The organism is Mesorhizobium sp. WSM4829 (genome assembly GCF_055811475.1).
Genome location: NZ_JBVVQJ010000001.1, coordinates 115344 through 300690, shown reverse-complemented (window position 1 = coordinate 300690; position 185347 = coordinate 115344). Strand labels below are relative to the sequence as shown.

The 185347-nt window shown below is 63.5% G+C and carries 178 protein-coding genes, 2 tRNA genes and 4 pseudogenes (1 of these 184 running past the window's edge); 84 read left to right on the top strand and 100 right to left on the bottom strand.

Features of this window, described 5'->3' with window-relative positions; genetic code table 11:
* Positions 1–147: 147 nt before the first annotated feature.
* The gene (pncB, locus tag AC0L17_RS01295) at positions 148–1452 is read right to left on the bottom strand and encodes a nicotinate phosphoribosyltransferase (protein WP_473514466.1); all 1305 of its coding nucleotides are present in this window, start codon (positions 1450–1452) and stop codon (positions 148–150) included.
* Between the two features lie 192 nt (positions 1453–1644).
* Positions 1645–2619, bottom strand: coding sequence for a transcriptional regulator GcvA (gcvA, locus tag AC0L17_RS01290; RefSeq protein WP_473514465.1), 975 nt, complete (start codon positions 2617–2619; stop codon positions 1645–1647).
* Between the two features lie 216 nt (positions 2620–2835).
* Between gcvA (AC0L17_RS01290) and speB the strand changes: the two genes are divergently transcribed.
* The 5 genes from speB to AC0L17_RS01265 all read left to right on the top strand — a co-directional run bounded on the left by speB (position 2836) and on the right by AC0L17_RS01265 (position 6583).
* Entirely contained in the window at positions 2836–3897 is a 1062-nt protein-coding gene (speB, locus tag AC0L17_RS01285) for an agmatinase (RefSeq protein WP_473514464.1), read from the top strand.
* Between the two features lie 77 nt (positions 3898–3974).
* Entirely contained in the window at positions 3975–4772 is a 798-nt protein-coding gene (locus AC0L17_RS01280; protein WP_473507943.1) for a transporter substrate-binding domain-containing protein, read from the top strand.
* A gap of 21 nt (positions 4773–4793) precedes the next feature.
* Positions 4794–5462 (top strand): amino acid ABC transporter permease, encoded by a 669-nt coding sequence (locus tag AC0L17_RS01275; RefSeq protein ID WP_473514463.1) that lies wholly within the window; start codon positions 4794–4796, stop codon positions 5460–5462.
* Complete coding sequence (locus AC0L17_RS01270; RefSeq protein ID WP_473514462.1) at positions 5459–6106, top strand: amino acid ABC transporter permease; 648 nt, start codon at positions 5459–5461, stop codon at positions 6104–6106. The genes AC0L17_RS01275 and AC0L17_RS01270 overlap by 4 nt, the downstream gene beginning before the upstream one ends.
* 111 nt (positions 6107–6217) lie before the next feature.
* Complete coding sequence (locus AC0L17_RS01265; protein ID WP_473514461.1) at positions 6218–6583, top strand: hypothetical protein; 366 nt, start codon at positions 6218–6220, stop codon at positions 6581–6583.
* 41 nt (positions 6584–6624) lie between these two features.
* Here the strand turns inward: AC0L17_RS01265 and AC0L17_RS01260 are convergent, their stop codons facing one another.
* Positions 6625–8028 (bottom strand): MATE family efflux transporter, encoded by a 1404-nt coding sequence (locus tag AC0L17_RS01260; RefSeq protein ID WP_473514460.1) that lies wholly within the window; start codon positions 8026–8028, stop codon positions 6625–6627.
* Positions 8029–8274: 246 nt separating this feature from the next.
* Here AC0L17_RS01260 and AC0L17_RS01255 point away from each other — a divergent pair, with 246 nt between their 5' ends.
* The gene (locus AC0L17_RS01255) at positions 8275–8853 is read left to right on the top strand and encodes a histidine phosphatase family protein (RefSeq protein ID WP_473514459.1); all 579 of its coding nucleotides are present in this window, start codon (positions 8275–8277) and stop codon (positions 8851–8853) included.
* A 25-nt stretch (positions 8854–8878) separates the two neighbouring features.
* Here the strand turns inward: AC0L17_RS01255 and AC0L17_RS01250 are convergent, their stop codons facing one another.
* From AC0L17_RS01250 to gcvA (AC0L17_RS01210), 9 genes are all read right to left on the bottom strand, one after another.
* The gene (locus AC0L17_RS01250) at positions 8879–10465 is read right to left on the bottom strand and encodes an FGGY-family carbohydrate kinase (RefSeq protein WP_473514458.1); all 1587 of its coding nucleotides are present in this window, start codon (positions 10463–10465) and stop codon (positions 8879–8881) included.
* On the bottom strand, positions 10462–11145 hold the full coding sequence (locus AC0L17_RS01245) for an HAD-IA family hydrolase (RefSeq protein WP_236368596.1): 684 nt from the start codon (positions 11143–11145) through the stop codon (positions 10462–10464). Before AC0L17_RS01245 ends, AC0L17_RS01250 begins: the two co-directional genes overlap by 4 nt.
* 40 nt (positions 11146–11185) lie before the next feature.
* Positions 11186–12664, bottom strand: a complete 1479-nt coding sequence (locus AC0L17_RS01240; protein WP_473514457.1) for a mannitol dehydrogenase family protein — start codon at positions 12662–12664, stop codon at positions 11186–11188.
* Positions 12665–12847: 183 nt separating this feature from the next.
* Complete coding sequence (locus AC0L17_RS01235) at positions 12848–13618, bottom strand: L-iditol 2-dehydrogenase (protein WP_287120208.1); 771 nt, start codon at positions 13616–13618, stop codon at positions 12848–12850.
* Positions 13615–14619: an ABC transporter ATP-binding protein gene (locus AC0L17_RS01230; protein WP_287059396.1), complete on the bottom strand. Its 1005-nt coding sequence runs from the start codon at positions 14617–14619 to the stop codon at positions 13615–13617. Before AC0L17_RS01230 ends, AC0L17_RS01235 begins: the two co-directional genes overlap by 4 nt.
* 50 nt (positions 14620–14669) lie before the next feature.
* Complete coding sequence (locus AC0L17_RS01225; protein WP_287139344.1) at positions 14670–15494, bottom strand: carbohydrate ABC transporter permease; 825 nt, start codon at positions 15492–15494, stop codon at positions 14670–14672.
* Between the two features lie 11 nt (positions 15495–15505).
* Positions 15506–16378: a carbohydrate ABC transporter permease gene (locus AC0L17_RS01220; protein ID WP_091596287.1), complete on the bottom strand. Its 873-nt coding sequence runs from the start codon at positions 16376–16378 to the stop codon at positions 15506–15508.
* A gap of 121 nt (positions 16379–16499) precedes the next feature.
* On the bottom strand, positions 16500–17810 hold the full coding sequence (locus AC0L17_RS01215; protein WP_473514456.1) for an ABC transporter substrate-binding protein: 1311 nt from the start codon (positions 17808–17810) through the stop codon (positions 16500–16502).
* Between the two features lie 189 nt (positions 17811–17999).
* Entirely contained in the window at positions 18000–18908 is a 909-nt protein-coding gene (gene gcvA, locus AC0L17_RS01210; protein ID WP_236393227.1) for a transcriptional regulator GcvA, read from the bottom strand.
* Between the two features lie 110 nt (positions 18909–19018).
* Between gcvA (AC0L17_RS01210) and AC0L17_RS01205 the strand changes: the two genes are divergently transcribed.
* Complete coding sequence (locus AC0L17_RS01205; protein WP_027152175.1) at positions 19019–19204, top strand: hypothetical protein; 186 nt, start codon at positions 19019–19021, stop codon at positions 19202–19204.
* 21 nt (positions 19205–19225) lie between these two features.
* Here the strand turns inward: AC0L17_RS01205 and AC0L17_RS01200 are convergent, their stop codons facing one another.
* Positions 19226–20182, bottom strand: coding sequence for a sugar-binding transcriptional regulator (locus AC0L17_RS01200; RefSeq protein ID WP_473514455.1), 957 nt, complete (start codon positions 20180–20182; stop codon positions 19226–19228).
* 239 nt (positions 20183–20421) lie between these two features.
* Here AC0L17_RS01200 and AC0L17_RS01195 point away from each other — a divergent pair, with 239 nt between their 5' ends.
* Positions 20422–21054, top strand: coding sequence for an HAD family hydrolase (locus tag AC0L17_RS01195; RefSeq protein WP_473514454.1), 633 nt, complete (start codon positions 20422–20424; stop codon positions 21052–21054).
* A 270-nt stretch (positions 21055–21324) separates the two neighbouring features.
* On the opposite strand, the gene AC0L17_RS01190 is transcribed toward AC0L17_RS01195, so the two are convergent.
* The 7 genes from AC0L17_RS01190 to ureC all read right to left on the bottom strand — a co-directional run bounded on the left by AC0L17_RS01190 (position 21325) and on the right by ureC (position 26951).
* Entirely contained in the window at positions 21325–22092 is a 768-nt protein-coding gene (locus tag AC0L17_RS01190; protein WP_473514453.1) for a class II aldolase and adducin N-terminal domain-containing protein, read from the bottom strand.
* Positions 22093–22177: 85 nt separating this feature from the next.
* The gene (ureG, locus tag AC0L17_RS01185; protein ID WP_473514452.1) at positions 22178–22819 is read right to left on the bottom strand and encodes an urease accessory protein UreG; all 642 of its coding nucleotides are present in this window, start codon (positions 22817–22819) and stop codon (positions 22178–22180) included.
* A complete protein-coding gene (locus AC0L17_RS01180; protein WP_473496613.1) occupies positions 22816–23256 on the bottom strand; it encodes a DUF3995 domain-containing protein in 441 nt (146 codons plus the stop codon). Before AC0L17_RS01180 ends, ureG begins: the two co-directional genes overlap by 4 nt.
* The gene (locus AC0L17_RS01175) at positions 23253–23924 is read right to left on the bottom strand and encodes an urease accessory protein UreF (protein WP_473514451.1); all 672 of its coding nucleotides are present in this window, start codon (positions 23922–23924) and stop codon (positions 23253–23255) included. The genes AC0L17_RS01180 and AC0L17_RS01175 overlap by 4 nt, the downstream gene beginning before the upstream one ends.
* Entirely contained in the window at positions 23917–24486 is a 570-nt protein-coding gene (ureE, locus tag AC0L17_RS01170) for an urease accessory protein UreE (protein WP_473514450.1), read from the bottom strand. The genes AC0L17_RS01175 and ureE overlap by 8 nt, the downstream gene beginning before the upstream one ends.
* A 157-nt stretch (positions 24487–24643) precedes the next feature.
* Positions 24644–25132 carry a DUF29 domain-containing protein gene (locus tag AC0L17_RS01165; protein WP_473514449.1) on the bottom strand — a complete coding sequence of 163 codons (489 nt, stop codon included), beginning with the start codon at positions 25130–25132 and terminating at the stop codon, positions 24644–24646.
* A 106-nt stretch (positions 25133–25238) separates the two neighbouring features.
* Positions 25239–26951 (bottom strand): urease subunit alpha, encoded by a 1713-nt coding sequence (gene ureC / locus AC0L17_RS01160; RefSeq protein ID WP_473514448.1) that lies wholly within the window; start codon positions 26949–26951, stop codon positions 25239–25241.
* Positions 26952–27130: 179 nt separating this feature from the next.
* Between ureC and AC0L17_RS01155 the strand changes: the two genes are divergently transcribed.
* Positions 27131–27514 carry a hypothetical protein gene (locus tag AC0L17_RS01155; RefSeq protein WP_023801509.1) on the top strand — a complete coding sequence of 128 codons (384 nt, stop codon included), beginning with the start codon at positions 27131–27133 and terminating at the stop codon, positions 27512–27514.
* Positions 27515–27640: 126 nt separating this feature from the next.
* Positions 27641–28135: a hypothetical protein gene (locus AC0L17_RS01150; RefSeq protein ID WP_287182143.1), complete on the top strand. Its 495-nt coding sequence runs from the start codon at positions 27641–27643 to the stop codon at positions 28133–28135.
* Between the two features lie 89 nt (positions 28136–28224).
* Here AC0L17_RS01150 and AC0L17_RS01145 read toward each other — a convergent pair whose 3' ends face one another.
* Genes AC0L17_RS01145 through AC0L17_RS01130 form a run of 4 tightly spaced genes read right to left on the bottom strand, consistent with a single transcriptional unit; the run spans position 28225 to position 30033 of the window.
* Complete coding sequence (locus tag AC0L17_RS01145; protein ID WP_473514601.1) at positions 28225–28530, bottom strand: urease subunit beta; 306 nt, start codon at positions 28528–28530, stop codon at positions 28225–28227.
* Positions 28531–28567: 37 nt separating this feature from the next.
* Positions 28568–28825, bottom strand: a complete 258-nt coding sequence (locus AC0L17_RS01140; protein ID WP_473514447.1) for a DUF1272 domain-containing protein — start codon at positions 28823–28825, stop codon at positions 28568–28570.
* 25 nt (positions 28826–28850) lie between these two features.
* Complete coding sequence (locus tag AC0L17_RS01135) at positions 28851–29153, bottom strand: urease subunit gamma (RefSeq protein ID WP_023801505.1); 303 nt, start codon at positions 29151–29153, stop codon at positions 28851–28853.
* A 43-nt stretch (positions 29154–29196) separates the two neighbouring features.
* A complete protein-coding gene (locus AC0L17_RS01130) occupies positions 29197–30033 on the bottom strand; it encodes an urease accessory protein UreD (RefSeq protein WP_473514446.1) in 837 nt (278 codons plus the stop codon).
* Positions 30034–30241: 208 nt separating this feature from the next.
* Between AC0L17_RS01130 and AC0L17_RS01125 the strand changes: the two genes are divergently transcribed.
* From AC0L17_RS01125 to AC0L17_RS01115, 3 genes are all read left to right on the top strand, one after another.
* Entirely contained in the window at positions 30242–30496 is a 255-nt protein-coding gene (locus tag AC0L17_RS01125; RefSeq protein WP_010912831.1) for an acyl carrier protein, read from the top strand.
* A 4-nt stretch (positions 30497–30500) separates the two neighbouring features.
* Positions 30501–31709 carry a beta-ketoacyl-[acyl-carrier-protein] synthase family protein gene (locus tag AC0L17_RS01120; protein ID WP_473514445.1) on the top strand — a complete coding sequence of 403 codons (1209 nt, stop codon included), beginning with the start codon at positions 30501–30503 and terminating at the stop codon, positions 31707–31709.
* An 89-nt stretch (positions 31710–31798) separates the two neighbouring features.
* Complete coding sequence (locus tag AC0L17_RS01115) at positions 31799–32503, top strand: glutathione S-transferase family protein (RefSeq protein WP_473514444.1); 705 nt, start codon at positions 31799–31801, stop codon at positions 32501–32503.
* Between the two features lie 29 nt (positions 32504–32532).
* Here the strand turns inward: AC0L17_RS01115 and AC0L17_RS01110 are convergent, their stop codons facing one another.
* From AC0L17_RS01110 to AC0L17_RS01100, 3 genes are all read right to left on the bottom strand, one after another.
* Positions 32533–32934: a hypothetical protein gene (locus AC0L17_RS01110; protein ID WP_473514443.1), complete on the bottom strand. Its 402-nt coding sequence runs from the start codon at positions 32932–32934 to the stop codon at positions 32533–32535.
* An 89-nt stretch (positions 32935–33023) separates the two neighbouring features.
* Positions 33024–33644 carry a nucleoside triphosphate hydrolase gene (locus AC0L17_RS01105; protein ID WP_473514442.1) on the bottom strand — a complete coding sequence of 207 codons (621 nt, stop codon included), beginning with the start codon at positions 33642–33644 and terminating at the stop codon, positions 33024–33026.
* Positions 33645–34080: 436 nt separating this feature from the next.
* Complete coding sequence (locus tag AC0L17_RS01100) at positions 34081–35187, bottom strand: hypothetical protein (protein ID WP_473514441.1); 1107 nt, start codon at positions 35185–35187, stop codon at positions 34081–34083.
* 527 nt (positions 35188–35714) lie between these two features.
* Between AC0L17_RS01100 and AC0L17_RS01095 the strand changes: the two genes are divergently transcribed.
* From AC0L17_RS01095 to AC0L17_RS01065, 7 genes and pseudogenes are all read left to right on the top strand, one after another.
* Complete coding sequence (locus AC0L17_RS01095) at positions 35715–36599, top strand: D-alanyl-D-alanine carboxypeptidase family protein (protein ID WP_473514440.1); 885 nt, start codon at positions 35715–35717, stop codon at positions 36597–36599.
* 353 nt (positions 36600–36952) lie between these two features.
* Positions 36953–37029: transfer RNA gene (locus tag AC0L17_RS01090), tRNA-Arg, on the top strand.
* Between the two features lie 151 nt (positions 37030–37180).
* Positions 37181–39942 (top strand): annotated as a pseudogene (locus tag AC0L17_RS01085) (class I SAM-dependent DNA methyltransferase).
* The gene (locus tag AC0L17_RS01080) at positions 39939–40151 is read left to right on the top strand and encodes a hypothetical protein (RefSeq protein WP_473514439.1); all 213 of its coding nucleotides are present in this window, start codon (positions 39939–39941) and stop codon (positions 40149–40151) included. The pseudogene AC0L17_RS01085 and the gene AC0L17_RS01080 overlap by 4 nt, the downstream one beginning before the upstream one ends.
* The gene (locus tag AC0L17_RS01075; RefSeq protein WP_473514438.1) at positions 40148–42208 is read left to right on the top strand and encodes a DEAD/DEAH box helicase; all 2061 of its coding nucleotides are present in this window, start codon (positions 40148–40150) and stop codon (positions 42206–42208) included. The genes AC0L17_RS01080 and AC0L17_RS01075 overlap by 4 nt, the downstream gene beginning before the upstream one ends.
* Positions 42201–43388, top strand: a complete 1188-nt coding sequence (locus AC0L17_RS01070; RefSeq protein ID WP_473514437.1) for a GIY-YIG nuclease family protein — start codon at positions 42201–42203, stop codon at positions 43386–43388. The genes AC0L17_RS01075 and AC0L17_RS01070 overlap by 8 nt, the downstream gene beginning before the upstream one ends.
* Positions 43389–43506: 118 nt before the next feature.
* On the top strand, positions 43507–43740 hold the full coding sequence (locus AC0L17_RS01065) for a hypothetical protein (RefSeq protein ID WP_091596235.1): 234 nt from the start codon (positions 43507–43509) through the stop codon (positions 43738–43740).
* A gap of 83 nt (positions 43741–43823) precedes the next feature.
* Here AC0L17_RS01065 and AC0L17_RS01060 read toward each other — a convergent pair whose 3' ends face one another.
* Entirely contained in the window at positions 43824–44144 is a 321-nt protein-coding gene (locus tag AC0L17_RS01060) for a hypothetical protein (protein WP_473514436.1), read from the bottom strand.
* A 176-nt stretch (positions 44145–44320) separates the two neighbouring features.
* Complete coding sequence (locus AC0L17_RS01055) at positions 44321–44824, bottom strand: MarR family winged helix-turn-helix transcriptional regulator (protein WP_473514435.1); 504 nt, start codon at positions 44822–44824, stop codon at positions 44321–44323.
* A gap of 130 nt (positions 44825–44954) precedes the next feature.
* Between AC0L17_RS01055 and AC0L17_RS01050 the strand changes: the two genes are divergently transcribed.
* Positions 44955–45443, top strand: coding sequence for a methyltransferase family protein (locus tag AC0L17_RS01050; RefSeq protein WP_473514434.1), 489 nt, complete (start codon positions 44955–44957; stop codon positions 45441–45443).
* Positions 45444–45473: 30 nt separating this feature from the next.
* Here the strand turns inward: AC0L17_RS01050 and AC0L17_RS01045 are convergent, their stop codons facing one another.
* The 10 genes from AC0L17_RS01045 to AC0L17_RS01000 all read right to left on the bottom strand — a co-directional run bounded on the left by AC0L17_RS01045 (position 45474) and on the right by AC0L17_RS01000 (position 58728).
* Positions 45474–47243 (bottom strand): ABC transporter ATP-binding protein, encoded by a 1770-nt coding sequence (locus tag AC0L17_RS01045; RefSeq protein ID WP_473514433.1) that lies wholly within the window; start codon positions 47241–47243, stop codon positions 45474–45476.
* A 208-nt stretch (positions 47244–47451) separates the two neighbouring features.
* The gene (locus AC0L17_RS01040; protein ID WP_473514432.1) at positions 47452–48396 is read right to left on the bottom strand and encodes an acetamidase/formamidase family protein; all 945 of its coding nucleotides are present in this window, start codon (positions 48394–48396) and stop codon (positions 47452–47454) included.
* Positions 48386–49981: an ABC transporter substrate-binding protein gene (locus AC0L17_RS01035; protein WP_473514600.1), complete on the bottom strand. Its 1596-nt coding sequence runs from the start codon at positions 49979–49981 to the stop codon at positions 48386–48388. The genes AC0L17_RS01040 and AC0L17_RS01035 overlap by 11 nt, the downstream gene beginning before the upstream one ends.
* Before the next feature lie 92 nt (positions 49982–50073).
* Positions 50074–50994, bottom strand: a complete 921-nt coding sequence (locus tag AC0L17_RS01030; protein ID WP_287065098.1) for an ABC transporter permease — start codon at positions 50992–50994, stop codon at positions 50074–50076.
* Positions 50991–51899 (bottom strand): ABC transporter permease, encoded by a 909-nt coding sequence (locus AC0L17_RS01025; RefSeq protein WP_473514431.1) that lies wholly within the window; start codon positions 51897–51899, stop codon positions 50991–50993. Before AC0L17_RS01025 ends, AC0L17_RS01030 begins: the two co-directional genes overlap by 4 nt.
* Positions 51877–52479 (bottom strand): ANTAR domain-containing response regulator, encoded by a 603-nt coding sequence (locus AC0L17_RS01020; RefSeq protein ID WP_473514430.1) that lies wholly within the window; start codon positions 52477–52479, stop codon positions 51877–51879. The genes AC0L17_RS01025 and AC0L17_RS01020 overlap by 23 nt, the downstream gene beginning before the upstream one ends.
* The gene (locus AC0L17_RS01015; protein ID WP_473514429.1) at positions 52476–53603 is read right to left on the bottom strand and encodes a transporter substrate-binding protein; all 1128 of its coding nucleotides are present in this window, start codon (positions 53601–53603) and stop codon (positions 52476–52478) included. The genes AC0L17_RS01020 and AC0L17_RS01015 overlap by 4 nt, the downstream gene beginning before the upstream one ends.
* Positions 53604–53831: 228 nt before the next feature.
* Positions 53832–54608 carry an ABC transporter substrate-binding protein gene (locus AC0L17_RS01010; RefSeq protein ID WP_473514428.1) on the bottom strand — a complete coding sequence of 259 codons (777 nt, stop codon included), beginning with the start codon at positions 54606–54608 and terminating at the stop codon, positions 53832–53834.
* 117 nt (positions 54609–54725) lie between these two features.
* Positions 54726–56471, bottom strand: a complete 1746-nt coding sequence (locus AC0L17_RS01005) for a hydantoinase B/oxoprolinase family protein (protein WP_473514427.1) — start codon at positions 56469–56471, stop codon at positions 54726–54728.
* Positions 56472–56643: 172 nt separating this feature from the next.
* A complete protein-coding gene (locus AC0L17_RS01000) occupies positions 56644–58728 on the bottom strand; it encodes a hydantoinase/oxoprolinase family protein (protein ID WP_473514426.1) in 2085 nt (694 codons plus the stop codon).
* 233 nt (positions 58729–58961) lie between these two features.
* On the opposite strand from AC0L17_RS01000, the gene AC0L17_RS00995 reads away from it, so the two are divergent.
* From AC0L17_RS00995 to AC0L17_RS00975, 5 genes are all read left to right on the top strand, one after another.
* A complete protein-coding gene (locus AC0L17_RS00995) occupies positions 58962–59789 on the top strand; it encodes a ferredoxin--NADP reductase (RefSeq protein ID WP_473514425.1) in 828 nt (275 codons plus the stop codon).
* 274 nt (positions 59790–60063) lie between these two features.
* Positions 60064–61113: a deoxyribose-phosphate aldolase gene (gene deoC, locus AC0L17_RS00990; RefSeq protein WP_473514424.1), complete on the top strand. Its 1050-nt coding sequence runs from the start codon at positions 60064–60066 to the stop codon at positions 61111–61113.
* 16 nt (positions 61114–61129) lie between these two features.
* Positions 61130–63502 (top strand): aldehyde dehydrogenase family protein, encoded by a 2373-nt coding sequence (locus tag AC0L17_RS00985; protein WP_473514423.1) that lies wholly within the window; start codon positions 61130–61132, stop codon positions 63500–63502.
* Positions 63503–63707: 205 nt separating this feature from the next.
* Positions 63708–64439, top strand: a complete 732-nt coding sequence (locus AC0L17_RS00980) for an SDR family oxidoreductase (RefSeq protein WP_473514422.1) — start codon at positions 63708–63710, stop codon at positions 64437–64439.
* Between the two features lie 31 nt (positions 64440–64470).
* Positions 64471–65316 carry a fumarylacetoacetate hydrolase family protein gene (locus AC0L17_RS00975; protein WP_473514421.1) on the top strand — a complete coding sequence of 282 codons (846 nt, stop codon included), beginning with the start codon at positions 64471–64473 and terminating at the stop codon, positions 65314–65316.
* 164 nt (positions 65317–65480) lie between these two features.
* Here the strand turns inward: AC0L17_RS00975 and AC0L17_RS00970 are convergent, their stop codons facing one another.
* From AC0L17_RS00970 to AC0L17_RS00945, 6 genes are all read right to left on the bottom strand, one after another.
* Positions 65481–66479, bottom strand: a complete 999-nt coding sequence (locus AC0L17_RS00970; protein WP_473514420.1) for an ABC transporter ATP-binding protein — start codon at positions 66477–66479, stop codon at positions 65481–65483.
* A gap of 226 nt (positions 66480–66705) precedes the next feature.
* Positions 66706–67767, bottom strand: a complete 1062-nt coding sequence (locus AC0L17_RS00965; protein ID WP_473514419.1) for a Gfo/Idh/MocA family protein — start codon at positions 67765–67767, stop codon at positions 66706–66708.
* Complete coding sequence (locus AC0L17_RS00960) at positions 67764–68603, bottom strand: carbohydrate ABC transporter permease (protein WP_023801468.1); 840 nt, start codon at positions 68601–68603, stop codon at positions 67764–67766. Before AC0L17_RS00960 ends, AC0L17_RS00965 begins: the two co-directional genes overlap by 4 nt.
* Positions 68604–68613: 10 nt before the next feature.
* A complete protein-coding gene (locus AC0L17_RS00955; protein ID WP_473514418.1) occupies positions 68614–69537 on the bottom strand; it encodes a carbohydrate ABC transporter permease in 924 nt (307 codons plus the stop codon).
* Between the two features lie 226 nt (positions 69538–69763).
* Complete coding sequence (locus tag AC0L17_RS00950; RefSeq protein WP_473514417.1) at positions 69764–71023, bottom strand: ABC transporter substrate-binding protein; 1260 nt, start codon at positions 71021–71023, stop codon at positions 69764–69766.
* 2 nt (positions 71024–71025) lie between these two features.
* The gene (locus AC0L17_RS00945) at positions 71026–71982 is read right to left on the bottom strand and encodes an N-acetylmuramic acid 6-phosphate etherase (protein ID WP_473514416.1); all 957 of its coding nucleotides are present in this window, start codon (positions 71980–71982) and stop codon (positions 71026–71028) included.
* A 199-nt stretch (positions 71983–72181) separates the two neighbouring features.
* On the opposite strand from AC0L17_RS00945, the gene AC0L17_RS00940 reads away from it, so the two are divergent.
* From AC0L17_RS00940 to nagA, 4 genes are read left to right on the top strand one after another with little or no spacing between them, the layout of a single operon-like run.
* Positions 72182–73063 (top strand): glucosamine kinase nucleotide-binding domain-containing protein, encoded by an 882-nt coding sequence (locus AC0L17_RS00940; RefSeq protein WP_473514415.1) that lies wholly within the window; start codon positions 72182–72184, stop codon positions 73061–73063.
* Positions 73060–73842 (top strand): GntR family transcriptional regulator, encoded by a 783-nt coding sequence (locus AC0L17_RS00935; protein WP_128244746.1) that lies wholly within the window; start codon positions 73060–73062, stop codon positions 73840–73842. Before AC0L17_RS00940 ends, AC0L17_RS00935 begins: the two co-directional genes overlap by 4 nt.
* Before the next feature lie 32 nt (positions 73843–73874).
* Positions 73875–74885, top strand: coding sequence for an SIS domain-containing protein (locus tag AC0L17_RS00930; RefSeq protein ID WP_473514599.1), 1011 nt, complete (start codon positions 73875–73877; stop codon positions 74883–74885).
* Positions 74882–76060, top strand: coding sequence for an N-acetylglucosamine-6-phosphate deacetylase (gene nagA / locus AC0L17_RS00925; protein WP_473514414.1), 1179 nt, complete (start codon positions 74882–74884; stop codon positions 76058–76060). Before AC0L17_RS00930 ends, nagA begins: the two co-directional genes overlap by 4 nt.
* Positions 76061–76098: 38 nt before the next feature.
* Here the strand turns inward: nagA and AC0L17_RS00920 are convergent, their stop codons facing one another.
* The 4 genes from AC0L17_RS00920 to AC0L17_RS00905 all read right to left on the bottom strand — a co-directional run bounded on the left by AC0L17_RS00920 (position 76099) and on the right by AC0L17_RS00905 (position 84253).
* Positions 76099–77478 carry a malonyl-CoA decarboxylase gene (locus tag AC0L17_RS00920; RefSeq protein WP_473514413.1) on the bottom strand — a complete coding sequence of 460 codons (1380 nt, stop codon included), beginning with the start codon at positions 77476–77478 and terminating at the stop codon, positions 76099–76101.
* Between the two features lie 216 nt (positions 77479–77694).
* Entirely contained in the window at positions 77695–78372 is a 678-nt protein-coding gene (gene rpe / locus AC0L17_RS00915; RefSeq protein ID WP_473514412.1) for a ribulose-phosphate 3-epimerase, read from the bottom strand.
* Positions 78373–78503: 131 nt separating this feature from the next.
* Positions 78504–80462, bottom strand: a complete 1959-nt coding sequence (locus AC0L17_RS00910) for an EB domain-containing protein (RefSeq protein ID WP_473514411.1) — start codon at positions 80460–80462, stop codon at positions 78504–78506.
* A 167-nt stretch (positions 80463–80629) separates the two neighbouring features.
* Positions 80630–84253 carry a hypothetical protein gene (locus AC0L17_RS00905; protein WP_473514410.1) on the bottom strand — a complete coding sequence of 1208 codons (3624 nt, stop codon included), beginning with the start codon at positions 84251–84253 and terminating at the stop codon, positions 80630–80632.
* 559 nt (positions 84254–84812) lie between these two features.
* Here AC0L17_RS00905 and dnaK point away from each other — a divergent pair.
* The 6 genes from dnaK to AC0L17_RS00875 all read left to right on the top strand — a co-directional run bounded on the left by dnaK (position 84813) and on the right by AC0L17_RS00875 (position 90797).
* Positions 84813–86729 (top strand): molecular chaperone DnaK, encoded by a 1917-nt coding sequence (gene dnaK, locus AC0L17_RS00900; protein WP_287072017.1) that lies wholly within the window; start codon positions 84813–84815, stop codon positions 86727–86729.
* Positions 86730–87040: 311 nt separating this feature from the next.
* Positions 87041–88171, top strand: a complete 1131-nt coding sequence (gene dnaJ / locus AC0L17_RS00895) for a molecular chaperone DnaJ (RefSeq protein ID WP_023801455.1) — start codon at positions 87041–87043, stop codon at positions 88169–88171.
* A gap of 141 nt (positions 88172–88312) precedes the next feature.
* Positions 88313–88918 (top strand): phospholipid N-methyltransferase PmtA, encoded by a 606-nt coding sequence (gene pmtA / locus AC0L17_RS00890; protein WP_287072014.1) that lies wholly within the window; start codon positions 88313–88315, stop codon positions 88916–88918.
* 273 nt (positions 88919–89191) lie between these two features.
* On the top strand, positions 89192–89788 hold the full coding sequence (locus AC0L17_RS00885; protein ID WP_287328641.1) for an NADPH-dependent FMN reductase: 597 nt from the start codon (positions 89192–89194) through the stop codon (positions 89786–89788).
* Between the two features lie 20 nt (positions 89789–89808).
* Complete coding sequence (gene pyrF / locus AC0L17_RS00880) at positions 89809–90492, top strand: orotidine-5'-phosphate decarboxylase (protein WP_473514409.1); 684 nt, start codon at positions 89809–89811, stop codon at positions 90490–90492.
* Positions 90493–90509: 17 nt separating this feature from the next.
* Positions 90510–90797: a DUF1330 domain-containing protein gene (locus AC0L17_RS00875; protein ID WP_473514408.1), complete on the top strand. Its 288-nt coding sequence runs from the start codon at positions 90510–90512 to the stop codon at positions 90795–90797.
* Between the two features lie 6 nt (positions 90798–90803).
* Here the strand turns inward: AC0L17_RS00875 and AC0L17_RS00870 are convergent, their stop codons facing one another.
* The 12 genes from AC0L17_RS00870 to AC0L17_RS00815 form a co-directional block, all read right to left on the bottom strand.
* A complete protein-coding gene (locus AC0L17_RS00870; RefSeq protein ID WP_473514407.1) occupies positions 90804–91154 on the bottom strand; it encodes a hypothetical protein in 351 nt (116 codons plus the stop codon).
* 25 nt (positions 91155–91179) lie between these two features.
* A complete protein-coding gene (locus tag AC0L17_RS00865) occupies positions 91180–92565 on the bottom strand; it encodes an NAD(P)/FAD-dependent oxidoreductase (RefSeq protein ID WP_473514406.1) in 1386 nt (461 codons plus the stop codon).
* A gap of 24 nt (positions 92566–92589) precedes the next feature.
* Complete coding sequence (locus AC0L17_RS00860) at positions 92590–93699, bottom strand: ABC transporter ATP-binding protein (RefSeq protein WP_473514405.1); 1110 nt, start codon at positions 93697–93699, stop codon at positions 92590–92592.
* Position 93700: 1 nt separating this feature from the next.
* Entirely contained in the window at positions 93701–94486 is a 786-nt protein-coding gene (locus tag AC0L17_RS00855) for an ABC transporter permease (RefSeq protein ID WP_027154694.1), read from the bottom strand.
* A complete protein-coding gene (locus tag AC0L17_RS00850) occupies positions 94486–95376 on the bottom strand; it encodes an ABC transporter permease (RefSeq protein ID WP_473514404.1) in 891 nt (296 codons plus the stop codon). The genes AC0L17_RS00855 and AC0L17_RS00850 overlap by 1 nt, the downstream gene beginning before the upstream one ends.
* Positions 95377–95386: 10 nt before the next feature.
* Positions 95387–96457 carry an extracellular solute-binding protein gene (locus AC0L17_RS00845; protein WP_473514403.1) on the bottom strand — a complete coding sequence of 357 codons (1071 nt, stop codon included), beginning with the start codon at positions 96455–96457 and terminating at the stop codon, positions 95387–95389.
* Between the two features lie 14 nt (positions 96458–96471).
* Positions 96472–97155 carry a helix-turn-helix domain-containing protein gene (locus tag AC0L17_RS00840; RefSeq protein WP_473514402.1) on the bottom strand — a complete coding sequence of 228 codons (684 nt, stop codon included), beginning with the start codon at positions 97153–97155 and terminating at the stop codon, positions 96472–96474.
* A 107-nt stretch (positions 97156–97262) separates the two neighbouring features.
* Entirely contained in the window at positions 97263–98333 is a 1071-nt protein-coding gene (locus AC0L17_RS00835; protein WP_473514401.1) for a D-alanine--D-alanine ligase family protein, read from the bottom strand.
* Positions 98334–98428: 95 nt separating this feature from the next.
* Entirely contained in the window at positions 98429–99310 is an 882-nt protein-coding gene (locus AC0L17_RS00830) for an SMP-30/gluconolactonase/LRE family protein (protein ID WP_473514400.1), read from the bottom strand.
* Positions 99307–99948 carry a 2-dehydro-3-deoxy-6-phosphogalactonate aldolase gene (locus AC0L17_RS00825; RefSeq protein ID WP_473514399.1) on the bottom strand — a complete coding sequence of 214 codons (642 nt, stop codon included), beginning with the start codon at positions 99946–99948 and terminating at the stop codon, positions 99307–99309. The genes AC0L17_RS00830 and AC0L17_RS00825 overlap by 4 nt, the downstream gene beginning before the upstream one ends.
* A complete protein-coding gene (locus tag AC0L17_RS00820; RefSeq protein ID WP_473514398.1) occupies positions 99945–100898 on the bottom strand; it encodes a 2-dehydro-3-deoxygalactonokinase in 954 nt (317 codons plus the stop codon). Before AC0L17_RS00820 ends, AC0L17_RS00825 begins: the two co-directional genes overlap by 4 nt.
* Positions 100895–101662 (bottom strand): SDR family NAD(P)-dependent oxidoreductase, encoded by a 768-nt coding sequence (locus AC0L17_RS00815; protein ID WP_287213896.1) that lies wholly within the window; start codon positions 101660–101662, stop codon positions 100895–100897. The genes AC0L17_RS00820 and AC0L17_RS00815 overlap by 4 nt, the downstream gene beginning before the upstream one ends.
* 440 nt (positions 101663–102102) lie before the next feature.
* Here AC0L17_RS00815 and gshB point away from each other — a divergent pair, with 440 nt between their 5' ends.
* Positions 102103–103044, top strand: a complete 942-nt coding sequence (gshB, locus tag AC0L17_RS00810; RefSeq protein ID WP_473514397.1) for a glutathione synthase — start codon at positions 102103–102105, stop codon at positions 103042–103044.
* A 182-nt stretch (positions 103045–103226) separates the two neighbouring features.
* Positions 103227–104759, top strand: a complete 1533-nt coding sequence (locus tag AC0L17_RS00805) for a YifB family Mg chelatase-like AAA ATPase (RefSeq protein WP_473514396.1) — start codon at positions 103227–103229, stop codon at positions 104757–104759.
* A gap of 61 nt (positions 104760–104820) precedes the next feature.
* On the opposite strand, the gene AC0L17_RS00800 is transcribed toward AC0L17_RS00805, so the two are convergent.
* The 4 genes from AC0L17_RS00800 to lepA form a co-directional block, all read right to left on the bottom strand.
* Positions 104821–105363: a hypothetical protein gene (locus tag AC0L17_RS00800; protein ID WP_128169342.1), complete on the bottom strand. Its 543-nt coding sequence runs from the start codon at positions 105361–105363 to the stop codon at positions 104821–104823.
* A gap of 144 nt (positions 105364–105507) precedes the next feature.
* On the bottom strand, positions 105508–107700 hold the full coding sequence (locus AC0L17_RS00795; protein WP_473514395.1) for a malate synthase G: 2193 nt from the start codon (positions 107698–107700) through the stop codon (positions 105508–105510).
* Positions 107701–107865: 165 nt separating this feature from the next.
* Positions 107866–109887 (bottom strand): hydantoinase/oxoprolinase N-terminal domain-containing protein, encoded by a 2022-nt coding sequence (locus tag AC0L17_RS00790; RefSeq protein ID WP_473514394.1) that lies wholly within the window; start codon positions 109885–109887, stop codon positions 107866–107868.
* 252 nt (positions 109888–110139) lie between these two features.
* Positions 110140–111945, bottom strand: a complete 1806-nt coding sequence (gene lepA, locus AC0L17_RS00785; protein WP_473514393.1) for a translation elongation factor 4 — start codon at positions 111943–111945, stop codon at positions 110140–110142.
* Positions 111946–112105: 160 nt separating this feature from the next.
* Between lepA and AC0L17_RS00780 the strand changes: the two genes are divergently transcribed.
* The 4 genes from AC0L17_RS00780 (at position 112106) to msrA (ending at position 115636) form a co-directional block, all read left to right on the top strand.
* On the top strand, positions 112106–113173 hold the full coding sequence (locus AC0L17_RS00780) for a TadE/TadG family type IV pilus assembly protein (RefSeq protein ID WP_473514392.1): 1068 nt from the start codon (positions 112106–112108) through the stop codon (positions 113171–113173).
* 421 nt (positions 113174–113594) lie between these two features.
* On the top strand, positions 113595–114329 hold the full coding sequence (locus tag AC0L17_RS00775) for a DUF1223 domain-containing protein (RefSeq protein WP_473493610.1): 735 nt from the start codon (positions 113595–113597) through the stop codon (positions 114327–114329).
* An 85-nt stretch (positions 114330–114414) separates the two neighbouring features.
* Positions 114415–114708, top strand: coding sequence for a hypothetical protein (locus AC0L17_RS00770; protein WP_473514391.1), 294 nt, complete (start codon positions 114415–114417; stop codon positions 114706–114708).
* 187 nt (positions 114709–114895) lie between these two features.
* Entirely contained in the window at positions 114896–115636 is a 741-nt protein-coding gene (gene msrA / locus AC0L17_RS00765; protein ID WP_473514390.1) for a peptide-methionine (S)-S-oxide reductase MsrA, read from the top strand.
* A gap of 170 nt (positions 115637–115806) precedes the next feature.
* Here the strand turns inward: msrA and AC0L17_RS00760 are convergent, their stop codons facing one another.
* The 7 genes from AC0L17_RS00760 to AC0L17_RS00730 form a co-directional block, all read right to left on the bottom strand.
* Positions 115807–116532 carry an amino acid ABC transporter ATP-binding protein gene (locus AC0L17_RS00760; protein WP_473514389.1) on the bottom strand — a complete coding sequence of 242 codons (726 nt, stop codon included), beginning with the start codon at positions 116530–116532 and terminating at the stop codon, positions 115807–115809.
* Complete coding sequence (locus AC0L17_RS00755) at positions 116510–117169, bottom strand: amino acid ABC transporter permease (protein ID WP_473514388.1); 660 nt, start codon at positions 117167–117169, stop codon at positions 116510–116512. Before AC0L17_RS00755 ends, AC0L17_RS00760 begins: the two co-directional genes overlap by 23 nt.
* 10 nt (positions 117170–117179) lie before the next feature.
* Positions 117180–117851 carry an amino acid ABC transporter permease gene (locus AC0L17_RS00750; RefSeq protein WP_473514387.1) on the bottom strand — a complete coding sequence of 224 codons (672 nt, stop codon included), beginning with the start codon at positions 117849–117851 and terminating at the stop codon, positions 117180–117182.
* Positions 117852–117891: 40 nt separating this feature from the next.
* Positions 117892–118662 (bottom strand): transporter substrate-binding domain-containing protein, encoded by a 771-nt coding sequence (locus tag AC0L17_RS00745; protein ID WP_128169341.1) that lies wholly within the window; start codon positions 118660–118662, stop codon positions 117892–117894.
* Between the two features lie 215 nt (positions 118663–118877).
* Entirely contained in the window at positions 118878–119882 is a 1005-nt protein-coding gene (locus AC0L17_RS00740; protein WP_473514386.1) for a cytochrome d ubiquinol oxidase subunit II, read from the bottom strand.
* 10 nt (positions 119883–119892) lie between these two features.
* Positions 119893–121251, bottom strand: coding sequence for a cytochrome ubiquinol oxidase subunit I (locus AC0L17_RS00735; RefSeq protein WP_027154716.1), 1359 nt, complete (start codon positions 121249–121251; stop codon positions 119893–119895).
* A gap of 70 nt (positions 121252–121321) precedes the next feature.
* The gene (locus AC0L17_RS00730) at positions 121322–121483 is read right to left on the bottom strand and encodes a hypothetical protein (protein WP_156941598.1); all 162 of its coding nucleotides are present in this window, start codon (positions 121481–121483) and stop codon (positions 121322–121324) included.
* Between AC0L17_RS00730 and AC0L17_RS00725 the strand changes: the two genes are divergently transcribed.
* The 4 genes from AC0L17_RS00725 to AC0L17_RS00710 all read left to right on the top strand — a co-directional run bounded on the left by AC0L17_RS00725 (position 121470) and on the right by AC0L17_RS00710 (position 124484).
* The gene (locus AC0L17_RS00725) at positions 121470–122396 is read left to right on the top strand and encodes an ABC transporter ATP-binding protein (protein ID WP_473514384.1); all 927 of its coding nucleotides are present in this window, start codon (positions 121470–121472) and stop codon (positions 122394–122396) included. The genes AC0L17_RS00730 and AC0L17_RS00725 overlap by 14 nt on opposite strands.
* Positions 122393–123154, top strand: a complete 762-nt coding sequence (locus AC0L17_RS00720) for an ABC transporter permease (protein ID WP_473514383.1) — start codon at positions 122393–122395, stop codon at positions 123152–123154. Before AC0L17_RS00725 ends, AC0L17_RS00720 begins: the two co-directional genes overlap by 4 nt.
* Positions 123155–123316: 162 nt before the next feature.
* Positions 123317–123820, top strand: coding sequence for a MarR family winged helix-turn-helix transcriptional regulator (locus AC0L17_RS00715; RefSeq protein WP_084646854.1), 504 nt, complete (start codon positions 123317–123319; stop codon positions 123818–123820).
* Positions 123804–124484: a GNAT family N-acetyltransferase gene (locus tag AC0L17_RS00710; protein ID WP_473514382.1), complete on the top strand. Its 681-nt coding sequence runs from the start codon at positions 123804–123806 to the stop codon at positions 124482–124484. Before AC0L17_RS00715 ends, AC0L17_RS00710 begins: the two co-directional genes overlap by 17 nt.
* Before the next feature lie 90 nt (positions 124485–124574).
* On the opposite strand, the gene AC0L17_RS00705 is transcribed toward AC0L17_RS00710, so the two are convergent.
* Positions 124575–126563: a PhoX family protein gene (locus AC0L17_RS00705; RefSeq protein WP_473514381.1), complete on the bottom strand. Its 1989-nt coding sequence runs from the start codon at positions 126561–126563 to the stop codon at positions 124575–124577.
* A 205-nt stretch (positions 126564–126768) separates the two neighbouring features.
* Between AC0L17_RS00705 and AC0L17_RS00700 the strand changes: the two genes are divergently transcribed.
* The 4 genes from AC0L17_RS00700 to AC0L17_RS00685 all read left to right on the top strand — a co-directional run bounded on the left by AC0L17_RS00700 (position 126769) and on the right by AC0L17_RS00685 (position 130236).
* On the top strand, positions 126769–127107 hold the full coding sequence (locus AC0L17_RS00700; RefSeq protein ID WP_027154722.1) for a hypothetical protein: 339 nt from the start codon (positions 126769–126771) through the stop codon (positions 127105–127107).
* 116 nt (positions 127108–127223) lie between these two features.
* Entirely contained in the window at positions 127224–127925 is a 702-nt protein-coding gene (locus AC0L17_RS00695) for a phosphatase PAP2 family protein (protein WP_473514380.1), read from the top strand.
* Between the two features lie 197 nt (positions 127926–128122).
* Positions 128123–128392, top strand: a complete 270-nt coding sequence (locus tag AC0L17_RS00690) for a helix-turn-helix domain-containing protein (RefSeq protein ID WP_473514379.1) — start codon at positions 128123–128125, stop codon at positions 128390–128392.
* A gap of 122 nt (positions 128393–128514) precedes the next feature.
* Positions 128515–130236, top strand: coding sequence for a SulP family inorganic anion transporter (locus tag AC0L17_RS00685; protein WP_473514378.1), 1722 nt, complete (start codon positions 128515–128517; stop codon positions 130234–130236).
* A gap of 45 nt (positions 130237–130281) precedes the next feature.
* On the opposite strand, the gene AC0L17_RS00680 is transcribed toward AC0L17_RS00685, so the two are convergent.
* Together AC0L17_RS00680 and AC0L17_RS00675 are read right to left on the bottom strand one after the other, a co-directional pair.
* Positions 130282–131229: a CHAD domain-containing protein gene (locus tag AC0L17_RS00680; protein ID WP_473514377.1), complete on the bottom strand. Its 948-nt coding sequence runs from the start codon at positions 131227–131229 to the stop codon at positions 130282–130284.
* Positions 131226–131699, bottom strand: a complete 474-nt coding sequence (locus AC0L17_RS00675) for a CYTH domain-containing protein (protein WP_473514376.1) — start codon at positions 131697–131699, stop codon at positions 131226–131228. The genes AC0L17_RS00680 and AC0L17_RS00675 overlap by 4 nt, the downstream gene beginning before the upstream one ends.
* A gap of 91 nt (positions 131700–131790) precedes the next feature.
* Here AC0L17_RS00675 and AC0L17_RS00670 point away from each other — a divergent pair, with 91 nt between their 5' ends.
* From AC0L17_RS00670 to AC0L17_RS00655, 4 genes are read left to right on the top strand one after another with little or no spacing between them, the layout of a single operon-like run.
* A complete protein-coding gene (locus tag AC0L17_RS00670; RefSeq protein ID WP_473514375.1) occupies positions 131791–132489 on the top strand; it encodes a CerR family C-terminal domain-containing protein in 699 nt (232 codons plus the stop codon).
* A complete protein-coding gene (locus tag AC0L17_RS00665; protein ID WP_023801406.1) occupies positions 132486–133439 on the top strand; it encodes an HlyD family secretion protein in 954 nt (317 codons plus the stop codon). Before AC0L17_RS00670 ends, AC0L17_RS00665 begins: the two co-directional genes overlap by 4 nt.
* Positions 133436–134356: an ABC transporter ATP-binding protein gene (locus tag AC0L17_RS00660; RefSeq protein WP_473514374.1), complete on the top strand. Its 921-nt coding sequence runs from the start codon at positions 133436–133438 to the stop codon at positions 134354–134356. Before AC0L17_RS00665 ends, AC0L17_RS00660 begins: the two co-directional genes overlap by 4 nt.
* 8 nt (positions 134357–134364) lie before the next feature.
* Positions 134365–135501, top strand: a complete 1137-nt coding sequence (locus tag AC0L17_RS00655) for an ABC transporter permease (RefSeq protein WP_473514598.1) — start codon at positions 134365–134367, stop codon at positions 135499–135501.
* A gap of 70 nt (positions 135502–135571) precedes the next feature.
* Here the strand turns inward: AC0L17_RS00655 and AC0L17_RS00650 are convergent, their stop codons facing one another.
* The 3 genes from AC0L17_RS00650 to AC0L17_RS00640 all read right to left on the bottom strand — a co-directional run bounded on the left by AC0L17_RS00650 (position 135572) and on the right by AC0L17_RS00640 (position 137692).
* Positions 135572–136225, bottom strand: coding sequence for a glutathione S-transferase family protein (locus tag AC0L17_RS00650; RefSeq protein ID WP_473514373.1), 654 nt, complete (start codon positions 136223–136225; stop codon positions 135572–135574).
* A gap of 38 nt (positions 136226–136263) precedes the next feature.
* Positions 136264–137241 (bottom strand): threonine/serine dehydratase, encoded by a 978-nt coding sequence (locus tag AC0L17_RS00645; protein WP_473514372.1) that lies wholly within the window; start codon positions 137239–137241, stop codon positions 136264–136266.
* A 127-nt stretch (positions 137242–137368) separates the two neighbouring features.
* Complete coding sequence (locus AC0L17_RS00640) at positions 137369–137692, bottom strand: hypothetical protein (RefSeq protein ID WP_023801401.1); 324 nt, start codon at positions 137690–137692, stop codon at positions 137369–137371.
* Between the two features lie 173 nt (positions 137693–137865).
* Here AC0L17_RS00640 and mbfA point away from each other — a divergent pair, with 173 nt between their 5' ends.
* Positions 137866–138849 carry an iron exporter MbfA gene (gene mbfA / locus AC0L17_RS00635; protein ID WP_473514371.1) on the top strand — a complete coding sequence of 328 codons (984 nt, stop codon included), beginning with the start codon at positions 137866–137868 and terminating at the stop codon, positions 138847–138849.
* A gap of 193 nt (positions 138850–139042) precedes the next feature.
* Here the strand turns inward: mbfA and AC0L17_RS00630 are convergent, their stop codons facing one another.
* The 3 genes from AC0L17_RS00630 to AC0L17_RS00620 form a co-directional block, all read right to left on the bottom strand.
* Entirely contained in the window at positions 139043–139387 is a 345-nt protein-coding gene (locus tag AC0L17_RS00630; RefSeq protein ID WP_236370892.1) for an antibiotic biosynthesis monooxygenase family protein, read from the bottom strand.
* Entirely contained in the window at positions 139384–139716 is a 333-nt protein-coding gene (locus AC0L17_RS00625; protein WP_023801398.1) for an NIPSNAP family protein, read from the bottom strand. The genes AC0L17_RS00630 and AC0L17_RS00625 overlap by 4 nt, the downstream gene beginning before the upstream one ends.
* A gap of 97 nt (positions 139717–139813) precedes the next feature.
* Positions 139814–140041, bottom strand: a complete 228-nt coding sequence (locus AC0L17_RS00620; RefSeq protein WP_023801397.1) for a DUF1127 domain-containing protein — start codon at positions 140039–140041, stop codon at positions 139814–139816.
* A 68-nt stretch (positions 140042–140109) separates the two neighbouring features.
* On the opposite strand from AC0L17_RS00620, the gene AC0L17_RS00615 reads away from it, so the two are divergent.
* A complete protein-coding gene (locus AC0L17_RS00615; RefSeq protein WP_287328602.1) occupies positions 140110–140784 on the top strand; it encodes an ArsR/SmtB family transcription factor in 675 nt (224 codons plus the stop codon).
* A 3-nt stretch (positions 140785–140787) separates the two neighbouring features.
* Here the strand turns inward: AC0L17_RS00615 and ligD are convergent.
* A pseudogene (gene ligD / locus AC0L17_RS00610) lies at positions 140788–141847 on the bottom strand (DNA ligase D); the annotation flags it as partial.
* A gap of 43 nt (positions 141848–141890) precedes the next feature.
* Positions 141891–142397: a YciE/YciF ferroxidase family protein gene (locus AC0L17_RS00605; protein WP_027154740.1), complete on the bottom strand. Its 507-nt coding sequence runs from the start codon at positions 142395–142397 to the stop codon at positions 141891–141893.
* A 420-nt stretch (positions 142398–142817) separates the two neighbouring features.
* Here AC0L17_RS00605 and AC0L17_RS00600 point away from each other — a divergent pair, with 420 nt between their 5' ends.
* A complete protein-coding gene (locus AC0L17_RS00600; RefSeq protein ID WP_023801394.1) occupies positions 142818–142964 on the top strand; it encodes a hypothetical protein in 147 nt (48 codons plus the stop codon).
* A 279-nt stretch (positions 142965–143243) separates the two neighbouring features.
* Here AC0L17_RS00600 and AC0L17_RS00595 read toward each other — a convergent pair whose 3' ends face one another.
* Positions 143244–143696, bottom strand: coding sequence for an Lrp/AsnC family transcriptional regulator (locus tag AC0L17_RS00595; RefSeq protein ID WP_287237775.1), 453 nt, complete (start codon positions 143694–143696; stop codon positions 143244–143246).
* A 119-nt stretch (positions 143697–143815) separates the two neighbouring features.
* On the opposite strand from AC0L17_RS00595, the gene AC0L17_RS00590 reads away from it, so the two are divergent.
* Positions 143816–144811 carry a nucleoside recognition domain-containing protein gene (locus tag AC0L17_RS00590; protein WP_473514370.1) on the top strand — a complete coding sequence of 332 codons (996 nt, stop codon included), beginning with the start codon at positions 143816–143818 and terminating at the stop codon, positions 144809–144811.
* A 115-nt stretch (positions 144812–144926) separates the two neighbouring features.
* Here the strand turns inward: AC0L17_RS00590 and AC0L17_RS00585 are convergent, their stop codons facing one another.
* The 3 genes from AC0L17_RS00585 to AC0L17_RS00575 all read right to left on the bottom strand — a co-directional run bounded on the left by AC0L17_RS00585 (position 144927) and on the right by AC0L17_RS00575 (position 148511).
* Complete coding sequence (locus AC0L17_RS00585) at positions 144927–145289, bottom strand: DUF1850 domain-containing protein (RefSeq protein WP_031255764.1); 363 nt, start codon at positions 145287–145289, stop codon at positions 144927–144929.
* Positions 145286–147388: a TRAP transporter permease gene (locus AC0L17_RS00580; RefSeq protein WP_473514369.1), complete on the bottom strand. Its 2103-nt coding sequence runs from the start codon at positions 147386–147388 to the stop codon at positions 145286–145288. The genes AC0L17_RS00585 and AC0L17_RS00580 overlap by 4 nt, the downstream gene beginning before the upstream one ends.
* A gap of 163 nt (positions 147389–147551) precedes the next feature.
* Complete coding sequence (locus AC0L17_RS00575) at positions 147552–148511, bottom strand: TAXI family TRAP transporter solute-binding subunit (RefSeq protein WP_473514368.1); 960 nt, start codon at positions 148509–148511, stop codon at positions 147552–147554.
* A gap of 242 nt (positions 148512–148753) precedes the next feature.
* On the opposite strand from AC0L17_RS00575, the gene AC0L17_RS00570 reads away from it, so the two are divergent.
* Both AC0L17_RS00570 and AC0L17_RS00565 read left to right on the top strand, forming a co-directional pair.
* Positions 148754–149107 (top strand): YciI family protein, encoded by a 354-nt coding sequence (locus tag AC0L17_RS00570; protein WP_027155901.1) that lies wholly within the window; start codon positions 148754–148756, stop codon positions 149105–149107.
* Positions 149107–150357, top strand: coding sequence for an RNA polymerase sigma factor (locus AC0L17_RS00565; protein ID WP_473514367.1), 1251 nt, complete (start codon positions 149107–149109; stop codon positions 150355–150357). Before AC0L17_RS00570 ends, AC0L17_RS00565 begins: the two co-directional genes overlap by 1 nt.
* A 264-nt stretch (positions 150358–150621) precedes the next feature.
* Here the strand turns inward: AC0L17_RS00565 and cysK are convergent, their stop codons facing one another.
* The 3 genes from cysK to hrcA all read right to left on the bottom strand — a co-directional run bounded on the left by cysK (position 150622) and on the right by hrcA (position 153304).
* Positions 150622–151602, bottom strand: a complete 981-nt coding sequence (cysK, locus tag AC0L17_RS00560) for a cysteine synthase A (protein WP_473514366.1) — start codon at positions 151600–151602, stop codon at positions 150622–150624.
* Between the two features lie 306 nt (positions 151603–151908).
* Positions 151909–152106, bottom strand: a complete 198-nt coding sequence (locus AC0L17_RS00555) for a hypothetical protein (protein ID WP_023803672.1) — start codon at positions 152104–152106, stop codon at positions 151909–151911.
* An 82-nt stretch (positions 152107–152188) separates the two neighbouring features.
* The gene (gene hrcA / locus AC0L17_RS00550) at positions 152189–153304 is read right to left on the bottom strand and encodes a heat-inducible transcriptional repressor HrcA (protein ID WP_027155899.1); all 1116 of its coding nucleotides are present in this window, start codon (positions 153302–153304) and stop codon (positions 152189–152191) included.
* A 135-nt stretch (positions 153305–153439) separates the two neighbouring features.
* On the opposite strand from hrcA, the gene rph reads away from it, so the two are divergent.
* The 5 genes from rph (at position 153440) to AC0L17_RS00525 (ending at position 158188) form a co-directional block, all read left to right on the top strand.
* A complete protein-coding gene (gene rph / locus AC0L17_RS00545; RefSeq protein ID WP_023803674.1) occupies positions 153440–154156 on the top strand; it encodes a ribonuclease PH in 717 nt (238 codons plus the stop codon).
* Positions 154157–154355: 199 nt separating this feature from the next.
* Entirely contained in the window at positions 154356–154766 is a 411-nt protein-coding gene (locus AC0L17_RS00540; RefSeq protein WP_473514365.1) for a VOC family protein, read from the top strand.
* A complete protein-coding gene (rdgB, locus tag AC0L17_RS00535) occupies positions 154766–155428 on the top strand; it encodes an RdgB/HAM1 family non-canonical purine NTP pyrophosphatase (protein ID WP_473514364.1) in 663 nt (220 codons plus the stop codon). The genes AC0L17_RS00540 and rdgB overlap by 1 nt, the downstream gene beginning before the upstream one ends.
* Entirely contained in the window at positions 155425–156588 is a 1164-nt protein-coding gene (hemW, locus tag AC0L17_RS00530; RefSeq protein WP_473514363.1) for a radical SAM family heme chaperone HemW, read from the top strand. The genes rdgB and hemW overlap by 4 nt, the downstream gene beginning before the upstream one ends.
* A gap of 193 nt (positions 156589–156781) precedes the next feature.
* The gene (locus AC0L17_RS00525) at positions 156782–158188 is read left to right on the top strand and encodes a caspase family protein (protein ID WP_473514362.1); all 1407 of its coding nucleotides are present in this window, start codon (positions 156782–156784) and stop codon (positions 158186–158188) included.
* A 115-nt stretch (positions 158189–158303) separates the two neighbouring features.
* Here AC0L17_RS00525 and AC0L17_RS00520 read toward each other — a convergent pair whose 3' ends face one another.
* The 4 genes from AC0L17_RS00520 to AC0L17_RS00505 all read right to left on the bottom strand — a co-directional run bounded on the left by AC0L17_RS00520 (position 158304) and on the right by AC0L17_RS00505 (position 161543).
* The gene (locus AC0L17_RS00520; RefSeq protein WP_473514361.1) at positions 158304–160073 is read right to left on the bottom strand and encodes a caspase family protein; all 1770 of its coding nucleotides are present in this window, start codon (positions 160071–160073) and stop codon (positions 158304–158306) included.
* Positions 160074–160099: 26 nt separating this feature from the next.
* Entirely contained in the window at positions 160100–161005 is a 906-nt protein-coding gene (locus AC0L17_RS00515; protein ID WP_473514360.1) for an FHA domain-containing protein, read from the bottom strand.
* Between the two features lie 144 nt (positions 161006–161149).
* A complete protein-coding gene (locus AC0L17_RS00510) occupies positions 161150–161338 on the bottom strand; it encodes a hypothetical protein (RefSeq protein WP_091592003.1) in 189 nt (62 codons plus the stop codon).
* Positions 161339–161345: 7 nt separating this feature from the next.
* Positions 161346–161543, bottom strand: a complete 198-nt coding sequence (locus AC0L17_RS00505) for a hypothetical protein (RefSeq protein WP_139172565.1) — start codon at positions 161541–161543, stop codon at positions 161346–161348.
* A gap of 166 nt (positions 161544–161709) precedes the next feature.
* Between AC0L17_RS00505 and rsmI the strand changes: the two genes are divergently transcribed.
* From rsmI to AC0L17_RS00485, 4 genes and pseudogenes are all read left to right on the top strand, one after another.
* On the top strand, positions 161710–162639 hold the full coding sequence (rsmI, locus tag AC0L17_RS00500) for a 16S rRNA (cytidine(1402)-2'-O)-methyltransferase (RefSeq protein WP_473514359.1): 930 nt from the start codon (positions 161710–161712) through the stop codon (positions 162637–162639).
* Entirely contained in the window at positions 162632–163009 is a 378-nt protein-coding gene (locus AC0L17_RS00495) for a YraN family protein (RefSeq protein ID WP_091592007.1), read from the top strand. The genes rsmI and AC0L17_RS00495 overlap by 8 nt, the downstream gene beginning before the upstream one ends.
* Positions 163010–163399: 390 nt before the next feature.
* Positions 163400–163525 (top strand): annotated as a pseudogene (locus AC0L17_RS00490) (winged helix-turn-helix domain-containing protein); the annotation flags it as partial.
* A gap of 237 nt (positions 163526–163762) precedes the next feature.
* Positions 163763–165316, top strand: a complete 1554-nt coding sequence (locus AC0L17_RS00485) for a tetratricopeptide repeat protein (protein ID WP_473514597.1) — start codon at positions 163763–163765, stop codon at positions 165314–165316.
* A gap of 16 nt (positions 165317–165332) precedes the next feature.
* Here AC0L17_RS00485 and AC0L17_RS00480 read toward each other — a convergent pair whose 3' ends face one another.
* Positions 165333–165659 (bottom strand): hypothetical protein, encoded by a 327-nt coding sequence (locus AC0L17_RS00480; RefSeq protein WP_473514358.1) that lies wholly within the window; start codon positions 165657–165659, stop codon positions 165333–165335.
* Between the two features lie 260 nt (positions 165660–165919).
* Positions 165920–166726: an undecaprenyl-diphosphate phosphatase gene (locus AC0L17_RS00475; protein WP_023803684.1), complete on the bottom strand. Its 807-nt coding sequence runs from the start codon at positions 166724–166726 to the stop codon at positions 165920–165922.
* Between the two features lie 180 nt (positions 166727–166906).
* On the opposite strand from AC0L17_RS00475, the gene AC0L17_RS00470 reads away from it, so the two are divergent.
* From AC0L17_RS00470 to AC0L17_RS00420, 11 genes are all read left to right on the top strand, one after another.
* Entirely contained in the window at positions 166907–167599 is a 693-nt protein-coding gene (locus AC0L17_RS00470) for a glutathione S-transferase family protein (RefSeq protein WP_128169289.1), read from the top strand.
* Positions 167580–168740 (top strand): tRNA epoxyqueuosine(34) reductase QueG, encoded by a 1161-nt coding sequence (queG, locus tag AC0L17_RS00465; RefSeq protein ID WP_473514357.1) that lies wholly within the window; start codon positions 167580–167582, stop codon positions 168738–168740. Before AC0L17_RS00470 ends, queG begins: the two co-directional genes overlap by 20 nt.
* Positions 168737–169639 carry an SDR family oxidoreductase gene (locus AC0L17_RS00460; protein ID WP_473514356.1) on the top strand — a complete coding sequence of 301 codons (903 nt, stop codon included), beginning with the start codon at positions 168737–168739 and terminating at the stop codon, positions 169637–169639. The genes queG and AC0L17_RS00460 overlap by 4 nt, the downstream gene beginning before the upstream one ends.
* The gene (locus AC0L17_RS00455) at positions 169636–169767 is read left to right on the top strand and encodes a hypothetical protein (RefSeq protein ID WP_473514613.1); all 132 of its coding nucleotides are present in this window, start codon (positions 169636–169638) and stop codon (positions 169765–169767) included. The genes AC0L17_RS00460 and AC0L17_RS00455 overlap by 4 nt, the downstream gene beginning before the upstream one ends.
* Before the next feature lie 10 nt (positions 169768–169777).
* Positions 169778–170887: a penicillin-insensitive murein endopeptidase gene (mepA, locus tag AC0L17_RS00450; RefSeq protein WP_473514596.1), complete on the top strand. Its 1110-nt coding sequence runs from the start codon at positions 169778–169780 to the stop codon at positions 170885–170887.
* A 474-nt stretch (positions 170888–171361) separates the two neighbouring features.
* Positions 171362–172378, top strand: a complete 1017-nt coding sequence (locus AC0L17_RS00445) for a glucokinase (protein ID WP_473514355.1) — start codon at positions 171362–171364, stop codon at positions 172376–172378.
* 114 nt (positions 172379–172492) lie between these two features.
* Positions 172493–174361, top strand: coding sequence for an ABC transporter ATP-binding protein (locus AC0L17_RS00440; RefSeq protein ID WP_473514354.1), 1869 nt, complete (start codon positions 172493–172495; stop codon positions 174359–174361).
* Positions 174358–175200 (top strand): 4-hydroxy-tetrahydrodipicolinate reductase, encoded by an 843-nt coding sequence (dapB, locus tag AC0L17_RS00435; protein ID WP_473514353.1) that lies wholly within the window; start codon positions 174358–174360, stop codon positions 175198–175200. The genes AC0L17_RS00440 and dapB overlap by 4 nt, the downstream gene beginning before the upstream one ends.
* Positions 175201–175233: 33 nt before the next feature.
* Positions 175234–175854, top strand: coding sequence for a 2,3-bisphosphoglycerate-dependent phosphoglycerate mutase (locus tag AC0L17_RS00430; RefSeq protein ID WP_023803692.1), 621 nt, complete (start codon positions 175234–175236; stop codon positions 175852–175854).
* Between the two features lie 68 nt (positions 175855–175922).
* A tRNA-Leu gene (locus tag AC0L17_RS00425) sits at positions 175923–176007 on the top strand.
* A 120-nt stretch (positions 176008–176127) separates the two neighbouring features.
* On the top strand, positions 176128–177816 hold the full coding sequence (locus AC0L17_RS00420) for a DUF6538 domain-containing protein (protein ID WP_473514352.1): 1689 nt from the start codon (positions 176128–176130) through the stop codon (positions 177814–177816).
* 700 nt (positions 177817–178516) lie between these two features.
* On the opposite strand, the gene ehuA is transcribed toward AC0L17_RS00420, so the two are convergent.
* Positions 178517–179329, bottom strand: a complete 813-nt coding sequence (gene ehuA, locus AC0L17_RS00415; protein WP_473514351.1) for an ectoine/hydroxyectoine ABC transporter ATP-binding protein EhuA — start codon at positions 179327–179329, stop codon at positions 178517–178519.
* Positions 179329–180039, bottom strand: a complete 711-nt coding sequence (gene ehuD / locus AC0L17_RS00410) for an ectoine/hydroxyectoine ABC transporter permease subunit EhuD (RefSeq protein WP_473514350.1) — start codon at positions 180037–180039, stop codon at positions 179329–179331. The genes ehuA and ehuD overlap by 1 nt, the downstream gene beginning before the upstream one ends.
* Between ehuD and AC0L17_RS00405 the strand changes: the two genes are divergently transcribed.
* The 3 genes and pseudogenes from AC0L17_RS00405 to AC0L17_RS00395 all read left to right on the top strand — a co-directional run.
* On the top strand, positions 180003–180146 hold the full coding sequence (locus AC0L17_RS00405) for a hypothetical protein (RefSeq protein WP_473514612.1): 144 nt from the start codon (positions 180003–180005) through the stop codon (positions 180144–180146). The two genes, ehuD and AC0L17_RS00405, sit on opposite strands and share 37 nt — an antisense overlap.
* The gene (locus AC0L17_RS00400; RefSeq protein ID WP_473514349.1) at positions 180118–180408 is read left to right on the top strand and encodes a trypsin-like serine peptidase; all 291 of its coding nucleotides are present in this window, start codon (positions 180118–180120) and stop codon (positions 180406–180408) included. Before AC0L17_RS00405 ends, AC0L17_RS00400 begins: the two co-directional genes overlap by 29 nt.
* A gap of 355 nt (positions 180409–180763) precedes the next feature.
* Positions 180764–181127 (top strand): annotated as a pseudogene (locus tag AC0L17_RS00395) (transposase); the annotation flags it as partial.
* A 1334-nt stretch (positions 181128–182461) separates the two neighbouring features.
* On the opposite strand, the gene AC0L17_RS00390 reads toward AC0L17_RS00395, so the two are convergent.
* Positions 182462–184711 (bottom strand): DNA/RNA non-specific endonuclease, encoded by a 2250-nt coding sequence (locus tag AC0L17_RS00390; protein WP_473514348.1) that lies wholly within the window; start codon positions 184709–184711, stop codon positions 182462–182464.
* Positions 184712–184940: 229 nt separating this feature from the next.
* Positions 184941–185072: a hypothetical protein gene (locus AC0L17_RS00385; RefSeq protein ID WP_473514347.1), complete on the bottom strand. Its 132-nt coding sequence runs from the start codon at positions 185070–185072 to the stop codon at positions 184941–184943.
* A 136-nt stretch (positions 185073–185208) separates the two neighbouring features.
* Between AC0L17_RS00385 and AC0L17_RS00380 the strand changes: the two genes are divergently transcribed.
* Positions 185209–185347: the beginning of a trypsin-like serine peptidase gene (locus AC0L17_RS00380; RefSeq protein ID WP_473514346.1), read on the top strand. Its footprint extends 1490 nt past the window's final position; the window shows 139 of its 1629 coding nt (coding positions 1–139); the start codon lies at positions 185209–185211; its stop codon lies beyond the right edge, outside the window.

Genomic DNA, 185347 nt, shown 5'->3' with positions numbered 1-185347 from the left:
CCCGCGCCCCCGCCGCCCCCCACCCCCCCCCCCCCCCCCCCCCCCCCGCGGGGGGTGCCCGCCCCCCCCCCCCCCCCCAGGGGGGTGGGCGGGAACTCACGCTATCCGAGATTTCCCTTTTGGCGAGGCGAAACCATCCGCAGCCCCTTACACCTTGACCAACTGCTCCACGCGGTCTTTCTCGCCAAATATGCGCAAATAGCGCTCGATCTCTTTTTCGTCGCCGGTGGCCTTGGCGGGATTGTCGGAGAGCTTGACCGCCGGGTGGCCATTGGCCTCGGTGACCTTGCAGACAAGCGAGATGGCGTCGAGCCGGTTGGTTTTGGTCGGCGCGCAGCCCTCGAAATCATTGGTCAGGTTGGTGCCCCAGCCGAAGGACATGCGCACCTTGCCGTGGAAATGGCGGTAGGTTTCCTCGATGGTCTCGACCTCGAGCCCGTCGGAGAAAATCAGCAGCTTCTGTCTGGGGTCCTTGCCCTTTCCGCGCCACCAGGAAAGGATCTTTTCGCCGCCTTCGATCGGCGGCGCGCTGTCGGGGCGAAAACCGGTCCAGTCGGCGATCCAGTCCGGCGCGTCACGCAGGAACGCCGCGGTGCCGAAGGTGTCCGGCAACACGATCAGCAGATTGCCGCCATAGTAGCGCTGCCAGTCCTGCAGCACCTTGTAGGGCGACTGCTTCATTTCCTTTTCCGAATTGGCGAGCGCGGCGAACACCATCGGCAGTTCATGCGCGTTGGTGCCGAGCGCCTCGAGGTCGTTGTCCATGGCCAAAAGCACGTTGGAGGTGCCGGTGAAAGCCTCGCCGATGCCTTCCTTCAGCGCTTCGACGCACCAGCGCTGCCACAGGAAGGAATGGCGGCGGCGGGTGCCGAAATCCGAAATGCGGATATCCGGCAGCGCTTTCAGCCGCTCGGTTTTGGCCCACATCTTGGCCTTGGCGCGAGCATAGAGCACGTCGAGCGCGAAGGGCCCGAACGCCCGCATGGCGGCGCGAGAGCGAAGTTCATTGATAATTGCCAGCGCCGGGATCTCCCAGAGTGTTGTGTACATCCACGGACCGCTGAAAGTGAGCTCGTACTGGCCATCGCGCTTGGAAAGCGCGTATTCCGGCAACTGGAAATTCTCGAGCCAGGCGAGGAATTCCGGTTCAAAAATCTGCTTGCGGCCATAGAAGGTGTTGCCGCCAAGCCAGATCATCTCTTTCTTGGAGAAGCGCAAGGTGCGGGCATGGTCGAGCTGATCGCGCAATTCTGCCTCGTCGATCTCCTCGGCAAGGCGAACCGAGGTGGTGCGGTTGATCAGCGAGAACGTGGTGTCGATCTTGGGATACATGCCCCAGATCATCTGCAGCATCAGCAGCTTGTAGAAATCGGTGTCGAGCAGGCTGCGGACAATCGGGTCGAGCTTCCAGGTGTGGTTGTAGACGCGCCGCGCTATATCGGTCTTGGTCATGTCTTGATGCCGCCTTCGCTGCTCGCCCTAGCTTTTCATTTAGCGCTTTTCCCGGGAAACCGCTGCGCACTATTCCCGGAATTGCTCCAAATGCCTCTTAGCATTGAATTTTTGAAAGCGCCTCCCGCTTTGCCGGCTGGCCCGACAAAAAGAAAACGCTGCGGGAAGCGCGCTGCGTCGGCTGCAGCAACTTCAGGGCGCGGTCTTGGCGCCGATCACCCTCAGCGCCGGACGCTTCCTGCGGATGCCGATGCGGCCCGCCACCGGCGCATCGGCGCGGCCGTCGGCCTGCTCCTTTTCGGCAAACAGCCAGTCGATGAACAGCTGCACGATCGGCGCCGACCTCATCTCGTTGCGGCAGACGACATAGAAATCGTCGACCGCCGGCACCGACAGGCCGAACGGCGCGACCAGCAGTCCCCTGGCAAGCAGTCCGCTTGCTGTCACCGTATCGCCCAGCGCCACGCCATGGCCGTGGACCGCCGCCTCGCTCGCCATGCGCGCGTCGCCGAGATGATGGCGGCGGCCGCGCTCCAGATCCAGCGCGTCGGCGGCGGCCAGCCAGGTGTGCCATTCGCGGCCGTCGTCCCCGTGCAGGAAGACGTGATCGGCGAGATCGCGCACGGTGCGGATCGGACGGTTGTTGATCAGCGTCGGGCTGACCACCGGGAACAGTTCGAGGCCCGACCATTTGCGCATCCAGCAATCGGTCCAGCTGCCATCGCCATAATGCACGCAGATATCGACATGTGGCGCGCGGACGTCCTTGGCATCATTCGACGGGATCAGCGTCAGCCTGATATCGGGATACTGCGAGGTGAAGCTGCCGAGCCGCGGGATCATCCACAGCAGCAGCAGTGCCGGCACGCAGGAGACCGAGAGGGCGCCGGTGCTCGCCGGCCTCGTCATGCGCTGCGTGGCGGCGGCAATGCCGTCGAAGGCGGTCGACACCGCCGGCAGCAATTCGGCGCCGTGCGGCGTCAACTTCACCCGCTGACCGGCGCGCTCGAACAGCTTGACGCCCAGCGACTGTTCGAGCGCCTTGATCTGATGGCTGACGGCGCCGTGGGTGACGTTGAGCTCAGCCGCCGCCTTGGTCAGCGAGGCATGGCGCGCCGTCGCCTCGAAGGCGCGCAATGGATTCAGGGGAGGCAGACGCTTGGCCATCGGAGCCTCAAAGGAACACGATCCCCGCGGTTTTGGATAAGACCGTGCTCGACATTAATGTGAGATTTTCTCACAGCAAACACCCTAACAATATCAATTGATTTTTCAATGCAGCTGCAAGACACTTTGGCTCGTACAGCATCAAGACGTGAAATCCGCAGGCAGCCGGCGCGACCGTCATTGATGGCCGCACTGCACCAGCCATGGAGGACCGACATGGGTTATAACAGCGGCAAGCTCGAAGCGTTGCGCCGCAAATATGGCGAAAGCCATGGCGGCGAGATGTTCGACCCAAAATTCCGCCGCGTCGCCGACAAGATTTTTTCCAAGAGCGGCACGCGGCTGGCGCCCTATTCCGGCATCCCGACCTTCCTCAGCGCGCCTTACCGGGAAATAGCCGCCGACAATCCTGATTTCGGCGATCTGCAGGTGGCGATGATCGGCGTGCCGATGGACCTTGGCGTGACCAACCGGCCGGGCGCCCGCTTCGGGCCAAGGGCACTGCGCGCCATCGAGCGCATCGGCCCCTATAACCATGTGCTGGAATGCGCGCCGACACATGAGCTGAAGGTGGCCGACATCGGCGACGTGCCGTTCCAAAGCCGCTACCGGCTGGAAACCAGCCATGACGACATCGAGCGCCGGACGAACCAGATCGTCGACGCCGGCGTCATTCCGCTTTCGGTCGGCGGCGATCATTCGATCAGCCATCCGATCCTGAAGGCTGTCGGCAAAAAAGCGCCGGTCGGCATGATCCATATCGACGCCCACTGCGACACCAGCGGCCTGTTCGACATGACCAAGTTCCACCATGGCGGCCCGTTCCGCAACGCGGTGCTCGACGGCGTGCTCGACCCGTCGCGCACCATCCAGATCGGCATCCGCGGATCGGCCGAATATCTGTGGGAGTTCACCTACGAATCCGGGATGACCGTCGTGCATGCCGAAGAGGTGACCGGCCTCGGCATGCCCGCCATCATCGCGAAGGCGCGCCAGATCGTTGGCGATGGCCCGACCTATGTGTCCTTCGACATCGACAGCATCGACCCGGCCTTTGCGCCGGGCACCGGCACGCCGGAAGTAGGCGGGCTGACGACGCGGGAAGTGCTTGAACTTCTGCGCGGCCTCAAAGGGCTCAACATCGTCGGCGGCGACGTCGTCGAGGTGGCGCCGCAATACGACGCGACCACCAACACCGCCCATGCCGGCGCGCAGGTGCTGTTCGAAATCCTCAGCCTGATGGTGTTCAGCCCGGCGATCTCAGGCAAGCGAGCTTAACGCACATCCAAGGCGGCCGCCGCGCTGGAGCCGGCGGCCGCATTCAAACAAAACAAGCTTCCAGCAGGGGAACGACAATGACATTTCACATGAAATCATCCATCGCCGCCGTGCTGCTGCTCGCCGGCCTCGGTCTTGCCACCCAGGCCGCCAATGCCGACGCGCTCGACGACATTACCAAGGCCGGCGCGATCAATGTCGGCATTTTCTCCGACTTTCCGCCCTTCTCCTCGGCCAGTGCCGATATGAGCATCAAGGGCTATGACGTCGACGTGGCGCAGTTCATCGCCGACCAGCTCAAGGTCAAGCTCAACTTGGTCAGCGTGACCGGGCAGAATCGCATCCCGTATCTTACCGACAAGCGCGTCGATATCCTGATGAGCGTCGGCTACTCCAAGGAGCGCGAGCAGGTGATCGATTTCGCCGCCGCCTACGCGCCCTATTATATCGCCGTCATCGGCCCGGCCGCGCTCAAGGTCGAAGGCAAGGACGATCTCGCCGACAAGTCGATCGCCGTCAACCGCGGCACGCTGGAAGATACGTCGCTGACCGAGGCAGCACCCGCCTCGGCCGACATCCGCCGTTTCGACAACTATAATTCCGTCATCCAGGCCTTCATCTCGGGTCAGACCCAACTGATGGTCGTCGGCAACGATGTCGGCGCCCAGGTGCTCGCCCGCCAGGAGGCACTGAAGCCGGAGCAGAAGTTCCAGCTTCTCACCTCGCCCTCGCATATCGGCCTCAACAAGAACGAGGACCGCCTGAAGCAGGCGGTCAACGACGCAGTCGCCAAGATGCTGGCCGACGGCAAGCTGGACGAAAGCTCGAAAGCCTGGCTCAAAACACCGCTCAATCCCGACAACCTCAAGGATTGATCTCCGAGGTAAGGACCTACCATGGGCTACAGCCTCGACTTCGGCTGGCTTGCCGATGCGACAGGTGCGATCGCGCGCGGGGCGGCCATGACGATCCTTTTGATCGCCGTGACCACGCTGGCGGGAACGTTCCTCAGCATCCTCGGCGCAGCAGGGCGGCGAAACGGCCCCTTGCTGCTCAAGCGGGCAATCGGCGTCTATGTCGAAATTATCAGGAACACGCCGTTCCTTGTGCAGCTGTTCTTCATCTTCTTCGGGTTGCCCAGCATCGGCGTGAGGCTCGATCCGCTGCTGGCCGCCATGCTGGCAATGACGCTCAACATGGCGGCCTACACGATCGAAATCGTCGGCGCCGGGCTCGACGCGGTGCCGCGCGGGCAGACGGAAGCGGCCCTTGCGCTTGGGCTCAGGCTGCGTCAGGTCTTCGTCAAGATCGTGCTGCCGCAAGCGCTCAAGGTGATCTTTCCGGCGCTGACCAGCCAGATCATCATCATGATGCTGGAGTCCGCCGTGGTGTCGCAGATCGCGGTGCGCGAACTGACCTACGAGGCCGACATGCTGCAGGCGCGGACCTTCCGTGCTTTCGAGACCTATTTCGTGGTGACGATGGTCTATCTCGTCCTGTCGATGGGGCTGCGCCGGCTGCTGGTCAGCGGCGGCCGCCGCGCTCTGGGAGCCAGCGTGTCATGATCGAATTCACCTTCTGGGATATCGTCCGCAACCTCCTGCTCGCCGCGCGCTGGACGGTGCTTCTGTCACTGGCGGCCTTCGTCGGCGGCGGCGTGGTCGGCATGCTCGTGCTGTTCTTCCGGATCGCCAAGAATAAATGGGCGCGGCGGCTGGCCTCGGGCTACATCGCGCTTTTCCAGGGCACGCCGCTGCTCATGCAGCTCTTCCTGATGTTCTTCGGCCTGCCGATGCTGGGCTTGCGCATCGAGCCGTGGACCGCTGCAGCGCTTGGCCTGACCTTCTTCGCCAGCGCCTATCTCGCCGAGATCTGGCGCGGCGGCGTCGATGCGCTGCCGCGCGGCCAGTGGGACGCCGGCGCCAGCCTCGGCCTTCACTATCTGCAGGAACTCAGGCTGATCATCCTGCCGCAGGCGTTTTCGATCACCCGCGCCCCGACCGTCGGTTTCCTGGTGCAGCTGATCAAGTCGACCGCGCTGACCTCGATCATCGGTTTCGAGGAACTGGTCAGGACATCCAACGCCATCAACAATGCGACCTTCGAGCCGTTCACCGTCTATGGGCTGGTCGCCTTGATCTTCTTCGCCATGTGCTTCCCGCTGACGCAATATGCGCGCTCGCTTGAACGACGAGCGACGACAAACTAGCAAACCGCCTCGGCGCTTGGCGTTCGAATGCCTTCTTAGCTTCTTCGGAGCTATCTCCTTGTTACAAGAAGAGTTCTGTGTACTCTCCACATGCGTTAGGAAGGCTTGGGGATGAGAATTGCAATGTTGGTCGCGTTGGCCGCGACAGTGGCCGGGTGCGCGACCTCTCCGGTCGACTATGGAGCGTCGCTTTCGAAGCAAGACCGGAAATGGGCGTCGCCGGAATGCCAGCAAGCCCGCATGGAGGCTTCGGACTACGACGCTCGCGAAAAAAAGCAGCCGGGCTGGGGAACCGGCGTCTTTCTTGGCCCGTACGGATTAGGGCTCGCTGCAGCCATCAAGGAGCACCAGCAGAAGCAACGAAAATTGTTCGCCCGCGCGGTGCACTTGCGGTGCTCAAGCCTTCCACTGCCAAAGGAGTTGCAAAGCGACTTAAGCCCACAGGCCGCAATCGCAAATCGGACGAGATATCCATAGACGTCACGACCCCGTCCTGCTTCGTGACGAAGCCGCTTTCATCAATGCCCAAAGGAGAGCGGCGGCGCGATCTTGTCGCGCCGCAGCCAGCGCGCCAGGAGCAGCGCCGCCACCACCGCCAGCCCCAACGACAGGCCGATCCAGATGCCGATGCCGTCGAGCCCGGAATGGAAGGCGAGCAGGACGCCGAGCGGCAGGCCGATGCCCCAATAGCCGATCGCGGCATAGATCATCGGCACCTGGGTGTCGTGCAGGCCGCGCAGCATGCCGGCGGCCACGGCCTGGGCGCCATCGAAAATCTGAAACAGCGCGGCAAAGGCCAGGAACGACACGGCAAGCCCGATCACAGTGGCATTGGCCGGGTCGCCGAGATCGATGAAGGCGCTGATCAGCAGTTGCGGCCACAGGATCATCACCAGCCCCATCAGCGCCATGAACGAGACGCCCATGACAAAAGCGGTCCAGCCGGCGCGGGAAACACCTTCCGGATTGCCGGCGCCATGGGCGAGCCCGACGCGCACTGTCGCCGCCTGGTTGAGGCCGAGCGGCACCATGAAGCTGATCGAAGCGATCTGGATGGCGATGGCATGCGCCGCGAGCGAGGCGGCGTCGATCAGCCCCATGAGCAGGGCCGCCGCGTTGAAGATCGTCACCTCGAAGGCAAGCAGGCCGGCGATCGGCAGGCCGAGCCGCAGCAGGCCCTTGAAGCGCGGCCAGTCGGCCCGCCAGAAGCGCCCGAACAGCTGGTAGCGGCGAAATTTTGGCTCAAGCGTCACCACCGCCGCCATGCCGGCGAACATCAGCATGCTGGACAGCGTGGTGGCGAGGCCGGAGCCGGCGATGCCCATCGAAGGGGCGCCGAGATTGCCGAACATGAACACCCAGTTGAAGAACACATTGCAGGCAACGGCAACGAAGACGATGACCAACGCCCAACCCGGCCGCTCCAGCGCCGAGATGAACGAGCGCAGGACGATATAGCCATAGAAGGGCAGCACCGCCCATTCGAGCCAGCGCAGGTAGATTCCGGCCTGGTGTGCCAGCGCCGGTTCCTGGCCCATGGCCAGCAACACGGCCTCGCCGTACCAGAGAAATATCCAGATCGGGATTGAGATGAGGATCGCCAGCCACAGGCCCTGCCGCACGGTGCGGCGCAGATCGCGCACCGAGTGGCGACGGCGGCCGAGTTCCGTAGCGATCATCGGCGAGGTCGCCAGCATCAGGCCGAGCCCGAAGATCAGCGGCATGAAATAGAGGTTGGCGCCGAGCGCGCCGCTGGCCAGCGTGTCCGGACCCAGCCGCCCCATCATCATGACATCGGTGGCGGTCATCGCCGTCTGGCCGAGATTGGTGAGCACCATCGGCCAGGCGAGCGCCAGCGTCGCCTTGATTTCCCGACGCCAAAGATTTTCCGGCGCGCGCACGCCGGCTTCGATCGCAGACATTTTTTCGCCTATCCGATTGCGGCGCGTCGGCAAAAAGGGCCGGAAGCCGCGTCTCAGAGCGGAAAATGGCCGTGATCGGCCCGGATTCCGCATTATCCGCACGGCTTGTCCACGAAATGGGCAGCTATGGCAAGGGGGCTGACTCGGGGGAAGAGTTGAGCCAGAGGGCGCAGAAGCCGCTATGATCGCGTCGTTGGCCGATTTGAAGAGCGGTCATCACATTGGATTCAATCGAAAGGCATGCGGATGAGCGCGTTTCCCGAAATCTACCTCGTTCGGCATGGCGAGACGGAATGGAGCGCGTCGGGAAAGCACACCGGCCTGACCGACATACCGTTGACGCCAGCCGGCGAGGCGGCCGCCGGGCGGGTCGCCGAGCGGTTGCAGGGGCTTTCGTTCCAGGCTGTCTGGTCGAGCCCTTCGCAGCGCGCCTTCAAGACTTGTACACTGGCCGGCTTCGGTTCGGCCGGCGTGAAGAAGGCCGACCTGGCGGAATGGGATTACGGCGCCTACGAGGGACTGACCACGAAGCAGATCCTCATCGAGCGCCCCGGCTGGCGTCTGTTTCGCGACGGCTGCCCTGACGGCGAGATGGCAGAGGATGTCGGCGCGAGGGCCGATCGGATCGTCAATGAATTGCGCGCCCTCAACGGCAATGTCCTGGTGTTTTCAAGCTCGCATTTCCTGCGGGTGCTGGCGGCGCGCTGGCTCGGCCTGCCGCCGCAAGATGGCGCCTTGTTCGTGCTGGACACCGCCAGCACAAGCGTGCTCGGTTATGAGCACGACCTTGGCGAGCCAATTATCCGGCGATGGAATCAGAGATAGCAGACGCATTGCAGGCCATTCGAGACTACCTGATCGCATCCAGCGCCTGCCGCTGCCGGTGCATCTCCAAAAACACCCGGTAGTCGCGGTCGAACCGGCCGGCGGCCGTCGAATTGGGCTCTCGCGTCTTGCCGCCTTGCTGCATGGCGACGCAGGCGGCGTTCAAATCGGGAAAAAGTCCGGCGGCGGTGGCGGCGATCATGCCGGTGCCGAGCAGCACCGCCTCATCGGCCAGCGGCTCGACCACCGTGCAGCCGGTGGCGTCGGCATAAAGCTCCATCAGCAGCGGGTTCTTGGTGTGACCGCCGGTGACATGCAGCGTGTCGATCAGATAGCCGTTCTCGTTCAGGGCTTCCAGCACATGGCGCACGCCCAGCGCAATGCTGACGGCGGTGCGCCAATACAGCTTGCACAGGCTGTCGAAGGAGGAATCCAGCGTCAGCCCGCTGATGACGCCGACGGCATGCGGGTCGGCGAGCGGCGAGCGGTTGCCGTGGAAATCCGGCAGCACATGCAGCCTTCCGGCCAGATTTTCTCCCTCTATGGCGCGCAACTCGACAACGCGCCGAGCAATCCTGGCGTGCATGGCGGCGTCCGGCTCGCCGCCGGCGCCGTGCCAGCGGATCATGTGATCGAGCAGCGCGCCGGTGGCCGACTGGCCGCCTTCCGACAGCCAAAGCCGGGGAAGCGCCGCGCCATAATACGGGCCCCAGACACCGGCAAAGGGCTGCGGGTCGGCCGACATCGCCATGACGCAGCTCGAAGTGCCGGCGATCAGCGCCAGATGCCGGCCGATGTTGGTTTCGTCGCCGGCGAAGCCGCCGAGCACACCGAGCGCGCCGGCATAGGCGTCGATGACGCCGGCGCCGACCCGGCATTGTTCGGTCAGGCCAAGCTCGGCTGCGGCTTGCGCGCTCAGCCGGCCGATATCGGCGCCGACCGGACTGGCCTTGTCAGGCAGATTGCCATGCTCGAAAAGATCGCCGAGCCCGACGGCTTTGAAGAAGTCGCGCCGCCAGCCGGTCTCTTCATGCGCCAGATAGGTCCATTTGGCGGTCAGCGTGCATTGCGAGCGGGCAAGCGAACCGGTTGCCTTCCAACTGAGAAAGTCGGCGAGGTCGAATAGATAGCCGGCTTCGTTCCATGTTGCGGGTAGGTTGCGCTTCAGCCACATCAGCTTCGGCGTCTCCATTTCCGGCGACATGACGCCGCCGATATAGTCGAGCACGGCATGGCCGCTTTCGGTGCATTCATCGGCCTCGGCAATGGCGCGGTGATCGAGCCAGACGATGGTGTCCCAGCGCCTTTCGCCTGTCACCGAGACACTGAGCTGGCCACCATCCTTGCCCCGCACCACCAGCGAGCAGGTGGCGTCGAAGGAGATGCCGACGATGTCCTGCGCTGCCACGCCGGCTTTTTCATTGGCCGCGCGCACCGCAATGCAGACCGCCGACCAGATATCCTGCGAATCGTGCTCGGCGTGATCGGCCTTCGGCCGGTTCATGACGATCGGATGCTCGGCGCGGCCGAGCAAGGTGCCTCCGGTGTCGAGAATGCCCGCACGGGCGCTCCCGGTGCCGACATCGACCGCGCAAACGAAACTGTTCGTCAAGATGTTCTTACTCTCGCTCCCAGGCCTGCAATCAGATCGGGCAGTTGCAGCATGTCAGCGAATATAAAGTCCGGTTCACTCGACGCAAGCCGCGCTTTCAGTGCCGGGTTGCCGGCATGCGAGCCGCCGGTGAAGGCGAGGACGCGCATTCCCGCCGCCCGTGCCGCCGCGACGCCGACGGGGCTGTCCTCGACGACGACGCAATTTTGCGGGATCGCTCCCATTTTGGCGGCTGCATGGAGAAAAAGGTCCGGCGCCGGCTTGCCCCGCGCCACCATGGCGGCGCTGAACAGATGCGGCTCGAGCAGCCCGAGCAGCCCGGTGACGTCAAGCGCATAGCGGATGCGATCCAGCGTGCCGGAGGAAGCAACGCAGCATGGCACGGTAAGCTTCGGAAGAACCTGGCCGATGCCGGGGATCGGCTTGAGCTCGTCGCGAAATTTGCGCATCAGCCCGACGCGCATCGCGCTCAGATGCAGGTCGGTGATATCAAGTCCGAAGTCGCGACCGAGGATTTCGCGAACGCTTTTCATGCTTTTGCCGAGGAAATGCTCATAGGCGGCATCCTCGCTGACACTGCCGCCGGCAAGCGTGATCATGCTAAGCAGCGCCGAAACGGACAGCCCCTCGCTGTCGACCAGCACGCCGTCGCAGTCGAAAATGACCAGGTCAGGCGTCATTGCAGGGCCCTCATCGGCGGGGACATGCATTGAGCCGATCTTAGAGGTTGCCGGCGAGGTAGCGCGTCAGCGTCGTACGTGCGCCATCGGCCCAGAGCGCCTCGAGCGCCTTGGCAAAGGCTTCAACGAACGGCGTCGAGCGGCCGACCTCGCCATAGATGTCCTCCATGGCCAGCCAGGCGGCAGGCGCAGCCTTTGCCGCCCTGGCGGTCGTCTGCAGCCGGTCCCAGCTTGGATCATTGGGCTCGATGACCGCGCCTGAATCCGTGGTGCCGAAGCAATAGCGGCACCAGAGCGCCGATTCCAGCGCCAGGCCGGCGACGCCCTTGCCGGCCTTCAGCCGGTCGGCGATGGTCGGGATGATGAATTTCGGCTGCCGGTTGGAGCCGTCGAGGCAAAGCCTGCGAATGGTGTCGCCGATCTTCGGGTTGGAGAAGCGGTGCTCGATGAGCTGATAATAATCCTCCAGCACGGTGTCCGGCACCGGCGGCACGGTCGGGATGATCTCGTCGTGCTCCAGCCTGTCGAGAAAGCCGCGCACCAGCGGCTCCTGCATGGCCTCATGGACGAAATGGATGTCCATCAGCCCGGCGGGATAGGCGATGGTCGCATGGCCGCCATTGAGGATGCGGATCTTCATCAGCTCGTAGGGCGCGACATCGCTGACGAACTGCACGCCGACCTTTTCCAGCGGCGGGCGGCCGTCGGTGAAATGGTCCTCCAGCACCCATTGCCTGAACGGCTCGCAAAACACCGGCCAGTTGTCGTCGAGCCCGAACTCGCTCGACAGAATGCCGCGCTCACGGTCGGTGGTGGCCGGCGTGATGCGGTCGACCATGCCGTTGGGAAAGGCGACTTTCTCGCGCACCCAGGTCGCCAAATCCTCGTCGATCAGACGGGCGAGACCGATGACGCCATCGGCGGTGACATGGCCGTTGTGGGGAATGTTGTCGCAGGACATGATCGTGAACGGCACGATGCCGTCGTCGCGGCGGCGCATCAGCCCGGCAAGAATGATGCCGAACACGGTCTTCGGCATTGCTCCCGGCTCAGCATCGGCGACGATGTCGGGATGGGCCGGGTTGAACACGCCCGACGCCGGATCGATGAAATAGCCGCCCTCGGTTATGGTCAGCGAAACAATCCTTATCGCCGGGTCGGCAAGCCGCTCTATGATCGCGGCCGCGTCGCCCGGCATCAGGAAGTCGATCATGACACCGGTGACGCGGGCGCTCATGTGGCCAGAATCCTGCTCGACCACGGTGCTCAGCCAGTCCTGTTCCTGCAACTTGCCGCGGCCGACCTTTTCGCCCTCAAAAATGCCGGCGCCGACAATTGCCCAGTCGTGGCCGACGCCCGCATTGAACAGGTCGTCGAGATAGACGGCCTGGTGCGAGCGATGGAAATTGCCGACGCCGAAATGCACGATGCCGGCTTTGAGCGCGGCGCGATCATATTTCGGGCCGACGACTTTTTCCGGCAGGCGGGACAGTGCCGCCGATGAGAGTTTTACGGTCATTTTAACAAACGCCTTCTCATTGCGGCGCCTGCGCCTGCCTGACCTTCTCCCCTTGTGGGAGAAGGTGGATCGGCGCGCAGCGCCGAGACGGTTGAGGGGTGCTGGACGAAGTGCTGCATCAGAACACCCCCCGTCCGCCCTCGTTTCACTCGGCACCTTCTCCCCCAAGGGGAGAAGGAAAGTTCAACTCATCCACTGGCCGCCATCGACATTGTAGGTCTGGGCGACGATGTATTCAGCGTCGTCGCTGGCCAGGAACACCGCCATGCCGGTGAGGTCTTGCGCCGTGCCCATGCGGCCATAGGGCACGGCCTCGCCGACCAGCCGCTTCTTTTCGCCCTTCGGCCGGTTTTCGTATTTGGCGAACAGGGCATCGACATGGTCCCAGTGCTCGCCGTCGACGACGCCGGGCGCGATGGCGTTGACGTTGATGCGGTGCTTGATCAGGTCGAGCCCGGCCGACTGGGTGAGCGAGATGACGGCTGCCTTGGTGGCGCAATAGACGGCGACCAGCGCCTCGCCGCGGCGGCCGGCCTGGCTCGCCATGTTAATGATCTTGCCGCCCCGGCCAGCCGCGATCATCGAGCGGGCGGCTGCCTGCAGCATGAACAGCGTGCCGGCGACATTGACGGAAAACAGCCTGTCGTAGCTCGCCTTGCTGATCTCGACGATCGGCGCCAGGTCGAACAAAGCGGCGTTATTGACCAGGATGTCCAGGCCGCCGGCCCTTGTCTCGACCGCTTTGACCGCCGCCTCGATCGAAGCGAGATCGGTGACGTCCAGTTTCACGGCGTAAGCGTTGCCGCCGATCTCCGAAGCGGCCTTTTCCGCAGCTTCGAGGTTGATGTCGCCGATGGCGACGGTGGCGCCCTCGCGAACATAGGCTTCGGCGAACGCCCGGCCGATGCCGCGCGCCGATCCGGTGATCAGCGCCGATTTACCCCTGAGCCTCATTGCATCATCGCCTTTCCGTCGGCGCCGAAGCGGTGCAGCTTGGTCTGGTCCGGCGTCAGATAGATCGTGTCGCCGTGATGGGCGGCCAGTTCGCCGTCGGCGCGCACCGTCAGCGGCCCGACACCGTCGGCCTGAACGTGCAGAAACGTGTCGGAGCCGAGATGCTCGGCGACGCCGACCGTGGCTTTCCACTCGCCTGAAGTCGTCGAGATGTTCATATGCTCGGGACGGATGCCGACGGTCTTGGCGCCATGTTTGGCCGCCGGCGCGCCTTCGATCAGGTTCATCCTGGGCGAACCGATGAAGCCGGCGACGAACAGGTTCTTCGGCGTCTTGTAGAGCTCCATCGGCGAGCCGACCTGTTCGATGTTGCCGGCGTTGAGCACGACGATCTTGTCGGCCATGGTCATCGCCTCGACCTGGTCGTGGGTGACGTAGATCATCGTCGTCTTGAGCTGGTGGTGCAGTTCGCTGATCTCCAGCCGCATGGTGCCGCGCAGTGCTGCGTCGAGGTTGGACAAGGGTTCGTCGAACAGGAAGGCCGATGGCTGGCGCACGATGGCGCGGCCGATGGCGACGCGCTGGCGCTGACCGCCGGAGAGCTGGCCGGGGCGGCGATCGAGATAGTTGGTGAGGTTCAGGATGCGCGCCGCGTCCTTGACCTTCCGATCGATGGTGGCCTGGTCCTCGCCCGCCATCTTCAGCGGGAAGGCAATGTTCTTGGCCACCGTCATGTGCGGGTAGAGCGCATAGGACTGGAACACCATGGCCAGCTTGCGCTTGGCCGGCGCCTCGCCGGTGACGTCGCGGCCGTCGATGTTGATGGTGCCGGCGGTGGTGTCCTCCAGCCCGGCGATCAGCCGCAGCAGCGTGGACTTGCCGCAGCCCGACGGGCCGACGAAGACGACGAACTCGCCGTTCTCGATGACCAGGTCGATGCCCGGAATGATGATCGTCGACCCGAACGACTTGGAGACGTGCTTGAGCGTGATGTTTCCCATGGTTTCCTCCCCGAGGGGTTATTGTCCGTCGTTCATCGCTTGCGGCGGTGTTACTTCACGGCGCCAAACGTCAGGCCGCGCACCAGCTGCTTCTGGCTGAACCAGCCCATGATCAGGATCGGCGCGATCGCCAGCGTCGAGGCCGCCGAAAGCTTGGCCCAGAACAGCCCTTGCGGGCTTGAGAAGGAACTGATGAAGGCAGTAAGCGGCGCGGCCTCGGTGGTGGTCAGCCGGATCGTCCAGAACGCCTCGTTCCACGCCAGGATGATGTTGAGCAGCATCGTCGAGGCGATGCCCGGCACCGCCATCGGCGTCAGCACATAGACGATCTCGTTCCAGAGCGATGCGCCGTCCATGCGCGCCGCCTCCAGGATCTCGCCGGGGATCTCGCGAAAATAGGTGTAGAGCATCCACACCACGATCGGCAGGTTGATCAGCATCAGCATGATCATCAGGCCGATGCGGCTGTCGAGCAATCCGGTATCGCGGAAGATCAGGTAGATCGGGAACAGCACGGCGACCGCCGGCATCATCTTGGTGGAAAGCATCCACATCAGGATGTCCTTGGTCCACTTGCCCGGCGAGAACGCCATCGACCAGGCCGCCGGTATGGCGACGAGCAAGGCCAGGATGGTCGAGCCGACCGACAGGAACACCGAGTTGAGGAAGAACTTGAAGTAGCCGCTCTGCGCCTCGACCGCGGTGTAGCTTTCCGTGGTTCCCGACGGAAACAGGTTGAAGCCCTGGATGGCCTCCTGCTCCGACTTGAACGAGGTGATGATCGTATAAAGGATCGGGAAGAAGATCAGCAGGGCGACGATCCAGGCGGCCGCGGTCGCGATCATCTTGTGCTGGGTGCTGACTGCACGTGCCATCGTTTCCTCCCTTATTTGTCCAGGTTCTTGCCGACCGCGCGCATGGCGAAGAAGGCGACGATGTTGGCTAAAATGACGGCAATGATACCGCCGGCGGATGCCTGGCCGATTTTGAACTCCAGCAACGCCTTCTGGTAGACGAGGAAGGGCAGGTTGGTGGAGGCGTAACCCGGGCCGCCATTGGTGGTGACGAGGATCTCGGCATAGACCGACAGAAGGAAGATCGTCTGGATCAGGATGACGACGGTTATGGCGCGCGACATATGCGGCAGCGTCAGATAGATGAAGCGGCTGACGAAACCGGCGCCGTCCATCTCGGCGGCTTCCTTCTGCTCGCCGTCGAGCGACTGCAGGGAGGTCAACAGGATCAGCGTCGCAAACGGCAGCCATTGCCAGGCGACGATGATGATGATCGCCAGCATCGGGTATTGGCCAAACCAGTCGATCGGCTGACCGCCGAAGAAGCGCGCAATGTCGGCAAAGACGCCGTATTGCGGATGCATGATCATGTTCTTCCAGACCAGCGCGGCGACCGGCGGCATGACGAAGAACGGCGAGATGACGAGGATGCGGACGATGCCCTGTCCCCACATCGGCTGATCGATCAGCAGCGCCAGCAGGATGCCGCCGATCACCGTGATCAAAAGCACACTGGCCACGAGGATAAGCGTGTTGAGGATCGACTGCAGGAATGCCGGATTGGAATAAAAAAGCGCGTAGTTCGAGAAGCCGACGAAGCCGTCGCGGATCGGGTTGAGCGGATTGTACTGCTGGAAGGAGAACCACAGGGTGAATGCCAGCGGCACGATCATCCAGACGAACAGCAGCACCACGGATGGCGCCATCATGAAGCGGGCAAGCGAACGGGTCTGCTGAGTAGCCATGACGGTCACCCTTCAAAGTTCAGCCAAATTTTTCAGTGTTGTGAAGGTGGCCGCCCGAACTGGGATTCGGGCGGCCCCCGCCGGTTAAGATGGGCAACCGGCTTTCGGCACCGGGAGGAGCCTACTGGATATAACCGCCCTCGGTCATCGTTGCGGTGGCGGCGTCCTGGGCCTGCTTCAGAGCGTCGTCGACGCTGGTCTGGCCGGCGAGTGCGGCCGAGAACAGCTGGCCGACGGTGGTGCCAAGGCCCTGGAACTCGGGGATGGCAACGAACTGGACACCGACATAAGGCACCGGCTTGACGGTCGGATGCGTCGGATCGGCGGCGTTGATCGAGTCCAGCGTCATCTTGGCGAACGGCGCCGCCTTCTGGTACTCGGGGTTGGCGTAGAGCGAGGTGCGCGTTCCCGGCGGAACATTGGCCCAGCCTTCCTTCGATGCGACGAGCTCGAGATAGGCCTTGCTGGTTGCCCAGGATACGAATTTTTGGGCGGCGTCAGCCTTTTGCGTGCCGGCGGGAATGGCCAGCGACCACGCCCACAGCCAGTTGCCGCGCTTGCCCAGGCCATTGTCGGGCGCCAGCGCATAACCGACCTTGTCGGCGACCGTTGAGTTCTTCGGGTCGGAGACGAAGGAGGCAGCGACGGTGGCGTCGATCCACATGCCGCACTTGCCCTGCTGGAACAGCGCCAGGTTTTCGTTGAAGCCGTTCGAAGACGCGCCCTCCGGGCCATTGGCCTTCATCAGGTCGACATAGAACTGCAGCGTGTTCTTCCACTCGGGCTGGTCGAACTGAGGCTTCCAGTTCTCATCGAACCAGCGTGCGCCGAAGGAGTTCGACATGGCGGTCAGGAAGGCCATGTTCTCGCCCCAGCCGGCCTTGCCGCGCAGGCAGACGCCGTTCACGCCATTGGCGCGATCGGTCATCTTCTCGGCGGCTTGCTTGACGAAGTCCCAGGTCGGCGCGTCGGGCATCGTCAGCCCGGCCTTCTCCATCAGGTCCTTGCGGTACATGACGAACGAGCTTTCGCCATAGAACGGTGCTGCATAAAGCGTGCCGTCGACCGACAGGCCACCGGCGATGGCCGGGATGATGTCCTTGACGTCATAGTCGTCGCCGAGCTTGTCGAGCGGCAGCAGCCAGCTCTGCTTGGCCCAGATCGGAACTTCGTAAGTGCCGATGGTCATCACGTCGTACTGGCCGCCCTTGGTGGCGATGTCGGTGGTGACGCGCTCGCGCAGCACGTTCTCCTCGAGCGTGACCCACTGGAGCTGGATATCGGGGTTCTTGGCGGTGAAATCGTCGGTCAGCGTCTGCATGCGGACCATATCGCCGTTGTTGACGGTGGCGATGGTGATGGATTCGGCATGCGCGGCGAACGCGAGGGTGCTGGCCGACAACAGACTCAGGGTGAGCGTGCGAAGTTTCATCAAAATTCCTCCCATGGACCAAGCTGAGCATTTGCTTTGGCTGTGAGCAATTACTCACCTCGCGTGATTTATGTCAAGCCGGATTCGTTGCTGCAGCGCAGCACGCAGCCTCGTACGGATCTTGCTCCGGAGGATTCTTGCGCGCGAAAAGGCCGGATGTCGGTGCCCGCTTGACCGGGTGGATATCGACTATTGGCCGGCAATCTCAGCCAGGATCCATTCGCGAAAAGCGCGGATCTTCGGCACGTTGCGCCGCGCCTGGGGATAGACCAGCCAATAGGCGTGGCCGTCGTCGCCGACCAGATCGAAAGGCTGGATCAGGCGGCCATCGGCAAGCTCGGCCTTGAAAAGAGCGGCCGTTACGATCGCCACGCCCTGCCCGGCGATCGCGGCGTTGGCCTCATAGGCCTGCGCCCCCATGCTGGAGCCGGGGCGCTTGGCCAGTTCCTCGACCGGCAGGCCGGCGGCGATAAACCAGTCCCGCCACCAGATGTCGCCGGGGTCGAGGATCGGCAGGCGCAACAGATCGGCCGGCTCCTTCACCCCGCCGATGGTCGCCGCGAGTTTCGGGCTCAGCATCGGCGTGAAGTCCGCATTGAAAAGCTTGTGCACCTCCACGCCCGGCCAGTTTCCGCCGCCGGAACGGATGGCGATGTCGATGTCCTCGCGGGCGAAATCGACGAGGCGGTTCGATGTATCGAGGCGCACCGCCAGCGACGGATGCGCGACCTGGAACGAACCGAGATGCTGCGCCAGCCAGTTCGAGGCAAAGGTCAGCAGCGTCGAGACACAAAGTACGCCGTCGGCGCCGCTGCGCGCCGCGGCATAGGCTCCACCCAACAGGGCGAACGCCTCGCTGACCGCAGGCGCCAGGCGTTGCCCCGCCTCGGTCAGCACGATCTGCCTTGGCCGGCGCAGGAACAAAGGCGCACCGACGCGCTCTTCCAGAAGCTTGATCTGATAGCTCGCCGCCGCCTGCGTCATGCCAAGCTCGCCGGCGGCCTTGGTGAAGGAAAGATGCCGCGCCACCGCCTCGAACACCCGGATCGCCTGAAGCGGAGGGAGCTGGGAGACCTGCCGTGACTTGAGTTCAGGCATAAGCCCTCCTTATGGGCCGTGATCGACGTTTGATTGGCAGCAAGGGCCGAGCCGGCCGATATTTGAGGTCGACGATCACTCTCGTCTAGAGATAACGAAGGCTGATGATCATGACCATTGTACAGGAAAAGCTATTTCTGACGCCAGGCCAAGGCTGGTTTTTGCGGCTGGCGCGTGGATTGGCGCGGCACGGAGCCAGGAAACGGGCCTATCTCGACATCAGGGAATTGCCGCCGCATCTGCAGCGCGACATGGGTTTTCTCGACGGCAACGATCCTTATGGCCGGCGCAAATAGTCCTGGTTGATTTATCGCAAATCAGCTGGCCGCCAGCAAGGCGGCGGCGGTCCGCTCGTCGGTGATGAGGCCGTTGACCAGCCGCCGATTGACAGCCGCAAGTATGCCCGGCAGCTTCCGCTCGCCCATGGCGAGCGCGATCACCAGCGATTTTTCACGCGGCGGCAACGATGCCGACGACACCCTGTCATTGGTGATGCCCTCGATCATGCGACCTTCGCGATCGAACACCCAGCCGACGATCTCGGCGACGCCGCCGGCCTTTTGCAGCGCTTTCAATTCACTCTCCGAAATGAAGCCGTCCTCGTAAAGCGGCGCCTTGGGGCCGAGATCGCCGATGCCGACGAAGGTGACGTCGGCTTCCGCGGCAAGCGCCAGCGTCGGCTGGATCATCGGCTGGCTGAGCAGCATCTCGCGCTCCTGCGGCGAGGAGGCGATGACCGGCAGCGGCATCGGGAAGGAGCGAGCCTTGACCCTGTCGGCCATGGTGAAGATGACGTTGTAGAAGGCGGCCGAACCGTCGGGCGAGATGTTGCCGGTCAGCGACACCACCTTGTGCTGCGGGCATTCCATCGGCGGCAGCTGCTCGATTGCCGCCTTCAGCGTGCGGCCGGTGCCGATCGCCATGACGATCGGCGTCGGCGAGCGCAGCCGTTTCTCAATCTCGGCGGCCGCCGCCACGGCGACGCCGATGGTGGAGGAGGAAGCGGGATCGCTTGGAACCACCTCGACCAGATCGAGCGCGAAGCGCGATTTCAGCCGGGCCGCGAGGTCGAGGCAATTGGCGATCGGGTGGTCGACACGCACCTTGATCAGCCCTTCCGAGACCGCCAGCGACACCAGCCGCTGCGCCGTCTGCCGTGAGATGCCGAGCGTCGAGGCGATCTGGTCCTGCGTGTTGCCGGCGACATAATAGAGCCAGCCGGCGCGCGCCGCGTCGTCCAGCCTGTTGCTGCCGCTGTCCTGGCGGGAATTCAACTTGCTACCTCCCTGCCCCCGAGCACCGAGCACTAGCAGCGAGCGGGAGCGCCTTGGTTCTACCGGGGAATGCGTTTGTAAGCAATTGCCTGTAGCCAGAGCAATTGCCTAGGTAAGCTCCCGAGGAGCCTGCAGCGTTTCGAGTGGATGATTATAGCCCGCAATGTTGGTGCAGCCAGGCGCGGCAGTTTATCTCGCGAGGCAAACCCTTTAAGGGATTTCGGACAAAGGAGCCTCGCATGACGCCGAAAGCGGTTTTCTGGGACATGGACGGCACGCTGGTCGACAGCGAGCCGTTGCACGAGGCGGCGCTGATAGCGGCGCTGCACAGCGTCGGCATCGCGGCGCCGGCCAACCTGCATGAGCGGGTGCTCGGCATCGCCGCATGGCCGGTCTACGAGATGCTGCGCGACGAGTTCGGCCTCGACCTGGCCTTCGACGACTGGATCGTGCGCAAATACGACCACTATCTGCCGATGGCCGAGACGCTGAAGCCGCGTCCTGGCGCCATCGAGATCTACAACGAGTTGCGCGCGCTTGGCGTGGCGCAAGCGGTGGTGTCCAATTCCGACCGGCTGGTCGTCGACGCCAATCTGCGCATGGTCGGTCTTTTCTATCCCGGCATGAAGACGATCAGCCGCAACGACGTGCGCGAAGGCAAGCCGCATGCGGAACCTTTTTTGCGCGCCGCATGGCTGGCCGGTGTCGATCCGGCCGATGCCGTGGCCGTCGAGGACAGCGTGACCGGCTCCACGGCTGGGCTGGCGGCGGGGATGAGGACGATCTTCTGGCCGGAAGCGCCCATGGCAGGGCCGCCCGGCGCGATCGTCATCAACAGCGCCGACGAATTGCGGGCTGAACTCGGGCTTTAAGATTGGGGAAACCGGCGATCAGAGCGCCCTTCTCCCCGTCACTATGGCAGGGCTATCGCAGGTGGAAAGCCGAGGCTTTCGCTCTACGATTTACCCCACCCCTAAACCCTCCCCGCAAGGGGGAGGGAGACTTCCGCTGGCGCTGACCTCGGCAACCTGCCTGCGTTCGGCGCCAAAGGGGAGAATAAATGCGCGCGGCAGCGTTCCCTCCCCCTTGTGGGGAGGGTTAGGGTGGGGGTCCACCTTCGAAAAAATCGGGGAGAAGGGCGCTCAGTTCCGGTAAACCGGCTCCTGCTCGTCGAGGATCGCCTTCAATTCGGACAGGTGCCGTTCGGCCTGACCGGGATAATCTTCCTGCTCCGCTGCTGCCTTCTCGGCGATTTCATTCGACAGGACCCGCAGCGGGCGGCCGGTCCACAGCGCCTTGATGTAGGTCTCGGCGGCGCGTTCGAAATAGAACATGCGGTTGAAGGTGTCGGCGACGGTATCGCCGATGACCAGCACGCCATGGTTGCCCATGACCATCACCTTGACCTTCGGATCGGTGAGCAGCTGCGAGCAGCGTTCGCCCTCTTCCTCGAAGGCGAGCCCACCATAATGGCCGTCGACGACGTGCCGGTTGAAGAAGATCGCCGCGTTCTGGTCGATCGGCGGCAGCGTCGAGTCGGCCAGCGAAGCGAGCACCGTGGCGTGGATCGAGTGCACATGCATGACGCAGCGCGCATGACGGACATTGCGATGGATGGCGCCATGCAGCCCCCATGCCGTCGGGTCGGGCGCATCCGGGCCGGAGAGCGTATCGGGATCGTTGGCGTCGATCAGCAGCAGGTCGCTCGCCTTGATGCGCGAGAAATGCACCTGGTTGGGATTCATCAGGAATTGCGAGCCGTCATCGTTGACAGCCAGCGAGAAATGATTGGCCACCGCTTCATGCATGTTGAGCCGCGCCGTCCAGCGGAAGGCGCAGGCCAGATCGACGCGTTCCTCGTAGAAGGGCAGGTTGGTCAGCATTTCCTTCTGCAGGCGGGCGATGCTCATCGAAAACCTCCGTGAAAGAAGCAAGGATGCCGCGCGCCGCCGATGCGCGCAACCGGTTTCGTTTGGTGCAGGCGAGGGCTTCGGCTTACGCCGCAGTGCTTCTGGCGGCGTCGATGCGCAGCCCGCCATGCTCGACGATAAAATCGATCACCTGCTGCAGGCCCTTGCCGCGCGACAGATCGGTAAATCCGAACGGCCGCTTGTCGCGCATGCGGGCGGCATCGCTCTCCATGACATCGAGATTGACGTTCACATAGGGGGCGAGATCGCTCTTGTTGATGACCAGGAAATCGGACCGGGTGATCGCCGGGCCGCCCTTGCGCGGGATTTCTTCGCCCTGGCAGACCGAGATGACGTAGAGCGTCAGATCGGCGAGGTCGGGGGAAAACGTGGCGGCGAGGTTGTCGCCGCCCGATTCGATGAAGACGATGTCGAGATCCGGGAATTTCCTGGTCATCTCGGCGATCGCCTGCAGATTGATCGAGGCGTCCTCGCGGATGGCGGTGTGCGGGCAGCCGCCGGTCTCGACGCCGATGATGCGATCCTCGGGCAGCGCCTGAAGCCGGGCCAGCATCATGGCGTCTTCCTTGGTATAGATGTCATTGGTGACCACGGCGATGGAGAACTCGTCGCGCAGCGCCTTGCAGAGCTTTTCGGTGAGCGTCGTCTTGCCGGAGCCGACGGGACCGCCGATGCCGACGCGAAGGGGACCATTGGCTTGTGTCATCCAGGGAACTCCATGATGGCTAGCACTGCAAAGCCGAGCCCTACAACCAGGCAGAGCGGCGAATAATAGCTGACATCGAGCCGCGCGAAAGGCTGTTCGGGCGCCAGCCGGCGCCACCAGGGCGTGAAGCCGGCAATGCCGCGCCCCAGGAAGACCAGCGCGATGAGCAGCGCTGTCGCGGCAAGCCCGGCCTTGGGAAAGGGCGTGGCAAACACGCCTTCGAGCGCCAGCGGCCACAGTGTCGCCAGGCCGAGGCAGGCGGCGACGGCGAAGCTGGCGAAGGGCGCCGGCATTTCGTCGACGCCGCGAAAGCCGACCACAGCGCGGGCGCAGGAGGCAGCGTCGCTGCCCGGCCAGATGCCGCCAATGCCCCAATAGACATGCAGGGTGGTGATCAGCAGCAGGACGAAGGAGAGCGCGAAGGCGAGGACGATCATGAGCGGAACAGCCGCGAATATTGCGTCTCGTGCTTCATCGCCATGACATCCGAGACGAAGGCGCAGCCGCCGAGATCGTCCAGCGTCGAGCCGGCAGCGCGGGCGGCAGTTTCCAACGCCAGCGGCTCGAAGCCGGCGAGCAGCGCCGTGGCGCCGGTCTGGCCGACGACGCCAAGCCGGATCGCGGCCTGGACGAGGTTGGAAAAGAAGCTGTGCAGGAAGGCCGACAGTGCATCGTGCAGGGCAATGGCGTTGCCACCGGCAGTTGCACCGACGGCGACGCAATAGGCGCACTCGGCCGGCAGACGGTCGAGCACCTGACACGGCCAGGCCGATGCCGCCTTCAGGAAGGCGGCGCCCTGCAGCATGGTCTCGCTGTGGCGCTCGCGCGAGCCGGCCAAGGCCTCGGCGAGGGCTGCGATTTCGGCGAGATCGCCGGCTTGGCGGGCGCGCCGCCAGCTTTCGGCAAACAGCACGGCATCGTTCCAGCCCGAGCCCATCTCGACCAGCGTCTCCAGCCACGCGGCGAGGTCTTTGCTGTCGGCGACCAGGCCGGCATGCACGGCTTGTTCGAGACCATGGCTGTAGGAAAAACCGCCGACCGGGAAGGCAGGCGACAGCCACGCCATCAGCCGCAACAAAGCGACGTTGGAAGGCTGGTCAGTCATGGTCGTGCGAATGGCTGTGGGAATGCGATTCGCTATGGGTATGGGAATGCGCACCGCTGTGCGCATGCGCCTCGGCATGGGCATGACCGTGACTGTGCCCGGAATAGGCGCCGCGCAACGGCTTGAACGGCTCGGAAACGTCGCTCACCGTGGCGCCCAGGCCTTCCAGCATCGCCTTGATGACATGGTCGCGCAGGATGAGGATGCGGTTAGCCTCGATGGCGGCGGCAAGGTGGCGGTTGCCGATATGCCAGGCAAGCTCGGCGAGATGGACAGGGCCGCTGGCGCGGATATCGTAGAGCGGTTCCTCGGCCGCGACGATCTCGATATGACGGCCATCCTCCAGCACCAGGCGGTCGCCATCGTTCAAGGCCACCGGTTCGGGCAGGTCGACCAGCACTCTATCGCTACGGGCCGTTTCGATGGCGCGGCGGCGCAGATGCCGCTCGTCATGGGCAAGCACCGCACGATCGTAGGGCGCGACCGCTCCTGCCTCGCCGGCGCTCAGAACCGAGACGGCACGCGGGAATTTGGTGAAATCGGTGCGGATGTCGAGCTTCATGTAAAACTTCCTCTCCCAAAAAGCGTAGCCTATCGCGTGCGCCGCCCCAATGGTGCTCAAACGATCGTGTCGAAGAGCCGCAGGATGAACGATATCTGGTAGACGAGGGCGGCGGCGACAAAGGCGATGTGAAAGCGACGGTCGCCGAAGAAGCCAGCTAATCCCGCAGGAAATCGCCCATCGAGAGTGGATTGCCCGGCCAAAATCGTTCATCGAGCGCCTGCTTGCATGTGAATGGAGGTTCGCCTGGAAAGTGAGATTTCCTGAGACCCGTTTCCCTGACCGCGACAAGCAAAGCGTCTTTATATGCCTCGTCGAAAATCTGAGCGGGATATCGGCGAAGACTCGGGCTGTCCTTGATGATGTTTCCGATCCAGATGCGCTGTTCGGAAATTGACGATTGCCAACTGTGACTTCGATGGCCGGGTTGGAATTCCCATTTCAGGAGATGTGCAAGCAGCACCTCCATCCGACTGCGAATCTCGCGTTTGTCACGTCTCCCCAAGCTCTCGATCTCCTCGGCAAGATTCTCACGATCGAGGTCGGAGAAACGAGCTTCGCGCAACAATGCGCTTTGCTCGGCGCACCACTGGACGTAGTCCGCTTCGTAGGGAGTGAGGGCCCTGAGACGATCAATCCTGTTCATGAGGCCCATCATGCCGCAATTTCGAGACAATCGCAAAAACGGCACGTCAGAGCTTGGACAACTGAGCACCGAATTTGACGCCCCGCCAACAGGGCGTTTGTAGGGATCAGAACAAAAAGTACCTCTGCGCCATCGGCAGCACGGTGGCCGGCTCGCAGGTGAGCAATTCGCCGTCGGCGCGGACCTCGTAGGTTTCGGGATCGACCTCGACATGCGGGGTGGCGTCGTTGAGCACCATCGAGTGCTTGCCGATGCCGCCGCGGGTGTTGTCGACGGCGACCATCTGCTTGTCGACGCCGAGCCTGCCGCGCAGGCCGGCATCGAGCGCGGCTTTCGAGACAAAAGTCACCGACGAATTGGTCATCGCCTTGCCATAGGCGCCGAACATCGGCCGGTAGTGCATCGGCTGCGGTGTCGGGATCGAGGCGTTGGGATCGCCCATCGGGGCGGCCGCGATCATGCCGCCGACCAGCACCATGTCCGGCTTGACTCCGAAGAAGGCCGGGTTCCACAGCACCAGATCGGCGCGCTTGCCGACCGCCACCGAGCCGATCTCGTTCGACAGGCCATGCGCGATGGCCGGGTTGATCGTGTATTTGGCGATGTAGCGGCGGACGCGGAAATTGTCGTTGTCGCCGGTTTCCTGCGGCAGCGAGCCGCGCTGGCGCTTCATCTTGTCGGCGGTCTGCCAGGTGCGGATCGCCACTTCGCCGACGCGGCCCATCGCCTGGCTGTCCGACGAGATGATCGAGAAGGCGCCGATGTCGTGCAAAATGTCTTCGGCGGCGATGGTCTCCTTGCGGATGCGGCTTTCGGCAAAGGCGATGTCTTCGGGGATCGACGGCGACAGATGATGGCAGACCATCAGCATGTCGAGATGCTCGGCCAGCGTGTTGACGGTGTAGGGCCGGGTCGGATTGGTCGACGACGGGATGACATTGGGCAGGCCGCAAACCTTGATGATGTCGGGCGCATGGCCGCCGCCGGCGCCTTCGGTGTGGAAGGCGTGGATGGTGCGGCCCTTGATCGCCGCCACGGTGTTCTCGACAAAGCCGGACTCGTTCAGCGTGTCGGTGTGGATCATCACCTGCACGTCATAGTTGTCGGCGACCGACAGGCAGCAGTCGATTGCCGCTGGCGTCGTGCCCCAGTCCTCGTGCAACTTAAGCGAGCAGGCGCCGCCCAGCACCATTTCTTCAAGCGCGGCCGGCAACGACGCGTTGCCCTTGCCCGACAGGCCGATGTTCATCGGAAAGGCGTCGAAGGACTGGATCATGCGCGCCAGATGCCACGGGCCGGGCGTGCAGGTCGTCGCCAGCGTGCCATGCGCCGGTCCGGTGCCGCCGCCGAGCATGGTGGTGATGCCTGACATCAGCGCCTCCTCGATCTGCTGCGGGCAGATGAAATGGATATGCGCGTCGAAGCCGCCGGCGGTGAGGATCTTGCCCTCGCCGGCGATGATCTCGGTGCCGGGGCCGATGATGATGGTGACGCCGTCTTGCATGTCCGGATTGCCGGCCTTGCCGATCGCGGCAATGCGGCCGTCGCTCAGGCCGATATCGGCCTTGAAGATGCCGCCTGAGGCATCGACGACCAGCGCATTGGTGATGACGGTGTCGACCGCGCCTTGGGCGCGGGACACCTGGCTCTGTCCCATGCCATCGCGAATAACCTTGCCGCCGCCGAATTTCACCTCTTCGCCATGCAGGGTGAAATCCTTCTCGACCTCGATGAACAGCTCGGTATCGGCAAGCCGCACCTTGTCGCCGACGGTCGGGCCGTACATCTGCGCATAGGCGGCGCGGGTGATTCTAGCCATCAGCAATTGCTCCCGAAATACGACCCAAGATACGGCCGGGGCGAAGCCCGGCCCCACATTGTCGCCATCCTATGGTCACGCAATGACCTGCTGGGCGACACCTTCCGATCCCATTTAACGTTTGAGGTGGCAGGGTCACCCCAAAACGACCGTTTGCCAATCGATGGAAAGGAAGTTTTATGCGCAAAACGATCTCTCTCGCAGCCGCCGCCACCCTGCTGCTCGCGACCGCCGCCAGCGCCCAGCAACAGCCTGCGCCGCAGCCTGCCGAGCCGCCGGCTTCGCCCGCTCCCGCAGCACCCGGCGCTCAGCCGCAAGCACCGGCGATCCAGACCGTCAACGTCGTCGACATCGAGGAACTGCCCAAGGAAACGCAGACCAAGGTCAACGAAGTGATCGCCAAGCGCGGCGAGGACGGCCTGCAGAAATTGCGCAGTTCGATCGACGCGACCCCCCAAGTCAAATCCGCACTCGAAGCCAAGGGCCTCACCTCGGCGCAAGTGATCGCCGCCAGCATGGACGCCAACGGCTCGCTGACCTTGATCACCAAGAAAGCGAGCTGACGATGCGCCGTGGCGGGCCGGCACGAGGCCGGCCTGCCGCATCGGGGAGGGAACCTTCGCAGGGCGGAATACGTTTCGACTTTTTGGCCTAGAAGCGAGCCTCGAAAGCGGCTCCGAGAGCGAGCGATGGCGATCACCACCTTCCCCGACACCAGATGGCTGCATATGCTGGCCGCAACTGCGTTTCTTGCGGCGAGCGCTCCCCAGGCCGGGCTGAATGCGCAGGGCCTTGAAGGCCCTGAGACCCAGAACAAGATCATCGGCTCGGAGGTCGGCCAGGAAGAGACCAACACGGCTGTCGAGGCCGGCAAAGTCACGACCGCGATCGACCGGACGCGTGAAAACATCGGCGCGGTGCGCAAGACGTCCAAGCTCGACAAGGTCGACATCGTGTTCCTTACCGACGCCGCGCGCACGGAAGGCGGGCTGCCGCCGGCGATCGAAAGCAAGGTCGAGCAGCATCAGGAGGACATTGCGGAACTGCGCGACGAGATCGAGGCGAACGCATTGCTGTTCAACGCCATCGACTCTCGACGCGTGCAGACCGAAGACGTTCTCGCCGTCGAATTCGACGATCCTGGCAAGGTCGTCATCTACGCGGCGGCCAAGCCGCCCAGCTGAGCCGAAACCGCTGGACGCTCTGGATCGCACAACGCGACCAGGGGATCGCACAACGCGACCAGGGGATCGCATAACGCGACCAGGGGATCTCACAGCGTGCCCATGATTTTCTGCTGAAAGCCGTAGACCTCGCGCTTGCCGCCGAGCGGCACCAAGGTGACGTCGCGCTCCTGGCCGGGCTCGAAGCGCATCGCCGTGCCGGCGGCAATGTCGAGGCGCATGCCGCGCGCCTTGTCACGATCGAATTTCAGCCCCTCATTGGTCTCGAAGAAATGATAGTGGCTGCCGACCTGGATCGGCCGGTCGCCGCTGTTGGCCACTTTCATGGTGATGGTCGGCTGGCCCTTGTTGAGCTCGATCTCGCCGCCTGCCGTGATGATTTCGCCCGGGATCATCGCCATCGATATGCCTTTCGCTGTCAGGATCGTGCCGTCACGCGGCGCGGCGCTCCGGGCCGCAGCCTTCGGCCTTGAGGACGCGCTTTGTCGAGGCGGGATATTTGTTCAGCATCGCTGCCGGGCGGATCGGGCGCGGTGCGAAATCACCGCCGCAGTTAGGGCAAATGCCTCCCAGAACACGGTCCACGCACTCGGCGCAGAAGGTGCACTCGAAGGTGCAGATCAGCGCATCCGTCGCCTCAGGCGGCAGGTCCCTGTCGCAGCATTCGCAGTTGGGGCGCAGCTCAAGCATTGTTCTCACCTCACCTTATCGGCACTTACCTTATCGGCTCGTGCACGGTCACCAGCTTGGTGCCGTCGGGAAACGTCGCCTCGACCTGGACGTCGTGGATCATCTCGGCGATGCCTTCCATCACCTGCGCGCGGGTGACGACGTGGGCGCCGGCCTCCATCAGCTCGGCGACCTGGCGGCCGTCGCGGGCGCCCTCGACGACGAAGTCGGTGATCAGCGCGATCGCCTCCGGGTGATTGAGCTTGACGCCGCGTTCGAGCCGCTTGCGCGCCACAATCGCCGCCATGGCGATGAGCAGCTTGTCCTTTTCCCTTGGCGTCAGGTTCATGCGTTTCCCTACGATGGCGTAAATTGCAATGACATAATCGGAATCAGAGTGACCATAATTTGGGCAGACCGGCCCGTCCGTTGAGCAATTCGACAAGCGGAACCAGCCGCTTGCGGAGCTGGTAGCCGTCCTCGGCAAACAGCCTCGCAAGAAGCTTGCCAGATTTCTTCACGCTCCAGACGCTGGCGTCGCCCTGGCCGCCGATGATGTCCCGGGCCGGATCGAGCAAAGCCTCGACCCGCGGCGAGATCATCAGCACCGTCGCCATGGCAATGGCGCCGCCGGCCACGGCCGAACCGCCCAGAATCGCGGCAATGTCCGGCCCGATGCGGAAATCCTCGGCATGAACCAGCGCTCCGTCCTGGCTGACGCGCCAGCGGTCGTGGAAATCGCCGTGCGCCGCGCGTTCGCCCATGGCGAGGCGGCCAAAAACGGTCGCCTCGAGCACCAGCGCCTCGGCGCCGGCGGCAAGCTCCAGGTCGAGCCTGCGGGCAAAGGCCGAGCGATCAAAGACGATGGTTTCCTGTGGCAGCCAGGCGATGCGGCCGCCGGCGCCGACGGTCAGCTTGACCCGCACCTCGGCACGATCGGACGCAGCGCGGTAGATTTTCTCGCAGGCCTGGGTGGTTATGCTGGCGCAGGCGCCGGCGCCGACATCGACCTGCCAGCCAAGGCGGTCGCCGCCGGTCAGCCCGCCGGCGGTGTTGATCAGCACGGCTTCGAGCGGATCGGCCGAGACGGCCGGCATGCGGATCTTGGCGGATCCATCCTGATAAAGCCGCCGAAGCCGCGTGCGGCCGCCATCCTTCTCACAGGCAAGCCGCGCCGTGCCGGCGACGCGCTGGGCCGGCGGCACAAAGGTCAGGTCCTGTCCGATCATATCCACGGCGCCAACTTAAGCACAGCGCCGGCTTTGTCGACATATAGCTTGTTGCTTGACAACGTTTCGGTTTCTATAGAGGAGCCGTCTTGGTACGGTCACACAACGCCTGGCCGGATAAAAGGCGACGGTGACGGTCTGAACCTGGGGAAAAACGGGCGCCGATCCGTTGGCGCCGGGAAACGACGAGGGTTGGGGAAGGAACCGAATGGCTGACCAGCTGGCAACGGACATCATCGAGAAGATCAAGGCTCATGCCGAGCCGGGTGGCGAAGAAATCACCACCAGCACCGAACTGACCTCGCTTGGCATCCATTCGCTGGAACTGACGGAGATCATCTTCGACCTCGAGGAACAGTATGGCATCGAGATCGAGATGAACACGGTCGACGCCTGGAGCAATCTGAAGAACGTCGGCGACATGGTCGAGGCGGTTCGCGCGCTGATCGCGAAAAAAGCCTGACCGAATGCACAAGCGCGTCGTCATTACCGGCATCGGCGGCCTGTGCGGGCTCGGCACCGACGTGCCGACGATCTGGGGCGAGATGCGCGCCGGCCGTTCGGCCATCGGCCCGATCGTCAATTCGGAGCTGCATGACCTGAAAATCAGGGTCGGCTGCGAAATCAGGACCCTTCCCGAGCACGGCATCGACCGCAAGCAGGCCGTGTCGATGGACCGTTTCAGCCTGTTGGCGACGATCGCCGCGCGCGAGGCCGCGCAACAAGCCGGGCTAAGCTTGCACGCGGCCAACACCTACCGGATGGGCTCCATCGTCGGCGTCGGCGTTTGCGGCTGGGAGGCGATCGAAGAGAGCTATCGCGCCATCCTGCTCGAGGGCAAGAACCGCACCGGCATCTTCACCGTGCCGAAAGTGATGCCGGGCGCTGCGGCCGGCCATGTCAGCATGAATCTCGGCCTTCGCGGGCCGGTCTTCGGCATCACCTCGGCCTGCTCCTCGTCCAATCACGCCATTGCCTCGGCGGTCGACCAGATCAGGCTTGGCCGCGCCGACGTCATGCTCGCCGGCGGCACCGATGCGCCGCTGGTCTGGGGCATCCTGAAAGGCTGGGAGGCGCTGCGGGTGCTGGCGCCCGACACCTGCCGGCCGTTTTCGGCCGATCGCCAGGGCTTGGTGCTCGGCGAAGGCGCCGGCATGGTCGTGCTGGAAACTTTTGAGCATGCCATGGCGCGCGGCGCCACGATCCTTGCCGAAATTGCCGGCGCCGGCCTTTCCGGCGATGCCTCCGACATCGTCGCGCCGACCATCGAGGGGCCGGAGGCGGCGATGCGCTTCTGCCTCGTCGATGCCAGGCTCAACCCGGAAGACATCGACTATATCAATGCGCATGGCACCGGCACCAAGGCCAACGACCAGATCGAGACGGCGGCGATCAAGCGGGTCTTCGGCGACCATGCCCACAGGCTATCGATCTCCTCGACCAAATCGATGCATGCCCACTGCCTCGGCGCGTCGGGCGCCCTGGAGCTGATCGCCTGCGTGATGGCGATCCGCGAAGGCATCGTGCCGCCGACGGCCAATTTTCGCGAAACCGACGCCGATTGCGAACTCGACATCACGCCGAATGTGGCGCGCGAGCGCAAGGTGCGCGCGGCGATCAGCAACGGCTTCGCCTTCGGCGGCACCAATGCGGTGCTGGCGTTCAAGGCGGTCTGACGGCAACCGGATCATCCAGACACGGCGAGACGCGTCTTGCCACGCGCCACCACGGCGCGCTTGCGCGAAAAAAAATCCCAGGAGTTTCGATGACCGACCTGTCCGCCTTTCCGATCGCCACGCGCTGGCCGGCCAGCCATCCCGACCGCATCCAGCTTTATTCGTTCCCGACGCCGAACGGGGTAAAAGTGTCGATCGCGCTGGAGGAACTCGGCCTGCCCTACGAGGCGCATGCGGTGAACATCGGCAAGGACGAAAGCTGGACGCCGGAATTCCTGTCGCTGAACCCGAACGGCAAGATCCCGGCGATGATCGATCCGGATGGCCCGGGCGGCAAGCCGATCGGGCTGTTCGAATCCGGCGCCATGCTGCTCTACCTCACCGACAAGACCGGCCGGCTGATCCCGGCCGACCCGGCGCGGCGTTACAAAACGATCCAGTGGGTGTTCTTCCAGATGGCCTCGATCGGGCCGATGTTCGGGCAGGTCGGTTTTTTCCACAAATTCGCCGGACGCGAGATCGCCGACAAGCGCCCGCTGGCGCGCTATCGCGACGAATCACGGCGGCTGATCGGTGTGCTCGAGACGAGGCTGACGGGCCGCAGCTGGATCATGGACGACGATTACACCATTGCCGATATCTCGATGCTGGGCTGGGTGCGCAATCTGATCGGTTTTTACGAGGCAAGGGAGCTTGTCGGCTTCGACGATTTTTCCCATGTCGCGGCATGGCTGGAGCGCGGCCTTGCCCGGCCGGCGGTGCAAAGAGGTCTTGCTATCCCCGCACGCGGCTAGCTCAATCGGCGGCCGGCGCCGAGAACCGGCTATTTTGTCTTGGCTTTGGGTTTTGAGCCGCCCTTGCCCATGACGGAAGCGGCGAGGGACGCAGCGGTCTTGGCGGTGGCGACAACTGCGCCAGCCGCGACATTGGCCGTCGTCTTGACGGTGCGCATCGCGCTGTCCGCCATCGAGCCGCCACTTGCCGACTTCCTCGACCTAGCCGGTTTTGCCGTGGTTTTGGCGGCGGTCGGCGTCACTTTCTTCGGTGCTGCCTTGCCAAAACTGGGCTTTGCATCCTTGGAGCGGGCGGCAACGGCCGGGCCAGCGCCGGTCTTCGATTCAGTTGCCTTTGATTCAGTAGCCTTGGATCCAGTTGCCCTGGATCGAGTTGCCCTGCCCTTGCCGGGCGCAGGCTTTCTTGCCTTGTTTGCCATCGGAGTAGCCATCGGACAGTCTTCCTCATGTCAGCATCATTGCCGTATTCGAGATAACGGCCGGAAAGTCCTAAGGTTCCAGGCCGGGCGGTCCTTGCGAATCAGGGTTGATCGCCAAGCACCAGATCGGCGCGACGGCGGCGGGCAAGCACGCGGTCGATGTTGGGCATGTCGTTGGAAGCGATCCAGGCGCGGGCGTCATCGTCGGAGCGGCCATGCTCGTGCCATCGCTCGAGCAGCCGGCGCTCGAGCTCGGCGCGCGGCACATCGACGAAAACAGAGAAATCGAACAGCGGCGCCAGCCGCGACCACGGTTCCTCGTCAAGGAGCAAATAATTGCCTTCGACCAGGACGAATTTGGTGTCGGCGGCGATGATCGAAGCGGCCGCGCGCGACAGCTCCATGCTGCGGTCGAACACCGGAATGGCGATGTCGGGCTCGGCGGCGCGGATGCGCTTCAGCAAGGTTTCGAAGCCGGCAAAGTCAAAGGTTTCCGGAGCGCCCTTTCGCGCGCGCAGGCCGCGCTGCTCGAGCACGATATCGTCATAATGGAAGCCGTCCATCGGCACGATTTCGGCCGCGCCTTCCGGCAGCAGCTCATGCAGGCGCGCCGACAGCGTCGACTTGCCGGCGCCCGGAGGACCGGCAATGGCAACGACAAAGCGCCGCGCCTTGCCGGCGCGCTTGAAGATGGTGGCGGCGAGGTGAGCAATCTCGGACATGCGTGATTCCGGGTCATAATTTCGGCTGCATCTTGGCGGCAGTTCGCGGAAATTTCAAACGCGGGATTGAAGGCGACCAATTGTCGGGGTCGCCGCCGCCCCTCATTGCCCTGCCGGGCACGTTCCAAAGTAGGCACCATCGGCGAAGCTACCGATCTCCCCCCTTGCGGGGGAGATGCCCGGCAGGGCAGAGGGGGGTGCTGTCCCTCCGACCTTAGCAACCAGGTCGCAATCAAGCCCTCGGGCTGGTTCCCGGTTGAGAATGGCTGGAACGGGTTATGTCGAAAGTTGGCGATCCTTCGCACCCCCCTCTGTCCTGCCGGACATCTCCCCCGCAAGGGGGGAGATCGGCCGTCATCGCAGCTTTCGCCAACCACGAACGGTGGAACGCAGACGGGCGAGGGGCAACCTGAAGCAATCGCCCAGGCCAGCCCAATCAACCAGGAACCGATCGGCCGATCCGCAGGAAATCGCCGTCGAAGGCGACCTCCCGCGTCGAACCGTCGGCAGCCGCAAGGCGCATATGCCCCTGCGCGGTGGCGATATCGCGCGGCGGCTCGCCGCCGGATAAGGGCAAAACGCCGATGACGTGGCGGAACGAGACGTTGCCGCCTTCGCCAAGGTCAAAGGCGGTCGCCACCCCTTCCCGCTTCAGCCAGTTGTCGCCCAGCGACGCGGCATGGCCGAGCGCGGTGCGGCCGTCCTCGATGCCGAGCACGCCGCGATGGCGGCCGCTCCACGGCGCGTAGTCGCGCCCGCCATTGCTGACCCACAGCATGGTGACCGGCAGTTCGGCCGGGTTCTTCAGCACCACAACGAGATCGGCTTCCGCTTTTCGCGCCAGCGCGGTCCAGCCCGGCCCGCCATGATCGGCCTCGACCAGCGTGACGAAATCCTCTCGGCTCTGGTCCATGCGATAGTCGGTCAGGTCGAGCGTGCCGCCATCGGCGGCGGGAAAACGCGTCAGGTCGGTCGAACGCGCGGGATAGGCGAAGCGGAACCGGCCGCGGGCCGGATCGGGCTCGAGCGGGTCGTCCGGCGTTGCCGCAAATCGCTTCGGCGAGAAAGCCAGCCTGCCGCCGTCTTTCATCACCGTCATCGGATGATGGGCGACGGAAATGCCGCCGGAACCGCCGGAAAAGACATGCTCCTGGTAGAGAAAGGGATGGTCGTCGCGCAGGGTGAGGATCTTATCGACCGTCGCGCCCAAAACCTTGTGCTGCAGCCTGAAGACCGCGCGCCAGCCATCGGCGGTCGCCGCCGAGGCGACGACATCCCATGGGCTGTTGGCCGGCCAGCCGTGCAAGGGTGCTTCCTCGACATCGCTGCGCGAAAACGGCGCGCATAAAAAATCGCCGGACAGGCGAACGGTGCCGGCGGGCAGGTCTGGCGGCAGCGTCGCGCGCGGCTCGTCGACCCACGGCGCGCGATGCAGCGGTTTTAGCCGGCGCCCATCGACATCGACCGTCATGTCGGCGAGATGGCCGACGGTGAGATCGATCGTTACCGAAATGCCTTTTGCTTTGATCGTGAGCGTATCCATGGCGCACCTGCTGATTCTGCCGGCGCCAGCAAACCCGCTCGGTGCCGGTTGCGCAAGCTGGGTGATGGGCATTTCATGTCGGAGACGCATTTGCCCGGTGACGACCCCTAGCCCCGAGGCTTTCGCAGTGGAGGCCGAGGCTTTCGCTCTACGACGCACCCCCACCCCTAACCCCTCCCCACAAGGGGGAGGGAGACTTCCGTTGGCGCTGACCTCGGCAAATTGCCTGCCTTCCGGCGCGCCCAAGGGAAAGTAAAGGCGCGCGGCAGCGTTCCCTCCCCCTTGTGGGGAGGGTTAGGGTGGGGGTCCATCGTAGAGCGAAAGCCTCGGCCTTTCACCGAGATAGCCCTGCCGTAAACGGGGAGAAAGAAACTGGCCGCAATGCCGGCAGGGCAATGAGGGCAGCGCCAACGCCGGGGTGAATTCAAACCTGAAGCGATTGCCGTGAACACCGGCATTAACCAAATGGACGGCGCCATTGCGTTAGGCTAGTTTCCCACTCGTTTCAGCAACAGCTTACCTTCAGAATGTCCAAACCGCGCCTCTTTCCGTTCATCCAAAGATTTGTCGCGGCGTTTGCGCTGCTGGTGCTGGTAGCCGGCTGCGCGACGACGCCGACGGAGACCATGCTGGCCGTGCCGGCGCCGGCGCAGAAATATGCGGCTATGGTCATCGATGGCAGCGGCAGGACGCTGTTCGAGGCCAATTCGACCGCGCCGCGCTATCCGGCGTCGCTGACCAAGATGATGACGCTCTACCTGCTGTTCGAGGCGCTGGAGCAGGGCCGCCTAGCCAAGACGACGCTGATCCCGGTGTCGGCCAATGCCGCCAGGCAGCCGCCGACCAAGCTGCGCTTCCGGCGCGGCGAGACGATCGACGTCGATTCGGCGATCCGGGCGATCACCGTCAAATCGGCCAATGACGTGGCGGTCGCCGTCGCCGAATATCTCGGCGGCAGCGAAGCAGGGTTTGCCGCGATGATGACCGCCAAGGCGCGCCAGATCGGCATGCGCAGCACCGTCTTCCGCAACGCTTCGGGCCTGCCGGACGCCGGCCAGCTGACGACGGCGCGCGATATGGCGGTGCTCGGCACGGCGCTGCGCGCCCGCTTCCCGCAACATTTCCACTATTTTTCCGAAAGCGACTTCATGTTCCGGGGCAGGCTGGTGCGCGGCCACAACGACATGCTCGGCCGCGTCCGCGGCGTCAACGGCATCAAGACAGGCTATATCAGAGCTTCGGGCTTCAACATCGTCACCTCCTACGATGCCGACGGCCGCCGGCTGATCCTCGTGGTGATGGGCGCCGACAGCGCGCGCCAGCGCAACGACCACGTCGAGGCGCTGATCCAGCGCAACCTGTCGCCGGCATCGAACACGACGACGCGGCTGCTGTATGCCGGGGAGCAGTGAGGGAGGCGTTTGGGGGGAGGCGAGCTCTTGATCAGTGGTTTCAACTTGACAGGTGACGGCAGTTATGCTAGGAATTTATTCATGGTGCTGATTTGCGCCAACCAACCGCCCGCCCGCCGAGGCGGGTTTTTCGTTTCAGACTTTGGCGCCATTCTTCATAGCTCCGACAAAACCGCAGGTTTGCATGGCAGGCTCCAAATCGTGGCCCTCCGTGGAATCCGAAAAATGGGTTATTCTGAGTTCGCAGCCCCGCCGCCGGCCACTTGCCCGTTGAAGCCCGCGCCTGCTTCCGCTAAGAAGCCGTGGCTGGCCGGTTACCCGGCTGGTTCGTTTTCCGGATCTCGATCCTGAAGGCACCCGTAGCTCAGCTGGATAGAGCGCTGCCCTCCGAAGGCAGAGGTCACAGGTTCGAATCCTGTCGGGTGCGCCAATAAGGCGTTGTTTTTTCAATGATTTTGTCCCTTTGAAGCGCTGGGCGAGTCGGGTAGAGTGTCACCGTTCCAGGCGATGCGAGAGCAAATAGCGATGTACGTTGGGGCTCGCTGGCTTATGTCGACTGGTCGGGGTGGTGGGGGAGTGCATTGAACGCAGTTGAGATCGAGGAAGCCGTTTCCGAGTTGGCGGCAGCGCCATTCGACGCGGATGAATTTCCGTTCGCTTTCCTGTCTGCCTTCGGCAACAAGGAAACGACGATCAAGCGGCTGCGCGCGGGCGCTTCGAACAAGTCCGATCTGGGCGGCGTCCTGCAAACGAACAATATCCACCTCGCTGTCTGCCCGCCGGGCGAAGTCACGAAGACCCTCGCTGGGCTGAGAGCAAGCCCCGCCACAGCCAGGGCGAAGGCGCGATTTATCCTTGCAACCGACGGCGCGGATTTTGAAGCAGAGGATTTGACGAACGGCGAGACGGTCGCCTGCGCCTATCGGGATTTCCCGGACCACTTTGGCTTCTTCTTGCCTCTCGCCGGAATCACCACCGTCAAGCAAATCCGCGAAAGCTCGTTCGACATCCGTGCCACCGGCCGCCTGAACCGGCTCTATGTCGAACTGCTGAAAGACAACCCCGAATGGGGGACCGCAGCGCGTCGGCCCGACATGAACCATTTCATGGCGCGGCTGATCTTTTGCTTCTTCGCCGAGGATACGGATATCTTCAACGGGTCACGCCTTTTCACGGCGACGATCGAACAGATGACCGCAAGGGACTCGGCCAACACCCATGAGGTGATCGGGGAATTGTTCCGCGCGATGAACACCAAAATTGCCGACCGGAGGGGCGCCGCACTGCCAAGATGGGCGAACGTGTTCCCCTATGTGAACGGCGGGCTGTTTTCTGGCAGCCTGGACGTGCCGCGCTTCACCAAGATCGCGCGCTCCTACCTTCTGCATATCGGCAATCTCGACTGGACGAAGATCAACCCGGACATTTTCGGGTCGATGATCCAGGCCGTCGCCGATGATGAGGAGCGTGGTGCGCTCGGCATGCACTACACCAGCGTGCCAAATATCCTCAAAGTGCTGAACCCGCTATTCCTCGATGACCTGCGGGCGCGGCTTGAGGAGGCGGGAGACAACCCACGGTCACTGCTCAATTTGCGCAAACGCATAGCTGAGATCAGGGTCTTCGATCCTGCGTGCGGCTCCGGCAATTTCCTTGTGATCGCCTACAAAGCGATGCGGGAGATCGAGGCCGAGATCAACAAGCGCCGCGGCGAGGCCGACCGGCGCACGGAGATTCCGCTGACTAATTTCCGGGGCATCGAGTTGCGCGACTTCCCGGCCGAGGTCGCGCGGCTCGCGCTCATCATCGCGGAGTTTCAGTGTGACGTGCTTTATCGCGGCCAGAAGGAGGCCTTGGCCGAGTTTCTGCCGCTCGACGCGCAGAACTGGATCACCTGCGGCAACGCCCTCCGGCTTGATTGGCTGAGCATTTGCCCGCCGACAGGGACGGGTGTGAAGTTTCAGGCGGATGACCTGTTCCATACACCGCTCGACCAGGCGCAGATCGATTTCGAGAATGAGAATGGTGAAACATACATATGCAGCAATCCGCCTTATCAAGGTAGCGTCAATCAGACTGCTGAACAGAAGCTTGATAAGGACCGGGTCTTGGGGTCGGAGCTTAAGTCATACAAAGATTTGGACTACGTGGCTTGCTGGCTTATGAAATCGGCAAGTTTTATAAAATCGACAAGTTCAAAAGCTAGCCTAGTTACAACTAATTCTCTTTGCCAAGGAGAGCAAGTTGCCATGCTCTGGCCATGGGTATTCTCTCAAGGTGTCCGCATAAACTTCGCGCATACGTCCTTCCGATGGAGTAATAATGCCGCCAAAAATGCAGGGGTCAGCTGTGTCATAATAGGCCTTGGTCTGGATCAAGGAGGCTTGATTTACGATCAAGACACGAAGCGAGCAGTTAGTTCTATTAGCCCGTATCTTGTGGCTGGCGAGCCGGTGATAGTTGAAAAGCAATCAAGGCCGATCAGCAATGTTCCGAACATGGCCACAGGAAATTCTGCGTCTGACGGGGGTCATCTGATTCTATCACCTCAAGAGAAGACCTTGTTGGAACGGGGTGAGCCATCGGTAGCTGATAGATTCTTGAGGCGGTTCGTGGGTTCGGAGGAGTTGATTAACGGCAAGCTTAGGTTCTGTCTTTGGATAAATTCTGACGGTCTCGCCGAAGCGAAAGCCAGCCCATCCGTAAGCGAAAGGTTGGCTCTAGTCCGGGGTGTCAGGCTGGAAAGCCGAGGCCTGCAGTCGCGTGCAGTTATTGATAGCCCACATCTTTTTGCTTTTCGGTCGCATAAAGGCGGGCTAGCTATCGCTGTGCCGAAGGTATTCTCGGAGAGACGAGAATATATAACTTGCGACGTCTTTGACGAAACGACTGTATTATCCGACTTAATACGTGTCATCTATGAAGCCGATCTGTGGAACTTGTCCGTTATCTCATCTACGCTTCACCGCGTTTGGATCGCAAACGTATGTGGTAAATTAGAGAACAGAACTCGCTATTCCAACACGCTCGGCTGGAACACCTTTCCGGTTCCCACGCTAACCGAGAAGAACAAAACCGACCTGACTCGCAGTGCCGAGGACATTCTGCTGGCGCGCGAGGGGCACTTCCCGGCGACGATTGCTGATCTCTACGATCCCGACAATATGCCGGCCGATCTGCGCGAAGCACACGAGCGCAATGATGCGGTGCTGGAGCGCATATATATATCGGCCGCCGGTTCCGCAACGACACGGAACGGCTCGAAAAACTGTTCGAGCTCTACACCAAGATGACCGCCAGGCAAGGAGCGGCAAAAAAGCAAAAGCAGAGGGCAAGCGGATGAAGGCGAGCACATACGCACCGGGCGGAGATGCGAAGGCAATTGCCGAGATCGCTACCAGAAAGTTCGGCGGGTTTGCCGGCATGTTTGAGCATCACGGCTGGCCCGAGCGCGGGCCGGACATGATGCGCAAGGTCCAAACCCGTGTCGTCGAGGCCTATGAGAGCGTGCGCGCGTTCGAAGCGCAATTTGCCCAGAGGGCCGGCGAATGACTGATCGCAACGAGAAAGTCCCCTCCGTATCAGTTTCCTATGCTCGCAACGGCAGTTCGACCAAGGCTAATGCGCTCGGCATGCGGCCGATGCAGGAGCGCGCCTACGAACGGCGCGGCGAGCAGTATCTTCTCATCAAGTCGCCCCCAGCCTCCGGCAAGAGCAGGGCGCTCATGTTCATCGCCCTGGACAAGCTCCACAATCAAGGGATCAAGCAGGCGATCATCGTCGTGCCGGAGAAAACCATCGGAGCGAGCTTCAATGACGAGCCGCTGACTAAATTCGGTTTTTGGGCTGACTGGACGGTCCAGCCGAAATGGAACCTCTGCAACGCGCCCGGTGACGACAATGGGGGAAAGGTCAAGTCCGTAGCGGCGTTTCTAGACAGTGACGATAAGATTCTGGTCTGCACCCACGCCACTTTTCGGTTTGCCGTCGATCAATACGGTGTTGAGAGGCTCGACGACCGGCTAATCGCCGTCGACGAATTTCACCACGTCTCGGCCGATCCCAACAGCAAGCTCGGTCAGCATCTCGGACAGCTAATCGCCCGCGAACGCACGCATATCGTCGCCATGACTGGCTCCTATTTCCGGGGCGACGCCATGCCCGTGCTGTCCCCACAGGACGAGGCGAAATTCGATACCGTCACGTACACCTACTATGAGCAGTTGAACGGCTACGAATATCTCAAACAGCTGGACATTGGCTATTTCTTCTATTCCGGCCCCTATTCGGATGACATCCTGAAGGTCCTGGACCCTTCCGAAAAAACCATCATCCACATCCCCAGCGTCAATTCGCGCGAAAGCACGAAGGACAAGATCAGGGAAGTCGAGCATGTCATCGAGGAATTGGGTGCATGGCATGGAACCGACCCCGCGACCGGCTTTCAATTGGTCAAGACGCCTGACGGTCGCGAGCTTAGGATCGCCGATCTCGTTGATGATGACTCGACGAGGCGGGACCGAGTTTCGGCTGCGCTGAAAGACCCGGCACAGAAAAACAACCGTGACCATGTCGACATCATCATCGCTCTTGGCATGGCCAAGGAAGGCTTCGACTGGATTTGGTGTGAGCACGCGCTGACGGTCGGCTATCGGTCCAGCCTCACCGAGATTGTACAGATCATCGGCCGAGCGACCCGTGATGCGCCGGGCAAGACCCGCGCACGCTTCACCAACCTGATCGCCGAGCCGGACGCTTCCGAAGAGGCTGTCACGGAAGCGGTCAACGACACGCTGAAAGCCATCGCCGCGAGCCTTCTTATGGAACAGGTGCTTGCGCCGCGGTTCAACTTTACCCCGAAGAATCCGAACGGCGGCCCGATCGAAGGTTTCGATTATGGCGACGGCGGCTATGACCCGAAAAAGACAAATGTTGGCTTCAACAAGGAGACGGGTCAATTCCAGATCGAGATCAAGGGTCTTGCCGAGCCCAAGAGCAAGGAAGCGGCACGCATCTGCCAGGAGGATCTGAACGAAGTAATCGCCGCCTTCGTTCAGGATAAGACCGCCATCGAGCGCGGACTGTTTGACGAGGAATTGGTGCCCGAGGAACTGACGCAGGTCCGCATGGGCAAGATCGTTAAGGACAAATATCCCGAACTGGACGAAGAAGATCAGGAGGCCGTGCGCCAGCACGCCGTAGCCGCTCTTAACCTGACGCAGCAGGCGAAGCAGATTGCTCTAGGTGGAAGCACCAACGGCGAACCGAGCGCCAATACTGCACTGATCGATGGCGTGCGGAGGTTTGCGATGGACGTCCGCGAATTGGATATCGACCTCATCGACCGGATCAATCCGTTCGGCGAGGCTTACGCAATCCTCGCCAAAGCGATGAGCGAGGACCGCCTCAAACAGGTGGCGGCGGCAATCGCCGCTAAACGCACCAGCCTGACCCTGGAGGAGGCGAAGGACCTCGCCGTCCGCGCGGTCAAATTCAAGAAGGAGCGGGGGCGGCTCCCCTCGATCAGTTCGGCCGATGCCTGGGAAAAGCGGATGGCCGAAGGCGCCGCCGCCTTTGTCCGCTTCAAGGACGAGGGTCGCTATGAGTGACCTCGACCTCGATGACCTGCGCGCCGAACTCGACGACTTCGCCCGACCGGAAAAGAAGGGTGGCCGCTCACCTCGCGAGGAACGCATCATCGCCGGCTTCGAGGAAATCCAGCGGTTCGTCGAACAGCACGGCCATCCACCGCTTCATGGCGAAGACCGAGATATTTTCGAGCGGCTCTATGCAGTGCGATTGGATCGGCTTTCCGCACTTGAAGAATGCAGATTGCTGCTCCTGCCGCTGGACCATCAAGGCCTTCTCCAGCCGGCTAGCAGCGCTGCGGGCGGCTTTGCGGAACCAGCCAATGACGACGAGTTGCTTGCGGAACTGACCGGCACGGCCGGCGCAGCCGACATCACCGAGCTTCGGTATGTCCGCACCGCCGCCGACAAACGCGCGGCCGAGGAGATCGCAAACCGCACGAAATGCGAAGACTTCGACAGGTTCACGCCATTGTTTGCTCAGGTTCGGAAAGACCTGGACTCCGGTATCCGCCAGACGCGACCATTTCAGACCATGGCCGAGATCAAGAAAGGCGAGTTCTTCATCGTCGGCGGCCAGATCGCGTACGTCGCGGAAGTGGGCGAGGAGTTTATGACCGAGTATGACCGGCGTGACAGCCGGTTGCGCGTCATTTATGACAATGGAACGGAGAGCGATGTGCTTCTGCGCTCGCTTCAGCGTGCGCTTCACCGCGATGACGCGGGGCGGCGCATCACCGACCCGTCGGTGGGGCCGCTCTTTGGCGGCGAAGCCGACGACGGAGACCTCGAAAGCGGGACAATCTACGTCCTTCGCAGCAAGTCCAATCATCCGGGCGTCGCCTCACACCGAGAACTCATCCACAAGATTGGCGTGACCGGCGGAAAGGTCGAGACCCGGATCGCGAATGCGGCGCTGGATGCCACATACCTGCTCGCCGATGTCGAAGTGATTGCCACATACAAGCTGTTCAACATCAATCGAGTGCGGCTTGAGAACATTCTGCACCGTGTGTTTTCGGCAGCGCAACTCGACCTCACTATTGAGGATCGTTTCGGCAATCCTGTTAAGCCGCGAGAGTGGTTCCTTGTTCCGTTGCCGGTGATCGATGAGGTCGTCGATAAGATTCGAGACCAATCAATCGTAAAGTTCAAATACAATCCAAAGAGCGCTCGATTGGAGCTTACTGGCGAAAAATAATGCGAGATGACCAGAATCAAGGCGATGGCCCTGCCCCCCGACGGTCACCTCGGCGATGCTCTGGAACCCATCGGCCTCGAATGACTTGTTCGTGGATTGATCTCGAAAGGAGACCCCATTGTCCGCACCGAAGGAAATGGATGTCGTCCTCGAAAAGCTGCCTTTGAGGATCGGCGCCTACATACCCGACGACTTGCTGGAAGACTGGTTCGCGCCGGGAACGGGCATGAACCCGGTCAGCCCGGCAGCGCTGGCGGCCGCCAAGACTTACGGATGGCGCTTCGAATGCGAGTTCAAACACTATCCCGAACGGATGGAGGGCGTGTTCTGGAAGTGGGTGCCGGCGATCTGATCCGCACAATTTCCATCGCCCCAGACTTCTTGGCGCTTCCGTGGTCGAGGTTGCCGCGAAATGGGATCGCTGTCTTGATCTTCTCAGCCGCCGCCTATCGGCGTCGTCACCTTTCCGGTTCCGCCGCATTCGGGGCAGGTGCGGCCGTCGATCATGCCTGTCCCGGCGCAGCGGTGGCACATATGCTCGCCGGCGCCAGGGATACCTGCCGGGACTTCGTCGGGATTGGCTTGACCTTCGCCAAAATGCTCGGGTTTGCCTTGCAGTTGCTTTCTCAACCGGGCGACCGCAGTCTCGTCGACTTCAAGCGACACGCTGCTGTCATCCGGCAGACCTTCGCCGGACTGGCCTATGGTTTCGATGCGCGGCCGGTCATTGGTGCCTGTCGTTATCTTCTGAGCCATTGCAGTACTCTTTTGCGGTGGCGCAGCTCTCAGTTTCTGCGGTTCGAACGCCTCAGCTCCGCAGAGGTTCCGGTTGGCAAGCGTTCGCCGGCTGGCCCGGACGGAAGTGGAAAACGGCCGGCGAGCTCATCGCTCAAGCATCGGGAATTCCCTTCAATGGCGCCGCAGCCTTTGCGTCAGCCCAGCCGCTCCGAGCGCACTTTCACATCGTCGCTCAGCTGCCGCACGATCCCGGCGGTCTTGCGGATATCCGCTTCGTCGAGAGCGACGCCCATGGTCGAGGCGATCGCCAGGAGCTGGGCGTTCAGCTCGCCGTAGCGCGCGGCGCCCTTGCGCGTCAGCTGCACAAGCTTCGAGCGCCGGTGTTTTGGATTGTCGATGAATTCGACCAGCCCCTCGGCCGCAAGCTCATCCGCCAGCCGCTGCATACGCTGACGGCTGGTGGGCCGCATCTGGGCGATCTGCGGCACGGTGAGCGGGCCAAGCAGCGCCAGGCTTCGCATGAAGCCGAACGCACCGCCGCCCCAACTGGTGATGAGCCCGGTCTTCTGGCCGAGAGCCCGTATCCTGAAGAAGCACTGGGCCACTTCGAGCATCAGCTCGGCGATCGCCTCGGCCTTGCCGTCAGCGAAGGGGTCCGCTCCCGTCGTTCGGTCAGTCCCGTGTCGTGCCGACGCCATTTTTTTACTTCCCTTTTCCGTCGCAACTTCTGCGATTGACACCACAGTTGTCAACTTTTAGGATGACAACCTAGTTGTCGTTTCTAGGCGGCTATAGGCTTCGTAGCCCTAGGAATCTGCGGGAGCAGACATGGCAATGGACCCGGCTGGGCAAACCGACAGCGGAACCGCAGGTGTCATCGCGAGACCGCCGCTGCTCTTTCTCGCCGCTCTGCTGATCGGCTTCGTGCTGGATCGCCTGCTGCGTTTGCCGTTCCCCGGTCCGGGGCTGGTTAGCTGGATCATCGGCGGCTCGCTGATCTTGATCGGTTTTGCGCTTTTCGCGGCGGGCATTCGCAACTTCTCCCGCGCGACGACGCCGGTGCCGACGAATGAGCCGACGCGCGTGCTGGTGACGACCGGCATCCACGGCTGGACGCGCAATCCGATCTATCTCGGCATGTTTCTCATCTATGGCGGCATCGGCGTGGCCGCGCAAAATAGTTGGATCCTTGTCCTCACGCTGCCGCTGGCGATCCTGATCCGCTACGGCGTCGTCGCCCGCAAGGAGGCCTATCTCGAACGGCGTTTCGGCAGTGCGTATCTCGACTACAGGCAAACCGTGCGGCGCTGGCTCTGAGCGTCGCAAGAATGCCGACAGTTGCGCACGTCAGGTAACCGCAACGAGATGACCGTTGCCAAGATCCCTCAGGGCCAGTTTCGGCGGCTCTTCGCCAATCTTTCGAGTCGGGCTCGGGATTTCCTGATCGAGACGCGCGAAACGCGGCCGGCGCTTTGCCGGATCGGGCACCGGCACGGCCTCGATCAAGCGCTTCGTGTAGGGGTGGCGCGGGTTCGAAAAGACCTGGTCGCGGGTGCCCATTTCGACGATCTGGCCGAGACACATGACGGCGACACGATCGGAAATGTTCTCGACCACCGCCATGTCGTGCGAGATGAACAGATAGGCGATGCCGAATTCGCGCTGCAGTTCCTTCAGCAGGTCGAGCACGCGGGCCTGCACCGACACGTCGAGCGCCGAAACGCTCTCGTCGGCGATGATGAGTTTGGGTCTGAGCGCCAGAGCGCGCGCGATGCAGATGCGCTGGCGCTGGCCGCCCGAGAATTCGTGCGGATAGAGCTCCATCTGATCGGCCGAGAGACCGACGCGTTCAAACAACGCCGCCACAAGCTGGCTACGCTCTTCCTTCGAAGCGATGCCATGGATCAACAGCGGCTCGGCAACGAGGTCGCCGACGCGCATGCGCGGGTCAAGCGAGGCATAGGGATCCTGGAAAATCATCTGCACATCGCGGCGAACCGCCTTGCGCTGGTCACGGCCAAGGCCCGCGAGATTGCGCCCGCCGATGACGATATCGCCGTGGTAGGGCACAAGCCCGGCCAGCGCCTTGGCGGTGGTCGACTTGCCGCAGCCGGATTCGCCGACCAGCGCCAGCGTCTCGTGCGGCGCGATCGAGAAGCTGATGCCTTCGACGGCGTGGACACGGCGGTTCACTTGGCCGAAGAAGCCACCGCGCAGGTCGAAGCGGACATGCAGATCGTTGACCACCGCCACGCTTGCGGGCATTTCCGCTTCGACCGATTTTTGTTCGGCGGATTTTTGGCGGCCGACGCCGGTACCAATGCGCGGCACGGCAGCGAGCAGCTCGCGCGTGTAGTCGGCTTGCGGACGGGCAAAGATGTCGGCGGTTGTTCCCTGCTCGACCATGCGGCCGTGCCGCATGATGACGACGCGATCGGCCATTTCGGCAACCACGCCCATGTCGTGGGTGATGAGGATGACGCTGGTGCCGTGTTCGCGCTGCAGATCGCGCAGCAGTTCCAGCACCTCGCCTTGCACGGTGACGTCGAGCGCCGTCGTCGGCTCGTCGGCGATCAGCACATCCGGTTTCAGCGCCAGCGCCATGGCGATCATCACGCGCTGGCGCATGCCGCCGGACAGTTCATGCGGAAACTGTTTTAGCCGGCTTTCGGCTTCGGAGATGCGGACGGCCTTCAGGGCCTCGACGGCGCGCCGGCGCGCCTCGGCACGCGACAGGCCGGTATGGGCCTCGATCGACTCGACCAGCTGCCGGCCGATCGACAGCACCGGATTGAGCGAGGTCATCGGCTCCTGGAAGATCATCGCGATGCGGGCGCCGCGAATACGGCGCATCCGACGCTCGTTGAGTGTCGCGAGGTCGATTTCGCCAAGCTGGATCATGCCAGAGGAAATTCGTGCGGCAGGCTGCGGCAGCAACTGCATTATCGCCAGCGCCGTCATCGATTTTCCGGAGCCGGATTCGCCGGCGATGCAAAGCGTCTCGCCACGCTTGAGCGTCAGCGACAGGTCCGACACGACTTCCCGTTCGCCGTCCTCGCCGCGCATGCTGACGGAGAGGTTGGCGATATCGAGGATGGGGTTGTCGGCGAGGGTCATTGTGGGCGCGGCCGGGAGAAGGTCGTGTTCCTGCGCACCCCCCTCTGTCCTGCCGGACATCTCCCCCGCAAGGGGGGAGATTGGCAGTTTCGCCCCCGCGGCCATTCTTCGCCGTTGAAGATTGGCGAAATCCGTCGCGACATCCGATCTCCCCCCTTGCGGGGGAGATGGTCGGCAGACCAGAGGGGGGTGTGACGGAACGCAGCGTTCATTCAAACACGCAGCGCGGGAAGTAGAACGACACCACCCAGTTCGGCATGTCGACGATCTCGCTGATCCGGAGATCGCCGCAGACCGAAACCAGCATGTAGGCGTCGACCGGGTCCATTGCGTAGCGGCCGGCAAGCAAGTCGATCATCTGCGAGACCGCTTCCCTGGCGCCCGTCATCAGGTCCGGTCCGATGCCGGTCGTCACCTCATAGCCCTTGGCGTCGAGATGGCGCGTCACCGGGCCCGGTGTGGTGAAGCGCGGTGTCTTCAACCGCGCATCCTTAATCAGATCGAGCTTGAGCACGACATCCATCGGGCTTTCGATCGCCGTGCCGCACACTTCGCCGTCGCCCTGCGCGGCATGCGTGTCGCCAACCGAAAACAGCGCACCGGCCACCTCCACCGGCAGATAGAGTGTGGTACCGGCCGCGAGATCGCGGATGTCGAGATTGCCACCGACGCGCCTTGGCGGCACCACCGAGTGGAGGCCCATTTCAGCCGGCGCGTTGCCGATGGTGCCGGCAAAGGGTTTTAGCGGCACCCGCGCATGCTTGCCGAACAGCGCCGACTCGAGCGAGGCGGCGTCGTAAGTCCAGATGTTCAGCGCCGGCTCCGGAAAATCGTCGGCGAGCAGGCCAAACCCCGGAATGTTCGCCGTCCAGCCGAAGCCGGACGGCTTGAACGCCTCAATTGTGATCTTCAGCGCGTCGCCCGGCTCAGCCCCGTCGACATAGATGGGCCCGGTGACGGGGTTCACCTTGGCGAAGTCGAGCAAAGCGACGTCGTCCACAGTGCTGTCCAGCGTCAACTGGCCTCCGGACGAGTCCAGGCACTGAAACTCGATCGTCGAACCGGGCGCCACCCGCTCAGTCGGGACAAAGGAATTGTCCCAGCCGAAATGGTGATGGCGCCCGTGGATGGTGTAGTCGCAGTTATTGCACATCGGTCACATACACATTGTCGTAGTTGATCGGGATATGGACAGGGTCGACATAGAGATTGTCGGCGCCGCCCATCCGGGGCGATTTCATGGTGAAGCGCTGCTCGTTAAAGACCGGCACCCAGGGCGCGTCTTCCATGATCTTGCCGTAGATCGCGCTCCACATCCTGGCACGTTCGCCTGATTTGGCCGGATCGACGATCGAGTCGGCCTCCGCCGCCTTGGCGTCGAGATCCTTGTTGCAGTACCACGACCAGTTCCAGCCGCCCGGAACCGCGCCGGCGCAGCTGAGGATCGGCCCGTAGAAATTCGACGGATCGGGGAAATCGGCGATCCAGGCCATGCCACCGGACCAGATCATCGGCGCGCCGGCCTTGTCGCCGCCGGCCGCGATGACATTGGCTTGCGCCAGCGACTGGATGCTGGCCTTGATGCCGACTGCCGCCAGGTCCTGCTGGATCGCCTGGGCGATGCGCGGGTTGGGATCGGTGTTCATGGCGAACAGCTGCGTGTCGAAACCATCGGGATGACCGGCCTCGGCAAGCAAAGCCTTGGCCTTGGCCACGTCATAGGGATAGCCCTTGAATTCCTTGTCGTAGCCGGGCATCGACGGCGGCAGCGGCTGGTTGGCCGGCACCGCGCGGTTGTTGATCAGCTGGACGATACGGTCCTTGTTGATCGCCATGTTGACCGCTTGCCGCACCTTCACATTGTCGAAGGGCGCCATGGTGGTGTTCATGGTGATGTAGCCGGTGTGCAACTGGCCGCCCTCGACGACACGGGCCTTCTGCTCGGGATCGGCCATCACCTCCTGGAACTTGGCCGGCGGAATAACGTCGCCGAGCACGTCGATCTCGCCCTTCTGCAGCCGCAGCAGCGCCACGATCGGCTCCTGCCCGATCTCGAAGGTGACCTTGTCGAGATGCGGCAGGCCCTTGTGCCAGTAATCCGGGTTGCGCTCGAAGACGACGCGCTGGCCGAGCGTCCATTCGGCGAACTTGAAAGCCCCGGTGCCGACCGGATGCTTGCCAAAATCCGCGCCGTATTTCTCGACCTCCTCCTTCGGCACGACATGCGAGAAGTTGATGGCCATGACATGCAGGAAGGTGGCGTCGGGCCGGGTCAGTTCGAACTTGATGGTGTAGGGGTCGACGACGGTGACGCCCGCCAGGCTTTCCGCCTTGCCTGCAGCTACATCCTCATGGCCCTTGATCGAGCCAAAGAAGCCGGCGCCCGGGCTCTGCGTCTTCGGATTGGTGACGCGATCGAGCGAATATTTCACGTCGTCGGCAGTCATCTCGCGGCCATTGTGGAACTTCACCCCTTGGCGCAGCTTGAAGGTGAAGGTCTTGCCGTCGGGCGCAATCTCGTAGCTCTCGGCGAGGTCGGGCCGCAGATTGGTGGTGCCCGGCTCGTAGTCCATCAGCCCGTCGAACAGGCTCTTGATCATCGACCAGTTCTGCCAGTCATAGCCGATGGCCGGATCGAGCGTGGCGACGTCGTCCTTGTAGGTGATGGTGATCGCGCCGCCCGGCTTGGCGTTCGGATCGACGGCGTGTTCGGCGCGGGCGCTTGTCATGCCGAGCATCAGCGCGAGCGCCGATACCGCAACGGTGGAGGTCAAGAATTTCTTCATCTCATGTTCCCTTTCTCTGGTTGTTACCGGTCTTTTTTTGGTTTTCATCTGAGCTTGATGCGCGGGTCGATGAACGGTGCGACGGTGTCGGCCAGGAGATTGCCAAGCACGATGGCGAAGGCCGAAACCAGGGTGACGCCCATGATGATCGGAATGTCGACGCGCTGGATGGCCTGCCAGGCAAGCTGGCCGATGCCGGGCCAGCCGAACACGCTTTCGACCACCACGATGCCGCCCATGAAGATGCCGATGTCGATGCCGATCATGGCGATGACCGGCAGGATGGCGTTGGGCAGTGCATGGCGGAAGATGATGGCGCCGCGCGCAAGGCCCTTGGCGCGGGCGGTCCGCATATAATCCTGGCGCAGCACGTCGATCATCGACGAGCGCATCATGCGGGCGTACCAGCCGGCGCCGAGTATGCCCATGGTCAGGGACGGCAGCACCAGATGGCGCCAGGTGCCGTAGCCGCCGATCGGAAACCAGCCGAGCTGCACGGCGAATACGTAAAGGAGCAGCAGGCCGACGACGAATTGCGGCGCCGAGACGCCGACAAAGGACGCGACCATCAGCGTCTGGTCGGTGGCGGTGCCGCGCCTGACGGCGGCAACAAGGCCCATCGTCAGGCCGATCGCCAGCTCGCAAAGGATGGCGCCGACCATCAAAAGCAGGCTTGCCGGCAGCCGCGAGACGATGAGCTCCGTGACCTCGGAACGCTGGATGTAGGAGCGGCCGAGATCGCCGCTGAGCAGGCTGATCAGATAGTGCCAGTACTGGATGAAGAAGGGCTGATCGAGGCCGAGCTGCCGGCGGATGTTCTCGACCGTTTCGGGCGTGGCACTGCGGCCGGCGATCTGACGGACGGGGTCGGCGGGCAGCAGATAGAGCAGTGCAAAGGTGATCAATGAGACGCCGAGCAGGATGAGCACGGACTGGATAACGCGGCGGCCGAGATAGGCGATCATGCCCGGCCCCTTTGCGTCGGATCGAGGATGTCGCGCAGCGCATCGCCGATGAGGTTGAAGGCCAGCGCCAGCGCCAGGATCGCCGCACCAGGAAAGAAGACCAGCCAGGGCGCTGCCTGAAAATATGTCTGGTTCTCGAAAATGATGTTGCCCCAGGATGCGGTCGGCGGCTGCACGCCGATGCCGAGATAGCTGAGCGTTGCTTCGAGCAGCACCGTGGTCGAGATGCCGAGCGTGCCCCAGACGATGATCGTCGGCAGCAGATGCGGCAGGATATGGCGAAACAGGATGCGTGGCGCGCTGGCCCCGATGGTACGCTCGGCGTCGATGAACTCGCGCTCGGCGAGCGAGCTGGTCTCGGTGTAGATGACCCGCGCGGTCTGCACCCAGTTCACCAGTGCGATCACCATGGCAACGATCCACAGGCTCGGCTGGAGCACCGCCGCCAGGCAGATGGCGAGCAGCAGCGCCGGAAAGGCCATCATCAGATCGGTGAAGCGCATCAGCGCGCCACCGATCCAGCCGCGGAAATAGCCCGCGGTGACGCCGACCAGCGTGCCGATCAAAAGCGCCACGCCGTTGGCGACGATGCCGATGATCAGCGAGGTGCGTGCGCCGAAAAGGATGCGGGTCAGCAGATCGCGGCCGAGCAGATCCGTGCCCAGCCAGAAGCTGGCATTCGGCGGCAAGGGCGCACCTTCAAGCGTGAGCCCGTCAAACATCTGCTCGTTCGGATCGTAGCCCGTCAGCCACGGCGCCAGGACGGCGCCGGCCAGGACGACGGCAACGATCACCAGGCCGATCAATGCCAGGGGACGCTTGACCAGACGCCGCCAGACGCCGGCGCGCGGCCTGGCCGGCATGCGCCCGGTTGCCGAAAGGTCAGGCGCGATGGGACTGGTCATCGCCGCCTTCTTCTTCCGTCATCGCCACGATCCGGCGCGCGGCCTCCTCGACGCTGATCTGCCAGCTCATCGCCAGCGACCGGAGCTGCGCATAGGCGCGGCCGTCCTCAGCGCCTTTCGACAAGGCCTCCACCGCGCGCACGATGGTCTGGCGCTCCGCGACGCGCAGGCGAAGCGACGATATCTCGCTTGCCAAAAGCTTGCGCGCCTCGAAACTCTGCCGCGCGATCAAAAGGGCGCTGTAGACGCCGGCATTGCCGACCGGCTTCAGCAACTGGGCGTCGGCCTTGTGCGACAGCGCCCACTCGATGCGGCCCGGCGCTTCGGAGCCGATCAGCGCCACCAGCGGCATCGGCGCCTCGCCCGGCGCCCATGGGAATTGTTCGTCGAAGCCGAGATCGGCGTCGAAGAAGACGAAGTCCGCCACGAGCGCCTCGGCCGGCAGTTCCGGCCAGCACCCGACCGTCTCGAGGCCGATGGCCGACAATTGCCGCGTTATCGCCTGCACCGTCGGATGCGGACGATGCAGGACAAAGGCCCTGGCGCCGCCGAGGTTCGGGATGCGCGGGACCTTGCTCACGAGACCACCCTCAGGCGTGGGCGGCCGAATGTCTCGGTCCGGTCATAGCGGGACAGGTAGGGGTCGGGCGCGACACCCTTGGTCACCATCACAGTCTTGAACGCGGTGCCCTCGATGCGCCCGATCTGCACCGGCAAGGTGGCGTGCTGGGTTTGCGGATCGATGGAGATGTCGCCGAGCGGGGTTCGAAACGAGGTTCCGGCAAAGGCCTGGGAAAGGTCGGGCCATTGTGCGCCGGGATTGCGGGCGAGGATTTCGGCAAGCGTCCGCACCGAGGCATAGGCGGCCGCCTCGAAGGACGAGGCAGGCATGATGGAGGGCGCCGAATCGCCCTGGCGATCCGCTGCCGAGATGTCGTGAAAGTATGGCCCGACGGAAAGGTGGCCATTGCCCGCCCCGTTGAGCGCCGGCAACTCGCATTCGGTGAGATTGCAGGACAGGATCGGGCAGCGCTCCGGCCTGAAATGCGGGTCGCGTTCGGCGAGCTCGGCATAGGCCGCGATGAAGGCATAGGACGAGGAGCCGATCAGGTTGTTCAAGATGAAATCCGGCCGGGTCGCCTGGATCTCGGCGATCAGCCTGGAGACATCGACCTCGCCGAGCGGCAGATAGCGCTCGCCCAAAACCTTGCCGCCGGCGTCGGCGATCAGGTCGCGGGCGACACGGTTGGTCTCCCAGCCCCAGATGTAGTTCGAGCCGAGCAGAAAACCGTTGGCGCCGAAGCGCGGCACGACATGGGCCAGCAGCGGGACGAGATGCTGGTTCGGGCAAGCATGCATGTAGACGACATGCTCGTTCGCTTCGAAGCCCTCATAGGGACAGGCATACCAGAGCGTGCCGCCGGCGCGCTCGAGGATCGGGATGACCTCCTTGCGGCTCCATGACGTGATGCAGCCAATGATGTGGCGCGCGCCGCTGTTGGCGAGAATGTCGGCGCATCCCGTCGCGTAGCCATCGATGTTGCCTTGCGGGTCGCGCTCGACCGGAACGAATTCGATCGGGATGGCGGGATCGGCGTTGATGTCGGCGATGGCCGTCATCGCACCGGAACGGCAGGATTCGGACAGCAGGCGGTAGTTGCCCGACCGCGAGTAAAGGATGCCGATTTCAATGCGCCGTCCCAAGCAAATCCCCAAAATAACAATGCCCCGCAGCCGCCGCCGCGGAAGGCGAGGCATACGAGGCATTTTTGCCGCCCGGCGGTCGGAGCCGGTATTTTCGCCAATAGCGTATTCGGTACGGCGGGTCAGTCAAGCGGGAAAGTGAGGGCCGGCCCGACGATGCTGCTGTAGAAGGGGGAGCGCCGTTCGGGCTTCACCAATTGTCGATGTTGGCGCTCGGAGCGCCTCCGCCTACTCGCCGTAGACGTCGAAGGCAAAATACTTGTCGTTGATATCCTTGTATTTGCCGTTTGCGCGCAGGGCGTCGATCGCTGCATCGAGTTTTTCGGCCAGCGCCTTGTTGCCCTTCTGCAGGGCGATGCCGACGCCTGGGCCGTGGATGGCCGGGTCGGGGGCCAGGGTGCCGAGCAGCTTGCAGCAGGCGCCCTCGGGTTTTTGCAGCCATTCGGTCAGCAGGATCGAGCCGTCCATCACCGCGTCGAGGCGGCCGTTGACCATGTCGGTGCGGGCGTCGTCGCCGGTCGGATACGGTCTGATGGTCGAGCCTGCGTATTTCTGCTCGGCGAAATTCTGGTGGATCGTGGCGCTCTGCACGCCAAGCGCCTTGCCTTTCAGGTCGTCGGGCGAGGTGCCTGACACGGTCGAATCCTTCGGCACCGCGATGGCCGGCGGCGTCTGGTAGTATTTTTTGGTGAAGTCGACCTTCTCGGCGCGTTCCGGCGTGATGGTGATGTTGATGATGGCGTCGAATTTGCCGGCCTGCAGTGCGGGAATAGAGCCGTCGAAATCCTGCACTGAGAATTCGCACTCGGTCTTCATCTCGGCGCACAGCGCCTTGCCGAGATCGATGTCGAAACCGCCCAGCGTGCCGTCGGCATTGGCATAGTTGAAAGGCGGATAGGCGCCCTCGGTGCCAAGCCTGAGTTTCTTGTCCTGGGCGGTGGCAGCGCCGGTGGCGAGCGCCAGGGCGACGGACGCGGCAGCCAAGAAACGACCGAAAAGGCGCATGATCCAGATCTCCGTTGATGGGCCTGAGTCTACGGGGTTTTGTGGGCGCGGCGGAGACGGAAACGACATGCCTTGCGGCGATCACGGCGCGGCAGGGCCGATTGCAGGCTTCGACGGTCAGCCGGCTGCTCGTGCCCGCTCGGTGGCGGCCAGGTCGATTGCCGACCCGTCCGCGGAAAGGGCGACGCCAAATTTCTCGCTGGCCTGTTCGGGCGTGTAATAGCCCAAGGCGACATCCCGCAGCACCAATTGCGGATCGCGCTGCAGGGGATCGCCATAGCCGCCGCCGCCCGGCGTGCCGACGCGCACGCGGTCGCCGGCCTTCAGCGCGATGTCCTGCTCCTTGGAGAGGTGCGGCGGCACATGTTCTCTGCCGTCGCGAAAAACGGTCACCGTGTTGACCGCGCCGTCCTTGCCGCCGAGCGCGCCCTGCGGGCCGAAGCGGCCGTGGTCCATGACGAAGGAGGCGCGGGCGTCGCCGCGCAGGATCTCGACCTCATAGGCGAGGCCGAAACCGCCGCGATGCCTGCCGGCGCCGCCCGAGCCTTCGCGAAGGGCGTAGTGGCGGTAGAGCACCGGAAACGCCTGCTCCATGATTTCGACCGGCGGCGATTTGGAAATGCCGATGGTCGAGCAGCCATTGCTCAGGCCGTCGTGACCGGCATTGCCGCCATAGCCGCCGCCAGAAATCTGGTACATGACATAGTCGCGGCCGCGGGCCGGATCGTTGCCGCCGAGCGCGAAATTGCCGCTGGAGCCGGCCGGAGCCGCCGTCACCTTGTCGGGCAGCGCCTGCACCATCGCCGCGAATACCGCCTCGGCGATGCGCTGCGAAACCTCGGCGGCACAGCCCGAGACCGGGCGCGGATATTTGGCGTCGAGAAAAGTGCCTTCCGGCCGCTTGACGATCAGCGGCTCGAAGGCGCCGGCGCTGATCGGCACATCGGGGAAAATGTGGCGCATGGCGAGATAGACCGAGGACAAGGTCGTCGCCAGCACGCTGTTCATCGGCCCGGCGCAAGGTTTTGACGAGCCTGAAAAATCGAAGCTGAGCGTGTCGCCCTGTTTCTCCACCGCAAGCGCGATGGTCAGGGGCTCGTTGACCACCCCGTCGGAATCGACGAAGGCTTTTGAGCGATAGATGCCGTCGGGAATGGCCGCTATGTTGGCGCGCATCTGCTCGGCGGCGCGGCGGCGCAGTTCGGCGATCGCCTCGACGACCGTTTCGTCACCGTAACGATCCAGGATTCCATTGAGCCTATCCTGGCCGATCAGCAGTGCCGCCGCCTGCGCGCGAATATCGCCGATGCGCTGGTCGGCAACCCGGATGTTCGAGCAGATGATGGCGTAGATTTCGCGGTCGAGCACGCCCTGCTTGAACAGTTTTACCGGCGGCAGCCGCAGGCCTTCCTGCTCGACCGCCGTGGCCGAGGCAGAAAAGCCACCCGGCACCGAGCCGCCGATATCCGGCCAGTGGCCGGTGTTCGACAGCCAGCAAAAGATCTTGCCGTCGCGGTAGACCGGCATGGCGAAGCGCACGTCCATCAGATGGGTGCCGCCGAGATAGGGGTCGTTGACGATATAAATGTCGCCTGGCTTGGGCGGCAGGCAGCGGCCGTCGGCGATCATCTCGATCACCGTTTTAGTCGAATACTGCATGACGCCGACGAACACCGGCAGGCCCTGGCTGCCTTGCGCGATCAGCGAACCATCGACGGCCGAATAGATGCCGTCGGAGCGGTCATTGGCCTCGGCGATGACCGGCGAGAAGGCGGCGCGCGAAAACGTCAGGTCCATCTCGTCGCAGACCTGCTGCAGCGCCGCCTGGATGACCGAAAGCGTGATGGCGTCGAGAGTGATCATCCGCGCGGACCCCCACCCCTAACCCCTCCCCACAAGGGGGAGGGGGATTCTTGTTGGCGCTGAAAGCAGCAAATCGCTGCGTGTCGATGCCAGGAACTGGTGGCTCGACCCAATCCCCCTCCCCCTTGTGGGGAGGGGTTAGGGGTGGGGGTCCTCTTCGATGAAAGCCTTGTCATATCTGCCCCACCTCTATGATGATGTTGCCGTCGGCGTCCGAGCGCGCCTGGTCGCGAGGCTCGAGCACGGTGGTGGCGTCCATCTGTTCGAGGATCGCCGGCCCTTCGATGACGGCGTCGAGCGGCAGCTTTTCCCTGCTATAGACCGGCGTGTCGTGCCAGCGCCCGCCATACCAGACCGGCCGGATTTCGCGGCACGCCTCATCAAGCGTTTTGGCGCGGCCAGCCGGGTCGATCAGCCGCGACAGATCGATCGCCGGCCGCACGCCGGTCACCGAAGTGTTGAGGTTGACCAGATTGGCGCGGATTTCCGGCAGCTCGACCTTGAAGCGGGCGAAATAGGCCTTTTCGAACAGCTGCTGCAGGACGGCGCGCGTCACCGAAGACGACGGCAGCGGCACGTTGATGATATGGGTCTGGCCGACGAACTGCATGTCGGCGGAATGGCTGACGCGGATCGTCTCCGGCTTTACCGCTTCCTTGCCGATCAGCTCCTCACCTTCGTTTCGGTGACGTTCCAATATTGCGTGAAGTTGGGTTTCATCGAGACCGGCCACCGGCTGGTTGACGGTGTTGACGAAATCGTGCCTGAGATCGGCGACGACGCAACCGAGCGCATTGGTGATGCCCGGCCGCGCCGGCACCAGCACTTTGGGCAGGCCGAGCTCGCGCGCCAGTGCCGTCGCATGCAGCGGCCCGGCGCCGCCGAAGGCGAACAGCGCGAAATCGCGCGGGTCGTGACCGCGCGACACCGAGACCATGCGGATGGCGCCGGCCATCTTGATGTTGCCGAGCCGCAGCACCGCACCCGCCGCCTCGACGCCGGACAGGCCGGTGGGGCGGCCGATCCTGTCCTCAAAAATGCCGGTGACGTGTTCCGATGTGACCGGATTCTCGACCGCAAGCAGCTTTTTCGGCGCCAGCCGGCCGAGCACCAGATTGGCATCGGTGATGGTCGGTTCAACGCCGCCGCGGCCGTAGCAGATCGGGCCGGGATGGGCGCCGGCGCTTTCCGGGCCGATCTGGATCAGGCCGGCCGCGTCGACGCGGGCGATCGAGCCGCCGCCGGCGCCGACCGTGTGCACCGCCACCATCGGCACGTGGATCGGCATCGCATATTCGATCTCGATCTCGTTCGACACCGCCGGTTCGGCATTGCGGATCAGCGCCACGTCGGTCGAGGTGCCGCCCATGTCGTAGGTGACCAGGTTTTCGAAGCCGGCGCGGTTTCCGGTATAGGCGGCGGCGATGACGCCGGAGGCCGGGCCGGACATGACGGTCTTGGCCGATTCACGGGTGACAAAGCGGGCCGAGATCATGCCGCCATTGCCGTTCATGATCAGGAAGTCGCGGGCATAGCCTTTCGACCCCAATTCCTTGCGCAGCCGCTCGACATAGCGCTCGAGGATTGGCTGCACCGAGGCGTTGACCGAAGCGGTGACGCCGCGCTCGAATTCACGCGCTTCCGACAGCAGCGCATGGCCCGTCGTGATGTAGCTGTTCGGCCAAAGCGCGGCGGCGATCTCGGCGGCGCGCCGCTCATGCGCCGGATTGGCGTAGGAATGCAAAAAGTGGATGACGAGCGATTCGCAGCCGGCCGCGATCAATTGTGAAACCGCCGCCCGCATCTCGGTCTCGTCGAGCGGAATGCGCACCGCGCCCGAGGCTTCGACGCGCTCCGACACTTCAAGCCGCAGGTTGCGCGGAATGATCGGGACGAAGCTGCCGGTCATGCCATAGGGCTGCGGCCGCGTCCGCCGGCCAAGCTCGATGACGTCGCGAAAGCCGCGCGTGGTGATCATGCCGGTCTTGGCCAGCCGGCGTTCGAGCACCGCGTTGGTGGTGGTGGTCGTGCCGTGCACGATGAGGTCGATGCCGCGGATGGGAAAACCGGTGGCGTCGAGCGCCGAAACGACGCCAAAAGCCTGGTTGTCGACAGTGGTCGGGGTCTTGGCGATATGCACCTTGCCGCTGTGACGCCCGTCGATCAGAAGCAGGTCGGTAAAGGTTCCGCCGACATCGATGCCGGCGACGACGCTGCCCGAGGAATCCAGCGTCTGCGCCGAAAAATTCTCTTCCATTGTCGAAACCCGAAATGTCAGGACTACAGATATGTCTCAGTTTGGAAAGGTGTTTCAGCCTGGCGTCTTGACGCAAATATCATTTGTATACTAATAAATTCCGGACACAAGAGCTTACCGCTTGGCAGTGTGCAAACGGCACGCCGGAACCTGATCGGTTCGGGCGCGCAAGAGAAAGTTTGGCGTCAGCGCCCTCGGGTTGGCCAGAAGGTTAGGCCAGAAGGTTAGATTTGATGAACACCACATCCGCGCTCAACACCGCCGGCGCCCGGCCGCTGCAGTTCCCGATTCCGGCCAATGTCTATGCCGAAACCGTGGTCTCGGTGAAGCACTATACCGACCGGCTGTTTTCGTTCCGCATCACCCGGCCGCAGTCGCTGCGCTTCCGCTCCGGCGAGTTCGTCATGATCGGCCTGCCCAATGCCGAGAAGCCGGTGTTCCGCGCCTATTCGATCGCCAGCCCCGCCTGGGACGACGAGCTCGAATTCTTCTCGATCAAGGTGCCGGACGGCCCGCTGACGTCTGAGCTGCAAAAAATCGAGATTGGCGACACCGTCATCATGCGGCAAAAATCGACCGGCACGCTGGTGGTCGACGCGTTGACCCCGGCCAAGCGCCTGTTCATGATCTCGACCGGCACCGGCATCGCGCCCTTCGCCAGCCTGCTGCGCGACCCCGATACTTTTGAGAAATTCGAGCAGGTTGTGCTGACCCACACCTGCCGCGACAATGCCGAACTGACCTACGGCCAGGAGCTGGTTGCAGAGCTGGAGAACGACCCGCTGATCGGCGAACTGACCGGCGGCCGCGTCACGCTCTACAATTCGACAACGCGCGAACCCTCCGAGCGCATGGGCCGCATCACCGCGCTGATCGGCTCGGGAAAATTCTACGCCGATCTCGGCATCGACAAGCTCGATCCGGAGACCGACCGCATCATGATCTGCGGCTCGATGCACATGCTCAGGGATGTCAAGGAGCTGGCCGAAAGCCTCGGCTTCGAGGAAGGCTCGCTGCATCATCCGGCAAGCTTCGTCGTCGAGCGCGCGTTTGTCGGGTAGAGCCTCTCCTTCTCCCCTTGTGGGAGAAGGTGGATTGGCGCGTAGCGCCAAGACGGTTGAGGGGTGCTGGACGGAGTGCGGCGGTGCCAAGCTGGAACACCCCTCATCCGACCTCGCTTCGCGAGGCCACCTTCTCCCACAAGGGGAGAAGGGAGAGCGCGCTGTTCGGCTGATGTCACAGCAGGCTTTTTCCGCTATGACCGCCTGAAGGACTCGTGAAGCGCTGCTTCACGGTCTATCTTCGACCGCAAGTCGTCGAACAAAGGGGCAGGAGATGAGCAGCACCAGCCGCGAAGCAGAGCGCGGACCTTCCAAAATCACGCCGCTGCCGGCGCGCACCGCCGCCAATGCGCCGGTGCCGCAAGCGCACGGCATTGCCCGCAATCCCGGCATGAAGCTCGATCTCGGGTTCATGGAATCGATGCGCAGCGTCAACCGGTCGGCGCTGGAACGGCGTGTCGCCAGCCTGACCAAGCGGCGCTCGATCAAGGCCGACAACCAGGCCGCCTGGCTGCTGCGCGCCGTCGCCTGCATGGACCTGACGACGCTGAACTCGAACGACACCGACGAGCGCGTGCGCCGGCTCTGCGCCAAGGCGGTCAATCCGTTCCGCCGCGACATCGTCGAAGGGCTTGGTATTACTGGCGAGAAGATCCGCCCGGCGGCGGTCTGCGTCTATCACCCCTTCGTCGCCACCGCCGTCGATGCGCTGCGCGGCAGCGGCATCCATGTCGCCGCCGTATCCACCGCCTTCCCGCACGGCCTCACGCCGCTGTCGACGCGCCTGCAGGAGATCGAAGCCTCGGTGAGCGACGGCGCCGACGAGATCGACGTCGTCATTCCGCGCGGCCTGGTCTTTGCCGCGAAATGGCAGGAGCTCTATAACGAAATCGCTGCGATGCGCGCCGCCTGCGGCGAGGCGCATCTGAAGGTGATCCTTGGCACCGGCGACCTCGCCACGCTGCGCAACGTCATGCTGGCGTCGATGGTGGCGATGATGGCGGGCGCCGATTTCATCAAGACGTCGACTGGCAAGGAAAGCGTCAACGCGACATTGCCGGTCGGCCTTGCCATGGTGCGCGCCATCCGCGCCTATTTCGAGGAAACCGGCTACCTCATCGGCTTCAAGCCGGCCGGCGGCATTTCCACGGCAAAGGCTTCGCTCGACTGGCTGGTGCTGATGAAGGAAGAGCTTGGCCGGCGGTGGCTGGAGCCGGACCTGTTCCGCTTCGGTGCATCGAGCCTTTTGACCGACATCGAGCGCCAGCTCGAACACCATCTGACCGGTCACTATTCGGCCAATCATCGCCACGCGATGGCGTGACTATCGGGAGCGCTCCATGAACATTCTCGAACGCTATCATGCCATGGACTACGGCCCGGCGCCGGAGGCCCGCAATGAGGCCGATGCCTGGCTTGCTGCGCGTGATTTTTCCAAAGCGCTGTTCATCGGCGGCGACTGGAAAGCAGCCGGCGGCGGCAAGACTTTTGATACCAGCGACCCGTCTTCAGGAAAATTGCTGGCCAAGGTCTCGGATGCCGGCGCTGCCGATATCGATGCCGCGGTTTCGGCCGCGACAAAAGCGTTGCCGAAATGGAGCGCCAGCTCCGGCTACAGCCGTGCAAAGGTGCTCTATGCCATCGGCCGCGCCATGCAGCGCCACCAGCGGCTGTTTGCGGTGCTGGAATCGATCGACAACGGCAAGCCGATCCGCGAAAGCCGCGACATCGACGTGCCGCTGGCCATCCGCCATTTCATCCACCATGCCGGCTGGGCGCAGGCGCTGGACAGGGATTTCCCGGATCAGAAGGGCGTCGGCGTCGTCGGCCAGATCATCCCGTGGAACTTTCCGCTGCTGATGCTGGCCTGGAAGATCGCGCCGGCACTGGCCGCCGGCTGCACGGTGGTGCTGAAGCCGGCCGAGTTCACGCCGCTTACCGCCATCCTGTTCGCCGAGATTTGTGAGCGCGCCGGCGTGCCGAAGGGTGTCGTCAACATCGTCCAGGGCGGGCCGGAGGCAGGCGCGGCAATCGTCAACCATCCCGGCGTCCAAAAAATCGCCTTCACCGGCTCGTCCGAGGTCGGCAAGATCATCCGCAAGGCCACTGCCGGGTCGGGCAAAAAAATCTCGCTGGAGCTTGGCGGCAAGTCGGCCTTCGTCGTCTTCGAGGATGCCGACCTCGACAGCGCCGTCGAGGGACTGGTCGACGGCATCTGGTTCAACCAGGGCCAGGTCTGCTGTGCCGGCTCGCGGCTTCTGGTGCAGGAGGGCATCGCCGAGGCCTTCATCGCCAAGGTCAAGGCGCGGATGAGCCGGCTGCGCGTCGGCAGCCCGCTCGACAAGAACACCGATATCGGCCCGCTGGTCGACCTGACCCAGCTCGATCGCGTCAAGGGCCTGGTCGCCGAAGGCGCCAAGCAGGGCGCCATCTGCTGGCAGCCGGACGTGGCGCTGCCGTCAACCGGCTATTATCACCTGCCGACACTCGCCACCGGTGTTTCGCCGGCCAATATCCTGGCCCAAGAGGAAGTATTCGGGCCGGTGCTGGCGACCATGACCTTCCGCAACACCGAGGAAGCGATCGAGCTCGCCAACAACACGCGCTATGGCCTGGCCGCCTCGGTGTGGAGCGAGAACGTCAACCTTGCGCTGCACGTCGCGCCGCAATTGAAGGCCGGCGTCGTCTGGGTCAACGGCACCAACATGTTCGATGCCGCCTGCGGCTTCGGCGGTTATCGCGAGAGCGGTTTTGGCCGCGAAGGCGGGCGCGAAGGCATGCTCGAATATCTCTTTGCAAAACTGCCGCTCGGCCCGGTCGTCAAGCCGGCACCGGCTACGACAAAACCTGTCGAGCGGGCGGAAGGCGACGCCATTGACCGCACGGCAAAGCTGTTCATCGGCGGCAAGCAGGTCAGGCCGGACGGCAATTATTCGCTTGCGATAGCCACTGCCAAGGGCAAGCTTGCCGGCGAGGTCGGCCTTGGCAGCCGCAAGGATGTTCGCGACGCCGTCGCGGCCGCACGCGCCTGCAAGGCCTGGCCGGAGGCGACCGCCTACAACCGCAGCCAGGTGCTGTATTATCTGGCCGAAAACCTGTCCGGCCGCGCGGGCGAATTTGCCGCGCGTCTCACCGAGCTTACCGGCGCCACCGCCAAGGCCGCGCGAGATGAGGTCGAGCAATCGATCGAGCGGCTGTTCCTCTATGCCGGCCTGGCCGACAAGTTCGAGGGCCGTGTCCACCAGCCGCCGGCCCGCGCCGTCACCTTGGCGCTGCACGAGCCGGTCGGCGTCGTCGGCATCGTGGCAGCCGACAATGCGCCGCTGCTTGGCCTGATCTCGCTGGTGGCGCCGGCGCTGGCCATGGGCAACACCGTGGTCGCGGTGCCGTCGGAAAAATATCCGCTGCTTGCCACCGATCTCTACCAGGTCATCGAATATTCCGACGTTCCGGCCGGCGCCATCAACATCGTCACCGGGCGCAGCGCCGAGCTCGCCGGCGTGCTGGCCAGGCACGACGATGTCGACGGGCTCTGGCTGTTCGCCGATGCCGAGACCTGCGCCAGGGCCGAAGCCGACTCCGTCGGCAATCTCAAGCGCGTCTGGACCGGCAACGGCCGCAGCCTCGACTGGGCGTCGGCCGAGGCCGCCGGCGATGCGTTGCTGCGCCGCGCCGTCGAGGTCAAGAACGTCTGGGTGCCCTACGGGGACTGAGCGTGCGTAGATTGTCGACGTCGGCCCCGCCCCTCATTGGCGTGTCCAGTTGATAGATGGCCGGGCATTTCTCCCCGTATAGTGACGGGGAGAAAGACGCTGCCTCGGCGCCGGGCTTGACGGGCCAAAAGATGTTCTTTACCGAGAAAAAACATTTGCCCCCTAGGCGAATAGCACCCGGGCGGCGACAGAGGGAGAAAAAAGCATGGCGGATCTGGCAGGCAAGATCGTTGTCGTCACGGCGGCGGCGCAAGGCATCGGCCGGGCGAGCGCGCTGGCTTTCGCCAGGGCGGGCGCTGTCGTCCACGCCACCGACATCAACGAGGTGCTGCTCGCCGAACTCGGCAAGACGGCTGATATCAAGACCCGCAAGCTCGACGTGCTGAACGACGAGGCGGTCGAAAACGCCTTCGCCGAGATCGGCGCCGTCGACGTGCTGTTCAACTGCGCCGGCTTCGTCCACTCCGGCTCGATCCTCGAGATGAAGGACGCCGATCTCGATTTTGCCTATGATCTCAACGTCCGCTCGATGATCCGCACCATCCGCGCCGTGCTGCCCGGCATGCTGGAGCGCGGCGACGGTTCGATCATCAACATGGCGTCGCTGGCCGGCTCGACCAAGGGCGTGCCCAACCGCTTCGTCTATGGGCTGACCAAGGCGGCGGTCATCGGCCTGACCAAATCGGTCGCCGCCGACTATGTCGGCAGGGGCATACGCTGCAACGCCATTTGCCCGGGCACGGTCGAAAGCCCGTCGCTGGAGGACCGCATGCATGCGCAGGGCGACTACGAGGCTGCGCGCGCCGCCTTCATCGCCCGCCAGCCGATGGGCCGCCTCGGCACGCCAGAGGAAATCGCCGATCTCGCCGTCTATCTGGCTGGAGCCACCTATACGTCGGGGCAGGCTTATAATATCGACGGTGGCTGGTCGATCTAAGAGGCCTCCGGCCGCAACCAGGAGAAAAAGAATGAAACTGCTGCGCTATGGCGAAGCGGGGAGCGAACGCCCCGGCCTGCTCGATGCGGATGGGACGATCCGCGACCTCTCCGCCCATGTCACCGACATTGCCGGCAAGGCGCTCGACCCGGCATCGCTCGAAACATTGTCGAAGCTCGATCCGAAATCGCTGCCGGCGGTTTCCGGCAATCCGCGCATCGGCGCCTGCGTTGCCGGCACCGGCAAATTCATCTGCATCGGCCTCAACTATTCCGACCATGCCGCCGAGACCGGCGCCACCGTGCCGCCGGAGCCGATCATCTTCATGAAGGCAAGCTCGGCCATCGTCGGGCCTGACGACGACGTGCTGATCCCGCGCGGCTCGGTCAAGACCGACTGGGAAGTCGAGCTTGGCGTGATCATCGGCAAAACCGCGAAATACGTCACCGAGGCCGAGGCGCTGAATTATGTCGCCGGCTACTGCGTCGCGCACGACGTGTCCGAGCGCGCCTTCCAGGCCGAGCGCCAGGGCCAGTGGACCAAGGGCAAGTCCTGCGACACCTTCGGGCCGATCGGCCCGTGGCTGGTGACCAAGGACGAGGTCCAGGACCCGCAGAACATCCCGATGTGGCTGAAGGTCAACGGCAAGACGATGCAGAACGGCTCGACCAAGACCATGGTCTATGGCGTCGCCTATCTGGTCTCCTATCTCAGCCAGTTCATGTCGCTGCATCCGGGCGACATCATCTCGACCGGCACGCCGCCCGGCGTCGGGCTGGGCATGAAGCCGCCGGTGTTCCTAAAACCCGGCGACGTCGTCGAGCTCGGCATCGAAGGGCTGGGCATGCAAAAGCAGACGTTCAAGGCGGACGAGTAGGATTCTTCCTTCTCCCCTTGTGGGAGAAGGTGGATCGGCGCGGAGCGCCGAGACGGAAGAGGGGTGTTGGACGGAGTGCTGTCGGAGCCAAGCTGGAGCACCCCTCATCCGACCGAGCTTCGCTCGGCCACCTTCTCCCACAGGGGGAGAAGGAAAAAGGGGCGCTACTTCAGCACCTTGCCATCCGCTCCGAACCGATAGGTCTTCGCCGGATCCGGCGTCGCGTAGAGCGTCGCTCCCGGCTCGGCGTTGTAGACGCCAAAAATGCGCACGGTGATCAGCCCGGCCTTTTCGCAGTCGAGATAGAGGTTGGTGTCGGCGCCGAGGTGCTCGGCATGGACGACCGTGCCTTTCCAGGCACCGGATTTCGCATCGACGGTCAGATGCTCGGGGCGGACGCCGATGGTCCTGGCCGTCTCGCCAAGCCTGGCGCCATCGACGAAATTCATCTTCGGCGAGCCGATGAAGCCGGCGACAAACTCATTCGCCGGCGCATTGTAAAGCTCCATCGGTCCGCCGATCTGCTCGATCCTGCCCGCATTGAGCACGACGATCTTGTCGGCCAGCGTCATCGCCTCGACCTGGTCATGGGTGACATAGATCATCGTCGCCTTCAGCCGGCGATGCAGTTGCGCGATCTCCAGCCTGGTGTTGACGCGCAGTGCGGCATCGAGGTTGGACAAAGGCTCGTCGAACAGGAAAAGCTTGGGCTCACGCACCACGGCGCGGCCGATGGCGACGCGCTGGCGCTGGCCGCCGGACAGCTCGGCCGGGCGCCTGGCGAGATAGGGCTCCAGCGACAGCATAGAGGAGGCGATGCCGATGCGGCGGTCGATCTCGGCCGCCGGCGTGCCTGCCTGCTTGAGGCCGAGGCCCATATTGTTCTTCACCGTCAGATGCGGGTAGAGCGCGTAGGTCTGGAACACCATGGCGATGCCGCGCTTGGCCGGCGGGGTGGCGGAGACGTCCGCGCCGTCGATCACCACACGCCCCGAGGTCGAATCCTCCAGCCCGGCGATGACCCTGAGCAGCGTCGATTTTCCGCAGCCGGAGGGGCCGACGAAGACGACGAATTCGCCATCGGTCACTTCGAGGTTGATGCCCTTCAGCACCTCGACCGGCCCAAACGCCTTTTTCACATTCTCGATGTTCAACGAGCCCACGGCGTTCCTCCGGATTGGAATGTGGGCGCCAAGGCACCCCCCTCTGGCCTGCCCTCTTTGCCAAAACTTGGCATCTCCCCCGCAAGGGGGGAGATCGGCAGCGTTTGCGTCGACGCCTGTTCTGCCGCGTCAAAAGTTGGCGAAACCGGTCGTGACATCCAATCTCCCCCCTTGCGGGGGAGATGTCCGGCAGGACAGAGGGGGGTGGCGTGGAACTCGACCCCTGTCACAATCGCACCGCCTTCCCGCTGCGGACGCTCTCGTCGGCGGCAAGGCAGACGGCGAGCGACTTCACCGCGTCGTCCATGTGGCGGGTCAGATCAATATCCTCGCGGATCGCCTTGAGCAGAAAAGCCTGTTCGCGGTCGCAGAGATCCTGATGGCCGGGCTCGCCTTCCATCGACAGCATCTCATCCGCTTTGGCGAACTTGCCGTCCGCGCCGGTCGCCGCGCTGTGCAGGCGGATGGTCGAGGTCCTGGTGTGGGTGTCGATGTCGTCGGATCTGACGCCCTCCTTCATGACGATCGACACGCAGCCGTTCGGCGAGATCACGTCCTTCACAAAAAAGGCGGTTTCCGAGATCATCGGCCCCCAGCCGGCCTCGTACCAGCCGACCGAGCCGTCGTCGAACAGCACCTGCAGATGCCCGTAATTGTACATTGTTGGCGCAATCTCGTCGCTCAGCCGCAGCCCCATGCCGCGTACCTCGACCGGCCTGGCGTCGGTGATCTGCAGCATCACGTCGAGATAGTGCACGCCGCAATCGACGATCGGCGACGTCGTCTGCATCAATTGCTTGTGCGTCTGCCAGCTATGGCCGAAGGATTGCTGGTTGAGGTTCATGCGGAACACGTACGGGCCGCCGAGCTTGCGCGCCTCGGCGATCAGCCTGATCCAGGACGGGTGATGGCGCAGGATGTAGCCGATCACCAGTTTTTTGCCGTTGGCCTTGGCTGCGGCAACGACGCGTTTGGCATCCGCCACCGTCGTCGCCAGCGGCTTTTCGACAAAGACATGGCAGCCGGCCTCGAACGCCTTCACCGCATAGTCGGCATGGCTGTCGGAATAGGTGGCGATGCAGGCGACATCGGGCCTTTCGTCGCGCAGCGCCTCGTCGAAGGAGCGCCTGATGCCATAGAAGGAAAGCCCGGAAGGCAGCGGCACGTCCGAACGGTTGACCAGTGCGGCGATCTGGAAGTCAGGGTTGGTGTGATAGGCCAGCGCATGGCTGCGGCCCATATTGCCGAGGCCGGCAACGACGACGCGAAGAGGTTTTTCCTTGCTCACTTGACCGCTCCCGAGGTGATGCCGCGGATCAGCTGCCGCGAGAAGATGACGTAGAGGATCAGCACCGGCATGATCGCCAGCGACAGCGCGGCCAGGATCGCGTTCCAGTTGGTGACGAACTGGCCGAGGAACAGCTGCGCGCCGAGCGTCACCGTCTTGGTTTCCTCCGACGGCGCCAGGATCAGCGGAAACCACAGATCGTTCCAGATCGGGATCATGGTGAAGACGGCGACAGTCGCCATCGACGGCCGCACCAACGGCAGCACCAGCCGGAAGAAGATGGTGTATTCGGACAGGCCGTCGATGCGTCCGGCATTCTTCAGATCGTCGGACACCTGCTTCATGAACTCCGACAGGATGAAGACGGCGAGCGGCAGGCCTTGCGCCGTATAGACCAGGATCAGCGCCGTCAGCGTGTTGACCAGTCCGCTCGCCACCATCAATTGCAGGATGGCGACGGTGCCGAGGCGGATCGGGATCATGATGCCGAGGGCGAGGTAAAGCCCCATCAGCGAATTGCCGCGAAAACGGTATTCCGACAGCGCAAAGGCGGCCATCGCGCCGAACAGCAGCACGAAGAACAGCGAGGCGACGGTGACGACAAGGCTGTTCTGGAAATAGTGGATGAAATCGCCCTGGCCGATGACGGTGGTGTAGCCGATCAGGTCGAAGGTTTTCGGGGTCGGCGGCGTCAACGGCGCGCCGAAGATGCCGGCGCGGGATTTAAACGAATTCATGATGACGATGATCACCGGAAACAGCGCGATCACCGTGTAGGTCAACAGCACCGCATGGGCGCCGATGGTGCGGGGCAGGGAGTGGGTCGCCGTGCTCATGTCTGGCTCCCTAAAACTGATAGCGACGCAGGCGCGTCTGGACGAGGAACAGGTAGACGCAGACGCCGCCAAGGATGATCAGGAACATCATCGTGGCGATCGCCGCGCCCATGTTGGGATCGCCGACCTGCAGCTGGAACCCGAAGAAGGCGCGGTAGAGGAAGGTGCCGAGAATATCGGTCGAGTAATTCGGCCCGGCAAGCGCGCCTTGCGCGGTGTAGATCAGGTCGAAGGCGTTGAAATTGCCGACGAAGGTGAGGATCGAGATGATGCCGATCGACGGCAGGATCAGCGGCAGCTTGATCTTCCAGAACTGCGACATGCCGGTGATGCCGTCGCATTCGGCCGCTTCGATCACCTCCTCGGGGATCGACAGCAGCGCGGCATAGATCAGCATCATCGGGATGCCGACGAACTGCCACACCGAGATCAGGCTGAGCGTGGTCAGCGCGTATTGTTCTTTGCCGAGCCACGGCGTGAACAGGCTTTTGAGGCCGACAAGATCCATCAGGTTCGGCGCCACGCCCCACAGCGGCGACAGGATCAGCTTCCAGGCGAAGCCGACGATGACGAAGGACAGGATCGTCGGCACAAAGATCGCGGTGCGGTAGAAGGCGGAGAATCTCAGCCGCGGGCTGGACAGCAGTGCGGCCAAAAGCACGCCGATCGGATTCTGCACGATCATATGGATGATGAAGAACCAGACATTGTTGCGCAGCGCGTTCCAGAAATTGACCGACCAGTTGGGATCGCCGAACAGCTTGCGAAAATTTTCCAGCCCGACGAAGATTTGGGCCTGGTCGATGTTGCGGAACAGCGAAAGCTGCAGCGTGCCGGCCAACGGCAGGATCATGATCGCCGTATAGACCAGCACTGCCGGCGCCAGGAAGACGACGATATGCCAGCGGAACGGTCGTTTCGGTGCTGCGGCCATGCGTTCGGTCCCCGCCGATCAGGTTCTTGCCGCCAAAGGCGCGGCGCCTCCCTCCCCCTCGAGGGGAGGGTGCCTCGCGAAGCGAGGCGGGTGGGGTCGGTCAAGGCAGCGCGCCATCGTTTCGACCGCGCCTCCCGGCAACGACGAAGCCGCGGCCTCCCTTTACCGACCCCCTCTGTCGCCTTCGGCGACATCTCCCCCTCGAGGGGGGAGATAGCGCTCGCTCTTACTTCGCCGGCTTGTACCAGCTGTCGAGGCCGTCCTGCAGCTTCTTGGCGGCAGCTTCCGGCGTGACGGTGCCGTTGATGACGTTGGCCGATTCAACCCACGTCTCGTTCTCGAGATTCGGCGTGCCGCGCGACAGGATCTGATAGGTCGAGCGGATCGTCGACTTGCACTTGTCGCGCCAGGAGACGAATTCCTGGGCCAGCGGGTCTTCCATCTTCACCGGGGTGTTGTTCAGGCTGAAGAAGCCCGGCAGCGCGTTGGCGTAGATGGTGGCGAAATCCGGCGAGGCTACCCAGGTCAGGAAGGTTTTCGCCGCATCCGCATTCTTCGACGCCGCATTGAGGCCCATGCCGATGTCGGTGTGGTCGGAGATGTAGCAGGTGTCGCCGGCCTTCTGCACCGGCGGCGGGAACGCGCCCATCTTGAACTGCGCCTGGGTGTTGAACAGGCCGATCTCCCACGAGCCGGCCGGGTAGATGGCGGCGCGGCCGAGGGTGAACAGGTTCTGGCTGTCCGGATAGGTCTGCGCCTCAAAACCGTCGCCGAGATAGGGCTTCCATTTGGCGAGTTCGGCAAACGGCTCAACCCACTGCGGATCGGTCAGCTTCTGCTCACCCTTGATCAGCGCCAGACGGCCTTCTTCGCCCTTCCAGTAGTTCGGGCCGATGTTCTGGTAGCCCATGGTCGCGGCTTCCCAGAGATCCTTGGTGCCCATCGCCATCGGGATGTAGGTGCCGTCGGCCTTGATCTTGTCGAGAGCGGCATAAAACTCCTCATTGGTCGTCGGCACCTTAATGCCGAGCTGGTCGAAGGCGTCCTTGTTGTAGATGAAGCCGTGGATGACGGAAGCCATCGGCACGCAGAAGCTCGACTTGCCGTCGTCGGTCTGCCAGGCGGCCTTGGCGACGTCGGAAAAATTCTCCATGCCGGGCAGCGTCGAGATATCGGCAAGATTGCCCTTCTTGAACAGTTCCAGCGACTTGTCGAACGGGCGGCAGGTGATCAGGTCGCCGGCCGAGCCGGCGGCGAGCTTGGCGCCCATCGCGGCGTCATATTCGGTCGGCGCCGACGGCGCGAACACCACCTTGATGCCCGGGTTCTTGGCCTCAAAAGCCGGGATCAGCTTGTCCTTCCAGATGGCAAGGTCGTCGCCGCGCCAGCTTTCGATGTTGAGCGTTACGTCCTGGGCATAGGCCATACCGGCCGAGCCGAGAATGCTGGTGCCGAGAAGCAGTGCCGTCAGTAGTTTCGTTGTCATGCTCAGTCTCCCTGTTGACCTTTTTCAGGTTCGGTTTTGAGAACAGAGGCTTTGCGCCCCATGCTCCCCTCGATCGCGGAAAGCGCCGGGCGCAGTTTTTGGCCGGTCCCTTCCAGTAGCTTCTGCGCCGCGTCGGCGCTGGCGGCGCCGGCGGCGAGCAGAATGGCGGTCTTGACGGCGCCGCCGCTGTTCTCGAGCAGGCGCGCCGCATCGTCCCTGTCGCGTCCGCTGATGGCGGCGACGATGCGGGCGGCACGGTCGCGCAGCTTGATGTTGTCGGCCATGAGGTTGACCATGTAGCCGTCATGGACATGGCCAAGGTGGATGGCGGCCAGCGTCGACAGCATGTTGAGCGCGATCTTCTGGGCGGTGCCGGCGCCCATGCGCGTCGAGCCGGCGATCAGCTCCGGCGGTGTTTCGAGCAATATGGCGATGTCGGCCAGCCGAAGCAGCGGCGCATCCTTGTTGTTGGCGATGGCGATGGTCGCCGCGCCCCGGCGCCTGGCGTCCTCGATCGCCCTGACCGCATAGGGCGTCGAGCCGCTGGCCGAGACCGCGATCAGGCAGTCGCCCTCGCCGATGCCGGCATCGGCAACCGCCGCCGAGGCTTCGTCGGTGTCGTCCTCCGGCCCGCCGGCCAGTGTCCTGAAGGCATCGTCACCGCCGGCGATCAGGATGGCGATACGGTCGCGCTGAATGCCGAAGGTGCCCGGCAGCTCCAGCGCATCGGCCAGCGCCATCAGGCCCGAGCTGCCGGCCGCTGCGTAAGCGAGCTTGCCGCCGCTGTTCAGCCGGCTGGCGATGATCTCGGCGGCTTTGGCGATGGCCGGAACGGCGCCGCGCACCGCCTTGGCGGCCTCGATCTGCGCGTTGGCCAAAAAGGAAAGGATGGCGTCCGGAGCCTGGATGTCCAGCCCCTCGGCATTCTGGTGAAGCGCTTCGGTGCGCGTTTCGGCCATCCGCTTTCCCTCCAATCCCCAAAACAATACCAAAAAAATACCACTTGTCCACACGCATTAGCGATTTCCCTGCCTCGGACTGGCCTTTCGTCAAAATGCATAGGTTTTTCAATAAAATACGCCTTAATCTTTTTGAAACGAAAATTAATCCTTGGCTATTGGTATTTTATTGGTATTATCCGCCGGGAGGAGAAATCGTGTGAAATTCGTGCTTGGCATCGATGGCGGCGGCACCAGCTGCAGGGCGGCCCTTGCAACGGTGGACGGGACTGTCGTCGGCCGCGCCAAGAGCGGTGCCGCCAACATCCGCACCGATCTCACCGGCGCCAGGGCCAACATCGTCGAGGCGGCAAGGCAGGCCTTTGTCGCCGCCGGGCAGGATCCCGAACTGATCCCGCAGACCCCGGCCATCCTCGGCCTCGCCGGCGCCAATGTCGGCACCTACAGGCAGCAGCTCGAAGCAATCCTGCCGTTCAGCCAAAACCGTGTCGAGACCGACGCCGAGATCGCGCTGGAAGGCGCGGTCGGCTCCGGTGACGGCGCCATGGCCATCCTCGGCACCGGCACCGCCTATATGGCGCGCAAAAACGGCAAGTCGCGCGCCATCGGCGGCTGGGGATTCCAGGTCGGCGACCAGGGCAGCGGCGCCCGCATCGGCCGCGACCTGCTCGAGCAGACGCTGCTCGCCTATGACGGCATCCGCCAGGGATCGCCGCTGACGCAGGCCATGCTCGCCGTCTTCCGCGACAATCCCGAGGATTTGGTCGAGTTCACCACCAACGCAAAACCCGGCGATTTCGGCGGCTTCGCGCCCAAGGTTTTCGAGCATGCCGAAAAGGGCGACATCGTTGCCAACTGGATCCTCGACAAGGCAATCGCCGATGTCGAGGCAGCACTTGGCGTGCTCGATCTCGGCGACGACGATCCGCTCTGCCTGCTTGGCGGGCTGGCGCCGCTCTATGCGCCGCGCCTGTCGGCGCGCTACCGGGCGCTGCTGAAGCCGCCGCTCGACGATGCGCTGGGCGGCGCCGTGCAGATGGCGGTGCGCGTTTTCTCGAACGCGACGGAGGCGGCGCGATGAGCGAGGCCGCCGACCAGATCTTCGCCACGCTGAAACAGTCGGCGCAAAGCGGCGCGCCGCTCTATCTGCAGCTCAGGAAGAGCATCGAGGACGCGGTCAATCGCGGCCTGATCGGGCCAGGCGACGCGCTGCCGTCCGAGCGCGACATCGCCAGCAAGGCCGACATTTCGCGGGTCACCGTGCGCAAGGCGGTGCAGGATCTGGTCAAGGGCGGCATCCTCGTCCAACGCCACGGCTCCGGCACCTTCGTCGCGCCGCGGATGGAGCGCGTCGAGCAGTCGCTGTCGCGGCTGACGTCCTTCACCGAGGACATGGCGCGGCGCGGCATGGCGGTGCGTTCGGCATGGCTCGACCGCGGCCTCTATGCGCCCTCGCCGGACGAGATGATGGTGCTCGGCCTGTCATCGAACGAACTGGTGGCGCGGGTGGCGCGGCTGCGCATTGCCAACGATACGCCGCTGGCGATCGAGCGCGCGGCACTGTCTGCCAGCGTGCTGCCCGACCCGGCGGCGATCGGTTCGTCGCTCTACGCGGCGCTTGAAACGACCGGCCATCGGCCGGTGCGGGCGGTGCAGCGCATCTCCGCCGCCAATCTCGGCGACGACGACGCGCGCCTGCTCGAAGTGCCGCCTGGCATTGCCGGCCTGCACATCGAGCGTATTTCCTATCTGGCGAGCGGCAAGGTGATCGAATTCACCCGCTCGATCTACAGGGGCGACGCCTATGATTTCGTCGCCGAGCTCCGGCTGAGCGGGCCGGGCGAAGAGGGCCGGCCATGAGCACAGTAAACACCCAAATGGGGATTACCCATATGCGGCGCGAGATCGAGGAGATCCCGGAGGCCACCGCGCGCCTGCTCGACGGCTCGGCAGCGGTGCTGACCGAGGCCGGGCGCGGCATTCGCGAGCGCGATCCAAACTTCGTCGTCACCGTAGCGCGCGGCTCCTCCGATCATGCCGCCACGTTCATGAAGTATGCGGTGGAACTGACCGCCGGCCTTGCCGTCGCGTCGGTCGGCCCGTCGATCGCTTCGATCTATGGCGCCAGGCTCAAGCTGGCCGGCTCGGCCTGCCTGGCGATCTCGCAGTCGGGCAAGAGCCCGGACATCGTCGCCATGGCGCAAGCCGCGAGAGCCGGCGGTTCGCTGACCGTCGCCATCACCAACACCGCCGATTCGCCGCTGGCGCGGGCCTGCGATTATGCCATCGACATCCTGGCCGGCCCGGAGCGCAGCGTCGCGGCGACGAAGACCTTCGTCAATTCAGCCGTCGCCGGCCTCGCCTTGATGGCGCATAGCACCGGTGACGACAAGTTGCTGGCAGCACTTGCCCGTTTGCCGGAACATTTCCGCAAGGCGATCGCCTGCGACTGGATGGCGCTGGCCAGCGCCCTTGAGACGCAGAAGTCGCTGTTCATCCTCGGTCGTGGTCCGTCCGCGGCGATCGCCAACGAGGCGGCGCTGAAATTCAAGGAAACCTGCGCCATGCACGCCGAGGCCTATAGTGCAGCCGAAGTCATGCATGGCCCGCTGGCGCTGGTCGGGCCTGATTTTCCGGTGCTGGCGCTCGCCGCCCGCGATGCTTCCGAGCCGTCGGTCGCAGAGGCCGCCGACAGCCTGGCGGGCAAGGGCGCGGCCGTCTTCGTGACTTCCGACAAGGCGACAAGCGCTCAGCACCTGCCGCATGTCGCCACCGGCCATCCGTTGACCGACCCGCTGGCGCTGATCGTGTCCTTCTATGGCTTCGTCGAGGCCTTTGCCCGCCATCGCGGTCTCGATCCGGACACGCCGCCCAATCTTCGCAAGGTGACGGAAACCATATGAGCGACCGTTTTGCCCTGACTGGCGCCCGGATTTTTGACGGCGACGACTGGCACGACGACGCTGCTCTTGTCGTGCGAGACGGTCTCGTCGAAGCCATCATTTCTGCTCGAGCCGTTCCGTCCGGCGTCGCGCGGATCGAATCCGGCGGCGGCATGCTGGCACCGGGCTTTGTCGACCTGCAGGTCAATGGCGGCGGCGGCATCATGCTCAACGACCATCCCGATGTTGCTTCGATCGAAACCATCTGCCGGGCGCACGCGTCGTTCGGCACGACGGCGCTGCTGCCGACGCTGATCACCGACACGCCTGAGATCACCGCGTCGGCGGTTGCCGCCGGGGCCGAGGCCGCACGGCAAAAGGTGCCGGGCTTTTTGGGCCTGCATCTCGAAGGCCCGCATCTGTCGATCGCCCGCAAGGGCGCGCATGACCCGGCGCTGATCCGGCCGATGCTGGATGGCGACCAGGCGATGCTGATTTCAGCGCGGAAAACCCTGCCGGTGCTGCTGACGACTGTTGCGCCGGAATCGGTGGAGCCGGCGAGGGTTTCGGCGCTGGTCGAGGCCGGCGTCGTCGTCAGCCTCGGCCATTCCGACACCTCCTATGCCAAGGCGCGCGCGTTCGCCGATGCCGGCGCAACAATGGTCACCCATCTGTTCAACGCCATGAGCCAGATCGGCAACCGCGAGCCGGGTCTGGCGGGTGCCGCCATCGATACCGGCACATTGTTTGCCGGCATCATCGCCGACGGCATCCATGTCGATCCCGCCACCATGGCCATCGCGCTGCGCGCCAAGCAGGGCCCGGCAAAAATTTTCCTGGTCACCGACGCCATGGCGACGATCGGCACCGACATGACCTCGTTCACACTGAACGGCCGCGCCGTCTACCGCAGGGACGGCAGCCTGCGGCTTGCCGACGGGACGCTGGCCGGCGCCGATCTCGACATGATCGCCGCCGTCCGCTTCGTCCACCGCGTCGTCGGACTGGACCTGTCGGAGGCGCTGCGCATGGCTTCGCTCTATCCGGCGCAGGCGATCGGCCAATCACACCGGCTCGGGCGGTTCGCCAACGGCACCGCCGCCGATATCGTTGCGCTGTCGGACGAATTGGACGTCAAGGGCGTCTGGATAGAAGGCAAGAGGGTTTTCGAGGTCGGTGTAGCAAAGGGCGCCTAAGGTATCAGCCGTTCGGCCCGCAGCCTGAAGCGGGTTGTTCAAGTGTCCCTCTTGTCCCCAATCACCTGGGCTGGCGCCGGGAGCCGCGACGCGGCCGGTCTCGCCGGTTTCGGCAGCAGGCGGCGCACGGCCGGCGCGGCCGCCACATCGTTCCTGGCGGCGAACAGCTCGTGGTTCTTCTCGATGTCGTCGAGCTTGTAGCGATAATTGACCATCAGGCCATGCGCCTGACGCAAGGCGCGGGGCGACAGATCGCCGAAAAGGTCGATGCGCTCCAGCCGCGCGCCATTGCCGAGATGGAACCGGGCGACCGGATCGATCACCTTGCCGGAGGCGGTGCGGGATTCGAGGAAATACTGTGCCGCAAGAGGAAGCAGCGCCGGGCCGACGCGGTCGCGAGCGGCAGCGTCCGCATGCCAACCCTCGTCGGCGACGAGGTCCAACACTTCGGCGGCCGAGGGGATGGTTTCGGCCTGCTCGGCCAGCCAGCGGGCAAAGCCCGGCACTGGCGACAGGGTGACGAAATCGGTCAGGCCGGGAAGGTCGCGGCGCAGATCCTCGACCACCTGCTTGATCAGAAAATTGCCGAAGGAGATGCCGCGCAAGCCCTCCTGGCAGTTGGAGATGGAATAGAACACCGCCGTCGTAGCCTGCCGTGGCGGCACCGGCGGCCGCTCGTCGGCGAGCAGCTCGGCGATCGTCGTCGGCATCGCCCGGGTGAGCGCGACCTCGACGAAGATCAGCGGCTCGTCGCCGAGCTGCGGATGAAAGAACGCATAGCAGAGCCGGTCGGCGGGCTCGATCCGGCGGCGCAGATCGTCCCAGGTGTGGATGGCATGCACCGCCTCGTAGCGAATGATTTTTTCCAGGATGTTGGCCGGCGTCGACCAGTCGATCCGCCGCAGCACCAGGAAGCCGCGGTTGAACCACGACGACAGCAGGTGGGTGAAGTCGGCATCGACGATGGCGAGATCGGGCGATGTAGGCAGCCGGGCAAGCAGATCCTGGCGCATGCGCACCAGCGTCTCGATGCCGCCGGGCGCCAGGTTCAGACGGCGCAGGAGCTCCTGCCTGGCCGGCTCGGCGGCGTCGTGCAGGGCAAGTGCCGAACGATCGTCGGGCTCGGCCCGGTAGGCATCCACCGCGGCGGCAAGCCTGGCGTGATCGGTGCCGAAACGATCGCGCAGCACATGCAGGAAAGCCAGCCTGCCGTCGGCACCGAGGGTGCGCCAGCGATCGAGTATTTCTCTTGCATAGGCGACGCCCGATGCCTCGCCCTGGCTGGAAAGCAGACGGACGCACAGACGTGCCAGGCTGTCGGCCGAAACCGGCTCGTCACCGCGCACGAGGTTCAGCATCATCCGGCCGCGATCGGCGATGGTGTTCAGCAGGTCAGCGAAGAAAGGGCTGCGGTTCATCGATCCGACCGTCGAAGAGGAGCCTGCGGGAGGGTCCGGAGAGGCATGAGGGTGAGACAGACAATATGGATGGTAGTTTTGGATATGCCAATAAGATCGCCAAAAATGGACAAGGCCATTTTGGCTGGGGATCGCATGTCACGAGCACAAGCGCACGGCGTCGGCCAACGAATTCTGGGGAGAACAGCGCGTGCCGATGACGACGCGCCGGCAGCGTCAGCCGGCCACCTGGTCGGCCGCTGTCCTGATCGCCTCGATGTTCGCCCGATAGGCTTCGACGCTGCTGCCCTTGAAGATAGCCGCACCGGCGACCAGCACGCTGGCGCCGGCGGCGGTGACCAAAGGTGCTGTTTGCGGCGAGATGCCGCCGTCGATCTCGATCCGGATCGGCCGATTGCCGATCAGCGCCTTCACCCGCTTCACCTTGTCGACGACCTCCGGGATGAAGGCCTGGCCGCCAAAACCCGGATTGACGGTCATGATCAGGATCAGATCGAGCCGGTCGAGCACATATTCGATCGCCGTTTCCGGCGTCGCCGGGTTGAGCGACACGCCGGCCTGCTTGCCGAGATCCCTGATCGTCTGCAGCGAACGGTCGAGATGCCGCCCGGCCTCGGCATGCACCGTCATGCCGTCGCAGCCGGCTTCGGCAAACGCCTGCAGATAGGGATCGGCCGGCGCGATCATCAGATGGCAGTCGAAGAAGGTTTTGGTGCGGTTGCGGATCGCCTTGATCACCGGCGGGCCGAAGGTGATGTTGGGCACGAAATGCCCGTCCATGACGTCGAGATGGATCCAGTCGGCGCCGGCCGCCACCACCGCCTCGACCTCGTCGCCGAGCTTCGAAAAATCCGATGCCAGCACAGATGGCGCGATCAGGGTCTTGTGAGCCATGTTCGCTTCCCGTTCTTGAGTCCGCCTTCGCCGTAATCGTCTCAGCGCTGCTTGTCGACAGGAATCCGGTGCCTGCGCAAAAGGAGAGAGGCAGCGTCGGCCACCTCTCTCCCTGTTCAAGCGTCGCGATTTCAGTTCACCGGATGCGGCGGCCTGGCCAATCGTGGCAGCAAGACCTTGCCACTGCCTTGCTTCACTTTTTGCAGATTGGGCTTTTTCGCAGGTTGCTTGGGCATGCAGTGTCCACTGACCAGTTTTTCGGTGACGCGGCAGGCGGTGATGATCAGCGGGTTCTTGACGCATGCCTTGCCGACCAGATGATAGCCGCGCTTGCAGTCGATAACGATCGAGGGCTTGCGCACGCATCTCCCGTCGATGTGCTGTTCGTTGCGCTTGCACCTGTCGGCGATCACCGCATTGCGCACGCATTTCAGCCCCACCCGATGGTAACCGGGCAGGCAGTGGATGCTGACCCCGATGCACTTGCCGTTGACACGCTTTTCGGTGCTGCGGCAGGCAGCCACGAGCGGCTTGTCGACGCATTTGCCGCGGATCGGCCTCTGGCTCGGCAGGCATGTGCGGCCGGCATCGATGACGACCGGCGGAAGTTGCGGTTTGCCGGGATTGGGTGGCGTATCGACCGCCAGACCATCGGCATTCGGATCAAAATTGCGCTTGATGCAGGTAAAATCCTCGCTGCTGTTGTCGACGGTGGCGATCGAACCGTTCTGCTTGATCTCCTGCAGGGTGCACTGGATCGAGCGGGTTCTGACGATGCTGAACTCGTGTGCGGCGCTCGCCTTGAACACACCGCCATCATTGAAGGCGGCCGTCGTGTCGGTGAAGAATGCGCCGTTCGAGCAGCTGATGCGGTAGTGAAACGCACCCGGCGCCTCGCGCTCGACGTCGAACGCCACCTGGCCCTTGCGCGGGCAGAGTTTTTTGAAGCCAGCGCTGTCCGAGACAGTGACCTCGCCCTGCCAGTCCGAATGCGCCGGCGGGTTCTCGGGGTTGTCCTGAGGTGCGTCGGTGAAGCCGCCCCCACCCGCGCCGGTGCAATAGACGGTGATGTCCTTCCAGCCGTCGAATGGTTCGAACGGACCGTTGCCGACGATCTCGGTCTTGTACTGGAAATAGGCGGTGGCGCCGACATCCTCCCATTTCTCATAGGTGGCGAAATAGCCATTCTTGGTCGCGTCGTGTGACGCCCACGCCTGCTGCACCTCGGAGGTGATCGGCCCGTCGTTCTTCTGGCGCCAGATGCGCATCGACACGGGCCCGGCCTGGTTGGCCTGCGCCCGGCTCGTGACCTTCAACGACGGGCAGACCGTACCGGGCGTCGAGCCGGTCTGGTTCGACTGGTAGGTGGTCAGGAACAGCTTGACGTTGTCCACGTCGAATTCGCCGAAATCATTGGCGACGCCCTGAACCGGCGGCTTGATGACGGGGTCGCAGACAATTTGGACGTCGAACGTTCCATGCTCGGCATAGTGCGAGTCGTACAGCGGATGGGGCCAGTTGCCGCCCTGGGCCTCGCTGACCGCATTGTCCATGTCGAGCGCCGTGTCGGTCAGTGCCGAGAAGCTTGCATGGAAGCTGTGCGTGAACGAGTAAGACTTTGTCGGCCCATCGGGCTGGAGGTGCTGATTGCACCGGGCAATGATCTGGTCGCCGTAAGGCACGACGGCGATACCGGTGTCCGACGACAGCGGTATTATGGAGGGATCGAAGGAGAAATTTTCCTGATGATCGTAGTCGCGGCTGACAGGTGACGTGCTCCAGATCGGCGGAAACGCGCCGCACTGGCCCGGTCCACAAACGCCGAGCGCCACGCCGACATCCTGCACATAACCTGGCCACCGTGTGTTGAGCTTCATGTGGCCCCAGAACTGGACGTTGCCGCTCTTAAGCGTGTCCCACTTTTGCTTGTCGCTGGAGCCGACATGGATCGTCGTGTTGGCGCTTTCGGTGTTGAACGACATTGACTTGATGTTCGCCTGCTTGGCGAAGGCCGGTGTGGTGGCGAGCGCGGCTGCGATCAGGGCAGCGGTCGCCGCCGTGTTGCGGAAAGCATGCTTGGCTGAAGACATTTTCTCTCTCCCTGAAATGTTGCTTCACGGAGTTTGTCGCCGACCGCAGCGATTAGGTTCACGCGGCGGCTGAAACGGGTCCGACCAACACCAAAACCCCGCCGGATTGCTCAGGCGAGGTCTTGGTGTTGCTGTCCAAGGTGACGGACTGTTGCGCGCCGGGTCCCCTACTGGAGAGTCCGCGGCCTGCGCCTCGGCTGCTGCAGGATGTTGGGATTCAGCAACAGGTTCGGATTGATCTGCAGCGTCGGCGCCCTGCGGATAGGGTGGCAGTCCGGATACTGTCCGATTGTCCCGACCGGGCAGCGCCGCCTGATGATCGGCTGGCACCGGCCGTTGATCAGCCGTGAACCAGGCGCGCACTCCAGCTGCGCCCGGCGGCATGCGCCTCTGATCACCTCGGTCCCGCGCGGGCAGACACAGGCGCCGCGTTTGTTGTGAACCTGGCCGCGGATGGTGCACAGTTCAACCGTCGGTTGCTTGACGATCGGCAAGCAGGCCCTGCCCCTCAGTTCCGTACGTCTCGGACAGACGCAATCGCCGCTCTTGGTGCGGATCTGGCCAGGCAGCAGCTTGCACAGGCGTGCCGGCGGCTCGTCGGTCGACACGCACCTGCGGTTATCCATCTCGGTTCCGCGCGGGCAGACGCAACGCCCGTCGGAGGTGCGGATCTGGCCCTTGAGCAGCACACAGCGCTCCTTCGGTTTCGGTATGATGACCGTGCCGCCAGCCGACGAGCACTGGCCGTTGCGGAAAGTGGTGCCTTGCGGGCAGACGCAGCGGCCGGCGTCGTTCATGACGAGGCCCTGCGAGCACGCCTTCTTCCCCTCATTATTCTTGATGGTGAAGGGATGGCAGGCATAGGCCTTGCCGCGATCGCCCTGCACATTGGCCGGGTCGCGGGAGAGCATTTTGCCGGCACCTCGCACCGGCGTATCGGGCGACAGCACGCCGACACAGTTCTGGCCGCTGACGGTGCCCTGCAGATTGGCCAGGCGGCCGTCGTCGGGAATGATCACAGTCACTTGGTGAACGTGGCTTTCCCCGGCGCCGAGCGTCAGGTTGGCGATGCAGGATGCCGGCAAGGTCGCCGGTTCCGGCGCACAGCCGAAGGGCGGGTCGATCGAGGTGATCGCAACGCCTTCCAGCCGGCCGAGGCCTTCGACACCGATCGCATCACCAATGCGAACCGGACCGGAGAAGGCGTTTTTCCCATCATTCGCGATGGTGATCTCGAACGAGCAGGGCTGGCCGACCCGGCACTCGGCATCGCCGGTTTTCTCGACACGGATGGTCGAGGCGCCGCCACCCTTGGCGCAGGCCCTGCCGATCGGATGGACGATGTCGTCTCCTGGCGCCGGGCCGTAGGAGCCGCGTGCGCAGTTCTCGAACACGCCATTCGCTGCAAGCGCCACGTCGAAGTGACGGCTGGTTCCGGGCGTCATGACGGCGCCGGGAATCTGGCACGACAACGCATTGGCCGGAACCGGTCCGCACGTCCATTCCGCGCCGTCGGGAGTGACGGTCTGGATCTGGACGGGCGCGCCGCCAGCCACGAGCGTGGCGGCATCGTTGACCCGCAGCGGACCGGTGGGGGCACTGGTGCCGGTGCTGATGACGGTGATGCGGCAGGTGACGGCCGCAGCACCGGCCAGCGCTCCGCTGCACAGTTTGGTGAGGCGCATGGCCGGCTTGCCGCTGTCGGGATGACGGATGCGTTGCCTGGCGCATGCCCTGTTGTTGGTGAGGTCGTTCTCGCCGGGGATGGCTTTCACCTCGGCGCAGTTCTCGACCGTGTTTGGCCGGTAGCCGGCCGGCATCACCGCCTTGACGAAGATCGGCGTCGAGGCGCCCGGCGAGAGCACGATGCCGGCATTGTCGCAACGGAATTGGCCGGGGCCGTTCGGTCCGCATGTCCATGGCGGGATCGGGCCGAAGCTCAACGATGCCGGCACGCCACCCGGATAGGTGTCGGTAACCGTCAGCGGCCCGTCGTAGCGGACGTTGCCGTTGTTGATGATATCGATCACGAAGGTGCAGACACCATCTGCCGTGCAGACCGGGGTGCGGGCACGCTTCTTCAGGATCAAATCGATCTTCTTTTCCACCGGCGGCCGGCAGTCGCGGCCCCGGTCGCCACGCCGGCAGATCGGGATCGAAGCGCAGTCGCGGTCGTTGTCGAGGCAAGGAGGCACGCCGCCGGGCCGCGGAAAATCAGGCGGATAGAAAGGCGGCAGGTAACCGCCGCCCGGTATCTGCTCATTGTAGCCGGCACGGCCTTCGCAGGGATGCCAGACTTCGACGTCGCCGACATGCCCTTCTGCCTCAGGGCCTTCTACCTCGGGGTCTTCGAAATAGCCGTCAAAGTCGACGAACCACGCGCCGAAAGGCGGCACGTTGGCCGGCTTGACCAGCGCCGTCGGCGTGATCTGCACACCGTGCACGGCGAGCGGCCCGCCGCCGGCAAGCCGTTCGGCAAGCGCGGGGTTGTCGCGCAACTTGTCTGCGGTCTTGACCAGCGTCTCGGTGCAGATGCTCGCGTCGAGATTGCCGTCGGCGTCATAGCCATGTTGCAGGTCGAGGCCGCCAGCCGCCTGCCGGTTGTCTTGCGGGAAGCCGACCGCATAGTCCTGCGGCATTTCCACCCAGATTGATTCCGTCGCCGGATCGTCCGGGTTTTCGCGCCCGTAGCGGAAGACCTCACCCGTGCCGGTATCGGCGAACCGGCTGTAGTCGTAGCGGTTTTCCACCGGGCCGCGCTGGGCTAGGTACATAAAGCCGCTGATGTCGAAAGCGATGTCGGTGACGGCGTGGCCGTTGTCGGCCTTGACCGTCAATTCCCAGCGCGGGTCGCCAGCAAAGCTGCCGTCGCGGGCAACGCCCACCGACCAGAGCTCGGCTTTTTCAGCGACGGAATAATAGAGGCGGCCGCCGTGATAGGCGACGGACCAGACGCGACGCTCATCCTGCGTATAACCCCAGCTGTCGGGGTCCTCGCTTTCGAAGGCAGCATCCTCGATGTCCATCACCAAGCCATTGTCGGCAAGCGGGGCCAGCCCGTGCGCCGGGCGTCCGGCAACGCCGTGGTCGAACCTGTCGACCGGCGTGCCGTTGGCGTCGATGCGGTGGATGAGACCGGTGTCGAGGTCGCTGGCGAAGAACTGGCGGCGGATAGTGTCGAAGGTGACGTCGCCGATGCCAGGGCCGCTGTTGGTTTCGAGGTCGGCGAATTTGCTGGCCTGGCCGGTGATGCCGTCGATCTTCCAGATCGTGCCCGGTCCGCCACCGTTCTCGGTGCCGAACTGGCCGTCCATGAAGGTGGCGCCGGCAGCACCGCGACGCTGCAGCTCGGGACGACCGTCCGCATCTTCGTCTGACGTGACGATGCGGACGCCATGCAGCGAGGTGGCGCCGGCATAGAGGTTCGCAATGCCCGAGGGAGCACCGTCGCGTACCCCGTCGTCATAGGTGATGCCGAACACCTGGCCGATCTGCCCGGCCGTCACTTCGAAGGGCGGCGGCGTGAAGACGAGTTGGCCGGAGGCCCGCCCGCCCAGCCTTGAAACGTCAAATACGCGCAAGGTTGCGCGCGTCGTGTCGATAAAGGTCTCGTCGACCGGGTCGACGCTGGGCGGCAGGCCCTCCTCAGGATCACGAATGACGGTACCGGAAAATCCGGTCACCGCCATCGAGCCTGGATAGATGATCTGCGTTTCCTGCGCCTGCACGGCACCGCCAAGCCACAGGATGGTGGCGAGCGCCAACGCCGGAAAGCCGCTGGCTGTTTGCATCGCACGGCGCAAACGGCCAGCACGAGAGCGTACGAACGCGCCGTGGTCGCAAGACATGGAATTCCCCCCGCGGGCGACGGGAGAAACATCCGGTGTTTCCGCGCAAACCAGGGCAAGGCGCGACGTTCCGGCACGTTTTCCCTGATCGAATTTGTCTGCTTTCCTCGAAATCACGATATGCCGGCTCTTACGCATGGTCAACGGAACCAGCGGAACGCCTGGCATAGCGACCCCACCCCGAAAGCGGTGGTCGCGCTGAGACTGGATTTCCAGTCATGGCCTTTCCTTTCCAGGGCCGCACCACGCAGCGCATCTGGGTGTCAGTCGCGAACCGACGCGGAAAGGTTCATGGGCCGGAGAACCCTGGCCGGGCCGAGAAAAGGATGTGTTGGATGCCTTGCGCAGAATGCTTGCGCGCCGCGCAGCCTGTTCTTATATACGCGCCAAGCCGTTCGGCGCCGGAATGCCGGTTGCCGAAGCGGAATTTCTTGTGAACAGGGGCTTTCGTCGGAACGCCTGTACGGGTCCTGAGAGCCTGCTTAGCGGAGAGATTAGAAAAATGGCAAAAGTAATCGGTATCGATCTGGGGACCACCAACTCCTGCGTCGCCATCATGGACGGCAAGGAATCGAAGGTCATCGAGAATGCGGAAGGCGCGCGCACGACCCCATCCATCGTCGCCATCAACAGCGACGGCGAGCGCCTCGTCGGCCAGCCGGCCAAGCGCCAGGCGGTCACCAACCCTGAAAACACCATCTTCGCGGTCAAGCGCCTGATCGGCCGCCGCTATGACGATCCGGTTACGGAAAAGGACAAGAAGCTTGTCCCCTACGAGATCGTCAAGGGCGACAATGGCGACGCCTGGGTCGAGGCCGGCGGCAAGAAGCAGTCGCCCAGCCAGATCTCGGCAATGATCCTGCAGAAGATGAAGGAAACGGCGGAAGCCTATCTCGGCGAGAAGGTCGAGAAGGCGGTGATCACCGTTCCGGCCTATTTCAACGACGCCCAGCGCCAGGCAACCAAGGATGCCGGCAAGATCGCCGGCCTTGAAGTGCTGCGCATCATCAACGAGCCGACCGCGGCCGCACTTGCCTACGGCCTCGACAAGAAGGAAGGCAAGACCATTGCCGTCTATGACCTTGGCGGCGGCACGTTCGACATTTCGGTGCTCGAAATCGGCGACGGCGTCTTCGAGGTGAAGTCGACCAATGGCGACACCTTCCTCGGCGGCGAGGATTTCGACATGCGTCTGGTCGAATATCTGGCGGCCGAGTTCAAGAAGGAACAGGGCATCGACCTGCGCAGCGACAAGCTCGCGCTTCAGCGCCTCAAGGAAGCGGCCGAAAAGGCCAAGATCGAGCTGTCGTCGACGACGCAGACCGAGATCAACCTGCCCTTCATCACCGCCGATGCCACCGGCCCCAAGCACCTGACGCTGAAGCTGACGCGGGCGAAGTTCGAGAGCCTGGTAGAGGATCTCGTCCAGCGCACGATCGAACCCTGCAAGGCGGCGCTCAAGGATGCCGGCCTGAAGGCCGGCGAAATCGACGAGGTCGTCCTGGTCGGCGGCATGACCCGCATGCCCAAGATCCAGGAGATCGTGAAGCAGTTCTTCGGCAAGGAGCCGCACAAGGGCGTCAATCCGGATGAGGTCGTCGCATTGGGCGCCGCCATCCAGGCCGGCGTGCTGCAGGGCGACGTCAAGGACGTGCTGTTGCTTGACGTGACGCCGCTGTCGCTCGGCATCGAGACGCTGGGTGGTGTGTTCACGCGGCTGATCGAGCGCAACACGACGATCCCGACCAAGAAGAGCCAGGTGTTCTCGACTGCCGAGGATTCACAATCGGCCGTGACCATCCGCGTCTTCCAGGGCGAGCGTGAAATGGCCGCCGACAACAAGGCGCTCGGCCAGTTCGACCTGGTCGGCATTCCGCCGGCGCCGCGTGGCGTGCCGCAGATCGAGGTCACTTTCGACATCGACGCCAACGGTATCGTCAACGTCTCGGCCAAGGACAAGGGCACCGGCAAGGAGCACCAGATCCGCATCCAGGCGTCTGGCGGCCTTTCGGACGCCGACATCGAGAAGATGGTGAAGGACGCCGAAGCCAATGCCGAGGCCGACAAGAAGCGGCGCGCGTTGGTCGAGGCCCGCAACCAGGCCGAGGCGCTGGTGCATTCCTCGGAAAAGTCGCTGAAGGAATATGGCGAGAAGGTTTCCGAGGCCGACCGCACGGCGATCGCCGATGCGATCGCGGCGCTGAAGACCGCTGCCGAAGGCGACGACGCGGCCGAGATCGAAGCCAAGACGCAGGCGCTCGCCGAAACCTCGATGAAGCTCGGCCAGGCCATGTACGAGGCTTCGCAGAAGGAAGCCGCGGAAGCTGACGCCAAGGCGGACGCGGCCAAGGACAGCGACGTGGTCGACGCCGACTTCGAGGAAATCAACGAGGACGACGACAAGAAGAAGTCGGCCTAAGCGGCCCGCCGGCAGGTTTAGGCGCATGACCCCGAAATCGGAATCGATTTCCGGAAAGGATCATGCGCAAAAATCAAAGTGCTATAGCGTCCTTTGCGTGTCCAACAGGACGCGCGGCGCTGTAGTAAAGCCCGGCGTAAAGCCGGGCTTTTTTGCCACTCTGGCCGAAAAAGTGCGCGCCTGATCGAAAAAGTGCGGGCAAGCCCGTGTCAACACTGGCATCCCGGCTCCATCGCACCTAAATCGGAACAGCGTGCCGGCGAACGACGCAAAGTGCTTCAAGACGTTGAATATCCGGACTGCGGGAAAAGATGAAAGCTGATTTCTACGAAACGCTGGGCGTGCAAAAGGGGGCCGACGAGAAGGAGCTCAAGAGCGCTTTCCGCAAGCTGGCCATGCAGTTCCACCCCGATCGCAATCCGGGCGATCATGCCTGCGAGCACAAGTTCAAGGAAATCAACGAAGCTTACGAGACGTTGAAGGATCCGCAGAAGCGGGCGGCCTACGACCGTTTCGGCCACGCCGCCTTCGAACAGGGCGGCATGAACGGCGGCGCACACGGCTTCGGCGCCGGCGGTTTCGCCGACATCTTCGAGGATATTTTCGGCGACATGATGGGCGGGCGCCAGCGCCGTTCGTCAGGCGGACGCGAGCGCGGTGCAGACCTGCGCTACAATATGGAAATCACGCTGGAGGAGGCGTTTGCCGGCAAGACGGCGCAGATCCACGTGCCGGCCTCGATCTCCTGCATGGAATGCTCCGGCAGCGGCGCCAAGCCCGGCACTCAGCCCGTCACCTGCTCGATGTGCAACGGCCACGGCAAGGTGCGCGCCACGCAGGGCTTCTTCTCGATCGAGCGCACCTGCCCGCAATGCCAGGGACGTGGCCAGACCATCAAGGAGCCATGCGCGAAATGCGCCGGCCAGGGCCGCGTCACCGAGGAGCGCTCGCTGTCGGTCAACATCCCGGCCGGCATTGAGGACGGCACCCGCATCCGCCTTGCCAATGAGGGCGAGGCCGGCCTGCGCGGCGGCCCGTCGGGCGATCTCTATATTTTCCTGGCGGTCAAGCCGCACGAATTCTTCCAGCGCGACGGCGCCGATCTCTACTGCAAGGTGCCGATCTCAATGACGACGGCTGCCCTTGGCGGTTCCTTCGAGGTGACGACGCTGGACGGCACCCAGACGAAGGTCAAGGTGCCGGAAGGCACCCAGAACGGCCGCCAGTTCCGCCTCAAGGGCAAGGGCATGCCGGTGCTGCGCCAGCACAATGTCGGCGATCTCTACATCCAGACCGCGGTCGAGACGCCGCAGAACCTGTCCCGCCGCCAGCGCGAGCTGCTGGAGGAGTTCGAGCAGCTTTCCTCGAAGGATAATTCGCCGCAGTCGAGCGGCTTTTTCGCCCGCATGAAGGACTTTTTCGAAACCTTCAGCGAGCGCTGATGGCGACTCTCGCCAATCGGGTGTAGAATTCACCCGAGCGGAAGCTCCCCTAGCGTCATCAACACCTTATACCGGCGTCCGCCTTGCCTTGAGGCCCGTAGCTGCTAAGTAGCCACTCGGGGGACCGTTAGGAGAACTTGCATGGCACATGGTCCCGGACTGCGAAAGACGCTGGCAGAGAAGTTCGACGACGAACTGAAGTTCTTCAAGGGCTGGATCGACAAGCCGAAGGCGGTCGGTTCGATCGTGCCGACCAGTTCCATCACGGCCCGCAAGATGGCCTCCGTCATCAACCCGATGTCGGGCCTGCCGGTGCTCGAAGTCGGGCCCGGCACCGGCGTCATCACCCGAGCCATCCTCGCCCACGGCGTAAAGCCTGAAAATCTCTACGCAGTCGAATACTCCCCCGATTTCGTGCGTCATCTGCGCCAGCTCTATCCCGGCGTCAACGTCATCGAGGGCGATGCCTTCAATCTCGATGCGACGCTCGGCGACAAGAGCGGCCTGACCTTCGATTCGGTCATCTCCGGCGTGCCATTGCTCAATTTCCCGGTCGAACAGCGCGTCGCCTACGTCGAAAGCCTTCTCGACCGCATCCCGACAGGCCGCCCGGTCGTGCAGCTGACCTACGGCCCGCTGTCGCCGATCCCGCCCGGCCGCGGCGACTACACGGTCGAGCATTTCCATTTCGTCATCCGCAACATCCCGCCAACGCAGCTGTGGATCTACCGGCGCGGGGCGCATTAGCTTCTCCGCGCAAAGCCCCGTTCGGCGATTAGTGGAAACGCGCGTCACTTACGTCATCCACGGGAGCGTAGCGACGCAGCGCAGACCCGAGAAACCATGCCGGGAATCTGAGCACCGCAGCGGTACAGAATTCTGCTCCGCGGCACTCTGCGGCCAAGGTCGCGGATCCAGGGTCTCCGTGACGGAGCTTCGCTCCTGCTCGGCCCAGGGATGACGAAGTTGGCGTTGATTTGACAGATCCCTGGCTGTACCTGTCCGGGAACAAGGGGGCCGATGGCAGTGATCGCGAAAATTCTCGTCTTCGCCGGTTCGATTCGCTCTGGCGCCTACAGCGGCAGGACCGCCGATGTGGCGCAGAAGGAACTCGCCCTGCAGGGCGCCGAGGTGACCCGCATCTCGCTTGCCGACTATCCGCTGCCGATCCTCGACGAGGATCTGGAAAAGGAGAAAGGCATTCCCGAGAACGCCATCAAGCTTGCCCGGCAAATCGCGGCCCATGACGGGCTGCTGATCGCGACGCCCGAATATAACGGCTCGATCCCGCCGCTGCTCAAGAATACCATCGATTGGGTGAGCCGGGTGCGCACAGATGACGGGCGGTCGTTCAGGCCGTTCACCGGCAAGCCCGCCGGCCTTTGTTCGTCTTCCAAAGGACATTTCGCCGGGGTACGCTGCATCAACCATCTGCGCGCCGTGCTGGTGCGCTGCCAGATGGAGGTGGTGACGCCGGAGTGCTCTGTCCCGGAGGGCGGCAACGCCTTCGACGAGGACGGGAATTTCAGGGACGAGCGACTGCACAGATCGATGGAGCACCTATGCCGCACGCTGATCGAAACCTCGCGCCTGCTGTCGACGCGGATCGAGGCGTGATCCGGGAGCGCGCCAGCACCATGCAAGACAGGCTGATCGTCGGCCTCGACGTGCCGACGCTGAAGGACGCCGAGACGGTGGTGCGCGAGCTCGACGGGGTCGTCTCCTTCTACAAGATCGGCTATCAGCTCGCCTTCGCCGGCGGCCTCGACTTCGCCCGCGAGCTCGCCAGCGGCGGCACCAGGATCTTCCTCGACATGAAGCTGCTCGACATCGACAACACGGTAGCCAAGGGCGTCGAGGCCATTGCCAGGATGGGCATGACCATGCTGACGCTGCACGCCTATCCGAAGACGATGAAGGCAGCGGTCGCGGCCGCCAGGGGCAGCGATCTCTGCCTGCTTGGCGTCACCGTGCTGACCTCGATGGACGAGCAGGACGTGATCGACGCCGGTTATGAGCATGACCCGCATACGCTGGTGCTGAGGCGCTCCGAGCAGGCGCTGCATGCCGGCATGGGCGGCATCGTCTCCTCGGCCGAGGAAGCGGAGGCGGTGCGCCGGATCGTCGGCCCCAACATGGCCGTCGTCACGCCGGGGATACGGCCCAAGGGCAGCGACCATGGCGACCAGAAACGCGTCGTCACGCCGGCGCAGGCGATCCGCAACGGCTCCAGCCATCTCGTCGTCGGCCGGCCGATCGTCAGCGCCGCCGACAGGCGAGCGGTCGCGGAAGCAATTCTTGACGAAATGCGCTCGGCCTAACAATTCGGAGAACAAGCATGCCGAAGGGATACTGGATCGCCCGCGTCGATGTGCGCGATGCGGAAGGCTACAAGGACTATGTCACTGCCGCCAAACCGGCTTTCGATCGTTTCGGCGCGGTTTTCCTGGCACGAGGCGGTGCGCATGAAAAAGCAGAAGGGCCGGGCCGCGACCGCAACGTGATCATCGAGTTTCCGTCATTGGCTGCGGCGCGCGATTGCTATCGCTCGCCCGAATACCAGCGCGCCGTCGCGATCCGGCAGAAGGTGGCCGACGGCGAGATCGTGCTGGTCGAAGGGGTCTAGTTTAGTTCAGCGGCCACTGCCGTGGCGTGCATAGTCATTTGGAACCGTCGCGAACGTGCCCGCGGCGTTCAGATCGAATGCAGGATGTAAAGCTTGCGCGTTTTCTCGTGGATGGTCCATTCGCCCTCCCAGCCAAGCGGCAGGACGAGCAATTCGCCGGGTCCGACATCTTTGGCTGCGCCACCAGGTGAACCGGCCTTGCGAACATTCCCAGACACCGACTTCGATCTTGCCATCCTCCGAAGTCCAAAGCGTGTTGGCTGCTTCCATCTGATCGCCTTCCAGCGAGGTGGGCTTCGGCTGGGGCTCACCGAGGTCGATATGCGCCAGGTGGGCGAAGGTCTTGAAGTCCATCATTGCTAAATCCTCGAAGTGATGCGGGTCAGTGCCCGGTGATGCGATCGGCCAGGGCGGCCAGCCGCGACGTGCGCGGCAGCCCCTTTGCTTCCCGCTCGTCGGCAATTCGATAGAGCTGATACATCGAATGGACGCCAAGCCAGCGCAGCGGCTCTGGCTCCCACTTGCGCACGGTTCGATTGACCCAGGGAAGCCGCGTCAACTCGGTGTCGTTGCCCAGCAGCAGATCGCGCAGAGTGCGCCCTGAGAGGTTCGCGGTGGAAACGCCGAGGCCGACATAACCGCCGGCCCAGCCTATTCCGGTGTGCCTGTCAAAGCCCACCGTCGTGCACCAGTCGCGCGGCACGCCCAGCGTTCCACACCACGCGTGGTCGAGCTTGAGCCCCTTGGTCTGCGGCAGAAGCGTCGTCAGGATTTTATGCAGCTTGTCGATCGTCGCCTGCTGGGTGACGCCTCGAACGTCGGTCTTCGAGCCGAACCGATAGGGCACCCCGCGCCCGCCCATGGCAATGCGTCCTTCCCGGGTGCGCTGGGCGTAGCAGTAAGTGTGCGCGGCGTCGCCGAGCACCTCGTAGCCATCCCAGCCGATTTCGCTCCACAGCTTGTCGGAAAGCGGCTCGGTGACCACGATGGCGCTGTTGAGCGCCAACCACAGTCTTTCGTGGCCGGCGATTCCCGCGGTAAAGCCCTCGGTCGCCCGCACGATCTTTTCGGCTCGCACCACGCCCCGGTTGGTTGCGACCGTGCCCTTCTCGATCGACAGCACGGTCGTCTGTTCGTAGATGGGGACGCCGAGCCGCTCCACTGCCCTGGCGAGCCCCTGCACCAGCTTTGCCGGCTGAATCCGCGCAACCTTCTTGATGACGAAGGCGCCGCGGGCGTTGTGCACCGCTATGCGCCGACGCATCTCGGCTGCATCGATATACCCGACGCGCTCGTCGGTCAGCGCCCAGGATCTGGCATGGGCATACATCGCCTTGGCGCGCTGCTCCTGCGCCTCGTTGGTTGCGACCAGCAGTTCGTCGGTGCGACGAATGTCGGCGTCGATGCCTTCAGCTTCCGCAACCGATATGACCTCGTTCACCGTGCCCGTCATTGCCGCCTGCATGGCGATGACTGCAGCGCGCGAGGTTGCCTCCTCATATTTTTCGCGCGACCAAGAGAACCCGCCGGACAGCCAGCCGCCATTGCGCCCCGAAGCACCGAAGCCGGCGAACTCCTTCTCGATGACGACAATATTGAGATGCGGGGCTGCCTGCTTCAGATAATAGGCGGTCCAAAGGCCGGTGTAGCCGGCCCCGACGATACAGACGTCGGCCACGATATCGCCCTGCAGCGGCGGCCGATAGCCGGGCACCCCGCCGATGTCGGCATACCAGAATGAAACGTCGCCGTTCTTCTTCACGTCCATTGTCGCGATTTCCCAGACAGGATTTTAGGTCAGCGTGAAATCGGCGTTTTCGTCGTCGGCCAGCAGCTTCACGTCGCTGCCCGCGAATACGAGGTCGACCTCGTCGCCGATGGCGAAGGTCTCGGCCTCCAGCGTCGAGCGCACGATCGCCTTCGAGGTGTCGGCCAGCACGACCTCGTATTTAGAGCCAGATCCGAGATAGATGGCCTCGCCGATGCGCCCGGGCAGGGTGTTTCGATCTTGTCCGCCCTTTCCCCGCCTGGCGAGGCTCAGCTTCTCCGGCCGCAGCAGCATCACCGGCTTGGCGCCGTCGGCAAGGCGTTGGGCGGCGGCCACGTTCCGTCCGGCTACGTCGATGGCGGTCTCGTTGCCGGAGGTGGAGGCTGCACCACGCAGTATCGTCGAGTCGCCGACGAACTTTCCGACGAACAACGTCTCGGGCTCGTCGTAGAGTTGGCGACCGGTGCCGATCTGCTCGATGCGTCCCTGGTTGAACACGGCGATGCGGTCCGAGAGGACCAGGGCCTCCTCCTGATCGTGTGTGACGTAGACGAAGGTGGTGCCCAATTCCCTGTGGATCCGTTTGATCTCGAGCTGCAGCCATTCACGCAGCTTCTTGTCGAGTGCGCCGAGCGGCTCGTCCATCAAGAGCAGCGGCGGGTCGAATACGATGGCACGCGCCAGCGCGACGCGCTGCTGCTGTCCGCCGGAGAGCTCGCTGGGGAAGCGGTGGCCGAAATCGGCCATCCTCACCATGTCCAGCGCCTTGCGCACCCGGGCCGCGCGATCGGGATTGGCGATGCCGCGCAGGGTCAGCGGATATGCGACGTTCCTGCTCACCGACATATGCGGGAACAGCGCGTAGTGCTGGAAGACGACGCCGATATTGCGTTTGTGCGCCGGTACGCCGATGACGCTTTTGCCGCCGACGTCAAGTGAACCCGAGCTGACTTCGGTGAAGCCGGCGATGACGTTGAGTGTGGTCGTCTTGCCCGAACCGCTGGGTCCGAGCAGCGTCATGAACTCCCCCGGCTCGATGCGCAGCGAGACCTTGTCGAGGGCGATGAAGCTGCCATAGTGTTTGCTGACGGATTTGAGATCTATGGCTGCGCCGCGGGTCGATGGTGAGGCCATGTCAACGTTTTCCCTGTCTCGAACCGATCAGCAGCCCCGCCCCGATCACTAGCGACGTCACGATGAAGAGCAGCGTGCCCACTGCCGCAACGGTGGGGTCGGCGTCCCGGGTGATGCTCGAGAATATCTGGACCGGCAGTGTCTTCAGATACGGGCTGGTGATGAACAGCGCGACGATGATCTCGTCGAATGAGGTCACGAACGCAAACAGCAGTCCCGACAGGATGCCCGGCGCGATCAGCGGCAAGGTCACCGTCCTGAACGCCGTCAGCCGGGTCGCGCCGAGGCTGGCCGCAGCAGTCTCAAGCCGTTTGTCGAAGACTTCCAGGCTGGCGGAGACGGCGATGATGACGAAAGGAACGGCGAGCATCGTGTGGGCCAGCACGAAGCCGGTCATGGTGCCGACCAACCGCGTATCGAGATAGACCGCGTAGATTCCGACGGCGAGCACCACCCCCGGCACGACCATTGGCGTGATCAGCAGCGCGCGCAGCACGCCGCTGACGCGACTTTTCATGCGATCGAGGCCGAATGCCGCCAGCGTGCCGATGACGGTGGCGAACAGCGCCGTGACGACGGCAACCTTGAGCGAGCCGACCAGGCTCGCCGACCATTCGGGGTTGGTGAAAAAGTTCTGGTACCACTGCCAGGAAAAGCCGGATGGCGGAAAGGCCAGCGACTTCTTGTCGTTGAACGACATCGGCACGACGACGATTGTCGGTGCGACCAGCCAGACCGCGACCAGCAGGCAGTACAGACCGAGCAGGATTCGACCGGGCTGTTTCATCAGCGTCTCGAGCCCGTCTTGTGCGGTTGACGCGACAGCGGCGCTGCGAGCGCGAGCAGGACGAAGGTCGCGATCAACAGCACCACACCCATCGCACCGCCACGGCCCCAGTTGAGCAGGCTGAGCACCTGGTTCTGAATCAGTGTCGAGAGCATGGTCGACCGCGGACCACCGAGCAGCGCCGGGGTGATGTAGAAGCCGAGTGCAAGAATGAACACGATGATGGCGCCCGCGTAGACGCCCGGAAGCGAGAGCGGCAGATAGACCTGAGCAAATGCGCGCGCCGGGCTCGCGCCGAGGCTCCGTGCCGCCTGCATGAGCCGCAGGTCGATCGTCTTCATCACCGAATAGAGCGGCAGGATCATGAACGGCAACAGCACCTGCGCCATGCCGATCACCACGCCTGTCTGCGTGCGGATCAGCTTGACCGGGCTGAGGCCGACTGCCCTGATGACGGAGTTGATCACGCCGGAATCCTGCAGCAGGATGACCCATGCCAGAGTGCGCACCACGCCGCTCACCCAGAACGGCACCAGCACGCACAGGATGAGGATGAGCCGCATCCTGGGTCCGACCGCGGTCATCACATAGGCATAGGGATAGCCGGCGATGAGACATACCAGCGTCACCCAGGCGGAGATCGCGAAGGTCCGCTGAAGCACCGTCAGATTGACCGGTGTGCCGAAGAACCAGGCATAGTTCTGCCATCCCCATTGCGGCTCGGAAAAGCTGCGCAAGGTGACGATGGCGAGCGGCAGGCCCAGGCAGATGACGAGCAGCAGCAGCGCCGGCGCGACGAGCCAGAAAGCCTGTCCACGAAACCAGCGCCGCCGGCCGTCTGCTGTGACAGCCGGAACAGTGTCCCGGCTGTCGATTGCTCTCGTTGCCACGGCGGCGGACCTAATTGCCGGCCATCAACCCGTTCCACTTTTCGTTCGCCACCTCGAAGTTCTCCACCCAGAACTTGATGTTCTGCTGATAGCCAAGCTTCAGCTTGTCCGGCGTGTTGGTCATGAACGCCGCGGTGATCTCGTCCACTTCGGGCTTCGCGTCCTTGTGGATCGGGGTATACGAGGTGGTTTTTGCAAGCGTCTCCTGCGCGCTCTTGCCGAGGTAGGCGTTGATCAGCGCATGCGCCGCGTCGGGGTCCTTGATGCCCATCGGAATGGTCATCTGGTCCATCACCACCAGCCAGTCCTGCCACGCCGGCGTGTACTTCGCGCCGTTCTTCACCGCGGTCATGGCACGTCCAGTCCACATCGCGATCATGTCGGCTTCGCCGGATTCGGCGAGCTGCTGGGAATCGGCGCCGGTCTTCCAGAAGATCGTGTCCGGGCCGAGCGATTTCACCTTCTCGATAGCCTTGTCGATATCGGCAACCGTCATGTTTTCGACCGACCCGCCGGCGGCGAGCAGCGCCTGCTCGATCATGCCGCCGGACAGATCGCCGCTGCCGTCCAGGGCGCGCGAGCCCGGGAATTTCTCGATGTCGAAGAAATCCTTCCAGCTCTTGGGCGGGTTATCCTTGTACTTTTCGGTGTTGTACATCAGCACCACGCCATAGTTCATGGCCGGCACGCTGCATTCGCTGATCTGGCCCTCCGGAATGTTGGACGTATCGATCTTTGAGAAGTCCAGCTTCTGGAACAGCTTGCCGCAATAGACGTAGGGCGGGAAATCGCCGGTATCGACAACGTCCCAGGTGACATTGCCGGACTCAACCTGCGCCTGCAATTTCGAGATCTCGGTTGGCCCGTCGCTGAGCAGCGTCACGCCTGATTTGTCGACGAACTCTTTCAGCGCGGCGATCTGACCGTCCTGATAAATGCCCCCATACGAGACGAAGGTGAGCGTCTTGCCCTTCAGCGAGCCCTCTGCTACCTCGCCCGCCACCGGCTTGCTCTGCGCAAGCGCTGCTGTGGTGATCATCAGCAGCCCGAGCGCGGCCACCTGTCCGATCTTGGTCTTCATGTCTAATCTCCCATTTATGTGCACCCGCATTGGTTCGGTCCGTCCGGCTGCGAGCCTTGTCCGGGCGTGTATCGATTGAGTTCCGCCGCGCCACTGGTCGGGGGCGCGATGATCCAGAGCACCTGCGCCGGCGTCTTGCCGATATTCTCTGTACGATGCGGCGTCGAGGTGGCGTATTCGATGCTGTCGCCTTCGTTCATGACGAAGCGCTCGTCTGCCAGCGTCAGCTCGACTGTTCCCTTCAGGACGACGAACATCTCGTGCTTGCCGCCATGCGTGTAAGCTTCGTCGCCGGTCGAGCCGCCGACGTCGAACTCCCCCGAATAAACCTCGAATTCATGGATCGGCCGCCGCGACAGCAACGTCTTTCGGCAACCGTGGCTGATCGGCAGCAGGGGGCGGTCGGCTCTGGTAAGCACCTTGTGGAACCCGCCTTCAGTCTGCTCGAACAGGTCGTTGATGCCGAGATCCAGGGCTGCCGCGATCCGCATCAGGGTGCTGGCACTGGCGCCGCTCAGATTTCGCTCGAGCTGGCTGATGAAGCTCGCCGTCGTGCCGACCATGTCAGCCAGCTGGCGAAGCGAAATGCGTCGGGCCGTGCGAATGGCCTTGATCCGGCCGCCGACATGCTTGGCCTTGCCGGCTTCCGTCGCCGCCAGCGCGGCTACCTCCGGGAATGTCGCAGGGTCGACTTTCACCGAGTGCCTCCTTCACTTAACACCTTATTAAGTGGAATGTCGAAGCGCAAGCCGTTTGTCGAGGCACGGTCCTGGCCCGTCGGCGCGGCTGCGTACGCGGGCGCTGCTCATTTCATGGGCGAGGCGAAAAAACGGCTCGTGGCGGTCGCGGCCATCGCATCGGCGAGACCCATCCCCCATTGCGTGCGGCAATAGGCGCGGAAATCGAAGCAGGGCAGGCCCGGGCAGACCTCGAACTCGATGAGGTGGATGCTATCGTCGGCTTCGATCCGGAAATCGACGGAAAACACATCCCGCAGGCCAAGCCCGGCGATCAGGCTTTGCGCGATCCGTCGGATCCTTGCATCGGCTCGCGGCTGGCTGGCGGCAACCGGCAGCAGCCCCGGCTCGGCATATGTTCCCGCCGCCCTGGCAGCCTCGCCGGTGTCGCCGTAGAGCGCCAGGCTGTCTTCCATTGTCTGGAAATCACTTCCCGACTCGACAAAGACGATGCCGAGCGCTTCGACGCCGGTGTCCGGCTTCAGACCGAGAAAACTGGCGCGCGCATTGCGCCCGGTGACGTAGGGCTGCACGACGACATCGTCGCGATAGGCAGCGAAGACGCGCCGGCTAAGCTCAAGCGCGTGGCCGAGATCTCTGCTGCGCGAATCCGGCCAGATGCCAATCTTGGCGCCGAGCCGGCTCGGCTTGACGAACCAGCCGGCTGGCGAAGCCGGTGGCTCGACCAGCCAGCGTCCGTCGCGTGCCAAACCGGATTGCGGCACCGGCAGGCCGAGTGCGCCGAGCACGGCGCCGGAGCGGAACTTGTCCTGGCAGAGCGCAAACAGCGCATCATCGGCGCCGAGCAGCTTCAGGCCGTTCAGCCTTGCCAGCGCCGGCGCCGCACCGCCACGGAAATAGGCGATGCCGTCGGTCAGCGTCCACACCAGCGTCGTCTTCGGATCCTCACCGGCAAGCAGATTTGCGGCATCGTCGAGCGCCACCGGCGCGAAGGACAGGCCGCGCGTCTGGCAGGCTGCGGCCAGCGCGTCGAACTCAGGGGCGATGTCGGTCGATTGCGCCAGATAGGAGGCGATTTCGGCGGCGCGCCCCGGCACGTGGCCATCGGCAACCAGCCGCTCGAAGCAGGCGTTTTCCGGCTCGTAGACTAGGATCAGCTTCGGCCTGCGGCTTGACATGGCATCAACGATTCCTGGCGATGAACGGGCCTGGCAGCGCGACTGCCTACCATCGCATGGCGGATGTATCAGGCTTTCCCGAAATCGACGTCAGCCTAGCCAATCAGCACGCGCGGCTCGAAGCGGCCGTTGACCGGAATGTCGAGCAGAAACGTCATGCCGGCTTGCGGATCCAGCAGGCGCTGTTTCTCATTCTTGCCCGACCAGGCGGAGGTGACCGCCAGCCGGTCGGCATTCCTGCCGACAAAGGCCGGGCAGGACGGCTGCGTCACCGGCATCGCGACCGAACGGATGAGCTTGCCGTCAGGCCCGTAGGCTTCAACGACGCTGCCGCCCCAGCAGGCGTTCCACAGGACACCGTCGCGATCGAGCACCGAACCGTCGATATAGCCTTTGGCCTTGCGGTGATCGACGAAGATTTTTGGCTCGCCAGCCGGCAGGCCGGTCGCCGGATCGCAGCCGACGCGCATCAACAGGCCGGTGCTGGTATCGGTGTAATGGGCAACGGTTCCATCTTCGGAAAAACAGATCGAGTTCGACACCGTGATGTCTGAATAGAGCCGGCGCAATTCACCCCTGAAGAACCAGTAGATCGAGCCAGCGGCCTTTGCCTCGCCCTTGCCCATCGTGCCGACCCAAAAGGCGCCGCAGGGATGGACGCGCGAATCGTTCGAGCGCGTCGCCGGATTGTCGGCCTCGATGGCCGTATGCAGCGTCATTTTGCCGGTCGCCACGTCGCGGACATGCAGGCCGGTTTCGGTGGCGATCAACTGTCTTTTGTCGTCGACGACGGCGATCGCGCTGGCCATTTGGCCAAGCTCGTGGATTTTGACGGCACCGCCGGACAGGGGCTTTTCCAGAAGCTGGCCGTTGACGATGTCGAACCAGTAGAGCGTTTCGGTGGCGGGGTCATAGCTCGGGCCTTCGCCGAGTTGACAGACATCGTCGGAAAAAACCGAAATGATGGCTTCGCTCATGGCGCTGCTCCAAACGCTGCGTCCCAGGCCGCGACTGCGGCCTGCGCCCGCGTTGCCACCTCGTCGACGCTCATACCAGGCTTGAACAGGCTGGAGCCGAGGCCGAAGACGCTGACACCGGCCGCCTTGTAGCCGGCAAAGTCCTTCTCCGACACGCCGCCGACCGCGCCGACCAGCGTCTCAGCCGGCAAAACGGCGCGCATCGCCGCGATCCCGGCCGCGCCGAGCACGCTGGCCGGGAAGAATTTCAGCGCCGAAGCGCCGAGCCCGATGGCATGGTAGGCTTCGGTCGGCGTGAATACGCCCGGCATCGTCACCATGCCGTAATTCCTGGCGCGACCCATGACCTCGGCATCGATGTTGGGGCTGACCAGCAGCCGCCCGCCGGCCTTGTTCAGTCCGTCGACATCGGCTGCGGTCAACACAGTCCCGGCGCCGACCAATGCCGTCGCCGGCAGCGCCTCCACGATCTTTGCGATGGAGACGAACGGGTCCGGCGAATTGAGCGGCACTTCGATCGCTTCGATGCCGGCCTCGAAGATCGCCCGGCCGACGGCCACCGCCTCGTCCGGCTTGATGCCGCGCAGGATGGCGACAAGCCCGCGCTCGAGCTTCGGAAACGATGCGGTCTCGGTCATGCGGCAACTCCGCTTCCAGCAATCATGCCATTTTTGCGCGCCGCCTCGATCAGGCCGGCACGCACCGCCTCGTCGGCATCGACGGCTCTCACCGCAAGCCCGGCAAGGCCGAGCGCCTCAGTGTAGAGCGCGCCGAGCGCGCCGGAAGCGACCAGAACGATCGACGCCGCGCCTTTTCGATAGCGGCGGCTGGCCGAGGCGATCTCGCCGCCGATCAGCAGGCCGGACAGGCAAGCAGCGGCATCGTCGGCCTTCAGGTCCTGCAAAAGGCCCGCAGCGCGGATCGAGAACAGCCTCGATGTGACATCGCCGCCCTCGGAAAGCGCGATCTCGCACCAGCGCTGGAAAAACGGATTGCCTGGTGCAACCGGCTTGGGCTGCTCGCCCAGCGAATGGCGCAGGATCGAATGCGCCGCCAGCACCGAAAACAACTCGCCGGTCGGCCAGGTGCCAAAACCGGCAACGGCGCCGTCCTCGACCAGCACCCATTTGGAGTGGGTGCCGGGCATGCAGACGAGATGGCGGCTTGTTGCCGGCAAACCGGCGCCAGCAAGCTGCGTTTCCTCGCCGCGCATGACATCGGGCGCGTCGGCCTGGCGCTGGGCAAGGCCCGGCACGATGCGGATGTCGCGGCGCTGGCCCGGAACGCGCGCAGCACCGGCAAGGATGGCGCCGATCGGCGCCGGCACGCTGACATAGGGCGCCTCCAGCCAGCCCTGGCGCGAGCCGGCCATGCCGCAGATGATCACGGGCATCGTTTTCGGCGCGCCCATCGCCGCCAGATGTCCTTCGAGGATGGTCGAAAACCCGGCCGCCTGCGCGGTGATCAGCCCGTCGTCGCCGCGACGCTCGGCGAGGACATTTCCGGCCTCATCGACCAGCCAGACCCTGAGACGGGTGGTGCCCCAGTCGACGGCGGCCACAGAAGGCACGTTGCTCGCTGAATTCACAGGAAGCCCCCGTCGACGATCAGCATCTGTGCGGTCAGCATGCGCGAAGCGTCCGACGCCAGGAACAGCACCGTGCCGACGACGTCTTCCGGCTGCATCACCTGCTTGATGCATTGCTTGGCCACGTGGGCGGCGAGCGCCTGTTCGGTGACCCAGAGCTGTTTCTGCCGCTCGGTGATCACCCAGCCGGGTGCGATCGCATTGACGCGAATGCCGTCGGCGCCGAGCTTGCCGGCAAGCCCCTTGGTCAGGCCGACGATCCCCGCCTTGGCGGCGGTATAGGCCGGCATGTCGGGGTGGTTGATCAGGAACGACGTCGACGTGAAGTTGATGATCGAGCCGCCGCCGGCGCGCTTCATGCCCGGCGCCACCGCCTGTGCGGAGAAGAAATGCGGACGCAGGTTGACCGCCTGGTTGTTGTCCCAGAACTCCACGGTGACGTCTTCCACCGCGTGGCGATCGTCAAGTGCTGCATTGTTGACCAGCACGGTGACGTCGCCATGCGCCTCTGCCGCCCTGGCGGCCGAAGCCCGCAGCGCCTCGACGTCGCGTATGTCGGTCTTGAGATAGAGGGGGCGGCGGCCGAGATCCTTTTCGATGCGATCGGCCAGCGCCAGGCTCGGGCCGTCGGCGATGTCGATGAAGGCGACCTTTGCCCCCTGGCGGGCAAAACCCTCGGTCAGCGCCGCGCCAATTCCGGAGCCGCCGCCGGTAATCAGCACCGAAGCGCCCTCAAGGTCGGCAAAGCGCGCCGATGGCATCATTTTTTTCTCCCTGCGCATGACCCCGAAAATCGGTTTCGATTTTCGGAAACGATCATGCGCAAAATCAAAGTGCTACAGCGTCGTTTGCGCATCCAAAAGGACGCGCGGCGCCGTAGGCTCGGTCGGCGCGCATCCTAGCCAGACCGGTCGGGGGAGCAAGGAGAAAACGCAAATTCGCGGGCTTATGTCTGACAAGTCGCTCGTCAGATCGCCTTGAGCGCAAGGTGCCACGGAGCGAATTTCTGGGATAGCCGAGCGTGGCATCGAAACCAACCGGCCCGCCGAACAGGAATCGTTGCTGCCGGCGCAACCGAACTGGGCAAGGCGCTCCGCCTGCGCCTCACCTACGCCCAGCAGGCAATCCTCAAAATGTCGCGATTGGCAGATGACCGGGGAGGTTGTAAGGGCAAGCAGCCCATCCGATCCGCCGGAGATCCGCCATGCCTCTGAAAATCGCTGTCCAGATGGACCACATCTCCACCGTCTCGATTGCCGGCGACACGTCGTTTGCGCTGTCGCTGGAAGCGCAGCGACGCGGCCACCAGTTGTTCCATTATACGCCCGACCGGCTGTCGCTGCGCGACGGCAAGGTGTTTGCCGGCGTCGAGGAAATGCAGGTCCTCGACGAGAAGGGCAATCACTATTCGCTCGGCGAGAAAGTGCGCACCGACCTGTCGGAGATGGACGTCATCCTGCTCAGGCAGGATCCGCCGTTCGACATGAACTACATCACCACGACGCACATACTCGAGCGCATCCATCCCAGGACGCTGGTGGTCAACGACCCGGCCTGGGTGCGCAATAGCCCGGAAAAGATCTTCGTCACCGAGTTTCCCGACCTGATGCCGGAAACGCTGATCACCAAGGACAGCCAAGAGGTTGCCGCCTTCCGCAAGGAGTTCGGCGACATCATCGTCAAGCCGCTCTACGGCAATGGCGGCGCCGGCATCTTCCACCTGCACGAGGCCGATCGCAACCTCGCCTCGCTGCTCGAAATGTTCGGCCAGATGTTCCGCGAGCCCTACATCGTTCAGCGTTATCTGAAGGAGGTGCGCGCCGGCGACAAGCGCATCATCCTGATCGACGGTGAACCGGTCGGCGCCATCAACCGGGTGCCGGCCGAGCATGATTCCCGCTCCAACATGCATGTCGGCGGCCGCGCCGAAAAAACCGAACTAACGGAGCGCGAACGCGAGATCTGCGCCCGCATCGGCCCGTCGCTGAAAGAGCGCGGCTTCATCCTCGTCGGCATTGACGTGATCGGCGACTACATGACGGAGATCAACGTGACGTCGCCGACCGGCGTGCGCGAGGTAAAACGCTTCGGCGGCGCCGATATCGCCAGCCTGTTCTGGGATGCGGTCGAGGACAAGCGCAAGTAGCGCCGATGCTTGGCGGAACAGCCGTTTTCCGATCCGTAGCCGATGCGGCGCCATCCAGGCACCACGTTCGATTGTTCCCGTAATGTTCTTGCCTTTGCCCAAAATCTGTGGTTGTCTCAGATGACGCCGTTCGCGGCATGATCGCATGGGCTTCGGGCGGGCCCATGTCCGAGGGAGAAAAGATGGTTGCGCGGGTCCGTACGGTCGCTTTCCAGGGCATCGAGGCCGTGCCGGTCGACGTGCAGGTGATGATCGCGCCCGGCAAGGTCAACATGCACATCGTCGGCCTCGGCGACAAGGCGGTGGCCGAAAGCCGGGAGCGGGTGCAGGCGGCGCTGCACGCATCGGGCCTGTCGATGCCGTCGAAGAAGGTCACCGTCAATCTGGCGCCTGCCGACCTGCCCAAGGAAGGCAGCCATTACGATTTGCCGATCGCGCTTGGCCTGATGGCGGCGCTTGGCGCCATTCCAGGCGACATGCTGGCCGGCTACGTCGTGCTTGGCGAACTGTCGCTCGACGGCACCATCGCCGCGGTGGCCGGCGCGCTTCCGGCGGCGATCGGCGCCAATGCCGAAGGCAAGGGCCTGATCTGCCCTTTCGCCTGCGGCCCGGAAGCGGCGTGGGCCGGCAAGGATTTCGACATTCTGGCGCCGCGCAGCCTGATCGCCATCGCCAATCATTTTCGCGGCACGCAAGTGCTGTCGCGGCCGGAGGCCGGCATCCATGCCTCGGCGCGCGACCTGCCGGATCTTGCCGACATCAAGGGCCAGGAGACCGCCAAGCGGGCACTCGAAGTGGCGGCGGCCGGCGGCCATAACATGTTGATGATCGGTCCGCCAGGATCGGGAAAATCGATGCTGGCGCAGCGGCTGCCGTCGATCCTGCCGCCGCTGGCGCCGAGGGAATTGCTCGAAGTCTCGATGATCGCCTCGGTGGCCGGCGAGCTTGGTGAAGGCAAGCTGACCGACCGGCGGCCGTTCCGCGCGCCGCACCATTCGGCCTCGATGGCGGCGCTCGTCGGCGGCGGCCTGCGCGTGCGGCCGGGCGAGGCCTCGCTGGCCCACCACGGCGTGCTGTTCCTCGACGAGTTTCCCGAATTCTCGCCGCAGGCGCTCGACGCGCTGCGCCAGCCGCTGGAGACCGGCGACTGCATGATCGCCCGCGCCAATCATCGCGTCACCTATCCGGCGCGCATCCAGCTGGTCGCGGCGATGAACCCGTGCCGCTGCGGCATGGCCGGCGAGCCGGGCTATCGCTGCCTGCGCGGCGACCGCTGCCGCACCGACTACCAGGCGCGCATATCAGGCCCGCTGCTCGACCGCATCGATCTCCGGATCGAGGTGCCGGCGGTCTCGGCCAGCGATCTGATCCGGCCGGACCGGGCGGAGAAAAGTGCCGAAGTGGCGCTGCGCGTGGCCCGCGCGCGGACAACCCAGCGCGAACGTTTCGAGCGGCTCGGCGCGACCTCCGTCACCACCAACGCGCACTGCTCCCCCTCTGTCATCGAAGAGATCGCGATGCCGGATGCATCAGGCCTGTCGCTGCTCAGGGATGCCAGTGAAAAGCTCGGCTTTTCGGCGCGGGCCTATCACCGGGTGCTGAAGGTGGCGCGGACATTGGCCGATCTCGAGGCCAGCGAGACTGTCGGCCGCATCCATCTGGCCGAGGCGATTTCGTACCGCATGAGTTCGGAGCGAATGGCGCAGGCGGCGTGACGTTCCCCTCCCCCTTGAGGGTCCCTTGAGGGAGGGTGAGCGGCCCGGCCCGCCGCGGCAGCTACTTAACCGGGATCATGAGATGTGCGTAGGGAGTGCCCGCCCACATCACATATGGCCTGGACGTGTCAGGTTTGGGGTCAGCCGGATAGCCCTGCATCATATCCATTGCGTTGACGATCATCACGTGCGGTCCGGTCTCCACCCAATTGTTGCCTTCCTCGGGCTTCGTCGCATAAGGATCGGTGTTGCTGCCGTCGGTGCCGCCGGCCAGCATATACATGAAGCCGACCTTGCCCTTGGGCGGTTCCTTTTTTCCAATCCACGCCATTGCCCATTCCATCGCGTTGGCATCGCCACACATTGGATCCGGGCCAGGTGTGGCCGGGTTGTCCGGCATGCACCAGAAGCCGTTTGTGCCCTCGCGCAGTGTGCGCATTGCACCCTTCTCATCCATAGCGTGGATCGCAGCGCCGCTTGCTACAGCGGGGGGTGCGGCGGATTCAGCGCTCTTGATCATCGCAGCGTCATCCGCGGCTGCGCCTTGCATCGCAACCAAACTGCCCGCCGCCACAAGGGCAGCGACCGTCAGAAGCCGTTTCATGGCCGTTCTCCGGTTTTGAGTTGATCTTGTGCATGATGTCGGACGCACGGCCTCCCAGAGCCGTTTGTCGGTAGTTAAATCGTAGCAGATCGTGTGCGCCGGGACAACGACGTTTTAGTAATTGCTAATATCTGTCGGGTTATACTAAAATTCTGTACGCGCTATCGAGGGGCCTTCCTTCGCCTTCAGCTCGAGCCGCCGCGCGTGCAGCACCGGCTCGGTGTAGCCGTTGGGCTGGACCCGGCCCTTGAAAACCAGGTCGCAGGCGGCCAGGAAGGCAATCGACTTGTCGAAGTCAGGGGCCATCGGCCGGTAGAGCGGATCGCCTGCGTTCTGGCGGTCGACGACGCCGGCCATGCGCTTCATCGTCTCCATCACCTGGTCTGAGGTGCACACGCCGTGATGCAGCCAGTTGGCGATGTGCTGCGAGGAGATGCGCAGCGTCGCGCGGTCCTCCATCAGGCCTATGTCATTGATGTCAGGCACTTTCGAGCAGCCGACGCCCTGGTCGATCCAACGAACGACATAGCCCAGAATGCCTTGCGCGTTGTTGTCGAGTTCGTTCTGGACCTCCTCCGGCGACCAGTTCGGCCGCACCTCTACCGGCACCGACAAGATGTCGTCGAGCTTTGCCTTGGGGCGGCTCTTCAGCGCCGCCTGCACAGCGTCGACGTCGACCTTGTGGTAGTGGGTGGCGTGCAGCGTCGCCGCTGTCGGCGACGGCACCCAGGCGGTGTTGGCGCCGGCCCTGGGATGGGCGATCTTTTCCGCCAGCATCGCCGCCATCAGATCGGGCATCGCCCACATGCCCTTGCCGATCTGGGCGCGGCCGGCCAGCCCGCATTCCAGCCCGGTGTCGACGTTCCAGGCTTCGTAGGCGGCAATCCAGACGGCCTGCTTCATGTCGCCCTTGCGGATCATCGGGCCGGCTTCCATCGAGGTGTGGATCTCGTCGCCGGTGCGGTCGAGGAAACCGGTGTTGATGAAGACAACGCGATCTTTGGCGGCGCGGATCGCCTCCTTGAGGTTGACGGTGGTGCGCCGTTCCTCGTCCATAATGCCCATCTTGATGGTGTTTTTCGCCATGCCGAGCAGCGCCTCGACACGGTCGAATATCTCGACGGCGAAGGCGACTTCTTCCGGCCCGTGCATCTTGGGCTTTACGACATACATCGAGCCCGCGCGGGAATTGGCGCGTCGTCCGTTCGGGCCGACATCGTGCAGCGCGATCAGCGCCGTCATCGCCGCATCCATGATGCCTTCCGGCACTTCGTTGCCGTCGCGATCTGTAATCGCCGGATTGGTCATGAGGTGGCCGACGTTGCGGATCAGCATCAGCGAGCGGCCGGGCAGGGACAGCGCGCCACCATCAGGCGCGGTGTACGACCGGTCGGGATTGAGTTTACGCGTAAACGTGCTGCCGGCCTTGGTGATCTCCTCGGCAAGGTCGCCCTTCATCAGGCCGAGCCAGTTGCGGTAGACCAAAACCTTGTCCTGCGCATCGACCGCCGCTACCGAATCCTCGCAGTCCTGAATGGTGGTCAGCGCCGATTCCAGCACGACGTCGGCAATGCCTGCCGGATCGGTCTTGCCGATCTGGTTGCTGCGGTCGATCACAATCTCGATATGCAGGCCATTGCGGGTGAGCAGGACGGCTTCGGGATTATCGGCGTCGCCGCGATAGCCGGCAAACTGCTTGGGATCGGCGAGCGTGGTGGCGCCGGCGCCCTCGCCCAGCCGCAGCATGCCGTTGGCCACGGAAAGCCCGTTCACCCCTGCCCATTTGCCGGTCGTCAGCGGGACCGAATCGTCGAGAAAACCCTTCGCCCAGGCAATGACCCTGGCGCCGCGCTCGGGATTGAACCTGGCACCCTTCTCGGCGCCGTCGGTCTCTGGAATAGCGTCGGTGCCGTAGAGCGCATCATAGAGCGAGCCCCAGCGCGCATTGGCGGCATTCAGCGCGTAACGCGCGTTCATCACCGGCACCACCAATTGCGGCCCGGCAACCACCGAGATCTCGGGGTCGACATTGTCCGTTGCGACGGAGAAGGCCGGCCCTTCCGGCACGACATAGCCGATTTCCCTCAGGAAATCCTTGTAGGCTACCATGTCGCCGGGCGCGGCATTGTCGCGATACCAGTGGTCGATCTGGCCTTGCAGCGCGTCGCGCTTTGCGAGCAGAGCCCGGTTCTTCGGCGCCAATTCATCCACGATGGCGGAGAAGCCGGTCCAGAAGGCGTCGGCTGCAATGCCGGTGCCCCGCAGCGCCTCGTTCACGACGAAATCATAAAGCTCGCGGGCAATCCGCAATCCGGCGATTTCGACGCGATCGGTCATCGGGGCTTCTCCAGACGAAAGGCTTTGGCCGGGCCTTTGACATGTCAGGGTGGCAGGGTCAATTCAGCTTAGGGTGAAGGTAGGGCAATTCGCTTCCATTTCGAATGCCGCCTCACCCTTGCGTTGACGCCGGCTGGTGCGGCTCCCCTTCTCCCACAAGGCGCCCTACACCGCGATCCTTGGCCTGCCCGACGCCACCGCCACAACATGCGCCTCGATGAACATGCGCTGGCCCTCGACGGTCGAGACGCGGAATTCGCTGGCGATCTCGATTTCGGCGCTGTCGGTGCCGGCGTCCCTGGCCCGCCCGGCGGCAATGGCGCGGACATCGGTTTCCGCTGCCGCGATCGCCGCCGCCTCGTCATTGAAGTCGCGCACGCTTTCGCCCGAGGCGACGCGAAACAGCCCTTCCTGGGGCTGGCTGACGCGCGCCTCCGCCGAAACCCTGACCTGGCCGACGACGGCGCCGAGCGCATTGGCGACATCGGTATCTTCGGGCACCACGCAGTCATGGCCGACCAGCGGTGGCAGCCCGGCATAATGCAGCGGCGCCGAGGCGCCGAGGCCGATGACCGGGCGGTCGAGCGCGACGCTCAGCCGTGCGATGCCGGGATGCGCGTCGACGGCGCGCTGCACCAGCGCGTGCGCCACGGTCGCCGCGCCATCCAGCCCGTCCTCGGCAAAGGCGGTTTCGAGGATGACTTCCGCCGACAGCCGGGTCAGCGTGGTCAGCACCCGTTCCGAGATCGCCTCCGGTGAGGCGGCGATCGCCTGTCCGCGGCCGTCGCGCTTGCGGGCGAACAGCTCGGCACCGAGCCGAGCCGTGGCGGCATCCCAGTTGGCCTGCTTGCCCAGCACATGGGAGGCGTCCGACGGCGTAAAGCCGGCGATATGCACCAGCCCGCGCGACACCAACCGGTTCAAGGTGGCGTTCTGGGCATTTGATGTCAAAAGCCGGTCGACGGCGAGCGGCGTCGCGCCGATCAGTTCATAAAGCTTGGCCTCGGCGCCGGTCAGGCCGGCAGCCAGCCGCTCCGGCACGCCAGTCCTGACCGCCAGCCGGCCATCCATGCGGCTGGGGTTGGCCGCGCGGATTTGGCGTTCCAGTTCGACGGTCACCGCTTCGCCATGCATCATGCCGGCCAGCGCCAGCGGCACCAGGCGGCGCGGCCCGAGCAGGATTCTTGGGTTGAGCGCGCCATCCTCCAGCGTCACTTCGGAATCGCCGCCGAGTCCAAAGGTGCGCATGGCGACCGCCTCGACCATGGTGCGGAAGCCGCCGACAGTGGCGCCTTCCGGGTCAAGCCTGGGACGGCCCTGGTCGAGCACGGCAACGTCGGTGGTGGTGCCGCCGATGTCGGAGACGACTGCATTGTCGAGGCCGGTCATGTGGCGAGCGCCGACAAGGCTGGCGGCCGGGCCTGAAAGAATCGTCTCGATCGGCCGCTGGCGGGCGAAGGCGGCCGAAACCAGCGCGCCGTCGCCGCGCACCACCATCAGCGGGGCGGCGATACCGCGCGCGGCAAGAAAGCCCTCGGTCGCCGCCACCAGCCGGTCGATCATCGAGATCAGCCTGGCGTTGAGCAGCGTCGTCAGCGCCCGGCGTGGGCCGCCGAGCTTGGCCGAAAGCTCGTGACTGGCGGTGACCGGCAGGCCGGTCTTTTCGCGAATGAGGTCGCGAGCGGCAAGCTCGTGCGCCGGGTTGCGGGTGGCGAAATAGGCGCAGACGGCAAAGCCGGACACCGAGGCGCCGAGTTCCGGCAGCGCAGCCTCCAGCCCGGACAGATCGAGTTTTGCCGCATTGCCGTGGACATCGTGGCCGCCGGGGCAGAACACGACAGGGTCGGTGCCGAGTGCGGCCTTCAGCCCGTCGCGGGCAAGGTCGCCCTCGGAAAAGCCGATCATCACCAGCGCGACGCGGCCGCCCTGGCCCTCGACTAGCGCGTTGGTGGCAAGCGTCGTCGACATCGACACCAGTTTTATGGCTGCCGGATCGGTGGCGGCTTTTTGCAGCACCGCATCGACCGCGCCCGAAATGCCGACCGCCAGATCGTGGCGGGTGGTCAGCGCCTTGGCCTTGGCCAGAACCTTTCCGTTAGCGCCACCGGCTTCCGACCACAGCACGGCATCGGTATAGGTGCCGCCGGTGTCGATGCCGAGGAACAGGGGGGAGTATTTGGCGGTCATTGGCGGATCCGGAATTTTGCTCCCCGCCCTTAGCCGATACGCGCCGGCGGATAAAGCCGAGAGCGCTGGGCCAATGGCGCCTAGTCTCCCCCCTTGAGGGGGAGATGTCGCCGAAGGCGACAGAGGGGGTCGCCTCGCGTGGAGCACCAATCTCTTACAGGCGAAAGAAGGAGTCGGCGCTTGATGCGCAGCAACCCCCTCTGGCCTGCCGGCCATCTCCCCCTCGAGGGGGGAGATTCCAGCGTTACCCCCTCAATCGCCCATCTTCAGCGCCTGGATAAACGCCTCCTGCGGGATATCCACCTTGCCGAACTGGCGCATCCGCTTCTTGCCCTCTTTCTGCTTGTCGAGCAGCTTGCGCTTGCGCGAGACGTCGCCGCCGTAGCATTTGGCAGTGACATCCTTGCGCAGCGCCGAGATGGTTTCGCGGGCGATGACCTTGCCGCCGATTGCCGCCTGGATCGGGATCTTGAACAGATGGTTCGGGATCAGTTCCTTCAGCTTTTCGCACATCTGGCGGCCGCGCTTTTCTGCCGCCGTGCGGTGGACCAGCATCGACAGCGCGTCGACCGGCTCCTCATTGACCAGGATCGACATCTTGACCAGGTCGCCTTCCTTGTAATCGGTAAGGTGATAGTCGAAGGAGGCGTAGCCCTTGGAGATCGACTTCAGCCGGTCGTAAAAGTCGAAGACGACCTCATTGAGCGGCAGGTCATAGGTCAGCATGGCGCGCTTGCCGACATAGGACAAGTCGGCCTGGATGCCGCGCCGGTCCTGGCAGAGTTTTAGGATGCCGCCGAGATACTCGTCAGGGGTGAGGATGGTGGCGCGGATCCACGGCTCCTCGATGGCCTGGATTTTGACCACGTCGGGCATGTCGGCCGGGTTGTGCAATTCCTTCGTCGTGCCGTCGTTCAACAGCAGCCGGTAGACAACCGAGGGCGCGGTAGCGATGAGGTCGAGGTTGAACTCGCGCTCCAGCCGCTCCTGGATGATTTCCAGGTGCAGCAGGCCAAGGAAGCCGCAGCGATAGCCAAAGCCGAGTGCGGCGCTGGTTTCCATTTCAAACGAGAAGGACGCGTCGTTGAGGCGCAGCTTGCCGACCGCGGCGCGCAGATCCTCGAAATCGGCGGCGTCGACCGGGAACAGGCCGCAGAACACCACCGGCTGCGCCGGCTTGAAGCCGGGCAGGGCCTGTGCCGTCTGGCGCTTGTCCTCGGTGATGGTGTCGCCGACGCGGGTGTCGGCGACTTCCTTGATCGAGCCGGTGAAGAAGCCGAACTCGCCGGGGCCGAGTTCGTCTACATTGATGCGGGCCGGCGTGAAGACGCCGGTGCGCTCGACCAGGTACTTGGCGCCGGTGCCCATCATGCGAATGGTCTGGCCCTTCTTCAGCACGCCGTCGATGATGCGGACCAGCACGATGACGCCGAGATAGGCGTCGTACCAGCTGTCGACCAGCATCGCCTTGAGCGGGGCAGCAATGTCGCCCTCGCGCGGCGGCGGCAAATCGTTGACGATCGCCTCCAGCACATCGGGAATCCCGAGGCCGGTCTTGGCCGAGATCAGCACGGCGTTGGAGGCATCGATGCCGATCACCTCCTCGACCTGCTCGCGGATGCGCTCGGGCTCGGCGGCCGGCAGGTCGACCTTGTTCAGCACCACGACGATCTCGTGGTTGTTGTCGATGGCCTGATAGACATTGGCCAATGTCTGCGCCTCGACGCCTTGCGAGGCATCGACGACCAGCAGCGAGCCCTCGCAGGCGGCCAGCGACCGCGACACTTCATAGGCGAAGTCGACATGGCCGGGCGTGTCGATCAGATTGAGGATATAATCCTCGCCATTGCTGGCGTGGTATTTCAGCCGCACGGTCTGCGCCTTGATGGTAATGCCGCGCTCGCGCTCGATATCCATCGAGTCCAGCACCTGCTCTTTCATGTCGCGCAGCTCCAGCCCGCCGGTCAGCTGGATCAGCCGGTCGGCAAGCGTGGATTTGCCATGGTCGATATGGGCGACGATGGAGAAATTGCGGATGTTCTTGATCGGCGTGGTCATGTCGGGCGCTTTAGCAGGGGCAGCTTGCCCGGGCAAGCGGCCGGGCGCCGCATGAGCCGCCGGCGATCGCAGCGTCGTTAAACTTTGCTCCATCAGATTAAGGCATAATTCGCGGCCTGCGTGACAGGACACGACCTGTTACCGTTTTGGGGAACACGAAATGCCACTGTCCGGAAGCCATTTTCTCAGTTCCGAGAGCGGCTCCTTAGCGCCGATACTCGCCATCATAATTATCCCGATGTGTGCCGCTCTGGGCCTCTCGGTCGACTATAACGCGGCCGTTGCGACCAAGGGCTCGATGCAGAATGCGCTCGATGCCGCGACCCTGGCGATCACCACGCTGCCGACCAGCACGTCATTGGCGGACCGTCAGGTGAAACTGCAGGAGTCGTTTGCGGCCAATAGCGGGCAAGGCACCGCCAAGCTCGACGGCTTCGTCGTCGCCGCCGACGGCACCGCCAGCATCAATGCTTCGGCCAGCTTTGCCATGCCGACGAACTTCATGCAGATCGCCCGCGTCGACACCGTGCAGATCGGCGTCGCATCGGCGGTGCGCAAAAGGCCGGCGCTGGTGCAGACCACGTTCAAGGTCCAAAAGGTGTCGGGCCATTGGAACAAGACGGTGTCGCTCTACGGCACGAAATTCACCGAGACGGCGGTCAACCCGTTGATGAAGATCACCTATGTCTACAACAACTTTGGTGATCCGAAAGGCTACGGCACGTCGACGGTCTATACGGTCAATGGAGCGACGGAGACGAAGGTCCAGGAACAAAAATGCACGACCAAGACGGTGCAGAATTTCAATAACCTGCCAACCGGGGCGATCACCCAGGTTAGCGGCAACAAGAAATACCTGACCACCTGCACCAACACCATGTATCCCGCGAACGGCGCCGGCGCGGTGATCGATGTCAGCCTTATGGACTCACTGTTTCTGCAGATGGATGTGCCGGATGCCGCAAGAGCAAACCCGCCCAAGCCACCCGTGCTCAAATCCAACGATTCGGCGACATCGAACCGGCTGTACATCGACGGCGTCGAGGTCGCGAACGGCGAGAAGGTGGACATCTTCACCGCGGTGCCGTGCGGCCAATCCAGCCAGCAGGCCTGGGAGGACGGCGGAAATCCCGTGCCGGCTCCGGTGTCCAATGCCGACTTCTTCTACACCGTGACCGGCAAGTGCGACTTCAATCAACGGCCTTCGCAAACAGTGCTTACGCAGTAGGGGCAGGCGACCGAGCTGCCAATCTCCCCCCTTGTGGGGGAGATGGCCGGCAGGCCAGAGGGGGGCGCTGTCCCGCGGCCTTGCCAAGATTGAAAATCGCGCCGCCGTGATCCACCCCTGTTGCCAGGAGATTCGACCGCCTCTCCGGTTATCGATGCATCAACCTGGCGTTATGAAGTGTCCCGACGCCACTTGCACGCAAGGCCTACTGTCGCGCTCTACGTCGCCCCCCTCTGTCCTGCCGGACATCTCCCCCACAAGGAGGGAGATTGTATGTCGCACCCGCTTTCGCCAATCTCCAGCGTCGCAAAAACGATGACCCTTCCGATCACGAAGCGGTGATGGCTGTAACGAACCGCTCTGCGGCGGCGAAGTGTGGACATGACCGGCGCTCGAAGCCCGTCGCAGCGGAGGACAGCCGATGACTGGATCAAAAGCAAAACGCAGCAGGAGCGCGACGCGCGCAGGCGCGGCGGCGCTGTTTTCGGCGACGATACTTTTTGCAACGGGGCTTTCGGTAACGGGGGCGGCCGCCGGCCAGCCGCTCACCGTGGTCGAGCTGTTCACCAGCCAGGGCTGCTCGTCCTGTCCGCCGGCCAACGCCAATCTGGTCAAGCTCAAGGACCAGCCCGGCGTGCTGGCGCTCTCCTTCAACGTCACCTACTGGGACTATCTCGGCTGGAAGGACACTTTCGGCAGAGAGGAATTCACCCAGCGCCAGGTCCGCTACGAGCCGTCGCTCGGCCGTTCGGGTCCTTTCACGCCGCAAGTGGTGGTCAATGGCAACGCCGATGCGGTCGGCGCCCGGCCCGGCGAGATCGAGCAGCTGATTTCGAGCAGCGGCCGCGCGAAAGGACCCTCGCTGTCGCTCGACGGCGGCAAGATCGCCATCGGCGCCGGCCCGGTGCCGGGCGGCAAGGCCGATATCTGGCTGGTGCGCTACCGGCAAGGCGTCATCGAAGTGCCGGTGGCGCGCGGCGAAAACTCCGGACGCACGCTGCCGCACGCCAATGTCGTGCATTCCCTCTCCAGGCTTGGCGCCTGGACCGGCGATGCCCTCGCGCTGCCGCTGCCGGCGGCCGCGAGCGGGCTCAGCACCGCGGTGCTGGTGCAAGTGCCAGCTGGCGGACAGATCCTGGCCGCCGCGACAAACTAGACTCTCGAGATTTGCGTAACGCCGCACGAGCGGCGCCGCACATGCCGGCCGCATCAGCGCGCCACCAACCCCAGAGGAGACCACCATGATCAACTTCACCCGCCTGACGCTGCCGGCGCTCGCCCTAGCGACGCTTTGCTCGACGGTGCTTTTTGCCGGCGGCATCGCCCGTGCCGAAGATGCGATGAAGCCCGCTGACCCGATGGCCACGGATGCCATGAAGCCCGCCGATGCGATGGCCACCGACGCGATGAAGCCGGCCGACCCGATGGCCGCCGAAAAGATGAAGGAATGCACGGACAAGGCAGCCATGGAGACCGACGCGATGAAGAAGGATGAGGCAACAAAGGCCTGCGACGCGATGGGCATGGCCAAGTAGGTCCCGCCTCGGCAGTCCCTGGCCCTGGCCGTTTCCTGTCCAGGTCTGGGACGGGCCCTTGCGGCCCGCTGGGGCACCCTGCGCCGGCGCCGTGTTCCAAATACGCACGGCCCAACACGCACGGCAATGTGAGACGCCGGCGGGCCAATATGTTCTATAGTCACAACACCATCATGGGAGATCAGACATGACTGGCATTGGAGAACCCGCCGCGAAACGGTCGAAGAAATTCGCCTGGGGCGCGCTTGCGGTGCTGATGCTCGCGGCGGCCGGCGCCGCCTTGTGGCAGACGCCGGCGATCGCGGCCGAGGCGGCGGTGGTTATCCCGCCACCGGCGATGGACGAAAAACCCGCCGCCGGCACCGCCAGGGCGATCTTCGCCGGCGGCTGCTTCTGGGGCGTGCAAGGCGTGTTCCAGCACGTCAAGGGCGTGACCAGCGCCGTCTCCGGCTATGCCGGCGGCGACAAGGACACCGCCGTCTACGAGACGGTCGGCACCGGCCGGACCGGGCATGCCGAGGCCGTCGAGATCATCTACGAGCCGTCCAAAGTCAGTTACGGCCAGCTGCTGCAGGTGTATTTCTCGGTCGCGCACAACCCGACGCAGCTGAACTACCAGGGTCCGGACCGCGGCCCGCAATACCGTTCGACGATCTTTGCCGAAAGCGACGCGCAGAAGAAGATCGCCGAGAGCTATATCGCCCAGCTCGACAAGGCCAAGGTGTTTCCGGAGCCGATCGTGACCACGCTGGAGACGGGGAAAAAATTCTATCCGGCCGAGGACTACCACCAGGACTTTTTGACGCTGAACCCGACCTATCCCTACATCGTCTACAACGACCTGCCCAAGGTCGAGAATTTGAAGACGCTATTCCCAGACCTCTACAGCGACAAGCCGGTGCTGGTGCTGGCCGGCAACAAGAGCTGATCTTTTGCCAGTATGTACTTGGTGCGTCCTAATGGACGCATGTCGGCGTCAGGTGTGGTGAGGTACAGGTCAGGCCGCGCCGAAAATGGTGGATTCCGAGAACCGGAACGGAGCGCACTTTCGGGTACGCGAGTACCGCCGGGTGCAGGCCGGCTGAATATCAACAAAGCTTATTGCACGCCCAGAAACTGCCGGAGCTCCGGCGTCCTGGGATTGGAAAAAACGTCCTCGGGGGCGCCGATCTCGTGGACACGGCCCTGATGCATGAAAACGACGCGCGAGCAGACGTCGCGGGCAAAGCGCATCTCGTGGGTGACCATCACCAGCGTCATGCCTTCCGCCGCCAATTCCTTGACGACGGCCAGCACCTCGGCGACGAGCTCGGGATCGAGCGCCGAGGTGATCTCGTCGCATAGCAGCGCGATGGGCTGCATGGCGAGCGCCCGGGCGATCGCCACGCGCTGCTGCTGGCCGCCGGACAATTCGTCCGGCAGCGCATCGAACTTGTGGGCGAGGCCGACGCGGTCGAGCATTTTTCGCGCGACCGCTTCGGCGTCCTTCTTCGGCGTCTTCTTAACCACCATCTGCGACAGCATGACATTGCCGCCGGCGGTGAGATGCGGGAACAGGTTGAATTGCTGAAAAATCATGCCGACCTTCAGGCGCAGCGCCTTGAGATGCACCTCGTCGGGCAGGAACTGGGCGCCGGCGACGACGATCGAGCCTTCATCGATGGTCTCCAGCCCGTTGATGCAGCGCAGCAGCGTCGACTTGCCCGAACCGCTCTTGCCGATGATGGCGACGACCTCGCCCGGCGCGACGTCGATGGAAATCCCCTTCAGCACCTCGTTGTCGCCGAAGCCCTTCTTCACCTCAGTGATTGCGATGAGCGACATTGAGCTTCCTTTCCAGGAGCTGGCTGGATTTCGACAGCGGCCAGCACAAAGCAAAATAGATGAGCGCGACCAGGCCATAGACGGTGAACGGCTGGAATGTCGCGTTGGTGACGATCGAACCGGCCTTCGACAGTTCGACGAAGCCGATGATCGAGGTGAGCGCGGTGCCCTTCACCACCTGCACCGAGAAGCCGACGGTCGGCGGCACCGCCACTTTCAGTGCCTGCGGCAGGATGACGTAGCGCATCTGCTGGAGATAACCCATGCCGAGGCTGGCTGACGCCTCCCATTGGCCCTTGGCAATGCTCTCGACGCAGCCACGCCAGATTTCGGCGAGGAAGGCTGCGGTCCACAGGATGAGCGCGACACAGGCGGCAAGCCACGCGGGAACGTCGATGCCAAACAGGCCAAGCCCGAAGAAAGCCAGAAAGAGCTGCATCAGCAGCGGCGTGCCCTGAAACAGCTGGATGTAGCCGCGTGACAGAAACTGCACCCCACGCCGGCCGCCGATGCGCAAGAAAAGCAGGGCCGCGCCGACGATGCCGCCACCGATGAAGGAGACCAGCGAGAGGACAACGGTCCAGCGGGCGGCCAGAAGCAGGTTGCGCAGGATGTCCCAGAAGCTGAACTCGGTCATGGCGCCTGTCTCATCGCGACGCCTTCCTCGGGAACAGCATCCCGCCCAGGCCGGCCAGCAGCTGGCGCAGCAGGATGGCGAGCGCCAGGTAGATCAAGGTGGAGACGATGTAGGTTTCGAAGGCCCTGAAATTGCGCGACTGGATAAAGTTGGCGGCGAAGGTCAGGTCCTCAGCGGCAATCTGCGAAACGACGGCCGAACCCAGCATGACGATGACGATCTGCGACGACAGCGCAGGCCAGATGCGCTGCAGCGCCGGGACCAGAACCACGTGCCAGAAGGCTTGGAACGGGGTCATGGCGAGGCTGGCGCCGGCCTCGAACTGGCCGCGCGGCGTGGCCTGGATGCCGGCGCGGATGATCTCGCAGCTGTAAGCGCCGAGATTGACGATCATGGCGAGGTTGGCGGCGGTCAGCTCCGACATCCTGATGCCAAGCGACGGCAGGCCGAAGAAGATGAAGAACAGCTGGATGAGGAAGGGCGTGTTGCGGATCAGCTCGACATAGGTCGCAACGACGGGTTTTAGCCATTTCGGCCCCAGCGCCCGCACCCAGGCGCAGGCGATGCCCAATGCGACGCCGAACACCGCGCCGATCAGGATCAGTTGCACGGTGATCCGGATGCCCTTGAGCAGCACCGGCAGAGATCCGATCAGCCAGCTGAAATCGAACTGATAGGTCATGGCTTGCTATCCGACCTCAGCCACACGCGGCGGGCGGCGATCACAGCTCAGCCGGCAGGTCCACCTTCAGCCATTTTTGCGAAATGGCGTTGAGGGCGCCATCGGACCTGGCGGCGGCGATGATCCCGTTGATCTTGGCCATCAACGCCGGCTGCTCCTTGTTCATGCCGATGTAGCAAGGCGAGTTCTTGATCAGGAACTTGAGCTCCGGCCGCTTGGGCGGGTTCTTTTCGAGGATGGCGGCGGCGACGACATTCCCGGTCGCGATCACCTCGACCTGGCCCGAAAGGAAAGCCGAAATCGTGCCGTTATTGTCCTCGTAGCGCTTGATCTCGACGCTCGCGGGCACAACCTTGGTCAGTTCGAGATCTTCGATCGCGCCGCGGGTGACGCCAACGGTCTTGCCGGCGAGGTCTTCCGCTTTTGCGACGGCGACGTCTGCCGGAGCGAACACGCCGTTGTAGAACGGAGCATAGGCTTCGGAAAAGTCGATGACCTTCTCGCGATCGGGATTCTTGCCGAGGCTGGAAATGACCAGGTCGACTTTGTTGGTCTGGAGATAGGGAATGCGGTTGGCGCTGGTGACCGGGACGATCTCGACCTTGGCGCCGAGCTTTTCGCCAATCAGATTGGCGATGTCGACGTCGTAGCCTTGCGGCGTCATGTCGGCGCCGACACTGCCGAAGGGCGGGAAATCCTGTGGAACGGCGATGCGGACGGTGCCGCGCGCCGCGATGTCGCTCAAGGCGTCGGCCCGCGCCTGCGGAGACGAAGCCATGGCCATTCCAACGGCGGCGGCGAAGGCCAGCATGCAGACATTGCGACGGTTCATTATCTTTCCCTTTGACTGGACAAAACCAATTGGTCGCCAGGGCAAAGCAACAGACATGCCAAACCATCGAAATCGCTGCGAATCGGACTTTCCCGGCGGGATTGGCAAGGTGGGATTGGCAAGGCAGTCTTCACGAGCCGCTGCCGCCCGAGCAATCGACTGCCTAAATATTGTGCAGTTCGGCGGTTTGCCAGTCAGTCGTAGGTCAGATCCGTCGCCTTGCCGCCGAAGACGCGGTAGGCATAAAACGAATAGAAAATGATGATCGGCAGCACCACCACCGTGCCGGCCAGGATGATGGCGAGGCTTTCCGGCGCGGACGCCGCCTGCCAGATGGTAAGCCTGTCGGGCACGACGAAGGGATAGAACGACCAGGCGAGGCCGGCAAAGCCCAGCGTGAAGATGGCGGCCAGCGTCAGGAACGGCGTCAGCGCATGGCGGTCGCCGGCCTTAGGCAGATGGAATGTCTGCCGCCACAGCCATGCGAACAGCACCGCCGACAGGACCGGCAGCGGCGACAAATAGAGCATGGCCGGCCAGACGAACCATTTGTCGAAGATGCGCGGACTGGCGAGCGGCGTGGCCAGCGAGACGGCGACCATGCCGAGCGCGGTCAGCACCAGCGCCCGGCGCAGCCATAGCACCGCCTTCTTCTGCAATTCGCCTTCCGTCTTGTAGATGACCCAGGCTGCGCCCATCGCCGCGTAGGCGGCGGCAAGGCAGAGCGCCACCAGCGCGCCGAAGGCCATGCCGCCGAGGCCGACATCAAGGCCCAGCACATAGATCCCCAGCATGTAGCCCTGCGCCAGCGATGCGATGACCGAGCCGAGAAAGAAGATGCGGTTCCAGCGATGCTTGTGACCGGCCGGCACCTTGGCCCGGAAATCGAAGGCAACGCCGCGCAGCATCAGGCCGACAAGGAGCAGGAAGACCGGAATGTAGAGCGCGGTGAGGATGGTGCCGTGCGCCAGCGGGAAGGCGACCAGCAGCAGGCCGACGGCCAGCACCAGCCAGGTCTCGTTGGCGTCCCAGAACGGGCCTATTGCGGCGATCATCGTGTCCTGCTCGGCGTCCTCGGCGGCTGCGAACAAGATGCCGATACCGAGATCAAAGCCGTCGAGGATGACGTAGATCAGGATGGCAAGGCCCATCAGGCCGGCGAAGATGAGGGGGAGCAATGTCGGCCAGTCGAGGGTCATCGCCGTTCTCCTATTTCGCCGCCGGCTGCGACAGCGGCGCGTCGAGAACGCCCGGCAGCGGCGAGGCATCGCCGTCCTTCGCCGCCTTCAGCGCCAGATAGACCAGCACGCCGAGATAGGCGATCAGAAGCAGCGCATAGAGGATGAGATAGACCGCGAGCGACAGCGCGACCTGGCTGCCGGCGACCGGGCCGACGGCATCGACAGTTTTCAGCACGCCGGTGACCAGCCACGGTTGGCGGCCGATCTCGGTGGTGTACCAGCCAGCCAGCGTCGCCAGCCAGCCGGACAGCGCCATCGGCACCATCACCAGCGCCAGCGGTCTCGGCAGGCTGTGCCGGCGCTTGAGGAAAAAGGCGGCCGACCAGGAGACGACGAGCATCAGGACGCCGGTGCCGACCATGATGCGAAAAGCCCAGAACACCGGGAACACCGGCGGGTGGTTGCCGGCATAGTCGTTCAGCCCCGGCACAACGCCGCTGGCGCTGTGCCTGAGGATGAGGCTGGCGCCATCGGGGATGGTGATCTCGTATTTGTTCTCCCTTGCCGCCTCGTCGGGAAGCGCGAAAAGGACCAGCGGCACGTTGGGGCCGGTGTTCCAGTTGGCCTCCATGGCGGCGATCTTCTGCGGCTGATGCTCGAGCGTGTTGAGGCCATGCTGGTCGCCGGCGAAGATCTGGATGGGGATCAGGATCGCCGCGGTGAAAACACCGGTGCGCAAGGCCTTCCACATCGATTCCGAACGGTCGCCATAGAGATAGCGCAGCGCCGACAGGCCGGCGATCAGGAACGAAACCGTCAGGCCGGAGGCAAGCAGCATGTGGACGAGCCGGTAGGGCATGGACGGGTTGAAGACGATCGCCCACCAGTCGGTAGCGTGGGCTACGCCGTCGCGCATCTCGAAGCCGACCGGCGTCTGCATCCATGAATTGAGCGCGATGATCCAGAAGGCGGACAGGGTGGTGCCGCCGGCCACCAGCACGGTTGCCAGCGTGTGGATGCGGTTGGAGACGCGGCGGAAGCCGAACAGCATGATGCCGAGGAACGCCGCCTCGAGGAAGAAGGCGGTGAGTATCTCATAGGCGAGCAGCGGGCCGGCGATGTTGCCGACGGTCTCCATGTAACCCGGCCAGTTGGTGCCGAACTGGAAGCTCATGGTGACGCCCGAAACCACGCCCATGGCAAAGGACAGCGCGAACACCTTCACCCAGGTGAAATAGGCGCGCATCCAGGCGGTATCACCGGTGGCGTTGTAGCGAAGCTTGAAGAACAGCAGCATCCAGCCAAGCGCGATGGTGATAGCCGGAAACAGGATATGGAACGAGATGTTGGCGCCGAACTGGATGCGCGAAAGGATGAGCGGGTCCATGGCGGGCTCCGGCTGCTGCTATGTCAGGGAAGATAGGCCGGATGCGCCAGGCGGTCAAAGCGGCGTGGCGTCACGCGAGGCGGAACGCCGCAGGACCGCGCAGCGGTGGATGCGCCGATGTCCAGAATGTCAGGAGTGCCATTGACTTCCGGCCGCGCGCACCGACATTCAGCGGACTAAAATCAACAGACCTCCTTTCAAGCAGCCGTTTTTCAACCATGCCATCGATCATTGCCATTTCCGGGGTCACCAAGACCTACGCCACCGGTTTCAAAGCGCTGAAGGAGATCAACCTCGATATCGAGCGCGGCGAGATTTTTGCGCTGCTCGGGCCGAACGGCGCCGGCAAGACGACGCTGATCTCGATCGTCTGCGGTATCGTCAACCGCTCGTCGGGCACGGTCAGCGTCGACGGCCACGACATCAGCCGCGATTATCGCGCCGCACGCAGCCTCATCGGGCTGGTGCCGCAGGAACTGACCATCGACGCGTTCGAGAGTGTGTGGGCGACGGTCAACTACAGCCGCGGCCTGTTCGGCAAGCCGGCCAATCACGCCTTTGTCGAGAAAGTGCTGCGCGACCTGTCGTTGTGGGACAAGAAGGACGCCAAGGCGATCACCCTGTCCGGTGGCATGAAGCGGCGGCTGATGATCGCCAAGGCGCTGTCGCACGAACCGAGGGTGCTGTTCCTCGACGAGCCGACAGCCGGCGTCGACGTCGAGCTGCGTCAGGACATGTGGGCGATGGTGCGCCGGCTGCGCGAGGATGGCGTCACCATCATCCTGACCACGCACTATATCGAGGAGGCCGAGGCGATGGCCGACCGCGTCGGCGTCATTAATCGCGGTGAGATCGTGCTGGTTGAGGACAAGGTGCAACTGATGCGCACACTCGGCCGCAAAAGGCTGTTGCTGGAATTGCGCAGCCCGCTCGCCACCATACCCGAGAAATTGTCGCGCTACGCTTTGGAGCTTTCGCTGGACGGTGATCGACTGACTTACACCTATGACAACCAGAGCGAGCGGCCGGGCGTCGCCTCGCTGCTGCGCGACCTTGAGACGGCCGGCGTCCAGTTCCGCGATATCGACACGCAAAACAGCTCGCTCGAGGAGATCTTCGTCAACCTGGTGAGGAAGGGCGCATGAACCTGCGAGCCGTCTGGGCGATCTACAAGATGGAAATGGCGCGCGCCTTTCGGACCGTGCTGCAGAGCATTGTCTCGCCGGTCATCTCGACATCGCTCTATTTCGTCGTCTTCGGCTCGGCCATCGGCTCGCGCATCACCGAGATCGACGGCATCAGCTACGGCGCCTTTATCGTGCCGGGGCTGATCATGCTGTCGCTGCTGACGCAGTCGATCTCCAACGCCTCCTTCGCCATCTATTTCCCGAAATTCGTCGGCTCGATCTACGAACTGCTGTCGGCGCCGGTGTCCTATCTGGAGATCATCATCGCTTATGTCGGGGGTGCGGCGACCAAGTCGATCATACTCGGCCTGATCATCCTGGGGACCGCGTCGCTGTTCGTGCCGCTGACCATCGAGCATCCGTTCTGGATGTTCTCCTTCCTGGTGCTGACGTCGGTGACCTTCAGCCTGTTCGGCTTCATCATCGGCATCTGGGCGAAGAGCTTCGAGCAGCTGCAGCTGGTGCCGCTGCTGATCATCACGCCGCTTACCTTTCTTGGCGGCAGCTTCTATTCGATCGACATGCTGCCCGGCACCTGGCGCACGGTGACGCTGTTCAACCCTGTCCTTTATCTGGTCAGCGGCTTTCGCTGGAGCTTCTACGGCAAGTCCGACGTCTCGATCGGCATCAGCCTCGGCATGACCGTGGTTTTCCTGCTTATCTGCATAGCGATCGTCGCGTGGATTTTCAGGACCGGCTACCGGCTGCGGAACTGACCGAACGGCCTGCCCAGGCGACGCAGCGCCAGCATCCGAGCGATGTTCCCGACCCAAGACGACCAAATCTGGTGACGACGCTTGAAAGCGGCCGTGCGATGGCGGCGCTTGATTTCCATATAATGTTATATATCGTGTTATCAATTGGCTGGCAGGTTGATTATGGAAGACGTCGTAAGGTCCCTTGGCTTCCTGTGCCTGGGCAGCAGGCTGAAGCGTATTGGCGAGCAATTGCAGGCGGATACGCAGCGCCTGCTCGACTGCCTCGATGTGCCGGTTCAGTCGAGCCAGTACCCGCTGCTGGCTGCGCTCGACAGGCTGGGCCCGCTGCCAGTCGGGGAACTGGCGCAATCCCTCGGGGTCGCACAGCCAGGTGTAACGCGGAGCGTGTCGCTTCTGGCCGAATTGGGACTGGTCGAGGTCAGTCCATCGGATGATGACCAGCGGCGCAGGATTGTCTGCCTCACCCTGCACGGCCAGCGGCTGGTCGATGTTGCAAAGCACGACGTCTGGCCGCGCATCGAGAATGCCGTCGCGGATCTGTGCGCGGATCTTTCTGGACCGCTTCTTGATCAGCTGGCCGCCATCGAGGACGGCCTCGCCGCGGCGCCTCTCGACCGTCGTGTAAAGAAGCCGGAAGTGCCACGCGATGAAATACCTGCTTGACCGTCCCGTGTGGAGCGCGCTTCGGACGCGACACCAAGCCTTCGCGCAAGGTGACGACCTCGCCATGCGGTATCGGCCCTCGATAGCTCCCTTCGCCGCCAGTGCCGCGGACGATGCGGAAAGCCTGCAGGCGCTCGGAAAACTTGTCTCCCCAGGCGAGAGTGCGATCCTGCTTCAGGCGGACGCCATTGCTCTGCCCGCGGAACTTTCGGCGACTTCGACCGCGCCCGGGGTTCAGATGATTGCCGAGCGGCCATTGCAGATGGTCTCCGACAAGCGCGTGCAACGTCTGACGCGAGACGATGCAGCTGAGATGCTCGCCTTGGCATTGGTCACCAAGCCTGGCCCATTCACGCTCGAAGCCTTGAGCCTCGGCGATTTTTGGGGTGTGAAGATCGAGGGCCGACTTGCGGCGATGGCCGGCGAACGCATGAAGCAACCCGGCTATACCGAACTTAGCGGCGTGTGCTCACATCCGGAATTTCGGGGCGGTGGCCTGGGCAGGCTGCTGTCGCTGTTCGTGGCAAACCAGATAGCGGCGCGCGGCGAAGTTCCCTATCTCCACGCCTTTGCCAGCAACACCACGGCCATCGGATTATACGAGTCCATTGGCTTCAGGTTGAGAAGCATGATGAACGTGGCCGTGGTTCAGCGCGCCGAATGAGCCCATCAGGCGCATTCCCGCGCATCAGGAAAAGGAAGGATTTCGTATCGACGAAATCCTTCCTTGGCGCTGCTAGCGCCTTGCAGTGATTCAGACCGCGATCTTGCCGCCGCCCTGTTTGGTGATGGCGACGACCGACGGCCGCACCGGCATATCGGGCTTGAAGTCAGGCCAGCGGGTCGATAGGTCCTCATAGTAGGAGGGACGGCCAAAAGCCTCCCAGTCCTCGCCGCCATCGGCCGGATGCTGGACCGCGACGAAGGCGGTCTGGTCGTCGGGCGTGAACAGCGGGCCGCAGAGTTCGGCGCCGATCGGCACGCGGAAGAACAGCTTCGAGGTCGCCCGCGCCTCGCCTTCGGTGTCGACCGCCCACAGGCCATCGGTGCGGCCGGTCGCCTTCGGGCCCTGGCCATCGGTCGAGACCCAGAGCCGGCCGGCCGCATCGATGGCGCAATTGTCCGGCATGCCGAACCAGCCATTGGCGGTCGTTGCGGTCGAGAAGGTAGCGCCGACTTCGGCCACCGAGGGATCGCCGCATTTCAACATGATTTCCCACTTGCCCTTGGTGGCAGTGAAATCGCCACCGTCCTCGACAATCTCGACGATGTGGCCAAAAGCGTTTTCGGCGCGCGGGTTGGCGGCGTCGACCTGCTCCGTTTTGCGCTTCGAATTGTTGGTCAGCATGACGTAGATCTTGCCGGTCGTCGGGTTGGGCTGAATATCCTCGGGGCGGTCCATCTTGGTGGCGCCGAGAAGATCGGCGGCAAGCCTTGTCCCGATCAGCACGTCGGCCTGGCCGGCAAAGCCGTTCTCCGCGGTCAACGGACCCTGGCCGTGAACGAGCGGCAGCCATTCCAGGGTACCGTCCTCGGCGAATTTGGCGACGTAGAGCGTGCCGTCGTCGAGAAGATCCATGTTGGCGGCGCGGTCCTCGGCGTTGAACTTGCCGGCCGTGACGAATTTGTAGACATAGTCGAAACGCTCGTCGTCGCCTTGGTAGAACACCACACGGCCATCCTTGGCGACGATCGATTCAGCGCCCTCATGCTTGAAACGGCCCATGGCAGTGCGCTTCCGCGGCACCGAGGTCGGATCGTTGACGTCGACCTCAACGACCCAGCCGAAGCGATTCGGTTCGTTCGGCTCCTTGCCGATGTCGAAGCGGTCGTAATGCGCAGCCCATTCGTAGGAGCCGTCGGGAATCCCCAGGCGCTTGTAGTTGGCGGCTTCCTTGTGGCCTTCCTGCAGCTCGCCCGAGAAATAGCCGTGTATGTTTTCCTCGGCCATGATGTAGGTGCCCCAGGGCGTGACACCGCCGGCACAATTGTTGATGCTGCCGAAGACCTTGGTGCCGGTCGGATCGGCGCTGGTCTTGACCCGGTCGTGGCCGGCGACGGGGCCGGACAGCGCCATCTCGGTGTTGGCGGTGATGCGGCGATTGAGCTTGCCGTCGCGCACCACCTGCCATTTGCCTGACACCTTGCGAATTTCGACGATGGTGCCGCCATGCGCGGCTATCTCGATATCGACCTGTTCCTTGCTCAACGGGGCCTGCTTGGCCTCGCCATCGACGATGGTGACAAGGCCCGGGAACATCAGATGCGGATTGGTGTACTCATGGTTGACCACCAGCAGGCCATGCTCGGCCGAGCCGTCGATCGGGATAAAGCCGACATAGTCGTTGTTGTAGCCAAACTGCCTTTCCTGGGCCTGCGCCGACTGTTTTGTCGGATCGAAGTCCGGCGAATCGGCAAACAGCGGATCGCCCCAGCGCAACAGCACGTCGGCGTCGTAACCGGCGGCGACATGGTGCTTGTCGTCGACGCCTGCCTCGACCTCGTCGAAACTGAAGACCGAGCCGCCGCCGGCGCGGGCATCGTCGGCGAGGATCAGCGCGAGCGGGCTGACGGTGGCGGCGATGGCGGTTGCCGCGAGCGATCCCTGCAGAAAACCACGGCGCGAGAATCGCGCGGCGATGATTTCGCCCATCGTCTGGTTGTCGGTGGGATTGGTTCCTGGCCCATCGTTTTCCTCGAGCAGGCTGGTGCGGAAATGGGCGTCGGGGCGATGTTCAGTCATGGGGGCGTGCCTCTGGCTCTTTGGGATGGCTGGAGCGTGTTGCTTGACTGACCGCGTATCGCCAGCAGATCACAGTTTGATGACGTTGCCGACCAATTTCCAACCCGATTTCATGTCTTTGAGTCAGGCCGCTTGACCGCGACCGACGCTTCCGAAACAAGATCTGCGGCAGGCGCGCAAGCACTGCGTCGGGAGGAACAAAAAAGTGAGTTTCTGGGGACTGGGGCAGCTCGGCATTTCGACAGTGATCTTCCTGCTGGCGGCGACGGCGGCCAAGCAATGGGGGCTGGCGCCGAGCCTCGGCAAGATCGTTCTGACTCTGGCGCTCTATTCAGCGGGCAATCTGATCATGCTGAGGCTGATCCGTGAATTCGGCATGTCGGTGTCGTTCAGCCTGTCGGCGGTGATCCAACTGGTGTCGGTGAACGTGGTGGCACTGGTGTTCTTCGGCGAGCGCGTCAATTCGTTGCAGGCGACCGGCATCGTGCTCGCCGTCGCAGCGGTGGCGCTGATCACGCTCGGACCCTATCTGCAAAAACTGTAGTTGCGCATGACCCCGAAAATCGGAAACGATTTCGGAAAGGGTCATGCGCGAAATCAAAGTGCTACAGCGTCCTTTGCGTCCAAAAGGACGCGCGGCGCTGTAGGACGATTGGCCCGATGAAGAATACCGCACACAAGCTGCTCAACTGGATCGAATTCCCGGTGCTGTTGGCCGGACTGGTCATCGCCGGCGGACTGTGGGGGTTCGAGGAGCTGATGGAGGTGGCGCGGGACACCACGCCGCACGCCTTCGACACGGAAATCATGCTCGCCTTCCGTGAAGCGGGACAGCCCGACAATCCGATCGGACCGCCATGGCTGGAAGGGGCGATGCGCGACATTACCAGCCTCGGCAGCGCCATCGTGCTCGGGCTGATCACAGTGGCGGTGATTGTCTATCTGCTGCTGATCCACAAGCCGGGAGCAGCGTTTCTGGTCTTCGTCGCGGTGGCGGGCGGGCAGGCCCTGTCGAGCACGCTGAAGCTCGGAATCGATCGGCCGCGCCCCGACCTGGTCTCGCATCTCGCCGACGTGGCGACGCTTTCGTTTCCAAGCGGCCATGCGATGCTGTCGGCGGTGACATATTTGACGCTGGGCAGCATGGCGTCGCGTTTCCTGCCTGGGCGAACGACCAAGATCTACGTGCTGGCACTTGCCGTGCTGACAACACTGCTGGTCGGCATCAGCCGCGTCTATCTCGGCGTTCATTGGCCATCGGACGTGCTGGCCGGCTGGTGCGCCGGCTTCGCCTGGGCGATGCTGTGCTGGCTGGTAGCATGGGCGTTCCAGCGATGGCACGGACAGACCGCCGGCGTCTGAACCGCCCGTTCCGAACGACGTTGCGCCTAATCTCCTCGACGTTGCGGCGGCTGGGACGTGCTGCTCCAGCAGGTGCACAGGCCCGCCGGGATGCAACCGGCCGTGTGCATGTCTGACATATGCATGATGATTGTTGAACCATCACAATGATGGTATTATACATGGGAATGCAGACTCAGACGGGGGTTTTTTAGCCGATGATCACTGCCGCGCAGATGCGCGCCGCAAGGGCGCTGGCCGGCGTCGATCAGAAGACGCTCGCCGAGCGCGCCGGGGTTTCGCTTCCAACCATTCAGCGCATGGAAGCGAGCGATGGCGTGGTCAGGGGCGTGGTCGATACTCTGATGAAGGTCATCCAGGCCCTCGACCAGGCCGGCGTGGAGCTGATCGGCGAGAACCAGGCCAGCGAGCGCGGCGGCAGGGGGGTGCGCCTCAAGCCGGTCGTGCCGCAGAACCCGCCAGGCTGAGCCGAAATAGAGTCGCGACGGCGACCGCCGACAGTCCTGCCGACGATCCCGCCGCCTGCTTGGTTTTATGCGTTGCCGCTGTGCACTTTTTGGCGGCATGCATCAGGAGCGGAAGGCAGTCCATGCATCGAACCCAGCGGGCAATTCATCAACCGGCGCAGCCGACATTTTCCGAACTGTTCACGCCGAAGCTGGCGACGGTGCTGCGCGAAGGCTACACATCAGAGCACTTCAAGGCCGATGCCATCGCCGGACTGACCGTGGCCATCGTGGCGCTGCCGCTGTCGATGGCGATCGCGATCGCATCGGGCGTGTCTCCGGAGCGCGGGCTCTACACTTCCATCATTGGCGGTTTCCTCGTCTCGGCGCTGGGCGGCAGCCGTTTCCAGATCGGCGGGCCGGCGGGCGCCTTTATCGTGCTGATGGCGGCAACCGTGGCACGGGTCGGCGTCGACGGGTTGCTGCTGGCGACGATGATGGCCGGCGTTTTGCTGCTCGTCATCGGCTACCTCAGGCTTGGCACCTACATCAAATTCATTCCTTATCCGGTGACCGTCGGCTTCACCGCCGGCATCGCCATCATCATCTTCTCCGGCCAGATCGTCGAGCTGTTCGGGCTGAAACTCGCCGGCAAAGAACCTGGACCGCTGGTGCCGAAGCTGATGGCGATCGGCGAGGCGGCCGGCACGATCAATCTCGCCGCCACCTTCGTCGCTCTGCTGACCATCGTCGCCATTGCCCTGATGAAACGGTGGCGGCCGAAATGGCCCGCCATGCTGATCGCCATCGGTCTGGCGTCGCTTGTCGTGGCGCTGTTTTCTCTGCCTGCCGAAACGATCGGCACGCGCTTCGGCGGTATCCCGCGCAGCCTGCAAATGCCGGCCTTTCCGCCGATCAGCTTCGACAGGATGATCGACGTCCTGCCGGACGCCCTAGCCTTTGCGCTGCTCGGCGCGATCGAATCGCTGCTGTCGGCGGTGGTCGCCGACGGCATGACAGGAAGGCGGCACCGCTCCAACTGCGAACTCGTGGCGCAAGGCTTCGCCAACATCGCGTCCGCCCTGTTCGGCGGAATCTGCACCACCGGCACCATAGCCCGCACCGCGACCAATGTGCGGGCCGGCGCGCATGGACCGATTTCGGGCATGATCCACTCGGCCCTCCTGCTTGCCCTGATGCTGGTGGCGGCGCCGCTGGCCAGCTACATCCCGCTTGCAGCCCTTGCCGGCGTGCTGGCGGTGGTGTGCTGGAACATGTTCGAGAAGCAGGCCTTTGCCACGCTGCTGCGTGCCTCGCGCGGTGACGCGCTGGTGCTGATGGCGACTTTCCTGATCGTCATCTTCCGTGATCTCACCGAAGGCATCGTCGTCGGCTTCGCGCTGGGCTCGATCCTGTTCATCGACCGCATGGCCAAGAGCATTGCGGTTGAGCCGGATCAGGGACTGGTGCAGGACGATGTCGCCGACAGAACCGGCGCCGCCAGCGCATACGATTCCAGCGAAGCCAGCGATGCCGACACCGTCGTTTACCGGATTTCCGGCGCCTTCTTCTTCGGCGCCGCCTCGACCGTCGCCACGGTGCTGGACCGCATCGCCGACCAGCGCAAGAACTTCATCCTCGACTGCTCGGCCGTGCCATTCTTCGATTCAACGGCGGCCAACGTCATCGAGAGCGCTGCCCACAAGGCGAGGCGCGCCGGCGTGCGCTTCATCATATCAGGCGCTTCGCCGCAGACACGCCGCATGCTGATCAACCACGGCGTCAAACGGCCGCTGGTGACATACGCCGCCTCGATCAGGGACGCGCGAGCGCAGTTGAAGAATGCCGCGCCGGGAGAAGTCTAACCCTCTCCTCATCGTCAGCGATGTCGGACGGACGCAAGCACCGCGTCAGGCAGCGGCGCCGGGCGCGCTGGCGTCTTCGTGCGGCGCGGCGGCCAGATCGGTGCGCGCCTTGCGCGCGAGTTTTTTTGTCGAGCGCCTGGGCCTGTCGCCGAACAGATCGGCTGCCGCCGCAAGACAGGTCTTTTTCAGGCTTTTCTCCGAGCGCTTCAACAGCTTGCTCAGCAGTCGCGTTTCCTGAGGAGAGCCGAGCGGCCGGTCGTGGGCCTCGAGAAGCGTGCGCAAGACGAATACATCATGCAGTTCGCCCAGCTTTTCGCCAAGTTCGTCGACCGCCTTGCGCCGGGCCTTGATCGGCGTCGGCCACAGCCGTCCAAGCAGCGACAGATGCATGCCGTGAGTCTTTGCCGCCTTGCGCAGATCGTGGAAATCGTCGGCATCACCGCGGGAGCCCGCCTTGTCCAGCGCCTTTCTGGCGCGACGCAGAGTGATGCGGGCGCCTTCGGCAAGCACATCGGCGGCCTGTTCGGGCTGGTCGGGCAAGGCTAACGTATCGATGCGGCTGATGCCATCCTCGCAAGCGGCAGTCGCGGCAGCTATCGCGGCGCCAAGGCCAACTCCACCATGCAATTCGTGCTGGCGCGCCACCAGCGTGTCGCGAACGGCATCGAGACCGCCACCGGCGCTTTGCTCGGGAAAGTCTTTTGCCAGCCGGTCGATGGTTTCAACCAGCGCGGTCGCCTCTCGCGGTTCGGCAAGCAGGGCAGCCACCTCTCGGTAGCATTGGTTCTCGGTACTGCAAAATGTTTCGTCTCCGGGACGGACCAGGCGCAGCAAGGCACGCACCTTCTTCAGCCGCCTGCGGCATTTGTGCAGCGCCTGCTCCGGCCTGTCATGCGCCGCGTCCAGATGGACGAGCGCCTTGCCGATCTCCTCAGCGAGGATGCGCCTGACCTCGCCAGTCAACGGCAGGCGCGGATCGATGCGATAGCTCATGCGGCGATCTCCGGAATTCCCTCAAGGGCGAGCGACGCGTTGTAGAACCTGTGCTCGCCGGTGACTTCGCGGCCGAGCCAATCTGGCAGCATTTCGCCCTGCACGTCCTGCGGCGTCTCAAGCTCGGCGACCACCAGACCGCTGAGCATCCCGCCGAAGACATCGACTTCATAGAGATGGCCGCGATGCCTAACATGGTGGCGTGTCTTCTCGATGACACGACCGATGGCGAAGGCCAGCATCTCTTCCGCATCCGCCAGAGGGATCGGATATTCGAATTCGTCGCGTTCGCGGGCCTTGCTGCCGAATTTGAGCGTCAGCTTTGCCGAGGCGCCGTCGCTGATACGCACGCGGACCGAGCGGTCGGGCGCGGCAACGAGATAGAACTGGCGAATGCGGATGTCCGCTTCGACCAGATCCCGCCAGCCATCGCCGGAGACCAGGAACTTGCGCTCGATTTCCTTGACCATGGCTCCACACTAAAGCGCGTGCGGCTGGAGTTGGCAAGGTGGAGATAGGCCTCTATTGACTTAAATCATTCGATTGATTAAACTACGGATCATGAGCAAACCGACAAACGCCGAGATGACGCGCGCGGCTCTTGTTCGCGCAGCGCTAAAACTGTTCGGACGCCAGGGTTTCGACGGCACCTCGACGCGCGAGATCGCGGCTGAGGCCAGGGCCAATATCGGCTCGATCGCCTATCATTTCGGCGGCAAGGAAGGGCTTCGAACCGCAGCGGCCGACTATATCGTCGACACCATCCAGACCATTGCCGGCCAGGCGATCGGCAATCTGCAGGGGCCAAGCGATTCAGAAACGGGCGAACCAGAAACGGGCGACCCCGAAGCGGCGCGGGCACAACTGTTCACCGCGCTCGAGCGGATGGTGGCTTTCATCGTGGCAAGGCCGGAGGCCGGCGAGATCGTGCAGTTCGTCCTGCGTGAGCTGTCGCATCCGACGGCGGCACTCGACCGCATCTATGACGGCGTATTCGAGCCGACGCATCGCCGGCTCTGCCTGATCTGGGAGCGGGCGACGGGCGAGGCGGCCGAAAGCGAGGCAACCCGACTCACCGTGTTCACGCTGATCGGCCAGGTCGTCTATTTCCGCATCGGCCGCGAGGCGGTGATGCGCCGCATGGGCTGGCGCGCGATCGGCGACGCCGAGGCCACCAAGATCGCGGCGGCAGTGACGGATAATCTCGGCGCGATTTTGGCTCGGCGTCACTTAACCGACCGGAAGGATCGTAGATCATGAGTTTCCTCTGTTCTGTGCCGCTCGCCGCCCTGCTTTTCAGCACCTGCGCACCGGCGGCGCCGCTCGCCGTCGGCTATGTCGAGGGCGACTATGTGCTGCTCGCGCCGATCGAGGTGGCGCAGGTCGAGACGATTTCGGTCAAGCGCGGCGATCGCGTCGCGCCGGGCACGCCAGTGGTGACGCTGGAAAGCGCCGACGCAAAAATAGCCGTCGCGCAAGCCGAGGCGGCCCTTGCCCAGGCCCAGGCGCAACTTGCCGACCTGCAGGTCGGCAAGCGGCCGGAAGAGATTGAGGTGCTCAAGGCGCAGGTCGACATGGCCAAGGCGCAAGCCGCCGACGCCAAACGCAGATACACCCGCGCCAGCGATTTGTTCAAACGCGGCACCGGCACCCAGGCCGATTATGATACGGCTTCGGCGTCGCTGGAAACTGCCAACGCGCAGCTCGGCCAGGCGGAAGCCAATCTCGCTGTCGGAGGCCTGCCGGCGCGGCCCGAGACGATCAAGGCCGCCGACAATCAGGTCAGGCAGGCGCAATCGGCGCTGGAGCAGGCGCGCTGGCGGCTGTCGAAGCGTGTGCTGGCGGCGCCTTCGCCCGGCCGCATCAACGATGTGATCCGCTATCCCGGCGACACCGCCGGGCCGACCGCGCCGGTCATTTCGATTCTGCCGGACGGCGCGGTGAAGCTCAGCGTCTATGTGCCGGAAAGCGCGTTCTCGTCGGTGGAAGTCGGCACGCTGCTCAACGTCCATTGCGACGGCTGCGGGCCGGACGTGAAGGCTCGCGTCAGCTACGTGTCGCCGGACCCGGAATTCACGCCGCCGGTGATCTACTCGCTCGAGACCCGGCAGAAGCTGGTCTATCTGGTCGAGGCGCGGCCGGAGGGCGACGCCGGCGCGCTGCAACCGGGGCAGATCGTTGATGTCGAACTGGCGGATATCGGCAAATGAACGTCATCGACGTCCATGGCCTGGTCAAGCGTTTTGGTGACAAGACCGTCGTCGACCATGTGACGATGACGGTGGCCGAGGGCGAGATCGTCGGCTTCCTCGGCCCCAACGGCTCTGGCAAGACGACGACCATCCGCATCATGTGCGGCCTGCTGACGCCGGATGAGGGCGAAGGCACGGTGCTCGGCTTCGACATCCGCACCGACAGTCTGAGGATCAAGCGCGAAGTCGGCTATATGACCCAGAAATTCTCGTTCTACGAGGATTTGACCATCGCCGAAAACCTGGAATTCGTAGCGCGGCTCTATGGGTTGAAGCCGCTCAACGAGCATGTCACCAGGACGCTGGAGGATCTTGGCCTCACCTCGCGCAAGGACCAGTTGGCCGGCACGCTGTCCGGTGGCTGGAAGCAGCGGCTGGCGCTGGCCGCCTGCATCATGCACAAGCCCAGATTGCTGCTGCTCGACGAGCCGACGGCGGGCGTCGATCCGAAGGCGCGGCGTGAATTCTGGGACGAGATCCATCGGCTGGCCAGCGGCGGGCTGACCGTGCTGGTCTCCACCCACTATATGGACGAGGCCGAGCGCTGCCATCGCATCGGCTACATCTCCTACGGCAGGATGCTGGCCACCGGCACGGTCGACGAGGTGGTCAGGAATGCCGGGCTGACGACCTTCGTTGTGCAGGGTCCGCGCCTCGACCAGGTCGCTGCCGCACTCAGCGGCCGGTCGGGTGTCGACCAGGTGGCGCCGTTTGGTGCGACGCTGCATGTCGTCGGTTCCGACAAGACGGCGCTTCAGGCAGCCCTCGCCGATGTCGAGAAAGACCACAAGGGCGTCACGGTGACGCCGGGCGAGACCAGCCTGGAGGATGTGTTCATCCAGTTCATGTCCGGCTCGAAGGACAATATGGGATGAAAAACGGGATAAACAGCGTCTTTTCCTTCGCCAGGCTCGGCGCGCTGCTGATCAAGGAGTTCATCCAGATGCGGCGCGACCGCATCACCTTCGCCATGATGCTGGGCGTGCCGCTGATGCAGCTGGTGCTGTTTGGCTATGCCATCAACAACGATCCAAAGAGCCTGCCGGCCGCCCTGGTGGCGATGAGCAGCGATCCCTATACGCGAGCCATGGTTTCGGCGCTGCAGACCACCGGCTACTACCGCTTCGACCATGTCGCGCAAAATGCCGCCGAGGCGGAATTCCTGATGGCGCGTGGCGACGTCGCCTTCGTCGTCACCATTCCCGCCGACTTTGCCCGTCGAGTCGAGCGCGGCGACCAGCCGCAAATCCTGATCGAGGCTGATGCGACCGACCCGGCAGTCGCCAGCGGCGCCATTTCGACACTCGGCACCGTTGCCAACCAGGCGCTGCTCAGGGCGCGCGGCATGCAGGAGACGGCCGCCGAAGCTGCCCGAGGCCAGCTCGAAGTCGTTGTGCACCGACGCTACAATCCGGAAGGCATCTCGCAATACAACATCGTGCCCGGCCTGCTCGGCGTCATCCTGCAGATGACGATGGTGATGATGACCTCGATCGCGCTGACGCGCGAGACCGAGCGCGGCACGATGGAAAACCTTCTGGCGATGCCGTCCAGCCCGCTCGAAATCATGCTCGGCAAGGTGCTGCCCTATCTGGTGGTCGGCGCCGTGCAAGTGGCGGTGGTGCTGGCGGCGGCCAAGCTGCTGTTTGGGGTTCCCTTCACCGGGTCGTTGTCGCTGCTGCTTGCGGCGGTTCTGGTCTTCGTGCTGGCGCTGGTGCTGCTCGGCTACACCATCTCGACGATGGCGCGCACGCAGATGCAGGCACTGCAGCTCACCTTCTTCTTCTTCCTGCCGTCGATCCTGTTGTCGGGCTTCATGTTCCCCTATCGCGGCATGCCTGGCTGGGCGCAGATCTTCGGCGAGATCCTGCCGCTGACGCATTTCCTGCGCATCATCCGCGCGGTGATGCTGAAGGGCGCCGACCTGCCGGCGGTCGCAACCGAAATAGGCTGGCTGGTCGCGTTCGTGGCGCTGTTTGCCGGCGTGGCGCTGGTGCGGTTCCGCCGGACGCTGGATTAGGATCCAACTCAAGCAGCTCACGCAATGGCCGAGGTGTCACCTTGGATGCATGACCATTCGGATCGAGATTCTATGCCGGTCTGGCCTGATCCGGGACCGGCGGCAACAAAGGCGCATCCAGCCCTTGGAAAGGATCGCGCCAGGCGTCGATCTCTTCAAGCTGGCGATACCAGCGACTGACCGAAGGATAATCGTCGAGCGGCAATCTGGCGACATCGTTGAAGGGCAGAAACGTCGCCATTCTAAAGTCGGCATAGGAAACCGAGTTTTCGACCAGCCAGTCTCGCTCGGAAAGCGCGGCCTCAAGTGTTGCAGCGGCCGTGCGAAAGTCTCTCAGCCCCTCCTCAACCCGGTGCTGATCGATCGGGCCAATCCCATAGCGCTGCTTGGTGCCGCGTTCGAAATGAACGACGTCGCAAGCTCTTGCGAAGTTCTCTTTGCCCCAGCTGAGCCATCGGATCATCTCGGGTTCGTCGTCGCCGGTGCGCCAGAGATCCGAATGCGCGTCGCGTGAAAGCCGGCAGGCTATGGCGTCAGCCTCCCAGAGGCTGTTTCCCGAGCCTACGAGTATCGGCAATGAAAGATTGGGATTCAGCGGGCGATATCGCTCAGCCTGCCCGGGAGCGAAGGGCGATGCGAACTCAAAGTCGAGCTTTGCGTGGAGATAGCGTGCCACGGCGACCGCGAGGCGAGGATTGGGATTGCGGCTGAAGAGCAGTTTCATTTCGTGTCAGCCTTTGAATGGTGCCGGTTCGGTCGCACCTAAGCCGCGGCCATGATCTCCGCATAGGTGCCGAAATCGACATTGCCGCCGGACAGCACCACGGCGACGCATTTGCCTGATAGCTCGATCTCGCCCGATGACAGCGCGGCCAGCCCGACGCAGCCGCCGGGCTCGACCACCAGCTTGAGATGGGCCATGGCGTCGCGCATCGCCTGTGCCGCCGCTCTGTCGGACACGGCAATGCCGCCGGCGAGATTCCTGCGGTTGATCTCAAAGGTGATCGCGCCCGGCTCGGCGGTGAGGAGCGCGTCGCAGATCGAAGTGTGGCCGGGCTCGATCGAAACCCGAGCACCTCTGGCCAGTGAACGACAGGTGTCGTCGAAATGCTCGGGTTCCACCGCCCAGACGGCGGTGCCCAGCGAGGCGTCCTTGACCGCGATGGAGATGCCGCTGCTCAGGCCGCCGCCGCCGCAGGGGATGACGACCGCGTCGAGGCTCACCCCGAGTGCTTTCGCCTGCGCCATCAGTTCGAGGCCGATCGTTCCCTGGCCGGCGATGATGGCCGGGTCGTCGAAAGGCGGAACCAGGACCATGCCCCGTTCCATGTACGGGCGAACCACCGCCATGCGATCGTCGCGAAACCGGTCGAACGGAACCACTTCGGCGCCCATTTTCCTGACATTGCCGACCTTCATTGCCGGCGCATCGGTGGGCATGGCGATAACCGCCTTGACGCCGAACATCGCCGCCGACGCGGCGACGCCTTGCGCGTGGTTGCCCGACGAGAAGGCGACGACGCCGCGGCTGCGCTGCTCATCGCTGAGCGACGACAGTTTGTTGTAGGCGCCGCGGAACTTGAACGAGCCGGTACGCTGCAGCGTCTCCGGCTTGAACAGGATCCTGGCGCCGAAACGCTTGTTCAACTCCGACGATTCGATCAGCGGCGTTTCGACGATCAGGCCGGACAATCGCGTTGCTGCGCGGTGGATATCGGCGATGCCGGGAGGGGTGGTCATGGTGAGGTCCTGCAGAATGAGACCGCCCCATGGTGCACGGAAAACCAGACCGCGCACCACTGGAAAAATGTGACCGAGACAATTCGTGGATTGCGAGCAGAGAGTGGCGCTCTTCGCCAACCGCTCCTCACCCCAAAAGCGTCCGTTGCCGTTTGGCGCCGCCCATCTTGCGCCAGGTGTTGAAGCGATGGGTGGCGGCTGCGAAGGATATCTTCATCTGCTGGGCAACCGAATAGCGCGACTTGCCCTCGTCGAACAGGCGGTAACAGCACTCGACGCCCTCCTCGGTCAGCTTGCCGTCGGGGGCTTTGTTGTGCGGATTGGCCGGGTCGAATTTTTCAACCTGCTGCTCAACCAGGCCTTTCAGGCGCTGCAGATCGGCCTCGATGCTGGCGATCAGGTCGAGAACGGGTTTCGGGTCAAATGCATGGGTGGGCTGTTTTGCCGGCATCCGGATTCCTTTCTCTTGGCTTAAACCCACCATATAGGTGAACATTCGCCAATAATGAAGGGCGCTGGCGGAGGATTCCCGCAACCATAAATTTGAACCTCCGGCTACAAGCGATTGACCAACGGTGCACCAAACTCTAGTTTAGAATAATTCTAAACTAGGGCGAATTTCTCATGCTTTCCCGTGTTTTCGGTTTTGGTCGCCGTCCCTTCGAGTCGCTCTCGGAGCAAGAGATCCTGGCGCTCGCCATCTCTTCCGAAGAGGATGACGGGCGTGTCTACCGCGCCTATGCCGACGGGCTGGCGGATAGGTTTCCGCATTCGGCCAAAGTGTTCGAGGAAATGGCGGAGGAGGAGGACGGCCATCGCGACTCGCTGATCGAGCTTCACCGCGAGCGTTTTGGCGAGCGCATTCCGCTGATCCGACGCGAGCATGTGAAGGGCTATTACGAGCGCAAGCCCGACTGGCTGGTCCGGCCGCTCGGCATCGAACATGTGCGCCAACAGGCCGAGTCGATGGAGCGTCAGGCCTACCTGTTCTACGTCGAGGCGGCGAAACGCACCAGCGACGCCTCGACGCGAAAGCTGCTCGACAATCTGGCGGTGGCCGAACAGGGCCACGAAACGCTGGCGCAGCGGCTGGAGCAAGAGCATGTGCCGGGCGCGGTGAAAGCCGAGGAAGCAGCGGCCGAGCAGCGACAGTTCATCCTGACCTATGTGCAGCCGGGACTGGCCGGGCTGATGGACGGATCGGTGTCGACGCTGGCGCCGATCTTCGCCGCCGCGTTCGCCACGCACGATACGTTCCAGACCTTCCTGGTCGGGCTTGCCGCCTCGATCGGCGCCGGCATCTCGATGGGCTTCACCGAGGTCGCCTCCGACGACGGCAAGCTGTCGGGCCGCGGCTCGCCGGTAAAACGCGGCATCACCACAGGCGTGATGACGGCGCTGGGTGGCCTCGGCCACGCCTTGCCCTACCTCATTCCGTATTTCTGGACCGCGACAATTCTCGCGGTCGTGGTGGTGTTCTTCGAACTGTGGGCGATCGCCTTTGTGCAGAACCGTTATATGCAGACGCCGTTCTGGCGCGCCACCTTCCAGGTGGTGCTGGGCGGCGCGCTGGTGTTTGCGGCTGGAGTGCTGATCGGGAATGCCTAGCTCGATCTTCCCTTCTCCCCTTGTGGGGCCCGAAGGGCGGGCGAGGCCCGTGACTCGCCCCGGGGCGGTGGATTGGCGCGCAGCGCCGAGACGGAAGAGGGGTGTTGGACGGAGTGCCGTCCTTGCCATGCTGGAGCACCGGCCGCTTCGCGGCCACCTACTCCCACAAGGGGAGAAGGAAGAGCCGCCCCACTCACCCGTTCGCCGCCCGGCTGTCCTCAGGCGCCTCGGCCCGTTCGGTCAGGCCATAGTCGCGCACGACGTGGGCGATGCGCAGACGGTAGTCGGCAAAGATGCCGCCGCGGCCGGCCTTCTGCGCCTGCCTATGTTCCTCTGTGTTGCGCCAGGCTTTCACCGCTTCCTCGTCACGCCAGAACGACAGCGACAGGATGCGGCTCGGGTCGACAAGGCTCTGAAAGCGCTCGATCGACAGAAAACCGTCGATGCCGTCGAGTAGCGGGCGCAGGTCGGCGGCGAGGCCGAGATAGGCGTCGCGCTTGCCCGCTGCCGGCTCGACCTCGAAGATGACGGCGATCACAGTTTCACCAGAGAGGCGTGCGGCCCGGATGCGAGTTTCAAAAAAGTCCGATGCTCTTTCAGGATGAATTTTTCACGCCGGGCGAACTCGTAATTGGCCTTGCCGGCCGGGTCGGCGGCGAGCCTGATACGGTAGGCTTCGTAAGCCGCCAGGCTGTCGATGTTATAGGCGGCATAGGCTGTCGTGGCCGAGCCCTCATGCGGCGCGAAATAGCCGATCAGATCGGCGCCGCAGCGCGGGATCGCCTGGCCCCAGTTGCGGGCATACTCCTCGAACGCCGCCTTGCCGAACGGGTCGATCTCGTAGCGGATGAAGCAGGTGATGGTCATCTTTTGTCTCCTTGCTGAATCTGTTTTGTTGCGGCGACAGTTCGAGCGGTGTCGAAACGTTCTGTAGTTCTATGTGCCAGGCTGTTTTCCATGCTGATCACGCTTGCCAGAAGGATTTCGCGCATTCGCGGCGAACGTCTTGTGGCGTCAGGCCAAGATCGCGCAAAAGATGCTCGTCAATCTCGGCGAGGTCGAGGCGTTGCAGATGGCGGTCATACCACCGCGCCAGCAGCCGCAGATGCGCCCGGCGCAAGATCATGAACGGAGACGGCCGCCGGCCGAAGCGGCTGACAGGCACGGTGTGGGAAGCGGTTCTTGCGGTCATCGTCATCTCCTTGATCTCGGCGCAGGATAGTGGTTATCTGACGCCCATGCTTCGATGAAGGGCGAACTATGCGTGAAGGACCAGATATAGCCCGCATCGCCAGCCTGGTCGGCGATCCGGCGCGGGCAAACATGCTGACCGCACTGATGGGTGGCACGGCGCTGACAGCGAGCGAACTGGCGCTCGAGGCCGGCGTGTCGCTGCCGACCGCCAGTTCACATCTGTCGAAACTGATGGAGGGCGGGCTGCTGACGCTGGCAAGCCAGGGGCGGCACCGCTACTACGGGCTGGCCGGGCCGCAGGTGGCTGGCATGATTGAGGCGATCACCGGCGTGGCCGCTGCGGTCGGACCGCAGCGGGTGCGGCCGGGTCCGCGTGATGCGGCGATGCGCGTGGCGCGGGTCTGCTACGACCACCTCGCCGGCGAGCAAGCCGTGGCGATGCTCGACCGTCTTGTCGCTCGGCAAGTGCTCCTGCGCGACGACAAGGAGATCCGGCTCGGGCCGTCGGCCGCCTCGCATTTCGCCGCGATCGGCATCGATGTCGAGAGCAAGGCACGACGACCGGTGTGCCGGGCTTGCCTCGACTGGAGCGTGCGGCGCTCGCATCTGGCCGGCACGCTGGGCGCTGCCATCCTCGACAAGATCCTTTTGGAAAAATGGGCGCGGCGCGAGAAAGACAGCCGCGCGGTGATCTTTTCGCCCATGGGCAAACAGTCCTTCGAGAGGGTGTTTCTCGCTTGATTGTCAGCCGCGCTTGAGCGGCTTGCCCTGCTTGAAAAAATCCACCCAGGGATCGGCTTTCGCCAAATGTTTCAGCGTCGTCTTGTCACCGATCGGAAAGGCGTTCGGCGCTAATCCGGCTTCAATTTCCGCCCAGGTCGCCGGCATCGATACCGTGGCGCCCTTCTTGGCGCGCGACGAATAGGGCGCCACCGTGGTCGAGCCGCGGCCGTTGCGCAGATAGTCGACGAAGATCTTGCCGGTGCGCGCCTTCTTCGACAGCGTCGCCGTATACCGATCAGGGGCGGCCTGCTCGAGGGCGCGGGCGAAATCATGGGCGAAGTCCTTCGCCTCGTCCCAGTCCGCCGACGGTTTCAGCGGCACCACGACATGGTAGCCCTTGCCGCCCGAGGTCTTGACGAAATTCGGCAACGACAGCGCATCGAGCCGGCCGTGAATTTCGAGCGCCGCCGCGCGCACCGCTTTCACGTCGACTTCTTCGTCGGGATCGAGATCGAAGATGATCTGGTCCGGCTTGTCCAGTTCGTCGATGGTGCAGCCCCAGATATGGATCTCGACCACGCCGAGTTGGACCAAGGCAGCGACACCGTCGAAATCACGGATGAACAATATCTCCTCGCCGTCAGTCGGATCCTTCATCCTGGCGATTTTTTCGTGCATGCCCGCGGAGGCATGCTTCTGAAAAAAGCGTTGGCCGTCGACCCCGTCCGGCGCGCGCACCAGGCTGAGCGGCCGATTGACGACGAATTGGTGCATGCGCGGCCAGACCAAAGCGTAGTGATCGAGCAGGCCCTGTTTCGATACCTTCTCCTGCGGCCACAGAAGCTTGTCCGGATGAGAAAGTTTTATGACGGTGTCTGCCGCCCCCGTGGATTTGACAGCGGCGGATATCTCGCCCTTGCCCCCAACAGGCTTTGCCTTGGTATCGGCAGGCTTTGCCTTGCTGTCGGCCCTGCCAGCGGGTGCTTTCGGCTTTTCCTGCACGACTTCCTCCGCCGGTTTGTCCTCGCGCAATCCCTGGAACGAGCGTGGCCCATTGTACGGTCGACGTCCAGCTACGGAAAGTGAGGCAAAGCCGGTTGTCCGGCGTTGCCTCGATCGAGCTTCTACTCGGCGGCCTGAAGGTTGACCTTGGCTTCCGCAATCTCGGTGAGCTTGCGGTCGGTCGCCTGCTCTTCCTTGATGTTGTTGGCCAGGACATTGGCGCAGTCGGTGCGGCCAAGCTGCTTGGCCCAGGCGATCAACGTGCCGTAGCGGGTTATCTCGTAGTGCTCGACCGCCTGAGCGGATGCGATCAGCGCGGCGTCGAGAACGTCCTTGTCGTCGATGTCGCCGCTGACTTCATCGGCTTCCTCGAGAATGCCGTCGATGGCCGGACAGTTGACCGTCTTGGCCTTCACGCCATGCAGTTCGAACACCTTCTCGACGCGCTCGATATGACCTTTGGTCTGGCCGAGATGCTTTTCAAGGCCGGCTTTCAGCTGCGGGTCGGTCGCCTTGTCGATCATCTTCGGCAGCGACTTCTCGATCTGTTTCTCGGCGTAATAGATGTCGCGCAGCGTGTGGACGAAGAGGTCGTCCAGCGTTTTGATGTCTTTCGAAAAGAAACCCATGGCTTTGCCTTTCCATTGTTCTTGCTGTGTTGGGGGTTCCGGCGGCGGTTCCGCTCGGAAGCCGCTGGGCCGGGGTTGGTCCCGGCTCTCAGCGTCAACGTGCTTCTATCGGACGGGTTCCTGGCTTTCCCGCGTAATCAGGGAAATTTGCGCAAGCACGGAAATTTCGCGGCACCGGCCAAAGTTGAAACACAAGCGCGTCGGAGCGACATCCAAACGAAACATATGTGATGCAAAAGTCACACTAGCCGGAATGCCGACGAACTGCATGGAAAGACCCCGAATCAGCCGCATTCCAGCCACGAACCAAGGCCTTTTTGACCAAAGATTAACATCGTGTTCACCGAGTATTCACGCCTCGACGCTACGATCCCACGCAATTCGGAAGGGACATCCGAAATCGGGACAGGGACAGGGAAAATGAACTTCTTGACGCACCTCATCGGCTACGCTGCCGCCATCCGCGAATTCGTCGCGCCGACCTACCGGCCGGAGCGCTATTACATGCGCGGCCCAGGCCCCGCATGCGCACGCCGCGGCCATACGCTCGGCATCAGCGCGCACTGATGACGACCATGGAAAGCCGTCACGACAGCCGGATCTGCAGGCCGGTCGCCGATCATCGTGCGACCACCTATCGCACGGAGCGTCCCGGGCTCGCCGACAGGCGGTGTGCGACAACGCCAAGGGCCTGAGTTTCCAGAATTTTGAGATTCTGGGGCTTCGAGATTCTGGGGCTTATATCTCGCCGCCGGCAAGCTAAGTGCCGTTTGACACCAGGCAGCCGGGACTCGCGTGACCGCCCAGTAGCTGCAAGATCCCTTCCGCCAAGTTGCCTCCGAAAAGCTAGAGCGGGATTGCGGTCGTCTCCTTGGCGGTTCGAATCACAAACATGGTGTAATACCGCGCCACATTCGTCCGATCTCGGAACAGCCGCTCGCACAATGTGTCGAACTCGTCCATATCCATCAGACGCAGCATAAGGACAGCGTCGGTCGAGCCGCTCACGCTGTAGGCCTGGACCACCACTGGTTCCATGGCGGCAAGCTCGAGGAAGCGGCGCATGTGCTGCTCGCCGTGGCGCTCCAGTTCGACCGTGACGATAGCCTTCATCCCCCTGCCGGCCTTGGCCGGATCAAGAAGCGCGACAACGCGGTCGATGACACCGACTGACTTGAGCCGCCGTATGCGGCGCAAGCAGCTGGAGGGTGAAAGCCCGACCTCCGCCGCCAGGTCGGCATTGGTTCGCGAAGCGTCTTCTTGCAAAAGCTTGAGAAGCTTCCTGTCGATCCGGTCCATTGCGGTCCTCCGTCGTCGTCTACCGGTCTGCAATTTTATTGCACAAGTCCGCAAATTTTGACCACAAATGCGAACCGTCTCACGGTAGTCATTTGGCGTCAATCACGGAGACAATCGCCATGGCAGTGCAGGCCGTCCTCTATCGAAAGACGCTGGAAACGCTTGAAATCTATTGGGAATTGGTTCGCATTATCGTTCCGGTCACGATAGCCACACAGACCCTGCAGGATCTTGGTGTCATCCGGGCGATCTCTCCGTTCTTCGCGCCTCTCATGACGCTGGTTGGACTGCCGCCCGAGCTCGCTCTTGCCTGGCTAACGGGACTGCTGGTGGGAATTTGGGGCGCGGTGGTGACCGTGTTCACTCTGGCCCCGGTTTCGACGTTGAGCACTGCCGACATGACCGTTCTTTCAACCCTTTTGCTATTTGCGCATGCCATTCCGATTGAACAACGCATCATTCAGAAGGTTGGGCCAAGCTTCGTGGTCACTGCAGCACTTCGCATTGGCGGCGGATTGATCCTTGCCATGCTCCTGCACCAGATATTCGCAGCAACCGGATGGCTATCCGAGCCGCTGAAGCCGGCGTGGATACCAATGGACGAGGGCGCTGACTGGAGCAGTTTTTTTCCAGGCATGCTCAAAACCCTGGCAACCATGCTCGTCATTCTCCTCGCACTAAGCTGGCTGATCGAGCTCCTCAAGATGTCGGGCATCCTGGGTTGGCTGAACAAGGGGCTTGCGCCGCTCTTTCGCCTTGCCGGCATCCAGTCACAAGCGGTGCCGTTCACCGCGGTCGGTCTGCTTCTTGGAATTTCCTATGGCGCGGGACTGCTGATCCGCGAGGCGCGCACGACCAGCGTAGAGCCGCGCCAGATCTTCCTCGCTTGCGTGTTCATGGGCTTTGCCCACAGTCTCATAGAGGACACACTGGTTGTCATCGCTCTGGGTGCAGACTTCACCAGTGTGTTTTTTGTTCGCCTGATCTTTGCCGTGCTCGCAACCGCGTTGATCGCCCGGGCTATCAGTTCGGCTTCCGACATTCTGTTTTTCAAAGCATTGTTCCGCAAGGAAGAAAGTCGGCTCGCTCAGTCGGAATCCGGTTTTGGCGGCTAACGATGGAGCGTCTTTGGTCCGCTTATGTGGCTGTGCCCGGAACTCGACATCCGACAACGCCCTGGAGGACGAGGTCCCGCACCCGCTTGCCGACCGTCCGCTACCGCGGCTGGTACTAACCTTCGCACAGCTCCAGCACCGTCGTGTCGCCTGCCGCCTTGCCCAGTTCGCGGCAGCCCTGAACCGTGCACAGCGTCCAGCCTTCACCGGTCGCGCCGGAAGCCGCGAGCACAAGGCGCCGCTGCGGCGCCATCTTGGGTTTATAGACCCACCAACCGTCCCGCAGCACCGAGCCTTCCGGCGGTTCCATGCCGGCGCCCGAGCCCTTGATCCGTGCCTCGGCGATCTCCAAGCCGGAAGGCGTCACCTTCCAGTCCTCCTGCCAATGCGTCTTTTCCACCGAATGCGTCCAGGCGAGCGTGAAGGCGGCGACAGTGAGCGTCACCGTCTTGCCGGCTGCGAGGATACAGAGGCTCATGCGGTGCCGGTGGCCTGCCGCGCCCGCCAGCAGTGCCAGCCGATCCAGGCGACAGAGAGTGCCCACCCGGCTTCGTCGGTGACAGGCAGTGCGGCAACCAGCAGCACGCCGGCGGCGAAGGCGACGAGACGTTCCCACCAGGCCATGCGCCGGGCCAGGAACCCGACGGCGGCTGCGCCCCACAGGGCAATGCCCATGCAGGCCTTGGCGACGATATAGGCGACCTCGACGGGATAACCGAACTGGGCGGCGATCGGACCGGGGTCCTGCAGCATCAGCGCCGGGGTGTAGACCGCCATGAACGGCACGACGAAGCCGGCGACGGCAAGCTTGGTGGCCTGGATGCCGATCTTGAGGCCGCTCTCCTTGGCCATCGGCGCGGCGGCGAAGGCGGCCAGCGCCACCGGCGGAGTGAGGTCGGCCATGATGCCGAAATAGAAGACGAACATATGGCTGACCACCAGCGGCACGCCGAGTGACAGCAGTGCCGGCCCGGCCAGCGACGAGGTGATGATGTAGTTGGGGATCGTCGGTATGCCCATTCCGAGCACCAGGCAGGTGAGCATGGTCAGCACCAGAGACAGGAACAGATTGTTCTCGCCGATGGAGATGATCCAGCCGATGAAGGTGGAGGCGATGCCGGTGAGCGTCAAGGTGCCGATGACGACGCCGACGATGGCGCAGGCGATGCCGACCGGCAACGCGTTCTTTGCGCCCTCGGCCAGCGAATCTATGCATATCTGCAGCGTCTCGCGTCCGCCCCTGAAGGTGACGCATGCGATGACGAGCCCGGCGATGACAAAACTGAGGATGTTGACGCCGAACCTCATGAAGGAGGCGGCGGCAAGCCCCAGCGCCAGCCAAAAGACGATGCGGAAGGCAAGCGGCCCGATCAAAGCCGCCAGCGGCGTGCCGAGGATGAGCACGATGGTCAGCGCCAGCCCCATGGTGCCGGCGAAGATCGGCGTATAGCCGGCAAACAGCAGATAAATGAGCGCGGCCAGCGGCAGCACCAGCGGCCAATGTCTTCTCACCGCGTGCCACGGATTGGGCAGGTCCGCCTTGGCCATGCCCTGCAGGCCGGCCTGGCCGGCTTCCAGGTAGACCTGCCAGAAGCAGGCACCGAAATAGAGCAGCGCCGGGATGATCGCTGCCTTGACCACCTCGGCATAGGGGATGTTCAGCGTCTCGGCCATGATGAAGGCGACCGCGCCCATCACCGGCGGCATGATCTGGCCGCCCATCGACGAGGTCGCCTCGACCGCGCCGGCGAAAGCCGAACGGAAGCCGAAGCGCTTCATCAGCGGAATGGTGAACTGGCCGCTGGCCACCACATTGGCGACGCCGGAGCCGGAAATGGTGCCCATCAGCGCCGAGGACAGAACGCAGACCTGGGCCGGTCCGCCGCGCCATGTGCCGACCAGGCCAAGCGCGAAATCGTTGAACAGTGCGATCATGCCGGCGCGTTCGAGAAAGGCGGCGAAGACGACGAAGATGAAGATATAGGCGGCCGAGACGTAAACCGGAGTGCCGTATATGCCTTCGGTGCCAAAGGCGAAGGTGTCGATGAGCTGTGCGAAATCATAGCCGCGATGGATGAAGGGCGGCGGCAGGTGATTGCCGAAGAAAGCGTAAGCGAGAAAGATCAAGGCGATCAGGGCAAGCGGCAGCCCCATCAGCCGCCGCGCAGCCTCGAAAACCAGCACGACCAGCACCGTGCCGACGATCAGGTCCGGCGTGGTGAGGAAGCCGGAGCGCCGGATGAGATCGGCATAGAACACCCAATTGTAGAGGCCGGTGGCGAAGCCGAGCACGCCGAGCGTCCAGAACGCTGCTTTCGCCGGTGTGCTTGTGGCGCGCAGATTGGCGATCAAGCCAAAGCCGAGCAGCAGCAAGAAGCCGACATGCATGGCGCGCACCACCTGGCTCGGCAGGCTGCCATAGGCGGCGATGTAGATCTGGAAGACGGAGAAGGCGATGGCGACGAGAAAGGCGGCCTTGCCGGCGATGCCGTCGCCGAAACCCGGCGGCAGCCCTTCGAGCGGGGCTTCGGCGGTGGGGGAAAGAACGGTCGGCGTTTCGGGATGGGCGTCGGTCATTGGCGGGTTCCTGGCGGGGCGCAATCCCTCCGCCTTGAGGGGAGGGTGGACAGCCGCCGAAGGCGGATGGACGGGTGGGGTCGTTGCGGCAGTGCGCGGCCTGAACCGACCCCACCCGCCTCGCTTCGCACGGCACCCTCCCCCCAAGGGGGAGGGAGCGGCCTTATTTCACCAATCCCTTTTCCTTGTAATATCGCTCGGCACCGGGATGCAGCGGCACCGGCATGCCGTCGAGCGCCTTGGCCATGTCGATCGCCTTGGCGGCCGCGTGGGCAGCAGTGAGCTGGTCGAGATTTTCGAACAGCAGCTTGGTCATCTGATAGCCGGTCTCGTCGGAGACGTCGGCGTGGGTGATGAGGAAATTGCCGACGGCGGCGGTCGCGACGTCCTCGGTCTGGCCTTCATAGGTGCCCTTGGGAATGGTCACCGAAAGATAGGGCGAGCCGATCTTGGCGACGTCCTGCGCCGGTACGGCGACGACGTTGATCGGCACCGACGTGGCGAGGTCGCGGATCGAGGCGACGCCAAGGCCGGCCGATTGCAGCGTGGCGTCGAGCTGGCGGTTCTTGATCAGCTCGACCGATTCGGCGAAGGGCAGATACTCGACCCGTCCGAGATCCTCGTATTTCAGCCCGGCGGCGGCGAAGATGGCGCGGGCGTTGAGCTCGGTGCCGGAGGCCGGCGCGCCGACCGACAGGCTCTTGCCCTTGAGGTCGGCAAGCGTCTTGATGCCGGATTCCCTGTTGGCAACGATCTGGATATAGTTGGGATAGATGGCGGCGACGCCGCGCAGCTTGTCGAGCTTGCCCGGGAAACCGGCCTCGGTGTTGCCCTCGGCGGCCAGTTTGACGGCATCGCCGAGCGCGAAGGCGATCTCGCCCTTGCCCTGCTGCAACAGGTTGAGGTTCTCGACCGAGGCCTTCGTCGCCTGCACCTGGGTGCGGGCGCCCTCAATGCCCTTGCCGTAGATTTCCGACAGTGCGACGCCGAGCGGATAATAGACGCCCGAGGTGCCGCCGGTCAGCACGTTGATGAATTCCTGCGCCTTGGCCGGCACCGCGCCAAGGCCCAGCGACAGCGCCAGCGCGCCGGCAGCAATAAATTTCGTCCTGAAATTGTGCATGTGATCTCCTCCCTGAAATATCTGCCACCGCGCGACCCGAGGCGAGTTTAGACAGCGGGCGGGAAATGCCAACCCGCAATAATATCCATTAGACGAACGGCTGGGTGATACCGCAACGCATGGCCGCTTGCGCGATGTGCGATCGGAGCCGAAAGATTTTCGCAGAGCCTGTCGAAATCGCGCGTGGCCGCGCGACATACGTTCGGCTTGCAACGATGCGGCCTTCGAAAATGGAGAAGACCATGCGATACATGCTTTTGATCTACGTGAACGAAGCCGCGATGGCGGCCGCGCCGACGGAGAAGACCTACGAGATCAGCGCAGCCTATGGCGCCTATACCGAGGCGTTGAAGAAGTCCGGCTCCTGGTTGGCCGGTGACCGGCTGAAGCCGACCCAAGCCGCGACCTCGGTGCGGATGGCCAACGGCAAGACCAATGTGCTCGACGGTCCCTATGCCGATACCAAGGAGCAGCTCGCCGGTTTCTACATGATCGAGGCGGAGGACGCCGACGCGGCTATTGCCTGGGCGGCGCGATGCCCAGCTGCCAGCACCGGCACAGTCGAGGTGCGGCCGATCTGGGAACAAACCATGTGATGACGAATGACCTTGAGGTCGCCCGGGCGGCGGCGGAAGCGGCCGCCCGGCAAAGCTACGGCAAGCTCATCGCCTTCCTCGCCGCCCGCACGCGCGACGTGGCCGGCGCCGAGGACGCGCTGGCCGACGCCTTTGCGGCGGCGTTGGAGCGCTGGCCGCAAACCGGCGTGCCGCAGAAGCCGGAAGCCTGGCTGCTGGCGGTGGCGTGCAGACGCCGCGTCGACGCGATCCGGCGGCGGCTGACCAGCGAGGCGAGCCGCGACCATCTCAGGCTGATCGCCGAGGAGATGGAGGCCCGCATGGTCGATGAAGACCTGCCCGATGAGCGGCTGCGGCTGATGTTTGCCTGTGCCCATCCGGCGATCGAGGCTGGCGTGCGCGCGCCGCTGATCCTGCAGGCCATTCTGGGCTTGGACGCAGCGACGATCGCCTCGGCCTTCCTAGTGTCGCCGGCAACGATGGGCCAGCGCCTGGTGCGCGCCAAAAGCCGCATCCGCGAGACCGGCATTCCGTTCCGCGTGCCGGAGCGGGCGGAGCTTGGCGAGCGGCTGGATGCGGCGCTGGAAGCGATCTACGCTGCGTTCGCCGAAGGCTGGTCCGACCCGGCCGGCACCGAAACCCGGCGCCGCAATCTCGCGACCGAAGGCATCTGGCTCGGCCGGCTGGTGGCGTCGCTGATGCCGGACGAGCCGGAAGCGCTCGGTCTGCTGGCGCTGATGCTGTTTGCCGAAGCGCGGCGTGCGGCGCGGCGCAACTCCGCCGGGGACTATGTGCCACTGGCTGAGCAGGAGCTTGCGTTGTGGGACGGCGCCTTGATCGACGAAGCTGAGACACTACTCAGGCGCGCCGCGACCAAGGGCGTCGTCGGCCGCTACCAGCTCGAGGCGGCCGTGCAATCCGCCCATACGACCAGGCGGCTGACCGGGCGGACCGACTGGATCGCGATCAGACATCTCTACGACGCGCTGTCGGTGATTGCCGCCTCGCCGGTGGTCTCGATCAACCGCGCGGTGGCCATTGCCGAGGCCGACGGCGCCGCGGCGGGATTGAGTGCACTTGATGAGCTTGGTGGAGACAAGCGGCTGCATGATTATCAGCCTTATTGGGCCGCCCGCGCGGGCCTTCTGGCCAGACTCGGCAAAACTCGGGAGGCTACTGAGGCCTATGACCGGGCGATCGGCCTCGAACGCGACCCGGCCGTGCGCCGGTTCCTGCAGGCACGACGGGCTGGGCTCGCAGCCGAAGAATGAGGTCCGGGAAAGGCCGGGGTCAGACATGATCCGATGTTTGGGATCTAAGGCCGAGCGCTGGCGCCGCCCCTCATTGCCTTGGTCGCGGTGTCGGCACTTTTTTCTGCAACGCTGGCGATTGGCGAACCGTCAATGAGAGCGCCCCCTCGCCCCGTTTAAGGGGGAGGACGCCGTCAGGCAGGTGAGGGGCGGCGCCGGCTTCGACAATTGGCGGGCGCTACGGAAGCGCAGGAAACCGCAACCGCAGGCCGGCACAAATATGCCCTAAGCTCCCAGCCCTTCGAACAGGATCGTCGACAGATAGCGCTCGGCGAAGGATGGAATAACGACCACCAGGTTCTTGCCCTCGTTCTCCGGCCGCGAGCCGACGACGATCGCCGCCTGCAGGGCAGCGCCCGACGAGATGCCGACCGGCACGCCTTCGAGACGGGCGACGAGCCGCGCATTGGCGACCGAATCCTCGTTGGAGACCTTGACGATCTCGTCATAGATGGTCGTGTCGAGGATCTTCGGCGCGAAGCCGGCGCCGATGCCCTGGATCTTGTGCGGGCCGGGCTGGCCGCCCGACAGCACCGGCGAGGCTTCCGGCTCGACGGCGACGACATGCACGGAGGGCTTGCGCTGCTTCAGCACCTGGCCGACGCCGGTGATGGTGCCGCCGGTGCCGATGCCGGCGACGAAGATGTCGACTTCGCCACGAGTGTCGTTCCAGATTTCGTCGGCTGTGGTGCGGCGGTGAATTTCCGGATTGGCGGGATTTTCGAACTGCTGCGGAATGATGGCGTCGGGCAGTGTAGCGGCCAACTCGTCGGCCTTGGCGATGGCGCCTTTCATACCTTTCGGCCCTTCGGTCAGCACCAGTTCGGCGCCGAGCAGCGCCAGCATCTTGCGACGTTCGACCGACATGGTTTCCGGCATGGTCAGGATCAGCTTGTAGCCCTTGGCGGCGGCGGCGAAGGCGAGCGCAATGCCGGTGTTGCCCGAGGTTGGCTCGATCAGCGTGGTCCTGCCGGGCGCGATCCTGCCCGATGCCTCCAGCGCCTCGATCATCGAGACGCCGATGCGATCCTTGACCGAGCCGATCGGGTTGAAGAATTCGAGCTTGGCCAGCAGATTGGCGACGACGCCCTTTTCCCCGGCGAACTTGTCGAGCCGCACCAGCGGCGTGTCGCCGATCGTCTCGGTGATCGAATTGTAGATGCGGCCGCGGCCGGGCACAGGCACGGTGGTGGCGGGCTTGTTCATTGGTTTCGCTCCCAAGAGGTCAGATGGGCAAGGGTCAGGCAATCAAGTGAGTCAGGCAACTAAGTCTCGACCAGGCAGGATAAAGCCTTCGGCCGCGCAAGCTAGTCTGCCGTTTGAAAATATCCGACGGGGTCGCATGCTGAATACATCCTCGCCCGCAGGTGACGCGCCAGATGCAACCGCCGCCGTCCTCCGGGCACCGCAACACTTGCCGGTCGGCCCCAGATCGCGTCGCCGGAGACGACGAAGCCGGTCACGAGATCCTCATGCTCGCCGGTCGGCTAGCCGTCCTTGCACCTTTCGGGCTCAGTTCCCGGCGGCGTAGAAATCGTCGTCGAGGCGCTTTTCCAGCGCGACGAGATCGGCCGGCAGCGGCAGGCCCATGGCGCGCATCTCCCCCAGCTTTTCGCGCAACTGCTCCTGCACTTCATGCTGATCCTCGGGCTGGTTGATCATCTGCTCGAGCAACAGGCTGATCTGAGCCTTGAATGATTCCAGCGCCATTTTTTTCTCCTTGAGGTTCCCTTAAGCGTGTCGCGTTGGAAGGATCCCGTGCGACGCGCTTCGGTTTTTTGGGCGACATGCATTATCGCAGCATGCGGGAAATAAGCTGCGCGGTATAGTCGACCATCGGCACGATGCGTGCGTAGTTCAGCCGGGTCGGGCCGATAACGCCGAGCGCGCCGATGACGCGGGCGTCCTTGTCGCGATAGGGCGCCACGACCAGCGACGAGCCCGACAGCGAAAACAGCTTGTTCTCCGAGCCGATGAAGATGCGCACGCCGGAGCCTTCCTCGGCGAGGTCGAGAAGCTGGATCAGCCCGTCCTGCGTCTCCAGATCCTCGAACAAATGCCGCAGCAGCTCGATGTCGGCCTGGGCGGTGACATTTTCCAGCAGGTTGGCGCGACCGCGCACGATGAGACGCGCCGGCAAGCCGCTCTCGGCGCCTGCCCAGACCGCAAGGCCCTTCTCGACCAAATCCTGCGACAGCGTGTCGAGGGCGGCCCTGGTTTCTTCCTTGATGCGGGCGATCTCGACCCGCGCCTCGGCCAGCGTGCGACCGCGGATATGGGCGTTGAGGAAATTCGAGGCTTCGTGCAGTTGCGAGACGGTGATGCCGGCGGGCAGGTCGACGACGCGGTTTTCGACGTCGCCGTTCTGCGACACCAGCACGGCCAGCGCCTTGTTCGGCTCGAGCTGGATGAATTCGATATGTTTGAGCGCCACCTCGTTCTTGGCGGCAAGCACGAGGCCGGCGCCGCGCGACATGCCCGACAGCATCTGGCTCGCCTCGGTGAGCATGTGCTCCAGCGTCGCACCAGAGCCGGAGGCGCGTACCTGCGCCTCGATCGTGCGGCGCTCCTCGTCGGAGAGATCACCAAGCTCCATGAAGGCATCGACGAAGAAGCGCAGGCCGGCCTGGGTCGGCAATCGGCCGGCTGAGATATGCGGCGCGTAGATCAGGCCGAGATGCTCGAGATCGCTCATCACATTGCGGATGGTGGCCGGCGACAGCGAAGACGGCAGGATACGCGACAGGCTGCGCGAGCCGACCGGCTCGCCGTCCTTCAGATAGGAATCGACAATGCGCCGAAAGATGTCGCGCGAGCGCATGTCGAGCGATTGAAGGGCGGGCGATTGAAGCGCGGGGGATTGGAGCGCTGCCGCCGACTGGGAACCGGGATCGACTGCCTTGGTCATTCGAGCCAATTACCTCCGGCCCAAGGATATAGACATCGGCCGCGCCCGCGCAACTGGTCCATTTTCCTTTGCGCCTCTCGTCGCGTGCGGCTACAAGCCGGCCACGACTCCTAAAACGACAAGAAAGAAGCCTGAATGCGCCCTTCCAAACGCCAGTTCGACGAAATGCGCGCCATCTCCTTTGAGCGCGGCGTCTCCAAGCACGCGGAAGGCTCGTGCCTGGTGAAGTTCGGCGACACCCACGTGCTTTGCACCGCCAGCCTCGAGGAAAAGGTGCCGGGCTGGATGCGCAATTCCGGCAAGGGCTGGGTGACGGCGGAATACGGCATGCTGCCGCGCTCGACCGGCGAGCGCATGCGCCGCGAGGCTTCGGCTGGCAAGCAAGGCGGCCGCACGCTGGAAATCCAGAGGCTGATCGGCCGTTCGCTGCGCGCTGTGGTCGATCTGCAGGCGCTGGGCGAGCAGCAGATCACCGTCGACTGCGACGTGATCCAGGCCGATGGCGGCACGCGCACCGCCTCGATCACCGGCGGCTGGGTGGCGCTTTACGACTGCCTGCGCTGGATGGAAGCCCGGCAGATGGCCAGCGTCGCCAAGGTGCTGAAGGACCATGTCGCGGCTATCTCCTGCGGCATCCACGACGGCCAGCCGGTCATCGACCTCGACTATCTCGAGGATTCATCGGCCGGCACCGACGCCAATTTCGTCATGACCGGCAAGGGCGGCATTGTCGAGATACAAGGCACGGCCGAGGGCGAGCCTTTCTCGGAAGAGCAATTTGCGGCGCTGATGGAATTGGCCAAGAAAGGTATTGCGCGACTGGTCAGCCTGCAGCAGATGGCCGTGGCGTAGTCCTGAAAATGCCGAGCTTGTCCGCCCCCCTCTGGCCTGCCGGCCATCTCCCCCTCAAGGGGGGAGATCGGGTATCCAATCGGCTTTCGCCAACTGTCGGCGGCGTGGGATGTGCGGAAGCGCTGAAGCTGCCAATCTCCCCCCTTGAGGGGGAGATGCCAAGTTTTGGCAAAGAGGGCAGGCCAGAGGGGGGTGCCTCGTGACACCCTCTGCCATCCTCGAATCAGCGCTATACGTGACCGACCTCGATGCCGCGGAAAAATTCTACACCGATGTGCTCGGGCTCGATCTGCTGGGCAAGGTCGAAGGCAGGCATCTTTTTTTCCGTTGCGGGGACGGCGTGCTGCTCATCTTCAACGCCGAGGCGACCAAGGTGCCGCCGGCGCCCGATGCCAGGCTGAAAGTGCCGCCGCACGGCACGGTCGGCGACGGCCATCTCTGCTTTGCGGCGAGCGCGGACGAGATCGTGCGCTGGAGAGCGCATCTTGAGCGCAAGAAAATCGCCATCGAAAGCGAGTTCGAATGGCCGCAGGGTGGCCGCTCGATCTATATTCGCGACCCCTCCGGCAATTCGATCGAATTCGCCGAACCAAGAATCTGGGGCATCTGATGCATTCGCTTGATGGACATGAGATCGTTGTCGCCAGCCACAATGCCGGCAAATTGCGCGAATTCGCCGATCTGATGGCGCCGTTCGGCATAGAAGCGAAATCGGCCAAGGAATATGGCCTGCCCGAGCCGGACGAGACCGGCACCACCTTCGAGGAGAACGCCTATATCAAGGCCTTTGCCGCCGCCAAGGCGACAGGCCTGCCGGCATTGTCGGACGATTCCGGCCTGTGTGTCGATGCGCTGGACGGAGCGCCCGGCGTCTACACCGCCAACTGGGCCGAGGCGCCCGACGGGAGCCGCGACTTCGGCATGGCGATGCAGCGAGCCGAAGTGGCGTTGCAGGAAATCGGCGCGGTTGATCCAGCGCAGCGCAAGGGCCGCTTCGTCGCCGTCATCTGCCTGGCCTTTCCCGACGGCGCGGCCGAATATTTCCGTGGCGAAGTCGAGGGCACGCTGGTATGGCCGCCGCGCGGCGAACTCGGCTTCGGCTACGACCCGGTGTTCGTGCCGGACGGTTTCCAAAAGACTTTTGGCGAGATGACCGCAGAGGAGAAACATGGCTGGAAGCCCGGCCAGCCGACGGCATTGTCGCATCGGGCTCGCGCCTTCCAGAAATTCGCGCAGGCCAGACTGGATTTGGCGCGATCGGCGGTGAAATGACCATGTTGCTCGACCGCAGCCCCGGTTTCGGCGTCTACGCGCACTGGCCGTTCTGCGCGGCCAAGTGCCCCTATTGCGACTTCAACAGCCATGTCCGCCACCAGCCGGTCGACCAGGAGCGTTTTGCGCGCGCCTTCGAGACCGAGCTTGCGACAATGCGCAACCGTACCGGACCGCGCGAGGTGACCAGCATTTTTCTCGGCGGCGGCACGCCATCACTGATGAAGCCGCAAACCGTGGCGACGGTGCTGGACGCGGTGGCGAAGAACTGGACGGTGCCTGCCGGCATCGAGGTGACGCTGGAAGCCAACCCGTCTTCGGTCGAGGCCGAGCGCTTTCGCGGCTACCGGGCGGCAGGCGTCAATCGGGTGTCGCTCGGCGTGCAGGCGCTGAACGACAAGGATCTGCGCTTTCTCGGCCGGCTGCACAATGTCGATGAAGCGCTGCACGCGATTGGCCTGGCGCGTGAGATTTTCCCGCGGCTGTCGTTCGATCTGATCTACGCACGGCCCGGCCAGACAGCGGAAGCGTGGCAGGCGGAGCTCGAGCAGGCGATCGGCCATGCCGCCGACCATTTGTCGCTCTACCAGCTGACCATCGAGGAAGGCACGCCGTTCCACGCGCTGCATGCGGCCAGGAAATTCGCTATTCCCGACAATGACCATGCCGCCGATCTCTATGCGCTGACGCAGGAGATCACCGCCGCGCATGGGCTGCCGGCCTACGAGATTTCGAACCACGCCAGATCAGGCGCCGAAAGCCGGCACAATCTCACCTATTGGCGCTATGGCGAATATGTCGGCGTCGGTCCCGGCGCGCATGGCCGCTTCGTCGAAAACGGCCGTCGCGTGGTGACGATCGCCGAAAGGATGCCGGAAACCTGGGCCAATCTGGTCGAGGCCAAGGGCCATGGCGTCACCGGCGGCGAGATCCTGACGCGCTCGGAAGAGGCCGACGAGTTCCTGTTGATGGGGCTGAGGCTGGCCGAGGGCATCGACCTCTCCCGCTACGAAGCGTTTTCCGGCCGCGGCCTGTCGACGGCGCGGCTGTCGATGCTGCAGGGCGAGGGGCTGGTGGCGCCGATCGGCAATTCCCGCCTGCGCGCCACGCCGGCCGGCATGATCGTGCTGGACGCTGTGGTGGCGGATCTGGCGCGGTAAAGCTTGGGCCAGGAGCTGGCCTATCCCAGACAATTTGTCGGCTCACGCAAGGATGCTGGAAATTCGGCTTGCTTGGCCGAATGGCCGTCCCACTGCCATCCGCAGCCGATAATTACTTGCAAGCGTGGGCCTGACTGGTCAAGCTTCGGTCGGGCGCCGCTAATATGCGGCTGAAGCAGAGCACGGGGCTAAAATGCGCCTCTTCAACATCGCGCTTGCTGTCATCGCTCTGATCGGCGGGCTGGAGGTGGCGTGGGCTGAAAAACGTGTTGCGCTGGTGATCGGCAATTCGAGCTATCAACGGGTCGCTAGACTTCCCAATCCGAACAATGACGCTGCTGACATGGCGGCCTTGCTCTCAAAGGTAGGGTTCAAAGTATCTCGCAAGATGGACTTGGACCATACCTCGTTCAGGAAAGCTCTGCAGGAGTTCGGTCGCGAGGCGGAAGGTGCTGATTTCGCAATAATCTTCTTCGCGGGACATGGGGTTGAGGTTGAGAATAGAAATTTTCTCGTGCCTACAGATGTCAGCCTGAGCGCTGATTCCGACGTCGAGTTTGAGGCAATCCCGCTGGATCTGGTGATGAACGCGTTGTCCCGTGTCTCCGGCGTGCGGGTGGTTCTCCTTGATGCTTGCCGGGACAACCCTTTTATCGCGGCCATGCGACGATCAAACGCAACGCGTTCCGTCGGCAGAGGCCTGGCTGCGATTGAACCGGCAGCCGGAACCTTGGTCGGGTACGCTGCGAAGGAAGGTACAACCGCTTTCGATGGAGCGGGACGGAACAGTCCCTACACTGCAGGGCTGTTGGCGCATTTGGGTGAACCCGGGGTAGACATCCAATTCGTGTTCCGCAAGGTTCGCGACACTGTTCTGGCCGCGACAGGCGGCAAGCAGGAACCATTCACGTATGGATCGCTGCCTGGCAGGGAAATTTTCATTGCCCCTCCTCGTGGCCCAACGGCAGTCTCGCCAGCCAACAACAGCAGCCGAGATGCGAGCCTGACGGAAATCGAGTTGTGGACCTCAATCCGCGGCTCCAAAAGCAGCGGAGCGTTAAAGGATTATCTTCAACTGTACCCGGACGGCCTGTTTGTGCCTCTCGCCAGACTCCAAATTCAACAGTTGGAGAATGCAGATCATCAATCGGACGCCAGCCAGGAAGATGCCCCGAACGAGCTGGCGAAGCGGATACAGCGCGAGCTTGGCCGCGTTGGGTGTAATCCGGGAAACCCAGACGGCATCTGGGGTGGAAGGACCCGGGAGGCGTTGCGCCGTTTCGCTCGCCACTCCGGCGCTGAGATCGATATGGCGAAACCGACAACAATTGCTTTGAAGATATTGGAAGGAAGCACAGCGCGCGTGTGTCCGGTGATTGCCCGGCCGAATTCGATACAAGAACCCGGCCATGCAAATGGCCCGAATACCCGGCCACGACCGACAACGGAACAGAAGCGTGCCGCCGCTACTCCGAGCGCGAGCAGGCCAGCTCGCGTTTGCAGGGCAGAAACCCACGATGAGTGCAGGGTTCGAGCGCGGGCCGCCGGGGCTCGCCGGGGCAGCGGCTTCTGCCGCGATCGACTTACAATCTGCGAGTGACGTGCCTCGGCAGAGGCTGCCGATCGATCACGGCCACGGGGCGTGTGTTGAAGCCGGCGAGAACCGGTAAGCGGCAGCCGAGAGGCATGCTGGCGATCCCATCTTCCACCTCGTCCTATCGAAACTCGATAATGTAGCCGTGCGAGCTGTTTTGCGGACCCATATCGTCCCACGTGCTCGCCTTGAGGTTGGCCGTGTCGCGGTTGCCGTCCAGATGAGCATAAAACATCGCAAAATCATCACCCTGCTTGTGCTCGTTGGGGTGGTTGGGAAGCCAATTGTTGTAAGTCATTGGCTCGCCGGTCAGCCATCGCCAGCCGCCACGAGGCTCGCGTGCCCCCGGATCCTGCTCAAGGCCGATCCACGGACCCATCTTGTAGGACACTCTTCCGTCGAAGCCAGTTTCGAACATCCGTTCATCAGTCTCGAACAGCCCGTAAATAAAGTCGTTCTCCGCCTTTGACGAGATCGCCGCCAGATGCGCTTCACACCGCTGGGCAGCAGATTTGGCGGTCTGCCAAGACGAGTGGCGATCGTAAACCGCCACATAGAGGCGGCTCCCAAACTCGCCGTAGATGATTTCTTTGCCCCTGAGGCACTGCGCGGCGCGAATAGTGCGCTCATCGGTTTCGAGCCCTTTCAAATCCTCGGGGTCGAAGAGCCGCGCCTCGTCGGCAGATACGACGGAATCCGTGCTCGTGACGCCAACCAGCTCCAGCCTGTTGGCGACGACGCTATTGATGTATCCAGTCTCGGTGAGCCCCAGCGCCTTCTGATATCGAGAGATCGCCCTGCGAGTCTTTTGACCGAGATTGCCGTCCGCCGCACCTATGTCATATCCGAGGTCGGAAAGCGTCAGCTGGATTTCCTTGCGTTGAGACTGCGTCAGCTTCATACGGCGTTCCGCTTCCTGCGGCGACACGAGGCCATCGCCGCCACGTTCGAGCAGACGCAGCGCAGCGCGAGCGCTGTCGGAGAAAGAGCCGGATTGGTGCTTGGCCAAGTAAAGCTGCCAGCCGCGTGCAGTGGCAATGCGCTCGGCCTTTTCGAAATCTATCTGGGCGAGAAAATCGGATACGGCGACAGCGGTCGCCGGCGCGCTGGCGTTGAAGTAAAATTCAGCGGCAATGTTCGAGACAATCTGCGGCGATTGGAGGTTGTTCGTCTTTATGCGGACATCGCGGATCACACGCTTGAAAGCCGTACCTACCTCTAGCGAAGGGCTGGACATATGTTCAACTAAGGCCGTCGTGAAAGGCGAATTCTCACCGACTCCATCGTAGGCGACCTGGCCAGGCGAAGCGGAGAAGGCGATCATCGTTCCCGAGCCGGTGGAACCCACAGGCGCCAGCCCCTTCAACGCAGCGCCGCGGGTGACGCCTTCGACGCTTGCATTCAGCCGGTCGGCGATCGGATTATTGCGACAGGCATCGACGAAAAGAAGCGACAGCGAGGCTTTCCGCTCCATAGTGCCTATAATGGAATTCAGCGCGATGGCTTCGGCGTCGACATCAAACTCCGACAGCAGCTCGGCATCGAGCCCGAGCAGAAAATTTTCGCCTTTCAGCTGCATCCCGTGGCCAGCGAAGTAGAACAAGGCGGTGTCGGCTGGCCCGATCTTTTTTGAAAAAGTAGAGAGTCCTCTCGCGAAACCGGCCCGGTCGACGTTAATCAGACTGTCTACCTCGAAGCCGTTTTCCTTCAGGAACGCTGTAAAGGCACGGGCGTCGGCGGCGGCGTTCGCCAACGGCGTTGTCGCCGTGTAGGCAGAATTCCCGACTACCAACGCAAGGCGCTTACCTTCAGCAGCGCGTAGCGGCGCTGAAAAGCCCAGCACCATCAGAAGCAAGAAAAATAGAAATGCCCGAAGATTTCTGAGCCCCATGGCTGCCTCTCCTACTGCTGGCGCGCCTATTCTAGGCTGAATACCTCGATCATCTCGGCGCGCCCTTTGACCTCGTGATAGCCGCAGGACTTGAAATATTGTCTGCCTTCAGGCCAGTGCTCGACGAACTGGGCGCTGACCAACAGCGGCTTGTCCAGTTTTCGCGTCAATCCCTCAATACGAAACGCCAAATTCACGGCATCGCCCAGCGCGGTGTTGATGCCTTTGCCCATAGCGCCGATAGCAACTTCACCCACATGAAGGCCAATGCGGCAGTCGAGTACGATGTCTTGTTGTTCCCTGACCAGTACTCGCGCTGGCGACGTAGCCGCGTCTTCCGCAGCGCGGAGCGCCTGAGCAGCCTGAACCGCAGCGACACAGACATCCGCTGCCGTCTCGTGCCAATAAGCAAATACACAATCACCGATGAATTTGTCGATCGAGGCACCGTAGTGCTTCAAGATCATATTGCAGTCCATATACCACTCGGCCAGGAGGGCCGCCACCTGTTCCGGGGACAGCCTTGCGCTAATTCCGGTAAACTCCTTCAAATCAGCAACGAACAGGGTGGCCGGCCGGCTCTTGGGGGCTGCCGGGTTGCCCCATTGCGTTTTTGTGTTCGCCACTTGCGAATCTGGATCGGGGGCAGTCGTGCCCTGGTCGAAAACAAAAATCGACCTGCCGAACTGGACGCGATCGCCGGTGTGCAGCACACGCGCGGTTGTGAGCGCCACGTCATTCACATAGCTGCCATTGGCACTGCCGACATCGACAACCCAGTAGTTCGCGCCGTCGCGCCGGATCGTTGCATGCTGGCGCGAAACTTCCCCGTCTTCCAAGCGTATTGTGGCATGTTCGCCACGACCAATCAGGCTGAAATCTCCCAGCCTGTAGGCCTCGTTGTTGCTCAGTGCGGTTAAAGTTGCCGACATGATCCCCTCCCGTACGCCCAGGCGCGCGCACGTAGGTTCAATATTAGCACGTTATGAACAGAGGCTGGCGACATTCCAGACGACGAAGTGTCGTGGACCCAAGTCTGGAGCGTCTGTCTAGGCCAATCGCGAAGGTCGCGGTAGTCAGGCGTCGTGCTTGGGGCGGCGCTTGGCGTGGTCTTTCTCGGCGTCCGCCTCACCGTCGCGAGCCGGCTTGGCCTCGCCCTTGTCGCGGCGTGCACGGTATCGATCGCTTGTCGGATGTGGGGGCGCTCCATTGTGGGAGCTTTTGGTTTCAAGGCGGGTGATGAAAATGTCGAAGCGATTGGGCATCGTCTGGTCAGTGCTCCATCGTGCTGCCGGTGCCGGTCGAGGGCTCGATCTCGAGCTTGGTTGCCTTTGACGGCCGACGCTTTCGCGGCCTTTTAGCCGAGCCGGCGCCGGCTTTGGCAGGCAGGCCCTTGTCCTTTCGCACGGCAAAGCGCTTGCGGCCTGCATAGTAGGGTTCGAAAACGTCTTGTATCTTGAGGCTGTCCATCCTGCTCCTCCCGAGATCAGGCATAAATCCGCCGGGCACGGTTTCGTTCCGCAGTGTGGCAAAGGCATGACAGCCGCGTCACTTCGGCATGGGTTTTGCAACCCGGCGTGAGCCGTGCCAAACAGGGCCGAATGCATTCAAGGTCAGAGCCTGACGGGGGACACCGGTGACCGGCGAGTCGGCAAAACGCAGCTACGTGATCGGCCAGACCGAGATACCGGCCCGGCCGCTCGAGCCGGCGCTCTACCTGGTGGCGACGCCGATCGGCAATCTCGCCGACATCACATTACGCGCGCTTGAAACGCTCGCCGCCGCCGACATCGTCGCCTGCGAGGACACGCGTGTCAGTCGCGTGCTGCTCGACCGCTACGGCATCCGCCGCCGCACCACTGCGTATCATGAGCACAATGCCGGCGAGGCCGGCCCAAAACTGATCGCAGCCTTGCTGGCCGGGCAGAGCGTGGCGCTGATCTCGGACGCCGGCACGCCGCTGATCTCCGATCCGGGCTACCGACTGGTCGGCGAAGCGCTCGACCAGGGCATTCGCGTCGTGCCGATCCCCGGCCCGTCGGCGCCGCTCGCGGCGCTGACGGCCTCCGGCCTGCCCTCCGACGCCTTCCTGTTCGCCGGCTTCCTGCCGGTGAAGACCGGCCAGCGGCTGACCCGGCTGGAGGCGCTTAAAACCGTGCCGGCGACGCTGATCTTCTTCGAATCGCCGCGCCGGCTGGCCGAGACGCTCGGTGCCATGGTCGAGGCGCTGGGCGGCGCCCGCAAGGCCGCGATCGGCCGCGAGCTGACCAAGACCTTCGAGGAGATACGGACCGGCACTTTGCAGTCGCTCGCCGATCATTACGCGGCGGCCGACACGCCGAAGGGCGAGATCGTCATCTGCGTCGGCCAGTCGGACGCAACGGCCGACGAGCCGGCGGACATCGACCGGCTTCTGCTTTCGCTTGCCGCCGAGATGCCGGCCTCCAAGGCGGCGGCGGAAGCCGCCAAGATGACCGGCGGCCAGAAGCAGGCGCTTTACCGGCGGCTGCTCGAACTCAAGGACACCGGCAAAGACGGCGACACCGGGAAAGACAGCGATGGCTGAACGCCCGGTCGCCAGCCGCCAGCGCGCCTATCGGCGCGGCCACCGCAGCGAGTGGCTGGCTGCGGCGGCGTTGATGGTGAAGGGCTATCGGATCCTGGCCCGCCGCCACCGCACGCGGTTCGGCGAGATCGACCTGATCGCGCGGCGCGGCAACCTGGTGCTGATCGTCGAGGTGAAGGCTCGCCGCACGCTGGTGGAAGCGATGGAAGCTGTTCGCTGCGAATCGGAGCGCCGCATCGAAAGCGCCGCCGATCTCTGGCTGTCGCGCCAGTCCGACTATGGCAGATTGTCGGTGCGCTTCGACATGGTCGCGGTGCTGCCGTGGCGCTGGCCGGTGCATGTCGAGAATGTTTTTTACGGGCGGAGCTAGGCTCTAGAAGTCGCCGGTGGGATCCCGGATCGCAGCGCACTGACCATTCCACGTAGAACGCTCCATCGCGGCATAATCCAAGTCGATGCGCCAGCCGGCTCGGTCGCGAATTTCCGGACGTTTGCGATCGCAGCGCCAAGGTTTCGTCCCGGGAAGCAGCGCCGACTTTCAAACGCTGGTTGACTTTCGGCGACAGGCGCCGATTCTCAAGTCAAAGGCGGCCTGCCGAGCAACATGCCGCCCGAACGATCAGCACGATGATCGAGAGCAGCCTTGAACCTGGTCAATCCACCGAGCCTTGTTCTAAACGGTGTCGAGTTCGATTTCGACGCCGGTCTTCTGCACGGCGAGCATGGTGAAGATGTCCCGCTGAGGCCTCAATCGCTCGCGGTGCTGAAGCATCTGGTCGCCAACGCCAACCGTGTCGTCACCAAGGAGGAGCTCCTGGACGCTGTCTGGCCCGGCATCGCGGTGACGGAAAACAGTCTTTCCCAGTGCATCAGCGAAATCAGGAAAGCCATCGGCGACGAGAAGCAGAGCCTGCTCAAGACAGTCGCGCGACGGGGATATCGCTTTGTCCCCGAAAGCCAAGCGCCCGGCATACCTCACGATCGCTACCCGCAGGTTCACGGCACTGGCTCTCCTGACCAGCACGAGACCAAAAGCCGGCGAAGCCTGATATTTGTAAGCGCTGTACTGGCAATCGTTGCCGCAGTCGCGGCGTTCATCTGGAGGCCTACATTTGATACGGAAGTGCCGACCTCGCTCTCAATCGCGGTTCTGCCGTTCGCAAATCTCAGCGAAGCCGAGGAGCAGGCCTATCTTGCCAACGGTTTCGCGGACGATCTGACGACAGAGCTGGCGCGCGTTCCCGGCCTGTTCGTCGTCTCGCACAATGCCGCGCGTGCATATCGCAACAGCGGTCTGCCGCCGGCGAAGATCGCGAAAGAGCTCGGCGTCCGCTACCTGCTGGAGGGCTCGGTTCGACGTCTCGGCGATGAAGTGCGCATCAATGCGCACTTGGTCGATGCCTCAACGGTTGGCCAGATCTGGGCCGAGCGGTTCGAAGGTCCATTCAGCGATGTGTTCAAGCTCCAGGACCAGGTGACCGGTCAGATTGTCGCCGCGCTGCAGCTAAAGCTCGTCCCGGGAAAAGCAAACCTGGCCGTGTCCGGCGATACTGACGATCCGGAAGCTTACCAGGCTTTTCGGCGCGCTATCGAGGCGCGACGAACGGATACACCATCAGGCACCGTTGACGCATCTCGCTACCTGCGCCAGGCCTTGGCGCTGGATGCCGATTTCGGCGCGGCGGCCGCGGAATTGGCATGGCTCCACTGGGATGCCGACGACGCGAGGAGACAGGCCCTCGGGCTTGGTTGGACCGAGATCGACGACGAGCTCTACGGCAATCTGGCCATCGCTGCCGGAAATCCGTCTCCCGGTTACTATCAGCTGATTTCCGAGCTTCTGGTCCGGGAGCATAGGTCCGACGAGGCGGTGGCTGCCCTGCAAAAGGCGATAGCACTCGACCCGAGCGATTCCTGGACCTACGAAGGGCTGAGCCAGGCCCTCATCTTCAACGGCAGGCCGGCTGAGGGGCGAACCTTTCTCGAGGCGGCCCTACGCGTCGATCCCGGGTGGACGGAGTGGCGACACTATCAGGCTGGCTTGGCGGCGTTCGGCCAGGGCCGCTACGAGGAGGCGGTCGCGCAGCTTGAGCAGGTCGATGTTCGGTCGCCCAATCCGTGGACGAAGTTCTACGGCCTGCATGTTCTTGTCGCAGCGCTTGCGCATCTCGATCGCCTGCCGGAAGCGGCCTCAGCCCTGGAGCAGCTCCGAAGCGTGCTGTCGGAAAGGCAGGAGGGTCAGCCGAACCTGCTGATCGCGCAGCAGTTCTTCGTCTACAAGCGACAGGAAGATATCGTTCGCCTGCTCGATGGCTTGAGGAAGGCAGGGGTTTCTGAGCTTCCTGCCGGAATGGAACCCGAATCCGCTGAACGGATGAATGGCGTCGACATCGGCAATCTCATGATCGGACACGAGCTGACGGGACGCCAGGTTCTGCCCGATGTCTTGGCTTACCATGCTGTGATTGCGGCAGACGGCAGCGTGACCCGAACAGTTGGTGAGGAGGTCGTGACCGGTCGAATGTGGGTGCAGGGCGACAGCCTGTGCACCGCCTATCCGCGTAAACTGACGGGCTGTGGCGCCGTGTTCCGCAACCTGAGCGTCACGCCCGGAGCCCCGAACGAATACATCCTGCTGTCTCGCTTCAAGCGTTATGAATTCTCGGTGACGAAGTAGCAGCACCTTGCTGCGTTTACAGCGGCCATGAGAGATTGAGGTTCATTTCGCTCTTGCCTTCGGTGACGTACGGACCACAGCGCTTCAATGCATCCGCGAAATCCCTGGCCAAGCCCTTGAACGTCTCGGTCTGCGGCGCAACGTCGACGATCTGGATGGCACTGACTTGACCCTCGCGGGTGAAACTGACGCGGACATCTGCACTGAAGCTGATCCCGCGCATCGCCGTCTGCGTAGGCCAACAGCTTGCTGCCCGTGCGAGAATGTGGCGGCTCAGACCATCACCAGCGGACGCCGTGGTGGCGGTGCCGATCACGAGAACTCCCAAGATGCGGTTGATCATCCTTTATCTCCTCAGTTCGACGCCCGAACCGTGTGGGAACGTCGTGGGAGAGAGGACGCGAGGGCTCGTTCGAAGTCATGATATCGGCGTGAAAAAGTTCTGAAGAGTGGTGAACACAGTCGATTCGGCCCATCAGATGCATTCAAGCGGGCGAGAACGACCCCGCGATGACGGCTTGGGTTGGAGGGGCGGGTCTACGCTGGTCGTCCCCCGCCATCAGCCGATATTGTTAGGCCAAACGAACCAATAAGCGTGCCGCCTCACCCCCGGACGAACAGCGCCGCCAGGCCGACGGTGCCGATGACCAGGCGCCACCAGCCGAACAGCGAATAGCCGTGGCGCGAGACGTAGTTGAGCAGGAAGCGCACGACGATAAGCGCCGCGACGAAGGCGGCGATGAAACCGGCGGCGATGATGGGCAGATCGGCGCTGGTCAGCACATTGCGGTTCTTGAACAGGTCGAAGGCGAAGGCGCCGACCATCGTCGGCATGGCGAGAAAGAAGGAGAATTCCGCAGCCGCGCGTTTGTCGACGCCCAGAAGCAGCGCGCCGACGATCGTCGAACCGGAACGCGACGTGCCGGGGATCAGCGAAAGGCACTGGAACAGTCCGATCTGCAGATAGAGCCGGAGCGGAAACCGCTCGACGTCGTGATAGAGCGGCTTCGGCTTGAAGCGATCCACCCACAGCAGGACCAGGCCGCCGATGATCAGCATGACGCAGATCAGCCTCGGCGATTCAAACAGCACCGTCTTGATGAAGCCATGCGCCAGCGCGCCGATGACGGCCGCCGGCAGGAAGGCGACGAGGATGCCGAGAACGAAATGCCGCGTCACCCGATCACGCGGCAGGTCGACCAGCATCTGCCACAGGCGATGGAAATAGACGCTGAGGATCGCCAGTATGGCGCCGAGCTGGATCAGGATCTCGAAGGCCTTGCCGGTCGAATGGAAGCCGAGAAAATGACCGGCAAGCAGGATATGGCCGGTCGACGAGACCGGAATGAACTCGGTCATGCCCTCGATCATGCCGAGCAGCAGCGCTTCGACAATGGTCTGGCTTTCCATGGAAACCTCGGCGTTCGAGTGAGAGCTTTGAAGAACGGCTTGCTTGTCATGGCGCGGAACTCCTCCTATAGGTCGCAGCACCCTGACGGCCCTTTGAATCGGGGCGGCCCCCTGAATCGGGCGGCCAAGACTTACCGGCGCAGCCGGCGATTTGCCAGTGCGCTCTATTATCGCGGGACCATGCTGACGCTTTTCCACCACCCGATGTTCGCCACCTGCCGCTTCGTTCGCCTCGCTTTCGGCGAGTATGGCGAGGAACTGGCGCTGATCGAGGAAAAGCCGTGGATGCGGCGCAAGGAGTTCCTGGCGCTGAACCCGGCCGGCACGCTGCCGATCCTGCTTGCCGAGGGCGACGTGCCGATCGTCGGCGCCATGGTCATCGGCGAATATCTCGACGAGACGCGCGGCGTGCTCAAGCGCGACAAGCGGCTGTTCGCCGAGGACCCGATGGAGCGCGCCGAAATCCGCCGGCTGACCGACTGGTATCTCAGCAAGGCCGATAGCGAGGTGACGCGGCACCTGGTGCGCGAGCGCGTGCTGAAGCCGATCATGCCGGAAACGGCGGGCGGCGGCTCGCCCGATTCGGCGGCGATCCGCGCCGCGCGCGCCAACATCCGCCAGCACATGAAATACACCAACTGGCTGGCCGGCACCCGCCATTGGCTGGCCGGCAGCAAGGTCACCTATGCCGACCTCGCGGCCGCGGCTGCGCTGTCCGTGCTCGACTATCTCGGCGAGATCGACTGGCGCGAACACGCTGCCGCGCGCGAATGGTATGCACGGGTGAAATCACGGCCATCGTTCCGGCCGCTTTTATCCGACCGGGTGCGCGGCCTGTCGCCGGTGTCACATTATGCGGACCTCGATTTCTAGAGCGCAAAACTTGCGCGCGCTGATCGACCGCGAGGCGCGGCGCGCCGGTTTCGATGCCGTTGCCGTCACCACGCCCGATGCCATCCCGCAGGCGCCGGCCCGGCTTGCCGCATTCGTCGCCGACGGCTTCCACGGCTCGATGGGTTGGATCGCCGAGACGCTCGAACGCCGTGGCGAGCCGATGGCGCTTTGGCCCGAAGTTCGCTCGATCATCGTGCTGGCCATGAACTACGGGCCGGACCACGACCCGCGCGCGGTGCTGGGCAAGCGCCAGCGCGGCGCGATCTCCGTCTATGCGCAGAACCGCGATTATCACGATGTGATGAAGGGCCGGCTGAAAGAGATCGCCGGCAAGATCGTGGGGCACTCTGGGAGCGACGTAAAAGTGTTCGTCGACACCGCCCCGGTGATGGAAAAGCCGCTGGCAGAAGCCGCCGGCCTCGGCTGGCAAGGCAAGCACACCAATCTGGTCAGCCGCGAGCACGGCTCCTGGCTGTTCCTTGGCACCATCTTCACCACGGCCGAGCTTGCATCCGATACGCCCGAAGACGACCATTGCGGCTCTTGCCGCGCCTGTCTCGACGCCTGCCCGACCGACGCCTTTCCGGCTCCCTACCGGCTCGATGCGCGCCGCTGCATCTCCTACCTCACCATCGAGAACAAGGGGCCGATCCCGCACGAGTTCCGCGAAAAAATCGGCAACCGCATCTATGGCTGCGACGATTGCCTGGCCGCCTGCCCATGGAACAAGTTTGCCCGGGCAGCGTCCGAGGCAAAGCTCGTCGCCCGCGCGGACTTGCGCGAGCCGCCGCTCGCCGATCTGTTGGCGCTCGACGACGCTTCCTTCCGGTCGTTCTTTAGCGGTTCGCCGGTCAAGCGCATCGGTCGCGACCGCTTTGTCCGCAATGTGCTGATCGCCGCCGGCAATTCCGGCGAACCCTCGCTCGGAAACGCCGTGCGTGCGCTGCTCGGTGACGCCTCGCCGCTGGTGCGCGGCGCAGCGGTTTGGGCGCTGTCACGGCTTGTGCCGACTTCGGAATTCGCCAAATCGGCCAGCGCTGCGGTGAAAGCAGAAGGCGACGAGGCCGTGCGACGCGAATGGCGCCTAGCGCTGGCAAACCAGATCGAGGCGCATGCATGAGCGAGAAGCAGATCCTCATTTTCGGCGCCGGCTATTCGGGCAAGGCATTTGCCCGCGCCAGCAAGGATGCCGGCACGATCCTTGGCACGACACGCGCAGCAGAGAAATTCGAAGCGCTGCGGCAAGCCGGAATCCAGCCGCTGGTTTTCGATGGCGCGCTGACGCTTGAAATCAGCGACGCGCTCGAGAAAACAACCCACCTCGTCGTCTCGGTGGCGCCGGAAGAGGCCGGCGACCCGGTGCTGAATGCGGCGCGCCAGGCAATCGCGAAGATGCCGGCGCTCGAATGGATCGCCTATCTCTCCACCGTCGGCGTCTACGGCGACCATGGCGGCGGTTGGGTCGACGAGACCGCCGCATGCAGGCCGCTGTCGAAGCGCTCGATGCTGCGTGTCGCCGCCGAGCAGGACTGGCTAAAGCTGGGTCGAGACATCGCCCGGCCGGTGGCGATCCTGCGGCTTTCCGGCATCTACGGGCCGGGCCGCAATGCCCTGGTCAATCTGGAAAACGACACCGCGCGGCGGCTGGTCAAGCCGGGCCAGGTGTTCAACCGCATCCATTGCGACGACATTGCCGGGGCGCTTTGGCATCTGCTCAAGCACACCAGCGGCGGCATCTTCAACGTCACCGACGACCTGCCGGCGCCGCCGCAGGACGTCGTCACCTATGCCGCAGGGTTGATGGGCGTCACACCGCCGCCGGAAATTCCGTTCGAGACCGCCCAACTTTCGCCCATGGCGCGGTCCTTCTATGGCGAGAACAAGCGTGTCGCCAACACGGCGATCAAGGCGGCCGGCTATCGCTTCCGCTTTCCCGACTACCGCAGGGCATTCGACCATATGTGGGTTTCGGGCAACTGGCGCGACGGCGAGGCGCGCAGCCCGATGAAGCGGTCGTGATCGAAATCGCGCGCCGGGCGTGCTATGATTCGACCCAATTTGCAGAGGGGTTCTGCTTTCATGACGATGTTGAAGCGACCATTGCCCGGCAAATCGCTGCTGCTGAAGCGCGTCGCAACGCGCTTTAGATCTCTGTTTATGCATGTCGTTGTCCCAAAACCGCTGCGCACTTTTGGGCGACATGCATTGGCAACACTCGCCGTCCTCGCCTTGGCGGGGCTTGCAGCGCGACCTGCGGCGGCCGAGGAACTGGCGAAAAACCTGTTCGGCGCCAAAAAGCTGCCGGCCGTGGCTGCGCCGCAGTCGATCGGTTTTTATTCCAAGGGCTGCTTTGCCGGCGGCGTCGCCATACCCCTGAACGGCCCGAAATGGGAGGTGATGCGGCCTTCGCGCAACCGCCGCTGGGGCCATCCGACGATGATCGCGCTGATCGAGAAACTGTCGCGCGACGCCGCGGCCGATGGCTGGCCCGGCCTGTTGGTCGGCGACATTTCGCAGCCGCGCGGCGGTCCGATGCTGACCGGCCATGCCTCGCACCAGATCGGCCTCGACGCCGACATCTGGCTGACGCCAATGCCCGACCGCAAGCTTTCGCTCGAGCAGCGCGAAAACATGAGCGCCACCTTGCTTGTCGACGAAAAGACCCATTTGGTGAAAGATGCGCTCTGGGCACCGGCGCATACGCGGCTGCTGAAGCGCGCGGCAAGCTATGCGGAAGTCGAGCGCATCCTGGTCAATCCCGGCATCAAGAAGAAGCTCTGCGACACGGTGAAAGGCGACCGTGGATGGCTGCGCAAGGTCAGGCCGTTCTGGGGCCATGACTATCACTTCCACATCCGCATCGGCTGCCAGCCCGGCTCGCCCAAATGCAAAGCGCAGGAAAACACAGCGCCAGGCGACGGCTGCGACCAGTCGCTGGCATGGTGGTTTACCGAGGAGCCGTGGCGCCCCAACAAGAACCCGGACAGGCCGAAAGCGCGCGACCTGATGACGATGGCGAGCCTGCCCGCAGCATGCCAGGCCGTGCTCGACGGGCCAAATCCGGCTTCGGCGGAGGCGGTCACCTATTATGGCGACTATTACGGCGAGGACGGGGTGCCGGTCGCGGCTGCACCCGTTCTCAGCAAGGCTCCGTCGCCGGCGCGGGCATCGGCAAGCGGCGCGGCAGCGCTCCCGGCCACGGCCAACGCCTACGCCGAAACGCCCGAGATCGGCATTCCGCTGCCGCGACCCCGGCCGGGGTACTGAGGCGATATTAGGAAAGCCGGTCGAGGGTGCTCTCAACGCAGCGGCGCTCTCACGTAACGGCATGGATCCCAGGGTCTGCGCCGCGTCGCTTCGCTCCTTGCTCCGCCCTGGGATGACGAAGGGAAAAACGTTTCTGCCAATCTCGAAGGTTTGCGACAGCTGCCATCCGCTGCGCGGCGAAGCAAGCACCAATCTCCGACACATGCGATTGGCCTTAAGTTACCACGCCTTCGTCATCCTAGGGCGGAGCAGGAGCGAAGCGACGTCGCGGAGACCCTAGGATCCATGCCGTTACAGTAGTCGAGGAGTGCAGCGATCCAGTGATTGCTTGCGCGTCCGTCTAAGCTACATCTGACCCCATCTTGCTCTGAATCTTGGGCGCCGCATTTCGAAAACTGATTTCCCTTTCCCGGGTCATGCGCTAGTCAACAAAAGAACGGCGGAACGCCACTGGGAACCGGGACGGACGAGAGCATGCCAGACGACGACACCGTGCTGCAGTTTCCGGTCCTGATCGGCGACATCGGCGGCACCAATGCGCGCTTTTCGATGGTGCTCGACGCGACTTCGGAACCAACCGAACCGCAGATCGTCCAGACCGCCAATTTCAACACGATCGACTCAGCGATCCAGGCGGCGGTGCTCGACCGCTCGTCGGTGCGGCCCAACTCCGCCGTGCTGGCGGTGGCCGGCCCGGTCGACAGCGACGAGATCCCGCTCACCAACTGCCCGTGGATCGTCAAGCCAAAAAAAATGTTTGCCAGCCTCGGCCTCGGCGACGTCGTGGTGCTCAATGATTTCGAGGCGCAGGCGCTGGCCGTCGTGGCGCTCGGCGAAGAGCATATGGAAAAGATCGGCGGCGATGCGCCGGAGCCCAATGCCGGGCGCGTGGTGCTCGGCCCCGGGACCGGGCTTGGCGTCGCCGGCCTGGTGCACGCGCTAAACCACTGGATCCCGGTGCCCGGCGAGGGCGGTCACATGGATATCGGGCCGCGCTCGTCGCGCGATTTCCAGGTGTTTGCGCATATCGAGAAGCTCGAGGGCAGAATCTCCGGCGAACAGATCCTGTCCGGACGCGGCCTGGTCAATGCCTACCGGGCGGTGGCCAGGGCGGACGGCAAGCCGGCGCCGTTGACCACGCCGGCCGAGGTCACCGCCGCGGCGCTGGCGAAGTCGGATCCGGTGGCCGAGGAAGCGCTGTCGCTGTTCGTCACCTGCCTCGGGCGCACCGCCGGCGACCTTGCGCTGGTGTTCATGAGCCGCGGCGGCGTCTTCCTGACCGGCGGCATCGCGCAGAAAATCCTGCCGGCGCTGAAGTCAGGCAATTTCCGCGCCGCCTTCGAGGACAAGGCGCCGCACAGCGAATTGATGCGGACCATGCCGGTCTATGTGATCACCCATCCGCTGGCAGCGCTTTCCGGCCTTGCCGCCTATGCCAGAAACCCATCGCTGTTCGGCGTCCAGACGGCGGGGCGACGCTGGCGGGCGTGACCCCACAGAGTTTTTGCCGGCCTCGGCCATAGGCAAGCCGGCACCGGGGCGCTAAGAGGATTGCCGAATTAACCCGGCCGCGGAGCCGGACCGACATCACGGAACGATCCCGACTTGAACCAGTCGCCAAACACCCAAGCCCCAAACCACCAAGCCAAAGCCCGGCCCGGCGAGGTCGTGGCGGTGATCCGCCGCATCCTCGCCGAGAACGGCCGCGACTATCGCTGGTATTATGTTCTGGCCGTTCTGTGCCTGGTGATGGTTGCGGCCACGACCGCCTTCACCGCCTGGATCATGAAGGATGTCGTCGACCAGATATTCTACCAGCAGCGCGGCGATCTCATCGCGCTGATCTGCTTGTTGATCCTGGGCGCCTTCATGCTGCGCGGGCTGGCCACCTACGGCCAGGCGGTGACGCTGGCCAGGATCGGCAACAATCTGGTGGCGCGCTACCAGCGGCGCATCTTCGCCCATCTGATGAAGCTCGGCATCAATTTCTTCAACGACACGCACTCGGGACGGCTGGCCGCCCAGATCAACGAGAACGTCAACGGCATCCGCGACCTGCTGTCGATGACGCTGACATCGTTGGCACGCGACGTCGTATCGCTGATCGCGCTGATCGGCGTCATGATCTGGCAGGATCCGATGCTGTCGCTGATGTCGCTGCTGATCGGGCCGCCGCTGATCTACACCGTCGTCTATCTGACCCGCAGGATAAGGCGCGCCACGCGCGAAGCCGTACAGATAAACGCGCGGCTGATCGGCGCCATGCAGGAAGCGACGCAAGGCATCGCCATCGTCAAGGCGTTTACGCTGGAGGACGAGCTGTCGCGCCGCATCAGCGATCTTGTCGCCGGCGCCGAGCAGCGGGCAAACCGCATCGCCCGCGTCTCGGAACGGTTATCGCCGATCTCCGACATGCTGGCCGGTTTCGCCGTCGCCGGCGTCATCGCCTATTCCGGCTACCGGGCAGCCGTCGGCGGCCAGCCGCCCGGCGCGGTGTTTTCCTTCATCACCGCGCTGCTGCTCGCCTACGACCCGGCCCGGCGGCTGGCGCGCATGCAGGTCGGCATGGAACGGTCGCTGGTCAATGCGCGCATGATCTACGAGTTGCTCGACCTCGAGCCGCAGCAGGGCGACGCGCCCGGCGCGGCCGAAGTGAAGATCACCCGGGGCGAGGTGCGCTTCAACAATGTGTCGTTCGGCTATGTCGCCGACGCCCCGGTGCTGCAGGATCTCAGCTTCGTTGCCGCCGCCGGCAAGATGACGGCCATCGTCGGCGCCTCGGGCGCCGGCAAATCGACGCTGGTGGCGCTGCTGCAGCGTTTTTACGATGTCGAGGCGGGCAGCATCGAGGTCGACGGCCAGGACATTTCGCAAGTCACCAAGCAGTCGCTGCGCCGCTGCATCGCCTATGTCTCGCAGCAGCCCTATCTGTTCGAAGGCAGCATTCGCGACAACATTCGCTACGGGCGGCTGAGCGCCAGCGACGCCGAGATCGAACTGGCCGCGCAACAAGCCGAGGCCGATGGCTTCATCCGCCAGCAGCCGCAGGGCTATGACACCCCTGTCGGCGAAGGCGGCCTGACGCTGTCGGGCGGCCAGCGCCAGCGCCTGTCGATCGCTCGCGCCATCGTGCGGCAGGCGCCGATCCTGCTGCTCGACGAGGCGACCTCGGCGCTCGACAACGAAGCGGAAGCGCGCGTCCAGCAGGCGCTGATCCAGATCATGGCGGGGCGCACGACCATCGTCATTGCGCACCGGCTGTCGACCGTGGTCAATGCCGACCATATCATCGTGCTGGAACAGGGCCGGCTGGTCGAGCAAGGCACGCATGCCTCGCTGATGGCCGACCCGCACAGCGTCTATGCCCGGTTCCACCGGGTGCAGGGCAACAAGGGGCTGGGGCTTGTCGACGACGGCAAGCCAATCCAAACTCTGCTGCGGCGCGCGAAGAAAGCGATTGGGAGAAATTTATGAGCGGTACGGCCACAAACGACCCGCCCGTCAGTGAAATGGGCCTGGTGGTGGTCGGCGCGGCCGGTCGCATGGGCCAGGCGCTGATCCGTGCCATCCACACCATTCCGGGCGCCCGCGTCGCCGGCGCGATCGAGCGGGCCGGCTCGCCGCATGTCGGCAAGGATGCCGGCGAACTGGCCGGCATCGGCACTATCGGCGTGGTGATCGGCGACGATCCGCTGCCGGCTTTCGCCAGGGCCGACGGCGTCCTCGATTTCACCAGCCCGGCGGCGACCGTCGAATTCGCCGGCTATGCGGCGCAGGCGCGCATCGCCCATGTCATCGGCACCACCGGCTGCTCGGCGGACGACAATGCAAAGATAGCGGCGGCGGCGCGCCACGCGACGATCGTCAAGTCAGGCAATATGAGCCTCGGCGTCAATCTGCTGGCGGTGCTGGTGGAGCAGGCGGCGCGCGCGCTCGATGCCGACGATTTCGACATCGAGATCCTGGAAATGCACCACCGGCACAAGGTCGATGCGCCGTCGGGAACGGCGCTGCTGCTCGGTGAAGCCGCCGCCGCCGGGCGCGGCATCGACCTTGACGGGAACAGCGTGCGGTCGCGCGACGGCCATACCGGCGTGCGCAAGACCGGCTCGATCGGCTTCGCCACGCTGCGCGGCGGTTCGGTGGTCGGCGACCACAGTGTTCTGCTGGCCGGCACCGGCGAGCGCATCACGCTTGCCCACCACGCCGAGGACCGGGCGATCTTCGCCCGCGGCGCGGTGAAGGCCGCACTGTGGGCGCGCGGCAGGAAGCCGGGTCTGTATTCGATGCGCGACGTGCTCGGACTCGCCTGAGACGATCTCATCCACCAAACCGAAGGAGCAAAAATGTCGGGAACTCTCGTGCTCGTGCGCCATGGCCAGAGCGAATGGAACCTGAAGAACCTTTTCACCGGCTGGCGCGACGTCGACCTAACCGAGCTGGGCCACGCCGAGGCCAGGGAGGCGGGCGCCAAGCTGAAGGCGCGCGGCATGAAATTCGACATCGCCTTCACCTCGTCGCTGATCCGGGCGCAGAAGACCTGCCAGCACATTCTCGACGCGGTCGGCCAGAGCGATCTCGAGACCATCCGCGACCAGGCGCTGAACGAGCGCGACTATGGCGATCTCTCCGGCCTCAACAAGGACGACGCGCGCCAGAAATGGGGCGAGGAGCAGGTGCATGTCTGGCGCCGCTCCTACGACGTGCCGCCGCCCGGCGGCGAAAGCCTGAAGGACACCGGCGCGCGCGTCTGGCCCTATTATCTGCACGACCTGCAGCCGCATGTGCTGCGCGGCGGCACAGTCCTGGTCGCGGCGCATGGCAATTCGCTGCGCGCGCTGATCATGGCGCTGGACGGCAAGTCGGGCGAGGAGATCGTCAGGCTGGAGCTTGGCACCGGCGTGCCGGTCATCTACAAGCTCAACGCCGATTCGACGGTGGCATCCAAGGAAGTGCTGGCCGGCTGAGCCGGCGGGGCAGCTTTCAAAAAAGCGCGTTGACACTCACCGCTTGCCCGCCTAAAGAGCCCGCACCAGCCCAGATGGCGGAATTGGTAGACGCGCACGGTTCAGGTCCGTGTTCCGCAAGGAGTGGAGGTTCGAGTCCTCTTCTGGGCACCATCATCTTGTAAGTACCTGATTTCATTCAGGTTCTGATTCGCTTTTCCAGTTCGGCCCAGTTGTAACAGTGACTGTTATAGTCGGGGCTCGAATCGAATGGCGACACTGCCCGAACGGATGATGGCGCGCAGCGGCACTTTTTACTGCCGAATTTGGGTTCCTACGGACATTGCCCCTATATACGGGCGTCAAATCGTGGTCCGGTCCTTGCGTACAAAAGATCTCAAAACCGCCAAGTCGCGTCTCGCTCGCAAGAACGTCGAACTGGAAAACCAGTTTGACGCGATTCGTGCCGAGCAGGTTGCCTATGACAATCTTGGCGTTGCTGCGCCGGACTCGCGAACGATCCGTGCCGGCTTCCGCGAGATCGCCCGTGAACACGCCATCGCGGCGAGCGATCACGAGTTCTGCCGCCGTGCGGAGCTCTTCAGCCAGGCGACCGCGGCGCCAGCACGGTTCTGGCGCGGCGAGTTCGGACCGCTGCCGGTGCCGGCCGACTTCGGGCACGACGAACAGGATGCCTATACCTATTTCGACCACCTCGTTGCCGAAGGTGATCTCGAAAAGGTCATCGCGTTCGTCAATCGGTTTCGCCTTGGGAAGCGGATCGAGACGTTGCAGAGCATGCGGGCGACCGGAAACCTTGGCGAATTCGTCGCGATCGCCGAGAACCGCATTCCCGAAATCAGCCATTCGGATGCGATCGCTCTTGGCCGATTGCTGCTTGAGAACGAACTCAACGCGCTTCGGGCAATTGCCGAGCGACAACCTGATTCTTCGCTGGGCGATCTTCGTGCAGGCAATTTTCGGCAGGCAGAGAACCCTGAAGCGCCTGCCTTGCACAGCTCTCCGCCGATGGCACCGGCAGCCAAGCCGGTTTCGCTCGACCAACTGTTCGAGCGCTGGGAGGCGGAAACCGATCCGAGCGCCAGCACATTGTCCAGCTGGCGCGGCATCATGCGCGACCTGAAATCATTCGTCGGGGACAAGGCGGACGACATTACTCGCATCACCGCCGAGGATATCGTCGGCTGGAAGGACAAGCTCGTCAAAGCCAAGAAGGCAGCGGCAACCATCTCGCGAGGCTATCTCGGCTGCGCCCGTGCGCTGTTCAGGTTTGCCGTGGCGAACAAACTCGCGGCGTCCGATCCTTCCCAGGGAATCAAGGTCGCGCGCAAGACGAAGGCGGGCAAGAAGATGTTGGGCTATAGCGGCGAGGAAGTGGCTCGTCTGCTGGAGCTGGCCAGCAATGCTGCTGACCCCGGGAAGAAATGGCTCCCTTGGCTGGCAGCCGCCACGGGATCACGGATTGGCGAAGTGGCGCAGCTGCACGTCAGCCATGTGTTTGAGGAAGACGGATATCATGTCGTAAAGATCACGCCGGCAATCGATGCTGGTAGCATCAAGAATGCGGAAAGCGAAAGGACAGTGCCCATTCATCCGGCCCTGCTTGCAGCCGGGTTCCTGGAATTCGTGGCGGAGAAGGGACAGGGTCCACTCTTTTATGGCCGCTCGTCAGGCGATCCAAAGCGAAAGCACGCCTCGAAGGGCGTTGCCAACCGGCTGGCGTCCTGGATTCGAGCGAACGGGTTTTCCGATCGACGCAAAGCGCCGAATCATGCGCTGAGGCACTGGTTCAAGACCGAAGCGTCAAGGGTTGGCATTTCTGACAGCGTGGCCGACGCCATTCAGGGCCACACCGACAGCAGTTCCTCGGGTGTCTACAGGCATATCGGCGTGGCCCTGATGGCATCAGCGCTCGAGAAGATCGAACTGCCGCCGCGCCGCGGCGTGTCCTTAGACGCTTAGAGCTACACGTCTGCGCTGGAATCTCATAACCTCCTGATTGCGCCATCATCCGCTGCCATTCGCAGGCGAGTCTTTGGGGGCGTCGTCAGAGACAACAGTTTCCGGCATATTCGGGCCGTTTTCCGCTGACGGCTTTTACACAATGGCAGCTGGAAGCAGACGTTCATTATGAAAGCTCATCAGGATGGCTGATGTGCATGGCCTAAGCACGCTCCTTTGAACTCTGAAGAACTGTTCCTTCCTTTCTCTGCAGCGGAAAACGTGCCTTTGCGCGCACTCAAAGAGGGGTAATTATGAGCTGGGGCCCCAATTGCGCACCTGCCGCCTCTAAGCTAAAGCCGGGTGAATTTAACCCCGATCGCATCGGCGAGATAGCGGTTTCGACCGTGGGTTTCGCGATTTGGCCGCGCTCATCCTAGCATCTGCTCAAACTCAGGCGAATGAGATGCTTCGTCTGCTCAAGTGTCAGCGAGGCGCTTACTCCAGCAGGGCACCCCTTCTTAAGGGCCGCCAGCATATAGGGACCAATTTTATCGCACCTGGCCACTACAATTGTACAATTGCTGCGGTTGGGGCGCGGATGCGGTGCATTGTGCTGCGACCCTGCGCCTGACGAGAAGCGCGCTGGACTGTCAGCGTATCCGAGATACCGTCTCACCCTTGCGACTTAATCTCAACGCCGAAGGCACCGTATTTCGCCTTAGACCGCTTCCTTAATGGCGGATAGGAACTGCTTGGTACGGTCGCGTTGCGGGTCGCCAAACAACTTTTGTGGCGGTGCTTGTTCCTCGATCGAGCCGCCGTAAAAGAAGCATACACGGTCGGAAATGTCGCGGGCAAACCCCATCTGATGGGTGACCATGATCATGGTGAGGTTGTGCTCAGCGACCAGTTTCCGAATGACCTCCGTCACCTCGCCGATCACCTCGGGATCTAGAGCGGACGTCACCTCATCGAAAAGCATCACCTTAGGTCGCATCGCTAGCGCGCGAGCTATTGCGACGCGCTGTTGTTGTCCGCCAGACAAGCGCGAAGGATGCTGGTCGCGCTTATCGATCATGCCCACCATTTTAAGGAGTTCTTCGGATCGCTCCAGCGCCTCTTTCCTTGAAAGCCCCAGCACCTGGACTGGTCCTTCCATGCAATTCTGGATGGCGGTCATGTGGGGAAACAGATTGAACTGCTGGAAGCACATGCCGATCGACGAGCGGATCTTCCTCTGGTATCGCTCGTCTGCTGGGACAAGGACCCCATTCCGGGGCATGTGAGTCAGAGGCCTGCCGTCAATATAGATCACACCCTCATTGATCGTTTCGAGCGTCATAAGGGTTCTCAACACGGTCGTCTTTCCGGAACCCGACGGGCCGATAATGGTAACCATTTCGCCCTCGGCTACGTCAAAGTCGAGGTGATTAATTACTTTGAGCTGTCCGTAGCTCTTGCTGACCTTCATGAACCGGACCATCGGCCGGTCATCCTCCGCCAGTTCAAGGGGATAGTCGGTATTGGTCATCATTGCAGTCCTAGTTCTAGCCGCAGCCTGCGTTCGAACAGCCGGACTAGTCCGGCCGTCGGAAGCGAGATCAACAGGAAGATCAGACCGACAAGAGTGAATGGCTCGAGATAGCGGTAGTTCTCGGAGCCGATTGCGTTGGCCGCATGCATTAACTCCGCAACACCTATGACCGAGAGCATTGGTGTGTCCTTCAGGATGCCAACAAGATAGTTCCCCATTCCGGGTATGGCCGGCGCCAGGGCCTGCGGGAAGATGATGCGGAAGTACGTTCTCCACGGTGAGAGGTTCAACGCACGGCAGGCTTCCCACTGACCGCGTGGCACCGCCTCAATGCCTGAGCGATAGACCTCCGACAAATATGCGGAGTAGTGAAGTCCGATAGCAATGAGGCCGGCGACCCATGGGGACAGATTTATTCCGAACTGAGGGCCTACGTAGAAGATAAAGAAAATTTGCAACACGAGTGGAGTGGATCGAATGAATTCAATAACCTCGCGGACGATCCACCGGGCCCCCGGTACTCCTGTCCGCTGTGCCAACGCTAGTACGAGCCCAAGCACTAGCGCAATTGCGTAACCGCTTCCCGCAGGGCTACGAACTCGGGTTAACGCGCTTTTGGGATTGCGGTTGATCTGATTCCATGGGGCATCGATGATTCGGAGCCCCTGCCATGACCCTTGCCGCCCTCGAAGGATTTGAGAAGCCACGCCTTAAGGCGCTGCTGGAGCATTTCGCCGCGATCGATGCTGGAGCACCGACTACCTCGCCGCAATCCTCGGCGATCTATGCCGTTAACCTGGATTCGGAGCCCTGAGCATCCCGGCGGCGCCCAGAAGCAAATTTCGTTTGTCGCCAATGTCGTGGCCTTTGTTGGGGGTGGACGCGTCCAGTATCTGACCGACACGCTGCCGGGATCGTCGGGCTCACCGGTCTTCGACACCAGATGGAACCTTATCGCCCTGCATCACAGCGGCGGCTGGCTCACCGAGCCCAACGCCGTCTCGAAGAGTACTTACTACCGCAACGAAGGCATCGCCATCGGCAAGGTCGTCGAGGGGCTCGCGGCCAAGCCGTAAGCTCGCTGCGCCCACCGCAACGCGAAGGAAACCGTCAATTCACGCCGATCTCGCTCTCAGGCTGAAGCTGGCCAACCTCTACCCGCTGCAGCAGGACTGGATAATGATTATCACGGACGCCGAAATGGCCCCTGCGATGATCGAACTTCAGGGCCGTCCTCTCGCCGTGTGGTTCGCGATCCTCAGACATGCCGCGAACAACAATCGCAGCCAAGCAGTGGTCGAAGTGGTCCTCCGATTGAACCCCGGCGACCAGGAGTGCGCCGAACTCTGCGAGGCCTATCTGAAGCATTTGGCCGCTGGTGGGCGGCCCACGCCCGAGTTGCCGGGCGCGACGACCGGCGAGCGCGTGGACACCGCCCTCGCCGGTTTCCAAGCCATCCAGCAACAGCCGGTCAACATCAAGGCGGAACTCGCGGCCGACAACTCCCACGACATCGGCGCCTATCTCGGCCTGGTGCCGCGGTCGCTACCAGTCGGGCGAAGTGGACTACACCGGAAACATCTCAAAATGTGGCGACCGGCGAACGCGACAGCTGCTCTACGAAGCGGCGAACGTCATGCTGACGCGCTACAAAGGTCCGCCGAAGCTGAAGGATTGGACACTGGCGATCGCGGCACGGTCCACGATGCAAAAGGTGCGGATTGCTCTCGCCCGGCGGCTTGCAATCATCATGCACGCCATGCTCCGGCACGGCACTGGGTTCAAGCCAGCGTAGCCGATCGGCACCGAACCGGACCGGAGACCGAAACGAGCTCCCGAGCAGGAGCTACGCCCGAGGGAAGAAATGGATGACGGCGCCGATTCTGTAGCATGCGGTCGATCTGATCGGTCGACTGCGATTTCAACCAAGCCGCTCCATACCCAGCTGACCCCATCAGCACGTAGAGAACGCAGGCACCCGAAAGCGTCGATAACGCTCACAACCGAGCCACTACCCCTTGACCCAGTAGAGAACAATATTGGGCGCAAAGCTGTCGTCAATGCGACTCCCGGTTCGATTTCCATGTCAGAAAATCAGTTGACTAGTTTGTGGGAGTTCTGGGCATACGATCTCAAGATCGCAACGCCTGCCTCGGGGCACGGATTGCCATATGGCTGCCCAGTAGGAAGGGCATAGAAGGTTCGACTCGAACCGTTGCGCGAAGGGCAGCTTTGAGGAGCGCCATGAAGGTCGCCATGGCGCTTCTTGCTCGTTCCCATGGCCGGCACAGTTGACTGCGAGTGACCGGGGCAGCGATCACAACGATCGCCCACCAAATCAGCGTTTGTTCTCCACTAGCGCTGAATCAACGCGAACCTCTCAAATATGGACACGATCCGGTCTTTGCGCATAAGGCGCGACGCGCGCGCGACAAGTGAAAGAGCCGTGGTCAGAATTCGCACCGATGCTCTGCCTGAGCGAACGGGTCGATGTCCGATAAGAGCGGGCAGTATCGAAACTGACTGTCGGCCGGCCACTCCCAATTTGCGAGCAGCTGGACGTTTCGCCGGTCGAGATTGTGTTTTCGGGCTGGGCCGCATCTTGGGGGCGACGATCAAGCCGAAGCGAGAAACGCAATGCGATCGTGGGAGAATGGCAGCCGGCGGAACCGTGCCGGAGGTTCGGAGAAAGGAGACTGGGGCGGTTCGCTTGCTCTGCCTCGGTCACCAACGCCGACTTGCACCACGGGTGGAAGTCGTTTCACCCGATTGGTAAGCGTCATCGGTTTGTAATCAATCTGCGGGTCCAACCAATTCTTCGGTTGCCTGAGCAGTAGCGCAAGGGCGCGACTGCGAAAGCTACGGCAAGTCGATCAGACGAGATGTTCTCGAAAGTGATTCGAGAAGCTGCTGCACTCAAGTCCAACCGAACCAGAAGGTGTTCGGAATAGCAAAGCGGGGGCTCTGCGCGTTTCGCCGAGACGGCTTATCCGCCGAAGCCCTGTCGAAGGGGCGAAGGCGGAATGAGGTTACTGGAAGGATTGCGGCATGGACGCAATCCCAGTCATTTCCCGGGGAAGCCGAGCCGACTTGCCGCACGGCGTGCCGGCTCGGCGGACGCGATTGGCGCTACTTGCGCTTGACACCACTGCGCAGCGCGATCTCAGCGCCGCGCATGGTATCGAATTGATCACCCTCGGTGATCGCCGCGTCGAAGCTGACGCCGGCCAGCTTTTCGATCTCGCTCAGCCTGCGCATGACGGGCAGGAACTCGGCCGGCACGGCGAACTCGAAATCGACGTCCTCGAGGTCCTGCTCCAGCACGAAGCCGTAGGCGGCGATGCCTTCGTCGACACGCGCCGCGATCACCTTCCAGAAGCGCGACGGGATCTTGGCCCGCAGCTTGACGCCGCCGTCGCCGACGCCGTGGAAGACCTCGTCGGCAGGGTCGAGCACCGGGCCGGCAAACACGCACAGCCTTTCATTGGCGGCCTCCGAAAGCACCTGGTTCTCGAGGTCGCCCCAATTGTCCTCGCCTTCGGCCGAGCGGTTGAAGCCGGCCACCTGTGGCGAGCAGTTGGTCACATGGTAGGTGTCGCCATTGGCGCGCCGCAGCTCTTCATAGGTCTTGCCCCAGGCCACGTCGTCGCGGCGCACGATATGGCCCTTGTCGAAGGCTTTGCGGTCCTTGGTGAAGAAGACGTCCGGAATCTGGAACTTCTCGTCCAGCCGCCCGTCGGGGAACCATTTTTCCTGGTCATTCTCTCCCAGGCCGGAGAGCCCCCTGCGGGTGTAGTCGCGTCCGGGCTCCGGCTTCTTCAGGTGCGCCGCCTTGGTGACGTTGCTGGCGGTCAACTGGGCAAGCCGCCGCTTGGCATTCATGACGACCGAGAAATTCTGGTAGTGGAGGATGGCCTCGCCGTCGGTCGTCTTGGCGACGACGTCCGCGTCCCTGGGGCTGGGGAACTCGACCCGCAGCGGCGGCAACCCGGGCTGGTCGGGATCGTTGAGGAAGCCTGCGTCGTAGCCACTCCGGTTGGCGTAGTCGACGTCGTGATCGGGAATCTTTAATCCTTCCGTGTCATCGACGGCAACCGCCTCCACGCTAGCCGCGACGGCTGCCGCCGCCGGTGTGCCGAGCGAGATCGTGATCCTGAGCGGAATGTCGATCGCCATCGTACCGCCGCTGGTCGACACGACCTGCCCGCCGCTCGATGCCGGCGGCGCCGTCGTTGCCGGGCGCGGCGGCGCAGCCGCGCCGCCATCGCCTGCGGCCGGCGCTTCCGCCGCGTCGGCGCGCAGCCACCAGGCCGACCATTCCGTCGCGCCGCCCGGCGCGTCGCCGTCGAACAGGACGCCCGCCGCCTTGACCCGGTCGTCCCTCGACAGCTCCGACGCGGGCACGGCGTAATTGTTCTCCTGGTAGCGGCCGCCGAAATGGATGCCGAGCACGGTTCCGTTCTTGAGGTCGATGATGGCCGAGCCGGAATTGCCGCCGAGCGTCGAGACGTCATGGGCGGCTGCCGGCACCACCTTGCCGAAGCTCGCAGTATCGATCCTGCCCTGCAGCTGGCCGGGCTGCAGGCGCTTGATGCCGAAACGGCTGTTGAACAGCGATTGCTGCACGTCGGCCGCGTTGCGCGGATCGAAGCCGGGATAGCCGACGACGAATATCTCGCTGCCGGCCATGCCGCGCGCATCCTCGAGCGAGAGCTTCAGCGGCGTGACGCCGCCGATCCCCTTCACCGCCAGGATCGCCATGTCCCAATAGGGATGGATCAGGACGACACGCTCGACCTTGAGCACTTTGGCGCTGGTGCTGTCGCGCTCGCGCAGCAGGTCGAGCCCGGCGGCCGCACCCGACTTGAACGACAGCCGCTTGTCGCCGAGGCCGTCGGCGAAGATGCCCGCAACATGCCGGTTGGTCATGACGAGGCCCTCGCCGACCACGAAACCCGTGCCGCCATAGGGCAGCCGCGCATGGCCGGGCAGCTCGATGCGGCCGATCGCCGGCAGCCTGGATTCGATCAGTGCCTTAGTGGCCGCGTTATCGGAGAGCTTGAGCCACATCGGATGCGTGACGCTGAATGTGCCGCCGACGATGTCGATCGCAGGCCTGATGTCGGCGAAGATGATCGCCTCGAGCGCGCCGAACTGCTCCTCGTCGATCTCGGCATTTCGGTCGATGTTCTTCATGCCGGCCACCGCCTTCTCGGCAGTGCTGGGCGGAGGGGCGCTTTCCAGACCGCCGCCTTCCAGACCGCCCCCGAGCGACTCTTCCGCCGCCGCCAGCGTCTCGGCATAAGCGCCCGGCCCACCGGCCGCCCTGGTCACCGTCTCGATATACCTGCGCAGCCGTTCCTTGTCCTTGCGTGCCATCTTCCCCTCCTCAGGATCCAGGACACTGGGCCTGGAACCCTTCGTTCCAGGATGCCTCGTCTCATCATCGTTTTCATCTTGCGGTTGCGCAAGAGCACGTGATCGTTCAAATTGGATTTATTTGAATTTTTCTCTGATTGCTTGGCCTTGCCAATATCGGTCGATCATCTGCACTGGCGATTCCAGCCGGTCGAGAAGAGCGACCGCGCCGATACATCGGTGCCTGTGCTTACCCGGCGCGACTGCCGGCCGCCGCAAGTAAAACGCCTGCTTCGCTGCGGCTCTGCCCGATGCCGGCTAAAAATTTCGTCGGCGGAAGTTCACGCCATGCATTGATCGTCGCGCGATTCTGCTTCAGCATGGCCAGGGTTTATCATGGCAGGCGACGGAAAGGTGCAGAGTACCGACTGTTCCCCTCATGGCGGCAGGGCAATGGCGTTGCGCCCGGCGCGCCACCTTTCATGTGGTTGCCGCCTGGCAGCCGGCAGGGGCACGGCATGAGCGGCCTCGAAGCCGCGGTCGATCCCCACTCGCAAGTGCGCTCGACCGACCTGTGGCAGAGCCTCATTGCCGATCTTTGCAACTGGGTCTGCGCGATCGACGACGGGCGAGGCAAGATCGGCACGGGCATCCTCG

Coding starts and splice junctions, on each gene's coding strand:
- pncB (WP_473514466.1), bottom strand. CDS start 1,452: ATGACCAAGACCGATATAGCGCGGCGCGTCTACAACCACACCTGGAAG.
- gcvA (WP_473514465.1), bottom strand. CDS start 2,619: ATGGCCAAGCGTCTGCCTCCCCTGAATCCATTGCGCGCCTTCGAGGCG.
- speB (WP_473514464.1), top strand. CDS start 2,836: ATGGGTTATAACAGCGGCAAGCTCGAAGCGTTGCGCCGCAAATATGGC.
- AC0L17_RS01280 (WP_473507943.1), top strand. CDS start 3,975: ATGACATTTCACATGAAATCATCCATCGCCGCCGTGCTGCTGCTCGCC.
- AC0L17_RS01275 (WP_473514463.1), top strand. CDS start 4,794: ATGGGCTACAGCCTCGACTTCGGCTGGCTTGCCGATGCGACAGGTGCG.
- AC0L17_RS01270 (WP_473514462.1), top strand. CDS start 5,459: ATGATCGAATTCACCTTCTGGGATATCGTCCGCAACCTCCTGCTCGCC.
- AC0L17_RS01265 (WP_473514461.1), top strand. CDS start 6,218: ATGAGAATTGCAATGTTGGTCGCGTTGGCCGCGACAGTGGCCGGGTGC.
- AC0L17_RS01260 (WP_473514460.1), bottom strand. CDS start 8,028: ATGTCTGCGATCGAAGCCGGCGTGCGCGCGCCGGAAAATCTTTGGCGT.
- AC0L17_RS01255 (WP_473514459.1), top strand. CDS start 8,275: ATGAGCGCGTTTCCCGAAATCTACCTCGTTCGGCATGGCGAGACGGAA.
- AC0L17_RS01245 (WP_236368596.1), bottom strand. CDS start 11,145: ATGACGCCTGACCTGGTCATTTTCGACTGCGACGGCGTGCTGGTCGAC.
- AC0L17_RS01240 (WP_473514457.1), bottom strand. CDS start 12,664: ATGACCGTAAAACTCTCATCGGCGGCACTGTCCCGCCTGCCGGAAAAA.
- AC0L17_RS01235 (WP_287120208.1), bottom strand. CDS start 13,618: ATGAGGCTCAGGGGTAAATCGGCGCTGATCACCGGATCGGCGCGCGGC.
- AC0L17_RS01230 (WP_287059396.1), bottom strand. CDS start 14,619: ATGGGAAACATCACGCTCAAGCACGTCTCCAAGTCGTTCGGGTCGACG.
- AC0L17_RS01225 (WP_287139344.1), bottom strand. CDS start 15,494: ATGGCACGTGCAGTCAGCACCCAGCACAAGATGATCGCGACCGCGGCC.
- AC0L17_RS01220 (WP_091596287.1), bottom strand. CDS start 16,378: ATGGCTACTCAGCAGACCCGTTCGCTTGCCCGCTTCATGATGGCGCCA.
- AC0L17_RS01215 (WP_473514456.1), bottom strand. CDS start 17,810: ATGAAACTTCGCACGCTCACCCTGAGTCTGTTGTCGGCCAGCACCCTC.
- gcvA (WP_236393227.1), bottom strand. CDS start 18,908: ATGCCTGAACTCAAGTCACGGCAGGTCTCCCAGCTCCCTCCGCTTCAG.
- AC0L17_RS01205 (WP_027152175.1), top strand. CDS start 19,019: ATGACCATTGTACAGGAAAAGCTATTTCTGACGCCAGGCCAAGGCTGG.
- AC0L17_RS01195 (WP_473514454.1), top strand. CDS start 20,422: ATGACGCCGAAAGCGGTTTTCTGGGACATGGACGGCACGCTGGTCGAC.
- AC0L17_RS01190 (WP_473514453.1), bottom strand. CDS start 22,092: ATGAGCATCGCCCGCCTGCAGAAGGAAATGCTGACCAACCTGCCCTTC.
- ureG (WP_473514452.1), bottom strand. CDS start 22,819: ATGACACAAGCCAATGGTCCCCTTCGCGTCGGCATCGGCGGTCCCGTC.
- AC0L17_RS01180 (WP_473496613.1), bottom strand. CDS start 23,256: ATGATCGTCCTCGCCTTCGCGCTCTCCTTCGTCCTGCTGCTGATCACC.
- AC0L17_RS01175 (WP_473514451.1), bottom strand. CDS start 23,924: ATGACTGACCAGCCTTCCAACGTCGCTTTGTTGCGGCTGATGGCGTGG.
- ureE (WP_473514450.1), bottom strand. CDS start 24,486: ATGAAGCTCGACATCCGCACCGATTTCACCAAATTCCCGCGTGCCGTC.
- AC0L17_RS01165 (WP_473514449.1), bottom strand. CDS start 25,132: ATGAACAGGATTGATCGTCTCAGGGCCCTCACTCCCTACGAAGCGGAC.
- ureC (WP_473514448.1), bottom strand. CDS start 26,951: ATGGCTAGAATCACCCGCGCCGCCTATGCGCAGATGTACGGCCCGACC.
- AC0L17_RS01155 (WP_023801509.1), top strand. CDS start 27,131: ATGCGCAAAACGATCTCTCTCGCAGCCGCCGCCACCCTGCTGCTCGCG.
- AC0L17_RS01150 (WP_287182143.1), top strand. CDS start 27,641: ATGGCGATCACCACCTTCCCCGACACCAGATGGCTGCATATGCTGGCC.
- AC0L17_RS01145 (WP_473514601.1), bottom strand. CDS start 28,530: ATGATCCCGGGCGAAATCATCACGGCAGGCGGCGAGATCGAGCTCAAC.
- AC0L17_RS01140 (WP_473514447.1), bottom strand. CDS start 28,825: ATGCTTGAGCTGCGCCCCAACTGCGAATGCTGCGACAGGGACCTGCCG.
- AC0L17_RS01135 (WP_023801505.1), bottom strand. CDS start 29,153: ATGAACCTGACGCCAAGGGAAAAGGACAAGCTGCTCATCGCCATGGCG.
- AC0L17_RS01130 (WP_473514446.1), bottom strand. CDS start 30,033: ATGATCGGACAGGACCTGACCTTTGTGCCGCCGGCCCAGCGCGTCGCC.
- AC0L17_RS01125 (WP_010912831.1), top strand. CDS start 30,242: ATGGCTGACCAGCTGGCAACGGACATCATCGAGAAGATCAAGGCTCAT.
- AC0L17_RS01120 (WP_473514445.1), top strand. CDS start 30,501: ATGCACAAGCGCGTCGTCATTACCGGCATCGGCGGCCTGTGCGGGCTC.
- AC0L17_RS01115 (WP_473514444.1), top strand. CDS start 31,799: ATGACCGACCTGTCCGCCTTTCCGATCGCCACGCGCTGGCCGGCCAGC.
- AC0L17_RS01110 (WP_473514443.1), bottom strand. CDS start 32,934: ATGGCTACTCCGATGGCAAACAAGGCAAGAAAGCCTGCGCCCGGCAAG.
- AC0L17_RS01105 (WP_473514442.1), bottom strand. CDS start 33,644: ATGTCCGAGATTGCTCACCTCGCCGCCACCATCTTCAAGCGCGCCGGC.
- AC0L17_RS01100 (WP_473514441.1), bottom strand. CDS start 35,187: ATGGATACGCTCACGATCAAAGCAAAAGGCATTTCGGTAACGATCGAT.
- AC0L17_RS01095 (WP_473514440.1), top strand. CDS start 35,715: ATGTCCAAACCGCGCCTCTTTCCGTTCATCCAAAGATTTGTCGCGGCG.
- AC0L17_RS01080 (WP_473514439.1), top strand. CDS start 39,939: ATGAAGGCGAGCACATACGCACCGGGCGGAGATGCGAAGGCAATTGCC.
- AC0L17_RS01075 (WP_473514438.1), top strand. CDS start 40,148: ATGACTGATCGCAACGAGAAAGTCCCCTCCGTATCAGTTTCCTATGCT.
- AC0L17_RS01070 (WP_473514437.1), top strand. CDS start 42,201: ATGAGTGACCTCGACCTCGATGACCTGCGCGCCGAACTCGACGACTTC.
- AC0L17_RS01060 (WP_473514436.1), bottom strand. CDS start 44,144: ATGGCTCAGAAGATAACGACAGGCACCAATGACCGGCCGCGCATCGAA.
- AC0L17_RS01055 (WP_473514435.1), bottom strand. CDS start 44,824: ATGGCGTCGGCACGACACGGGACTGACCGAACGACGGGAGCGGACCCC.
- AC0L17_RS01050 (WP_473514434.1), top strand. CDS start 44,955: ATGGCAATGGACCCGGCTGGGCAAACCGACAGCGGAACCGCAGGTGTC.
- AC0L17_RS01045 (WP_473514433.1), bottom strand. CDS start 47,243: ATGACCCTCGCCGACAACCCCATCCTCGATATCGCCAACCTCTCCGTC.
- AC0L17_RS01040 (WP_473514432.1), bottom strand. CDS start 48,396: ATGTGCAATAACTGCGACTACACCATCCACGGGCGCCATCACCATTTC.
- AC0L17_RS01035 (WP_473514600.1), bottom strand. CDS start 49,981: ATGCTCGGCATGACAAGCGCCCGCGCCGAACACGCCGTCGATCCGAAC.
- AC0L17_RS01030 (WP_287065098.1), bottom strand. CDS start 50,994: ATGATCGCCTATCTCGGCCGCCGCGTTATCCAGTCCGTGCTCATCCTG.
- AC0L17_RS01025 (WP_473514431.1), bottom strand. CDS start 51,899: ATGACCAGTCCCATCGCGCCTGACCTTTCGGCAACCGGGCGCATGCCG.
- AC0L17_RS01010 (WP_473514428.1), bottom strand. CDS start 54,608: ATGCGCCTTTTCGGTCGTTTCTTGGCTGCCGCGTCCGTCGCCCTGGCG.
- AC0L17_RS01005 (WP_473514427.1), bottom strand. CDS start 56,471: ATGATCACTCTCGACGCCATCACGCTTTCGGTCATCCAGGCGGCGCTG.
- AC0L17_RS01000 (WP_473514426.1), bottom strand. CDS start 58,728: ATGGAAGAGAATTTTTCGGCGCAGACGCTGGATTCCTCGGGCAGCGTC.
- AC0L17_RS00995 (WP_473514425.1), top strand. CDS start 58,962: ATGAACACCACATCCGCGCTCAACACCGCCGGCGCCCGGCCGCTGCAG.
- deoC (WP_473514424.1), top strand. CDS start 60,064: ATGAGCAGCACCAGCCGCGAAGCAGAGCGCGGACCTTCCAAAATCACG.
- AC0L17_RS00985 (WP_473514423.1), top strand. CDS start 61,130: ATGAACATTCTCGAACGCTATCATGCCATGGACTACGGCCCGGCGCCG.
- AC0L17_RS00980 (WP_473514422.1), top strand. CDS start 63,708: ATGGCGGATCTGGCAGGCAAGATCGTTGTCGTCACGGCGGCGGCGCAA.
- AC0L17_RS00975 (WP_473514421.1), top strand. CDS start 64,471: ATGAAACTGCTGCGCTATGGCGAAGCGGGGAGCGAACGCCCCGGCCTG.
- AC0L17_RS00960 (WP_023801468.1), bottom strand. CDS start 68,603: ATGAGCACGGCGACCCACTCCCTGCCCCGCACCATCGGCGCCCATGCG.
- AC0L17_RS00955 (WP_473514418.1), bottom strand. CDS start 69,537: ATGGCCGCAGCACCGAAACGACCGTTCCGCTGGCATATCGTCGTCTTC.
- AC0L17_RS00950 (WP_473514417.1), bottom strand. CDS start 71,023: ATGACAACGAAACTACTGACGGCACTGCTTCTCGGCACCAGCATTCTC.
- AC0L17_RS00945 (WP_473514416.1), bottom strand. CDS start 71,982: ATGGCCGAAACGCGCACCGAAGCGCTTCACCAGAATGCCGAGGGGCTG.
- AC0L17_RS00935 (WP_128244746.1), top strand. CDS start 73,060: ATGAGCGAGGCCGCCGACCAGATCTTCGCCACGCTGAAACAGTCGGCG.
- AC0L17_RS00930 (WP_473514599.1), top strand. CDS start 73,875: ATGCGGCGCGAGATCGAGGAGATCCCGGAGGCCACCGCGCGCCTGCTC.
- nagA (WP_473514414.1), top strand. CDS start 74,882: ATGAGCGACCGTTTTGCCCTGACTGGCGCCCGGATTTTTGACGGCGAC.
- AC0L17_RS00920 (WP_473514413.1), bottom strand. CDS start 77,478: ATGAACCGCAGCCCTTTCTTCGCTGACCTGCTGAACACCATCGCCGAT.
- rpe (WP_473514412.1), bottom strand. CDS start 78,372: ATGGCTCACAAGACCCTGATCGCGCCATCTGTGCTGGCATCGGATTTT.
- AC0L17_RS00910 (WP_473514411.1), bottom strand. CDS start 80,462: ATGTCTTCAGCCAAGCATGCTTTCCGCAACACGGCGGCGACCGCTGCC.
- AC0L17_RS00905 (WP_473514410.1), bottom strand. CDS start 84,253: ATGCAAACAGCCAGCGGCTTTCCGGCGTTGGCGCTCGCCACCATCCTG.
- dnaK (WP_287072017.1), top strand. CDS start 84,813: ATGGCAAAAGTAATCGGTATCGATCTGGGGACCACCAACTCCTGCGTC.
- dnaJ (WP_023801455.1), top strand. CDS start 87,041: ATGAAAGCTGATTTCTACGAAACGCTGGGCGTGCAAAAGGGGGCCGAC.
- pmtA (WP_287072014.1), top strand. CDS start 88,313: ATGGCACATGGTCCCGGACTGCGAAAGACGCTGGCAGAGAAGTTCGAC.
- AC0L17_RS00885 (WP_287328641.1), top strand. CDS start 89,192: ATGGCAGTGATCGCGAAAATTCTCGTCTTCGCCGGTTCGATTCGCTCT.
- pyrF (WP_473514409.1), top strand. CDS start 89,809: ATGCAAGACAGGCTGATCGTCGGCCTCGACGTGCCGACGCTGAAGGAC.
- AC0L17_RS00875 (WP_473514408.1), top strand. CDS start 90,510: ATGCCGAAGGGATACTGGATCGCCCGCGTCGATGTGCGCGATGCGGAA.
- AC0L17_RS00870 (WP_473514407.1), bottom strand. CDS start 91,154: ATGATGGACTTCAAGACCTTCGCCCACCTGGCGCATATCGACCTCGGT.
- AC0L17_RS00865 (WP_473514406.1), bottom strand. CDS start 92,565: ATGGACGTGAAGAAGAACGGCGACGTTTCATTCTGGTATGCCGACATC.
- AC0L17_RS00860 (WP_473514405.1), bottom strand. CDS start 93,699: ATGGCCTCACCATCGACCCGCGGCGCAGCCATAGATCTCAAATCCGTC.
- AC0L17_RS00855 (WP_027154694.1), bottom strand. CDS start 94,486: ATGAAACAGCCCGGTCGAATCCTGCTCGGTCTGTACTGCCTGCTGGTC.
- AC0L17_RS00845 (WP_473514403.1), bottom strand. CDS start 96,457: ATGAAGACCAAGATCGGACAGGTGGCCGCGCTCGGGCTGCTGATGATC.
- AC0L17_RS00835 (WP_473514401.1), bottom strand. CDS start 98,333: ATGTCAAGCCGCAGGCCGAAGCTGATCCTAGTCTACGAGCCGGAAAAC.
- AC0L17_RS00830 (WP_473514400.1), bottom strand. CDS start 99,310: ATGAGCGAAGCCATCATTTCGGTTTTTTCCGACGATGTCTGTCAACTC.
- AC0L17_RS00825 (WP_473514399.1), bottom strand. CDS start 99,948: ATGACCGAGACCGCATCGTTTCCGAAGCTCGAGCGCGGGCTTGTCGCC.
- AC0L17_RS00815 (WP_287213896.1), bottom strand. CDS start 101,662: ATGATGCCATCGGCGCGCTTTGCCGACCTTGAGGGCGCTTCGGTGCTG.
- gshB (WP_473514397.1), top strand. CDS start 102,103: ATGCCTCTGAAAATCGCTGTCCAGATGGACCACATCTCCACCGTCTCG.
- AC0L17_RS00805 (WP_473514396.1), top strand. CDS start 103,227: ATGGTTGCGCGGGTCCGTACGGTCGCTTTCCAGGGCATCGAGGCCGTG.
- AC0L17_RS00800 (WP_128169342.1), bottom strand. CDS start 105,363: ATGAAACGGCTTCTGACGGTCGCTGCCCTTGTGGCGGCGGGCAGTTTG.
- AC0L17_RS00795 (WP_473514395.1), bottom strand. CDS start 107,700: ATGACCGATCGCGTCGAAATCGCCGGATTGCGGATTGCCCGCGAGCTT.
- AC0L17_RS00790 (WP_473514394.1), bottom strand. CDS start 109,887: ATGACCGCCAAATACTCCCCCCTGTTCCTCGGCATCGACACCGGCGGC.
- lepA (WP_473514393.1), bottom strand. CDS start 111,945: ATGACCACGCCGATCAAGAACATCCGCAATTTCTCCATCGTCGCCCAT.
- AC0L17_RS00780 (WP_473514392.1), top strand. CDS start 112,106: ATGCCACTGTCCGGAAGCCATTTTCTCAGTTCCGAGAGCGGCTCCTTA.
- AC0L17_RS00775 (WP_473493610.1), top strand. CDS start 113,595: ATGACTGGATCAAAAGCAAAACGCAGCAGGAGCGCGACGCGCGCAGGC.
- AC0L17_RS00770 (WP_473514391.1), top strand. CDS start 114,415: ATGATCAACTTCACCCGCCTGACGCTGCCGGCGCTCGCCCTAGCGACG.
- msrA (WP_473514390.1), top strand. CDS start 114,896: ATGACTGGCATTGGAGAACCCGCCGCGAAACGGTCGAAGAAATTCGCC.
- AC0L17_RS00760 (WP_473514389.1), bottom strand. CDS start 116,532: ATGTCGCTCATCGCAATCACTGAGGTGAAGAAGGGCTTCGGCGACAAC.
- AC0L17_RS00755 (WP_473514388.1), bottom strand. CDS start 117,169: ATGACCGAGTTCAGCTTCTGGGACATCCTGCGCAACCTGCTTCTGGCC.
- AC0L17_RS00750 (WP_473514387.1), bottom strand. CDS start 117,851: ATGACCTATCAGTTCGATTTCAGCTGGCTGATCGGATCTCTGCCGGTG.
- AC0L17_RS00745 (WP_128169341.1), bottom strand. CDS start 118,662: ATGCTGGCCTTCGCCGCCGCCGTTGGAATGGCCATGGCTTCGTCTCCG.
- AC0L17_RS00740 (WP_473514386.1), bottom strand. CDS start 119,882: ATGACCCTCGACTGGCCGACATTGCTCCCCCTCATCTTCGCCGGCCTG.
- AC0L17_RS00735 (WP_027154716.1), bottom strand. CDS start 121,251: ATGGACCCGCTCATCCTTTCGCGCATCCAGTTCGGCGCCAACATCTCG.
- AC0L17_RS00725 (WP_473514384.1), top strand. CDS start 121,470: ATGCCATCGATCATTGCCATTTCCGGGGTCACCAAGACCTACGCCACC.
- AC0L17_RS00730 (WP_156941598.1), bottom strand. CDS start 121,483: ATGATCGATGGCATGGTTGAAAAACGGCTGCTTGAAAGGAGGTCTGTT.
- AC0L17_RS00720 (WP_473514383.1), top strand. CDS start 122,393: ATGAACCTGCGAGCCGTCTGGGCGATCTACAAGATGGAAATGGCGCGC.
- AC0L17_RS00715 (WP_084646854.1), top strand. CDS start 123,317: ATGGAAGACGTCGTAAGGTCCCTTGGCTTCCTGTGCCTGGGCAGCAGG.
- AC0L17_RS00710 (WP_473514382.1), top strand. CDS start 123,804: ATGAAATACCTGCTTGACCGTCCCGTGTGGAGCGCGCTTCGGACGCGA.
- AC0L17_RS00705 (WP_473514381.1), bottom strand. CDS start 126,563: ATGACTGAACATCGCCCCGACGCCCATTTCCGCACCAGCCTGCTCGAG.
- AC0L17_RS00695 (WP_473514380.1), top strand. CDS start 127,224: ATGAAGAATACCGCACACAAGCTGCTCAACTGGATCGAATTCCCGGTG.
- AC0L17_RS00690 (WP_473514379.1), top strand. CDS start 128,123: ATGATCACTGCCGCGCAGATGCGCGCCGCAAGGGCGCTGGCCGGCGTC.
- AC0L17_RS00685 (WP_473514378.1), top strand. CDS start 128,515: ATGCATCGAACCCAGCGGGCAATTCATCAACCGGCGCAGCCGACATTT.
- AC0L17_RS00680 (WP_473514377.1), bottom strand. CDS start 131,229: ATGAGCTATCGCATCGATCCGCGCCTGCCGTTGACTGGCGAGGTCAGG.
- AC0L17_RS00675 (WP_473514376.1), bottom strand. CDS start 131,699: ATGGTCAAGGAAATCGAGCGCAAGTTCCTGGTCTCCGGCGATGGCTGG.
- AC0L17_RS00670 (WP_473514375.1), top strand. CDS start 131,791: ATGAGCAAACCGACAAACGCCGAGATGACGCGCGCGGCTCTTGTTCGC.
- AC0L17_RS00665 (WP_023801406.1), top strand. CDS start 132,486: ATGAGTTTCCTCTGTTCTGTGCCGCTCGCCGCCCTGCTTTTCAGCACC.
- AC0L17_RS00660 (WP_473514374.1), top strand. CDS start 133,436: ATGAACGTCATCGACGTCCATGGCCTGGTCAAGCGTTTTGGTGACAAG.
- AC0L17_RS00650 (WP_473514373.1), bottom strand. CDS start 136,225: ATGAAACTGCTCTTCAGCCGCAATCCCAATCCTCGCCTCGCGGTCGCC.
- AC0L17_RS00645 (WP_473514372.1), bottom strand. CDS start 137,241: ATGACCACCCCTCCCGGCATCGCCGATATCCACCGCGCAGCAACGCGA.
- AC0L17_RS00640 (WP_023801401.1), bottom strand. CDS start 137,692: ATGCCGGCAAAACAGCCCACCCATGCATTTGACCCGAAACCCGTTCTC.
- mbfA (WP_473514371.1), top strand. CDS start 137,866: ATGCTTTCCCGTGTTTTCGGTTTTGGTCGCCGTCCCTTCGAGTCGCTC.
- AC0L17_RS00625 (WP_023801398.1), bottom strand. CDS start 139,716: ATGACCATCACCTGCTTCATCCGCTACGAGATCGACCCGTTCGGCAAG.
- AC0L17_RS00620 (WP_023801397.1), bottom strand. CDS start 140,041: ATGACCGCAAGAACCGCTTCCCACACCGTGCCTGTCAGCCGCTTCGGC.
- AC0L17_RS00615 (WP_287328602.1), top strand. CDS start 140,110: ATGCGTGAAGGACCAGATATAGCCCGCATCGCCAGCCTGGTCGGCGAT.
- AC0L17_RS00605 (WP_027154740.1), bottom strand. CDS start 142,397: ATGGGTTTCTTTTCGAAAGACATCAAAACGCTGGACGACCTCTTCGTC.
- AC0L17_RS00600 (WP_023801394.1), top strand. CDS start 142,818: ATGAACTTCTTGACGCACCTCATCGGCTACGCTGCCGCCATCCGCGAA.
- AC0L17_RS00595 (WP_287237775.1), bottom strand. CDS start 143,696: ATGGACCGGATCGACAGGAAGCTTCTCAAGCTTTTGCAAGAAGACGCT.
- AC0L17_RS00590 (WP_473514370.1), top strand. CDS start 143,816: ATGGCAGTGCAGGCCGTCCTCTATCGAAAGACGCTGGAAACGCTTGAA.
- AC0L17_RS00585 (WP_031255764.1), bottom strand. CDS start 145,289: ATGAGCCTCTGTATCCTCGCAGCCGGCAAGACGGTGACGCTCACTGTC.
- AC0L17_RS00580 (WP_473514369.1), bottom strand. CDS start 147,388: ATGACCGACGCCCATCCCGAAACGCCGACCGTTCTTTCCCCCACCGCC.
- AC0L17_RS00575 (WP_473514368.1), bottom strand. CDS start 148,511: ATGCACAATTTCAGGACGAAATTTATTGCTGCCGGCGCGCTGGCGCTG.
- AC0L17_RS00570 (WP_027155901.1), top strand. CDS start 148,754: ATGCGATACATGCTTTTGATCTACGTGAACGAAGCCGCGATGGCGGCC.
- AC0L17_RS00565 (WP_473514367.1), top strand. CDS start 149,107: ATGACGAATGACCTTGAGGTCGCCCGGGCGGCGGCGGAAGCGGCCGCC.
- cysK (WP_473514366.1), bottom strand. CDS start 151,602: ATGAACAAGCCCGCCACCACCGTGCCTGTGCCCGGCCGCGGCCGCATC.
- AC0L17_RS00555 (WP_023803672.1), bottom strand. CDS start 152,106: ATGGCGCTGGAATCATTCAAGGCTCAGATCAGCCTGTTGCTCGAGCAG.
- hrcA (WP_027155899.1), bottom strand. CDS start 153,304: ATGACCAAGGCAGTCGATCCCGGTTCCCAGTCGGCGGCAGCGCTCCAA.
- rph (WP_023803674.1), top strand. CDS start 153,440: ATGCGCCCTTCCAAACGCCAGTTCGACGAAATGCGCGCCATCTCCTTT.
- rdgB (WP_473514364.1), top strand. CDS start 154,766: ATGCATTCGCTTGATGGACATGAGATCGTTGTCGCCAGCCACAATGCC.
- hemW (WP_473514363.1), top strand. CDS start 155,425: ATGACCATGTTGCTCGACCGCAGCCCCGGTTTCGGCGTCTACGCGCAC.
- AC0L17_RS00525 (WP_473514362.1), top strand. CDS start 156,782: ATGCGCCTCTTCAACATCGCGCTTGCTGTCATCGCTCTGATCGGCGGG.
- AC0L17_RS00520 (WP_473514361.1), bottom strand. CDS start 160,073: ATGGGGCTCAGAAATCTTCGGGCATTTCTATTTTTCTTGCTTCTGATG.
- AC0L17_RS00515 (WP_473514360.1), bottom strand. CDS start 161,005: ATGTCGGCAACTTTAACCGCACTGAGCAACAACGAGGCCTACAGGCTG.
- AC0L17_RS00510 (WP_091592003.1), bottom strand. CDS start 161,338: ATGCCCAATCGCTTCGACATTTTCATCACCCGCCTTGAAACCAAAAGC.
- AC0L17_RS00505 (WP_139172565.1), bottom strand. CDS start 161,543: ATGGACAGCCTCAAGATACAAGACGTTTTCGAACCCTACTATGCAGGC.
- AC0L17_RS00495 (WP_091592007.1), top strand. CDS start 162,632: ATGGCTGAACGCCCGGTCGCCAGCCGCCAGCGCGCCTATCGGCGCGGC.
- AC0L17_RS00480 (WP_473514358.1), bottom strand. CDS start 165,659: ATGATCAACCGCATCTTGGGAGTTCTCGTGATCGGCACCGCCACCACG.
- AC0L17_RS00475 (WP_023803684.1), bottom strand. CDS start 166,726: ATGGAAAGCCAGACCATTGTCGAAGCGCTGCTGCTCGGCATGATCGAG.
- AC0L17_RS00470 (WP_128169289.1), top strand. CDS start 166,907: ATGCTGACGCTTTTCCACCACCCGATGTTCGCCACCTGCCGCTTCGTT.
- queG (WP_473514357.1), top strand. CDS start 167,580: ATGCGGACCTCGATTTCTAGAGCGCAAAACTTGCGCGCGCTGATCGAC.
- AC0L17_RS00460 (WP_473514356.1), top strand. CDS start 168,737: ATGAGCGAGAAGCAGATCCTCATTTTCGGCGCCGGCTATTCGGGCAAG.
- mepA (WP_473514596.1), top strand. CDS start 169,778: ATGCATGTCGTTGTCCCAAAACCGCTGCGCACTTTTGGGCGACATGCA.
- AC0L17_RS00445 (WP_473514355.1), top strand. CDS start 171,362: ATGCCAGACGACGACACCGTGCTGCAGTTTCCGGTCCTGATCGGCGAC.
- dapB (WP_473514353.1), top strand. CDS start 174,358: ATGAGCGGTACGGCCACAAACGACCCGCCCGTCAGTGAAATGGGCCTG.
- AC0L17_RS00430 (WP_023803692.1), top strand. CDS start 175,234: ATGTCGGGAACTCTCGTGCTCGTGCGCCATGGCCAGAGCGAATGGAAC.
- AC0L17_RS00420 (WP_473514352.1), top strand. CDS start 176,128: ATGGCGCGCAGCGGCACTTTTTACTGCCGAATTTGGGTTCCTACGGAC.
- ehuA (WP_473514351.1), bottom strand. CDS start 179,329: ATGACCAATACCGACTATCCCCTTGAACTGGCGGAGGATGACCGGCCG.
- AC0L17_RS00405 (WP_473514612.1), top strand. CDS start 180,003: ATGACCCTTGCCGCCCTCGAAGGATTTGAGAAGCCACGCCTTAAGGCG.
- AC0L17_RS00400 (WP_473514349.1), top strand. CDS start 180,118: ATGCCGTTAACCTGGATTCGGAGCCCTGAGCATCCCGGCGGCGCCCAG.
- AC0L17_RS00390 (WP_473514348.1), bottom strand. CDS start 184,711: ATGGCACGCAAGGACAAGGAACGGCTGCGCAGGTATATCGAGACGGTG.
- AC0L17_RS00385 (WP_473514347.1), bottom strand. CDS start 185,072: ATGCTGAAGCAGAATCGCGCGACGATCAATGCATGGCGTGAACTTCCG.